The sequence below is a fragment of the Streptomyces roseirectus genome (assembly GCF_014489635.1).
Lineage (GTDB): Bacteria > Actinomycetota > Actinomycetes > Streptomycetales > Streptomycetaceae > Streptomyces > Streptomyces roseirectus.
Genome location: NZ_CP060828.1, coordinates 5,850,001 through 6,080,686 on the forward strand (window position 1 = coordinate 5,850,001; position 230,686 = coordinate 6,080,686).

Consider the following 230,686-nt stretch of genomic DNA (forward strand, 5'->3'; position numbering starts at 1 on the left):
CCCGGCAGGGGTTGCGTCGTGGGGGTTGTGGGATCTCTCTTTCACAGTCTGCCGGCTGTGAGACGAGTCAGAAACCGTTGATGTAGGCGAAGGACATGCGAAAGGTCCGGCGTAGAGGGTAAGACCCCCGTAGTCGAAACGTCAGCGGCTCGTTTGAGAGACACCCAAGTAGCACGGGGCCCGAGAAATCCCGTGTGAATCTGGCGGGACCACCCGCTAAGCCTAAATATTCCCTGGTGACCGATAGCGGATAGTACCGTGAGGGAATGGTGAAAAGTACCCCGGGAGGGGAGTGAAATAGTACCTGAAACCGTGTGCCTACAAGCCGTGGGAGCGTCGGACGAGGACTTGTCCTTGTCTCGTGACTGCGTGCCTTTTGAAGAATGAGCCTGCGAGTTTGCGGTGTGTTGCGAGGTTAACCCGGGTGGGGTAGCCGTAGCGAAAGCGAGTCCGAATAGGGCGTTTCTAGTAGCACGCTCAAGACCCGAAGCGGAGTGATCTAGCCATGGGCAGGTTGAAGCGGAGGTAAGACTTCGTGGAGGACCGAACCCACCAGGGTTGAAAACCTGGGGGATGACCTGTGGTTAGGGGTGAAAGGCCAATCAAACTCCGTGATAGCTGGTTCTCCCCGAAATGCATTTAGGTGCAGCGTCGTGTGTTTCTTGCCGGAGGTAGAGCACTGGATAGGCGATGGGCCCTACCGGGTTACTGACCTTAGCCAAACTCCGAATGCCGGTAAGTGAGAGCGCGGCAGTGAGACTGTGGGGGATAAGCTCCATGGTCGAGAGGGAAACAGCCCAGAGCATCGACTAAGGCCCCTAAGCGTACGCTAAGTGGGAAAGGATGTGGAGTCGCAGAGACAACCAGGAGGTTGGCTTAGAAGCAGCCACCCTTGAAAGAGTGCGTAATAGCTCACTGGTCTAGTGATTCCGCGCCGACAATGTAGCGGGGCTCAAGCGTACCGCCGAAGTCGTGTCATTGCAGCATGAGGGCCAACGCCTGCTGTGATGGGTAGGGGAGCGTCGTGTGCCGGGTGAAGCCGCGCCGGAAGGCAGTGGTGGACGGTTCACGAGTGAGAATGCAGGCATGAGTAGCGATACAAACGTGAGAAACGTTTGCGCCGATTGACTAAGGGTTCCTGGGTCAAGCTGATCTGCCCAGGGTAAGTCGGGACCTAAGGCGAGGCCGACAGGCGTAGTCGATGGATAACCGGTTGATATTCCGGTACCCGCTGTGAAGCGTCAAACATCGAACCAGGCGATGCTAAGTCCGTGAAGCCGCCCCGGAGCCTTCGGGCAAAGGGGAGTGGTGGAGCCGACGGACCAGACTTGCAGTAGGTGAGTGATGGGGTGACGCAGGAAGGTAGTCCAGCCCGGGCGGTGGTTGTCCCGGGGTAAGGGTGTAGGACGCAGGGTAGGCAAATCCGCCCTGCACGTAGTCTGAGACCTGATGCCGAGCCGATTGTGGTGAAGTGGATGATCCTATGCTGTCGAGAAAAGCCTCTAGCGAGTTTCATGGCGGCCCGTACCCTAAACCGACTCAGGTGGTCAGGTAGAGAATACCGAGGCGTTCGGGTGAACTATGGTTAAGGAACTCGGCAAAATGCCCCCGTAACTTCGGGAGAAGGGGGGCCATTCCTGGTGATCCGATTTACTCGGTGAGCTGGGGGTGGCCGCAGAGACCAGCGAGAAGCGACTGTTTACTAAAAACACAGGTCCGTGCGAAGCCGTAAGGCGATGTATACGGACTGACGCCTGCCCGGTGCTGGAACGTTAAGGGGACCGGTTAGTCAAGATTCGTCTTGGCGAAGCTGAGAACTTAAGCGCCAGTAAACGGCGGTGGTAACTATAACCATCCTAAGGTAGCGAAATTCCTTGTCGGGTAAGTTCCGACCTGCACGAATGGCGTAACGACTTCTCGACTGTCTCAACCATAGGCCCGGTGAAATTGCACTACGAGTAAAGATGCTCGTTTCGCGCAGCAGGACGGAAAGACCCCGGGACCTTTACTACAGTTTGATATTGGTGTTCGGTTCGGCTTGTGTAGGATAGCTGGGAGACTGTGAAGCAGGTACGCCAGTACTTGTGGAGTCGTCGTTGAAATACCAGTCTGGTCGTGCTGGATGTCTAACCTGGGTCCGTGATCCGGATCAGGGACAGTGTCTGATGGGTAGTTTAACTGGGGCGGTTGCCTCCTAAAGGGTAACGGAGGCGCCCAAAGGTTCCCTCAGCCTGGTTGGTAATCAGGTGTTGAGTGTAAGTGCACAAGGGAGCTTGACTGTGAGACCGACGGGTCGAGCAGGGACGAAAGTCGGGACTAGTGATCCGGCGGTGGCTTGTGGAAGCGCCGTCGCTCAACGGATAAAAGGTACCCCGGGGATAACAGGCTGATCTTCCCCAAGAGTCCATATCGACGGGATGGTTTGGCACCTCGATGTCGGCTCGTCGCATCCTGGGGCTGGAGTCGGTCCCAAGGGTTGGGCTGTTCGCCCATTAAAGCGGTACGCGAGCTGGGTTTAGAACGTCGTGAGACAGTTCGGTCCCTATCCGCTGTGCGCGTAGGAATATTGAGAAGGGCTGTCCCTAGTACGAGAGGACCGGGACGGACGAACCTCTGGTGTGCCAGTTGTTCTGCCAAGGGCATGGCTGGTTGGCTACGTTCGGGAGGGATAACCGCTGAAAGCATCTAAGCGGGAAGCCTGCTTCGAGATGAGTGTTCCCACCTCCTTGAGAGGGTAAGGCTCCCAGTAGACGACTGGGTTGATAGGCCAGATCTGGAAGCCCTGTAAGGGGTGGAGGTGACTGGTACTAATAGGCCGAGGGCTTGTCCTCAGTTGCTCGCGTCCACTGTGTTGGTTCTGAAACCACGAACAACCCCACGTTCCCACAGAGCGTGGTGCGGTTGATTGTTTCATAGTGTTTCGGTGGTTATAGCGTGAGGGAAACGCCCGGTTACATTCCGAACCCGGAAGCTAAGCCTCACAGCGCCGATGGTACTGCAGGGGGGACCCTGTGGGAGAGTAGGACGCCGCCGAACAATCTTTGTGGGGGACCCCCGCACCTTATGGTGCGGGGGTTTTCTGCGTTTACAGGCCAATTGAATTGGGCCCCTCTTCTCCAGAGAGGCCCAATTTTTATAGGCGTCCTGCGGATTTGAGGGCCAAGTATGCGTCCGCCAATGCCGGTGCCAGCTGGTCCGGTGTCGCGTCGACGACGGTGACCCCGTGACGGCGAAGCTGCTCGGCGGTGCGGTGGCGTTCTGCTTGAGCCTGGGCGGCTGCTGCGGCGTCGTAGACGGCGTCGACGGTCCCCCGGGAGGTGGACATGCGGGCGATGTGTGGGTCGGCGACGGAGGCGACCAGGACGGTGTGGCGCTGGGTGAGCTGTGGGAGGACGGGGAGGAGCCCTTCCTCCATGGGGGCCGCGTCGAGGGTCGTCAGGAGGACGAGGAGTGAGCGGCGAGGGGTTGTGCGGAGGATCGTGGAGGCCAGGCCGCGGGCGTCGGTCTCGACGAGTTCGGGGTCGAGCCCGGCCATCGCGTTGACCAGGGACGGCAGGACGTCGCGGGCGGAGCGGCCCTGGACGAGGGCGCGGGTGCGGCGGTCGTAGGCCAGGAGGTCGACGCGGTCGCCCGCGCGGGAGGCGAGGGCGGCGAGGAGGAGCGCGGCGTCCATGGCGGCGTCGAGGCGTGGGGCGTCGTCCACGCGGCCGGCGGAGGTGCGGCCGGTGTCGAGGACCAGGAGGATGTGGCGGTCGCGTTCGGGGCGCCAGGTGCGCAGGGCGACGCTGGTCTGGCGGGCGGTGGCGCGCCAGTCGATGGAGCGGGTGTCGTCGCCGGGGACGTACTCGCGGAGGCTGTCGAACTCGGTGCCCTCGCCGCGCGTGAGGACGCTCGTGCGGCCGTCGAGTTCGCGTAGGCGGGCCAGTTTGGCGGGGAGGTGTTTGCGGCTCGTGAACGGGGGAAACGCGCGGATTGTCCAGGGGACCTTGTGGGTGCCCTGGCGGGTGAAGAGGCGTAGGGGGCCGTACGAGCGGATGGTGACGCAGTCGGCCTGGTGGTCGCCGCGGCGGGTCGGGCGCAGGCGGGTCGTGACGCGGCGGCGTTCGCCCGGGGGCACCGTCAGGGGGTGCCGGTCGGTTTCCGGGGTCGTGCTGGGGGGCCAGGCGTCGCGGAGGTCGGCCTTGAGGGGGCGGTGGGACGGGTTGGTGACCGTCAAGGTGACGTCCGCCGATTCGCCCAGGCGGGCGGATGTTTCACCTGAACGGGTCAGGGTCAGGCGGCGTACCGGGGCCGCTAGGGCGGCGTCGCACGCGCACGCGAGGGCCAGTGGGGCGTTGACGGCCAGGATGCCGGTCCAACTGGGGTCCCAGAGGCCGACGGGGAGGGAGCCTAGGGCGGCGATGAGGGCGGCGCGGCCGGTGAGTGCCATCAGCGGGGGACGGGGACGTGGGCGAGGACGGAGGTGATGACCGAGTCGGCCGTCACGCCCTCCATCTCGGCCTCGGGGCGGAGCTGGACGCGGTGGCGGAGCGTGGGCAGGGCGAGCGCCTTCACGTCGTCCGGGATGACGTAGTCGCGGCCCGTGAGCCACGCCCACGCGCGCGAGGCGGCCAGTAGGGCGGTTGCACCGCGCGGGGAGACGCCGAGCGTGAGGGAGGGCGATTCGCGGGTGGCGCGGCAGATGTCGACGACGTACGCGGTGATCTCGGGGGAGACGGCGGTCTTCGCGACGGCCGCGCGGGCGGCTTCCAGGTCGGCGGCGGTCGCTACCGCGCGTACGCCTGCGGCCTTGAGGTCGCGGGGGTCGAAGCCCTCGGCGTGGCGGGTGAGGACGTCGATCTCGTCCTGGCGGGAAGGCAGGGGGATCGTCAGTTTGAGGAGGAAGCGGTCGAGCTGGGCCTCGGGGAGGGGATAGGTGCCCTCGTACTCGACGGGGTTCTGTGTCGCGGCGACCAGGAACGGGTCGGGGAGCGCGCGCGGAGTGCCGTCGACGGTGACCTGGCGCTCCTCCATGGCCTCCAGGAGGGACGACTGGGTCTTCGGCGGGGTGCGGTTGATCTCGTCGGCCAGGAGGAGGTTGGTGAAGACCGGGCCGGGCTGGAAGGAGAACTCGGCGGAGCGGGTGTCGTAGACGAGGGAGCCCGTCACGTCGCTCGGCATGAGGTCGGGGGTGAACTGGACGCGCTTGGTGTCGAGGTCGAGGGCGGCGGCGAGGGCGCGGACCAGGAGGGTCTTGGCGACGCCGGGGACGCCTTCGAGGAGGACGTGACCGCGGCACAGGAGGGCGACGACGACGCCGGTGACGGCGGGGTCCTGGCCGACCACGGCCTTGGCGATCTCGGCGCGCAGGGCCTCCAGGGAGGCGCGGGCGGCGCTCGGGTCCCCGGTGTTCCCGGCGTTGTCAGTGGTCGGGTCCATCATGGACGGCGTACCTCACTTTCGAGGGCGTCGAGTCGGTCGGCGAGGGCGGTCAGGGCCGCGTCGTCGCCTGGGGGCGGGCCGAAGAGGAGGGTGTGCAGGGTCTGTCCGTCGGTGTGGAGGCGGTCGGACAGGGCGGGGAGCAGGGCCTCGGGCGCGTGGGCGCGGGAGGCGGGGATGCCGAGGAGAGGGGCGAGGCGGATGCGGGTGGCGGAGCGCAGGGCGTCGGCCGCGCGGTCGCGGGCGTCGGCCTTGCGGTAGAGGCGGGCGCGGCCCTCGACGGTCTCGGAGGCGCGGATCGCGACCGGGAGGCGTTCGGGGACGAGCGGCCCGAACCGGCGGGCGCGCCACAGGGCGGCGAGCGCGGCGGCGACGAAGAGTTGCAGGGTGCCCCACAGCCAGCCGGAGGGGAGGAGGTCGAAGAGGCCCTTCTCCTCCTCGGGGCCGGCGGTGGAGTCGGAGAGCGAGGGGAGGTACCAGACCAGATGCGGGCGCGAGCCGAGGAGTTGGAGGGCGAGGGAGGCGTTGCCCTGCTCGCCGAGGCGGTTGTTGAGGAGGATGTCGGGCGCGCCGAGGACGACGGTGTCGCCGTCCCCTGTCTCGGCCGGCACGCGCAGGAGGGTGGGCAGGCGGCGGCTCGGGTAGCACTCGTCGATGCCCTGGCGGGTGACGGTGTAGCGGTGGCCGCCGGTGTCGGCGGCGCCCGCGCGGTGGGCCTCGGGGAGGACGCAGGCGGGCGCGAGGGTGGTGTCGCGGCTGGTGGCCGGGTCGGCGACGACGCCGGGGGCGAGGGTCTGGACGGACCAGTCGCCGGGGGCGACGAGGACGGTGCGGCCGTCGGAGTCGGCGGTCGTCGCGCGCAGGTCGCTCTGCTGGCGCTTGGTCAGCAGGTCGGGGACGGCGACCAGGAGGGTGTTGTCGGGGCCGGTCGCCGCGCGGGCCTCGTCGAGGGTGGTGACCACGCGCGTGGTGACGCCCCGGTCGGCGAGGAGTTCGGCTATCGCGCGGCTGCCGTAGGGGTCGGCGGAGCGCGGGTCGAGTTCGCCGTGGTGGGTGTCGGACTGGAGCGCGGCGACGGCGACGGCGGCGGCCAGGAGGACGGCGAGGGCGAGTACGACGCCCCGCGCGCGGGTCCACAGGTGGCGGGCGGTGGGCGAGGCCGAGGTGGTCATCCGGCGGCCCCCTGGTGGGCCGTCAGCCGGGGTTTCGCGCGGTCGAGGGTCTGGTCGAGGTCGGCGATGCGCCGGTACGTCTGCTCGCCCGCGCTGCGGCCGCCGTATGTGACGTCGTCGAAGTCGCGGGCGGCGGCGTGCAGGCCATCGGCGTGGTCGGGGAGGGTGCGGCCGGCTTCGGCGGCGGCCTCGTCGGCGGTGCGGCCGGGGCGGGTGTCGAGGAGGGCGCGTTCCTCCAAGGCGCGGACGATGGCGCGCATGCGTTCCTGGACGGCCTGGTTCCAGTGGCCCTGGGCGGCGTGTTCCTCGGCGGCCGCGCGGTGTTCGGCGGCGCTGCGGGCGCGGTCGCCGAAGAGGGCCGGGGCGGAGACGGGTGTACGGCGGGGGGTGCCCAGACGCCACCACAGGGCGGCGGCGACGGCGACGACGGCCAGGGCGATGACGACGAGGCCGAGCGTGCCGCCGGGGGTGGCGCCCGAGGCGGTGTCGAAGAGGTCGCCGAGCCACTTCCAGAAGGCGTCCAGCGCGCGCTGGAAGAGGTTCGGGTCGTTCTCGTGGTACATCCGCTTGGACAGCTCGCGGCGGGCCGCCTCCCGCGCGGGGTCGCGCGGTGTGGTCAGCGGCGGCGCGTCGTCCGCGCCGGCCGCCGCCAGCGCGGCCCTGAATGCTCCCCCCGTCGACAGCACGCCGTCAGCTCCCGGGGGTGGTGCCGGAGGTGCCGTAGTCCTGGAGACCTGCGGCGCGGGCGAGTTCGAGGTCGAGGGCTTCGCGCCGGATGCGCTGGTCGACGTAGAGGAGCACGGAGACGCCGGCGGTGATCGGGAACGTGATCATGTAGCCGATGACGGCGCCGACGCCGGTGATGATCAGGTACGTCCAGTCGTAGGCGACAGCGGGGTCCGTGAGGAAGCCGCTCATGCCGCCGTCCCCGACGGCCGCGCCGATGAGGGCGAACGGGACGACGACGATCATCGAGAGGATGCTGGAGATGATCATCCCGAGCAGCTGGATGCCGAAGACGCGCCACCAGGAGCCGCGCACCAGCTTCACGGAGCGGCCCATGGACTTCTTGATGCCCTGCTTCTCCAGCATCAGCGCGGGCGGCGCGAGGGAGAAGCGCACGGCCAGCCAGACGGCGACGACGCCCGCGCCGAGGAAGCCGAGGAGCGTGAGGCCCACGCCCGCCGCCGAACCGCCGCCCGAGGCGGCCACCGCGACGCCGGGCAGGACGCCGCCGACGACGATGCCGACCAGGATCAGCGTCAGCAGGAGGATCAGCCCGAACAGGCGCAGGAGCTGCGGGCGGGCGTCGCGCCATGCCTCGCCCGGGGTGACGGACGTGCCGAGGATCGCGCGGCTGGTGACGGTGGTGAGCAGGGCGGTCGCGATGACGGTGCCGAGCACGGAGATCGCGTAGACGGCCGCCGAGGCGGTCATCGAGTCGCCCAGGGCGCGGCTGACCTCGTCGAAGCTGGCGTTCGGGTCGCCGATGGCGTCGGTGCTCGCGTCGTTCAGGAGGAGGCCCTGGACGACGACGGTGATGATCTCCACGACGACGGCGACGGCCAGGGAGATGCCCAGCACCGTGCGCCAGTGCGTGCGCATGGTGGAGACGGCGCCGTCCAGGATCTCGCCCACGCCGAGGGGGCGCAGCGGGATGATGCCGGGCTTGGCGGCGGGCGGGGGGCCTCCCCAGCCGGTGCCCCAGCCGCCGGGGCCCGGGTAGCCGCCGGGGTGGGTCGTCGGGGCGTTCCAGCCGGTGGGGCCGGGTGCGCCGGGGCCCGGCGGGGGCGGTGGGGGCGTCTGGCCGGGGGACTGGCGCGTGGGCGCGGTCCACTGGCCGGCGGGCGGCTGATCCTTGGACCACTGGACGCCGGAGTCGGACGGCCGGCCGTCTCGCTGGTCCGAGGGCGGGGTGGACTCCTGTCCTTCGGGGCCCTCGGACGGGGCCGATCCGGGCGATGCCCAGCCCGGAGTGTCGTTCATCGTCGCTCCTTCACGGTGCCCGTCCGCGGTCGCGGCGGCAGGTTGGGTGCCATCGTGTCATGGGGCACCGACAAGGGGTCCGGGCGCGGTAGGGACCACGGACCTTCCATGGTCCGGCGGATCCTGGGCAGACTCACCGCATGGTTGATCCGAACACGCGATCCGGAGAAGACGACCGAGCCACCGGGACACCCGCGATCCGGTGGGAGGAGCCACCGGAGGGCCCCGTCGTGGTCCTCCTCGACCAGACACGGCTGCCCGCGGAGGAGGTCGAGCTGGTGTGCACGGACGCGTCCGTGCTGGTGGAGGCGATCAGATCGCTGGCCGTGCGCGGGGCGCCCCTGCTCGGCATTGCTGGCGCCTACGGGGTCGCGCTCGCCGCCGCGCGCGGGTTCGACGCCGAGGACGCCGCGACGGCCCTCGCGGGCGCGCGCCCGACCGCCGTGAACCTCTCCGTCGGTGTGACGCGGGCCCTGGAGGCGCACCGGGCCTCGCTCGGCCGGGACGGGGACACCCGGCGGGCCGCGCAGGCGGCGCTGGCGGCGGCGCGGCGGCTGCACCAGGAGGACGCCGAGGCGAGCGCCCGGATGGCCGGGCACGGGCTCGCGCTCCTGGACGAGCTGCTGCCGGGCGGCGGGCACCGGATCCTGACCCACTGCAACACCGGGTCGCTGGTGTCGGGCGGGGAGGGGACGGCGTTCGCGGTGGCGCTGGCCGCGCACCGCGCGGGGCGGCTGCGCAGGCTGTGGGTCGACGAGACGCGTCCGCTGCTGCAGGGGGCGCGGCTGACGGCGTACGAGGCGGCGCGCAGCGGGATGGCGTACACGCTGCTCACCGACAACGCGGCGGGGTCGCTGTTCGCGGCCGGGGAGGTGGATGCGGTGCTGATCGGGGCGGACCGGATCACGGCTGACGGGTCGGTCGCGAACAAGATCGGGAGCTATCCGCTGGCGGTCCTCGCGCGCTACCACCACGTGCCGTTCGTCGTGGTCGCGCCGGTGACGACGATCGACCTGGAGACGCCCGACGGGGCGTCGATCGAGGTCGAGCAGCGGCCCGGGTACGAGGTGACCGAGGCCGTCGCCCCGCAGGCGCCGGTGACCGGGGCGGGGGGCGGGATCCCCGTGGCGCCGCTCGGCACGCAGGCGTACAACCCCGCCTTCGACGTGACGCCGCCGGAACTGGTGACGGCCGTCGTCACCGAGGAGGGCGCCGTCTCGCCGGTGACCGCGGGGGCGCTCGCGGAGCTGTGCGCGAGGTCACGCCGGGTGACGATCTGACCCGGCGGCGGGTGCGCGTGCGTGGGTGCCGGGGGCCAGGGCAGACAGTGACCGCCTCGTGCGGCTATGGTCACGGGTCAGTGACCTGCCTCACCTGCGCTCCGGGCACCGTTATGAGAATGGGATGATGTCGTTTATGAAGGGACGAGTCCTTGTCGTCGACGACGACACCGCACTGGCCGAGATGCTCGGCATCGTGCTGCGTGGTGAGGGTTTTGAGCCGTCTTTCGTAGCCGACGGTGACAAGGCGCTGGCTGCTTTTCGGGAGGCCAAGCCGGATCTGGTGCTGCTGGATCTGATGCTGCCGGGCCGGGACGGCATCGAGGTGTGCCGGCTGATCCGGGCGGAGTCCGGGGTGCCGATCGTGATGCTCACGGCGAAGAGCGACACGGTGGACGTCGTGGTGGGCCTGGAGTCGGGCGCGGACGACTACATCGTCAAGCCGTTCAAGCCGAAGGAGCTGGTCGCGCGGATCCGCGCGCGCCTGCGGCGTTCGGAGGAGCCGGCGCCGGAGCAGCTGACCATAGGCGACCTGGTCATCGACGTGGCCGGGCACTCGGTGAAGCGCGACGGGCAGTCGATCGCGCTGACCCCGCTGGAGTTCGACCTGCTGGTGGCGCTCGCGCGCAAGCCGTGGCAGGTGTTCACCCGTGAGGTGCTGCTCGAACAGGTGTGGGGCTACCGGCACGCCGCCGACACTCGCCTGGTCAACGTGCACGTGCAGCGGCTGCGCTCCAAGGTCGAGAAGGACCCGGAGCGGCCGGAGATCGTCGTGACCGTCCGCGGTGTCGGTTACAAGGCCGGACCGAGCTGACATGTCCGGGGACAGCGCCGCACCGGCGCCCGGCCGGTCCGGGGCCCGGCCGGAGCGGCCTGTCGGCCCGGAGGCCCGGAAGACACAGGGGCCCCAGAAGGCCCTGAAGGGCCGCAGGACGCCCGGAAAACGCCTCGGGCGACTCCTGGAGGGCGGGCTGCTCCAGGGCGGCGTACAGGGCAGCCCAGTGCTTCGGCTGGTGCTGCGCTGGGTGCGCCGGCCCCTGCTGCCCGTCATACGGCTGTGGCGGCGCAACATCCAGCTCAAGGTCGTCGTCACCACCCTGCTCATGTCCCTGGGCGTCGTCCTGCTGCTCGGGTTCGTCGTCATCGGGCAGGTGCGCAACGGGCTCCTGGACGCCAAGGTGCGGGCCTCGCAGAGCCAGGCGACCGGCGGGTTCGCGGTCGCCAAGCAGCAGGCCGACGCGGAGGCCGCCGACAGCGACGTGCCGGCCGCCACGGACGACCGATCCCCGCAGAACGTCAGCCCCTGGCTCAGCGCCCTCGTGTCGTCGCTCTCCAGCGGCGGCCAGGGCGCCTTCGACGTCGTCACCCTGCCCACCGGCGGCAACGAGCGCGGGCCCGGGCCGCGCGCCTCCGGGGGAGTGAGCCCCACCGCGAGCGTGCCGGAAGCCCTGCGCACGCGTGTCGACAACAGCACCTCCGCCGCCCAGAGCTACACCCGGATCCGCTACGACAGCGGCAAGGAGTCGCAGCCCGCGCTGGTCATCGGCAAGCGCCTCAACGACCCCAACGGCGATGCCTACGAGCTGTACTACCTCTTCCCGCTCACCCAGGAGGAGAAGTCCCTCAGCCTCGTCAAGGGCACCCTGGCGACCGCCGGGCTCTTCGTCGTCGTCCTCCTCGGGGCGATCGCCTGGCTCGTCGTGCGGCAGGTCGTCACGCCCGTGCGTATGGCGGCCGGGATCGCCGAGCGGCTGTCGGCCGGGCGGCTGCAGGAGCGGATGAAGGTCACCGGTGAGGACGACATCGCGCGCCTGGGCGAGGCGTTCAACAAGATGGCGCAGAACCTCCAGCTGAAGATCCAGCAGCTGGAGGACCTGTCACGGATGCAGCGCCGGTTCGTGTCCGATGTGTCGCACGAGCTGCGGACGCCCCTGACGACCGTCCGGATGGCCGCCGACGTCATCCACGACGCGCGCGAGGACTTCGATCCGATGACCGCGCGGTCGGCCGAACTGCTCGCCGACCAGCTCGACCGGTTCGAGACGCTGCTCGCGGACCTGCTGGAGATCAGCCGGTTCGACGCGGGCGCGGCGGCCCTGGAGGCCGAGCCGATAGACCTCCGGGAGGTCGTGCGGCGGGTCGTCGGCGGGGCCGCGCCGCTCGCTGAGCGCAAGGGGACGACCGTGCGCGTCGTCGGCGACCAGCAGCCCGTCGTCGCCGAGGCGGACGCGCGGCGCGTGGAGCGGGTGCTGCGCAACCTCGTCGTCAACGCCGTGGAGCACGGCGAGGGCAAGGACGTCGTCGTCAGGCTGGCCGCCGCCGGGGGTGCCGTCGCCGTCGCCGTGCGCGACTACGGGGTCGGGCTGAAGCCGGGGGAGGCCACGCGGGTGTTCAGCCGGTTCTGGCGGGCCGATCCGGCGCGCGCGCGGACGACCGGCGGGACGGGGCTCGGGCTGTCGATCGCCCTGGAGGACGCGCGCCTGCACGGCGGCTGGCTCCAGGCGTGGGGCGAGCCCGGCGGTGGCTCGCAGTTCCGGCTGACGCTGCCCAGGACCGCCGACGAGCCGCTGCGGGGCTCGCCGATACCGCTGGAACCGAAGGACTCGCGCCGCAACCGCGGCCCGGACGGCGCCTCTCGCGCGCGCGAGAAGAGCGCCACCGTCCCCGCGCAGCAGACCGCCGACCCGCTCCCGCGCGTGGGCGCCGTCGCGGCCACGGCCGACCCGACGGCCCTGCCGGGCAGCGGAGCCCGGGTGGTGCCCCGCGCGGGCGCGCCGGTCGCGACGGACGTACGACGGGACGGCGCCGACGGCGTGCCCGACGAGGAAGGGGAGGCCGCTCGTGGGCGGTGAGGGGGGCGTCCGGCGCAGGCCGGCGCGCGCGGTGGCGTACGGGGTCTGCGGGGCCGTCCTGCTCGGCGGGTGCGCCTCGATGCCCGACCACGGGGACCTGCGCGGGGTGGAGTCCACGCCTCGGCAGGACACCCAGGTGCGGGTGTTCGCGATGCCGCCGCAGGAGGGGGCGCTGCCCATGGAGATCGTCCAGGGCTTCCTCGAAGCGCTGACCAGCGACGACCCGACCTTCTCGACGGCCCGCAAGTACCTCATCGGCAAGGCCGCGAAGACCTGGGACCCGGACAGCTCGACGACGGTCCTCGACGCGGGCCCCCAGCCGACGCAGGAGCGTCCCGGAGGGCGGGAGGGCGGCTCCGACGTGTCGTTCACCCTGGACGGCCGGAGCGTCGCCACCGTGGACGACCAGCAGTCGTACACGCCCGTGGTGGGCAAGTACCAGACGACCCTGCACCTCGTGCAGGACGACAAGGACCAGTGGCGGATCGACGAACTGCCCCAGGGCGTCGTCATGGGGCAGTCCGACTTCGCCCGCAACTACATGTCCGTCAACAAGTACTACTTCGCCTCCCACGCGCGCGTGGGGAGCACGCCCGCCGCCGTCGCGGACCCCGTGTACGTGCGCAAGCGCGTCGACCCGACGACCCAGATGGTCCGCTCCCTGCTCGCCGGGCCCACCAGCTGGCTGCGGCCCGTCGTCCGGTCGAGCTTTCCCACGGGCACGGCCCTGGAGGACGACGAGGGGCCGCTCACCCCGAACGACCAGAACAAGCTCACCGTGCCGCTGAACGGCAAGGCGGCGGGCGTCGGGCAGGACACGTGCGACGCGATGGCCGCGCAGTTGCTGTTCACCATGCAGAGCCTCACGCCGGGCGTCGACGAGGTCGAACTGCGGGCCGACGGGCGCCGGTTGTGCTCCCTGAGCGAGAGCCGCGCCGAGACGATCGCCGCGCGGGGCTCCGCCGAGCACCCCGCGCACCTGTACTTCATCGACGGCGAGCACCGTCTCCAGCGGATGGACGTCCGCGGCAACACCTCGCCCGAGTCGGCGCCCGGCGCCTTCGGGGACGGGGGCAAGGCGCTGCGGTCGGTCGGCGTCTCCCGGGACGAGCAGGAGGCCGCGGGGGTCACCCTCGACGGCAAGCAGCTGTACGTGACCTCGCTGCTGTCCGGTGGGCCGCTCGGCAACCCGCTGCTCACCAGCGCGGGCGCCACCGAGAAGGACCGGCTCACCACGCCCAGTTGGGACGCGCAGGGCGACCTCTGGGTGGCCGACCGCAACCCCCTCGCGCCCCGGCTCCACCTGATCGCCAAGGGCGACGACACGCCCGTCGTGGTCAGCACTCCCGGGCTGAGCGGGCGCATCAACACGGTGCGGGTGGCCGCCGACGGGGTGCGGATCGCGCTCGTCGTCGAGTCGGAGGGGCAGCAGTCGCTGTACGTCGGGCGGGTCGAGCGGGACCAGGGCGATGACGGGCGGCCGGTCGTGGCCGTTCAGGAACTGCGGTCCGCCACGCCCGAGTTGGAGCAGGTCACCGCCGTCTCCTGGGCCTCCGACAGTCGGCTCGTGGTCGTCGGCAAGGAGACGGGGGGCGTGGAGCAGGTGCAGTACGTGCAGTGTGACGGGTCGTTGCCCGAGACCAGTGCGCTGCCGGGGCTCACCGAGGTGCAGAGCATCGCCGCGTCGGAGGACAGCGAGGCGCCGCTGTTCGCCACGTCCAAGGACGGGTTGCTGTGGCTGCCCGGGGGGAGTGGGTGGCGGACGTTGAAGCCGACCGCTTCGGTGGCGTTCTACCCGGGGTGAACTGAGGGGGCCGCCGGGCTGATCGGGGCCGGCGGCCGGGGTGTGTTCGAGGGCTGGGTGGTGTGGGTGGTCGAGTGGTGGGTTTCGGCGGGTTTTCGCCTTGCTGTCGGGGACATGTCGGGAGTTTTCCACAGGGGTGGCGGTGGGGCGGCCGGCTGGGCACAGTGGAGTGTGTGAACGGTGTACGGCGGTGCTGGCGGGATCTCGGTGACCTGGTGTTGCCGGGGGAGTGCGCGGGGTGCGGGCGGGCTCGCACGGTGCTCTGCGCGGAGTGCAGGGAGGAGTTGAGCGGGAGGTCGGCCAGGTGGGTGCGGCCGGTGGCCGCGACGGCCGGGTTGCCGCCGGTGTGTGCGGCGGGGCCGTACGCGGGGGCGGTGCGGGAGGTGCTGCTGGCGCACAAGGAACGGGGGGCGTTGGGGTTGGTGGGGGCATTGGGAGCGGGGCTCGCTCAGGCGGTTCGGGTGGGGGTCGGTGGGGTGCTGGACGCGGAGGCGGAAGGGGATGCGGTGAGGGGAGCGCGCGGGGTGGGAGAGAGGCCGGCGCGGGCCGGTGGGGTGCGGGCGGAAGGGCCGGGGGTGTCGGCCGGGGGTGGTGGGGTGTGGGGAGAGGGGCTGGGGGTGCCGGGCGGGGCCTTGGGGAGAGAGCCGGCCGGGGGCGGTGGGGTGTTGATCGTGCCGGTGCCGTCTGCTCGGTGGGCTGTTCGGGCTCGGGGGCATGATCCGGTGCGGCGGGTGGCGTTGGTGGCCGCGGGGGTGCTCAGGCGGGGTGGGGTGGATGTGCGGGTCGCGGCGGTGCTGCGGCAGCGGGCGGGGGTGCGCGATCAGGCGGGGCTCGGGCCCCGGGAGCGGCGGGAGAACCTTGCCGGGGCGCTGCGGGTGGGCGGGGCGGGGGCGCGGGTGCTGCGCGGGCGGGCCGTCGTGCTCGTCGACGACGTCGTCACCACCGGGGCTTCGCTCGCGGAGGCGGCGCGGGTGGTTGGAGAGGCGTGTGAGGGGGGAGGTGAAGAAGTGTCCGGTGATATCGCCCAGGCAGGGCCGGACCGGGTGGAGAGGAGGCGGCGCGGGGTGCTGTGCGCGGCCGTGGTCGCGGGGTCACCGGATTCTTTTGAAATAAACCGGAACTGATCGAGAACGTGCTTCGTTGCAGCTGGTGAGAGGCGCAATTCACCTGAACGGAGGTACGCCGAGCGAGAGGGTGACGACATCCGTCCGGGCGAGATATGTTCGGTTCAGAGAGAAAGCCGCAGGCCACACCTCTCGAATCCGAATGCCGTGCTGCGGTTCGACGAAATCCCCCCACGGTATGCAGGATGTGGATCTCGCCTTTGGGGGAGGAGGTGGACGTCACCGAGTCAGAAGGTTCCGGGGCTCACCGGAATCTGGTGCGAAACGGAGAGGCTCCGCGACGGAGCGGAGCGATCCGGGAACGGAGTTCTGCGTGGACATCGTCGTCAAGGGCCGCAAGACCGAAGTGGCCGAGCGGTTCCGCAAGCACGTGGCCGAGAAGCTGAACCTGGAGAAGATCCAGAAGCTCGACGGCAAGGTGATCAGCCTGGACGTCGAGGTGTCCAAGGAGCCGAACCCCCGACAGGCCGACCGGTGCGACCGGGTGGAGATCACGCTGCGTTCCCGCGGCCCGGTGATCCGGGCGGAAGCGGCGGCCAGTGACCCGTACGCGGCACTCGACCTGGCGGCGGAGAAGCTCGACGCACAGCTGCGCAAGCAGCACGACAAGCGCTACACGCGGCGCGGCTCGCGCCGGCTGACGGCGGCCGAGGTCGCTGACCACGTCCCGGGCGTCGCGACCCTCAACGGCAGCGACGGCGAGCCGGTTCCCTCCGGCCGGGCCGACGGCGTGCCCACCAAGAAGATGGGCTCCCTCGAAGTGCAGGGCGACGGCCCCCTCGTCGTCAGGGAGAAGACCCACGTCGCGGCCCCGATGACCCTCGACCAGGCGCTCTACGAGATGGAACTGGTCGGACACGACTTCTACCTCTTCGTCGACTCCGAGACCAAGGAGCCCAGCGTCGTCTACCGGCGCCACGCCTACGACTACGGCGTGATCCACCTCCAGACCGACACGATGGTCGCCGCCCCGGCGCACGCCGCGGAGTCCGGCGGCACGCTCGGCGGCTGACCGCGCCGACGGCGACCCGGCGGGTGCCCCTGGAGCGCGTGTGCGCCCCCAGGGGCACCCGTGTGCGACCACTTCACGCCCTGCTCCGTCACCTCGTTGTCGCCAGGGCATGGAATCATGGCCAGGGCGGCTCAACAGGTGGGCCGTTGCCTCGGGTTGGCGATGGCACAGGACCAACGGCCCCAGCCTCAGGGGGAGGAACGATGGCGGACAGCTTCGGACCGATGCGGGACGAGGACGCGCGCGACGGCGTCGTCGGCATGGGCCCGGACGCGGGCACCTCGCGGGAGCCGATCAGGGTCCTCGTCGTGGACGATCACGCACTGTTCCGCCGCGGGCTGGAGATCGTGCTGGCGGCCGAGGAGGACATCCAGGTCGTCGGGGAGGCGGGGGACGGGGCCGAGGCCGTCGACAAGGCGGCCGATCTGCTGCCCGACATCGTGCTGATGGACGTCCGGATGCCGAAGCGGGGTGGCATCGAGGCGTGCACCTCCATCAAGGAGGTCGCGCCCAGCGCGAAGATCATCATGCTGACCATAAGCGACGAAGAGGCCGACCTCTACGACGCGATCAAGGCGGGGGCGACGGGATATCTCCTCAAGGAGATCTCGACGGACGAGGTGGCCACCGCGATTCGGGCGGTGGCCGACGGGCAGTCGCAGATCAGTCCGTCCATGGCGTCGAAACTGCTCACCGAGTTCAAATCGATGATCCAGCGGACGGATGAGCGGCGGCTCGTGCCGGCGCCGCGGCTCACCGACCGGGAACTCGAAGTGCTGAAACTCGTGGCGACCGGGATGAACAACCGGGACATCGCCAAGGAGCTGTTCATCTCCGAGAACACGGTGAAGAACCATGTCCGCAACATCCTGGAGAAGCTTCAGCTGCACTCCAGGATGGAGGCCGTGGTCTATGCGATGCGGGAGAAGATCCTTGAGATCCGGTGAGCCGTGTCCGGCTCCGCGCCCGGCTTCGCGCTCGGCTTCGGGGGCGGTCAGCGCAGGGCTGTGAACAGGGCTCGTCTCGTCTCGGTCGTCAGGGCCTCGTGGAGTTCCGGGGGGTCCACCCGTTCGATCCTGATGTCCCTGTAGCCGACCCAGCTCGCCGCTTCCACCAGGGCCTGGGCCACTGCCGGGACCGCCTTCGCGCCGTCCAGGGAGACCTGTTTCGCGACCAGGGTGCCGTTCTCGCGGGCCGGGTCCACTCTGCCGACCAGGCGGCCGCCCGACAGGACCGGCATCGCGAAGTAGCCGTGGACGCGTTTGGGCTTCGGGACGTATGCCTCCAGGCGGTGGGTGAAGCCGAAGATGCGTTCCGTCCGCGCGCGTTCCCAGATCAGGGAGTCGAAGGGGGACAGGAGCGTCGTGCGGTGTCTGCCCCTCGGGGGCGTCTCCAGGGCCTGTGGGTCCGCCCAGGCCGGTTTGCCCCAGCCCTCCACCGTCACCGGGACCAGGCCGGAGTCCTCGACGACGTCGTCGAACTGGTCGGCTCGGAGGCGGTGGTAGTCCGCGATGTCCGCGCGGGTGCCTACGCCCAGGGCCTTGCCGGCCAGGGCCACGAGTCTGCGGACGCACTCCCTGTCGTCCAGGTCGTCGTGCAGGAGGTGGGCGGGGATGGCTCGTTCCGCCAGGTCGTAGACGCGTTTCCAGCCTCTGCGTTCCACGCAGACGACCTCGCCGTACATCAGGGCCCGTTCCACCGCGACCTTGGTGCCGGACCAGTCCCACCATTCGCTGGTCTTCTTCGCGCCGCCCAGGTCGGTGGCGGTGAGGGGGCCTTCCGCGCGGAGTTGCTTCACGACCTGGTCGTACACGCCGTCCGGGAGGGGGTGGTTCCAGTGGGGGCGGTTGCGGTAGGCGCGGCGGCGGAAGGCGAAGTGGGGCCATTCCTCGATGGGGAGGACGCAGGCCGCGTGGGACCAGTACTCGAAGGCGTGGGGGCCGGTGGGGGAGTCGGGGGTCCAGTAGGCGGATTCCACCTCCTTGCGGGGGAGGGCGCCGAGGCGGGCGTACGGGATGAGTTCGTGGGAGCGGGCCAGGACGGAGATGGTGTCCAGTTGGATCGCGCCCAGGTGGCGGAGGGTGCCTCGGGGGCCCGCCTTGCGGTCCGGGGTGCCCAGGAGGCCCTGGGCTCGTAGGGCGATTCTGCGGGCTTCGTCCGCGGTGAGGGTGGTGGTGGGGGGCGGGAGGGGCGTCATGCCTTCGCACGATAGGGGGTGGGTCTGACAGTGGGGGTTGACCTGGGGTTTTCCTCGCCCCCGCCGCCCCTACCCGTCCCATCCTGAAGGGGCTTCGCCCCTTCAACCCCACCAGGGGCTCCGCCCCTGGACCCCGGGTGGGTGGGGTGAGGGGGAGTTCGGGGGTGGGCGGGGAGGCGTGGGCGAGTGGCTTGTGGGTGGGTGGGGAGGTGGGGTGAGTGGTCTGTGGGTGGGTGGGGCTGTGTGGGGTGGGGAGGAGGTGGGTTGGGGCGGGTTCGGGGATGGGGGAGGGAGCGAGCAGGGGTGGGTGGTCTGCGTGTGTGGGAGGCGTGGGCTGTGAGGCGGGCGGGAGTGGGGGTGGTTGTGGGTGGGGGTGACTCTGACGGGCCTTGTTCTCAGGTGGTGGATGGGCCGGCTGGGGTTGGGGTGAGGCGGGCGGTGCGGGTCGGGGTGGGGGTGGCCCTGACGGGCCTTGCCCTCAAGCGCCGGACGGGCTGGGAGGGGCTGAGGTCGGTGGGGGCAGTGGGGAAGGGGAGGGGCTGGCAGGTGGCGTGCGTGCCGTCCCGCTGTGCGTGCCGTCCCGTCGCACGTGTCGCCTCGGTGTATGCGTCGCCCCGTCGCCCCGTCGCCCCGTCGCCCCGTCGCCCCGTCGCCCCGTCGCCCCGTCGTGCGTGCTGCCCCGGCGTACGCCCCCGTCGCGTAGTCGTTCCGTGTGTGGTGTCGAAGCCGGGGGTGGGGTCACGATTCGTGCAATTTGGGGGGTGGGGGCGGCACTATCGGTGGGGCGTGGACGTTGTGCGGGGAGTAGGGAGTTGCGGTCCGGGGTACGGCGGGCCTCCCGGGGTGCCGGGGTCCTCGCATACGATGGCCGTTGCTCGACAAGTCAGAAGGAACCCGTCCCAGGCCCGACCGGCAAGGAGACCAACCCCCGTGTCCGTCCTCTCGAAGCTCATGCGTGCAGGCGAAGGCAAGATCCTGCGCAAGCTGCACCGCATCGCGGACCAGGTCAACTCCATCGAAGAGGACTTCGTCGACCTCTCCGACGCCGAGCTGCGCGCCCTCACCGAGGAGTACAAGCAGCGCTACGCCGACGGCGAGAGCCTGGACGACCTGCTGCCCGAGGCGTTCGCCACCGTCCGCGAGGCCGCCAAGCGCGTCCTCGGCCAGCGGCACTACGACGTGCAGATCATGGGCGGCGCCGCGCTGCACATGGGATACGTGGCCGAGATGAAGACCGGCGAGGGCAAGACCCTGGTCGGCACGCTGCCCGCGTACCTGAACGCGCTGTCCGGCAAGGGCGTCCACCTGATCACGGTGAACGACTACCTCGCCGAGCGCGACTCGGAGCTGATGGGCCGGGTGCACCGCTTCCTCGGCCTCGAGGTCGGCTGCATCCTGGCGAACATGACGCCGGCGCAGCGCCGCGAGCAGTACGCCTGCGACATCACGTACGGCACGAACAACGAGTTCGGCTTCGACTACCTGCGCGACAACATGGCGTGGTCCAAGGACGAGCTCGTCCAGCGCGGCCACAACTTCGCCATCGTCGACGAGGTCGACTCGATCCTGGTCGACGAGGCCCGTACCCCGCTGATCATCTCCGGCCCGGCCGACCAGGCGACGAAGTGGTACGGCGACTTCGCCAAGCTCGTCACCCGTCTGAAGCGGGGCGAGGCCGGCAACCCGCTCAAGGGCATCGAGGAGACCGGCGACTACGAGGTCGACGAGAAGAAGCGCACGGTCGCGATCCACGAGTCCGGGGTCTCCAAGGTCGAGGACTGGCTGGGCATCGACAACCTCTACGAGTCGGTGAACACCCCTCTGGTGGGCTACCTGAACAACGCCATCAAGGCGAAGGAGCTCTTCAAGAAGGACAAGGACTACGTCGTCATGGACGGCGAAGTCATGATCGTCGACGAGCACACCGGCCGTATCCTCGCCGGCCGCCGCTACAACGAGGGCATGCACCAGGCGATCGAGGCGAAGGAGGGGGTGGACATCAAGGACGAGAACCAGACGCTCGCCACGATCACCCTGCAGAACTTCTTCCGCCTCTACAAGCGCGCCGACCACGCGGGTAAGGAGGTCCCGGGCCTGTCCGGGATGACCGGTACGGCGATGACCGAGGCCGCCGAGTTCCACCAGATCTACAAGCTCGGCGTCGTCCCGATCCCCACGAACAAGCCGATGATCCGCAAGGACCAGTCGGACCTGATCTACCGCACCGAGGTCGCCAAGTTCGAGGCGGTCGTCGACGACATCGCGGAGAAGCACGAGAAGGGGCAGCCGATCCTCGTCGGCACCACCTCCGTCGAGAAGTCCGAGTACCTGTCGCAGCAGCTCTCCAAGCGCGGCATCCAGCACGAGGTGCTGAACGCGAAGCACCACGAGCGCGAGGCGTCGATCGTCGCCCAGGCGGGCCGCAAGGGCGCCGTCACGGTCGCGACGAACATGGCCGGCCGCGGTACCGACATCAAGCTCGGCGGCAACCCCGAGGACCTGGCCGAGGCGGAGCTGCGCCAGCGCGGCCTCGACCCCGAGGAGCACATCGAGGAGTGGGCGCAGGCGCTGCCCGCCGCCCTGGAGAAGGCCGAGCTGGCCGTCAAGGCGGAGAAGGAGGAGGTCGAGGCGAGCGGCGGACTGTACGTGCTGGGCACGGAACGGCACGAGTCGCGGCGTATCGACAACCAGCTCCGCGGTCGTTCCGGCCGTCAGGGCGACCCCGGCGAGTCGCGCTTCTACCTCTCCCTCGGCGACGACCTGATGCGGCTGTTCAAGGCCCAGATGGTCGAGCGCGTGATGTCCATGGCGAACGTGCCGGACGACGTGCCGATCGAGAACAAGATGGTCACCCGCGCGATCGCGTCCGCGCAGTCGCAGGTCGAGCAGCAGAACTTCGAGACGCGTAAGAACGTCCTCAAGTACGACGAGGTGCTCAACCGGCAGCGCGAGGTCATCTACGGCGAGCGGCGCCGGGTCCTGGAGGGCGAGGACCTTCAGGAGCAGATCATCCACTTCATGGACGACACCATCGACGCGTACGTCTCCGCCGAGACCGCCGAGGGGTTCGCCGAGGACTGGGACCTCGACCGGCTGTGGGGCGCGTTCAAGCAGCTCTACCCGGTGAAGATCACCGTGGAGGAGCTGGAGGACGCCGCCGGGGACCGGGCCGGGCTGACCGCCGAGTTCCTGGCCGAGTCCATCAAGGACGACATCCACGCGCAGTACGAGGAGCGGGAGACGCAGCTCGGCTCCGAGATCATGCGGGAGCTGGAGCGCCGGGTCGTCCTGTCGGTCCTCGACCGCAAGTGGCGTGAGCACCTGTACGAGATGGACTACCTCCAGGAGGGCATCGGGCTGCGCGCGATGGCCCAGAAGGACCCGCTGGTCGAGTACCAGCGCGAGGGCTTCGACATGTTCACGGCCATGATGGACGGCATCAAGGAGGAGTCCGTCGGCTACCTGTTCAACCTGGAGGTCCAGGTCGAGCAGCAGGTCGAGGAGGTGCCCGTCTCCGACGAGACGCCGAGCCTGGAGAAGCAGGACGCCGTTCCCGCGCAGGCCGGTTCGCGCCCCGAGATCCGGGCGAAGGGGCTCGACGCGCCCCAGCGCCGCGCGCTCCACTTCTCCGCGCCGACCGTCGACGGCGAGGGCGGCACGATCGAGGGCGAGTTCGACGCGGACGACGAGCCGGTGCGGTCGGAGGCCGACGGCCTCACGCGCGCGGAGCGCCGCAAGCAGGCGAAGGGGGCTCGCCGGCGCCGGAAGTGAGGCACGGGTGAGCTAGCGCTCCGCTGAGGCGGGGTCAGTGGTAGGGCCGGGCACTTGGTGTCCGGCCCTTCGCGTTGCGGAGGGCGCTCAGGGGGTCCTCGGGGGCCTGCCGGTCGGGCCGTCCAGTTCTACCGCTGTGCAGCGCCAGCGCCGGTCGGGGCTCAGTTCCAGGCGGAAGGCCATGGCGCGCAGGCGGGGGCCGGTGGTGAAGCGGGCGAAGACCTCCAGGGCGCCGGGGCGGGGGATCTCGTAGCCGATGTCCCTCAGGACGGGGGTGGTGCCCCGGACGGTGCTCAGGGGGCCGTGTTCGGCGAGCCGGGCGAGGTCGTCGTAGGCCCGGCCGACCGTGTGGCGCAGCATCGAGTGGACCGGGTGGCGGCCGCTCAGGACGGCGAGGAGGCGGTCCGCGAAGAGGTCGGCGGGGTGGGGCTGGGGCGGGGCGACGGGCCTGCGGGGGGTCTGGGCGGGGACGCGGGAGGCGGGGCGGTTGTCCGTGGGGCGGGTGCGGGAGGTGGGGCGGGCGGCCGGGGGACGGCCGCTGGGGGGTGCGGCGGTGAGGGTGCGGCCCGCTGTGCCGGGCGGGCGGCCTCCGGGGGTGCCCGGGGTGCCGGGGGCGGTGGTGCGGCGGTTCTGGGTCCTCGTCATGACCTTGTGCATGGCGGTGCTCCCCGTTCGATGTGGGCCCGGAGTCGTACCGGGCGGTAACTTTCTGTTGTGGATCTTGTACGGGGAGTGATGGACGGTTCGCAAGAGGGCCGGAATTCGGGGTGTGAGGGCGGGAAAGTCAACCGTTATGGGTGAGGCGGGAGGGGAACGTGCTGGTCAGGTGGGGGTGCGATGAGCTGGTTGTTTCGTGGGGTTGACGGGTTTTCGGAGGTGCGGGGGGACTCGAAAGGGGACCGCCGCACGTATCCTCGGGGTGGAGTCAAACGGAGTCATCGAGCAGGAAAGCGGCCGTCCATGCGTGTCTACGTTCCCCTGACCCTTCCCGGGCTCGCCGAGGCGTACAAGACGGGTGAGCTGGGAAGCGGCGGGGCGCTGGTCGCGTACGCCGTGACGCCCGCGCTGCGTGAGTGGTACCTGTCGGACGACATCGAGGAGCTGGAGTACGCGGCGCTGAGCCGTGCCGCGCTCGCGTCGCTGCGGCAGCTCGCCGCCGATCCGCAGGCACCCCGGCGCCGGGTGGTCGTCGCCCTCGACGTCCCCGACGGGCGTGCCGTCGCCGACCCCGATCGCGGGCTCGACCCCGCGGCCCTCGGCGAGGTGCGCGTCACCGGTGATGTCCGGCTGGGCAAGGCCGCCGCCGTCCACGTCGACGCGTCCGACGCGGATGCGGACGTCACCGCTGCGGCTGATGCCCTCGCGGCGGCGGATGCCGGGGACGACGACGCGCAGTTCGTGGTGGACGGGGCGGAGGATCACGAGTTGTTGTGGTTCGCGACGCAGGAGATTCCGGGGTTGGTGGGGCTGGGGGAGTAGGGGGGTAGGCCCCCTCTGACCTGCGTGGCAGTCCCTGTGGGACGTGGTTGTCAGTGGGGGCGGGTACGTTGGGGGGTATGGGGAAGCACGGCGGGGCGCACATCGTCTGGGACTGGAACGGAACCTTGTTCCACGACAACGAGGCGGTGATCGGGGCGACCAACGCGGCGTTCGCGGAGGTGGGGCTCGCGCCGATCACGATGGAGCGGTACCGGGAGCTCTACACGGTTCCGGTGCCGAAGTTCTACGAGCGGTTGATGGGGAGGCTGCCCACCGATGAGGAGTGGGAGGTCATGGACGTCCTCTTCCATCGGTACTACGCGCAGCACAGCGCGGCCTGTTCGCTCACCGAAGGGGTGGGGGAGCTGCTGGGGCGGTGGCGGTCGGCGGGGCACAGCCAGTCGATCCTGAGCCTGTACGAGCACGAGGAACTGGTCCCGCTCGTCCGGGGGTTCGGGATCGAGGCGCACTTCGTCCGGGTCGAGGGCCGGATCGGGCCCTCGGGCGGCAGCAAGGCCGAGCACATGGTCCGCCACCTCACCTCCCTCACCGGCGTCGACCCCCAGCGCACGGTCGTCATAGGCGACGCCTCGGACGACGCGCTCGCCGCCCGGCACGTGGGCGCCCGCGCGGTCCTCTACACCGGCGGCTCCCACAGCCGCACCAGCCTGGAGGCCGCCGGCGTCCCGGTGGTGGACTCCCTCGCGGAAGCGGTGCGGTTGGCGGAGGAACTGGCGGCGTAGGGCGACGCGGGGCCCTGCGTGGAGGGGTGCCGCAGGGTCTGTGCGGGGGTGTTGACGCGGGGCCTGGGGAGTTGGCGGTGGTGCTCCGCCGAGTGGTGCGGCAGCCCGGAGTCCGTGACTGGGCAGGTTCGGCCGGCTGGTGCGGTCGCGGCCATGAAGGGGGAGGCGCAGGGGCGGCGGTGCGTGTGGGACTGCTCGTCCAGTCGCGGCGTGTGTTGCGCGCGGCATCGGCGCCCCGCTGTCCCGCGTCCGGATTCCGCCTCCGAGCCCCGCCCTCCCCGTGCCTCACCCCGCACCGCCCCTCCTCCTCGTGCCGTCAGCGGTCCGCCCCCGAGGTGAGAGGTAGGTAGGAAACGCCCCCGGCGGTAAAGGGGTTGGGTGGCCCGGTGTGGTGGGCGCAAGGGGGCGGACAGGGGGAAGGTGGGGGGGTGTTTCGTGCGCGGGGTGTGCAGGGTGGCCAAGAGCGGTGCTCCGTTTTATACACATACGGCTCATGACGGGCCCCCGGTGCGGGGCGATAGCCTGGTCCCGTGATCAGCGCGATATCTCGCGGGGGTGCGTTTTCCCCTGCCCTGCGCCCGGTCGGCACGGAACAACTCCGGCACCGGGCGGCGGTCGCTGGTCTTCGCGGGCGAGGCGGGAAACCGGCGGCCGCAAGGACGCCGTACACACCTCGGACAGCGGCGCCGAGAGCGGCGTCACACCTTCGAGGGGCGTCGGGAACGGCCGATACGCCCTCGCTCATCTCCCCCCGCGGCATAGCGTCGAAGCAGACCGGACACCCCGCGTCGAGGCGTCCCGTGCCGGGGGAAGAGAACCGACTTCCTTCAACGTCACGCAACGGCGCGCGACAGGAGCCAGAGGACAATGCAGACCAAGCTGGACGAAGCCAAGGCCGAACTGCTCGAAAGGGCCGCCCGGGTCGCTGAGATCAGCCCGGCCGGGGGGCACCTACCGACCGGGACGACCGCGGAGGACACCGCAGGCGATCCAAGCACCCCCGGATCGGCCGTCGCGCCCCCGGACCACGACACCGTCCTCACCTTCCTGCAGCGGTACTACCTCCACACGGCCCCGGAGGACCTGGACGACCGCGACCCGGTCGACGTCTTCGGCGCCGCCCACTCCCACTACCGGCTGGCCGAGAACCGCCCCCAGGGCACGGCGAACGTCCGCGTGCACACCCCGACCGTCGAGGAGAACGGCTGGCAGTGCAGCCACTCGATCGTCGAGGTCGTCACGGACGACATGCCGTTCCTGGTGGACTCGGTCACCAACGAACTGTCCCGCCAGACCCGGGGCATCCACCTCGTCGTCCATCCCCAGTTCGTCGTACGCAGGGACGTCACCGGCAAGCTCATCGAGGTGCTGGGCGCGCCCGGCCCCGGGGAGCTGCCGCACGACGCGCACGTCGAGTCGTGGATCCACGTCGAGATCGACCGCGAGAGCGACCGCGCCGACCTCAAGCAGATCACCGCGGACCTGCTGCGCGTCCTGTCGGACGTCCGGGAGGCCGTCGAGGACTGGGAGAAGATGCGCGAGGCGGCCCTGAGGATCGCCGACGAGCTGCCCGCCGAGTCCGTCCCCGGCGACCTGCCCTCGCCGGAGGTCGTGGAGGCCCGTGAGCTGCTGCGCTGGCTGGCCGACGACCACTTCACGTTCCTCGGCTTCCGCGAGTACGAGCTGCGCGACGACGACTCGCTGGCCGCCGTCCCCGGCACCGGCCTCGGCATCCTGCGCTCCGACCCGCACCACGACACCGACGAGTCGCACCCCGTCAGCCCCTCCTTCGAACGGCTCCCGGCGGACGCCCGCGCCAAGGCCCGCGAGCACAAACTCCTCGTCCTGACCAAGGCGAACAGCCGCGCCACGGTCCACCGGCCCTCGTACCTGGACTACGTCGGCGTCAAGAAGTTCGACGGGGACGGCAACGTCGTCGGCGAGCGGCGTTTCCTCGGGCTGTTCTCCTCGGCCGCCTACACGGAGTCGGTGCTGCGGGTCCCCGTCATCCGCCGCAAGGTCGACGCGGTGCTGACCGGCGCCGGGTTCTCCCGCAACAGCCACGACGGGCGTGACCTCCTCCAGATCATGGAGACCTACCCGCGCGACGAGCTGTTCCAGATCCCGGTCGACGAGCTGCGCTCCATCGTCACCAGCGTGCTCTACCTGCAGGAGCGGCGGCGGCTGCGGCTGTACCTGCGCCAGGACGAGTACGGGCGCTACTACTCGGCGCTGGTCTACCTGCCCCGCGACCGGTACACAACGGGCGTACGGCTGCGGATCATCGACATCCTGCGCGAGGAACTGGGCGGCACCAACGTCGACTTCACCGCCTGGAACACCGAATCCATCCTGTCCCGGCTGCACTTCGTCGTCCGCGTCCCGCAGGGCACCGAACTCCCGCAGCTCTCCGACGCGGACCGGGACCGGATCGAGGCCCGGCTCGTCGAGGCCGCCCGGTCCTGGGCCGACGCGTTCGCGGAGGCGCTGAACGCCGAGTGCGGCGAGGAGCGCGCCGCCGAACTCGCGCGCCGCTACGGCACCGCGTTCCCCGAGGGCTACAAGGCCGACCACACCCCGCGCGCCGCCGTCGCCGACCTCGTCCACCTCGAACGGCTCGGTGAGCGCGAGGACTTCGCGCTCAGCCTGTACGAGCCGGTGGGCGCCGCGCCCGACGAACGCCGGTTCAAGATCTACCGCAAGGGCGAGTCGGTCTCCCTGTCGGCCGTCCTGCCGGTGCTCAGCCGGCTCGGCGTCGAGGTCGTCGACGAACGCCCCTACGAACTGCGCGCCGCGGACCGGGCGTCGTCCGCCTGGATCTACGACTTCGGCCTGCGCATCCCGCAACTCCTCGGCAGCGGCGACCAGTTGGGCGACGACGGGCGCGAGCGGTTCCAGGAGGCGTTCGCCGCGACCTGGACCGGTCGCGCCGAGAACGACGGCTTCAACGCGCTCGTGCTCGGCGCCGGGCTGACCTGGCGGCAGGCGATGGTGCTGCGCGCGTACGCCAAGTACCTGCGCCAGGCCGGGTCCACGTTCAGCCAGGACTACATGGAGGACACCCTCCGCACGAACGTCCACACCACCCGGCTCCTGGTCTCCCTCTTCGAGGCGCGCATGGCGCCCGAGCGGCAGAGCGCCGGACGCGAGATCGTCGACGCCCTCCTCGAAGAGCTGGACGCCGCGCTCGACCAGGTCGCCTCGCTCGACGAGGACCGCATCCTCCGGTCGTTCCTCACCGTCATCAAGGCGACCCTGCGCACCAACTTCTTCCAGAAGTCGGCCGACGGCGAGCCGCACGCGTACGTGTCGATGAAGTTCGACCCGCAGGCCATCCCCGACCTGCCCGCGCCGCGCCCGGCGTTCGAGATCTGGGTGTACTCGCCGCGCGTCGAGGGCGTCCACCTGCGGTTCGGCAAGGTCGCGCGCGGCGGGCTGCGCTGGTCCGACCGGCGCGAGGACTTCCGCACCGAGATCCTGGGCCTGGTCAAGGCGCAGATGGTCAAGAACACCGTGATCGTGCCGGTCGGCGCGAAGGGCGGGTTCGTCGCCAAGCAGCTCCCCGACCCGAACGTCGACCGGGACGCGTGGCTCGCGGAGGGCGTCGCCAGCTACCGGACGTTCATCTCGGCGCTCCTCGACATCACGGACAACCTGGCCGGCGGGGAGGTCGTGCCCCCGCGTGATGTGGTGCGCCACGACGAGGACGACACCTACCTCGTCGTCGCGGCCGACAAGGGCACCGCGACGTTCTCCGACATCGCCAACGCCGTCGCCGAGTCGTACGACTTCTGGCTCGGGGACGCGTTCGCGTCCGGCGGGTCGGCCGGGTACGACCACAAGGGCATGGGGATCACCGCGCGCGGTGCCTGGGAGTCGGTGAAACGGCACTTCAGGGAGCTGGGCGTCGACACGCAGACCGAGGACTTCACCGTCGTCGGCATCGGGGACATGTCCGGGGACGTGTTCGGCAACGGGATGCTGCTGTCCGAGCACATCCGGCTCGTCGCCGCCTTCGACCACCGGCACATCTTCATCGACCCGAACCCGGACGCGGCCGTCGGGTACGCCGAGCGGCGGCGGCTGTTCGAGCTGCCCCGCAGCTCCTGGGGCGACTACAACGTCGACCTGCTGTCGGCGGGCGGCGGGATCTTCCCGCGCAGCGCCAAGGCCATCCAGCTCAACGGGCACATCCGCGAGGCCCTGGGCATCGAGCCCGGCGTCGCCAAGGTCACCCCGGCCGACCTGATGAAGGCCATCCTCAAGGCGCCGGTCGACCTGCTGTGGAACGGCGGCATCGGCACGTACGTCAAGGCGTCCACCGAGACCCAGGCCGACGTCGGCGACAAGGGCAACGACGCCATCCGCGTCGACGGCGCCGACCTGCGCGTCAAGGTCGTCGGCGAGGGCGGCAACCTCGGGCTCACCCAGCTCGGGCGGATCGAGTTCGCGCTGGCCGGCGGGAAGATCAACACCGACGCCATCGACAACAGCGCCGGCGTCGACACCTCCGACCACGAGGTCAACATCAAGATCCTGCTCAACGGGCTCGTCACCGAGGGCGACATGACCGTCAAGCAGCGCAACAAGCTCCTCGCCGAGATGACCGACGAGGTCGGCCGGCTCGTCCTGCGCAACAACTACGCGCAGAACACCGCGCTGGCCAACGCCCTCACCCAGTCCGGCGACATGCTCCACGCGCAGCAGCGGTTCATGAAGCACCTCGTGCGCGAGGGGCACCTCGACCGGGCCCTCGAGTTCCTGCCGGCCGACCGGCAGATCCGCGAGCGGCTGGCGGCGGGACAGGGGCTCACCGGCCCCGAGACGGCCGTCCTCCTCGCCTACACGAAGATCACCGTCTCGGACGAGCTGCTGCACACCACGCTCCCCGACGACCCCTACCTCGCCGGACTGCTCCACGCCTACTTCCCGAGCGCCCTGCGCGAGCGGTTCGCCGAGCAGATCGACGCGCACCCGCTGCGCCGCGAGATCACCACGACCGTGCTGGTCAACGACACCGTCAACACCGGCGGGACGACCTACCTGCACCGGCTGCGCGAGGAGACCGGCGCCTCGCTGGAGGAGATCGTGCGCGCGCAGACCGCCGCGCGGGCCGTCTTCCGCTCCGCCGGGGTCTGGGACGCCGTCGAAGCGCTCGACAACCGGGTCAGGGCCGACGTCCTCACCCGGATCCGGCTGCACTCGCGGCGGCTCGTCGAGCGGGGGACGCGCTGGCTGCTCAACAACCGGCCGCAGCCGCTCCAGCTCGCCGAGACCGTGTCGTTCTTCGCCGAGCGGGTCGAGCTGGTGTGGTCGCAGCTGCCCAAGCTGCTGCGGGGGGCCGACCTGGAGTGGTACCAGCGGATCCACGACGAGCTGACCGGCGCGGGGGTGCCGGACGAGGTCGCCACGCGGGTCGCCGGGTTCTCCTCCGCCTTCCCGACGCTGGACATCGTGTCCGTGGCGGACCGGATGGGGAAGGACCCGCTGGACGTCGCCGACGTGTACTACGACCTCGCGGACCGGCTGCGGATCACGCAGCTCATGGACCGGATCATCGAGCTGCCGCGCGCGGACCGGTGGCAGTCCATGGCCCGCGCGTCGATCCGGGAGGACCTGTACGCGGCTCATGCGGCTCTGACGGCTGATGTGCTCGCCGTGGGCAACGGGACGTCCACGCCTGAGCAGCGGTTCAAGGTCTGGGAGTCGAAGAACGCGGCGATTCTCGGGCGGGCGCGGGTGACGCTGGAGGAGATCCAGGGGTCGGACTCGTTCGACCTGGCGAATCTGTCGGTGGCCATGCGGACGATGCGGACGATGCTGCGTACGCATTCGTAAGGGGTGACACGGCGATGGGGGCACCCTCGGGTGCCCCCATCGGCATGTGTTCGGCTTATGAGGAGAGGGCCGCTCAGGCCGCTTTCTTCTTGCCGCTCGTGAACTCCTCGTACTCCTTCATGACCTCCTCGGTGGGGCCGTCCATGCGGAGTTCGCCGCGCTCCAGCCACAGGACGCGCTCGCAGGTGTCCCGGATGGACTTGTTGTTGTGGCTGACGAGGAACACCGTGCCGGCGTGGCGGCGCATCTCGCGGATGCGTTCCTCGGAGCGGCGCTGGAACTTCGCGTCGCCGGTCGCCAGGGCCTCGTCGATCAGCAGGACGTCGTGGTCCTTGGCGGCGGCGATGGAGAAGCGCAGGCGGGAGCCCATGCCGGAGGAGTACGTGCGCATCGGGAGCGAGATGAAGTCGCCCTTCTCGTTGATGCCGGAGAAGTCGACGATGTCCTGGTAGCGGTCCTTGATCTGCTCGCGGGACATGCCCATCGCGAGGCCGCCGAGGTAGACGTTGCGCTCGCCGGTCAGGTCGCCCATGAGGGCCGCGTTGACGCCGAGGAGGGAGGGCTGGCCGTCGGTGTAGATCTTGCCGTTCTCCACGGGGAGGAGGCCGGCGACCGCCTTGAGCAGCGTCGACTTGCCCGAGCCGTTCGTGCCGATCAGGCCGATCGCCTCGCCCTTGTACGCGACGAACGAGACGTTCCTGACGGCGTGCACGAGGCGGGTGCCGGCCGCCTTCTCCGCGTTCTTGCGGCGCAGCATGCGGTTCAGGGCGGCGGTGGCGGAGCCTCGGCTGCCGGTGCCGTTGACGCGGTAGACGATGTCGACGCCGTCAGCCACGACGGTGGGGACGGGGTCATCCGTGTGGGTGATGGAGGTTTCAGCCACGGCCGTACGTCTCCTCAGCCTTCCAGAAGTAGATGAAGCCGCCGACGCCCGCGAGGAGCGCCCAGCCGATGGCCAGCGGCCAGACGTGCGGCGGGAGCTGGTGCGCGTGGAAGCTGTCGATCAGGGCGTAGCGCATCAGGTCGATGTAGACCGAGGCCGGGTTGGCCTGGAGCAGGTGGCCGACCCAGGAGGGCCAGTCGTGGTGCTTCCTGACCAGCTGGTCGATGCTCCACATCACCCCTGAGACGTACATCCACGTCCGCAGCACGAACGGCATGAGCTGCGCGATGTCCGGCGTCTTCGCGCCGAGCCTCGCCATGATCATCGAGACGCCCGCGTTGAACACGAACTGAAGGGTCAGCGCCGGGAGGACGAGTACCCACGACACCGCCGGCGGCACCCCCATCACCAGCAGGATCACCACCAGCGCCGCCATCGAGAACAGCAACTGCTGGAGCTGCTGGAGGCAGAACGAGATCGGCAGCGCCGCGCGCGGGAAGTGCAGCGCCCGCACCAGGCCGAGGTTGCCGGAGATCGCGCGGGTGCCCGCCAGGATCGAGCTCTGCGTGAACGTCCACACGAACACGCCCGTGACCAGGAACGGGACGTAGTCCGGGACGCCCTTCTTCGTGCCCAGCAGCACGCCGAAGATCAGGTAGTACACGGCCGCGTTCAGCAGCGGCGTCATGACCTGCCAGACCTGGCCCAGCTTGGCCTGGCTGTACTGCGCCGTCAGCTTCGCCGTGGCGAACGCGGTGATGAAGTGCCGGCGCGCCCACAGGTCACGGACGTACTGCGGCAGCGACGGGCGCGCCCCGCTCACCGAGAGGCCGTGGCGCTTGGCGAGCGCCGCGAGGTCCACGGGGGGTGTGGGGGTGGTTCGGGGCGGTGTGTCGAGTGCCTGGCTCACATCCGCTGCTTTCTTTCGGGGGTGGGGGTGCGCGGCCTTGTTCAGGGCGTCGGTTCGTTCACTGTCGCCGTCGCTGTTGGGGGAACCGCAGGGGGCCGGTGTTTTCTTACGGTTCTTTTGGAGTTCTCTTACGACGGGACGGCACCGTATCGTCGCAACGCGAGCGTAGGCCGAGGGGGCGTTGGAACGCAACCGTATCGTCGTGGCGTGGGGGTGGGTGGAGGGGGAGTGGGGGGCGTCGGGACGGGACGGTAGCGGCGCGGGGACGGGGCCGTTTCGTCGTGTCGTCCGGGGGGTGGCGGGACCGTATCGTCGTGACGGTCGTGGGGCGGCGGTCGCGGTGTGGTGGGTTGCGTGGCGGTTCGCGTGGCGATTTGCGTAAGGACGGGACCGTTTCGTCGCGACGTTCTATGCTGGGGCGCATGACGACGAACGCCGAGGGTGCCGGAGCGCGGACGCGCCGTAGGGCGCCGGCCGGGGCAGCGGTGCTCCGTGAGGATGTGACGGAGGCCATCAGGGCGGCCGTCTTCGAGGAGCTGGCGTCCGTCGGCTACGGCCGGATGTCGATCGAGGGCATCGCGCGCCGGGCCGGGGTCGGCAAGACGGCCGTGTACCGGCGCTGGAAGTCGAAGCTGCACCTGGTCCTGGAGATCGTCTCGGCCGTCGCGGTACAGGGCCTGCCCGTGCCGGACACGGGGAGCCTGGAGGGCGACCTCAGGCTGCTGTACGAGTTCATGTCGCGCGCGCTGCGCCACCCCGTGGCCTCGCAGATCATCCCCGACCTCCAGGCGGAGGCGGCCCGCAACGCGGAGATGGCCGAGGCCGTGCAGAAGGCGCTGCGGGACGGCCAGGAGGGCGTCGCGAACAAGATCCTGCTGGCGGCGATGCGGCGCGGCGAGATCGGCAAGGACTTCGACGACGAGCTGGCGCTCGACCTGGTCTCCGGGCCGACGTACTGGCGCGCGCTGGTGGTGCGCCAGGGCGTCGACAAGACCTATCCGGCGCGGCTCGCGCGGGCGACCGCCGCGGCGCTCAAGGCGTTGTGACGGCCGTGCGGGTCGTGATCGCGGAGGACAACGCCCTGCTGAGGAGGGCATGGTCCTGCTGCTGACGTCCGCGGGCCACGAGGTGGCGGCCGTCGCCGGGAGCGGCCCGGAGATCGTTCCGGCTCTCCTGGAGCACCGTCCCGACGTCGCCGTCCTGGACGTGCGGATGCCGCCGGACTTCCGTGACGAGGCCTGGTGGCCGCGCTGCGGGCGCGCGAGGAGATCCCCGGGCTGCCGGTCCTGGTGCTCTCGCAGTACGTCGAGGAGTCGTACGCCGCCGAGCTCCTGGGCGGCGGCGCGAGCGGCGTCGGCTACCTGCTGAAGGACCGGGTGGGCCGTGTCGACGAGTTCCTGGACGCCCTGGAGCGCGTCGCCGCCGGGGGCACCGCGCTCGACCCGGAGGTCGTCACCGAGCGGGCGGTCAGCAAGCACATCGGGAACGTGTTCCTGAAGCTGGGACTGCCGCCGAGCGACAGCGGGCACCGGAGGGTGCTCGCGGTGCTGGCGTATCTGAACAACGCGTGAGGGGCCGGCGGGGGCGCGCAGGCGCGATGAGCCTCTGCTCGCGCGCCCGCGCCCGCGTGCCTCCCCGCGTTCATCCCGGGTAGGGCGCCGCCGCCCGAGCCGTCCGCAGCGCCCGCGCCCACCACGCCAACTGGTCGAGCAGGACCTTCGCGTACCCGCCCGCCTGGGGGTCGGCGGGGCTGCCGTCCGCCCACGCGGTGAAGTAGTTCGGGAACGCCAGGCCGTCGCGAACGGTCACCGCGTGCAGCTCGGTCAGGACGTTCTCCAGGTGCAGCACGGCGTGCCGCCCGCCCGCCGCGCCGCCGTAGCTGACGAAGGCGACCGGCTTGGCCGCCCACTGCGTGAAGTGCCAGTCGATCGCGGCCTTCAGGGCGGCCGGGTAGCTGTGGTTGTACTCGGGGGTGACGACGGCGAACGCGTCCGCGCGGTCGAGCGCGGCGGTCAGTGCGGCCATCCCGGCGGGCCGGGGGTAGTCGTCCCCGGCGTGCTTCGGGGACGCGGCCGGCAGCTCCAGCGGGAGGTCCACGTCGGCGAGATCGACGACCTTGACGTCGAACCCGCCGTGCAGACGGGCCTGCCGCGCCGTCCAGGAGGCGACGACGGGACCGAACCGGCCCTCCCGGACGCTGCCGACGACGATGACGAGCCTGGGCTTGGTGTTGTCCATGCCGCCCACCCTCGGCGCGCGGGCGCCTGCCTGCCAGACCGGCTTGAGGCTGGCCCCCGCAGGGCCACGCTGAGGGCGCCGGGGCGGTCGTATCCTCGCGGCATGGGGACACCGCTGGGGGACTTCGTCAGGGCCAGGAGGGACGCCGTCCAGCCGGGCGAGCTGGGGCTGCCGGAGCGGGGCAGGCGCCGCTCGCCGGGGCTGCGCCGCTCGGACCTCGCCGCGCGGGCCGGCGTCAGCGTCGAGTACCTGACCCGCCTTGAGCAGGGCCGCGACCGCAACCCGTCGCCCGCCGTGGTGAACGCCCTCGCGGACGCCCTCCGCCTCGACCGCGCGGAACGCGCTCACCTGCGCTACCTGACGAAGATCACCGCCGGCACGTGCCCCTCGCACCCGCAGCCCGCCCCCGCGCCCCGCGAGGTCCGCCCGGCCGTCCTCGCGACCCTGCGCCTCCTGGAGCCCGGCGTCGCGATGGTCACCAACCGCCTGGGCGACGTCCTCGCGCACACGCCCGCCTTCGCCGCCCTGACCGCCGGAACCGGCCTCCTGGACGCCGACGCCCCCAACCTCACCCGCTACGTCTTCACCGACCCCCGCGCGCGTGCCCTCTTCCCCGACTGGGACGACGTCGCCGACGAGCAGGCGTTCGACCTCTGGCTCGGCCCCTCCGCCTCGGCCTTCGCCTGGTCCACCGAGACCCTCGTCCCCGACGCCGGCGAGGCCCTGGCCGGCCGCCTCGACCGCCACGTCGTCCCCCACCGAGGCCCCCTCCACCTCGCCCACCCCTCCGGCCCCACCCTCCGCCTCACCCGCCAGACCCTCGAACTCCCCGACGACGCCCAGCAACTGGTCGTCTTCCTCCCGGCGGACGAGCCGACGGAACGCGCCCTGGCGGATCTGCTCCACAAGGCCGGGCAGCAACCGGAGAGGCGCCTGCGCGCGATCTCGTAGGGCTCGGCGGGAACGCGGGCACGGAGCGGGACCGTCGGCGGGGCCACGCGCCAGGGCGACGGGCGGGCCCCCGGGACGGCGAGGAGACCCCCGACGACGCCGAGAAGGCCCACTCCGCAGGGAAGGCCACCCACGCCGCAGAGATGCCCTCTCACGACGGCACACGGGCCCTCCACCCCCGCACGAAGTTCCCGCACGCCCCTTCACACCGCCCCCTCCTGAAGCCCTCGCGCCGCCAACCGCCCCGCCAGCTCCACGAGTTCACCCGCCCTCAGCACCCGCCCCCCGAATCCCGGCAACGGCACGTGCAGCGCGCGCACCCACCGCTCCGGTATCCCCGCCACCCCGTACACGGCGCCCGCGAGCGCGCCGGTGACGGCCGCCACGGTGTCCGTGTCGCCGCCCAGGTCGATCGCGGCCCGCAGGGCGTCCTCGAACGAACCGGTGGTCCGCAGCGCCCACACGGCGGAGCCGAGGCAGGGCCAGACGGCGCCGTTGAACTCGGTCGCCAGGTCGGGGTGCCAGCCGGGGTCCAGGACGACGGCGTACCGCGCGCGGTGACCGGCGTCCAGGAGCGCGACGGTCTCCGGCACGGCGGCCAGGGGGTCGTGCCCGGTGAGGGCGACCCGGATCAGCTCGTGCAGGGCGGCGGTGCCCTCCTCGGCCGCGCGGTCCCCGTGAGTCAGCGCGGCGAGCCCGCGTCCGACGTCGAGGGTGGCCGCCCGGCCCCGGCCGGCGAAGTACACCGCCGAGGTCGCCGCCCGCATCAGCGCACCGTTCCCGGCGGCCCGCTGACTGACCTGGAAGTGCAGCGCGGCAGCGGTGTCCCACGGGTCCCCGCCGGTCAGGACCGCCTCCGTCTGGAGGCCGATGTCCTTGGGGTCGCCCGCCGCCCACCGCCGGAACCGCCGGAACACGTCCGCGGGGTCGAACCCGTCGCACTCCAGCAGCGACTCCCCGACAAGGACGGCCATCTGCGTGTCGTCGGTGGCCTCACCCGGGTCCCAGCCCCCGCCGCCGCACATCTCCACGGCCCGGACGCCCGGCGGGAAGCGCGCGGAGAAGGCTCCCTCCGGGCCGAACTCGAAGGGGGCGCCCAGGGCGTCGCCGACGGCCGAGCCGAGGACGGCGCCGGTGGCGCGGGAGAGGCGGTAGGGCGTGCTGGAGCCCGCCGTCGTGTCCGGTGCCGGCATCATGTCCCCCCGTTCTTCCCGCCGTTCTGTCCCCGCCCGGTCCGGCAGGGGGCTTACTGCCGTGCCGTCTCCGGGTGCAGGCGCACCCAGCCCTCCCAGGCGGACGTGATCATCTCCTGGACGTCGTGCTTGGCCTGCCAGCCCAGTTCGGCGCAGACGCGTTCGGCGGAGGCGACGACGCTCGGGGGGTCGCCGGCCCGGCGGGGGAGGACGGTGGGGGGCAGGTGGTGGCCGGTGACGGCGGAGATGCGGTCGATCATCTCGCGGACGGAGACGCCCTCGCCGCGGCCGATGTTGAGGGTCAGGGTGCGCCCGGGGGACGCCTGGAGGGCGCGGGCCGTCGCGACGTGGGCGTCCGCGAGGTCGACGACGTGGATGTAGTCGCGCACGCACGTGCCGTCCGGCGTGGGGTAGTCGGCGCCGAAGACGCGCGGGGGCTCACCGACGGTGAGGCGTTCGAAGACCATGGGCACCAGGTTGAACACGCCGGTGTCGGCGAGGGCGGGCTCGGCCGCGCCCGCGACGTTGAAGTAGCGCAGGCAGGCCGTCGACAGGCCCGTCGCCCGCGCGGTCGCGTTCACCAGCCACTCGCCCGCCAGCTTCGTCTCCCCGTAGGGCGACATCGGCAGGCAGGGCGTCTCCTCGGTGACCAGATCGACGTCGGGCATGCCGTAGACGGCCGCCGAGGAGGAGAAGACGAAGGACGCGACGCCCGCCTTCGTCACCTGCTCCAGCAGGACGCGCAGCCCCTCCACGTTCTCCCGGTAGTAGTGCAGCGGGCGCTCCACCGACTCGCCGACCTGCTTCTTCGCCGCCAGGTGCACCACGCCCGTCACACCGTGCCCCGCGAGCACGTCCGCCAGCCGCCCGGCGTCCAGCACCGACCCCTCCACCAGCGGGACGTCGGCCGGGAGCCGCCCGGCGATGCCCGACGACAGGTCGTCGTACACCACCGTCCGCTCGCCCGCCTCGGTCATCGCCCGGACGACGTGCGCCCCGATGTACCCGGCGCCCCCTGTGATCAGCCACGTCATGTACGGCCCTTCCCCTCCACGTACCGGCTTGCTCACCCCAGTCAAGCAGGCGCCGGCTCCCGGCGCCGAGCCTGTGGATAACTCTCCGTGCCGCTCTCGCCGCGGCCCGTGGTCGCGCGCCACAGGCGGACGAAGGACCACACCGCGGCCGACAGCAGCAGGCCGTTGCGCAGCAGCATCAGGAAGCAGCCGGTCCAGGAGCAGGAGACGAGCGTGGAGTACATCCCCGGGTACACGACCGCGCTGACCGCCGTCGCCGCCAGCACCAGCGCGGTGACGGGCCGCTGCACGGTGTGCCGCGAGGTCAGGCACACCGCCGAGAGCCCGACCAGCCAGATCATGTACTGCGGGCTGATGACCCTGCTGGTGACCGTGAACAGCAGGACGGCGCACAGGGCGGCGTCGAACGGCGTGGCCGACGTGAACCGGCGGGCGCGCAGACGCCACAGCAGGAGCAGACCGAAGGCGACGGCGGTCAGCGCCAGACAGGCGTCGGCGACCGCGCCGACGTGCGGGCCGACGAACTCTATGGCGCCGTACTGGTAGCGGACCACCCCCGGCCAGCCCGCGTGCGTGGCGAACAGCAGGACCGTGCCGCCCAGCGACTCGATCTGCACACCCCGGCCGCCCTGTTCCCGCAGGAACGAGAACGGGTGGTCGAAGGCGGCCGTCAGGAGCGCGAGAACGGTGACCGCCGTGACGGCCGCCCCCGCCCACGCCGCGCGCGTGGGACGCCCCTTCGGCGCCCCCAGGAGCAGCAGCGCCGGCCACACCTTCACCAGCGCCCCCAGCGCGGCGAAAACGCCCCCCACGCGCGGGCGGCGCGCCATGGCCACCAGGGAGACCACGGCCAGGGCGGTGACCTGCACGTCGTAGCGGGCCAGCGGGATGTGCAGCAGGAGCGGCAGACCGCACACCCACAGGGCGGCGCCCGCCAGCGAACGCCCTGGGGCGAGGCCCGCGCGCGCGAGGACGGCCGTCGTCACCGCGTCGGACAGGAGGGTGAGGACGACGAACGCCTGGAAGTACGTCAGGAACGGCAGCAGCGCGGGCGAGAGCATCACGGCTCCGGCGCCGGGCGGGTACTGCCACAGGGTGTCGTGGGTGGGGAACGTGCCGTGGACGAGGACGAGGTACCAGTCGTGGTAGAGCCGCCACACCTCACTGCCGACGCCGCTCCGGCCGAGCCAGGGGGAGCCGCTGTGGGTGAGCAGCCAGAGCATCGACGCGCGCGTGACGAGCCAGCCGGCGCCGAGAGCGAGCAGGCGGTGACGTTTCTTCACACCGCTCCGAAGGCGGGTGGAAGGGGTGGTCATTTGCCGGATCGTAAGCGGGACGTATCCGTTTGCTGCGCCAATGGACACCTAGAAGACAGTGAATCCCCGGTAAGACCCCTCCTATGGCCCAGATGCCGCAGAATCGCCCCGTGACGACCACTCGCCTCGCGCGCACACGTCTAACCGCCACCGCTGCCATAGCGGTCCCCGTCGCGGTCATGCTCGCCCTCGGAATGTGGCGGATCGACCGCGGCGGGATGTGGCGCGACGAGGCGGTGACCTACGAGGTCGGGCAGCGCTCGCTGCCCCAGATCTGGCACCTGCTGCACGAGGTCGACGCCGTCCACGGCCTGTACTACCTGCTCATGCACGGCGTGCTGACCGTCCACGCCAGCGAGGTCACCCTGCGGCTGCCCTCCGTCGTCGGCGCCGCCGTCGCCGCCGGACTGGTCGCCGCCATCGGCACCCGCCTCGCCCGCCCGCGCGTGGGCCTGTGGGCGGGCCTGCTGTTCGCGTGCACCCCGATGGTCTCCCACTACGCCCAGGAAGGCCGCTCGTACGCCCTCGTCGCGGCCGGCGCGATCGGCGCGACCTACCTGCTCCTGCGAGCCCTGGACGGCGGCCCCTGGTGGCCCTACGGCCTCACCCTCGCCGTCACCTGCCTGCTGCACGAGTTCGCCGTGCTGGTCCTGCTCGCCCACGGCGTCACCCTCGTGCTGTGCGGGGCGGCCCGGCGCGCGTGGACGCGCTGGCTGGCTTCCGCGGCGGCCGTCGTCCTGGTCCTCGCGCCCCTCGCGTACATCTCCAACGGGCAGTCCGCGCAGGTGTCCTGGCTGACCAGACCCGACATGGAGCGCGTCGAGCGGCTGGCGCACATGTTCATCGGCATGTACGGCGCCGTCTACTGGACCTGCCTGCTGCTCGCCGTCGTCGCCCTGCCGAGCCGGCGCCGCCTGTCCGTCGCGACGGTCGCGGCCCCCCTCCTGGTCGTCCCGCCCGCCGCGCTGCTCCTGGTCTCCCAGGAACGGCCCATGTACGACGACCGGTACGTGCTGTACGCGCTCGCGGGCGCGCCGCTGCTGGCCGCCGCCGGGGCCGACCGGGTGCTGCGGGGCCTGTCCCTCCTGGCCCGCAGGGTCGCCCCGCGCGCGGGAGACGCCGCCGAGGTCCCGCCCGCGCGCGTCGACGCCCCGACCCTGGCCCTGAGGCTCGACCCCGTTCCGGCGGGCGCGCCCGCGCGGGCCGACGATTCCGACGGGCGCGGCCTGGCCGTCGTCCCGCAGACGCGCCCGTCGGAGTCGTCGGCCGACGGGCCGTCCACCGGGAACCCGCCTGGGCGCCCGCGCGTCCGTATGGCGCTGCGGGGGGCTGTCGCCCTCGCGGGGGCCCTGGCGATCGCCGGGTCCTTCGCGTTCCAGCTCCCGGAGCAGCGGTTCGAGCGGACGACGGCCTCGCGCGGGGACGACCTCGCCGAGGTCGGCGCCGCCGCCGCGCGCCTGATGCGGCCCGGGGACGCCGTGCTGTACCTGCCGGCGATCTCGCGGCGGTCGGCGCTGGCCTACCCGGCGGACTTCCGGGGCACCCGCGACATGACGCTGGACGTCCCGGGCCCCGCCTCCGGGACGCTCTACGGGACGGAACTCTCCCCGGCCGAGGTGCGGGCGAAGCTCGCGGGCGTCGACCGGCTCTGGGTGGTCTCCCAGTCGCACGCCCTGTGGCGCGGCAGCCGGTGGGCGCCCGAGGAGCCCGTCGAGAAGACCAAGCTGGCCCTCGTCAAGGACGACTTCGTCGCGGCGGTGCCCCGCCAGGTCGCCGTCCTGCGCGGCACGGTGATCCGGCTGTACGTCCGCAAGGACCGGGGCGCGACGGGCGCCTAGGCGCGGCCTCGCTCCCCGGCGCGCGCCTCCGACAGCGCCGCCTCGTCCAGGGCCTCGGTCAGGGTGTCGAGCTGGCTCTTCAGGACGCGGATCTGCTCGTGGTCGAAGCTCGTCGCGGAGAGGATGCGGCGGGGCACCTGGAGCGCCTGCGCGCGCAGGGCGGTGCCCTCCTCGGTGAGCTGGACCTCGACGGAGCGCTCGTCGCGCGCGCTGCGTTCGCGGCGGACCAGGCCGGCCGTCTCCAGGCGCTTGAGGAGGGGCGAGAGGGTGCCGGAGTCGAGGCGCAGGTGCTCGCCGAGCTTCTTGACCGGCAGGGCGCCCTCCTCCCAGAGGACCAGCATCACGAGGTACTGGGGGTAGGTCAGGCCGAGGTCCTTGAGGATCACTCGGTAGACCCCGTTGAACGCGCGCGAGGCGGCGTGCAGCGAGAAGCAGATCTGGCGGTCCAGGTGCAGCCAGCTCTCTTCGGCTGCGGCGGGCGTCGGCGTCGTCGGGCTCATGCCACCAGGGTAGCGCTTGCGGGCCATTCAGTTGTGCACAACTTAATTGTGTGCTCTACTTATCTCCGTGAGGCGGTCCCGAAGCGGAGACGCGAAAGGGCCGGCCACCCCCGTCACGACTCTCCAAGAGGGATGGTTTCAACCATGGACGCGCTCTACACCGCCGTCGCCACCGCCACCCACGGGCGCGAGGGACGCGCCGTCTCCTCCGACGGCAAGATCGACCTCCCCCTCTCGATCCCCGTGGAGATGGGCGGCAACGGCCAGGGCACCAACCCGGAGCAGCTTTTCGCCGCCGGTTACGCCGCCTGTTTCGGCAGCGCGCTCGGCCTCGTCGGCCGCAACGCCAAGGTCGACGTCAGTGACGCCGCCGTGACCGCCGAGGTCGGCATCGGCAAGCAGGGCGAGGGCTTCGGCCTCAAGGTCACCCTCCGCGTCGAGCTTCCCGACACGGTCGACGAGGCCACCGGCCGCAAGCTCGTCGAGACCGCCCACCAGGTCTGCCCGTACTCCAACGCCACCCGCGGCAACGTCGAGGTCGACCTCGTCATCGAGTAATCGTTTCTCCCCCGGGGCGGGTCACCGAACCCGCCCCGGCGAGGGCCGCAACGCCCCCGAGAACGCCCCCAGCGGCCCCTCAGACCGCCCGGTGGGCCGTTCCGTCCACTATCCCCCGGCTGGACGGAACGGCCTTCCAGGCAGCCGGAGGGGCCTTCGGCGTGTCGCGTCACCCCGCCAGCAACCGAACCCGCGCGGCCCCACCCGCTCAGTACCGAACCCGCGCCAGCACTTCCCCCGTCCGCCTGCTCCACGCCACCACCACCGCCTCCTCCGGCACCGGATGCCACCGCGTCAGCAGCAGCCACCGCACGCGGTACCGCCGCCCCAGCGCGGCCCGCTCGGCGAGGCCGGACGAGGGCGCGAGGTACGCGCGGACGTCCGCGAGGCGCGCCTCACGCGCACGCGCATCCAGCGCCGCGTCCGGCCAGGCCGGCGCCGCCAGGTTCGCCCCGTACCCGGCGATGGCGTGCACGGCGTGGTAGCCGTCGGTGATGACGACCTCGCCGGGACGGATGTGCCGGGCGGCCCAGTCGTAGGAGGGCCAGTCGGGCGGCTGGGCGAAACCGACGGGGTCCAGCGCGCGCGGGACGACCGCACCTGCCTGGACGGTCCACAGGCCCAGGCAGGCCGCGACGGCGGCGCACCCCGCGAGCACCCGGCGTCCGGCTCCCCACGGCCGGGGCGCCGCCAGCGCGACCGCGAGCGCGAACTGGAGCGGGACCAGCGTGAGCCCGAGCACGCGCCCGTACGTGTAGTGCCCGCTGACCCACCCGTACGCCACCACCGCGCACTCCAGGACGAACAGCAGCACCAGCGGATCCCGGGCGGAGCGCCGCGCCCGCGCCCACAGCGCCGGAAGCCCGAGCAGCGCGAGCCAGAAGTGGCCCCACAGATCGCGGTACAGCCGCTTGTGCATGCCGTCGACGCCGGTGTCCCCGGCCAGCGCGAACACGTCGAAGTAGGGCCAGACGGCCGCGACGGCGACCGCCGCGCAAAGAGCCGTCGCCCAGCGCGCGAGCGCCCCCGCCAGCGGGCCCCGCTCCCACCCGAGGACGAACGCCGCGCCCCCGAGGAACGCGGCCACGGCCGTGATCGGGTGCACCAGGAGGATCACCCCGTACAGCGCCCCCAGGACGGCGTACCCGGTGAACCCGCGCGTCCCGCGCGGCCCGACGAACCGCACCCGGCGCACGTCACGCGCGCGTGCCCCGGTCAGCGCCCACGCCCAGAAGGTGAGGCCGGCGGCGAACGCGGACGGGTAGGGCAGCGTCCCGGTCATCGACATCAGGCCCAGGTAGCCGCTCCACCAGGCGCGCTCGGTGCCCCACAGGAGCGTCAGCGCGGCCAGCGCGAGAACCGGCGCCCACGGGCGCGCCGTCAGCACCCGCACGAGGCGGCCGATCCCGGTGAGCAGCACCAGCAGGTTCACCGGCGCGGCGAGCCGCAGCACCTCCCAGCCCGTCAGCCCGGTCAGCCGCGCGAACACCGCCTGCGTGAGCGCGTACGGCGAGTAGTAGGGGCTGCCCGCGCCCGGCAGGTCGGCCGTCGGGTGACGCGGCTCCAGGAGGTTCGCCCTGAGCCGTTCGATCACCGCCGCGTGCTGCCCGGCGTCGCAGCACGGCGGCACCCGCCAGCACGCCAGCGTCATCACCAGGAAGAACACGAACCCGGCCACCTGGTAGGGGGTCGGCCGCCACACCCGGCCGCCGCGCAACGCCGTCGCCCCGCGCGTGGGACGACGGGTCAGGGCACCGGCGCTCACCGGGCGGACGGAAACGGGGAGGAAAGCAGCATTCCGCTTACTTTCCCGGCGGGGCGAGCGGCTTTAGCCGCCGGTCACCCTGTCGGGCGATCACACGAACACCGTCCGCTTCCCCGGCACCCCGAACATCACACCTCTCCAGCAGCAGCGGCACCCCCACCACCGGCACCACCCACACCAGCACGATCAACCGCCCGCCCCAGATGCCGATGTCCGGATGCCCCGCCTGCGTCAGCACCCCCGTGCACCCGGTCGCGACCGCGCACACCCCGAACGCCCGCCGCCGCAGTACCCCCACCACCCCGGCCACGACGGAGACCAGCAGCAGCGGCTCCCACAGCTGCCGCCGCCCCCACTCCACCCAGAACCGCGCCTCGAGCCGCACCAGCTCGCTCCACGGCCGCTCCCGGTCGGGCTGGGCGAAATGCCCCGTCAGCAGGTCCTGCACGCTCTCCGAGGCCGACGGGAAGCGCAGCAGCCGGGCCAGCAGCAGCGTCCCCACGACCCCGCACAGCCCCACGGCCGCGATCGCGGCGAGCCCGCGCCCGCGCCGCAGGCACCAGGAGACGGCCGCCGCGCCGCCCAGGCACAGCCCGAGGAACAGCGCCTGGGAGTGCTTGACGGTGAACAGCGCGGCCAGCGCGGCGGCGATCAGGCACGCGCCCGCGCGGACCCGGCCGTCCAGGGCGAGCGCGCACCCCCACAGGGCCGTCAGGGTGAGCGCCAGCATCAGGCCCTCGGTCATCGGGCGCATCGCGGTCGTGCCGACCGGCAGGAGGTAGTACAGGGCCTGGCCGGTCAGGCAGGCGTACGGCGGGGCGCGCAGCGTCCGCAGGACCAGGAAGACCAGCAGCCCGCCGAGCACGGCGACGGTCACGCTCGCCGCCCACACGCCCCACCTCACCCCCAACAGCCCGGTGAACGGCACGAGATACGCCGGATACCCAGGCCGCGCCTCGAAGATCCGCATGAACCGCTCGGACGCGAACGGCACGGTGTGGCCGCCGACTTGACCGGCCCGCAGCCGCGCCTCGACCGCCCGCCACTCCTTCGCCCGGCACGCGGCGGCGACCCGCGCCCCCGGCGAGGGCTCCCGGAACCGCGTGACGTCGACGCCCTGCCGCCGCGCGGCCGTCGCACCCCGGCCCGCGCACACGTAGCCGATCGTGGCCGCCGCTGCCTCCCGCTTCCCGTAGCCGCTCAACGACAGCGCGTACGACAGGTAGTTCTTCGAGTCGGGCGTGTCCCGCCCGTCCACATGGGCGAGTTGGCACACGGCGAACAGCGCCGCCAGCACCAGCACCCACGCACGCGTCGTCACCCCGGCTCGCCCTGCAACAGGGTCCGGACGACGCGCTCGGCGGCGTGACCGTCGTCGAACGCGCAGAACCGCGCGCGGAACTCCTTGCGCGCCAGGGCCGATTCCTCGTCCCGCCAGCGGCCGGACGCGAACAGCTCCGCCAACTCCCCGTAATCACGCGTGACATGACCGGGCGGCTCGGCGGTGACGTCGAAGTACAGGCCCCGCGCGGCGGTGTACGTGGCGAGGTCGTCGGCGTGGACCACGATCGGGCGGTCCAGGTTGGCGTAGTCGAACATCAGGGCCGAGTAGTCGGTGACGAGGACGTCCGACGCCAACATGACCTCCTCCACGTGGAGTTCGTCCGTCGCGTCGACCAGCACCCCGCGCCGGTGCAGCTCCGCGAGTCCCAACCCCCGTACCGGGCCCGCCGCGAGCGAGGGATGCAGCCGGACGACGAGGGTGTGGCCCTCGCCCAGGTCGGCGGCGAACCGGGCGAGGTCGACGCGCTCGGCGTACCCGCCCCGGACGTGGTCGCGGCGGGTCGGGGCGTACAGGACGACGGTGTTACCGGCCGGGATGCCGAGCCGGTCCCGGACGGCAACTCCCCGGTCCGGCGAGGCCGTTACGAGGACGTCGTTGCGCGGGCTGCCGGTGCGGGCCGACGCGAAGTGGCACGGGTACGCCCGCTCCCACACCAGCTCCGAGTGCAGGTTGGCGACCAGGCTGTGGTCCCACCGGTCGGCCTGGCGCAGCATGCGCGGCACGTCGAGGCCGTAGCGGGCGCCGGGCTTGGCGAGGAGGTCGGCGGCCATGTACTTGAGCGGGGTGCCCAGATGGGTGTGGATGTGGACGCTGCCGGGCCGCTTCACGAGCGCGCCGGGCCAGGGGACGTTGTTGACGAAGTACGCGGCTCTGGCAGCCAGTTGGCGGTACGCGCGGGAGTCCGGCGCGACGCGCTCCACCCCGTCGGGCACCCCGGCCGCGTCGTCCCGGACGACCCACACGCCGCGCAGATGCGGAGCGATCTCGCGGGCCTTGTGGTAGATCGCGGCGGGGTCGCCGAGGACACCCCGGTGTGAAAACGCCGAGTACAGCACGAGGTTGGGATCGAGGCGCCGGTTCAGCCGGGCCCTGGCGACCGTGCGGCGGGCGCGCTTCTCGGCCGCCGCACGCAGCCGCCGGCGCAGGGCCGCCGCGCGCTGCCGGGCCAGGTAGGCGGCCCAACTCCCGTACAGCACCCGCAGTTCCGGCGGAATCGATTCCTCGTCCGGCCGGTGCGCGCGGAACAGCTCCGCCGAACGGCGGAAGAACTCAGGCTTGTCGGCGGGCGGCAGCCGGTTCGGCTTGCCCAGGATGTCGAGGCAGTGCTCGCCCATCTTGCGGTGCAGGAACGGACGCCAACTCGCAAGCTCCGGGCGGGAGTCGAGGAACGCGAAGACGCGGCCGTACTGCTCATGGACGTCGAAGTGCTTGGCGGAGGTCGTGGAGAGGATGCTGCCCTGGCGGCGCTGGCGGTACAGGACGCAGATCCGGTCGAGCAGCGCGATCCGCTCGGCGCTGAACATCACCGGGAAGGTCCAGGGCGTGTCCTCGTAGTAGCCCGGCGGGAACGCGAAGCCGTGCCGCTCGACGAAGTCACGGCGCTGCACCTTGTTCCACGCGACCATCATCAGGTCGAGCACCTGCGGGAGTCGAGCCGCCGTGAACACCCCGTCGGTCGCCCTCAGGAGGTGCGCGAGGACGTTCCTGCGGACACCGCCCCACCAGTAGGCGCGCGCGTAGTCGAAGACCAGGACGTCCGGATCGCCGCACTCCGCCAGCCGGTCGGCGATCGCGGCGAGGGCGCCGGGGGTGAGGGTGTCGTCGCTGTCGAGGAAGAACAGGTAGTCCCCGACGGCGAGTTGGGCCCCCGCGTTGCGGGCGCGGCCCAGGCCCACGTTCTGCGCCAGGTGCAGCACCCGCACCCGCTCGTCGCGCGCCGCGTACGCGTCGAGGATCGCGCCGCTGCCGTCCGGCGAGCAGTCGTCGACGGCGATCACCTCGAAGTCCCCGAACGACTGGGCCAGCAGCGAGTCCAGGCACTCGCGCAGGAAGCTCTGGACGTTGAAACAGGGCACGATGACGCTGAACCGGGGCATGCTGTCAGCTCCTGACCGACGGGGCGGGGGTCCGCTCGGCGAGCGGGATCACGGGCGGCAGCGCCTCCGGGGGCTCACCGAGCAACACCCGCCGCACGACCCGCTCGGCGGCGCGTCCGTCGTCGAACTCGCAGAACCTGGCCCGGAATTCGGCCCGCAGCGCCGCCGACTCCCCGGACGCGTACGCCTTCTCGGCGAACACCCGCGCCAGTTCCTCCGGCGTCCGCGCCACCGGGCCCGGTGGCTGCGCCGGCAGGTCCAGGTACACGCCCCGCGTCTCGGCGTACACCTCCCAGTCGGGCGCGTACACCACGATCGGCCGGTCCAGGTTGGCGTAGTCGAACATGATCGAGGAGTAGTCCGTCACCAACACGTCGGCGGCCAGGCAGACTTCCTCCGCCGACGGATGCCCGGTGACGTCGACGACCCGCCCGGCACCGAGCCGCACGCCCCGGTCGTAGTAGTAGTGCGCCCGCAGCAGGACGACGACGTCCTCGCCGGCCGCCTCGCAGAACTCCCCGAGATCCAGGCCGGGTTCGAAACCGGCGTGGTAGTCGCGGTGCGTCGGGGCGTACAGGACGGCCGTCTTGCCGTCCGGGACGCCCAACGCCCGCCGGAGCGCGGCGACTTGGTCAGCGGTCGCGGTGTAGAAGACGTCGTTGCGCGGATAGCCGTACTCCAGGTGCTCGTACGAGCCGGGGAAGGCGCGCTCCCAGACCTGGGTGGAGTGGGAGTTGGCCGACAGGTTGAAGTCCCAGCGGTCCACCTTGCGCATCAGGTGGGTGTAGCTGCCGGTGACCGAGGCGACCACCGGGTACGTCGCCTGGTCGACGCCCATCGTCTTCAGGGGCGTGCCGTGCTGCGTCTGGAGGTGGACCGCGCCCTCGCGTTTCACCACGCTCGCCGCGAAGTTGGCGTTGTTCACCAGGTACGTCGCGCGGGCCAGCAGCTCCCCGGCGCGGCGGCTGCCGAGTGTCGCGTGCTCGACGCCCTCGGGGACGGCGCTCTCGCGGCCCGGCTCGACCAGGAACACCGACCTGATGTGCGGGGCGAGTTGGACGGCCTTGGCGTGGATCGCGGCCGGGTTGCAGGCGTAGCCCCGGCCCCAGTAGGCGCAGTACACCGCCAAGTGGGGGTCCAGCGGAGGCGGTTGGGGTGTGCGCTTCGGGAGCGGGAGGCGGGGCGGCTTGATCGCCGACACCTTGTGGTGCGTTCGCCGCATCGCCCGGAACAGGGCGAACGCGCCGAACCGCAGCAGCACGTGCTGCACCCCGAGGCTCCCGCCCGGCCTGCGGAAACCGGCGGGCAGGTAGCGCCGGTACATCCGTCCCGCCCGCCGGAAGAACGCCCGGCGCCGCCACCCCGTCAACCGGTCCGGATGCGCGGCCGTCTTGAGGACGGTGGCGAAGAGCTGCCCGAACAGCGGCCTCAACCGCTCGGCGGGCAGCCGGAGTTCGACCGCCCGCCACAGCACCAGCTCGGCCTGGTCCAGGAGCTGGAGGTGGTGCTCGCCCGGCAGGTTCAGCCGCCCGCCCTGCCGGCGCAGCAGATGCCGTACGACCACCTCGCGCAGCAACGCGACCCGCTCGGCGTGCAGAGCGGCCAGCCCCCCGAAACCGATGTCGGTGAAGTGACCGTCGGGGAACGTGATCTGATGCGCGATCAGAAACTCCCGCCGGTATACCGCGCTCCACGCCGGCTGCTCCACCCCGGTGAGATGCGGGGCCTGCGCCGGGGCGAACACCCCCTTCGGCGCCCGGAGTTTGGCCGTCGGGTTGGACGGCTCGCCCTCCCACCAGGGCAGGCGCTCGTGCTCGGCGTGCAGGACGTCCACCTCGCCGGTCTCCGCCAGCCGCGCGGCCACGGCGGCGAGGGCGTCCGGCGCCAGACGGTCGTCCCCGTCGAGGAACAGCACATACGCCCCGCGCGCCGTGCGGAGACCGGTGTTGCGGGCCCCGGACAGCCCGGCGGACGGCGGGGAGTGGACCAGGCAGAGCCGGGCGTCCCGCTCGGCGTACCCGGCCACCACGGTCGCGGCCGGGCAGCCGGGGCCGTCGCACACCACGACCACCTCGACGTCCCGGAAACGCTGGGCGAGGACGGAGTCCAGCGCGAGGGAGAGCCGGCCCGCGACACCGTGGGACGGGACGACGACGCTGAACCGGGGCGGGCACGCGTCCGCCACCTCAACGCCCCCGCACCGGCACCGAGTTGCCCTCCACCGGCCGGGGGATCCCCGCCCGCGCCGGCGCCGCGGCACTGCGCCCGGTCAGCGGCACGACCGGCGGCAGCGTCGCCGGGTCCTCGCCCAACACCACGCGCCGCACGACGCGTTCGGCGGCGCGGCCGTCGTCGTAGGGGCAGAAGCGGTCGCGGAACGCGGCGCGCAGCTCGGCGGAGCGGGAGCCGCGCCAGTGGCCGGTGGCGAAGATGTCGATCAGCTCGTCCTCGCTGCGCGCGACCGCGCCGGGCGGGAAGGCACGCAGGTCGAAGTAGGTTCCCCGGGCCGCCTCGTACGCCTCCCAGTCGTCCGCGTGGACGACGATCGGCCGGTCCAGGACCGCGTAGTCGAACATGATCGACGAGTAGTCGGTGACGAGCGCGTCCGCCGCGAGGCACAAAGACTCGACGCTCGGATGGTCCGTGACGTCGATGACCCGGCCGCCGCGCGGCAGGACGTCCGGCTGCCAGTAGTGCGCGCGGGCCAGGATCGTGAACCCGTCGCCGAGCCGGGCGAGGACCCGCTCCAGGTCGAGGGAGACGCGCTGAGAGCGCCGGTAGTCGCGGTGGGTGGGGGCATACAGGAGGGCGACCGTGTCGTGCGGGATGCCCAGGGAGGCACGGATGCGCGCGACGTCGTCCGAAGTCGCCTGCAACAGAAGGTCGTTGCGGGGGTAGCCGGTCTCCAGGGTCTCGTAGCCGCCGGGGTAGACCCGCTGCCAGGTGAGGGTGGTGTGCCGGTTCGCGGAGACGACGTAGTCCCACTTGTCGACGCCCCGCAGCAGCTCCGCGAAGTCGATGTCACGGCCGGCCGCCGGGTGGTCCTGGAGGTCGAGGCCCATGTGCTTGAGCGGGGTGCCGTGCTGGGTCTGCACGAAGACCTGGCCGGGCCGCTTCACCAGCCTGCGGTCGAAGTTGACGTTGTTCACCAGGTACTTGGAGCGGGCCAGCGCCGTCCAGTACGCGGCCGTGCCGGGCGCGATGCGGCGCGGGCCCGGCGGAATCGTGTGCTGGTAACGGGAGTTGGCGATCCACGCCGTGCGCACGTGCGGCGCGAACACCCGGAACGCCGACTCCAACGCGCCCGGGTTGCAGCCGTACCCGCGCCCCCAATACGCCGAGAAAACCGCCGAGTCGGTGCGCAGGGGGAGCTTCAGCTGGACGCGGTAGTGGAGTTGGAGGAGCGCGGCCCGCAGCGCGCGCAGGGCCTTCGCGCACAGCCGTCCGGTCCGCTCGCGCAGCGCCATCGCCGCCTGCACTACCCGGTAGGTGCGGTGCATGCCGAAGTGGACGAGGGAGTGGCGCAGCCGGGAGCGCAGCGGGACCCTGGCGCCGGGGACCCGGTAACGGCGGTAGTGGGCGCGGGCGTTGCGCAGGAACTCGGCGCGGTCCTCCCGGGGCAGGCGGCCCGGCCGGGTGAACACCGTCGAGAGGTGGTCGACCATGCGGCGGAACAACACCGGCTTCCAGCGGGCGAGTTCGGGACGCTGCTCGACGTACGCGAAGACGCGGTCGTACTGGTCGAAGACGTCGAAGTGCTTGCGGCTCGTGGTGGAGAGGATGTTGCCCTGGCGGCGCTGACGGTAGTGGACGCACGCGCGGTCCAGCGTCGCGATCGACTCGGCGGCCATCAGCGCGGGGTAACTCCAGGGAGTGTCCTCGTAGTACCCCGGAGGGAAGACGAGGCCCGCGCGGGCGGCGAAGTCACGGCGGACGGCCTTGTTCCAGGCGACCATCAAAACCCGCAGCAGCCCCGGCCGGTCCTCCAGCCGGAACGGGGCCGGACCCTGCTCGGTGAGCTGCCCCGCGAACGCGGCACGGGTGCGCTCGCCGCTCCAGTGGACGTTCGCGTGGTCGTAGACCAGGACCTCCGGCTCGCCCGTCTCCTTCAGCCGGTCGGCGATCGCCCGCAGCGCGTCCGGGACGAGGGTGTCGTCGCCGTCGAGAAAGACCAGGTAGTCGCCGCGGGCCCGCGCGATCCCGGCGTTGCGGGCCGCGCCCAGACCGGCGTTCTGCGGCAGGCGCAGGGCGACCACGCGGGCGTCGCGGGCCGCGTACTCGTCGATGATCTCGCCGCAGGCGTCCGGCGATCCGTCGTCCACGGCGATGAGTTCGAAGTCGCCGTACGACTGCGACAGCACGGAATCGAGGCATTCGTGCAGATACGCCTGGACCTGGTACGCGGGGACGATGACACTGAACCTGGGCAAGGGGGACATCCATGGGTCGGCGCGGGCGTTCTGCCCGGCAACGCGCTCCCACGTGCGTTGGTTACGCAGGGTTACGGCATCCGGGGGACGCGCACGCCACCCGGATGCCGTACAGCCGTCTACTTCACGGCTCCCGCCATCACCCCCGACACGAACTGCCGCTGGAACGCGAAGAACACGGCCAGCGGGATGACCATCGAGATGAACGCGCCCGGCGCCAGGATGTCGATGTTGTTGCCGAACTGCCTGACCTGCGTCTGGAGCGCGACCGTGATCGGCTGGCTGTCGGCGTCCGTGAACACCAGCGCGATCAGCATGTCGTTCCACACCCACAGGAACTGGAAGATGCCCAGGCTCGCGATCGCCGGACCGCCCAGCGGCAGCACCACCCGTGCGAACAGCCGGAGTTCACCCGCCCCGTCGAGCCGCGCGGCCTCCAGGAGTTCACGCGGGATCTCCGCGAAGAAGTTGCGCAGCAGGAACACCGCGAACGGCAGCCCGAACCCCGTGTGGAACAGGATCACCCCGAACACCGAGCCGAACAGCCCCAGTTTCCCGAAGAGTTCGGCGATCGGGATCAGCGCCACCTGCACCGGCACCACCAACAGGCCCACCACGCCCAGGAACCACCAGTCCCGCCCCGGGAACTCCATCCACGCGAACGCGTATCCGGCGAGCGCCCCGATGACGACGACCAGCACCGTCGCCGGCACCGTGATCAGCACCGTGTTGAGGATCGAGTCCGTGATGTCGCTGTTCTCCAGCAGCTTCTCGTAGGCCCCGAAGGTGAGTTGGGACGGCTCGGCGAACACCTTCCACCAGCCGCTCGCGTTCATCTCCTCCGGCGTCCGCAGCGACGACAGCAGCAGCCCGATCGTCGGCACCAGCCAGAACACCCCGACGACGACCAGGACGACGCGGACGGCGCCGCTGTTGACCTTCTCGACCAGTTTCGCGATCACCGCCGCACCTCCCGCCGCAGCCGCCGGACGTTGAACCACATCACCGGGATGACGAGCAGCAGCAGGAACACCGCGATGGCGCTCGCGACCCCGGGCTGGTCCTCCGAGAAACCCTTGCGGTACAGCTCGAGGGCGAGGACGTTCGCGTCGTCCTGCGAGGAACCCGGCGCGATGATGAACACCAGGTCGAACACCTTGAGCACGTTGATCATCAGCGTGACGGTGACGACGGCGAGGACCGGCGCGAGCATCGGGACGGTGACGCGCCGGAACACCTGCCACTCGTTCGCCCCGTCCACCCGCGCGGCCTCCATCAACTCCCGTGGCACGCTGGCCAGTCCGGCCGCGATGAGCACCATCGCGAACCCGGCCCACATCCAGACGTACGAGCCGATGATCGCCGGTGTCACCAACGACGGGCCCAGCCAGTCGAGTCCGTTGTACGGCTCGCTGAAGTTGCTCGCGGGCAACCGCAGTTGAGCACCGTCCGCGGAGTCGGGCAGCGTGAACGAGCCGTCGCCGCGCGCCGTCGTGGACGCGACGACCTTGCCGTCCTTCACCGCCTCGACGCGCATCCCGGCGTACCCCAACTCCTCGGCGTCCGGCTGCCCGAGGCGTCCGACGCCCTTGCCGCGCGTGAAGTCCTGCCAGGCGACGCCGGTGACCTTGCCCGGCTCCGGCGCCCTGAGCGCGGCGCGCTTCGCGTCGTCCGGCATCTGGTCGGGGGCGACGCCGACCAGCGGCAGGGTGACCGGATCGCCCACGCTCACCGGCGACTTGGTGATGAAACCGCCCCCGTCCGCGACCAGCGGCGACTGGCGTCCCGGGTGCGCCTTCGGGAACGCCGAGGACTGGGCGAACGTGTCGTGCACGCCCACCCAGACCGCGTTCGCGACCCCCTTGTCCGGGTCCTGGTCGTACACCAGCCGGAAGATGATCCCGGCCGCGAGCATCGAGATGGCCATCGGCATGAAGACGACCAGCTTGAACGCCGTTCCCCAGCGCACCCGTTCGGTCAGCACCGCGAAGATCAGACCGAGCGCGGTGGTCAGGGCCGGCGCGAACACCACCCAGATGACGTTGTTCTTCAGGGCCGTTCGGATGCCGTCGTCCGTGAAGAGCGACTGGTAGTTGTCGAATCCGGCGAAGGTGTCGCCCGACTGGTCGTAGAGACTCCTGACGACCGAGTACCCGATCGGGTACACCACGAGCGCGCCGAGCAGCACCAGGGCGGGCAGCAGGAACAGTGCCGCGACCGTCCGCCTGGTGCCGGTCACGCTCCTCCTCGACGTGGCCGAATGAGCTGACATCGAATCAGTTCCCGTACGCGGCGGCGGCGTTGGCTTCCAGCTTCGCCTGCGCGCCGGCGACGTCGGACGGGTTCTTCAGGAAGTCCTGGAGGTCCTTCCACTCACCCTTGCCCGGTGTCCCGCCGAACGCCTGCGGCGCCTGGTCCGACATGTCGAAGCGGAAGTCGTCGCCCGCCTTGATCAACGCCTCGGCGATGGTGCGCTGCACGTCGTTCGGGTACGCCGAGAAGTCGACGTTCTTGTTCGGCGAGAGGTAACCGCCCAGCCCCGCATGGACGGTTGCCGCGTCAGGCGAGGCCAGGAACGCCGCCAGCGCCTGCGCGCCCGGCGAGTCCTTGAAGAGCACCGCCGCGTCACCGCCCGAGACGACCGGCACCGTGTCGCCGACCTTCGGGAACGGGAACACCTTCGCGTCGGTGCCGATCTCCGACTTCGTCTGCCCGATGTTGACCTGCGCGAAGTCGCCCTCGTAGACCATCGCCGACTTCGGCTGGTCGCCGCCGGTGAACGTCTGCGTCACCGCGTTGGGGAACTGGAGTTGCAGCGAACCGTTCGCGCCGCCCGCCAAGTAGTCCTGTTTCCCCCAGACTTGGGCGAGCGTCTTCAGCGCCGTGGCGACCGACGGGTCCGTCCACTTGATCTCGTGCCTGGTCAACTGGTCGTACTTCTCGGGGCCCGCCTGCGAGAGGTACACGTTCTCGAACCAGTCGGTGAGCGGCCAGCCGTCCGCGCCCGGTACGGAGAACGGCGTCACTCCGGAGTCGTAGACCGTCTGCGCGGTGGCGAGGAGTTCGCTCCACGTCTTCGGCTCGGTCGCGCCCGCGTTCTCGAAGACCTTCGCGTTGTACCAGACCAGCGACTTGTTGGCGGCCTTGTAGTAGACGCCGTACTGCTTGCCGCCCACCTTGCCGATGTCCTGCCAGCCCTGCGAGTAGTTCTTCTGGACCTCCTTCAACGCGTCGCCCGTCACGGGCTTGGCCCAGCCCCGGTCGACCGCCTGCTTGATCGCGCCGGGCTGCGGCAGCAGCGCGATGTCCGGCGGTTTGCCGCCCGCGATCTTCGATCCCAGGAAGTTGATGATCGGGTCCTGCGCCGGGACGAACGTCACCTTCGCCCCGGTCCGCTTCTCGAACTCCGCCAGCACCTTCTTGAAGTTCGCCTGCTCGCCGCCCGACCAGACGGCGGCGACCTCCAGCGTGGTGCCGTTCAGCTTGGGAAGCGTGAGCCCGCTCCCCGTCGTCGTCTCCGTTCCCTTGCTGCTGCTCTCGCCGCCGCTCGGGCTGTCGTCGTCGCTGCCGCACGAGGTGAGCGAGAGCGTCAGGGCTCCCGCGAGAAAGGTCGCCGCGGCTGTCTTCACGGTTCTGCTGGTGCTGCTGCGCATCACTGCCCCGTTCTTCGTTCGTCGTCGAACGTCGAGCGTTGTCCCGTGGGTTCACTGGCTGATGGACTTCGGTTGTACGGGTCTACGACTTCGGTCCTACGGGTCTACGCCGGGCGGGTGGGGTCGGCAAGAGCGCATACGGTGTCAAGCGGGTGATTGTGACGGCGTCGTGATGACGGAGGGTGCCCGCCCGGACGTCCCTGAGGCCCCCTCAGGTCGCCAGCAGCGAGGGCACCTCCGCCGCCGAGACCTCCCTGGCCGCCCGCTCCAGCGCGCTGGCCAGGAGCGCGAGGTCGGTGGGGCCGTTGCCCAGCTCGCGCACCGTGCGCCGGGCCGGCGGATCGCCCATCCGGTGCCACTCCAGGGGCGTGACGGTCGGCCGCAGCGTCGCCGTACGGGGGATGCGCCCGGTGACCCGGCCGCCCTGGAACAGCGCCGTACGGCCGTCCGGCGTGGCCAGGCGGCCCCGGCCCGCCGCGGGCTCGTCCGGGGCCGTCCCGGGCGCCTCCAGGGCGATCCTCAGCGTCGCCCGGCGCGCGGGCTCCGACTCGGCCGTCCGCCCGCCCGGCCCGGTCGCGGCCACCAGGTGCACGCCGAGCCGCGCGCCCTCGCGCGCGACGGCCTCCAACGCGCGCGTGACCGACCCCGCCGACGGGCGCCCGGGGGAGCCGAGCGCCGGGGAGACCAGCGCGTCCAGGTCGTCGACGACGACGATCAGGCGGGGGAGCGGCGGCGCGACGTCCGCGTCCCGGCGGGACTTCGCGGCGCCGGGGCGCAGGCGCAGGGTGGTGCTCGGCGGGGCCTCCAGATCGGTCGCGCCCTGGGGCGCGCCCTGGGCGGGGACGGCGTGGCCGGGGGCGCCCTGCGCCGTGGCGGGCTGCGGCTGGCGCGCGGAGGCGCCTTGCGCGGAGGTGGCCTGCGACTGGCGCGCGGAGGCGCCCTGGAGCGTCGTCGTGCGCTGGTTCACGAGACGGCCCGACAGGGAGCGGTGGGTGTGCCAGTCCGTGAAGTCGGTGCGGCCGACGAGTTCGGCGCGGCGCTTCAGCTCGGACGTCAGCGACTGCGCGAACTCCCGCATGACGACCGGGTCGTTGGCGGTCAGGTGCGTCGTGACGTGCGGCAGGTCCGTGCACACGCGCAGACCCTCGCCCGAGCGGCCGATGCTGTCGCGGCCGTCCATCAGGACGACGCTCAGCCGGTCCGGACGCTCGGCCGCCGCCAGCGACGCGACGACCGCCCGCAGCAGCTCGGTGCGCCCGCTGCCGGCCGGCCCCTCGATCAGCAGGTGCGGGCCGTCGGCGACGAGATCGGCGGCGACCGGCCCGCGCGCGCCCGCGCCGAGGACGGCCAGCGCACGCCCGCCGACCGCGTCCGCGTCGTCGGCCGCGTCCGCCCAGCGGGCCATCAGCGACGCCGGAGTGGCCCGCGCCAGCCCTAGCTCGTCCAGCAGACGGGCCGACTGCGGCAACGGGACCGCCACGCGCGCGTGCCGGTCGCCCGCCGTCGCGTCCGGCCGCAGCGGGGCCAGCGCACGCGCGAACCGCTCGGCCCACGCGGCGGACACCGCGTCCACCGCGCCCGCGGTCCCCTCACCCACCGGACCGCCGCCCGGCGCGACGCGCGCGAGCCGCAGCACCGTCGCCACGTCCCCGCCGAGCAGCCCGACGGCCCCGCACTCCCGGAACAGCGGCACGACCGCGCAGGCCGCCTCGTACGCGCCCGCCACGGGCAGCGCCAGCGACCCCGGGTCCGTCTCCGACAGCACCAGCACATGGATCCCGGCCTCGGGGCCCCGCCGGACCAGCCGGACCAGCGCCTCGCGCAGCGCGGGCGTGCCGGGATCGCCGTCGACGACCACGACCGTGTACGGGCCCGGGAACACCGGCGCGCTCCCGGGCTTCGCCCAGGAAGGACGGCGGGCGGGCTCCTCGGCGCCGTAGGGGTGGCCGGTGCCCTCGGGGGCGTCCGTGGGGGCGTGGCGGTGGGGTTCGTCGGGGTGCGGGCGGCGGGACTGGGCCGGGAGGGGGACGCCGGCCGCGTGGGCGTCGGACGTCGCGGAGGCGGCGTGCGCCGGGGCGCTCGCGCGGGGCCGATCGCCGGGCGTCGCCGGGTGCTCGGTGGCGCCTCCCGCGCGCGGGGCCTCCCGGCCGTCCAGCCTGTGCAGCAGCTCCGCCACGCGGGCCGTCGCCTGGTCGTGGTCGTGGGCCAGGAGGAGACGGCACTCCTGGGAGTGCGCGGGGCGGACGTGCGGGAGCCAGCCGAGCCAGGACCACTCGGCGGTGCGCTCGGCCGGCGGGCGGGCGCGGTCGGTCGTGAGGAGGACGATCTCCAGGGTGTCCGGCGAGTGCAGCGCCGCGAACTGCGCGAGGACCGCGCGGGCCAGCCCCGACAGCCGGGGACGCGGACCGGCCAGGCCCAGCGCACCCGCCTCGCGCAGCGCCGCCGTGACCGGGACGACGGGCAGGACGGCGCCGTCGGCCGTCGGGCGGTCGGCCGTGGCGAGCCGGACCGTCAGGAACTCCGGGTGCCCGGGGGCCCGCTCCCACAGGCGCGGGCCCGGACCCAGCGCGGTCAGCAGCAGCGCGGCCGGGTCGGGCCAGATCTCCGGACCGGGCGAGGCGACGACCGGCGGCGCCCCGGCGGACACGCGCTCCCCGGCGTCGTACCCTTGCGGCCCGCTCGCCTCCTGCGCGTTCCGGTTCCCGGTCAGCCGCCGCGCCCACGCGGACAGGCCCCCACGCTTACGGCCGCCCTGCGGCACATCCCCGTGCACACCGTCCCCGGCGCGCATACGCGAGGCGTTCTGTGCGGGGCGGTCGACGCCGTCGGCCGGGGCCGTCACGGGGGAGCCGATGCCGGAGCGGCCACCGTGGGTGTCGCCGGAGGAGTTGGGGGAGCTGGGGGAGGCCACGGCGGAACCGCCGCTGGGGGCACCGGCACCGGCAGGGGAACCGGGGCCGAAGGAGGAACCGGCGCCGGCGGCAGGGCCGGCACCGGAGGGTGAGCCGGGGCCAGAGAGCGAGCCGGCACCGGAGAGACGCCCGCCGAGGGGACGGGCGCCCCTGGGCAGCGTGCCGTCGAACCGGGCGCGGCCGTCACCCGAGGCGCGCCCGTCGGCCCCGGCGCGGCTGTCAGCCTCGGCCCGGTCGTCGCCCCCGGCATGTCCTTGAGCCCCGGCGTACCCCTGGTGCCCGGAGCCCTGGGTCCCGGCGTACCCCTGGGCCCCGGAGGGCCCGGCATAGCCGTCGAGGCCCGCGCGGTTCGCCGCCCCGCCCTGAGGGGCCGTCGGTGAGCCCTGAGCCCCGGACTCCGCGTGGCGCCCCGACCAGCCGGGACCCGCGCCCCCGGCGCGACGTTCCGCCCCGGTCCGCGTCTCAGAAGCCGCGTGACCGTCCGCCTCCGCGTGCCTGGTCCCGCTGCGGCCGTCCGCCCCCGCCGGGTCTTCGGCGCCCGCGTGGCTCTCCGCCCCCGCGCGCGCCTCACCTCCCGCACGGTTCTCGATGCGCGGCGCACCCCCCTGCCCCGGCACCGACAGCCCCCCGCCGGCACGGGAACCCCGCGCCCCGGCGTCAGAGCCGTCGCCCGCCTCCGCAGATCTGCCGCCCGCGTGCGAGCCCCAAGCCCCGGCACCAGAGCCATCGCCCGAGCCCGCAGGTCTGCCGTCGGTGCGGGAGCCCCGCGCCCCGGCACCAGAGCCGTCGCCGGAGCCCGTCGGCCGGCCGTCGCCAGTGCCCGTCTGCCAGCCTTCGCCGGAGCCCGTCGGCCCGCCCGCGCGTGACCCCCACTCCGGGGCCAGCGTGCCGTGGGCGTGTCCGGTCGCACCGTTCTCGCCCCCCACGCGCACGGGCGCGACGCGTACGTGTCCCTCGCCGTCCGGGGTCGTCGTCACGCGGGCCGTGGCGTCCCCGGTGGGCGCGAGGCGCAGGGCGGACTCGCCGAGGCGCAGGAGCGCGCCCGGCGGGAAGAGGGCCGGGCGGTCGGTGACGCGGACGCCGTCGAGGGTGGTGCCGTTGGTGGAGCCGAGGTCGGTGACGGTGACGCGCCCGTCGGGAGCGAGGGTGACCGCGCAGTGGACGCGGGAGACGTCCGGATCGTCCAGGGGCACGTCCGCGTCGGTGGAGCGGCCGACGCGGATCTGGCCGCCGTGCAGCAGGTGCACCCCGCCCGCGTCGGGGCCCGCGACGACGTGCAGGCGGGCCGGGGCGTCGTCGATCTCGGGGTGGGCCTCGGGGGCGGCGGGGACGCCGAGGGAGAGGACCGCGCCGTCGATCAGGGGCGGCTCGCCGAGCGTCGTGCGCGTCGTGTCCAGCCGCTGCTCGCCCGCGTACAGGACGACCGCCCCGCTTCCGGGAGCCTCGCCCGTCACGGCGGACGACAGCGCGGCGGCGACCGCCGAGAGCGCCGTCCCCGCGGGTGCCGTCACCAGCACGTCGCAGCTCGCTGCCTGACCCCGGGTCTCGGAGGCCGGGGCCTGCGGGTCTACGACGGTCAGCCGGATCTGCATCGCCGTCAGCGGTCCCTTCTGCCCCGGGCGGTCTTCCCCCCACCCCACACGAGCACGTCGGCCAGTACTGGGGGCATCCTCGCACCTGTCACCGACAACGCGGACGCCACCGGCGGCCGAGTGATCTTGATTGGTCGGCTCTGCCCGCAAAAGTGCCGGACGGACGGTCCGCCGCTGATCACTTGAGATCCGTCACGTTTCGGGCCTGGCAACCAACGGACCGGAGAACGCGTCTTCCCGGTGAAACCGGAGGACTTCCCGGTCCCACCCGGTCATTCACTGTCAGGGCGTTGACAGGCCCCTCCGAACGCGCGCGGGAGGACGCTCGTACCCATAGCCGGAGGACAGTCCCCTCCCGGGGCCACAGCACTACAGTGGGTCGGAACACAAGCAGGCATATCGGCAATCACCAGGGAGCGCGTGACGTGCGGCCAGTCGGCAGCAAGTACTTGCTTGAGGAGCCGCTAGGACGCGGCGCCACGGGCACCGTCTGGCGTGCCCGCCAGCGGGAGGCCGCCGGCGCCGAGGCCGCCGTGCCCGGACAGCCCGGTGAGACCGTCGCCATCAAGGTCCTCAAGGAGGAGCTGGCGAGCGACCCGGACGTCGTGATGCGGTTCCTGCGCGAGCGCTCGGTCCTGCTGCGCCTGACGCACCCGAACATCGTCCGGGTCCGCGACCTGGTCGTCGAGGGCGACCTGCTGGCCCTGGTCATGGACCTCGTCGAGGGCCCCGACCTGCACCGCTACCTGCGCGAGAACGGCCCCTTCAGCCCGGTCGCGGCGGCCCTGCTGACCGCCCAGGTCGCCGACGCGCTCGCGGCGAGCCACGCGGACGGGGTGGTCCACCGCGACCTGAAGCCCGCCAACGTCCTGCTGCGCCAGCACGGCGGCCAGATGCACCCCCTGCTGACCGACTTCGGCATCGCCCGCCTCGCCGACTCCCCGGGCCTGACCCGCACCAGCGAGTTCGTCGGCACGCCCGCGTACGTGGCGCCCGAGTCCGCCGAGGGCCGCCCGCAGACGTCCGCCGTGGACGTCTACGGCGCGGGCATCCTGCTGTACGAGCTGGTCACCGGACGCCCGCCGTTCTCCGGGGGCTCCGCCCTCGAAGTCCTCCACCAGCATCTGAGCGCCGAACCGCGCCGCCCCTCCACCGTCCCGGAGCCCCTGTGGACGGTCATCGAGCGCTGCCTGCGCAAGAACCCCGCCGAGCGCCCCGGCGCGCAGAGCCTCGCCCGCGCGCTGCGGATCGTCGCCGAGGGCATCGGCGTGCACGCGAACTCGACGCAGATCGCCGCCGCCGAGGGCGTGGGCCACGTCCTCACACCCGACCCGGCCCCCGCGGCCGTCCCGGGCGCCGACGGCTCCGCCGACCCGACCCAGGTGCTGCCGCACAGCGCGCCCGGGGGCGCGTACGACCCGAACGCCGCCACCAGCGTGCTCCCGCACACCGGCGCGCCCCAGCCCGCGGGCGCCGCCGACCCCACCGCCGTGCTCCCCCAGACCGGAGCCGCGGACCCCACGGCGGTCCTTCCGCCGGTCCCGCCGGGCCAGCAGCAGGGACCCGGCCCGCAGGAGCCGCACCCCTGGCAGAGCCAGCTGCGCGCCGCCCGCGACCGCAACGAGCAGACGCAGGTCCAGTACCTCGACCCCGGCGAGGACCCGCTGCGCCGCCGCCCCCAGCGGCAGGTCGCGCGCCCCCACCAGCAGCCTCAGCAACACCCCCAGCAGCCTCCGCAGGGCCCGCCGCAGGGCCAGGGACGCCCGCCCCAGGGCGGCCGGCAGGGCGGCCCCTCCGTTCAGGCGTACGGCTACCAGCAGCAACAGCAGTACGCGCCCCCGCAGCAGCAGTACGCCCCGCAGCAGCCCCCGCCCCAGCAGCAGCGGTACGCACCCGCGCCCGCGCCGGAGCGCCGTCCCCAGCAGCGGCCCGCCCCGGAGCCGCGCGAGCGCGAACCCCGTGAGTCGCGCCGCCGCAGCGCCAACCCGATGCGCATCCCCGGGCTCGGCTGCCTCAAGGGGTGCCTGTTCACGATCCTCATCCTGTTCGTCGCGAGCTGGCTGATCTGGGAGTTCTCGCCCCTCCAGGACTGGATCGGCAGCGGCAAGGGCTACTGGGACCAGCTCACCGACTGGTTCAGCTCGGTCACCGGATGGTTCGACTCCGTGGCGGGCAACTGATCGCCGAGTTTGGGGATTTGTCGACATCCGACGGGTGATTTCCGTCTCCGCTGCGAAGGTTGGCTCTCCGGACGCGTACGTTTGACCGCAACACGCGTCGGTAGGAGCAGTCTTGGCACGGAAGATCGGCAGCCGGTACACCGCCCACCAGATCCTGGGGCGGGGCAGCGCCGGCACGGTGTGGCTCGGCGAGGGCCCCGAGGGGCCCGTCGCGATCAAGCTGCTGCGCGAGGACCTGTCGTCGGACGAGGAGCTGGTCGGCAGGTTCGTGCAGGAGCGCACGGCGCTGCTCGGGCTCTCCCACCCGAACGTCGTCTCCGTACGGGACCTGGTCGTCGACGGCAACGACCTCGCGCTGGTCATGGACCTGGTCCGGGGCACGGACGTCCGCACGCGCCTGGACCGCGACCGGCGGCTCGCGCCCGAGGCGGCCGTCGCGATCGTCGCGGACGTCGCCGAAGGGCTCGCCGCCGCGCACGCGGCAGGGGTCGTGCACCGCGACGTGAAGCCCGAGAACGTCCTCCTGGACATGCAGGGCCCCCTCGGGCCCGGCGGGTCCCACCGGGCGCTCCTGACGGACTTCGGCGTCGCCAAGCTGATCGACACCCCGAAGCGGACCAAGGCCACCAAGATCATCGGCACGCCGGACTACCTGGCCCCCGAGATCGTCGAAGGGCTGCCCCCGCGCGCGTCCGTCGACATCTACGCCCTCGCGACCGTCCTGTACGAACTCCTCGCGGGCTTCACCCCGTTCGGCGGCGGCCACCCCGGGGCCGTCCTGCGCCGGCACGTCACCGAGTCCGTCGCGCCCCTGCCGGGCATCCCCGACGAGCTGTGGCAGCTCCTCGTCCAGTGCCTCGCCAAGGCGCCCGCCTCGCGCCTGCGCGCCTCCGAGCTGGCCGCGCGCCTGCGCGAGCTGCTGCCGTCCCTGGCCGGGATGCCGCCCCTGGACGTCGACGAGCCCGAGACGGAGCCCGCCGAGGCCGTGCCGGACGACCAGGAGGCCGACGCCGCCCCCAAGGGCGCCGTCCGCAGGGGCGCGGTGCCGCTCGTGCCGGGCGCCAAACCGGACTCCAACCGGGACACCCACACGTCCATGCGCGTGCCCGCGGCGGACGAGCTGGCGGGCGGCGCGCACGGCACCGCGCGCGTGCCCCGCACCGCCGGGGCGCCCCGGCCGGGGTCCGCGCGCAACCGGCCCTCCGCCCGGCGCCGCCGGGTCGTCATCAGCGTGGCCGGGGCCGCCGTCGCCGCCGCCGTCGGAGTGGGCGCCTGGTTCGTGACGTCGGACGGCGGATCCCCCGCGCAGGAGACCGGGAACTCGTCGCCCGCGTCGCCCTGAGGCCCTTCGTCCGGCGGCAGCGGCACCGCTGTCAGTGGTTGCCGTTAGGCTGGGGGTGTGGCAGTCGTCGATGTATCCGAAGAGCTGAAGTCCCTCTCCTCGACCATGGAGTCGATCGAGGCCGTCCTGGACCTCGACAGGATGAGGGCAGACATCGCCGTGCTCGAGGAGCAGGCGGCGGCACCGTCCCTGTGGGACAACCCGGACGAGGCGCAGAAGATCACCAGCAAGCTGTCCCACCTCCAGGCCGAGGTCAGGAAGGCGGACACCCTGCGCGGTCGGATCGACGACCTCGCCGTCCTCTTCGAGATGGCCGAGGAGGAGGACGACCCGGACACGCGCGCGGAGGCCGAGTCCGAGCTGGCGTCCGTGCGCAAGGCGCTGGACGAGATGGAGGTCCGTACGCTCCTCAGCGGCGAGTACGACTCCCGTGAGGCGCTGGTCAACATCCGCGCGGAGGCCGGTGGCGTGGACGCCGCCGACTTCGCGGAGAAGCTCCAGCGGATGTACCTGCGGTGGGCGGAGCAGAAGGGCTACAAGACCGAGCTGATCGAGACGTCGTACGCCGAAGAGGCCGGCATCAAGTCGACGACGTTCGCGGTGCACGTCCCGTACGCGTACGGCCAGCTCTCCGTCGAGCAGGGCACGCACCGGCTCGTGCGGATCTCGCCCTTCGACAACCAGGGGCGCCGTCAGACGTCGTTCGCGGGCGTCGAGGTGCTGCCGGTCGTCGAGCAGACGGACCACGTCGAGATCGACGAGTCCGAGCTGCGGGTCGACGTCTACCGGTCCTCCGGGCCCGGCGGGCAGGGCGTCAACACCACGGACTCCGCGGTGCGCCTCACCCACCTGCCCACCGGCATCGTCGTCTCCTGCCAGAACGAGCGCTCGCAGATCCAGAACAAGGCGACCGCGATGAACGTCCTCCAGGCGAAGCTCCTCGAGCGCCGCCGCCAGGAGGAGCAGGCCAAGATGGACGCGCTCAAGGGCGACGGCGGCAACTCCTGGGGCAACCAGATGCGTTCGTACGTCCTGCACCCGTACCAGATGGTCAAGGACCTGCGGACCGAGTTCGAGGTCGGCAACCCGGAGGCCGTCTTCAACGGCGAGATCGACGGGTTCCTGGAGGCCGGGATTCGCTGGCGCAAGCAGCAGGAGAAGTAGGTTCGTAGTTTTGTCGACAAGGCAATCGCCCCTGAATCAGGGGCGATTGCCTTTTGTCTGCCCTGGTGTCTGGGTTTTACGTCACACTCACAGATTCCGACACCCGGCATAGCGCGCGCACCTGGACATTGCGTACGCAACGGCCTTGACGGTGCTGTGAAAAATCGGGAGGGTGCAATCTGGCACGCGTTGTACGCGAGGCGTATGTGAACCGGGGGGCGTGGCTCGACTCAGCCGTCCCCCGTCGATCACCGCCACGACGACGCTGTCCCTCCTCGACGAACAGCTACTGGGGGTAGCAGCCATATGACCAAGAAGACGCGCGTCCGTATCGCGCGTATAGCCGCCGGCTCCGTCATCGCGGCCGGCGCGTCCCTGACGGTGGCCGGCATCGCCTCCGCCGACCCGGGCGACCCGCCGCCGCCGGGCGACGACTGCACGATCGTCATCTGCACGGACCCGCCGACCACCGGCGGTACGACCGGCGGTGGCTCGACCTCGGGCGACCCTTCCACGAGCGGTTCCACCTCGGGTGACCCGGCGACGACCGGTTCCACCTCCGGCGACCCGTCGACGACCGGCGGCTCGACCTCGGGCGACCCCTCCACCAGCGGTTCCACCTCGGGTGACCCGGCGACGACCGGTGGCTCGTCCTCCACGGGCGGCTCCACCACGACGACCGGTGGTTCCACCACGACGATCGGTGGCTCGTCCTCCATCGGCGGTTCGTCGTCGACCGGTGGCTCCACCACCACGACCGGCGGTTCCACCACCACGGGCGGTTCGTCGTCCACCGGTGGCTCCACCACGTCCGGCGGCTCCTCCAGCACGGGCGGCTCGTCCACCACCGGTGGTTCGACCACGTCCGGCGGCTCGGGCAACAACGGCGGTTCCGGCAACAACGGCGGCGGTTCCGGCAACGGCGGCAGCGCCTCCGTCGGCGCCACCACGGGCGGCTCCACCGACGGCGGCTCCAGCCTCGGCACCGAGTCCACCGGCGGCTCCTCCAGCGGTTCCACCACCGGCCCCTCCACCCAGGAAGAGGGCAGCTCCGCGCTGACCGACACCTCCTCGACCGCGGGCTCCGGCTCCAGCGGGTCGTCCTCCTCCGAGGCCACCGCGCAGGGCGGCAACGAGGAGCTGGCCGAGACCGGTGCCGGGCAGACGATGTTCCTGGTGATCGGCGCGGCGACGATGATCGCCGGCGGCATCGGCTTCCGGGTGCTCCCGCGCCTCGTCGAGGGCCGGGGCGGCGCGGCGGCCTGACCCCGCGCGGACGGCCGTCCCCGCACGGGCGGCGGCCGTCACCCCACGTAGCAGTGAACGAGGCCCGGAGCCACAGCTCCGGGCCTCTTCGCTTCGGCTCGCGCCCGCTCTCCGGCCCGCCCGCTACGCGGTCTGGTGGGCCAGCAGGGCCACCGCCGCGATGAGGACGACGAGTGCGGCGACCAGCGCTGCGGGGCTCAGCCCGCCCAGCCAGTTCTCCTGCTGCAGCCGTTCGCGGTTCGCCCGGCACACCGGGCACCGGCCCTCGCTCACGGGCGCCGCGCAGTTAGCGCACACCAGCCGGTCGTACGTCATGCGCTCGCCCTCCTTCGCACCGGTTCTGCTCCCTACAACGCCCGGCGAATCGGATCCGTTCCCCGCCCTCCCGCCGCGCCCTTCCCTCCTACTGTGCCAGGTTCCGCCAGGACCCGCGCCGGATCGCCCCGTACGAGGGCACGCACCCCTTCACCGCCCGCGCGCAAATACCCACAAGCCACACCCAACAGTGACGGGCGCCTGCGCTCCCTTACCCGGTTCGCGTATGGTCACGCTCATCTACCCCCGGCGACCCGTGGTGCACCCGTGATCCGATTCGACAACGTCTCCAAGGTCTACCCCAAGCAGACCCACCCCGCGCTCAGGGACGTGTCCCTGGAGGTGGAGAAGGGCGAGTTCGTCTTCCTCGTCGGCTCCTCCGGCTCCGGGAAGTCCACCTTCCTGCGGCTCATCCTCCGCGAGGAGCGGTGCAGCCACGGCCAGGTGCACGTCCTCGGCAAAGACCTCGCGCGGCTGTCCAACTGGAAGGTGCCGCAGATGCGCCGCCAGCTCGGGACGGTCTTCCAGGACTTCCGCCTGCTGCCCAACAAGACGGTCGCGGAGAACGTCGCCTTCGCCCAGGAGGTCATCGGCAAGTCGAAGGGCGAGATCCGCAAGTCGGTGCCCCAGGTGCTCGACCTGGTCGGCCTCGGCGGCAAGGAGGACCGCCGCCCCGGCGAGCTGTCCGGCGGTGAGCAGCAGCGCGTCGCCATCGCGCGCGCGTTCGTCAACCGTCCCAAACTGCTGATCGCGGACGAGCCGACCGGCAACCTCGACCCGCAGACCTCCGTCGGCATCATGAAACTCCTGGACCGCATCAACCGGACCGGTACGACGGTCATCATGGCGACGCACGACCAGAACATCGTCGACCAGATGCGCAAGCGCGTCATCGAGCTGGAGAAGGGCCGCCTCGTCCGCGACCAGGCCCGCGGCGTCTACGGCTACCAGCACTGACCGCCCCCAGGTCCCACGGAAAGGCTTGAAGCAGACGCCATGCGCGCCCAGTTCGTCCTCTCGGAGATCGGTGTCGGTCTCCGCCGCAATCTGACGATGACCTTCGCGGTCATCGTCTCCGTGGCCCTCTCGCTGGGTCTCTTCGGCGGTTCGCTGCTGATGAGCGACCAGGTCAGCACCATGAAGGGCTACTGGTACGACAAGGTCAACGTCTCGATCTTCCTCTGCAACAAGAGCGACGCCGAGTCGGACCCCAACTGCGCCAAGGGCGCGATCACCGAGGACCAGAAGAAGCAGATCAAGACCGACCTGGAGAAGATGTCGGTCGTCCAGACAGTGACGTACGAATCGCAGGACGAGGCGTACAAGCACTACAAGGAGCAGTTCGGCGACTCGCCGCTGGCCGCCTCCCTCACGCCCGACCAGATGCAGGAGTCGTACCGGATCAAGCTGAAGGACCCGGAGAAGTACCAGGTCATCGCGACCGCGTTCAACGGGCGCGACGGCGTGCAGTCCGTGCAGGACCAGAAGGGCATCCTGGACAACCTCTTCGAGCTGCTGAACCTGCTGAACCGGGCGGCGCTCGGCGTGATGGCGCTGATGCTGGTCGTCGCGCTGATGCTGATCGTCAACACGGTGCGCGTCTCGGCCTTCAGCCGTCGGCGTGAGACGGGGATCATGCGGCTGGTCGGCGCCTCCGGGTTCTACATCCAGGCGCCGTTCATCGCGGAGGCGGCCGTCGCCGGGTTCATCGGCGGGGTGCTCGCCTGCGTCGGCCTCACCCTCGGCCGGTACTTCACGATCGACCACGGCATGGCCCTGTCGCAGAAGCTGAGCCTCATCAACTTCATCGGCTGGGACGCCCTGCTGACCAAGCTCCCGCTGATCCTCGCGGCGAGCCTGCTGATGCCCGCCCTTGCCGCGTTCTTCGCGTTGCGCAAGTACCTGAAGGTGTGACACATGCCAAGAGGGCCGTACGGACAACTGCCCGTACGGCCCTTTCGCTTCCCCTAGACTCGCGGCCATGTCAGGTCCCGACCTGTTTTCCCAGCCCCGCCGCCTCGGCCGCGGGGCCGCCCTGACCTTGGTGTTCGCGAGCGTGCTGGTGGCCGGGGCGGCGACGGGATCGCTGCCCCAGGGGGACGAGGGGACGGGGGCCGCGCGGTCCGTCGTCCCCGACGGGCGACGGCAGGTGGCGCAGGCCGCGGCCGAGGCGATGGCCCAGGGCACCTCGCCCCTGGAGGCCGCCGAGCGCGCCGTGAGTCGCAGCGGGGACCGCTGGGCGGCCGTCTACTCCGAGGGCGAGTACGAGGAGTTCGCACAGGCGCTCGACGGCGAGTACACCGGCGTCGGCCTGTGGGCGCGGCGCGAGTCGGACGGCCGGATCGCCGTCAGCAAGGTCCGCGGCGACTCGCCCGCCGCCGCGGCCGGCATCCGCGCGGGGGACAGGCTGCGCAGCGTCGACGGGCGCGCGGTGGACGGCCTTCCCGTCACCGACGTCCTCTCCTTACTCCGCGGCGACGCGACCGACGCGCGCGCGGGGACGGCCGTCCGGGTCGGCCTCGAACGCGGTACGCGCGCGTGGGCCGAGACCCTGCGGCGCGCCACGCTGTCCACGCAGCCGGTGACCGCCGAGAAGATCCGGGGCGGGGGAACTCTTGTTCGAGTCGCCGCGTTCACCAAGGGAGTGGGCGAGGCGGTGCGGGCCGCCGCGCGAGAGGCGTCGGGAGGTGTCGTGCTGGACCTGCGGGGGAACTCCGGCGGCCTGGTCACCGAGGCGGTCGCCGTCGCTTCGGTCTTCCTGGACGGCGGCCTGGTCGCCACGTACGACATGGACGGCGCACAGCGCGCCCTGCACGCGGACGCGGGCGGCGACACCACCCGCCCCCTCGTCGTCCTCGTCGACGGCGGCACCATGAGCGCCGCCGAGCTGCTGACCGGGGCCCTCCAGGACCGGGGCCGCGCGGTCGTCGTCGGCACCCGCACCTTCGGCAAGGGCTCCGTCCAGATGCCGACGCGCCTGCCGGACGGCTCGGTCGCCGAGCTGACCGTGGGGCACTACCGCACGCCGTCCGGGCACGCGGTCGACGGGGTGGGGATCGTGCCGGATCTTGAGGTGGCGGACGGGGTGCTGGGGCGGGCGGAGCGGGTGCTGAGCGGGTTGGGGCGGATGCCGTAGGGACGTGGGCTCGTCGTCGCCGTCGGCTTCCCCGGCGCAGGGCTCGGGAAACGGCTTTCCCTCGACGGCCTCGCTGGTGCGAAAATGGCGGGACTATGAGCAAGGGAATGTACGTACCGAAGGAGTCCCAGCCCAAGCAGGGCGGCGGGGGCGGTAAGGCGCGGGACGGGGAGAAGGGGGGCAAGAAGAAGATCGTCGCCCAGAACAAGAAGGCGCGGCACGACTACGCGATCATCGACACGTACGAGGCGGGCCTCGTGCTGACCGGCACCGAGGTCAAGTCGCTGCGCGAGGGGCGGACGTCGCTGACGGACGGGTTCGTCCAGATCGACCGCGGCGAGGCGTGGCTGCACAACGCCCACATCCCGGAGTACCACCAGGGCAGTTGGACCAACCACTCCGCGCGCCGCAAGCGCAAGCTGCTGCTGCACCGCGAGGAGATCGACAAGCTCGCGGTCAAGGCGGAGGAGACCGGCCACACGATCGTGCCGCTCGCCCTGTACTTCAAGGACGGCCGCGCGAAGGCCGAGATCGCCCTCGCGCGCGGCAAGAAGGAGTACGACAAGCGGCAGACCCTGCGCGAGCAGCAGGACCGGCGCGAGACGGACCGGGCGATCGCGGCGGCGAAGCGGCGGCAGCGGGGCTGAGGCGCCGCTGGGGCACCGCCGGGGAATACGGTGGCATGCGTGCGCGTTGGTCACGTACGATGGCATCAGCACCGGCCGAGTCCGGTGGCACATTGAAAAATCAACATGGGGATGATCGGTTTCGACAGCGGATGTCGAAGCAGGGGAAGCGTGTCGAGGAAGCGGCCATGATCTCGTAAACCACAGGCCGAAAAAAATAATCGCCACTGTTAAGAGCGATTCTCCCAAGGCGACGCAGTTCGCCCTCGCTGCCTGATCAGGTAGCTAGGCAACTGCCCCTTACTTAAGGGAGTGTCAGCCCGGGGCTGTTCCCGACCCGGATCCTGGCATCAGCTAGGGGACTAAACCTTGATCCCGGTCACGGGGTGAAGAGGGAAATCAAACAGTGACTGGGCCCGTCGGCGACTTGTTCGCGTGATCGCCGGGGCCGAGAAAATCACAGCGAACTGCACACGGAGAAGCCCTGGTTCCGCACCGTTGGACGCGGGTTCGATTCCCGCCATCTCCACTCATCCCATGTGGGCAGAGGCCCCGTTGCTTTCGAGCAGCGGGGCCTCTGGCTTTTCCGCCTCCGGCTTCTCCCGGCACGCCGCCGGCGCTCACGCGTCGCGCAGCGCCGTGCTCGCCCGTCTCGTCAGCGTCGGCCGCAGCAGCGTCGCCTCCGGCACCGGCTCCCCGGCGAGCTTGTCCATCAGCAACTCCACGGCCTGGGCGCCGACTTCACCGGACGGCAGGGCGACGGCACTGACCCCCAGGTGCGCCGCGAGATCGTCGGGACAGATCGCCGTGACCGACAGATCCCCGGGCACACTCAGCCCGAGCCGGCGGAACGCGTCGATCAACGGTTCCAGCACCGCCTCGTTGTGGACGACGACCCCGGTCAACGCCGGTTGCTCACGCAGCAGTTGCTCGGCGACCCGGCGCGCACCGAGCGGCGTCGCCTCGCAGGGGTGGACGGCGGACTGCAGCCCGGCGCGGTCGGCGGCGCCGGTGAACCCCTGGACGACGCGCTGCGCGAAGGCCGTCTGACGGACGTACACCTCGGGCGGCGACCCCACCAGCGCGACCGCCCGGTGCCCCAGCCCGGCGAGATGGTCCACGCACACCTCGCCCGCCGCGCGGAAGTCGAGGTCGATACAGGTGAGCCCCTGCGGACTGCTCGGGAAGCCGATCACCACCGTCGGCCGCTCCAGATTGCGCAGCAACGGCAGCCGGGGGTCGTGGAGTTGGACGTCCATGACGACCTGCCCGTCCACCAGCGCCGTGTCCGCGACCCGGCGCAGCCCGTCGTCGCCCTCCTCCTGCGTCAGCAGCAGCACGTCGTGGTCGTAGCGCCGCGCGGCCGTCACCACCGACACCACGAACTGCATGACGACCGGCACGTGCATGCCGGCGCGTAAGGGGACGACGAGGGCGAGGACGTTGGAGCGGCTGGTGGCCAGCGCGCGGGCCCCGGCGTGCGGCCGGTAGCCGAGGTCGCGGATGGCGTCCTGCACCCGGCGCCGGGTCTGCTCCGAGATCGGCCGCTTGCCGCTCAGCGCGTAGGACACCGTGCTCGGGGAGACACCCGCCAGCCGCGCCACATCGGTGATCTTGACCATCAGCCCAACTCCACCGTGAGGAACCCGCATCCGGCCTCCGCCCGCGCCACCCGGTCCCCGGCGGCCAGCCCCCAGGGCAACGACGGATCGCTCGCGGACGCGCGCAGCGTGTGCCCCTCGCGGACGACGGTGTAACTCACCTCCCCGACGCGCACGGTGACTTGGGCGCCCCGCTCAAGTCCGTACGCGCGCAGCGTGACCCCGTCGGCGTGCCGGTAGTCGGGCCGGTCGGCGTGCGCGCCCACCGGGATCACCGCGCCGGGCCGCACCAGCAGGGGGATGCTGGAGAACCCGTGCGTCTCGCTCACCCAGCGCGGCCCGGTGACCGTGCGCCCGGTCACGAAGTGCGTCCACTCGCCCTCGGGGACGTAATACCGCACGTCTCCCTCGTCGTTGAAGACCGGCGCGACCAACAGGTCGGGGCCCAGCATGTACTGGCGCTCCAGATGCGCGCAGCCGGGGTCGTCCGGGAACTCCAGGGCCATCGCGCGCATCACCGGCAGCCCCTCCTCGTGCGCGACGCGCGCCGTCTCGTACAGGTAGGGCATGAGGCGCAGCTTGAGACGGGTGAACAGCCGCAGTACGTCCACGGCTTCGTCGTCGAAGAGCCACGGCACGCGGTACGAGGAGCTGCCGTGCAGCCGGCTGTGCGAGGACAACAGGCCGAAGGCGAGCCAGCGTTTGAACAGGGCCGGGGACGGGGTGCCCTCGAAGCCGCCGATGTCGTGGCTCCAGAAACCGAACCCGGACAGGCCGAGCGACAGGCCGCCGCGCAGGGACTCCGCCATCGCCTCGTACGTCGACTCGCAGTCGCCGCCCCAGTGAACGGGGTACTTCTGGCTGCCCGTTGTGGCCGAGCGGGCGAAGACGACCGCCTCGCCCTCGCCGCGGTGCTTGCGCAGGACGTCGAAGACCGTCTGGTTGTAGAGGTAGGCGTAGTAGTTGTGCATGCGCTCCGGGTCGGAGCCGTCCGACCAGGCGACGTCCGTCGGGACGCGCTCGCCGAAGTCGGTCTTGAAGCAGTCGACGCCCTGGGCGAGCAGCGCCTCCAGCTTCGCCGCGTACCAGTCGCGGGCGGCGGGGCTGGTGAAGTCGACCAGGGCCATGCCGGGTTGCCACAGGTCCCACTGCCAGACGCTGCCGTCCGGCCGCTTCAGGAGGTGGCCCAGCTCCTTGCCCTCCGCGAACAGCGGGGAGCGCTGCGCGATGTAGGGGTTGATCCACACGCAGATGTGCAGCCCCTTCGCCTTCAGCCGGGCCAGCATGCCCTCCGGGTCGGGGAAGACACGCGGGTCCCACTCGAAGTCGCACCAGTTCAGCTCACGCATCCAGAAGCAGTCGAAGTGGAAGACGGACAGCGGGAGTTGACGCTCACGCATGCCCTCGATGAACGAGGTGACGGTCTCCTCGTCGTACGCGGTGGTGAACGACGTCGACAGCCACAGCCCGAACGACCAGGCGGGCGGGAGCGCGGGGCGGCCGGTGAGCGCCGTGTACTTGCGCAGGATCTCCTTCGGGGTCGGGCCGTAGATGACGTAGTACGTCAACTCCTGTGCCTCGACGCTGAACTGGACCCGCGAGACCGCTTCGGAGCCGACCTCGAAGGACACCTTGCCCGGGTGGTCGACGAAGACGCCGTACCCGGCGTCGGTCAGGTAGAACGGCGCGTTCTTGTACGCCTGTTCGGTGGCGGTACCGCCGTCGGCGTTCCAGATGTCCACCGCCTGCCCGTTCTTGACGAGGGGTCCGAAACGCTCGCCGAGTCCGTACACCGATGTGCCGACCTTCAGGCCGAGTTGTTCGCGCAGGTAGTGGGCGCCGGTGCGGGCGTCGCTCATGATGCCCATGCCCTTGGGGCCACTGGAGGTCAGTGAGCGGCCGTGGGCGCGGAAGTCGAGGTGCCAGGGGCCGGTGCGGGTGACCCGCAGGGACAGCTCGCCGGAGGTCAGGGTCGCGTGGCTCTCGTCGTGGGTGAGCTTCGGGGTGAACTCCGAGGCTGCCAGGTCGAATTGCGGGCTGTGCGGGGGGTCGCCCCGGAAGTGGGCGAAGGTGACGCCGATGACGTCGGGCATGGGGGTGTGCGCGCTGATCGTCACGACCGGTCCCTTCAGCAGGTCGCCGCGGTGGCGGATGGGCTGCGTCGGCGCGTGGATCTCCAGGGCGCCGGCCGCGGCGGTGACGTCCAGGACTTCGGCCGGGTGGGCCGCGGTGATGCCGTCGCGCAGCAGCCAGTAACCATCGGTGAACTTCACGTGGAGGGTCCTTACTTGACGGGATGGTCCTTACTTGACGGCACCCACGGCGATCCCGCGGGTGAGCGTGCGCTGGAAGACGAGGAAGAACACCAGGGCGGGCAACACCCCGAGCAGAGCGGCCGCGTTGGTCATCGTGGCGTCCATCAGCCGCTGGCCCTGGAGGACACCGAGCGCGACGGACACCGTCTGGTTGTCGTTGGAGATCAGCATCACCAGCGGCAGCAGGAACTCGTTCCACGTCCAGACGAAGAAGAAGACGAGCAGGACACCGAGGGTCGGGCGGCTCATCGGGACGACGATCCGCCACAGCACCTGCCACTTGTTCGCGCCGTCGACGTGGGCCGCCTCGATCACCTCGCGCGGGAACCTGCCGAGGACGGCCGACAGGAGGTACGTGCCGAACGCCGCCTGGATCACCGTGAACACGATGATCACGCTCAACCTCGTGTCGTACAGGCCGAGTTGCTTGCTCAGGTAGTAGACGGGGTAGACCAGCGCCTCCTGCGGGACCACGTTGGCGAGGACGAAGAAGGCGAGGATCCAGGGGCGGCCCTTCACCCGGCCGACGCCGATCGCGTAGGCGTTCAGGAGGGAGAGGACGACGGCCAGGATCGCCACCGAGCCGCTGATCAGGGTGGAGTTGACGAGTTTCTGGGTGTAGTCGACGCGGGTCCAGAAGTCCTTCAGGCCGTCGAAGTACAGGCCGTCCGGGAGACTCAGAGGGCCGCTCTGGGCGTACTCCGCGGGGGACTTGAGGGCGTTGAGGGTGACGATGAGGAACGGGGTGACCATGAAGAGGGCGGCCAGACAGAGGGCGACCAGCACCGGGTAACGGCTAAGTTTCCTCAACTCGGCTTCTCCTCCTGCCTGTTCTGGAGCCGCAGCGCGATCAGGGAGAGCGCCAGGATCAGCACCGTCAGCACCGTCGAGATCGCCGACCCGTACCCGACCTGCGTCTTCTCGAAGAACGTGGTGAACGAGAAGTACGACGGCACGTCCGTCGCCCCGCCCGGACCGCCCTTCGTCAGGACGTACACCGCGCCGAACACCTTCAGCGCGGCGATCGTGCACCAGGTCAGCACCACGGAGATCTCGGGGCGGATCTGCGGCAGCGTGATGTGCCAGAACCGGCGCCACCAGCCGGCGCCGTCCAGCTCGGCCGCCTCGTACAGCTGCGGGTCGACGCGTTCCAGGCCGGCCATGAACACCACGAGCGGGAAGCCGAGTTGGACCCACACCATGACGCCCATGACGCTGTAGAGCGCGAAGTCCGGGTCACCCAGCCAGTCCTGCTGCCAGCCCGACAGGCCGACGGCTTTGAGGAGTTCGTTGAGCGAGCCGTTCTCCGGGGCGAGGATCCAGCTCCACACGATGCCGGCGACCGCGATCGGCAGCACCTGCGGGAGATAGAAGCAGGCCCGGAGGACCGTGGTGACCCTGCTGCCGAAGTGCTTGCCGACGTAGTCGAACAGGGCGGCGGCCAGCACGAGTCCGACGGCCGTGGGCAGCGCCGCCATCGCCACGACCATGAACAGGCTGTGCCGGAACGACGCCCAGAACGCCGAATCGTCCATCAGCTCGCGGTAGTTGGCGAGCCCCGCCCACTCCGGGGTGCCGACGCCCTGCCAACGGGTGAAGCTCAGACCGGTGTTCATCAGGAACGGGACGATGACGACCGCGAGGAAGGCGAGGACGCCGGGCAGGAGGAAGGGGGCGTAGGAGGAGGCGACGGCGCGGCGGCGGGGGGCCGTCATGAGGCGGGGACGCCCTTGTCGTACGCCTTCTCCACCGCGTCGAGGTAGGCGTCCGGCTTCTCGCTGCCGGTGATGAGCTTCTGCGTCTCGGAGACCAGGACGTCGTAGAAGCCGGGGACGGGCCAGTCCGGGTAGAAGGCGAGGCCGTCACGGCTGCTCAACGTGTTGAAATCCGTGATGAGTTGCTTCGACTTCGGGTCGGTGATCGCGTTCGTGTCCGCCGCGACCGGGACGCCGCCCTTGTTGCCGAGCAGGTTCTGGATCTTCTTCGACATGGTGATGTCGATGAAGTCGTAGGCGAGTTGCTTGTTCTTCGAACTCTTCGGCACCACCCAGAGGTTGCCGCCCGAGCCGAGCGTGAGCTTCGACTCCGGCCACAGGGTGGTGCCCCAGTCGAACCGCGCCTCCGACTGGAAACGGCCGTACCACCAGCTGCCCGAGAACAGGATCGGCGCCTTGCCCTGGAGGAAGGAGACGCCCGCCTGCTCGGCCGTCGCCCCGCTCGAACTCTTCGCCAGGTAGCCCTTCTCCACCCAGTCCGCGAACGTCTCGGCGCCGTATTTCCACGCCGCGTCGTGGAAGTCCGTCTTGCCCTTGAAGAGCTCGTAGGAGTCGACCCAGGAGCGGTCGGCCCTGGAGAGGGCGAGCTGGTAGAGGTACTGGTGGGCCATGTACTCCGCACCCGCGTTGGCCAGCGGCGTCACGCCCTGGTCCGTGAACTTCTGGAGCGCCGCTGTGAGTTGGGAGAACGTTGTCGGGATCTGCACGCCGTGTTCGCGGAACAGGTCCTTGTTCAGGTAGAGCGTCGTGTACTCGGCGTAGTTCGGGACGCCGTACCAACTGCCCGATCCCATCACGCCGTTGGTGCCGTACCGGCTCGTGGTGCTGACGCCGGGGCTCAGGAGCTTGTCCCAGCCGCGCTTGGTCACCTCGGGCGTGAGGTCGGTCAGCAGGCCCTGCTTCGAGAGGAGGCCCGTCGTCGCGTTGCCCTTGTTGTACTCCATCAGGTCGGGCGCGTCCGAGGAGTTGAGGACCATCGGGGCCGTCTTCTGGATCTGCTCGAAGCTCTTCTCCTCGAACTTGACCTTCACACCCGGGTGTTGTGCCTCGAACTCCTTGATCGCCTCCGTCCAGGCCACGCCCATCGCGCTGTTGGGGGCCTCGTAGTGCCACAGGCGCAGGGTGGATCCGTCGTCGGATCCTCCGTCGCCGCTGCCCCCGCAGGACGCGAGGAGAAGTGCCGTGCTCAGTGCCGCCGCTGTCGTCAGGGTCCGCCGTTTTGCCGTCAACATCCTTGCTCTCCAAGGGAGTCGGATGGGTGTCCGGGCTGGGTCGGCGCCACGCGGTGTCCGTCGAATCGATTCGATGCGTGACGTCGAAGCGCTTCGACGGAGGAAGTTATTGGGTGGCTGGAGGCGCGTCAATGGGGTGGCTGGGAATGGCGGAAGCGATTCGACAGAGAGCCGCAGATCAGGGGTGTCGTGTGTGGCGCAGGAGTGAAACGAGGAGTGCCGTGCCGGCGGCCGTGACCGGGATGACGTAGCCCGCCGTGGGGGAGACGTGTTCCGCCGTCCATCCTCCGCTCGCGCTGCCGGCGGCTATGCCGGCCAGGAGGGCGGTCACCGCTAGGGTCATGCCCTCGTTGAGGCGGCCCTCGGGGGTGTGCTGCTGGATCAGGGTCATGCCGGTGATCATCGTGGGGGCGGTGGCGGCGCCGGCGAGGAGGAGGGAGAGGGCGAGGAGGGGGAGGGAGTTGGTGAGGGTGGTGGTGAGGAGGGGGAGGGTGAGGAGGGTGGTCATCGCGGCTATGCACAGGGGGTAACGGCGGGGGTGGGGGGTGGAGTTGGCGGGGTCTTTTGCGGGGGTGGTGGCGGGAGCGGCGGGAGTGGTGGCGTTTCGGGGGGTGTTCTTTGCTCCGAACACCAGCCCCGCCACGGCTGATCCGGCCGCCTGGAGGCCCAACACCAGCCCTGCGAGGGCCTTGTGGCCCGCCTCGTCCGCGAAGGCGACCGTCGTCACCTCCGTCGCTCCGAACACCGCGCCCAGGCACAGGCACACGGCGAGGAGCGGCGGCATGCCGGGGGCTGTGAGCGGGGAGGTGGCGGACGGGCGGCGGTGCGGGGGCGGCTCGGTCGCGCGCTGGGCGGCGAAGAGGAGGATGCCGGTGACCAGGAGGGCCGCCGCGACGAGGGTGCCGGCCTCGGGGAAGGCGTTCGCGCACAGCAGTGCGGCTAGCAACGGGCCCAGCAGGAAGCAGAGTTCGTCCGCCGCCTGCTCGAAGGAGTTCGCGGTGTGCAGGGCTTTCTCGTCGCCGGCCAGGAGGTGGGCCCAGCGGGCGCGGGACATGCCGCCGGTGTTGGGGGCGGTCGCCGTGGCGGCGTACGCGGCGAACAGCGTCCACGTCGGGGCGTCGTGACGGACGCACAGGACCAGGGTGATGGCGCCGAGTGCCGCGAACAGGGCTGCGGGGACGGCCACTTGAACCTGGCCGCGGCGGTCGACGAGGCGGGCGATGTGCGGCGCGACAACCGCCGTTGCCGCGAGGCCCGTTGCGGTGACGGCGCCGGCCAGCGCGTATGAGCCCCGCTGTCCGGCGATCATCATCACCGCGCTGACGCCGAACATGCCTGAGGGAAGGCGGGCGACGAGGTTCCCGGCGGTGAAGGCGCGGGCGCCGGGGAGGGCTAGGAGGTGGCGGTAGGGGTTGGGGTTCGGGGAGGTGCGGGGGCTGAGGTCGACGGCGATCAGGGAGTCGCCGGTCGTCGTGTAGAGGGTTTCGGGTGGGGTTCCGTGGTGGGCGTGGGGCATGCCGCAACGGTCGTACGGCGATGATCGTCCGGTCCAACACCCGCTGCGTGCTTATTCACGCGCCTGTGTTGTGAATCCTTGTTAGCTTCGCCGGATGCATCGAGATCTTGATCCCCGGTTGCTCCGGGTCTTCCTCGCCGTCGCCGAGGAACTGCACTTCACGCGGGCCGCCGCGCGGCTGTTCGTCGCGCAGCAGGCGTTGAGCCGTGATGTGCGGCGGCTGGAGCGGGAGTTGGGGGTCGAGCTGTTCGTCCGGACGACGCGGCAGGTGGCTCTTACGTCGGACGGTGAACGTCTTCTGCCGTACGCCCGGCGGGTGTTGGACGCGCAGGAGGAGCTGCGTGCCGCCTTCGGGCAGGCCCGTCCGTTGCTCGTCGACCTCAACTCGCCGGGTCTCGGCACCGGTTCACTCGTGCTGGAACGGGCGCGGCGGCTCGCGCCGGAGCACGAGCTGATGGCCCGTTTCGAGAGCGGGCTGACCTGGGCCGCCGCCGAGATGATCGCGGGGCGGCTGGACGCGTCGTTCGGGCGGTACGCGGGACTCGACCCCTCGCTGCGCGCGCGGCTCGATCATCAACTCGTCCGGTACGAGCCCATGTCCGTCGTCCTCCCCTCGGATCACCGGCTCGCCTCGTGGGACGCGGTGCCGGTGGGTGAACTCGCGGGGGAGGAGGTCTACGCGGGGGCCGGGAATCCGCGCACCCCCGAATGGACCGATCTGGCGCGGCTGTTGTTCGAGGGGCGGGGGATACGGGTCGCGCCGCCGGTGCCGATGGCCGTGGGGGAGGCGGAGTTCGGGCGTGTCATGGCCCGGTCCAGGTGGCCGGTGCTCACCGTAGTGGGGTTTCCGGCCATGCCTGGGACGGTCCAGCGGCCGCTCGTCGAGCCCGTCCCTCTGTCCCCGGTGTCACTCGTGTGGCGAAAGGGGCTGTTCCATCCGATCTTGGCTGTACTGCGACAATCTGCGCTCGAACTCGCGGTCGAGGAATCGTGGCTGGAGTCGCCCGCCGATGGATGGATTCCAGCCATCGACATGGGCATGGCATCCGCACACAAATGACACATCGCACACGCGGCGCACATCCGCTGCGCTAGATTCGGCGCCCCGAGCACGGAGAGACATCGGGGGCGCGTGAACCGGGTGGGGGCCTGGTTGTGCGACATGTGCTCGGCGTTCGAACACGCGCCCAGAACTGTTCCCGGGACGGACCCGGGGTGATCCCGGAGTGCTCCCGTGGGGGGAAGTGCGCACGTGAAGAAATGGCCAGAAGACACCCAACCCGAGTGGCCCGAGCCGGCGTCGCCGACCCAAGGGGTCGCGGCGATCGGTGGGACCCAGGAGTTTCCCGAGACGGGCGCGTCGTCCGCCGGGGAGCGGCGGGAGATATCCGGGGGGTTGGCTGAAGAGAGTCGGTCCGGCGGGGGCGCGTCGGTGTCCGGTGGGAGCGGGAGGGAGCCGGGTGCGGCCGGGTGGGAGTCCGGTGCGGCCGGATGGGAGGGGTTCCCGGACGATGCCGTCGCGAGTGCGCGGCGGGCGCCGGATCCCTCGACGCGGGTGCCGGATTCGGTGGGGCTGGTGGATGAGGTGCGGGGGGTTGTGCCGGTGGGGCGGGATCCCTGGGGGGAGGGGACTGAGGGGGTGTCGGGGTCGTACGGGGCCGGGGGAGTCGGTGGCGGGCGTGCGGCGGACGGGGCTCACGGGTCGTACGGGTCTTACGGGGTGGATGGGTCGTCCGAGGTGTCGGCCGGAAGTCGTAGGGGGTCGGCGTCGGGTGGTGGCGAGGGCAGGGGGAGTGGGGGTGGCTGGCCTGCGGTTCCTCGGGGTCGGCGGGCCGGTGCGGAGGGGGCGGCTGCTCTGGGGGGTGGCTCTTCAGGGGTACGGGACGGAGCGGGACGCGATGCGGTGGGAGCGGACGCCGAGGGCGGACCGGGTGGCCGGAGCGGAGCGGGTGGGCTCGGCGGACCCGGCGGGTTCGATGGGCTTGGCGGACCTGGTGGAGCCGGCGGACTTGGCGAGGCGGGCGGGAAGTCGCCGGCCGGGGCGCCGGGTTCCGGGGCGGGCGACGAGGAGCACGACCCCGCCGAGGTGACCGTCCAACTCGATCCGCTGCACGGCGGGGGGCAGGCCGAGGGCGAGGCGTCCGAACGGCCCGTGTTCGTCGACGAGTCGGGTCGTCGCAGCCGTACCTTCCGGCGCCTCGGACTCGCGGTCGGAGTGGCGTGCGGCGCCTACGCGGCCGTCATCGTCGGCACCCTCCTCTCCGGCAACGCGGGTGCCCCCTGGCTCCCGCTGCCCGGCCCCGGCGACGAGGGCAAGCCCGCGAGCCAGGTCGAGGCGACCCGTACCCCTAGTACTTCGGAGCCATCGGCGCCGTACGACGTCGGCGTGCCCGGCGGCACCGCGTCGGCCACCGCCTCCGGCACGACGACCAGGGCCCCCGGCGCGACCCCGGGGCCCTCCGCCTCGGGCACCGCAGCGGCCTCGCCCCGGCCGTCCGCCTCGTCCGCGCCCTCGCCGAGCGCCGACGCGACCGGGCCGGGGACGGGACCCGGGCCCGGGAGTGGCAGCGGCAGTCCCTCGCCGGCGGGCAGCAGCCCGGCGGTGTCGTCGCCGTCGCCCTCCTCGCCCGCGCCCTCACCGGATCCCTCGCCGGACGCGTCGGCCTCGCAGGGGGTGACGGAGAAGCGGCAGGCGTCGGGGCCGGGGGCCTCGGGAGGCGGTGACACGGACGCGGGGAGTCCGTCGCCGCCGACTTCGGCAGGCGCGGTCGTGCCGGTGTCGGCGCCCGCCTCCGGGGGGACCTCCGGTGGCACGTCCCCCGGAGGTACTACGGGTCCGGCGTCCGGTGCCGGGGAACCCGGGGCCGGGGTGCTGGTGGCGCGCAAGGCGCTCGCCGCCATCGCGCCGCTCACCTCCGCGGAGGGCGACTCCTGATGGCATCACGCGCAAACCGGCGATCCGCACAGGGGTCGGCCGGTTCCTCAGCCCTACCCTCGCACCGGTCTCAGGGGTCGTCCTCAGGGCGTAGGGGTATCACGCGCCGGAGGCGGGGGGACTTGGGAGCTACGGGTACTACGGGAAGCTCGGGTACTACGGGTGGCCGGGGTACTAGGGGTACTACGGGTGAGCCGACCGCCCCGCCCTCCGCCGACGGACTACCGCCAACGGCGTCACCCCCGTCAACTCCGTCACCCCCGCCCCCCGCCCCGCCCTCGGCCGGTCCCCGTCGCCGCTTCCTCCCCATGCGGCACCTGCTCCCGCTCCTCCTGCTCTGCGCGGTGATGGCGATGCTGATGCTGCGGGGCTACGTGCACAGCGAGATCCTCGCGGACTACCGCGTGCGGCCGGAGGCGTCGGCGGACAAGGTGCCGGAGGAGATCCTGAACGGCGGTCCGGTCGTCGACACCCGGGGCGGCCAGGTGGCCAGCATGAACATCCCCGACCGCAGGATCGTCCTCACCTTCGACGACGGCCCCGACCCGCGCTGGACCCCAAAGGTCCTGGACGTCCTGGAGAAGCACCGCGCGCACGCGGTCTTCTTCATCACCGGCACCATGGCGTCCCGCCACCCCGACCTGGTCCGCAGGATGGCCGACGAGGGCCACGAGATCGGCCTGCACACCTTCAACCACCCCGACCTCTCCTACCAGTCGACGTCCCGCGTCGACTGGGAACTCACCCAGAACCAGCTGGCGTTGGCGGGCGCGGCCGGGATCCGCACCTCGCTGTTCAGGCCGCCGTACTCGTCGACGGCACAGGCGCTGGACGACAACTCGTGGCCGGTCGTGCGGTACGTGGGGAGCCGGGGTTACCTCACGGTCCTCACGAGCGTCGACAGCGAGGACTGGCAGAGGCCCGGGGTGGCCCGGATCATCGCCAACTCCACGCCCCCCAAGGGGAAGGGCGGCATTGTCCTGATGCACGACTCGGGCGGCGACCGCCACGAGACGGTCCAGGCACTCGACCGCTACCTTCCCCAACTCCAGCGCCAGGGCTACGAGTTCCAGAACCTCACCGAGGCGCTGAACGCCCCGAGCGCCCATATCCCGGTCACCGGCGCCGAGTTGTGGAAGGGCAAGGCGTGGACGGCACTCGTCACGGCGTCCGACAAACTCACCGGCGTCCTCGTGGTCGGCCTCGCGGTCGTCGGGTTCCTGGTCTTCGCGCGGTTCGGCCTGATGCTGCTGCTCTCCGCCGCGCACACCCGCCGCACCCGGCGCCGGGGCTTCAGATGGGGTCCGGACGCGCCGGTCACCGAACCCGTGACGGTGCTCGTTCCGGCGTACAACGAGGCCAAGTGCATCGAGAACACGGTGCGTTCACTCGTCCGGAGCGAACACCCCATAGAAATCCTGGTCATCGACGACGGCTCCAGCGACGGCACCGCCCGCATCGTCGAAGAACTCGCCCTGCCCGGCGTACGCGTGATCCGTCAGCTCAACGCGGGCAAACCGGCCGCGCTCAACCGGGGACTCGCCAACGCGGCGCACGACATCATCGTCATGATGGACGGCGACACGGTCTTCGAGCCGTCCACGGTAAGGGAGTTGGTGCAGCCCTTCGCCGATCCGCGCGTCGGGGCCGTCGCCGGGAACGCCAAGGTCGGCAACAAGGACACCCTCATCGGGGCCTGGCAGCACATCGAGTACGTCATGGGGTTCAACCTGGACCGCCGGATGTACGACGTGCTGCGCTGCATGCCCACAATTCCCGGTGCCGTAGGGGCGTTTCGGCGCAGCGCGCTGGAGCGGGTCGGCGGGATGAGCGACGACACGCTCGCCGAGGACACCGACATCACGATGGCGATGCACCGCGACGGATGGCGTGTCGTCTACGCGGAGAACGCGCGTGCCTGGACCGAGGCGCCGGAGTCGGTGCAGCAACTCTGGTCGCAGCGCTACCGCTGGTGCTACGGCACGATGCAGGCGATCTGGAAGCACCGCCGCGCGGTCATCGAGCGGGGCGCGTCGGGCCGCTTCGGGCGGGTCGGGCTGCCGCTCGTGTCGCTCTTCATGGTCGTCGCGCCGCTGCTGGCCCCGCTGATCGACCTGTTCCTCGTCTACGGGCTGATCTTCGGCCCGACGGGCAAGACCATCGCGGCCTGGTTCGGTGTCCTCGCGATCCAAGGGGCCTGCGCCGCCTACGCGTTCGCCCTCGACCGCGAGCGTCTGACCCCGCTGATCTCCCTGCCGCTCCAGCAGATCCTCTACCGCCAGTTGATGTATATCGTCCTGCTCCAGTCCTGGATCACGGCGCTCACGGGCGGCCGGCTGCGCTGGCAGAAGCTCCGGCGCAAAGGCCAAGTCGCGGCGCCTCCGGGCCAGTTGGCGTCGGAGAGCGGGGGACGGGGATGACGAGCACCGCCGGGATACCGGAGCCGGCGTCGTACGCGGCGAAGCCACCGGACGCCGTCGAGGCGGCCTCGCCCCCTCAAACGGGCGGCCGGGACCGGTACTTCGACCTGCTGCGGGCGGTCGCCCTCTTCCGGGTCGTCCTCTACCACCTCATGGGCTGGGCCTGGCTCCCGATCGTCTTCCCCTCGATGGGTGTGATGTTCGCCCTCGCGGGCAACCTGATGTCCCGCTCCCTCGCCAGGCGCCCGGCGCCGGAGGTGATCCGGGGCCGGCTGCGGCGCCTGCTCCCGCCCCTGTGGCTCCTGGGAGTGATCGGGGTGACCGGTATGCTCGTCGCCGGCTGGCGCCCCGACGAGGAGGGGCACCCGGCCTGGTGGTGGCTCCACCTCGGGTACTGGATCCTCCCGCTCAGCGACCCCCCGTACGCCGACGTCTCGCACGGTGTCGCGGGTCTGCTCGCGGACGACTGGCCCACCGCCCTCGGCGTACCTCTCTGGTATCTCAGGGCCTACCTCTGGTTCGTCCTCCTCTCCCCGCTCCTGCGCCGGGCCCTGCGCTCGGCTCCCTGGCCGACGATCCTGGCCCCCCTAGTACTTTCGGGGGCCCTGGAGTTCACCTCGGCCACCACCGCGAGCTGGCGCCTCGACGCCACGCTCACCGACTTCGCGACCTTCGGCTCCTGCTGGCTCCTGGGTATGGCCCACCAGCAGGGCACCCTGAGCAGGCTCCCCCGCTACGCCATCCCCTCCCTGGCCCCGGCCGTCGGCGCCGTAGCTCTCTGGTACGCCCTCACGCACGACCTCCACCAGAACCACGACCTCGACGACATGCCCTTCGCCCAGTCCCTCTGGTCCTTCGCGGCGGTTCTGCTCCTGCTCCACCTCAGCCCGCGTTGGCCCACCTGGCCGCCGGTCCTGCGCCGCTGGGACGGCCTCATCACCCTCCTCAACTCCCGCGCCGTCACGATCTACCTCTGGCACAACCTCTGCATCGCCGTCGCCGAACCCCTCTGGGACCACGCCTGGAGCATCCACGCCCTCGAACTCCACGCCCCCGGCCTCCTCACCTCCCCCTGGCCCGCCCTCCCCCTGACCTGGCTCCTCACCGCACTGTGCGTCCTCTGCTTCGGCTGGGCGGAGGACCTGGCAGCGGGCCGACACCCAACCCTGTGGCCGAACGGCCGAACGAAGGGTGCCCGGAAACGGGGCGGGACGAGGAGGGGCGAGGCGGGGCAGCCCGTAGTACGTGAGGGGTAGGGGGGTTTCCCTGAGCCCGGCGGGCCCGCCTGCACCGTCCGGCGGGCCACTCTCGGGGCCCCACGGGCGCCCGCCGGAAACCCGCGTTGCGGTTCGCGATACGCGGGTGTGATGATCCCGGGCATGGTGGGAAACGGGGGCGAGGAGACGGCGGGGCAGCCGCGTCCGTCACGGCTGCGCGACTACCTGGACCCGCCGCCCGCCGTACCGGCCCCGTCGTCCGCAGCCCAGGAACCGCCGTCGGCCGAGGCGTTGCCGACTGCACCGGACTCGCCGCTCGCCACACCTGAACCACCACTGCCCGCACCGGAGTTCGGTACAGCGCCCGCACCGGCCCCCGCAGAGACGGCCGAACTCCCGCCCTGGCAACCGGACAATGCGTCCGAGCCCGTCGAGATCGCCCGTCGCCGAAGCGAACTCGCCGCTCTGCTCGGCGAGTTCCGTCGCACGCCCGTCCTCCTCCCCCTCGTCGAGGACGACGCCCCGCTGGTCGCCGACCTCGGCGGGATCCGCTGGATCTACGCCTTCTCGAACGAGGAAGCGCTCGCCAGGTTCGCGGTCGCAAGGGGCGAGGCGCGGCGCGAGTGGCCGTACCGGAAGGTGTTCGGGGCGAGGCTGCTGGACGTCGGAACGGTGGTCGCTGGCGTGCCGTGCGGTGTCGCGCTGGACGTTGGCAGCGAGGGCGAAGGGGTGCTGTTCCCGCCGGTCGCGGGGATCGTGCCGGACGAGGCGGCCGTGGACACGGAGATGGACGGGGAGGAGCGACGGTGAGCGCCGACGCGGTGGAGAACAAGCCGGCGGTGGCCGCGGGCAAGGACCTGGAGACCGCCGGTATGGCGCAGGTCGCCCAGGGCATCACGCAGACCCTGGACGAACTCCGGGAGATCGGCGTCGACAGCCTCGCGGGCGCGGGCCGAGGCTTTTCCGAACTTGCCCTGACCGGACTTGAGTTGGGCCACGACGAACTCCGCTCGGAGTTCTCCTCGTTCTGCGAGCGCTGGGACTGGGGCGTGCGCTCCCTGGTGTTCCAGGCGAACGCGTTCGCCCAATCCGTGGGCCTGGCCGCGGGGTTGCTGCACGAGACGGACCAATACGTCAGCGGCTCGGTGAAGGTGCTCGCCAACTCCGTTGTGGGAGGCAGCCCTTACGCCACCGAGGAGGAGGTGCAGGGCAAGAGCTGGCGCGACATCGCGTTCAGCCAGTACGACGCCCTCAGCAACCCCGACTACAGCAAAGAGTCCCTGGACAAGGCGGTGGAGGCCGCGAAGCAGGGCTGGAAGGACGCGGGCCGGGACGTCATGACGTCCGAGACGATGGGCCCGCTCGGGCCGCTCGGCCCGACCCCGGAGGGCTTGCGCCGCGCGGCCGGGATCGGTGAGGGCGACTACGAGCAGATGCTGGACCACACTTTCGGCCCCTCACCCGAGGAACGGGCCCGGCAGCAGGAAGGGCAGACGGGCTGATGGGGCTCGACGACCTGGTCAACTCCGGTCTGGGCAAGCTGGAGGACGGCTGGAACGCGGGCAAGAAGCTGCTCGGCGAGGGCATCGACAAGGGCAGCGAACTCGTCGGTGACGGCCTGGAGAAGATCGGCGCGGACGGCCTCGCCGACAAGGTCGAGGACCTGGGCGACAGCATCGCCTCCGACCTGGGAGCTACGCCGGGCGAGCAGAATCTCGGCGAGACCGACCAGGCGAACGAGCTGGTCCACGGCAACCCGAAGGCGATCACCGCCTCGGCGAAGCACCTACGGGACTTCCACAAGGCGTTCGACACGGTCGCCTCGGGTCTGAAGAAGGTGGACTCCTCCACCTGGACGGACGAGGCCGCCGACACCTTCCGCGAGAAGTTCGTACGTCACCCCGAGAACTGGCTGAATGCGGCTGCCGCCTGTGAACAGGCCGCCGTGGCTCTGGAGAGTTACGCCGCGACGGTGACCTGGGCGCAGGGCCAGGCGCAGGAGGCCATCGACCTCTACGCGCAGGGCAGGAAGGCGTCCGAGCAGGCCAGGGACGCGTACAACAAGAAGGCCGACGCGTACAACGCGAAGATCGCCGCCGACCAGGGCCCCGGGCCGCGCCCGGCACATCTCTGATCACCCGCGCCCGGGAGGTCCTCGCCGAGGCCCGCCGCCAGCGCAACACCGCGGGCGCGACGGCCGCCGGCAGCGTACGCGGGGCCCTCGCCCACGCCCCCCAGGAGCCCCCGCCCCTGGACCGCCTCAAGGCCGACGTCTCCGACGGCATGCTCGCCGCCAACACCGAACTCCTGCACGTGGCAGGCGGGTTGCTCAAAGGCACCGGCGGGCTCGTCAACTTCGCCCGCAGCCTCAACCCCACGGACCCCTACAACCTCACCCACCCGGCCGAATACCTCCAGAACGCCAGCCTCACCCTCTCCGGCCTCGTCTCCGCGAGCGCCCATCCCGGCCGCACCCTCAACGCCATGTGGGACGGCTTCAAGAAGGACCCCTCCGAGGGCATCGGCCGTCTCCTCCCCGACGCCTTCGGCTCCAAGGGGCTGGGAGAGCTGAAGGGGGTACTACGGGTAGCGCGGGAGGGGGCGGAAGGAGCCGCTGAACGGGCGGCGGTACGCAGCGGGGCGAAGGACGCGGGCGAGGCTTCCGCACGGGAAACCGTCTCGGACGGCCCCCACAAGACGTCACGCGAGCAGAACAGCGTCGAGAGCAAGGGCTCGGACCCCATCGACTTCGCCAGCGGAAAGATGTACCTGCCGCAGACGGACGTCACCCTCCCCGGCCCCCTACCCGTAGTACTCAAGAGGCGCGTGGAGTCCGGCTACCACCTCGGCCGCTGGTTCGGGCCCTCCTGGTCCTCGACCTTCGACCAGCGCCTGGAGGTCGACGCCGAGGGCGTCGTCTTCGTCACCGAGGACGGCCTGCTCCTCTCCTACCCCCACCCCGCACCCGGCGTTCCCACCCTCCCCAGCCACGGCCCTCGCTGGCTGCTGGACCGCGAGGACGGCGGCTACACCGTCACCGACCCGCGGACCGGCCGCGTCCGGCACTTCGGCGACCGGGGAGCCGACCTGGCGGTCCTGGAACAGATCGACGACCGCAACGGCAACTGGGTCACCCTTGCGTACGACGCCGAGGGCACCCCCCTGGGCGTCGTCTCCAGCTCCGGCCACGACGTCCGCGTCACCACCGCCGAAGGCCGTATCACGGCCCTCCACCTGGCTACCACGGGTGAGGTACTCAAGAACTACGGCTATACGGACGGCAACCTCACCGAGGTCGTCAACTCCTCAGGGCTACCCCTACGCTTCACGTACGACGAGACGGGCCGCGTCACCTCCTGGACCGATACCAACGGCCGTGGCTACGCCTACGAGTACGACGACCAGGACCGCTGTGTCGCAGAGACCGGCGAGGCGGGGCACATGGCCCTGCGCGTCACGTACGACGACATCGACCCCGAGACCGGCCTCAGGGTCACCACCACGACGACCGGCGAGGGCCACACCCGCCGCTTCCTGGTCAACGAGGATCTCCAAGTCGTGGCGGAGACCGACCCGTTGGGCGCGGTCACCCGCTACCGGCGTGACCGCTACAACCGCCTGCTCTCCCACACGGACCCCCTGGGGAACACCACGTCGTTCACCTACGACGAGCAGGGCAACCTCACCTCGGTCGTCCGTCCCGACGGCCGCGAGACGAGAGCCGAGTACGACGTCCTCGGCCTCCCGGTGAAGGCGGTGAGTCCGGACGGCACGATCGTCCGCCAGACGTACGACCTGAGAGGTAACCGCACCTCGGTCACACCCCCTACGGGCCGCACCACCCACTTCGCCTACGACGACGCAGGCCACCTCACCACCGTCACCGACCCCGAGGGCCACACGACGACGATCTTCCCCGACCGCACGGGTCTCCCCCTCCGCATCACCGACCCCCTAGGGTCAACCACCCACTACACCCGCGATGCCCACGGCCGCCCGGTCGCGATCGCCGACCCCACCGGTGCGACGACCCGCCTGGAGTGGACGACCGAGGGCTACCTCACCCGGCGCACGGCGGCGGATGGCACGGCGGAGTCGTGGACGTACGACGGTGAGGGCAACTGCACCAGCCAGACGGACCAGTTGGGTGGCGTCACCCGCTTCGAGCACACCCACTTCGACCTCCTCGCCGCCCGCACCGGCCCCGACGGCGTCCGCTACGAGTTCGACCACGACACCGAACTCCGCCTCACGAAGGTCACCAACCCCCAGGGCCTGACCTGGAGTTACGCATACGACGCGGCAGGCAACCTCGCCACGGAGACGGACTTCGACGACCGCGTCCTCACCTACGCCTACGATCCCGCCGGCCGCCTCCGGTCCCGCACGAACGCCCTCGGCGAGACCACGACCTTCGAGCGCGACGAGATGGGCCGGCTGACCAGCAAGGACGCCGCAGGCCAAGTCACCACATACGCCTACGACTTGACCGACAACCTCGCCCTCGCGGCCGGCCCCGACGGCACCACTCTCTCGATCCTCCGCGACCGCTTCGGCCGAGTCCGCTCGGAGACCGTCGACGGCCGCACGGTCACCTACACCCACGACGACCTCGGCCGCCGCACCGGCCGCACCACTCCCACCGGCGCCACCACCACCTGGTCCTACGACGCCGTAGGCCGCCGCACCCACATGCTCGCCTCCGGCCGCTCTATCGACTTCACCTACGACGAAGCCGGCCGTGAACTCGCCCGCCATATCGGCGAGTCGGTCACCCTCTCCCACACCTTCGACCAACTGGGCCGCCTGACAACCCAGTCGGTGACAGGCCCGGCGTCCCGCTCGATCCAACACCGCACCTACACCTACCGCGCCGACGGCAACCTCACCGCCATCGACGACCAGTTGACGGGCCCCCGCCGCTTCGACCTCGACGCGACGGGCCGCGTGACAGCCGTCCACGCCGCCAACTGGACGGAGACGTACGCCTACGACGCGGCGGGCAACCAGACCCACGCGGACTGGCCCGCGACCCACCCCGGCCACGAGTCGACCGGCCCCCGCACCTACACCGGCACCCGCATCACTCGCGCCGGCCAAGTCCGCTACGAACACGACGCCCTCGGCCGTGTCACTCTCCGCCAAGAAGGCCCGCCTCTCGCGGAAGCCGGAGACCTGGCGCTACACATGGGACCCAGAAGACCGCCTGACCTCGGTCGTCACCCCGGACGGCACACTCTGGCGCTACACGTACGACCCTCTGGGCCGCCGTACAGCGAAACTCCGACTGGCCGGGGACGGCGAGACGGTCGTGGAACGCGTCGACTTTACGTGGGACGGCTCCACACTCTGCGAACAGACCACCGTGTCCCCAGAGATTACGAATCCGGTGACTGTCACCTGGGACCATCGGGGATTTTATCCGGTTTCCCAAACGGAACGAATCACTGATGCAGAGGCTTCGCAGAACGAGATCGACTCCCGTTTCTTCGCGATTGTCACCGATCTCGTCGGTGCACCGACCGAGCTCGTGGATGAAGATGGCGGGGTTGCTTGGCGTACTCGTTCGACCCTCTGGGGTACTACGGCATGGGGGAGTAGCAGTACGGCTTACACGCCGCTACGTTTTCCCGGGCAGTACTGCGACTCCGAGACCGGCCTTCACTACAATTATTTTCGGCAATATGACCCTGAGGCCGGCCGGTATCTCACCGCTGATCCACTCGGGCTGGCTCCCGAATACCCTTCAAAGGCCGGGAGGGGCCTTGCGGAGGCGAAGGCGGTTGCATTGCGGGACGCCGGAATTCCGGAGGGGGCTGAGCCGCTGGAGGTTGATAACTATGTCAGAGCTACGACTCCTGAATGGCAGGGGAGTAAGCAGCTCCTGGACGAGAATCATCAACCCATTTACTACACTGAAGAAGTTTACGCACACCCAAACGGGCGGGACCTGATCGTCTTTCAGGACCATCATTTTGGTCACCAGAAGCCTGGTGAACCTGGGTATCAGCCGGCGCATGTTCATGTGCGCCCTTTCGATGACACGCGTAATGGACAAGTTCCCGGGGCTGAGGAGCATTACTACTATGACCGTTGACGAGTTCATCGTGAATTCGCAAGTACTGAGCTCTGCGTATGGGTATGTTCCTCAACTCGGTGGAAACCTCAGGTTGCGTTCCGTCAATATCAGCTGGAGCGGCCCCACGGTGACACTTAGAGTGGACCTCCCCCACTTCCCCGATCAGGTTCCGCAGGAGTGGGAAGACGCTGGAGTGGATACGGCCCAGTGTCAGCTGCAATTTTTGGACGTCAGTGATTTGCGCATGGCTGGCTGGAATCCTCCGATTTTCGCTCTGGTGAAAATCGTTTCCTGTCTCGAACGTAGGCGTATCCAAGTCGTAGTTGATGCCGTAAATCAAGAATCATTCCTCTCCTTCGACTGCTCCGACTCTGTTGTCATCGGCCATTTCAGTGCCTTCAGGATGCAGGATGACGGGATGGATGGCGGGCCGCGAATCCATGTGAAGAGACTGGATTCGCATCTCTATGATTCGCTCCCTGCTACCTGTGAGAAGGTCTATTATGAGCGCATCTGAATGGCCGGAAGCCATTGGTTCGCCCGATGTTCTCGGACGGTTGTACGAAGGCTCTGTGCCAACTCCCGAGGAGTGCTCTCTCTATTACGTCCATGTTGACGAGAGAGGGAGGTCGGTAACTGTCGGATTCGAAACCAAGAATTTGCCGTCCCGGCCTCTCGGTAGCTGGAATGGCGAGGTTTACAACACACTTGAGTTCTTCCTCCTCTTCCTGGAGGTGGAGGATTTTTCAGTCAACCGCTGGGGGGCCGAGGAAGCTGCTGAATTCAGTGTCTCGACCCGATCCCGGGGAGGTTTCTCTGTATTTTTGGGGAATGGTGATTCTGGTATCAAGTTTCAGGCCGGTTCGGTGACTCTGCAGAAATCCAGGGTCTATCTTGCGGTCGTGAGGGAGGAGGGGTGATCTGGGGTTTCTGGTGGTGATTCGGCTGAGTGGGGGTATGTGCGTGCCCCTTGACGGTGAACCGGCGTGACCCCTGGTGATCGGAATCTTTCTGTTTGGTGAGCGTTCACTGATCAATAGTGATCGTTATGTTTCGGTTCATCGGACAGGAGAGATTCGTGATCAAGAAGGTTCTGGCTGGGGCGGCGCTCGCGTCGGCCGCGACGGTGGCTGCTACCGGGGTTGCGTCGGCGACGACGTCCGCCGGTGTCGGTGCGGAGAACATGACCGCGACCAACGCGGGGGAGATGAACCACGCGGCGCGGGTCGCCTATGGGGACACGGCGAGCGGGAGCGGGACGGCGTCGGACTTCGCGACGCGGAACGGGGACACGGCGATCGGTGGGGACGCGAGCGGCATCCTCAACACGTACGGGGCGCCGCTGGTCAACGTCGACCTGCGGTGCGCGGTCCCGAACGCGGAGGGTGTGGGCGGGAACGTCCTCGGCGGCCCGTCGGCGGCGTGCCCCGTGGCGCCGGTGGACCAGTTCGACGCGCCGAGGCGCATCGTCTGATCCGCACTCGCGAGGTCACATGGAAAGGGGCGGCTCCCGCAACTCCAGGCTCGGGGCCGCCCCTCCCCGCGACACGGACCAGTCGCAGCAGACGGTCGACCGTCTCTTCGCTCGCCACCCCACTCGACACTCAACTCCACGACGGGGACAGGCCACCGGGGAGGCCATAGGGGACAGGGACGCCCGTGGCGGCATCCAGGAGCGCGCGGGTCCCCAAGGGAGACGTGAGGCGCACCGTCACCGGCTCCATCGCCAAGTCCGCCGTGCACGGCCCCGGTTGAGGGTTCACGACGCGGGTCGTCAGCACCACGCTCCCCGGCGTCTCCCAGATGTCCACCGCGACCCCGTCGTCGCACGAACCGTGGGGCACGACGACCGTCACCGTGGAACCCTGGCTCCCCTGGAAGCGGACCGGCGTCGGTGAGGCGCGAAGGCTGCCGGGGAACTTCGAGGGGACGGCTGCCGCGCGGCTGATCGGGGTGGCGTAGCCGTCCACGGTGAACAGCCATGCCGGGACGGTCGCAGGACCCCGGCTGGTCGGGAGGGTCATCGTCCCCAACTTCATGGACGTCACCGCCAGTTGAGGGCCCACGCCTCCCACACTGGACAGGGCCTCGTACGCCGTGGACGCCGGCAGGAGCGGGCGGGTGAGGGAGCGGCCGTCGGACCACGTGACCCGGCCGGAGGCGGGAGCCGCCCCGGGCAGCGCCGTGCGGAGGGCGAACGTCGCTGTCTCGACAGGGAGTTGGGACCACTCGCCCATCGGGTGGTACCCCGAACCCCAACTCGCCGCCGCCCGCGACCCGTTCCAGGCGTCAGCCACCTGCCGGGCGCGTTCGGCCCGCGCCCGTGGGTCGTCCTCGGGCCGCTCCCGCAGCGTCTGCGCGGGCTTCCCCGCGCAGACGACGGCCGTCAGGGCGACAAGCGTGAACACGAACGAACGGCGCAGCACAGGCCCTCCAGCGGCTCAGCCTCACGGCACTGAGACGCCGGAGACCCCCCGGACGTTCGCAACGCCCCCAAGCGACTCCGCTGGACAACTCCGCCAGGCGCTCGCCCCCTTCAGACGCCCGCGCAACTCCCTCAGACGCCCGCATAAATCCCTCAGGCGTCCACGCACCCCCTTCAGGCGTCCGCGCAACTCCCCTACACGTCCGAGTACTTCGCATCCGCCGCCGGATCCAACGCGAGCCGATACCCCCGCTTCACCACCGTCTGGATCAACTTCGGTGCCCCAAGTGCCGTCCGCAGCCTGGCCATAGCCGTCTCGACGGCGTGCTCGTCCCGCCCCGCCCCCGGCAACGCGCGCAGCAGCTCCGACCGCGCCACCACCCACCCCGGACGCCGGGACAGGGCCCGCAGCAGTGACATCCCGGCCGGCGGGACGGGCTTCAACTCGCCGTCGACCAGGACCGCGTGGCCCCGGATCTCGACGCGGTGCCCGGCGATGGGCAAGGCCCGTGCGCGAGAGGGGAGTTCCTGGCAGAGCAGCTGAACCAGCGGGCCCAGACGGAAGCGTTCGGGCTGGACGGTGTCAACTCCCCTCGCCTGCAAGGGAAGCGCGGTCACCGGACCGACGCAGGCGGGGAGGACGTCGTGATGGAAGGCCGTCAACAGGTCGGTGAGCAGCCCGCGTTCCTCCGCGCGGGACAGCAGCGAGGCCGCCGCGGGGGCGCTGGTGAACGTCACCGCGTCCAGACCGCGCGAGACCGTGGCGTCCAGGAGGCGGTCCAGCGGGGCCGTGTCCTCCGGGGGCATCCAGCGGTAGACCGGGACGCCCACCACCTCCGCGCCCGCCTCCCGCAGCGCCTCCACGAAGCCGGGCAGCGGTTCGCCGTGCAGCTGGACCGCGATGCGGCGGCCGTCCACGCCCTGCTCCAGGAGCCGGTCCAGGACCTCCGCCATCGACTCGCTCGACGGCGACCACTCCTCCGTCAGGCCCGCCGCGCGGATCGCGCCCTTCACCTTCGGGCCGCGCGCCAGCACCTCCACCGAGGCGAGCCTGGCCAGCAGCGGCTCGCCCAGGCCCCAGCCGTCCGCAGCCTCGACCCAGCCGCGGAAACCGATCGCCGTCGTCGCCACCACGATGTCCGGCGCCTGGTCGAGGAGGTCCTTCGTCGCGGCCAGCAGGTCGCTGTCGTCGGCCAGCGGCACGATCCGCAGCGCGGGGGCGTGGACGACCGACGCGCCCCGGCGCTGGAGCAGGGCGCCCAGCTCGTCGGCGCGGCGGGCGGCGGTCACGCCGACGGTGAAACCGGCGAGGGGGCCGTGCTCCGGCCGCTGCTGTTCGTCGTACATAGTCACTCTCGTCCCGGTCAAAGAGGCCGCATGACCGACGAGCCTGTCAACGGCGCGTGACAGGCTCGGTTCGGCTCGGTGTCGGCAGTGTTACGTCACACCTTCGCGTAGCTGAGCTGCGGCTTCGCCTCCGACGCCGCCCCGGAGGCGGTGATCCGGCCCGTCGTGCGGCGAAGGTATACGGCCCACGTCACCACGAAGCAGACGGCGTAGAAGGCGAGGAACGCGACGAACGCGCCGGTGCCGGAGCCGTACGACAGGAACGACTGGCGGAACGCCATGTTGATACCGACGCCGCCCAGCGCGCCGACCGCCCCGATGAGCCCCATCGACGCGCCCGACAGCCGCCGCCCGTACGCCGCGGCCTCCTCGCCCTCCAACCCCCTGGCCAGCGCCTTCGCCTGGAAGATGCCCGGGATCATCTTGTACGTCGAACCGTTGCCGAGGCCCGTCAGGACGAACAGGACGACGAAGACGGCGACGAAGAACGGCAGCGACTTCTGGACGCTCGCCACGATCAGCGCGGCCGTCGCCGCGGCCATGCCGACGTAGTTGTAGAGGGTGATGCGCGCGCCGCCGTAGCGGTCCGCCAGCCAGCCGCCGACCGGGCGGATCAGCGAGCCCAGCAGGGGGCCGATGAACGTCAGGTACGCCGCCTGGAGCGGGGTGCGGCCGAACTGGTTCGTCAGGACCTGGCCGAACGCGAACGAGTAGCCGATGAACGAGCCGAACGTGCCGATGTAGAGGAACGACATGATCCAGGTGTGGCCGTCCTTCGCCGCGTCGACCGCCGCGCCGGTGTCGTTCTTCACGGACGTCAGGTTGTCCATGAACAGCGCGGCGAGGACGGCGGCGACGACGATCAGCGGGATGTAGATGCCCAGCAGCACCCTCGGGCCGCCGCTCGCGCCGATCACCGCGAGGGCGATCAGCTGGATGACGGGGACGCCGATGTTGCCGCCGCCGGCGTTCAGGCCGAGCGCCCAGCCCTTCTTGCGGAGCGGGAAGAACGCGTTGATGTTCGTCATCGACGAGGCGAAGTTGCCGCCGCCGATGCCCGCGAGGAGGCCCACCAGGAGGAACGTCCCGAACGACGTGCCGGGCTCCATCACCGTGAACGCGGCGATCGTCGGCAGGAGCAGGAGGGCGGCCGAGACGATCGTCCAGTTGCGGCCGCCGAAGACCGCCACGGCGAAGGTGTAGGGGACACGGACGACGGCGCCGACCAGGGTCACCATCGACGTCAGCAGGAACTTGTCCGCCGGGGTCAGGCCGTACTCCGGGCCCATGAACAGGACCAGGACCGACCACATGGTCCAGACCGAGAAGCCGATGTGCTCCGACAGGACGGAGAACAGCAGGTTGCGGCGGGCGATCCGTTCACCGCCCGCGTTCCAGAACGCCTCGTCCTCCGGATCCCAGTTCTCGATCCAGCGGCCCTTTTTGGGCGCTGCGGGAAGTGTGCCGGGGGATGTCATGACGCCTCCACGGTGGTCCTGGGCACGGCTGCTGTCCCCGAAGGTAGGGATCACGCGTTTCCAGGCTGTGCCAGGCGGTGACCGGAAGGGAACGTTGGTCTCACCGCGTGGGGGGATGGTTTGAGAGGTTCGGTTCGGGAGGGTTGGAGGGTTTGGGCGGCTCGGGGGAGCGGGGGAGTGCGTGGCTCCCGCGGCTCAAACGGGGTGGGAGGGGTTTTCGGTGGGGGTGCGGGCAGGCACTGTGGGAGGGGGACCGGGCCCGGTGGCCCGGACCCCGGTCGTTCTCTGTCCTTCGCTAGGCGGTGACAGCTCCATGGCGCTGCGTGTGGCAATGGTTCCGGGTCCGTACGAGTTGCGGTTCGACGCCGGGCGGTTGTGCCTCGATCTCCTCGCGACCAGTCGTCCGCATGAACGCCTCGACGACGCCGGGTCGTTGGCCGCCTGGATCGGGGCGTCCGGGGTGGTTCCCGTCGGCGCGCTGCCGGTTCGGGTCGACGCGGGGTGGCTGGTGGGGTTCCGTGAACTGCGGGGCGCTGTCGGGAGGTTGGTGCAGGGGTGTCTGCACGCCGAGGGATTCTCCTGCGAACGTCCGCTCGCGCAGCTCAACGAGGCCGCGCTGCCGGCGCCGCCGGCTCCCCGGGCCGTCCTCTCCCAAGAGGGCCTGCTCACCGCCGAGTTGGCCACACCGGCGACCTGTTCCGCCCTCCTCTCCACCATCGCCCGCGACGCCCTCGACCTCCTCACCGACCCCTCCTCCCGCGCCGCCCTGCGCGAGTGCGAGGGGGACAACTGCGGCATCGTCTACCTCGACACCTCCCGTGGACGCCGGCGCCGCTGGTGCTCCAGCGAGGTCTGCGGAAACCGGGAGCGGGTCGCCCGACACCGGAGGCGAGCGGCGTTGGCGCGGGCGTGAGGGGGTGCGGAGGGCCGGGAGTTGGGGGTGCGGGTTCGGCGCGGTACGGGTGGGGTGGTGACGTGCGTCGGCGGGTGCGGGTGCGTCGTGGTTGTTCGCGCCCCGCGGCGGAGCCGCAGATCGATACAGCCCCGCGCCCCTGGGGTGGGTGGGGGTGAGTGTGGGTGGCCAACTGCCCGTAGGGGGCGGGTGGTGGACCGGCCGCCAGCGGGCTCGCCCCCGCCGCAGGCCCACCACCACGGCCTGCGCGGCCACGACCGCCGACCGGCCGCACACACCCGGCACAGCGACCGGACGAGGCTCCGCCCGACGAGGCACCTGCCGGACGCGAACACCCCCCGGCCCCCCAGCCCGCACCCACCACACCCATATCCCGCCACCCCGACCCATCCACCCTCCCCACCCAGGCCGGCGAACAACGCCCTCGACCCGCCGCCCCCAGCCAAAGGTGCTTGCAAAGTCCGTCAGTTGGCATACCCGCGAGGCAACTGCCCTCGCCGAGGAGTCCGCGCGCGTAGAGCCATGGCGTATCTCGGACCGGATGTGGAAGTCAGGTCGGAGAGGGGAGCGGAAGCGGCGCGTGAAGGGGTGTCAACTCGCCTTGGCGTCGCCCCACATGACCCATTCGCCGCGAAACTCCGCATCGCGTCCCGCCTCTTGTTGAAGTGATTTCGACAACACTCCGTTTCACTTGCGCGTCACCCGGGCACGTGGCGCGATCTTGTCGATGTGGCGGAAATGTAAAGATCTTTGGGCGGGGATGTGCGGCCATGTCCACCTCGTCACGGCGTCGGAAACGAATTTGTCGAGCCCCTTTGAACACTCCCGCACCCCCGCCCGTACTCGTGGCGGAGCGACCGACTGGGGGAACCCCCGGACATCGGAGGTGGGCGTGCGCAAGGATTCCGTCGTGGCCAATGAACGTGGATCGAGGGCCCGACATCGCATGTCCCAGCCCTCGGAGCCTGATGAGGAGCTGATGCGTGCCCTGTACCGGGAGCACGCCGGACCTCTCCTCGCATATGTCCTGCGCCTGGTCGCCGGAGACCGCCAACGCGCCGAGGACGTCGTACAAGAGACTCTTATCCGTGCCTGGAAGAACGCCGGACAGCTCAATCGAGCCACCGGATCGGTACGCCCCTGGCTGGTGACGGTCGCCCGGCGCATCGTCATCGACGGACACCGCAGCCGGCAGGCCCGGCCGCAGGAGGTCGACCCGTCACCGCTGGAGGTCATCCCCGCGGAGGACGAGATCGACAAGGCGCTGTGGCTGATGACCCTGTCGGACGCGCTCGACGACCTGACCCCGGCCCACCGGGAGGTGCTCGTCGAGACGTACTTCAAGGGGCGTACCGTCAATGAGGCGGCGGAGACCTTGGGCATCCCCAGCGGCACCGTCCGCTCCAGGGTGTTCTACGCCCTGCGGTCGATGAAGCTGGCTCTGGAGGAGCGGGGGGTGACGGCGTGATGAGTGTGTACGGGGGACAAGGCGGCGGATTCGGCATGGGTGGTCCGGGTATGTCTGGACCCATGAGCCCCAGGCAGGGAACCCCCGCTCCCAACGAGCACGAGACCGTCGGCGCCTACGCGCTGGGCATCCTGGACGACGCCGAGGCGACCGCCTTCGAGGCCCACCTCGCCGGCTGCGAATGGTGCGCCCAGCAGCTCGACGAGCTGGCCGGCATGGAACCGATGCTCGCCGCCCTCGCGGACCTGCCGGGCACCGGCACCCCCGCGATCGGCGAGTCCCTGTCCGCCAAGCCCAGCCCGCGCCTCGTCGAGAAGCTGGTCGACGAGGTCGCCGACCGCCGCGCGGCCAAGCGCCGCCGCTCGTTCTTCCTGGTCGCGGCCGCCGCCGCGCTCATCATCGGCGGCCCGCTCGGCGTGATGGCGGCGACGGGAGGGGACGACGGCGGCGCCAAGACCGGCGTCGTGGCCTCCGCGAACCCCGCGAAGGACGTCTTCGGCACGCTCTCCGACAAGAGGACCGCGACCGACGCGGGCACCAAGGTCACCGGCACCGTCGCCTACGCCAAGAAGGCGTGGGGCACCGAGGCCGTGATCGAGCTCAAGAACGTCACCGGCCCGGAGAAGTGCGTCCTGATCGCCGTCGGCAAGAACGGCGAACGCGAGACCGTCTCCACCTGGGCTGTCCCGAACTGGGGCTACGGCATCCCGGACGCCCAGACCGAGCAGGCCCGCAACCCGCTGTACGTCATGGGCGGCACGTCCATGACGCCCGACCAGATCGACCACTACGAGGTCGTCACCCTGGGCGGGAAGAAGCTGGTCCAGATCGACGCCTGAGCGCGCGTGACTTCCACGCACCGGCCCCCTTCGCGTACGGTTGACGGCTGCCCAGCACGTCAGAAGGGGGCCCGGTGGCCGCTCAGGCTCAACAGGAGACCGCGCTCAGATCAGCGTCCGCGACGGCCCTGGACTCGGTCCAGGACTCCGTACGCGACCGCGAGATCAGCGTCGAACAGGAACACCTCGACCGGGTCTACCGGCGTCTCGAGGAGAAGATCCACGAGGCCGAGTTCCTGCTCCACGACGCGTCCCAGCGCGGTCAGGTCGGCACGCCGGGCGCACTCGCCGAGCGTGACGCCCAGGTCTTCCGGGCCGGGATCCACCTCAACCGGCTCAACAACGAGTTCGAGGACTTCCTCTTCGGCCGGATCGACCTGCTCCTCGGCAAGGACGGCAAGAAGGGCCCCGACGGCGCCTACACGGCCGTCGAACCCGCCGAGGGCGTGATCCGGGACGACAACACCGCCGACATCGCCGAGACGCTGCACATCGGCCGCATCGGCGTCCTCGACGAGGAGTACGCGCCCCTCGTCATCGACTGGCGCGCGCCCGCCGCCGCGCCGTTCTACCGCTCCACCCCGGTCGACCCCGGCCGCGTCGTCCGCCGCCGCGTCATCCGCTCCAAGGGCCGCCGCGTCCTCGGCGTCGAGGACGACCTGATGCGCCCCGAGCTGACGGCGTTCCTGGACGGCGCCAAGCTGCCCGCGATCGGCGACGGCGCCCTCATGGCCGCCCTCGGCCAGGCCCGCACCCACACGATGCGCGACATCGTCTCCTCCATCCAGGCCGAACAGGACCTGGTGATCCGCGCGCCCGCCGCGTCCGTGGCGTACGTGGAGGGCGGCCCCGGTACCGGCAAGACGGCCGTGGCCCTGCACCGCGCGGCCTACCTCCTCTACCAGGACAGACGCAGATACGCGGGCGGCATCCTCATCGTCTCCCCGACCCCCCTCCTGGTCGCCTACACCGAGGGCGTCCTGCCCTCCCTGGGCGAGGAGGGCCAGGTCGCGATCCGCGCGATCGGCTCCCTCGTGGACGGCGCGGAGGCCACCCTCCACGACTCCCCGGCCGTCGCCCGCGCCAAGGGCTCGTACCGCATGCTGAAGGTCCTGCGGAAGGCGGCGCGGGGGGCGCTGGAGGTGACCCCCGGGGGTACTACGGGTACTACGGGTACTACGGGTACTACGGAGTCCTCAGGTACCCCCACCCGCCTGCGCGTCGTCGCCTTCAACCGCCGCCTGGAGCTGGAGGCCGACACCCTGGACCACGTGCGCCGCACGGCGCTCAGCGGCACAGCCCCGGTGAACCTCCTGCGCCCGCGCGCGCGAAAGCTGCTCCTTGACGCCCTCTGGGAGCGCTCGGGAGCCGCGTCCCGGCACACCGACCCCGAACTCGCCGCCGAGCTGCGCCTCTCCTTCGACGAGGACGTCTCGACGGAGGACTCGTTCATCGAGTTCCTGGACGCCTGGTGGCCCGAGCTGACCCCCAAGGGTGTCCTCGCGGCGATGGCGGACGAGCGCCGGCTCGGCCGCTGGGCGCGCCGGATCCTGAACCCGGGCGAGGTCCGCAGGGTCGCGCGCTCGCTGAAGCGCGACGGCTACTCGGTGCACGACATCGCGATGCTGGACGAGCTCCAGGCGATCCTCGGCACCCCGGCCCGCCCGAAGAAGAAGCGCGAACTCGACCCCCTGGACCAGCTCACCGGCCTCGACGAGCTGATGCCCGTGCGCGAGGAGACGCAGCGGGAGCGCGCCGAGCGGCTGGCGCAGGAGCGCGTGGAGTACGCGCACGTCATCGTGGACGAGGCGCAGGACCTCACGCCGATGCAGTGGCGGATGGTCGGCCGGCGCGGCAGGCACGCCACGTGGACGGTCGTCGGGGACCCGGCGCAGTCGTCCTGGTCCGACCCGGACGAGGCCGCCGAGGCCCGCGACGAGGCGCTGGGCAGCCGTCCGCGCCGTCGCTTCTCCCTCACGGTCAACTACCGCAACCCCGCCGAGATCGCCGAGCTGGCGGCGAAGGTGCTGGCCCTGGCGATGCCCGGCGCCGAGTCCCCGAGGGCGGTGCGCTCGACCGGGATCGTCCCGCGCTTCACGGCCGTCCGGCAGAGCCTCGCCGAGACCGTCCGCGCGGAGACCGCCCGGCTCCTCGGCCAGGTGGACGGCACCGTCGGCGTCGTCGTCGCCATGAACCGCCGCGAGGAGGCCCGCCGCTGGCTGGACGGCCTCGGCGACCGTGCGGTGGCCCTGGGCAGCCTGGAGGCGAAGGGCCTGGAGTACGACGCGACGGTCGTCGTCTCCCCGGCGGAGATCGCGGACGAGTCCCCGGCGGGCCTGCGTGTCCTGTACGTGGCCCTGACCCGGGCGACGCAGCAGCTCACGGTGGTCTCCGGAGAGCGCGACGAACCGGACGAGGCGGGGGTACCGGACCTGCTGCGGGAGTAGTTTTCCGGTGAACTCCCGGGACGGGAATGGTTCGCGGGCGTCGGTTTGTTAGCCTTGCTGTGACACCGGCTCGATCCAAGCCCCCGGGCCCAACCTTAGTCGCTTCGAGCGACCACTTGCCGCGAGGCGAGCATGGCGGGCCGGTGTCACAGGCTTGACGAAGAGGCCCACGTCCGATGTGACGTGGGCCTCTTTCCGTCGTGAACACAAGGACCGCAATCCAGGCCCGGCTAACGCCTACCCGACGGTAGGTGCGACGATCGGACAGCAAGATTCAGCCTCACGGCGAAGCCTTACGGTGAAAGAGGAAGTCGGCCATGGCAACGGCGCCCAGCGTCTCCTACTCGATGACGATCCGGCTGGAGGTGCCCGCCAGCGGAACCGCGGTCTCGGCCCTCACCACCGCCGTGGAGTCCTCCGGAGGCTCGGTGACCGGCCTCGACGTGACCGCGTCGGGCCACGAGAAGCTGCGCATCGACGTCACCATCGCGGCCACCTCGACGTCCCACGCGGACGAGATCGTCGAGAAGCTGCGCGGCATCGAGGGCGTCACGCTCGGCAAGGTCTCCGACCGTACGTTCCTGATGCACCTCGGCGGCAAGATCGAGATGGCGTCCAAGCACCCCATCCGCAACCGTGACGACCTCTCCATGATCTACACGCCGGGCGTCGCCCGCGTCTGCATGGCGATCGCCGAGAACCCCGAGGACGCCCGCCGCCTCACCATCAAGCGCAACTCCGTCGCGGTCGTCACGGACGGCTCCGCGGTCCTCGGCCTCGGCAACATCGGCCCCAAGGCCGCGCTGCCGGTCATGGAGGGCAAGGCGGCCCTCTTCAAGCGGTTCGCCGGCATCGACGCCTGGCCGCTGTGCCTCGACACCCAGGACACCGACGCGATCGTCGAGATCGTCAAGGCCATCGCCCCGGGCTTCGCCGGCATCAACCTGGAGGACATCTCCGCGCCGCGCTGCTTCGAGATCGAGGCCCGCCTGCGCGAGGCCCTGGACATCCCCGTCTTCCACGACGACCAGCACGGCACCGCCATCGTCGTCCTCGCCGCGCTCACCAACGCGCTGCGGGTCGTCGGCAAGGACGTCTCCGATGTGAGGGTCGTCATGTCCGGCGCGGGCGCGGCCGGTACCGCGATCCTCAAGCTGCTCCTCGCGGCGGGCGTCAAGCACGCCGTCGTCGCCGACATCCACGGCGTCGTCCACGCGGCCCGCGCCGACCTCGTCGACGCGCCCGCGGACTCGCCGCTGCGCTGGATCGCCGACAACACCAACCACGAGGGCCTGACCGGCACCCTCAAGGAGGCCGTGCGCGGCGCGGACGTGTTCATCGGCGTCTCCGCCCCGAACGTCCTCGACGGGGACGACGTCGCCGCCATGGCCGAGGGCGCGATCGTCTTCGCGCTCGCGAACCCCGACCCCGAGGTCGACCCGGGCGTGGCCCGGCAGACCGCCGCCGTCGTCGCCACCGGGCGCTCCGACTTCCCCAACCAGATCAACAACGTGCTGGTCTTCCCGGGTGTCTTCCGCGGTCTCCTCGACGCGCAGTCCCGGACGGTCAACACCGAGATGATGCTTGCGGCCGCGAAGGCGCTGGCGGACGTGGTGACCGAGGGCGAGCTGAACCCGAACTACATCATCCCCAGCGTCTTCAACGACAAGGTCGCCGGCGCGGTGGCCGGGGCGGTGCGGGAGGCGGCGAAGGCGGCCGGCGCGTCGGCGTCGTAACCTTATCGATGCCCCAAAGCGGTCGCCTTCGTGACCGCCTTGGGGTCGCGTCTGTGAGACTTCCCACGCTTGGTGACCGGCGCGTCGCGGAACCGGGCTGGTCGGCGGTGACTCTAGGGTTGCGGCCGAACAGGCGCCTTTCGTGTGCCTCCCCCGGGGGTTCTCACGACCCCTACGGGTGCCGGATTGGCTTTCGCGCCGCAGGTAGGGGCAGGATGCGACCCTGGGCGCGAGCGTATCGGCTTCGCTGTGCCCGAGGCTTTGCCGCAGGGCACGCCCCAACAGCAAGAAGAACACGGGAGTAACAACATGAACCGCAGTGAGCTGGTGGCCGCGCTGGCCGACCGCGCCGAGGTGACCCGCAAGGACGCCGACGCCGTGCTGGCCGCGTTCGCCGAGGTCGTCGGCGACATCGTCGCCAAGGGCGACGAGAAGGTCACCATCCCCGGCTTCCTGACCTTCGAGCGCACCCACCGTGCCGCTCGCACCGCGCGCAACCCGCAGACCGGCGACCCCATCCAGATCCCGGCGGGCTACTCCGTCAAGGTCTCCGCGGGCAGCAAGCTGAAGGAAGCCGCGAAGGGCAAGTAAGGCTCAGCGGCTTCGCCTCGCTGAAACAAACGATGGGCGGCCCTCCTGAAAAGGAGGGCCGCCCATCGTCGTATCTGTGTCAGAAAGCCTTTCAGCCGAGCGTCTTGCCCGGGAGTTCGACCTTCGCGCCGAGTTCCACCAGCTTCTCCATGAAGTTCTCGTAGCCCCGGTTGATCAGGTCGATGCCGTGGACCCGGGACGTGCCCTCCGCGGCCAGTGCCGCGATCAGGTACGAGAAGCCGCCCCGGAGGTCCGGGATGACCAGGTCGGCGCCCTGGAGCTTCGTCGGGCCCGAGACGACCGCCGAGTGCAGGAAGTTGCGCTGGCCGAAGCGGCAGTCGGAGCCGCCGAGGCATTCGCGGTAGAGCTGGATGTGGGCGCCCATCTGGTTCAGGGCGGAGGTGAAGCCGAGCCGGGACTCGTAGACCGTCTCGTGGATGATCGAGAGGCCGGTGGCCTGCGTGAGGGCGACGACCAGGGGCTGCTGCCAGTCGGTCTGGAAACCGGGGTGGACGTCCGTCTCCAGGGCGATCGACTTGAGCTGGCCGCCGGGGTGCCAGAAGCGGATGCCCTCGTCGTCGATCTGGAAGGCCCCGCCGACCTTCCGGTAGGTGTTCAGGAACGTCATCATCGAGCGCTGCTGGGCGCCGCGGACGTAGATGTTCCCGTTGGTCGCGAGCGCCGCGGAAGCCCAGGAGGCGGCCTCCAGACGGTCCGCGAGGGCCGCGTGGGTGTAGCCGCCGAGCTTGTCGACACCGGTGATGCGGATCGTGCGGTCGGTGTCCATGGCGATGATCGCGCCCATCTTCTGCAGGACGCAGATGAGGTCTTCGATCTCCGGCTCGACCGCCGCGTTGGACAGCTCGGTGACGCCCTCGGCGAGCACCGCCGTCAGCAGCACCTGCTCGGTCGCGCCGACCGACGGGTACGGCAGCCGGATCTTCGTGCCGCGCAGCCGCTGCGGCGCCTCCAGGTACTGGCCGTCCGCCCGCTTCTCGATCGTCGCGCCGAACTGGCGCAGCACGTCGAAGTGGAAGTCGATCGGCCGACCGCCGATGTCGCAGCCGCCGAGCCCGGGTATGAAGGCGTGCCCGAGCCGGTGCAGCAGCGGGCCGCAGAACAGGATCGGGATGCGGCTGGAGCCCGCGTGCGCGTCGATGTCGGCGACGTTCGCGCTCTCCACGTACGTCGGGTCCATCACCAGCTCGCCCGGCTCCTCTCCCGGACGGACCGTCACCCCGTGCAGTTGCAGCAGTCCGCGTACGACGCGCACGTCACGGATGTCCGGAACGTTGCGCAGCCGACTCGGCTCGCTGCCCAGCAGGGCGGCCACCATGGCCTTCGGCACGAGGTTCTTCGCGCCGCGGACCCGGATCTCGCCCTCCAGCGGGGTTCCGCCGTGGACAACCAGTACGTCGTCAGAGCCGTTGACGGTCATGAATCTCGCGTTCCGTGGGGTGGGGCAGGGCCAGAAGGGACAGGGTAATCGCCGTTCACCCCCCGCCCGTAAGCCCAGGACGTCCACAGGACCGTCATGGCTGTGTCACAACACGATCGGTGTGGTGCCGGGTACGTGCGGTCACTGACGCTCCACGCGCGCGTAGAGGGTCGTCACCTGCCCGGAGCTGCCCGAACTTCTCTGCGCGCATTGCCTCCCCACACGTGGGGAAGATGCGGGATCATGTCTGGCATGACCGAGGTGTCCTCGCTCACAGGGCGGCTGCTCGTGGCAACGCCCGCCCTGGCGGACCCGAACTTCGACCGCGCGGTGGTGCTCCTTCTCGACCACGACGAGGAGGGCTCGCTCGGTGTCGTCCTCAACCGCCCGACGCCCGTGGGGGTGGGCGACATCCTGGAGGGCTGGGCCGACCTCGCCGGGGAGCCCGGTGTCGTCTTCCAGGGCGGCCCCGTCTCCCTCGACTCCGCGCTCGGCGTCGCGGTGATCCCCGGCGGCGGCTCGGCGGAACGCGCGCCGCTCGGCTGGCGGCGCGTGCACGGCGCGATCGGCCTCGTCGACCTGGAGGCCCCGCCCGAACTCCTCGCCCAGGCGCTGGGCTCCCTGCGCATCTTCGCCGGGTACTCCGGCTGGGGCCCGGGACAGCTGGAGGACGAGCTGGGGGACGGCGCCTGGTACGTCGTCGAGTCGGAGCCCGGCGACGTCTCCTCGCCGGCGCCCGAAAGACTCTGGCGCGAGGTGCTGCGGCGCCAGCGCAGCCAGCTCGCGATGGTGGCCACGTACCCGGACGACCCTTCGCTCAACTGAGGGGTGTGAGCTTCAGTACCCTGGGCGCATGAGCACTCTTCCCGAGCCCGAGCGCGGAACAGGTACGGGAACCCTCGTCGAGCCGACGCCGCAGGTGTCGCACGGCGACGGTGACCACGAGCGGTTCGCGCACTACGTCCAGAAGGACAAGATCATGGCGAGCGCCCTCGACGGGACCCCCGTCGTCGCGCTCTGCGGCAAGGTGTGGGTGCCCGGCCGCGACCCCAAGAAGTACCCGGTCTGTCCCATGTGCAAGGAGATCTACGAGTCCATGGGCTCCGGGGACGACAAGGACGGGGACGGCGGCAAGTAACGCTTCTTCGTGGACGCCTCCGGCACGCGCGCGGGTGCGTGCCGGAGGCTTTCGTGCGCTCGGGCGGCCGGCGGTACGCACCTTGTCGGCATGGTCGATACGCACCTTGTAGGCAAGTAGGGAAAAACCCCTCAGGGTCACCGAAGAGGGGCAATTCGCGCAGAGTGCGGACGGGCGGGGAAAACGGGTCTGAGGTGGGCGAACAGTCCCAAGTGGACCCCTGTCCTCGGGCGTTGCGAACATGTGCCAGAGTTGCCACGTCCGCCCTGTCAGCACGTACCGTACGGCGCAACAGGTGGGACCAGGTGGGGCAGCGGGAAGGGGCAGCCGGTTTTGACCACGCACGCACCGCAGGCGGCGCAGTCCGTGACGCTGCCCACGACCCTGGACGAGGCCGTCGCGGCCCTCGCGGCGATGCCCACGGCCGTCCCCGTCGCGGGCGGCACCGACCTCATGGCCGCCGTCAACTCCGGCCAGCTCAGGCCCGCCGCGCTGGTCGGCCTCGGCCGCATCAGCGAGATCCGCGGCTGGCAGTACCAGGACGGCCACGCCCTCCTCGGCGCGGGCCTCACGCACGCGCGCATGGGACGCCCCGACTTCGCCGCCCTCATCCCCGCCCTCGCCGCCTCCGCGCGCGCGGCGGGTCCCCCGCAGATCCGCAACGCGGGCACCCTCGGCGGCAACATCGCCACCGCCGCGCCCACCGGCGACGCGCTGCCCGTGCTCGCCGCCCTGGAGGCCACCCTCGTCATCGCGGGCCCCGGCGGCGCCCGCCGCGAGATCCCCGTCTCCCACCTGCTGGCCGGCATGGAGATGCTGCGCGGCGGCGAACTCATCGGCTACGTGCGCGTGCCCCTGCTGCACGCCCCCCAGGTCTTCCTCAAGGCGACCGGCCGCACCGGACCCGGCCGCGCCGTCGCCTCCGTCGCCCTCGTCCTCGACCCCGCCCGGCGCGGGGTGCGCTGCGCGGTCGGCGCCATCGCCCCGATGCCGCTGCGCCCGCTGGACGCCGAGGCGTGGGTCGCCCGCCTCATCGACTGGGACAACAACCGGCGGCTCGTGCCCGAGGCGCTGACCGCGTTCGGCGAGTACGTCGCCGCCGCCTGCATCCCCGACCCGGTCCCGGAGGTCGACGGCAGCGTCGTCCCGCTGCCGCCCGCCGTACTGCACCTGCGGCGCACCGTCGCCGCGCTGGCCCGACGAGCACTGGGGAGGGCGCTGTCGTGACCGACGAGCAGCACAGTCAGGAACACGGCACGCCACAGGGCGTCAGCCGCTGGGATCCGCTGCCGCAGGGCGACTACGACGACGGCGCGACCGCCTTCGTCAAGCTGCCCGAAGGGGGCGTCGACGCGCTCCTCGCGCGCGACAGTCCCCTCGCGGCCCCGGGCCACGGCTACGTGCCGCCGCCGATAGCGCCCACGCCGGGCGCCGAGAACTGGGGCGCGCCCGCGGACGGCGCCGAGTGGCCCGCGCCCACCGTCTCCGGTTCCGGCGACGACCGCTTCACCTACCCCGGTCAGCAGACCGGGCAGTGGACCTACGAGGAGCCGCCGCCGGCCGCGCCCGCGCACGACGTGACCGGGCAGTGGTCCATCCCCGTCGCCGGGGGCGATCTCCCGGACGAGTCGGGGGAGTTCACCGCGTCGGCGCTGGTCGAACAGCAGTGGGGCGGCGATCCCTCGTCCACGCTGCCCGGCGGGGCCGCCGCGCCCTGGGCCGAGGCCGGCTGGGACCAGCAGGGACACGCCGGGCACTCCGACGGACGCGGGGTCGAACTGCCGGGCCTCTCCGGGTACTCGGACGGGCGCGGGACCGAATTCGGCGCGGCCGTCGGGCAGTCGGACGTCGGGCAGTCGGACGGGCACGGGGTCGGGTACCCCGAGGTGCACGCGGACGGAGCGCCCACGGGGCACGCCGAAGGGACCGGCGCCGGGCTGGAGTTCGGGCACTCCGACGGACGGGGCCTCGATCTGACCGGCAGCGACGGGCGGGGGCTCGATCTCGCCGGTGGCGTGGAGTACGGGCGCGAGGAGTACAGGGGCGAGGCGGGGGCGCACGAGGGGGCGGCCGGTGCGGTCGCCGGTCTCGGCGAGGTTGCCGCTCCCGGTGAGGCCGTCGGCCCCGGTGAGGTCGTTGGTCATGCCCCTGCCGACTCCGAGGCCGGTGCCGGGGCGCCCGCTCTCGTCGAGCCCGACGCCGCCTCCGCCGTCATCAGCCGGCTGACCTCCGGGGCGGGGCAGCGGCTCGCGCCGGAACCCGAGCCGGAGCCCGAGGCGGTGGCGGACACGGCGTCGGACGCCGGTCCGGACGGCCATGGGGTCCCGGCCGCCGAGGACGCTCCGGGCGCGGCTTCCGCCGAGGCGGCCGTCGAGCCGGCCGTCGAACCGGCGTACGAGGCCCCGCAGGAGCCCGTGGAGGCCGCTGAGAGCGCCTTCGGGGCCGAAAGTGACCCCGAGGTCGCCCAGGGTGCTCCCGAGGGCCTGGAAGAGGCTCAGGAGGACGCGGGGGCGGACGAGGCCGAGGAGGCCGTGCCGCCGCCCGGCGAGGAACATCCGCTCGCCTCGTACACGCTGTCCGTCAACGGCGCCGACCGGCCCGTGACCGACGCCTGGATCGGCGAGTCGCTGCTGTACGTCCTGCGCGAACGCCTCGGCCTCGCGGGCGCCAAGGACGGCTGCTCGCAGGGCGAGTGCGGCGCGTGCAACGTCCAGGTGGACGGGCGGCTCGTCGCCTCCTGCCTGGTGCCCGCCGTGACGACCGCGGGCAGCGAGGTCCGCACGGTCGAGGGCCTTGCCGAGGACGGGCAGCCGTCCGACGTCCAGCGCGCGCTCGCGCGGTGCGGCGCCGTCCAGTGCGGCTTCTGCGTCCCCGGCATGGCGATGACCGTGCACGACCTGCTGGAGGGCAACCCGGCGCCGACCGAGCTGGAGGCGCGCCAGGCGCTGTGCGGCAACCTGTGCCGCTGCTCCGGCTACCGGGGCGTCCTGGACGCCGTCCAGGAGGTCGTCCAGGAGCGCGAGGCCCTTGCCGCCGCCGAGGCTGAGACGGACGGCGACGGGGCACGTATTCCGCATCAGGCGGGCCCGGGGGCCGGCGGGGCGAGCCCGTCGGTCTTCGACACGGGGACCTTGGGAGGACAGGGCCAGGTGTTCGGCCAGGACGGAGGCCAGGCGTGAGCGAGCCGGTTCCGTACGGCGCGGCGGCCGTACGCGGGGCGTCGAGCCCGTACGGCGCGTCGTACGCGCGTAGAACGTCGCACGACGGAGGTGGCCGGCCCCGCGTCTCGCGGGCGCGGGCGTACGCGTGCGGCCCGGACGGAGGTGCGGTGTGAGCCAGGACGCCGTCGCCGCGCCCGTCGCCCCGGAAGCCGTCGCCGTGCCCGAGGCGATCCCGCACGGGCTGGGGTCCTCGCTGCACCCGGCGGACTCCCGCGCGAAGACCGAGGGCACCTTCCCGTACGCCGCCGACCTGTGGGCGGAGGGGCTGCTGTGGGCGGCCGTCCTGCGCTCCCCGCACCCCCGCGCGCGCGTGGTGTCCATCGACACCTCCCACGCGCGCGAGATGCCCGGCGTCCGCGCCGTCATCACCCACGAGGACGTCCCCGGCACCCCCCGGCACGGCCGGGGCGTCGTCGACCGTCCCGTCTTCGCCTCCGAGTACGTGCGCCACCACGGCGAGCCCCTGGCGGCCGTCGCCGCCGACCACCCGGACACCGCGCGCATGGCCGCCGCCGCCGTCATCGTCGAGTACGAGGTCCTGGACCCGGTCACCGACCCGGAGCTGGCGTTCGAGGCCGAACCGCTGCACCCCGACGGCAACCTGATCCGGCACATCCCGCTGCGCCACGGCGACGCGGAGGCCGTCGGCGAGGTCGTCGTCGAGGGCCAGTACCGCATCGGCCGCGCCGACCCCGCCCCGATCGGCGCCGAGGCCGGACTCGCCGTCCCGCGCCCGGACGGCGGCGTCGAGCTGTACCTCGCCTCCACCGACCCGCACACCGACCGCGACACCGCCGCCGCCGTCTACGGACTGCCGCCCGAGCGCGTGAAGATCGTCGTCACCGGCGTCCCCGGGGCCACCGCCGACCGCGAGGACCAGGGCTTCCAACTGCCGCTCGGCCTGCTCGCGCTGAAGACCGGCTGCCCGGTCAAACTCACCGCCACGCGCGAGGAGTCGTTCCTCGGGCACGCCCACCGCCACCCGACGCTCCTGCGCTACCGCCACCACGCCGACGCCGAGGGCAAGCTCGTCAAGGTCGAGGCGCAGATCCTGCTCGACGCGGGCGCGTACGCGGACACGTCGTCCGAAGCGCTCGCGGCGGCCGTGTCGTTCGCCTGCGGCCCCTACGTCGTCCCGAACGCGTTCATCGAGGGCTGGGCCGTCCGCACGAACAACCCGCCCTCCGGGCACGTGCGCGGAGAGGGCGCGATGCAGGTCTGCGCGGCCTACGAGGCGCAGATGGACAAGCTCGCCAAGAAGCTCGGCCTCGACCCCGCCGAGCTGCGCCTGCGCAACGTCATGGCGACCGGCGACGTCCTGCCGACCGGCCAGACCGTCACCTGTCCCGCACCCGTCGCGGAACTCCTCCAGGCCGTCCAGGAACACCCCCTCCCGGCGCTCCCCAAGGACACCCCGGAGGACGAGTGGCTGCTGCCCGGCGGGCCCGAGGGCGCGGGCGAGCCGGGCGCCGTCCGCCGGGGCGTCGGCTACGGCCTCGGCATGGTCCACATGCTCGGCGCGGAGGGCGCCGACGAGGTCTCCACGGCCACCGTGAAGGTCCAGGGCGGCGTCGCGACCGTCCTGTGCGCGGCCGTCGAGTACGGCCAGGGCTTCACCACGCTCGCGCGCCAGATCGTCCAGGAGACCCTGGGCATCGACGAGGTCCACGTCGCCCCCGTCGACACCGACCAGCCGCCCGCGGGCCCCGGCTGCCGGGGGCGCCACACCTGGGTCTCCGGGGGCGCCGTCGAGCGGGCCGCCAAGATGGTCCGCACGCAGCTCCTGCAGCCGCTGGCGCACAAGTTCGGCATGTCCCACGAACTGCTCCAGATCACCGACGGCAAGATCACCTCGTACGACGGCGTGCTGTCCACCACCGTCGCCGAGGAGCTGCACGGCAAGGAGCTGTGGGCGACCGCGCAGTGCCGCCCGCACCCCACCGAACCGCTCGACGGCGCGGGCCAGGGCGACGCCTTCGTGGGGCTCGCGTTCTGCGCCGTGCGCGCGGTGGTCGACGTCGACATCGAGCTGGGGTCCGTGCGGGTCGTCGAACTCGCCGTCGCCCAGGACGTCGGGCGGGTGCTGAACCCGGCCCAGCTGGCGGCCCGGATCGAGGCCGGCGTCACCCAGGGCGTCGGGATCGCCCTCACCGAGAACCTGCGCACCCCGCGCGGGCTGATCCGCCACCCCGACCTCACCGGGTACGCGCTGCCGACGTCCCTGGACGTGCCGGACATCCGGATCGTCAAGCTCGTCGAGGAGCGGGACGTCGTCGCGCCGTTCGGGGCGAAGGCGGCCAGCGCGGTGCCCGTGGTGACGTCGCCGGCGGCGGTGGCGTCCGCCGTGCGGGCGGCTACGGGGCGGCCGGTGAACCGGCTGCCGATCCGGCCGCAGGCGGCTGTGGTGACGCAGTAGTTGGCGGTTTCGGGGGTCTTCGTGATCACCGGCGTGATGGCGTCGGGGAAGTCGACCGTCGCGCAGGCGTTGGCGGAGCGGTTGCCGCGTGCGGCGCACGTGCGCGGGGATGTGTTCCGGCGGATGGTCGTCTCCGGGCGGGTTGAGTACGGGCCCGGGGCCTTGGGGGCGGCGCGGGAGCAACTGCTGTTGCGGTACCGGCTGTCCGCCGCGACCGCCGACGCGTACGCGGACGCCGGGTTCGCCGCCGTCGTCCAGGACGTGATCCTCGGGGACGACCTCGCCGTGTACGCCGGGCTGGTGCGGGCGCGCCCGCTGTACGTGGTGGTGCTCGCGCCGGACGCCTCGGCCGTGGCCGCGAGGGAGGCGGGGCGGGGCAAGACGGGGTACGGGGACTGGTCCGTGGGGGAGCTGGACGCGTGGCTGCGGGAGCGGACGCCGCGGATCGGGCTGTGGCTGGACACGTCCGCGATGACGCCGGACGAGACGGTCGAGAAAATCCTCGCCGAGAGGCAACGTGCGAGGGTCCGGTGACGTCTTGGCCGGTGGAGGGGCGTTGTCAGTGGGGCGGCGTAGTGTTCTGAGCAGTGGGGTGCTCAGGGCGTGAGCCGGGGCGTCCTGCCTGGTGAACGACCATGTTCAGGCACGGGGGAGCAATGAACGGCACGGCAGCGGCGACGACGATCACCTTCACCGAGGACGCGCTCGACCCGTACGTGACGCACGCGCCGACCCGGCGCTGGCTCACCGGCCCCGGCCTGCCCGGCGTGGGCGGACTGGTCACGTTCGAGGCGCTGCGGCGCGACGGACTGCGGACGGTGGCGGACTCGACGGGGGACACCGCGGGGGCGCTCGCGGCGGACGTCCGCGACCAGCTCGTCATCGGCGGGCTGCTCGGCGCGCGGGGGCAGGAGACCGAGTCGGTCGTCCTCGACGGCGTCACGGGCGCGGTCTCCACGACGTACTTCTTCCACGACCGCCCCGACCTCATGGACCTGCGGCCCCTCGCCCCGTCCCTGGAGAAGCTGATCCGCTTCGCCACGGCCGCAGACGAACTCGCGGCGCTGCGCGGGCAGTTCGCGTCCTACGCGGGCCGCTTCGGCGCGCAGGCGGTCGCCGAGGCGACGAAGCATCTGCTCGCGCTGTACGAGGGCGAGTCCGACGGGGAGGTCGCGCCGTACTGGAAGACGATCGCCGTCATCCGCCCGCTCTCCCTGATGGCCGGGCCCGGCACGACCTCGGGCCTCGCGCTCGACCTCCCGCCGCGCCTCCTCGACGACGAGTACGGGCAGGGGGAGATCGTCCGCTTCGAGGAGATGGACTTCCCGCCGGCCCTCACGCACGCCCCCACCCGCCACTTCCTCGCTGCCGTCGGCCTCCCCGAGGAATCCGTCTGGTTCACCCTCGACACGGACGCGCCCCTGCGCACGCTCCCCGACTACTGCGCCGACGAATCCACCCCCCACGACCTCCCGCCCCGCGCCGCCCACCTGATCCGCCTCGGCTCCCTCCTGGAGGACACGAGCCTCGTGGTGGACGGCACCACCGGCGCCGTCTTCTCCTACACCTTCCCCGACCAGACCCTCCGCCCCCTCAACGCCGACATCTCCACCCTCGCCTTCACCCTCTGGCTCATCCACCGCGAACGCACCCTCGACGCCCTCCACGACCTCACCGCCACCTACGACCACCTCACCGAGGCCATGAACCACACCCTCGCCGCCGTCGACCCCACAGCAGTCCTGCTCGGCGAGAACGACGACTGGCACTACTGGCCCGAGGTCTTCGGCGACGAGGCCGGGGGAGGGCTGTACGCGTAACCCTTCAGAGGCCGTGGCGGGAATCGAACCCGCGTAACTCCCCGCGAGCGGAGCTCGCTATTGGATGCGGTGCAGGCGAGCCCCTGAACCACTCGGGCACGCCGTTCAGCGTTGGTGAGAGGCCGTGGCGGGAATCGAACCCACGTAACTCGCTTTGCAGGCGAGCCCCTGAACCACTCGGGCACACGGCCAAGTTGCCGGGGTTTCTCCCGGACTTGGTGAGGTGACCGTATGGCGGCAGGGGAGCGGGGTTCAAGGTTCCTGGTGGGGCTGCAATGGGACTGCCACACGGCGTTCATGAAAGGGGTTGTTAGCCTCGGGCGGCATGAACGATCTCGGTTTGTCCGCTGAGCTGCGTGCGGCTCTGGAAGACCTCGCCGATGCCACCGGCCGGAGTGCGGAGGAGGTCGCCGCGGAGGCCGTTCGGCGGTATGTGGCGGGGGAGCGGGGGAGGGTGCTCGGGGTTGCGGAGCGGTTGGGGGGCGCGCATGCGGGGCTGTTGAAGAGGTTGGGGGAGTAGAGGTGGCCAGGTTTCTCACCGTCGCCGAGGTCGAGGAGATCGCGCGTGTCGCGTTCGGCGGGCGGGCGCCCGAGGCCAGGGACGCCGGGTTGCTCGCGTCCGCCGTTCAGCGGCCCCGTGCGCGGGTGTTCGGGACCGCCGCGTACGAGGACGTGTACGAGCAGGCCGCGGCGCTGCTGCATGCGCTCGCCGTCAATCACCCCCTTGTCGACGGGAACAAGCGCACGGCGTGGCTCGCTGCGGCGACGTTCCTCGGGGTGAACGGGGTCGATCTCGCGGAGTGTGCCCAGGACGCGGCGTATGCGCTGGTCGTGGACGTGGCGGCGGGGCAGGAGAGCGACGTCGGGGTGATCGCGGGACGCCTGAGGGCGTTGTGACGTGGGTCCCAACCGGGGGTGGCGCGGCCTCGTCCGGGCCGTCTCCGCGAGCCCCCGCCGGTAGGGTGGCCCGGTTGTCATACGTAGCCGAGACCCACCCGGAGCCGAGACCCCGAGCCCTGAGATCCACCCGGAATCCGGGACCCCGAGCCCCGAGATCCCCTCGGAGACCGGACCCCGGAACGAGGCCCCGAACCCCGAGACCGCCTAGGAACCGAGCCCACCCCGGACCCTGAGACCACCCGGAGACCGGACCCCGGAACCGGGCCCTGAGCCCGCGACCGGGACACCGGGACGGAGCCCGGAGACCGGACCTGGATCTGGCCCCCGGCCCCGGAGGCCGGACCCGGATCTGGACCCCGGACCCGAACCACCGACCCGGACCCGGAGGCCGGGCCCGGACCCCGGTAGACCGGAGCCGGACCCCGGAAACCCGGAGCCGGACCCCGGTAGACCGGAGCCCGACCCCGGACCCCCGGACGCCCCGTCCCAGTACCGCAAACCCGGACCCCGAGACCCACCCCCGAACCGGAGACCGTGACTACCACCGCCGCCTCGACGTCCTCGCACCACCTCTCCCCCGCCTTCCCGGGCCGCGCCCCCTGGGGCACCGCCAGCAAGCTGCGGGCCTGGCAGCAGGGTGCGATGGAGAAGTACATCCAGGAACAGCCCAGAGACTTCCTCGCCGTCGCCACCCCCGGCGCCGGAAAGACGACGTTCGCGCTGACGCTGGCGTCATGGCTGCTGCACCACCACGTCGTCCAGCAGGTCACCGTCGTCGCCCCGACGGAGCACCTGAAGAAGCAGTGGGCGGAGGCCGCCGCCCGCGTCGGCATCAAGCTGGACCCCGAGTACAGCGCGGGCCCGCTGAACAAGGAGTACGACGGCGTCGCCGTCACGTACGCGGGCGTCGGCGTCCGCCCCATGCTGCACCGCAACCGCAGCGAGCAGCGCAAGACGCTGGTGATCCTGGACGAGATCCACCACGCCGGCGACTCGAAGTCGTGGGGCGAGGCGTGCCTGGAGGCGTTCGAACCGGCGACCAGACGCCTCGCGCTCACCGGTACGCCGTTCCGGTCCGACACGAACCCGATCCCGTTCGTGACCTACGAGGAGGGCGCCGACGGGATCCGGAGGTCGTCCGCCGACTACACCTACGGCTACGGCTCCGCGCTCGCCGACCACGTCGTCCGCCCGGTGATCTTCCTGTCGTACAGCGGCAACATGCGCTGGCGCACGAAGGCCGGCGACGAGATCGCCGCGCGCCTGGGCGAACCGATGACGAAGGACGCCGTCAGCCAGGCGTGGCGCACGGCGCTGGATCCGCGCGGCGAGTGGATGCCGAGCGTGCTGCGCGCCGCCGACCAGCGGCTGACGGAGGTCAGGAAGGCCATCCCGGACGCCGGCGCCCTGGTCATCGCCTCCGACCAGGACTCCGCGCGCGCGTACGCGAAGCTGATCCGCGAGCTGACGGGGACGAAGGCGACGGTCGTCCTCTCCGACGACACCGGCGCCTCCAAACGCATCGACGACTTCGCCGCGAGCACCGACCGCTGGATGGTCGCCGTCCGCATGGTGTCCGAGGGCGTCGACGTCCCCCGCCTCGCGGTCGGCGTGTACGCGACGACGATCTCGACGCCGCTGTTCTTCGCGCAGGCCGTCGGACGTTTCGTGCGCTCCCGCAGGCGCGGCGAGACCGCGTCCGTGTTCCTGCCGACCGTCCCTGACCTGCTGAGCTTCGCCAACGAGATGGAGGTCGAGCGCGACCACGCCCTCGACAAGCCCAAGAAGGGTGGCGAGGAGGACCCGTACGCCGAGGAGGACAAGCTCCTCGCCGAGGCGGAGAAGCAGCAGGACGAGGACACCGGCGAGCAGGAGGAGTTCAAGTTCGAGGCGCTGGAGTCCGAGGCCGTCTTCGACCGCGTCATGTACAACGGCGCCGAGTTCGGCATGCAGGCCCACCCCGGGAGTGAGGAGGAGCAGGACTACCTGGGTATTCCGGGTCTCCTCGAACCCGACCAGGTGCAACTGCTGCTCCAGAAGCGCCAGGCCAAGCAGATCGCCCACAGCAAGAAGCGCCCCGACTCCGAGGCCGACCTGCTGGAACTGCCGGCCGAGCGGCGTCCCGTCGTCTCCCACAAGGAGCTGATGGAGCTGCGTAAACAGCTCAACACGATGGTCAGCGCGTACGTCCATCAGAGCGGCAAACCGCACGGCGTGATCCACACGGAGCTGCGCCGGGTGTGCGGCGGGCCGCCCAGCGCCGAGGCGACCCCGGGGCAGTTGCGGCAGCGGATCGCGAAGGTGCAGGAGTGGGCCACGCGGATGCGGTGACGCGGGGGCGTACGTATCGGGACAATTGTCGGTAGTCCATACCGGCCATTGACCGGATTCTGGACGGAGTCTTCCGCTCAGCGAACTCTCCCCGTTACTGTCCCGCTACGCACACGCCCTGTGGCAGTGTCGCCGCAGAGCGCAGCCGTGTAGCGACCGGGCCCGGACACCGCCGGGCCCTTCTGCCGAGCGCGGCCTCTGAAGCGCGTCGACGACGGGACATCGGAGACGCACAAGCCGCGAGGGGGCCGTGCCTCACCACCGTAAGGAGTGGGCGTCGTGACCGCGGAGACCTCCCAGACGCTCGATCGGGGACTCAGGGTTCTCAAGCTGCTGGCCGACACGGATCACGGGCTCACCGTGACCGAGTTGTCCACGAAACTCGGTGTCAACCGGACCGTCGTGTACCGGCTGCTCGCCACGCTGGAGCAGCACGCGCTGGTCCGGCGTGACCTCGGCGGGCGGGCCCGGGTGGGGCTCGGGGTGCTGCGGCTGGGGCGTCAGGTGCATCCGCTGGTCCGGGAGGCCGCGCTGCCCGCGCTGCGCGCGCTCGCCGAGGACATCGGGGCCACGGCCCATCTGACGCTGGTGGATGGCACCGAGGCGCTGGCCGTCGCCGTCGTGGAGCCCACGTGGACCGATTATCACGTCGCTTACCGGGCCGGGTTCCGGCATCCGCTGGAGCGGGGGGCCGCCGGGCTCGCGATACTCGCCGGGCGGCGCAAGGCCGTCGGCGATCCGGGGTTCTGCCTCATGCAGGGAGAGCTTGAGGCGGGCGCGAGCGGGGCCGCGGCGCCGCTGCTCGGGGTCACCGGGGTGGAGGGCAGCGTCGGGGTGGTGATGCTGGCGGACGCGGTGCCGGAACGGGTGGGACCCCGGGTGGTGGACGCGGCACGGGAGGTGGCGGAGGCGCTTCGGTAGTGCCGGGTCCCTTAGGGGGCGGGATCAGGAGGCCGGTCGGTAGTAGTCCCGTGCGCCTCAGGAGGCCGGATCGCGGATGCTGGGGCCGGATCGCGGATACCCGGGCCGGACTGCGGACGCCATGGGCCGGGCCATGGATCGGACGCCGGGGGCCGGGCCATGGATTGGATGCCGGGGGCCGGACCACATGCCCTTCTGCTCAAGCGTCACGTTAGATTTGCTCCGTGCTCTCTCGCCTCTCCCGTGTCCAGGCCGTCGCCGTCTGCGCCGTGCCCCTCGTCGCGCTGCTCGGGGTGGCCGCCTTCGTGCCGCTGCCGTTCGCCATCGCCCAGCCGGGGATGACCGCCGACGTGCTCGGGGAGAACAAGGGGACGCCGGTGATCACGGTGTCCGGTGCGCCGGTGCGCAAGACGTCCGGACAACTGCGGATGACGACGATCGTGGCGACCGGGCCCGACGCCGAGGTGTCGCTGGGCGATGTGCTCGACGGCTGGTTCCGGACGGACTCCGCCGTGATGCCCCGCGACTCCGTCTACCCGAGCGGGAACTCCGTCAAGGAGATCGAGCGGCACAACACCGAGCAGATGACCCAGTCGCAGGACGCCGCGACCGAGGCCGCGCTCGCCTATCTCGGGCGGTCTTCCAAGGACGTCAAGGTCGACCTGACGCTCGCCGACGTCGGCGGCCCCAGCGCCGGGCTGCTCTTCACCCTGGGCATCATCGACAAGCTCGCCGGCGACGGGGACGGCGGTGACCTCACCGGCGGTCGCGTCATCGCCGGGACCGGGACGATCGACGCGGACGGGGCCGTCGGCGCCGTCGGCGGGGTCGCGCTCAAGACGCAGGCGGCGCGCAGGGACGGGGCGACGGTGTTCCTCGTCCCCAAGGACGAGTGTGCCGACGCGCAGGCCGAACTCCCCTCCGGCCTGCGGCTGATTCCGGTCACGGACCTGAAGAGCACGGTCGCCTCCCTCAAGGCCCTGGACAGCGGCAAGGGGAACGTGCCTAGCTGCTGATCGCCGGCCGCCGCGGGGTGGCCAGCCGGAGGCCGAGCTCCACGAGCGTCCATCCGGCGCGGACCCTTAAGGGTGCGGTGGGGGTGCGGGCGAGGCGGTGGGTGGCGGCCTGGGCCTGGAGTTCGGCGGCGCGGTGGTGGTGGAGGGGGAGGTGGAGGTCGGGGTGGTACATGGGGGTCCCTTCAGGTGGTGGTGATGGGGAAGACGTGGCTGTGGGCGCGGATCCGCTGGGTTCCGGGGGCGTCCTCGGCGGCGGCGCGGCTTCGGTAGTCCTCGTAGACGCGGTGGATGTCCTCGATGAACGCGAGCGCCTGTTCGGGGGTGAGCCGCAGTGTCGTGCTGCTCATGTCCCAGGTGCGGCTCCATTCCTCGGGCCATGAGGCGCGGTTGCCCAGCCAGGTCGACAGCTCCCTGGTGTGGTTGGTCGCGATCTCGTGCATGTAGAGGTCGGCGGCGCCGCGCACGGCCGGGTCGGCGTCGGTGAGCAGTTCGTCGTCGAACTCCAGGCCGGTGTGGGTCGCCTTCCACCAGCGTTCGCGGCCCTTGCCCTGCTCGGGGTCGTCCTCGATGAAGCCGTACTCGGCGAGCTGCCGCAGGTGGTAGCTCGTGGCGCCGCTGGACTCGCCCAGTTTCGCGGCGAGTTGGGAGGCCGTCGCTGGTCCGCCGAAGCGGAGGGCGTCCAGCAGCTGGATCCGTAGGGGGTGTGCCAGTCCGCGCAGGGAGCGGGCGTCGATCTTGCGCACCTCGGGGTGCTGAGGCTCGGTCACGCGTACAAAGATAGCCTTGCAAAGGAAGCTATGCAACGGAATCTTTGCAACCCGCTCCAGCTCTGCCGATGCCCTGACTCACCTCGCCTCACCTCACTTCACCAACCCCTGCGCCTTCATCCAGTCCAGTGCCACCTGGTGCGGATCCTCCCCGTCGACATCCACCTTCGCGTTCAGCTCCTGCGCCACCGCGTTGTTGAGCCGAGCGGAGATCGGGTTCAACACCCCGGCGATCGCGGGCCACTTCTTCATCGCCTTGGAGTTGATCTCGGGCGCCGCGTTGTAGTTGGGGAAGAAGTGCCGGTCGTCCTCCATCACGACGAGGTCCATCGCCTTGATCCGCCCGTCGGTCGTGTAGACCTCGCCGTACGTGCAGTGCCCCTTCTGCGTCTGGGTGTAGATGATCCCCGAGTCCATCTGGGTGATCCGGGACGACGGCACACTCATCCCGTACGCCTTCTGCATCCCCGGCAACCCGTCCGCCCGGTTCGCGAACTCGCTCTCCACGCACAGGGACACGGCCCTGGGGTCGGACTTGGCGAGCGCGGCGACCTGGGACAGCGTCCGCGTCCCGTACTTCTCGTAGGCCGCGCGGTTCATCGCGAGCGCGTACGTGTTGTTGACCTGGGACTGCGGCAGCCAGGTCAGCCCGTTGCGGACGTCGGCCCCGCGGACGGCCTCCCACTGGGCCAGCGGATCGGTGACCGGCCGGCTGTTGCCGAGGTAGGTGATCCAGGCGGTCCCGGTGTACTCGTACATCCCGTCCGCGTCGCCCTTCTTGACCGCTTCGCGCGCCCCGATGGACCCCTGGATGCCGGTCCGGTCGAGGACGTCCGCGCCGGCCGCCTCGAAGGCGATGCCCATCATGGCGCCGAGGATGAGGTTCTCGGTGAACGACTTGGAGGTGACCGTCAGTTCGGCCCCCTCGAGCGGCTTGCCCTGCCCGATCGTGCCGGGCTCGACGTCGTCGACCATGGGCGAGCCGGACGTCAGACCGCACGCGGACAGCAGGGACGCGGCGACGAGCAGGGTGATCCAGCGTCTCATCGGCCGGTCTCCAATCCCCTTGGCCGCAACAGGAGTTCGGCGATCGACGCCAGCCAGTCCACGAGCAGCGCGAGCGCCACCGTGAGGATCGAGCCCAACACCAGTACGGGCATGCGCTGGTTGGTGATCCCGGTCGTGATCAGCACCCCGAGCCCACCGCCCCCGCCGAACGTCGCCAGCGTCGCCGTCCCCACGTTGAGGACGAGCGCCGTGCGGACGCCCGCGAGGATCAGCGGTACGGCCAGGGGGAGTTCGACGCGCGACAGGACGCCGACGGGGGACATGCCGATGCCCCGCGCCGCCTCCAGGAGCGTCGGGTCGTTCGCGCGCAGCCCCGCGATCGTGTTGGACAGCACCGGCAGGACGGCGTAGGCGATGATCCCGATCAGCGCGGCCTTCTCCCCGATGCCGAGCCAGATCACGAGCAGCGCCAACAGGCCGATGGCCGGGGTGGCTTGGCCGATGTTGGCGATCGCCATGACGACCGGCGTGGCCCTGCGGACGGCACCCCGGGTGAGCAGCACACCGAGCGGGATCGCGATGATCAGCACGAAGAACGTGGAGATCGCGGTGAGTTCGACGTGCTGCCACAGCGCCTTGGAGACCTGCCCGCCGGAGAGCGCGTTCTCGGAGATCGAGTCCAGATCGGCCTGCTGGAACCAGATCCAGGTGCCGAGGAGGAGGACGACGAGGAAGGCGGGCAGGACCGTCAACTTCCGCCAACTGAGCAGAGGTTGGGCCTTGGCAGCGGGCCGCGGCGTCGGCTCGTCCGGCGCGTCGGCGTCCAAGTCGGCGTCCGTGCCTGGGGAGTTCACCTCGGGGGAGTGCGTCTCGCGCGTGCTCACGCCTTCTCCTCCCCGCCGTCGCCCTCCTGCTCGGCGTGCGTCTGCGCCGCCCGCGCCTCCTCCAACTCGTGCTGGTGCTCCATCGCTTCGAGCCGGTCGGCCTCCAGCAGCTCGTGCACGGAGTTCATCAGCGTCTCCATGTCGACGACGCCCGTGTACTCCCCGCGCCGCCCGGTCACCGCCGTGCGCCCCGAACTGTCGGTGAGGACGGCCTCCAGCGCGTCCCGCAGCGTCGCGTCCCGGGTCACCGTGTCGTTGACCAGCGTCCCGGCGCGCGCCAGCGAACCCTTCGCACGCATCAAGTCCCCGCGCCGCAGCCACTTGTAGGGCCGGCCGCGCTTGTCGAGGAGCAGGATCTCGTTGGTCCCGCTCTCGCGCAGCTTGTTGAAGATGACCTGGAGCGGATCGTCGACGGTCACCGTCGGATAGTCGGTGATCGGCACGTCCCGCACCCGCGTGAGGTTCAGCCGCTTCAACGCCGCACCCGCGCCGACGAACCCGGACACGAAGTCGTCGGCGGGGTTGGTGAGGATCGCCTCCGGGGTGTCGAACTGCGCGATGTGGGACCGCTCGCGCAGCACCGCGATCCGGTCGCCCAGCTTGATCGCCTCGTCGAAGTCGTGCGTGACGAACACGATCGTCTTGTGCAACTCGTGCTGGAGCCTGATGAGTTCGTCCTGAAGGTGGTCGCGCGTGATCGGATCGACGGCGCCGAACGGCTCGTCCATCAGCAGGACCGGCGGATCCGCCGCCAACGCCCGTGCCACGCCCACGCGTTGCTGCTGGCCGCCGGACAACTGCCGTGGATAGCGCCCGTGGAACTCGCCCGGGTCGAGCCCGACGAGGTCCAGCATCTCCTCGACCCGCTCCTTGATCCGGCCCTTGGACCAGCCCACCATCTTCGGTACCAGCGCGATGTTCTGAGCGACCGTCATGTGCGGGAAGAGGCCGGACGACTGGATCGCGTACCCGACCTTGCGGCGCAGCTTCACCGGGTCGATGTCGGTGACGTCCTCGCCGCCGATCCGGATCCGGCCGCCGGACGGCTCGATCAGCCGGTTGATCATCTTCAGCGTCGTCGACTTCCCGCAGCCGGAGGGGCCGACGAAGATGACCGTCTCGCCTGCCTTGATCTCCATGTTCACGTTGTCGACGGACGGGTTGGGGTTGCCCGGGTAGCGCTTGCTCAGGTTCTCCAACTCGATGGAGGCGCCCAGGGATTCGGTGGGCCGGGTGGGCTCTGGCGTCTCAGACACGGATCCCCCTAGGAATCGTCAGCCGCCCGATCAGGACGTACACGGCGTCGAACAGCAGCGCCAGGACGACGATCCCGAGCGTCCCGGCGAGCACTTGGTTGAGCGCGTTCTTGCTGCCCAGGGACGCGACCCCGCGGAAGATCTCGTTCCCGAGGCCCGGCCCCGAGGCGTACGCGGCGATCGCGGCGATGCCCATCAGCATCTGCGTCGCGACCCGGATCCCGGTCAGGATCGGCGGCCACGCGAGCGGCAGTTCGACCTTGACCAGCCGGGCCGGACGGGACATCCCGATGCCCTTCGCGGCGTCCACCAGCGAGGGGTCGACCCCGCGCAGCCCGACGATCGCGTTCCGCACGATCGGCAGCAACCCGTACAACGTGAGAGCGATGACCGTAGGGGGAACCCCGAGACCGACTACGGGTACGAGCAGGCCGATCATGGCCAGCGACGGGATCGTCAGGATCGTCGAGGTCGCGGTCGTCGCGAGGTTGCCCGCCCACTCACTGCGGTAGGTGAGCACCCCGATCAGCACCCCGATAGCGGTCGCCAGCAGCATGCACTGCAGGACGGCGCTCGCGTGCTGCAACGCGTCGGTCAGGAGTTGCTGATGCCGGTTGCCCAGGTACTCCCAGAAACTCACTCACCTTCACCTCAGCTCACTCGCGCGACGCCTCCTCCACCAGCGGGATGATCCGCAGCGGCACCGGGTTCTCCATCACGATCGCGGTGGAGGCCCGGACGATCCCATCAAAACCGACAACCAGGTCGATCACCCGCTGGAGATCCGCGTTCGACCGCGCCACCAGCCGGCACAGCATGTCCCCGCTGCCGGTCGTGGTGTGCAGTTCCAGCACCTCGGGGACCTCGCTCAAGTGCGCCCGGATCGCGGGCCCTTGGCCCTGCCGGATCTGGAGCGTCGCGAACGCCGTCACCGGGTAGCCGAGGGCCGCCGGATCGACCTCGGGACCGAATCCGCGGATGACTCCATTCGACGTAAGCCGGTCGAGGCGGGCCTGCACCGTGCCCCGCGCCACGCCGAGCCGCCGGGACATCTCCAGGACCCCGATCCGGGGCTCCCGCGCCAGCAGCACGATGATCCGCCCGTCCAGCTGATCGATCCCCATGAACCGGCCTCCTCGGTGGTCGCCCTGTGCGGAAGGGGTGGCCTGGTGGCTCTCCCCTGTGCATATTGCCTGCGGGCGGGGTGATCTGCTGCGCACTTTGCGAACCCGGGGTGACCGGCACATCTGCGGCGCCGACGACGAGAGCAGGCCGGGCGAGGGGACCCCCTCCTATCCCCTACGGGGCTTACTGGTCTTACGGGACTTGGGCGCGGGCACGTTCGGCGGTTCGCCCACCGCCGCCAGCTCCGCCCGCGCCCGTGGAGCCCACAGCGGCGAGAAGGCCGGGTTGATCCGCAGCGCGTCCGCCAGATGCCGGCGAGCGGGCCCGTGCTTCCCCAACTCCCGCTCGATCACGCCCCGGTGGAACACGTACGGCGCGCTGCGCACCCCGCCGCCCTTCGTGCCGTCCGTCGCGATCGACGCGTACCAGAGGGCCTTCTTCGGCTGCCCCGCCCGGTACAGCGCCCAGCCCAGCGCGTCCGCGACCGCGATCCCCGGCTGCCGGCGCCACTCGGCGCGCAGCACCCGCACGGCGGCCTCCGGGTCCCCGTGGTCGGCCTCCAGCCGGCCCAGCACCAGCGCGTGGTCGACGCCGGCCGCGCCGTCCTGGCGGACCCGGGCTCGCACCCTCTCGTACTCGGCGCGGGCGAGTTCCGCGAGGCCCATCGCCTCGTACAACTCACCGAGTTCCAGGGCGTATTCGGGCAGCGGCTGGCCCGCGAGGGCGGACTTGTACGCGGCCGGCGCCTCCGTGGCGCGGCCCAGCGCGGCGAGCGTCCTGCCCTGCCCGGCGTGTGCCGCCCGCTGGTCGGGGTCGAGGCGTACGGCCTCCTGGAAGTGGCGCAGGGCGTCCGGCAAGTCGCCGCGTTCCCAGGAGAGTTGCCCGGCCTGGGTCAGCAACGCGGCCTGTTCGGCGGGGGACTTGGCCCTGGCGCTCGCGTCGTACAGCACGGCCGCCGCGTCCTCGCGCCAGCCCCGGTCCCGGTACACCGCCGACGCCTTCGCCTGCACGGCCGGACCCGAGTGCAGCTCCATGAGCTTCTCCAGGGTGGCGCGGGCCTTCTTGTAGTCGCCGAGCCCGGTGTACGCGTCGATCAGCGGGCCGTACGCCGGCCAGCTCTTCGGCGCCGCCTTCACCGCGGCCTCGCCCCACTCCTTCGCGCCCCGGAAGTCCCGGCGGGCGGTCGCGAGGGCGGCGAGGCCGGTGAGGGCGTCGGCGGTGCGGGCCGCGCGCAGCGAGGTGCGCAGGGCGTGTTCGGCCTTCGGGTAGAAGACGGCCGCGTCGCCCGTCCGCCGCCCGCGCTCGACGTACGCCGCGCCGAGCACCGCCCACGCGGGGGCGTCGCCGGGGTGCCCGCGCACGAACGCCTCCCGCTCGCCGATCAGCGCCGCGAGGTCCGGAAGGGCGGCGGCCGTGCCGGTGGTGACGGCCGCGTGCGCCTGGGCGCCGGGGGCGGGGGCCGGGGTGGTGCGGGCGGTGTCCGGGGACTCGCCGGGGAGGAAGAGGAGGGCTCCGCCGGTGAGGGCGAGGCAGGCGGCGAGGGCTGTGAGGAGGCGGGGGTTCAGGCGGCGGGGGCGGCGGAGGTTCAGGTGGCGGGGGTGGGGGTGCCCGGAGGTGGCTCCGGGGTAGGGGGTGTGGGCGTCCTGCTCAGGTCGTACGGGGTGCAGGGGCTGCGCCGGGCGCTCGGTCGGGTCCGGGCCGGGCGGCGTCGAGGCGCGTGGGCTGTGCATGGGCTCACTGTGCGTCCATACGACGAACACATCACGTCACCCGATGGCTCGTGCGGCGGGGTTCACACCGATGGCCCCGGGTGCGACGCTGTGATCATGAGCCGTTCCGAAGGTCTTCTCGCCCGACTCCGCGACGGCCTCCCGGCCGAAGCGCTCCTCACCGACCCCGATGTCACCGCCTCCTACGCCAACGACATGGCGAGCTTCTGCCCGGCGGGCACGCCGGCCGTCGTCGTCCTGCCCCGGAGCGTCGAGCAGGTCCAGCACGTCATGCGGGTCGCGACCGAGCTGGGGGTACCCGTAGTACCCCAGGGGGCCAGAACCGGGCTCTCCGGCGGGGCCAACGCGTCCGAGGGATGCGTGGTGCTCTCCCTCGTCAAGATGGACCGGATCCTGGAGATCAACCCCGTCGACCGGATCGCCGTGGTCGAACCCGGCGTCATCAACGCGACGCTCTCCCGCGCCGTGAACGAGCACGGCCTCCACTACCCGCCGGACCCCTCCAGCTGGGAGATGTGCACGATCGGCGGCAACATCGGCACGGCCTCCGGCGGGCTGTGCTGCGTCAAGTACGGGGTCACCGCCGAGTACGTCCTCGGCCTCGACGTCGTCCTCGCCGACGGCCGTCTGATGTCCACCGGACGGCGTACCGCCAAGGGGGTAGCGGGGTACGACCTGACGCGGCTGTTCGTCGGCTCGGAGGGGTCGCTCGGGATCGTCGTGGGAGCCACCCTCGCGCTGAAGCCCCAGCCTCCTCAACAGCTCGTCCTCGCCGCCGAGTTCGCCTCCGCGCGGGCCGCCTGCGACGCCATCTGCGCGATCATGGAAGCCGGGCACCTGCCCTCCCTCCTCGAACTGATGGACCGCACGACCGTCAAGGCCGTCAACGACCTCGCGAACATGGGGCTGCCGGAGACGACGGAGGCCCTGCTGATGTGCGCCTTCGACACCGCCGACCCCGCCGCCGACCTCGCCGCGGTCGGCGCGCTGTGCGAGGCCGCCGGGGCGACGCAGGTCGTCCCCGCCGACGACGCCGCCGAGTCCGAACTCCTCCTCCAGGCACGCCGACTGGCCCTCAACGCGCTGGAGGCGGTCAAGGGCACCACGATGATCGACGACGTCTGCGTCCCCCGCTCCCGCCTCGGCGACCTCCTCGAAGGCATCGAGCGCATCGCCGAGGAGCACAAGCTGACCATCGGCGTCTGTGCCCACGCCGGGGACGGCAACACCCACCCGACCGTCTGCTTCGACGCCGGCGACCCCGACGAGTCCCGCCGGGCCCGCGAGTCCTTCGACGCGATCATGGGCCTCGGCCTCGAACTCGGCGGCACCATCACCGGCGAGCACGGCGTGGGCGTCCTCAAGAAGGAGTGGCTGGCCCGGGAACTGGGACCCGTAGGACTTGAGATGCAGCGCCGGATCAAGGAGGTCTTCGACCCGCTGGGCATCCTCAACCCGGGGAAGCTGTTCTGAGGGTGCGGGGGAGCAGGGGTCGCCGGGTGGGCGCTGCTGCCGGGCCCTGACACCCGGCAGCCCGGCACCCGGACAGTCCGGAACCCGGCAGCCCGGCGCGTGGCCCGTGCCGGAGCGGCCGGGCGTACCCCTGTGAGACCCGTACACCCTGTGAGACCCGTACGCCTCGTGAGACCCGTACGCCCCGAGAGGTACGCCGAGCCGGGGGCAGGCCGGCGTACCTCCTGAGAGCTACCCCAGCCGCCGGGGGCGGGGCGCCGTACGGGTCCGGTGTCGTCGTACCTCCGGGTGACCGCGCTCCTCACTCGCCGTCCTTCGACTCGTCCGAGGGCCACGGGTCGCGCAGCCACAGGTCGTCGGCCGGGGTGACCGCGAGCAGCTCGGCGAGGCCGTCGTCGAGGCCGAGCCGCTCGCCCTCAGAGCCCGGGGGGACCGCCCTCAGGGTGCGCTCCAGCCAGGCGGAGACCTGGGCGGCGGGGGCTTCGAGCAGGGCGTCGCCGTCGGGCGAGCTGAGGGCCATCAGGACGACGCTGCGGCCGTCCACCTTCGTCGGCCAGACCCGGACGTCGCCGTGGCCGCACGGCCGGAAGACCCCCTCGACGAGGAGTTCGCGGGCGAACGTCCAGTTGACCGGCTGGCTGGAGTTGATGTGGAAGGTGACGTGGATCGCGAAGGGGTCGTCCGAGCGGTAGCTCAGCCGCGCCGGCACCGGGATGCTGCGCTCCGGCGACAGGATCAGCTTGAGTTCCAGCTCCCGCTCGACCACGGTGGGGTGCATGTCCGTACTCCTCTCTGAGCGGCCCCGGAGTGGGCCCGCGCGAGGAGAGAGCGGCTTTCCGGCGGAGCATTACGCGGGTTCGGAGAAGTTTTTTCCGAACGGGTGACGGCGCTGTGCGAGCCCGCCCGTAATGGGACCGGTACGGGCGGACTGGCGCTGCCGCGCGCGCCGGTCTGATAGATGTGGACACCCCCAGCCCACCACCGAGCAGATAGCGGGACGACGGACATGAGCGCCCCCACCCCGGCCCCCGGCGACGACAGGCCCCGCGAGGGCTACTACCCGGACCCGTCCATCCCCGGATACGTCCGGTACTGGAACGGTGCCGCCTGGGTACCCGGCACCAGCCGCCCGGCCCCGTCCGACGGCCGCCCGCTCACGCCCCCCGCAGGTCCTACGGGGTCTACGGGTACTACGGGTCCGGCCGCCGTCGAGGAGACCGGCCCGCACTTCTTCGACGAGGACCCCGAGCCCGCCTCCGCGTGGGCCGCCGACGCCGCCCGCCAGTCCGGCTTCGGCGGCGACCAGGACCGCCGCGTCTCCTGGGGCTCCCCGCAGTCCCCCGACCCCCGCGCGCCCATGGACCCCCGGGTGCCCGCGCAGCCCGCCGGTACCACCGGCGCCGCCTCGCCACCCGCCGATCGTGAGTCCGGTTCCGACGGCGACCACGGCACGGTCACCTTCCGCGCGCCGGTCCCGCGTACGGGGGAGCAGCGGGGGGCGGGCGCGGCGCAGGCCGGGGGCACGGCGTCCCCGGCGAAGCCCGGCTTCGGCGCGGGGAAGGCGGCCGCGGCACGGGCGGCGGCTCAGCAGGCGGGGGCCGGTGCGGGGGGCGTAGGCGCCGGGGGCGTCGGTTCCGGCGGTGCCGGTGGCGCGTCCGGGGCGGCCGGTTCGGGTGGCGTGGGCAGCGCAGGTGGTGTGGCCGGCGCGGGTACTACGGGTAGTACGGGTGCGGCGGCGACGTCCCGTCCCGGCGGCGTGGCCGAGGGCGCGCCCAGTACCCGTAATACCCCTGGCACCCCCGGCGCCAGGCCAGCCGCCCCCGCGTTCCCCGGCGCCCCCACGGCTCCGGGCACTCCTGGTACCCCTAGTACCTCCGCCCCCTTCGCCTCCGGCCCCGCTGCCTCCGCTACCCCCGCCGCGCCCGCCCCCACCCCCGCCTTCCCCCAGCAGCCCGGCGCCCCCCTGGCCCCCGGCCCCGGCGGCGGCCAGCACTCCTGGGCCCAGCAGGTCCACCAGCTCGCCGCCGACGAGCAGCAGCAGCCGGTGACCCCCTGGCGCCCCCCGGTGGAGGACGTCTTCCAGGCCGCCGCCCGGCGTCAGGCGTCCGCCCGCCCCGCCGGCCTCGGCAAGCGCTTCGCCGCCCGCCTGGTCGACACCCTCCTCCTCGCCGCCGTCACCGGCGTCGCGGCCGTCCCGCTCGGCGTCAAGGCGGTCGACCACGTCGACGCGAAGATCGACGAGGCGAAGCTCTCCGGCCGGACGGTCACCGTCTGGCTGCTGGACGGTACGACCTCCGTCTACCTGGGCATCGTCCTCGCCGTGCTCCTCGTCTTCGGCGTCCTGTACGAGGCGCTGCCCACCGCCAAGTGGGGCCGCACGCTCGGCAAGAAGCTGTTCGGCCTGGAGGTGCGGGACATCGAGGGCGGTGAGCCGCCGTCCTTCGGGGCCGCGCTGCGCCGCTGGCTGGTCTACAGCCTGCCGGGGCTGCTGGTCGTAGGGGTCGTAGGGGTCGTCTGGGGGCTGTTCGACAAGCCCTGGCGCCAGTGCTGGCACGACAAGGCCGCGCATACGTTCGTCGCGGGATGACCCCGTACCGCACTCGGCGCATCTGACTCGGTCCCTCGTCCGGCCTTCCGCCGGATGCGGATCCGCGTACTTCGCGGTGCACTCGGGCCATGACCTCCGAACCGCCCCCCGGCTCCGGCGGACAGCCACCGGAAGACGACCCGTTCAGGAAGCAGCAACCGCCCTCGCAGAACCCCTCAGGGGACTCCTACGGGACTCAGCCCCCGGCAGGCGGCGACCCTTACGGGAGCCCGTACGGGAACCAGCAGCCCCCTTCCGGGGCCCCGTACGGCTCCCCCTACGGGAACCAGCCCCCGTCCTACGGGCAGCCCGCCTACCCGGGCGGCCCCTACGGGAACGACCCCTACGGCGGCGCCCCCCAGGGCAACGACCCCCTCGCCGGCATGCCCCCGCTCGCCCCCAGCGGCAAACGCACCCTCGCGCGGATCATCGACATGATCCTGGTCGGCGTGGTGGTCGGGCTGCTCACCTGGGCGTTCCGGGTCAACGAGTACGACATGAGCGGCGACGACGTCGACTACGGCAAGTCGTTCTGGCAGTCACTGGTCGCGGCGGTGCTCTACATCGCGTACGACACGGTCCTGACCGCCCGCACGGGACAGACCCTGGGCAAGAGGTGGCTCGGGATGCGGGTGGCGAACCTGGAGAACGGCTCGAACCCGTCGACCCAGACGGCGCTCGCGCGGGCGGCGGTCCTGTGGGTCCCGTTCGCGTTCTGCTGCGCCTGCCTGTGGACCGCGATCTCCGGCGGCTGGAGCTTCTTCGACCGCCCCTACAAGCAGGGCCTGCACGACAAGGCCGCGAAGACGGTCGTGGTGAGCGTCTGACGCCAACTGCGCCGACGCACAAAAGAATTGGCCAACAGGCCGCGTGCACAGCACAGTAGAGGGCCCGGGTGTCTCAACCCGGGCCCTCTGCCGTGCAGTACAAGGAGTTCTAGGGCGCCACCGGCTCCTTCGCCGGGTGGTCGGCCGTCGAGCGGGCCACCACGGGGGAGGCCGAGCGCGCCGCGCGCGACGCCCTGGCCGGAACCGTCATGGCGACGAGCAGACCGAGGGCGAGGGCCGCGACGGCGATCACCGCGACACCTGGACCCGAACTGGTCTCTGACAGCAGCAGCATGGCCAGCGTCGAAAGGATGACGGTGCAAGTACCGTACGTGAGCTGTGCGACAGTCGGACGAGGCATGGCAATCGTGTCCTCGGATGCGGGGGAGATCTCGACTCTAATCGCGTGCATGCCCGAGTGGAACGAACGGTAAGCGTGACCTGACGCACGGGCCCGGAGCACAGGGGGCGCACGGAGTCATGGGGGCCGGTCGGCAGGCCGGGGCGCGCGCCCGCGACGTGAACGCCGTGTGTCCGCAATGCGAACGCCGTCTTCTAATAGTGCACGTTTCATGGTCGAGTCAAGGTCTGTCTTTTCTTCTCATGCGGTAGTCAAATGACGGCACTTGGCTATACACGCGTATCCCCCGTGCGCAGATCCGGCATGTCCTATGTCATGCCCATGTCACCATTTGCGCGGGCCGGTACGTGCAGGGGAGGACATCAAGTGACCAGCAGATCCTGGACGTTCAGAACGTCGGCCATCGCCGTCGCCCTCGCGGCGGCCTCGGCCACGCTCTCGACGTACGCCGTGGCTCAGGCTGCCGAACACGGCAGCGCGGGGGCCCCGGCGGTGGACCGGCACGACCCGCAGCCGGTCGCGGCCCACGAACACGACTTCGACGGCCCGCTGAGCAAGACGGTGGAGGCGCAGCGCGAAGAGGCCCTGAAGCAGGTCATATCCGGCGAGGCGGCGGTCAGGAACCGCGACGGCTCGAAGGTCGTGCAGCTGAAGAGCAGGAAGGGCGAGGGCAAGTACGTCGAACTGGGCCGCGAGAAGACCGACAAGATCTTCACGATCCTCGTCGAGTTCGGCGACCAGGTCGACCCGCGCTACGGCGGCACGCCCGGCCCGCTGCACAACCGGATAGCGAAGCCGGACCCCGCGGTCGACAACTCGACGGCCTGGAAGGCCGATTACAACCGCGAGCACTTCCAGGACCTGTACTTCGGCGCCGGTGAGGCGTCGGTCAAGACCTACTACGAGAAGCAGTCCTCGGGCCGCTACTCGGTCGACGGCGTCGTCCAGGACTGGGTCAAGGTCCCCTACAACGAGGCCCGTTACGGCTCCAACGACGCCCCGCAGGGCGCCTGGTACGCGGTGCAGGACGGAGTCAACGCCTGGACCGCCGACCAGAAGGCGGCCGGGAAGACCGACGCGGAGATCAAGGCGACCCTGGCCGAGTACGACCAGTGGGACCGCTACGACTTCGACGGCGACGGCGACTTCAACGAACCCGACGGCTACATCGACCACTTCCAGATCGTGCACGCCGGCGAGGACGAGTCCGCGGGCGGCGGCGCGCAGGGCACCGACGCGATCTGGGCGCACCGCTGGTACGCCTTCTCCAGCGACTCGGGCGTCACCGGCCCCGCGAACAACAAGCTCGGCGGCACCCAGATCGGCGACACCGGTGTCTGGGTCGGCGACTACACCATCCAGCCCGAGAACGGCGGACTCGGCGTCTACGCCCACGAGTACGGCCACGACCTCGGCCTGCCCGACCACTACGACACCGACGGCGGCGAGAACTCCACCGGCTTCTGGACGTTGATGTCGTCCGGCTCCTGGCTCGGCACCGGCAAGAACGAGATCGGTGACCTGCCCGGCGACATGACCGCCTGGGACAAGCTCCAACTGGGCTGGCTGGACTACGAAGTCGCCAAGGCGGGCGTCAAGTCGACGCACAAGCTGGGCGTCGCCGAGTACAACACGAAGAACCCGCAGGCCCTCGTCGTCCAGCTCCCGGAGAAGGAGGTCACGACCGAGATCGTGCCCCCGGCCCAGGGCTCGACGCAGTGGTGGAGCGGCAGCGGCAACGACCTGCGCAACACGCTGACCCGCGCGGTCGACCTGACCGGCAAGACCTCGGCCGCGCTGTCCCTCGACGGCTGGTGGGACATCGAGAAGGACTTCGACTACCTGTACGCCGAGGTCTCCACGGACGGCGGCGCGACGTACACGCCGCTCGACGGCACCCTCGCCGACGGCACCGCGATCACGCGCGACGGCAGCGGCCGTCCGGCCCTCACGGGTTCGGTCGACGCCTTCCAGAAGCTGACGTACCCGCTCGACGCGTACGCCGGCAAGCAGGTCTCGCTGCGCTTCCGCTACCAGACGGACGGCGGCGTCGCGCTCAAGGGCTTCGCCGCGGACCGGATCACGGTCACCGCGGACGGCGCGACGGTCTTCTCGGACGACGCGGAGAGCGCGGACGCCGCGTGGACCGCGAACGGCTTCTCGCGGATCGGCGCGGCCATCAAGGACAGCTACGCCCAGTACTACCTCGCCGAGAACCGCCAGTACGTGTCGTACGACAAGACCCTCAGGGTCGGCCCGTACAACTTCGGTTTCACCGACCCCAAGGCCAAGTGGGTCGAGCACTACCCGTACCAGAACGGTCTGCTCATCTGGAAGTGGGACACCTCGCAGAAGGACAACAACACCAGCGCCCACCCGGGCACCGGTCTGGTCCTTCCGGTGGACTCCCACCCCACCCCGCTGAAGTGGTCCGACGGGACCCTGATGCGCAACCGCATCCAGTCCTTCGACTCCACCTTCAGCTGGTACCCGACGGACCGGATCACCCTCCACAAGGCGGGCGTCCCGACGACGATCAAGGCCCGTCCCGGGGTCCCGGTCTTCGACGACGGCAAGTCGAGCTACTACGACGAGTCGAGCCCCTACGCGGGCGTCAAGATCACTGACACCAACACCTCGATCAAGATCGTCAACGAGCCGCTGAGCGGCCGGACGGTCACGGTGAAGGTCGGCCCCTCGGCGAAGTAGTCGGCATCTTCGCAGGTCAGAAGCGTATCGGCGGCAACCCCCTGGCGGGTTGCCGCCGATCGTGTTTAGGTGCCTCCTGTGTACTCCTTATTGACACCGACCGGCACGGGGGTATGACCGCATGGCCACAGGAGGCTTCTCGAAGCTGCCCGGCGGGACCGTCGTGGTGGCCCTGAACCTGCCCAGCCCGGCCACCGCCGACGCGGTCGTCCGCATCCTCGTCCACGCCACGAACCGGGCTCGCGCCCTCACCCGCCTACGCAATCTGGGTCTGCGCGCGGTGTACCTGAGAGGTAACGCCGCCCCGCCCACCCCCGACGAGATCACCGCCGTCCTCCACCATCCCGACGGGCTCATATGGCGCACCGACGGCTCCATGGAACTCTGGCACCCGATCCGGGCCCTGATGCGGGGCGGGGTGGTGAGCCGGTAGGTCACCCTCAGGTAGCCCGTACTCAGGCGTGAGGGGCGCTGTGCGGAGACGGCGGCCCCCAGGGGCTCTGTGGCCTCACCCCTCCGGGAAAGCCCGTACGGCATCCGTCGCCGCCCGGTACTCCTCCCTCAGCCGCCGGGCCTCCTCGCAGTCCACACCCTGCAGTCGGCACGTCCCCCTGCAGGAGGCCGCGTGGGTGAGCCAGGTGCGGTAGAGGGCCGCCGCGCGGGTGTGCGGCGGGTCCTCGGGAGCTTCGGGGGGTGTCATCACCGTGGGGTCCCCTGTCGTTCCGGGGCGCTTCGCCTGGGGTGGGGCGGGGCGCCGGGGTTGTGCGGTTGTCCTGTATCACGGACGTTGGGGTGATTGCGTTCAAATGGGCGGGGTTGTGGGCCGGAACAGCCCGCCCCGGTCGAGGGCGGGCTCAAGTTCGTGGCCGCTCGGGTCACTTCCGCCAGAAGAGGTGGTGGGTGACTCCGCTGGGGCTAGGTACGACGTCCAGGTGGAAGCGGTCGAGGAGGTCGTCCGGGGTGTCCCAGAGGCGCAGGCCCGTGCCCAGCTTGATGGGGGAGACGGCGATGTGGAGCGTGTCGACGAGGTCGGCGTCGAGGAACTGGCGGACCGTGGAGACGCCGCCGCCGAGGCGGACGTCCTTGCCCTGGGCGGCTTCCTTCGCCTGCGCGAGGACGGCGGCCGGGTCGCCGTCGACGAAGTGGAAGGTCGTGTCGGAGAGGGTGATCGAGGGGCGGTGGTGGTGGGTCATGACGAACACCGGTGTGTGGAAGGGGGGTTCGTCGCCCCACCAGCCCTGCCACTCGTGATCGGCCCAAGGCCCGCGCTGGGGGCCGAACTTGTTGCGGCCCATGATCTCGGCGCCGATGTTGTGCGAGAAGTCCCGGGTCAGGTAGTCGTCCAGCCCCCGGGTCCCGCCGGGCTCCGTACGGTTGGGCCAACTCGCCGTCGCCCCGGCCCACTTGAAAAGCCGCTCCGGCTCCACACCGTCCCCGAACGGACGTTCGAGCGACTGGTTCTCGCCCGCACCGACCCCGTCGCTGGAGACGTTGAAGTTCTGGACCTTGAGTAGCTGGGGCATGGGTTCCTCCTGTGCCGACGACAACACGGAATGAGACTCGCCGGACGGCGAAAAGTCATCGGCACAGGACGGAGAAGTTCTAGACCCCGCGGACGTCCGATGCCTGCGGGCCCCGCTGGCCCTGCGTCGTCTCGAACTCGACGCGCTGGTTCTCCTCCAGGTTCCGGAAGCCCGTCCCCACGATCGCGGAGTAGTGCACGAAGACGTCCGCGCCACCGCCGTCCGGAGAGATGAACCCGAACCCCTTCTCCCCGTTGAACCACTTGACGGTCCCCTGCTGCGGCATCGACTGCCCCTTCCTGATCACGCGGATGAAGTGCGAGCCGATCCTGCCCCACCGCACACCACAGGAAACCGAACGAACCGAGGTGACCGAACTGCCCCACGAGACCCGTGAGTTCACCGAGGGAACGGCGGAACTGCCAGACAGCGCAACGGAATCACCCGCCGACGGCACGCCGAACTCGCCCGCGACGACGCTCCCGGCCCCGCCCGCCGGCAGCGCACGCGGCCTCCCCGCGACACACCGCCCCGCCCGGAAAGCCGCCCCTCACACCACCGGCTTCCCCGCCAACTCCACCCCCGCGCCCCGCAGTTCCTCCACCGCCCGCTCGGTCGTCTCCTTCGCGACCCCGGCGGTGAGATCCAGCAGCACCTGCGTCCGGAACCCCTCCCGCGCGGAGTCGAGCGCGGTCGCCCGCACGCAGTGGTCCGTGGCGATCCCGACGACGTCGACCTCGTCGATCTCCCGCTCCCGCAGCCAGTCCGCCAGCGACACCCCGTTCTCGTCGACCCCCTCGAACCCGCTGTAGGCGGCCGAGTAGGTCCCCTTGTCGAAGACGGCGTCGACCGCGCCGGAGGCGACGGCGGGGGCGAAGTTGGGGTGGAATCCGACGCCTTCCGTGCCCGCGACGCAGTGCGCGGGCCAGGAGTCGACGAAGTCGGGCTCGTCGGCGAAGTGCCCGCCGGGCGCGATGTGGTGGTCGCGGGTGGCGACGACGTGGCGGTACCCGGTGCCGGCGGCCTGGCCGATCAGCTCGGTGATGGCGGCGGCGACGTCGGCACCACCGGATACCGCGAGGCTGCCCCCCTCGCAGAAGTCGTTCTGCACGTCTACGACGATCAGTGCGCGGCGCATGGTCGGTGTCCTTCGGCTAGTGGGGGGCGGGGGGAGGAGGCGCCTATGGGGGTACCTCGGTACTGCACGGGGGGTACCTCAGTACTACGGGGAGTACATCGGTGTGCGGGGGCGGCACACCGGCCTAACTACCCGACCTCCCCACCAGGTACTCCGTCGGAAGAACCGGTTCCCCTCGGGAGAGCTGCGTCGCCGACAGGGGCAGCCCGGCGCGCGCGGCGATGTGCCGGTCGCGGACCACGTCGAGCGGTTCGCGGGCGACGACCTCGCCGCCCTTCACGAGCTGGACGAGGAGCTGGTGGTCGGCGAGCTCGGCGGGGACCGGCCCGGTCCCGACGACCTCGGCCTCGGCGACCCCGTAGGGGTCGGGCCTGCGGGCCGCCCACTTGCGCCCACCCAGCGAGGTCTTCCCCCCGGAGGACTTCTTGGCCACGGGTACCAGGGGCGCCTTCGGGTCGGCGGACTCCGCCCGCGCGACCAGCTTGTAGACCATCGAGCACGTCGGGTGCCCCGACCCGGTGACGAGCTGCGTACCGACCCCGTACGCGTCCACCGGAGCCGCCGCGAGCGACGCGATGGCGTACTCGTCGAGGTCGGAGGTGACGATGATCCGCGTATCCTTCGCGCCCAGCGCGTCCAGTTGCTGTCGTACGCGATGGGCCACGAGGAGCAGGTCGCCCGAGTCGATACGGACGGCGCCGAGTTCCGCCCCGGCTACCTCCACGGCGGTACGGACGGCCTCGGCGACGTCGTACGTGTCGACCAGGAGGGTCGTACCCCTGCCGAGGGAGTCGACCTGGGCGCGGAAGGCGTCGCGCTCGGTGTCGTGCAGCAGGGTGAAGGCGTGGGCGCTGGTGCCGACGGTCGGGATGCCGTAGCGGAAACCGGCGGCGAGGTCGGAGGTGGTGGTGAAGCCGCCGACGTACGCGGCGCGGGCGGCGGCGACGGCGGCCAGCTCGTGGGTGCGGCGGGCACCCATCTCGATCAGGGGGCGGTCCCCGGCCGCCGAGGACATGCGGGACGCGGCGGCGGCGATCGCGGAGTCGTGGTTGAGGATGGAGAGGATCACGGTCTCCAGCAGCACGCACTCCGCGAACGACCCCTCCACCCGTAGTACCGGAGAGCCAGGGAAGTACACCTGACCCTCGGGGTAACCCCAGATGTCCCCGGAGAAGCGGTACGCCGCCAGCCAGTCCAGCGTCTCGTCGTCGACGATGCCCCGCTCGCGCAGGAAGCCGATGACGCCGGAGTCGAAGCGGAAGTTCTCGACGGCGTCCAGGACCCGGCCGGTGCCCGCGACGACGCCGTAGCGGCGCCCCTCGGGCAGGCGCCGGGTGAAGACCTCGAACACGCTGCGCCGCTCGGCGGTGCCCGCGCGCAGGGCGGCCCTCAGCATCGTCAGCTCGTACTGGTCGGTGAAGAGCGCCGTGGACGGGACGTCGACCGGCAGCCCAAGGTCCGCAGGGTTCATGCAGCGGATCGTACTCCCATTTCGTCAGTGTGACGATTTCTGGGTCGCGTGGCAGCATGGGGCGTGTGACGTCACCCGCTCCCGCAGAGATCGAACGCACCGAGACGGTGGAGGAGGTCTTCGCCGTGGCGGAGCCCGACGTCCCCTGGGTCACGATCGTGCACAACGACCCCGTCAACCTCATGAGCTACGTCTCGTACGTCTTCCAGACGTACTTCGGCTACAGCAAGGACAAGGCCACCAAGCTCATGCTCGACGTCCACCACAAGGGCCGGGCGGTCGTCTCCAACGGGACCCGCGAGGAGATGGAACGCGACGTGCAGGCGATGCACGGGTACGGGCTGTGGGCGACGCTCCAGCAGGACCGCAAATAGTCCAGGACCGCACATGGTCCCCGTAGTCCCCCCTCCCGCGCCCCCTACACCGAAAGTGCTACGACCGGTTTCATGCCAGGCATCTTCGAACCGCTCCCCGGCGGCGGCGCGGCCGTCGCGCTCGACGACGTCGAGATCTCGATCATCCGCTCGCTGGCCGTCCAGCTCCTGGAGCTGATCGGCCCCGGCCCGGCCGAGGACGCCTCCGGCGACCCGCTCGCCGAACTCTTCGCCGAGGGCCCGAGCGAGCCGCCGTCCGACCCGGTGCTGCTGCGGCTCTTCCCGGACGCCTACACCGACCCCGAGGCGACCCCGAAGCAGCGCGACGAACAGCGGGCGCACTCCGCCGAGTTCCGCCGTTTCACCGAGAACGACCTGCGCGCCGGCAAGCGCGAGAACGCCCTCGCCGTCGTCCGCTCCCTCGACGAGCTGGACTCGGACGGCGTCGGCGGCGCCGTCCTCAAGCTGTCGCCCGACGAGTCCCGCCGGTGGCTCGGCGCCCTCAACGACCTGCGCCTCGCGATCGGCTCCCGCCTCGACATCACCGCCGAGGACGACACCGACCTCCTCTACCACCTCCCGGACGACGACCCCCGTAAGCCCATGGTCATGGCATACCTGTGGCTCGGAGGTCTCCAGGAGACCCTGGTGGGCACCCTGATGCTGTGAGATGCCCATGTCTGACCAGTCGACGGCAACCATGGCCACCGGCTGTCGTCGTATACTCGAGAAATTTTTTCTGCAAAGCTCAGCGGAGCCTCAAATCCGGATAACGAACCGGAATCGAGATGTCCAATTTGTGAACGAATCGAGACTTGATCCTCTTTTTCGAGTGATCTTCTTCACTCGCAGCCGACGCCTTGCATGATAAAATTTTCCTACGCTGGCGATCTTCAACGGCTGTAAACGTTGTGAATCGCGAGGTGTAATTCGTTCGCTGACCAACCATGGGGGCTTCATGTCTAAGAAAATGCTTGCAAAGTTGGCGACACTGTCGGCGGTTCCCGTAATTGTGGTGGGTGTCGGAACCCCTGCCTCGGCCGCCAATCAGAATGTCAATCTGACCGTCAATTCCGTCCTTCGTGGCAGCCTGTACTTCTACGAAGACGGAGACAGGTTTGGGCTCTGGGATGACAGTGCGGACGGCTATGGCACGCGGGCGTACGTAGAGTACTGGCGGAATCCCGCTGTTACTTACTACCCTCTCACCTCCTGGTCCAACGGGACGGGGGCGCGCAGTGTGGTTTACAAGACCGTGGATCTCAACACCTCGGACACCTACAGGATGAAGGTGTGCACGACAGGCGATGCGGGGGCTACGATCAAGTGCTCGTCCTGGAAGTACTTCCAGGCTTCTTCGTGATCGCGTCAATCGGATGAGCATACGGGGCATCGCACCATGAAGTGGGCGGAACCGCTCCAGAGGCGGTCTCCATCCTTCTTTGGTGAAACTTATTCTATAGGTTGTGGATTTTTTATGTTCACATCGGCGGATGCTCAGATCTGAATGGCGATTCGATCACCGCACTGGCATCTTGTGTCCAGTGCGGTGATCGTTTATCTGATTTTCCTGCGGCGTGCATCACGTTGCGCTCGCGTGATTAATCTTGCGGACGTGATAAATCTGCATGATCGCCCGACAGGCACTACTTGTATGTTCGGTCGGGTGCGTCACCGAGCCGGTCATCGCCGGCCAGGCATATTGCTCCATTCAGTCCGGGGGGATCGAGATCCGGTCCGAGGCCGACGAGAGGCCCGGTTCGGTATGGAGAAAGGCGCATCACGGATATGACCTCCGCTCAGGTCGAAGAAGGTTCGGGGACTGCCCCGAACCAGTCGGAAGAGGGATACGAGCGCGGGCTCGGCAGCCGCCAGGTCCAGATGATCGCGATCGGCGGCGCCATTGGCGTCGGCCTCTTCCTGGGAGCTGGGGCGAACATTGCCAAGGCTGGCCCCAGCCTCATCTTCATGTACGCCCTTGCGGGCGTGATCATCTTCTTCATCATGCGGGCGCTCGGCGAGCTCCTACTCTACCGCCCGGTCTCGGGATCCTTCGCCGAGTACTCGCGCGAGTTCCTCGGCCCGTTCTTCGGCTACTTCACTGGCTGGACGTACTGGCTGATGTGGGTCGTCACCGGCATGGCCGAACTCACGGCTGCCGCGATCTACGTCGACTACTGGTTCCCGGCTGTCCCGCGGTGGGTCACCGCCCTGGTCTTCCTGGTGATCCTTTTCGGGGTCAACCTGATCTCGGTGAAGGTCTTCGGCGAGCTGGAGTTCTGGTTCTCGATGGTCAAGGTCACCGCCCTGATCGGCATGATCGTGATCGGCCTCGGCGTGCTCACCTTCGGTTTCAGTGCCGCCGGTGACACTGCCGCCGTCTCCAACCTCTGGGCCTTCGACGGCTTCTTCCCCAACGGCGTCGGCTCGTCCTTGATGACCCTCCAGGGCGTCATGTTTGCCTACCTCGCGGTCGAACTCGTCGGTGTCACGGCAGGTGAGTCGGAGAACCCGGAGAAGACGCTCCCCAAGGCGATCAACAGCCTGCCGTGGCGTATCGCGCTTTTCTACGTCGGTGCCCTCACCGTCATCCTGTGCGTGGTGAAGTGGACCGAGTTCGCGGAGGGCGTCAGCCCCTTCGTGAAGGCCTTCGCGGTGATCGGCATCCCGACCGCCGCTGGCATCGTCAACTTCGTCGTGCTGACTGCGGCCCTCTCCTCCTGCAACTCCGGCATGTACTCCACCGGCCGCATGCTGCGGAACCTGGCAGAGAGCGGCGAGGCGCCGACAGCCTTCAAGAAGCTGTCCGCCACGAAGACGCCAGCCCTCGGCATCCTGGTCTCGGTTGTTTTCATGGGTATTGGCGTGATCCTGAACTACGTCGTCCCCGAGAAGGCCTTCGGATACGTCACTTCGGTCGCCACCGCGGCGGGTATCTGGACCTGGCTGATGATCCTGATCAGCCACGTCCTCTACCGCCGCGCGGTGGTCGCGGGCCGTCTGCCCGCCTCTTCCTTCCCGGCGCCGGGCGGCTCGGTGTGCTCGTACATTGCGATCGTCTTCCTGCTCTTCGTGACGGGCCTGATCGCGTACGACGCCGACTCCCGCATCTGTCTGTACGTGATGGCGGGCTGGGCGACGGCGCTCGGCGTGGGTTGGGCCGTGCTGAAGTCTCGTAACCCGGGGATCGCGGGTCGGCCGGAGCCGGAGTTCGACAAGGTCGGCTAGTACCCGTAGTACCCGTAGGGGGGCGGCGCGGTCCGACCGGGCACGGCTCGTGGTACCCGTAGTACCCGCACCCGCCCCCTCCGGCACACCCCGGCAGGCCCCTTGTCCGGCATATGGGCCCCGTAGTACCAACCCTCGGTACTACGGGGCCCTCTGCTTATCCTGGCGACCATGCTGACCATCACCCAGGCCCTCCACGACCAGATCGTCGCCCACGCCCGCAAGGACCACCCCGACGAGGCGTGCGGAGTCGTCGCGGGCCCGGCGGGCTCGGACCGCCCCGAGCGGTTCATCCCGATGCTGAACGCCGCCATGTCGCCTACGTTCTACGAGTTCGACTCCGGCGACCTGCTGAAGCTCTACCGCGAGATGGACGACCGCGACGAGGAACCCGTCGTCATCTACCACTCCCACACCGCGACCGAGGCGTACCCCTCCCGCACCGACATCAGCTACGCCAACGAACCCGGCGCCCACTACGTCCTCGTCTCCACCGCCGACACCGACGGCAACGGGCCCTTCCAGTTCCGCTCGTTCCGCATCGTGGACGGCGAGGTCACCGAGGAGGAGGTCGAGGTCGTCACGGCGTACTGACCGGGAGCCCCGTACCCCGCGGGTATGCCGGGGGACCCCGTACATCTCAGGTACTGGTCGTCATACGTCCGGCATGTGGAAACGCCTTCCGGAAGGCGGGACGGGAATCGATACGATGAGCCCATGGTTGTGAACGACGTGAGCATGAGGGCGCCGGGCGAACTGCTCGTGGCGCGGCTGCACGTCGACCTGTGCAGGTGCGCCGCCGCCATCTGTTGACGCCGGCCCTGCCCGCGCCGTACGCCCCGTAAGGCCCCGGCGCTCACACGCACGTCCCCGCGCCGCCCACCTTCCGACAGGAGCCCTGAGCCATGGCCATCGAGGTCCGCATCCCCACCATCCTCCGCCAGTACACCGACGGCGCGAAGGCCGTCGAGGGCGCCGGGGAGACCCTCGCCGACCTGTTCTCCGACCTGGAGACACGGCACACGGGCATCCAGGCCCGCATCGTGGACGACGGCAAGCTGCGCCGCTTCGTCAACGTCTACCTCAACGACGAGGACGTCCGCTTCGTGGACGGCATCAACACCAAGCTCACCGACGGCGACACGGTGACGATCCTGCCGGCCGTCGCCGGCGGCATGGCCTGATACCGGCATGCGCTACGACTCTCCGCTGGCCGCGGTGGGCAACACCCCCCTGGTGCGCCTGCCGCGGCTGTCGCCGTCCCCCGAGGTCTCGATCTGGGCCAAGCTGGAGGACCGCAACCCCACCGGCTCCGTCAAGGACCGCCCCGCCCTGCACATGATCGAGCAGGCGGAGCAGGACGGCCGGCTCACCCCGGGCTGCACGATCCTGGAGCCCACCAGCGGCAACACCGGCATCTCGCTCGCCATGGCGGCCCGGCTCAAGGGCTACCGCATGGTCTGCGTGATGCCCGAGAACACCTCGCAGGAACGCCGCGACCTGCTCGCCATGTGGGGCGCCGAGATCATCCCGTCCCCGGCGGCGGGCGGCTCCAACACCGCCGTCCGCGTCGCGAAGGAACTCGCCGCCGAGCACCCCGACTGGGTGATGCTCTACCAGTACGGGAACCCCGGCAACGCGGGCGCCCACTACGCCACCACCGGCCCCGAGATCCTGGCGGACCTCCCGACGGTCACCCACTTCGTCGCCGGCCTGGGTACTACGGGAACCCTGATGGGGGTCGGCCGCTACCTGCGCGAGCACAAGCCGGACGTCAAGATCGTCGCCGCCGAGCCGCGCTACGACGACCTCGTGTACGGGCTGCGCAACCTCGACGAGGGCTTCGTCCCCGAGCTGTACGACGCCTCCGTCCTCACCACCCGCTTCTCCGTCGGCTCCGCCGACGCCGTCACCCGCACCCGTGAACTCCTCCAGCAGGAGGGCATCTTCGCGGGCGTCTCCACCGGCGCCGCCCTGCACGCGGCGATCGGCGTCGGCCGCAAGGCCCTCGCGGCGGGGGAGAGCGCCGACATCGTCTTCGTCGTCGCGGACGGCGGCTGGAAGTACCTCTCGACGGGGGTCTACACCGCGGCGACGACCGAGGAAGCGATCAAGACGCTACAGGGCCAACTCTGGGCGTAGTACGGGAGTACGAGCCGTACCCGTAGTACCTCAGGTCAGGTGACGGACCTGGTCCCACAGAGCCGGGTCCACCACCCCGACCCTCCGGCGCAGGTCCCCCACCGGGATCCGCCGCAGCTCGTCCGTCTCCAGGAAGCTCGCCCGCCCCTGCGCGTCCCCCACGGCCCCCGGCGGCAGCGGGATCACCCCGGACCGCTCGTCGCGGAACCGGCCGCTGATGTTCACGACGGTCACGTACCCCCGGCGCACGGCCAGCACCAGGCACGGATGCTCGTCGCCGGCCCACCAGATCTCCGACGGCCGGGGATCGACGTCCGCACGGCCCGCGCGACGGCCGTCCCGCCGGGGCCGCACCCGCCCCCAGCCGTCCACGAGCGTGGCGACCAGCGCGAGCAGCACCACCGCCACGAGCGCCAGCCACCAGGACGTGTCCATGAGGACGACGTTACCGGCGCGCGCCGCGCCCCGCGCGCCCTCCCGCGACCCCCACACGCCCCACTTCCAGCCGAACCGGTGACACCGCAGGTGAGTTCGCCCACAACGGCCCCTGGCAACGGCGCGAAGGGGGGTTTTGCGCCTTACGCTCTACGGACCGCACGACCCCCGACGCCCGTTCCCACGCACTCTTCGGGCCCGGTCCACCCGGCACCGACGGCCTTCCGGATCCTTCGCGAGGCCCGGCCGCGCCGGCAATACCCGGCACCGTCCGGTGGCGCCCGGTCCCCCCTGGCGCCGTCGGCGACCGCCGGTGTCCCCCTCGGTTCCCGCCAGCGGAGGTTTCTGCATCATGAAGCTCACCGTCGTCGGCTGCTCGGGGTCGTTCCCGTCCGCGGATTCGGCCTGTTCGAGCTACCTCGTCGAGGCCGACGGCTTCCGGCTGCTACTCGACATGGGCAACGGCGCCCTGGGCGAGTTGCAGCGCCACTGCGGTCTCTACGACCTCGACGCGATCTTCCTGACCCATCTGCACACCGATCACTGCATCGACATGTGCGCCTACTTCGTGGCCCGCTACTACCGCCACGACGGCGGCCGGTGCGACCCCATCCCGGTCTACGGCCCCGAAGGCACCGAACACCGGCTGACCACGGCGTACGCCGACACCCCGTCGGCCTCGTCGATGAGCGAGGTCTTCGACTTCCACACGGTCAAGCCGTCCACCTTCGACATCGGCCCCTTCACCGTCCACACCGAACGCGTCGCCCACCCGGTCGAGGCGTACGGCATCCGGGTGGAGCACGGGGGCAGGTCCCTCGCCTACTCCGGGGACACCGGTGTCACCCCCGTGCTCGACGAACTCGCCAGGGACGCCGACCTGTTCCTGTGCGAGGCCGCCTTCACGCACGGCAAGGAGAACATCCCCGACCTGCACCTCAACGGCCGGGAGGCGGGTGAGACGGCCACCAGGGCGGGCGTCCGCCGCCTCGTCCTCACCCACATCCCCCCGTGGACCGACCCCCAGGTCAACCTGGCCGACGCCCGCGCGGCGTACGACGGCCCGGTGGAACTGGCGGCGCCCAGGACGACGTACGAGATCTGAGAGGTACGGGTACTACGGGTACTACGGGTACGACGACGAAGGCGCCGGAGGCAGTTCAGGGCTCCCGGCGCCTTCGTCGTCGTCACTCGTCATAGCTCCCGAGTACTACGGGACTACCCCTTCGTCAGGTCGACGTCCTCCGGCTCGCGCCCCGGCGTCGGCAGGTTCCACTTCGTGATCGCGAAGCGGAAGACGACGTAGTAGACGGCGCCGAAGCACAGGCCCACCAGCATCAGCCCCCACGGGTTGGTGGCGATCCCCAGGTTGAGGCCGAAGTCGATCACACCCGCCGAGAAGCCGAACCCGTCCTTCATGCCGAGCGCCCAGGTCAGCGCCATGGAGACGCCGGTCAGCACCGCGTGGATCGCGAACAGCGCCGGCGCGATGAACACGAACGTGAACTCGATCGGCTCGGTGACACCCGTGACGAACGAGGTCAGCGCCAGCGAGAACATCATGCCGCCGACGGCCTTGCGCCGCTCCGGCCGGGCACAGTGCACGATCGCCAGACACGCGGCCGGCAGCGCGAACATCATGATCGGGAAGAAGCCGGTCATGAACTGCCCGGCGCTCGGGTCCCCGGCGAGGAACCGCGCGATGTCACCGCTCTTGCCGTGGTACTCGCCCGCCTGGAACCACGGGAACGAGTTGAGCAGGTGGTGCATGCCGATCGGGATCAGCGCCCGGTTCAGCACACCGAAGATCCCGGCCCCGACGGCACCCGAACCCACCAGCCACTCACCGAAGTTGTGCAGCCCCGTCCCCAACACCGGCCAGATGTAACCGAAGACGATGCCTATCAGCAGCCCGGCGAACGCGGAGAGGATCGGCACCAGCCGCCGCCCGCCGAAGAAGCCCGCCCAGTCCGGGAGTTTGGTGCGGTAGAAGCGCTGGTAGAGCAGCGCCACGACGAGCCCCATCACGACACCGCCGAGCACACCCGCGTTCACGGGCGCGTCGACCATGACGACCTTGCCGTCGACGGCCGTCGCGACCTTCGGCAGGTTCTTGTCGGTGAACGTGCCCAGGACGTTCTTGAAGACCAGGTACCCGGTCACCGCCGCCAGCGCCGTCGAGCCGTCCGACTTCTTCGCGAACCCGATCGCGACGCCGACCGCGAACAGCAGCGCCATGTTGTCGAGGATCGCCCCGCCGCCGGCCGCCATGAACGAGGCGATCTTCGTCAGGAAGCCGGGGAAGTCCGGGCGGCCGAGCATGTCGGGGTTGCCGAGCCGCACCAGCAGCGCGGCGGCGGGCAGCACCGCCACCGGCAGCATCAGACTGCGGCCGATGCGCTGCAGGACGGGCATCACGGCCGTCCTCTTACGGGCTTGTTTGTCGGCTGCGGGAGCGGCGCCGGCCGTGCTCATAGAGGGGTTCCTTCAGGGGTGCGGAGGACGGCAAAAAGGTCTACACCACTGAGTGGTGCAGACCTTTTCTAGCACGGGCGGGAGACCCCGTTGTAAAGCCCCCGTCAAGACGCCCCCGTCACGCCTTCGTGACGTCCTCCCGCTCCTCCTCCGGCTCCCGCCCCGGCGTCTTCAGATCGAACCGGACGATCGCGAACCGGAACACCACGTAGTAGACGACGGCGAAACACAGCCCGATCGGGATGATCGCCCACGGCCTCGTCGCCAGGTTCCAGTTGATCGCGTAGTCGATGAGCCCCGCCGAGAAACTGAACCCGTCATGCACCCCCAGACCCCACGTCACCGCCATCGACACACCCGTCAACACCGCGTGCACCGCGTACAGAACGGGCGCCACGAACAGGAACGAGTACTCGATCGGCTCCGTGATGCCCGTGATGAACGACGTCAGCGCCACCGACAGCATCAGACCGCCGACTTCCTTGCGGCGCCCCGGCCTTGCCGTGTGCGCGATCGCAAGTGCCGCCGCCGGCAAGGCGAACATCATGATCGGGAAGAACCCGGACGTGAACAGCCCCGCGTTCGGGTCGCCTTGGAGGAACATGGTGATGTCACCGTGCACGACCGTCCCGTCCGGCTTCGTGTACGACCCGAACTGGAACCAGATCGGCACGTTCAGGAACTGGTGCAACCCCACCACCAGCAAAGCCCTGTTGGCGATCCCGAACACCCCCGCGCCCCACGCGCCGAGGCCGTTGAGCCAGTCGCTGAAGTCCTCCAGACCGTCACCGACCGGCGGCCACACCCACAGACACAGCGCCGCCACCGCGATCGCCACGAACGCCATGATGATCGGCACCAGCCGCCGCCCGTTGAAGAACCCCAGCCAGTCCACCAGCTTCGTCCGGTGGTACCGCTGCCAGAAGAACGCCGTCAGCAGCCCCATCACGATCCCGCCGAACACCCCCGGATTCTGGAACGTGAACGCGCTCACGCCGCCGTCCGCCGCCTGGCAGCCGATGTCCGCGATCGCCTTCGCCCCCGCCGCGCAGTCCTTCGGGAACTTGTGCAGCACGTTGTGGTAGACGAGGAACCCGACGACCGCCGCCAGCGCCGTCGACCCGTCCGCCTTCTTCGCCATGCCGATCGCGACGCCCACGCAGAACAGCAGCGGCAGCCCCAGATCCGCGTTGAGCAGCGCGCCGCCCGCGCTGTCCATCACCTTCGAGACGTTCGTCCAGCCCAGACCGTCGGCCCCGAACACGTCCGGCTGGCCCAGCCGGTTGAGGATCCCGGCCGCCGGCAGCACGGCGATCGGCAACTGGAGGCTGCGGCCCATCTTCTGCAGGCCCTGGAACAACGCGCCCCAGCGGGCGCTCGCGGAGCTCACTGCACTGTCGGCACTCATGGATTGGCGACCGCCCGTCAGGTGGTGTAGACCAGTTCTCGACGATTGGGATGCTGTGACGCCATCTTTCGGTACCCACGGCACAATCGCTCGCGAAGTTGGGCCAACTGTGCGTGAGGAGACCGACATGGCCACCAAGGCAGAGAAGATCGTCGCCGGGCTCGGGGGCATCGACAACATCGAAGAGGTCGAGGGCTGCATCACCCGCCTGCGCACCGAGGTCAACGACCCCGACCTCGTCGACGAGGCCGCCCTCAAGGCCGCCGGCGCGCACGGCGTCGTCAAGATGGGGACCGCCGTCCAGGTCGTCATCGGCACGGACGCGGACCCGATCGCGAGCGAGATCGAGGACATGATGTGAGCCGGGGGTATTAGGGGGCTTCCCGTAAGGGCCCTCTCCGAGGCGCGTCCCCTGAGGGGCATCCCTCGGGGGCCTCTCAAGGGGTAACTCTCAAGGGGCTTCTCCCACGGCGGGCGAAGCCCCTCACCTCCGTACGGATAGGCTCGTCGCCATGTCTCGAATCGACGGCCGCACCCCCGAACAGCTCCGCCCGGTCACCCTGGAACGCGGCTGGAGCAAGCACGCCGAAGGCTCCGTCCTCGTCTCCTTCGGCGACACCAAGGTCTTCTGCACCGCCTCCGTCACCGAAGGCGTCCCCCGCTGGCGCAAGGGCAGCGGCGAAGGCTGGGTCACCGCCGAGTACTCCATGCTCCCGCGCGCCACCAACACCCGCGGCGACCGCGAGTCCGTCCGCGGCAAGATCGGCGGCCGCACCCACGAGATCAGCCGCCTCATCGGCCGCTCCCTGCGCGCCGTCATCGACTTCAAGGCCCTCGGCGAGAACACGATCGTCCTCGACTGCGACGTCCTCCAGGCCGACGGCGGCACCCGCACCGCCGCCATCACCGGCGCGTACGTCGCCCTCGCCGACGCCGTCACCTGGGCGCAGGGCAAGAAGCTGATCAAGGCCGGCCGCAAGCCCGTCATCGGCACCGTCTCCGCCGTCTCCGTCGGCATCGTCGGCGGCGTGCCCCTCCTCGACCTCTGCTACGAGGAGGACGTCCGCGCCGACACCGACATGAACGTCGTCTGCACCGGCGACGGCCGCTTCGTCGAGGTCCAAGGCACCGCCGAGGCCGAGCCATTCGCGCGTGACGAGCTCAACTCGCTGCTGGATCTCGCCGTTTCCGGCTGCGCGGACCTCGCGGCGCTGCAGCGGGCCGCGCTGGAGCGGATGCTGGAAAGGTAAAGAAAAAACCAAGGAAGGCGGTACGGTGGAGCAACTGTGCCGCTTTTCCTCGCGTCTTGGGCAGTAGAGAGTCTTGGGCGGTGCACAGGGCTTTGGGAGTGCACGCAGTCCTGGGCAGTGCAGAAAGGGCTTCTTGTCCGGAGCCCGCAGGAAACGGGGGCCGTACGGCGCGAGCCGGGGCCTGACGAACGGGAGGAACCACCACCATGGCCGCGCTCCGACGACGCCGAGGTCGCCGTACCGCCATCGCCGCAGCCACCGCCGCGGTCGCCCTCACAGTGGGGTTCACCGTCACCGGGTGCGACGCCGTCAACAAGGCGCTCGACTGCGTCCAGACCGCCGAGACCGTCGCCGACAGCGTCACCGACCTCCAGCAGGCCGTCGAGAACGCCGCGACCGACCCCACCCAGGTCGACGAATCCCTCGCCAGCATCGACAAGAACCTCGACACCCTCGGCGACAAGACGTCCGACACCGACGTCAACAAGGCCGTCGACAGCCTCCGCGAGGCCGTCACCAACGTCCGCCAGGCCGTCGACAGCGGTGACAAGACGCCGGACCTGAGTCCGCTGACGGACGCGGCGGGGGAACTGACGAAGGTGTGCACGCCGTAGGGGGACGGGGGAGGGCGGCGTGGGGTGTGGGTTCCGCGGCGCGTGAGTTTGCGGGGCGGGGCTCGCGGCGCGTGCGTTCGGGAGGCGTGATTTCGCGGGGCGCGAGTTTGCGGGGCGGGAGTTCGTGAGGTGCGCGTTCGTGAGGTGTGGCTTCGCGGGGCGTGCGTTCTGTGGCTTCGCGAGGTGTGACTTCGCGGCGTCCGGCCCCGTACGACCTGAGTCGTGACCCCCGTAATACTGGGGGCCATGACCCGCCTCATCCTCGCCACCCGCAACACCGGCAAGATCACCGAACTCCGCGCGATCCTCGCCGAGGCCGGCCTGCCCCATGAACTGGTCGGCGCCGACGCCTACCCCGACGTCCCCGACGTCAAGGAAACAGGCGTCACCTTCGCCGAGAACGCGCTCCTCAAGGCTCACGCCCTCGCCCAGGCCACCGGCCTCCCCGCCGTCGCCGACGACTCCGGCCTCTGCGTCGACGTCCTGAACGGCGCGCCCGGCATCTTCTCCGCCCGCTGGGCCGGACGGCACGGCGACGACCGCGCCAACCTGGAGCTGCTGCTCGCCCAGCTCGCCGACATCGCCGACGAACACCGCGGCGCCCACTTCGCCTGCGCCGCCGCCCTCGCCCTGCCCGACGGCACGGAACGCGTCGTCGAAGGCCGCCTCCGAGGGGTCCTCCGCCACGCCCCCAGCGGCAACGGCGGGTTCGGCTACGACCCCATCCTCCAGCCGGACGGCGAGACCCGGACCTGCGCGGAGCTGACGGCGGCGGAGAAGAACGCGATCAGCCATCGGGGGGAGGCGTTTCGGGGGTTGGTGCCGGTGGTGCGGGAGTTGCTTGGGTAGCACGGAAACGGCCTGCGAATCATTCCGTCGATTCGCAGGCCGTTGGTGTGCGGCGGAAGGGATTCGAACCCTCAAGCCCGATCAAGGGCCACAGATCCTAAGTCTGCTGTGTCGCCATTGCACCACCGCCGCTAGCTCGTTGTCATCGTACCGGCAGATGCCCGTCGGCTTCTGCCGCCCCTGCACCACGTACTCGTTATCGCATGACAGTTGGGGCACAACAACCGCAGGTTCTCCCGCCGGTCGTCGCTCCAGTCCCCGTTGACGTGATCGACCTCCAGGGTCATGGGCCTGCCCAGCCACTCGGGGCCGACCCCGCACCTGTCGCACACCTCGGGCACGCCCACCTCGCGGAGCGCGCGGCGCAGCAAGGAGGTCTTCGTCCGGCGCTTCCCGGCGTGCTGGACCAGGATCTCCTCGGCACGCTTGGCCGCCGGATTCGGACGTCCCCTCTGGTGGGCCTGCCCCAGGAAGTGCGCGGTGGACAGCCCCTCCTCGGCGATCCACTGACGCAGCAGCGCACGCTGGCGCCCGCCGTCCGGGCACCCCAGTCCGCGCAGTACCGCCGCGACGGAGACCGACTCGGCGACCGCGCTGCGCAACTCCTCGGACGTGGGGCGAGAGCGTCCGCGCGCGCTGCGGAAGTGCGAGATGTCGATTCCGAGGCGGGCGAAGCGCTTCGTGAGGTACCGGTCCAGCTTGTCGTAGGGCCGGACGCCGAAGAAGGCGATGACCTCGTCGATGTCGGAGCAGCGGGCCGCCGCTTCGAGGAGCCGTTCCCGGGTGTACCGGCCGCCGCTCACGAGGCCCGCCCCTTGCCCCGCCCCCGGTAACTGTCCGTCGTCGAGTGGCAGTTGGGGCACAACAGCCGCAGATTCCCGACGCGGTTGTTCCGCCAGTCGCCGTCGACGTGATCGACCTCCAGCGGCAGCGGCTCACCCAGCCAGACGGCTTCGATGCCGCAGAGGGCGCACTGCTCCGGCACGCCCGACGCGGCCAGCGCCCGCCGGAGTCGGTCGCTGTGGACACGCCGCCCGCCCGGCGGCTGCTCGACGAGCAGGCTCTCGGGATCCCGCGACCGCCGACGCTCACCGCGCCGCGCCGGTGTCCGGAAGTGCGAGGTGTCGATGCCGTACGCCTTGATCCTGCGGCTGATGTGCGTGTGATGCCCGCCGACTGCTTCCAGCCCGAGCCGCCGCAGCACCTCGTACATGTTCGTCGACGCTGCCACCGCCGGTTCCAGGACCTCCCTCGTCCACTTGGTCCCCGCCCGCTCGAAGTGGGAGACGTCGACCCCGAGTTTCTTCATCCGCTCCCGTATGTACCGCCGTGAAGAACCCCCCACCCCCAACCTCTCGTAAACCTCCCCCAACGTCCGAGCCCCCCGCGCGGCCTCCTCCAACCGCTCCTTGCTGTACGCGCTGCGCCCCACAGGCACCCCCGTCGAAGATCGAATGTTCGCTGCTCGAACAGATCAACGAGCGTTCGCCCCGGTGGTCACGCCCGGAACGTGGACCGGCCCGCGCCGGGTAACTCCCGGGGCGGGCCGATCGGTTGGTGGGGGAGGAGTCTCAGATGCCGAGGTCCTTGATGATTTTTGCGACGTGGCCGGTGGCCTTGACGTTGTAGAGGGCGCGTTCGACGTTGCCGGACTCGTCGACGATCACGGTGGAGCGGATGACGCCGACGACGGTCTTGCCGTACAGCTTCTTCTCCCCGTACGCCCCGTACGCCTCGAGTACGGCCTTGTCGGGGTCGGCGAGCAGGGTCACGCCAAGGGACTCCTGCGCACGGAACTTGGCCAGCTTCTCGGGCTTGTCGGGGGAGATGCCGATGACGTCGTAACCGGCGTCGGCCAGCAGCGAGAGGTTGTCGGTGAAGTCGCACGCCTGCTTGGTGCAGCCGGGCGTCAGCGCCGCCGGGTAGAAGTAGACGATGACCTTGCGGCCCTTGTGGTCCGCAAGGGACACCTCGTTGCCGTCGGCGTCGGGAAGGGTGAACGCGGGGGCCGGTGCGCCGGGCTGGAGTCGCTCGCTCATTCGGCCAGCGTATCCGGCGGCGCCACAAGGGCGGCCCCTGCCCGTGCGCCGCCCCGAGAAGCTGACAGACTGTGCGGAACAACGCATCAGCTGACTTCGGAGGCCGTACGGTGGCGGACACTGCGGACACTGCGGACACGCCGGACACGAGAACGCCGGCGCAGATCGAGGCGGACATCAAGCGCCGCCGCGAGACGCTGGCCGAGACACTCGACGAGATCGGGGTACGGGTCCACCCCAAGACGATCGTCGGCGACGCGAAGGCCAAGGTCGTCGCCAACGTCGACCACACGCTCGGACGCGCCTACGTCCAGGTCAACCGGGTCGTCAGCGACGTCACGGCGAAGTTCACGGACGACGACGGCGCCCCCCGCGTCGAGCGCATCGTCCCCGTGGCCCTGCTGGCCGTCGGTGTCGTGGGCCTGCTGGTTCTGGGTACCCGGCGGCGTAGGGACTAGGGGTCTACCCCCGCAGGCGTACGGGTTCCCCCGAGGCAGGTAGGTTCGAGGTGTGAGCGGCAACAGTAACGAGCACGGCACCCAGCACGACAAGCTTCCGATCCGGATGCTGCACGACCGGGTGCTGGTACGGCAGGACAGCAGTGAGGGCGAGCGGCGTTCGGGCGGCGGGATCCTGATCCCGGCGACGGCGGCGGTGGGCCGTCGGCTGGCCTGGGCGGAGGTCGTGGCGGTCGGGCAGAACGTCCGGACGGTGGAGCCGGGTGACCGGGTCCTGTACGACCCGGAGGACCGTGCCGAGGTCGAGGTGCGGGGCGTGGCGTACGTGCTGATGCGCGAGCGCGATCTGCACGCGGTCGCCGCCGACCGCTTCGAGGGGTCGGAGGACTCCACGGGGCTGTACCTGTAGTACCTGAGACCTGTAGTACCTGAGCGGTACGGGGCCGGTGACGATCGTCACCGGCCCCTCGTGCCTGCCCTTTGCTAGCCTCGGTGGGCACAGGCCCTGGCGGCCTGGTACCGGATCTCCGCCCGACGAGACGCGCCGTACCGGGCGATCCGATCAGCACGGCCGTAAAGACGACGCACCCCCGTTCCGAGTTCAACCTCCGGAGGTGCCGTCATGGCCTGGCTCCTGCTCGTCCTCGCCGGTCTGCTCGAAGTCGCCTGGGCGATCGGTATGAAGTACACCGAGGGTTTCACCCGTCTCGTCCCGAGCCTGTTCACCGGCGCCGGGATCGTCGCCAGCATGCTGCTGCTGTCGTACGCGGCGCGTTCGCTGCCGATCGGTACGGCGTACGGGGTGTGGGTGGGGATCGGTGCGGCGGGCGCGGCGGTCGTCGGGATGACGGCGCTGGGCGAGCCGGTCACCGGGGCCCGCGTCTTCTTCGTCGTCCTGCTGCTGACAGCGGTGGTGGGGCTCAAAGCGACCTCCGGTCACTGAGCCCCACCCGTAGTACCCCTACGGCCCGCGGTCCGGGCCCGTGGTACCGCTATGTCCCTGGTGTTCCTCCGTTGGCTCCGCCGGACGCCGGTCCTGTCGAGGTTCCGGTGCCGGCGGAGGTGTCACCCCCGGTGGCCCCGGTGGACGTGTCGCCTCCCGTGGTACCCGTAGTACCCCCGCCGGAGGCGTCACCTCCGGTGGCTCCCGTGGAGGTGTCGCCGCCCGTGGTACCCGTAGTACCTCCGGCGGAGGTGTCCCCGCCCGTGGTGCCCGGCGTCCCCCCGGTGGCCCCGCCCTGGGCGGCCCCGCCCTGCGTGGCGCCCTGGTTCTGTCCCTGGGTGTTGCCGCCGTCGGTCGCCCCGGCGCTGGGCTCGCCCCCGTTGTCGGGGCCGGTGGGGTCGGTGTCGGAGGGCGTGGACGGCGGGTTCTGGACGACGTCGGCGCCGTCCTGGAGGCGGAGGTCGAAGTCGGAGGCGGGGGTGCCCTTGAGGGCGTCCTTCATGAACTGCGCCCAGATCTCGGTCGGCGCCCCACCGCCGTTGACGCGCGGGAGGCCCATGGCGCCGTACAGCGACTTGTGCGCGGCGGTCTGCGGGTCCTGGCCCATGACGGAGACGACGGTGGCGAGATCGGGGGTGTAGCCGGCGAACCAGGCGGCCTGGTCCTCCTCGGCGGTGCCGGTCTTGCCCGCGGCGGGGCGGCCGACGGCCTGGGCGGCGGTGGCGGTGCCGTTCTCGACGACGCTCTGGAGGATCGCGGTGGTGGTGTCGGCGGCCTCGCGGCTGACGGCCTGGCTGGTCTTCTGGGCGGGCAGCTCGATGGTGGTCCTGCCGTCCTTGGTGATCTTGTCGATCAGGGTGTACGTGCCGTGCTTGCCGTGGTTGGCGAGGGTGGCGTACGCCTCGGCCATGTCGAGGACGCTGGCGGTGGCGACGCCGAGGGCGACCGAGGGGTAGGGGTTGAGCTCCGGAGTACTACGGGGCAGCCCGAGCGCGATCGCGGTGTCCTTGACCTTGGCGGGGCCGACGTCGACGGCCATCTGGGCGTACACGGAGTTCACGGACTTGTCCGTCGCGGTGCGCACGGTGATGTCGCCGTAGTTGACGTCGTCCTCGTTGGCGGGGTTGTAGCCGCCGCCGGACCAGCCCTGGACGGGGCGCTTGTTGGTGCCGTCGTACACCGTGTTCGGCGTGATGGTGCGGCCGTCCTGGGTGGTGGAGCCGTTGTCGACGGCGGAGGTGAAGACGAACGGCTTGAAGGTGGAGCCGACCTGGAAGTCCTGGCGGGTCGCGTTGTTCGTGTACTGCTTGACGTAGTCGATGCCGCCGTACATGGCGAGGACCTTGCCGGTCTTGGGGTCGACGGCGGCGCCGCCCGCGCGCACGTAGGTGTCGACCTTGCGGTTCTTCTTGTCGAGCTTGGCCATCAGGTTGTCGTCGACGGCCTTGACGAAGGCGTCCTGCTTGGTCTTCTCCAGGGTGGTGGTGATGCGGTAGCCGCCGGCGTCGAGCTCTTCCTCGGTGAGGACGTTGTTGTCCTTGAGGTAGTCCTTGATGGCGGTGACGATGTAGCCGCGCTGCCCGGACATGCCGGTGGCGGCGCCGCTGGACTCCAGGGGCGTCGGGAACTTCATGCCCGTCCGCTTGGACTGCTCCAGCCAGCCCTTCTTGACCATGCCGTCGAGGACGTAGTTCCAGCGGGCCTCGGCCGCGCCCTTGTTCTCGGGGTGGGCGATGACGTCGTACTCGCTGGGGGCGTTGAGCAGGGCGGCGAGGTAGGCGCCCTGGCCGGGGGTGAGGGCGGTGGCGTCGACCCCGTAGTACGCCTGGGCGGCGGCCTGGATGCCGTACGCGTTACGTCCGAAGTACGACGTGTTCAGGTAGCCCTCGAGGATCTTGTCCTTGCTCTGTTCCTGGTCCAGCTTGATGGAGATGAAGAACTCCTTGACCTTGCGGGAGACGGTCTGCTCCTGCGCGAGGTAGTAGTTCTTCACGTACTGCTGGGTGATGGTGGAGCCGGACTGCTTGCCCTTGCCCATCGCGGTGTTGAGGCCGGCGCGGAGCATCGCCTTGGGGTCGATGGCGGACTCGCTGTAGAAGTCGCGGTCCTCGGCGGCGAGCACGGCGTGCTGGGCGTCCTTGGAGATCTGCGCGAGGGTGACGTTCTCGCGGTTGACCTCGCCGTCGCGGGCGATCTCGGTGCCGTCCGCGTAGAGGTAGAGGTTGGACTGCTTGGTGGCGAGCGCGTTGGCCGGGGGGATCTTGACCATCGAGTAGCCGAGGTAGAACAGGCCGACGACGGCGAGGACGCCGACGATGAAGGTGCCGAGCACTATGCGCCAGGTGGGGATCAGCCGCCGCCACCCGGTCCGCTTCGGCCGCTTGGCCTTCTTGCCGCCCTCAGGGGCGTCCGGGGCGTCCGGGACGCCCGTGGCGTCGCCCAGGGGCTCTCTCGGCGCCCACCCCTGGGTCGGTCGCTGCGGCTGCGGCTCGTCGCTCATGTGTTGCTCGGACTCCTGTGCGTACCTGGTGCTCTGGCGGGTCTGTCGTTTCTCGCGCGGCGTGCTTCGCTTCGTGGTGCTCGTCGTCGCTCGGTCGTGCTCGTCGTGCTCGATTTTCGCGCGCCCCTGGTTTGAAGACTCTCGCACCATGCGAACCGTTCCCGGCAATCGGCACGCGTTGGCCGGGAAAACGCGTGGCACGTCACCGTTCCTGCGCACTAGGCTCCTGCGCTTCGGTGCCGTGCGAGGAACGTCACAGGGAGAGGGGTGCTTGCCGTGGGTCCGGCGCGGTTGTACGTGGCCGTCGCGGTGGGGGGTTTCCGACGGTACGCGACGTACCGGGTCGCGACTGCCGCCGGGGTGTTCACGAACACGGTCTTCGGCCTGATCCTGGTCTATACCTATCTCGCGCTGTGGGACGAGCGCCCGCATCTCGGAGGATACGACCAGTCGGAGGCCGTGACGTACGTCTGGCTGGGCCAGGCCCTCTTCGCGACGCTCGCGCTGCAGAGCGGCGGCATGGAGACCGACCTGATGGAGCGGATCCGCACGGGCGACGTCGCCGTCGACCTGTACCGCCCGGTCGACCTCCAGCTGTGGTGGCTCGCGGCGGACCTGGGGCGCGCGGCGTTCCAGCTGGTCGGCCGGGGTGTGATCCCGTTCGTGGTGGGCGCCCTGCTCTTCCCGACGGCCCTGCCGCACGACCCGGTGCGCTGGCTGTGGTTCCTGTGCGCGCTGGTCCTGGCGGCGCTGGTGAGCTTCGGCATCCGCTTCCTGGTCGCGCTGTCCGCGTTCTGGCTCATGGACGGCACGGGCGCCCTCCAGGTGATGATGATCACCGGCCTGTTCTGCTCGGGCATGACGCTGCCGCTGAACGCCTTCCCGGGCGCCCTCGGGGACGTCGTCCAGGCCCTCCCGTGGGCCGCCCAGCTCCAGATGCCCGCCGACCTCCTGATGGGCAAGACGGGCGCCCTGCACGTCTTCGCCTTCCAGGCGGCCTGGGCGCTGGTCCTGCTGGCCGCCGGTCGCCTCCTGGTGACGGTCGCCACGCGAAGGGTGGTGGTCCAGGGTGGCTGACCTGCTTCCGGACAGCGTGGGCAACCGGTTCACGGAGGGCGTGCGCGCGTACCGGCTGATCGCCGGCATGTGGATCCGCTCCACCCTCACCTACCGGGCGTCGTTCGCGATGACCCTGGTCAGCGGCCTGCTGCTGACCGGCCTCGACTTCGTCGGGATCCTGCTGATGTTCTCGCAGGTCGACAGCCTCGGCGGCTACACGCTGCCCGAGGTGGCCTTCCTGTACGGCCTGGCGGGCATGTCGTTCGGGATCGCGGACCTCGCGATCGGCTCGGTGGCCCGCCTCGGCACGCGCGTGCGCGACGGTTCCCTCGACACCCTCCTCGTGCGCCCCGCGCCCGTGCTCGCGCAGGTCGCGGCGGACCGCTTCGCGCTGCGCCGGCTCAGCCGCATCACCCAGGGCGCCCTGATCTTCGGGTACGCGCTCACCGCGCTCGACGTCCACTGGACGCCGGAGAAGGTGCTCCTCGTGCCGGTGACCGTGCTGTCCGGCGGGGCGATCTTCTCGGCGGTGTTCGTCGCGGGCGGCGCGTTCCAGTTCATCGCCCAGGACGCGGCGGAGGTGCAGGCGGCGTTCACCTACGGCGGGGGGACGATGCTCCAGTACCCGCCGACCGTGTTCGCCAAGGAGGTGCTGCGCGGCGTGACGTTCGTCTTCCCGCTGGCGTTCGTCAACTGGGTCCCCGCGTCATATGTGTTGGGCCGCCCCTACCCGCTCGGACTGCCCGAAGGGGCCGCGTGGGCACCGCCGTTGGTGGCGGCGCTGTGCTGCGCGCTCACCGGGCTGGTGTGGCGGGCGGGCGTCAGGTCGTACCGGAGCACAGGGAGCTGAACCGTGACCGATTTCATCGAGGTCGACGGCGTGGAGAAGGTGTTCGACGTCCGCAGGAAGACCGGCTTCCTGCGGCGTGAACGCACGCAGGTGCGCGCGGTGGACTCGCTGTCGTTCACCGTCGGACGCGGTGAGATGGTCGGCTACATCGGCCCGAACGGCGCCGGCAAGTCGACGACCATCAAGATGCTGACCGGCATCCTCACTCCGAGCGGGGGCCGGCTGCGCGTCGCCGGCATCGACCCCGCGCGCGAGCGCACGCGCCTGGCCCACCGCATCGGCGTGGTCTTCGGCCAGCGCACGACCCTGTGGTGGGACCTCCCGCTCATCGACTCGTACCGCCTGATGCACCGCATGTACCGCATCCCGGACGCCCGTTACGCCGCCAACCTGGACCGTCTCGTCGAACTCCTCGGCCTCGCCGACCTGCTGGACCGCCCGGTGCGCCAGCTGTCCCTCGGGCAGCGGATGCGCGGCGACATCGCGGCGGCCCTCCTGCACGACCCCGACGTCCTCTACCTCGACGAGCCGACGATCGGGCTCGACGTCGTCTCCAAGGCCAAGGTCCGCGACTTCCTGCGGGAGCTGAACGCCGAACGCGGCACGACCGTCCTGCTCACCACCCACGACCTCCAGGACATCGAACAGCTCTGCAAGCGCGTGATGGTCATCGACCACGGCCGCATGATGTACGACGGTCCGCTCGCCGGGCTCCATGAGGCGGGCGAGAGCGAGCGCGTCCTCGTCGTCGACCTGGAGCGTGAACTCCCGCCCATCGACGCGGGCGCGCCCGCGCGTGTGGTGCGCGTCGAGGGGCCACGCCAGTGGCTCGCGTTCCCGGCGTCCGCGTCGGCGGCTCCGCTGGTCGCGCGGATCGCGGCGGAGTATCCGCTGGTGGACCTGTCGGTGCGGGAGCCGGACATCGAGACGGTGATCGCCGAGATGCTGCGCTCGCTGGGGGACGGCCGGGGCGCCGGGAACACCGGGGGCACCCCCAAACCCCCGCCGGACCGGGCAACGGCGTAGTGCCGTACGCCAGTTGCTCGTAGGCTGGCCGTATGACGGAGCACTCCCCGGAACTGCGCGCATCCGACGCCGACCGCGAACGGGTCGCGGAGATCCTGCGGGACGCCCTCGCCGAGGGGCGCCTCGACATGGAGGAGTTCGAGGAACGCCTGGAGGCGACCTACAAGGCGCGCACGTACGGCGAGCTGACGCCGATCACCCGTGACCTGCCCGCGCCGGGCGGTGGCCCGCAGGCGCCGGTGAGCCTCGTCAAGGAGCCGCCGGCGAACGGGGACTGGACCGGCCGGGTGGTCGGCGGCGGGGAGGAGTCGCCGAGCTGGGCCGTGGCGGTGATGGGCGGCTTCCAGCGCAAGGGGCGGTGGACGGTGCCCCGGCGGATGAACTGCGTCGTCTTCTGGGGCGGCGGCGAACTCGACCTGCGCGAGGCGGACTTCTCCGCCGGCGAGGTCCAGATCAACTGCGTGGCGATCATGGGCGGTATCGACGTCGTCGTCCCGCCCGGCGTCGAGGTCGTGTCCAAGGGCGTCGGGATCATGGGCGACTTCAGCCACCGGGAGAGCGGGGTGCCCGCCGGGCCGGGGGCGCCGCGTGTGGTGATCACCGGGGTCGCGTTCTGGGGCGCGGTGGGCATCGAGCGGAAGCGGACGAAGGCGGCGCTGCGGCAGGAGAAGCTGGAGCGGCGGGAGGCGCGGAGGCAGTTGCGGGAAGAACGGCGGGAGGAACGCCGGGGGGATCATCGGCGGATGCTGGAGGGGCATCACGACGTGGTGCGGGATCTGCTGGGGGAGCACCGGGAGCGGCGTGAGCAGCGTGAACGACGGGAGGGTCACCCGCGCGAGTGACAGGCGGGGCGGCGGGAACCGACGGGACTCCTCTCCCGTTCCAGGAGCAAGAAGGACAATGGGGAGGAGATCGCCGAGCGGGTGGAGCCTATGGAGCGCAGTGGAGTGGATGTGGAGGGGGCCGGGGGCGTGCGGGGTGCGGGTGACGCCGGGGGCGTGTCGAGTGCCCGGGGTGTCGGGGACGCGCCGGGTGCCGGGGGCGTCGGGAGTGCGTCGGGCGTCGGGAGGCCGTCGGGTGCCGGGGGCGCTGCCCCCTCGTACCGGACGATGACCGCCTTCACGGAGGCCGACGAGGAGCGGCGGCGCGGGGTGCGCCGGATGAAGCTCACCGCGACGGGCCTGCTGCTCTTCGTGGCCGTGGTGTACGTGCTGGCGAAGTGGGCCGACCACCAGGGCGCGGACGCCTGGGCGGGGTACGTGGCCGCCGCCGCCGAGGCCGGCATGGTCGGCGCGCTCGCCGACTGGTTCGCCGTGACCGCCCTCTTCCGCCACCCCATGGGCCTGCCCATCCCGCACACGGCGATCATCCCCACCAAGAAGGACGCCTTGGGGGTGTCCCTGGGCGAGTTCGTCGGCGAGAACTTCCTCTCCGAGGACGTCGTACGCCAGCGCCTGCGCTCCGTCGGCATCGGCAGCAGGCTCGGCGCCTGGCTCGCCGAGCCGCAGAACACCGACCGCGTCACCGCCGAGCTGGCGACCGCCCTGCGCGGGGCGCTCGCGGTACTGCGCGACTCCGACGTCCAGGCGGTCGTCGGCGAGGCGATCACCCGGCGCGCGGACGCACAGGAGATCGCGCCCGGCATCGGCAAGATGCTGGAGAAGGTCGTCGCCGACGGCGGCCACCGGCGGGCCGTCGACCTGGTGGTCACGCGGGCGCACGACTGGCTGATCGCGCACAGCGACTCCGTGATGGACGCCGTCGAGGGCGGGGCGCCCGGCTGGACGCCCCGGTTCGTCGACAAGCGGATCGGCGAGCGCGTCTACAAGGAGCTGCTGCGCTTCGTCACCGAGATGCGCGACATGCCCTCGCACCCCGCGCGCGGTGCCCTCGACCGGTTCCTCACCGACTTCGCCGCCGACCTCCAGTCCGACACGGACACCCGCGCGCGGGTCGAACGCCTCAAGACCGAGGTGCTGGGCCGGGGCGAGGTCCAGGACCTCATCGCGTCCGCCTGGACCGCCGTCCGCTCCATGATCGTCGCCGCCGCCGAGGACGAGCGCAGCGAGCTGCGGCTGCGCGTGCGGGCCGCGCTGCTGTCGCTCGGCGCGCGGATGGCCGCCGAGCCCTCCGTCCAGGGGAAGGTGGACGGGTGGGTCGAGGGGGCCGCCGTCCACGTCGTGACGACGTACCGCAAGGAGATCACGTCGCTGATCACGGACACCGTCGCCGGGTGGGACGCGGAGCACACGACGCGGAAGATCGAGGCGCACATCGGGCGGGATCTGCAGTTCATCCGGATCAACGGGACGGTGGTGGGGGCGCTCGCGGGGGTGCTGATCTATACGGTGTCGCGGGCTGTGGGGGGTTGAGGGGTGGTGGATCGGGAGGCGGTGCCGGTGCCGCCGGTGCCTGTGCCGGTGGGCTGGGGGCCGGTGGCGGGCTGAGGGGTGCGGTTCCTGTTGCGGCGGCGCAGGAGGAGGAAGCCGGCGGCGAGGGTGGTGATGCCGGTGGCGGTGGCCCAGGGGGTGAGGTCGGCGGGGGTGCCGGTGGCGGCGAGGTCGGTGGGGGTGGGGGTGAGGGAGGGTGAGGAGGTGCCGGTGGACTGGCCGGTGCCGGTGCCGGTGCCGGTGCCGGTGCCCGTGCCGGTGCGGGGGTCGGTCGGGGCGGGAGTGGGGGCAGGGCCGGCGGCGGCGTCGGTCTGCGGCTGCCGGCCGCTCTGTCGGCTCGTGGACTTGTCGCGGGTGAACGCGAGGGTGCCGAAGCCGAGTTGGTCGTAGCCGCCGCTGTTGGGGCCGTAGTCGCCGCCGCCTCCCTCGGGGGCGGACCTCGCGGCGACGCGGGTGACGTACGAGGCGTCGAGGCCGCGGCGCTTCGTGTAGTGATTGGCGATCATCGCCCAGACCGGGCGGGTCGCGTTAGGGTCGACGCCGGCCGCCGCGGACGCCGTCTCGCTGCCGGACCAGCCGCCGATCGCGCCCTTGCGGCGGGTGTTGGGGGTGTACGGGACGGACTCGCCGAGGCACCACTTCGCGACGTACTGGGCGCCCTTCAGGAACCGGCTGTCGTCGTACCCGTACAGGTCGACGCCCTGGTTCCAGGCCATCTCGCAGACGGTGCCCATGAGGCCGACGCCCAGCAGGGTGTGGCCCTGGTCGCGGCCGGCCTCCAGCCACTCGGCGAGGCCGTCGTCGTGCACGACGGGGATCGCGTTCCTGACCGCGCCCAGGCCCTCGCCGTTCTTGAAGTAGTCGACGGCGCGGGCGACTTGGGCTCTGTCGTCGCAGAAGACGCCGGTGGCCAGGACGCAGGCGAGGGCGGTGAGGTCCCAGTTCGGCCAGTAGTTGGTGAGGACCGCGTTGTTGTGGTGCAGCAGGAAGCTGTCGCTGAGCGGGGCGAAGACCTCGGTGAGCATCGTGCGGAAGCGGTCGAGGTCGAAGTCCGGGTGGTCGCGGACGAGTTCGGCGGCGTTCGCGGCCTGGTAGCCGTAGAGGCCCGCCGCGAGGAAGCGGTCCGCCGAGCCCTCGATCGACGTCAGCGTGGCCGACCAGGCGTTCAGGATCCGCACGGCGGTGTCGGCGTGGGCCTCCTCGCCGCCGACGTGGTACCGCAGGCCGTTCTGGTAGGCGGCGTGCAGGTCGTTGTAGAGGACCGCGTAGTTCTGCGGGCTGCCCGCGCCCCGGTACACCGTCTTCTGCGGGTTGGGGTTCCAGCCGGACTGGGAGTGCCGGTTGGCGGTGAGCTTCGCGTAACCGGCGGTGTAGGGGGTCGCGCCGGCCTTGACCTTGGTGGCCATGCGGGTCAGGTCGGCGGTGGTGTGGAGCAGGCCGGGGTGGGCGTAGGCGGCGGGGGCCGCCGTCGCGGGTGCGGCCGTCGGGAGGGTGAGGGTGGCGGCGGCTCCGGTGAGGGCGGTGGTCTTGAGGAGGGTGCGTCGGGTGAGGTGCATGTGGGGGGAGACGGGGTGGGGGCTGGGGCGATAACGAAAAGTGGGGGGAGGGGGTGGGTATTACGGGTACGGGGTGTCGGGCGTCGGCTGCCGTGCTTGTCGGGCCGTACCCGTAATACCCGTACACCTTTTGAGCCGCCTGGCATCGGACCCCTGGTACCCGTACACCTTCCGGGTCACCTGGCACCGGACCCGTGTCCCCGTAACCCCCGTAGCCTCCGTAGTACCCGTACGTCCCCCGGCCCGCCTGCCCTCTGGCGAGAACCCGTTGCCCCCTGTCAATCCCGCCACTTCTCCAAGATCCTTGCCCCTCATACCGTCGCCGTATGACCAAGCTCCTCCTCGCCCTGCACGTTCTCGCCGCGATCATCGCCGTCGGTCCGGTCACGGTCGCCGCCAGTATGTTCCCGCCCGCCGCGCGCAGGATGCTGGCCGAGCCGGAGGACGAGCGGGCGGGGGCCTCCGTGCGGCTGCTGCACCGGATCTGCCGGGCGTACGCCGCGGTCGGCATCGCGGTACCGGTGCTGGGGTTCGCCACGGCGGGCGCGATGGGGGTGATGGGGGACGCGTGGCTGATCGCGTCGACGGTGCTGACGGTCGCCGCCGCGCTCGTCCTGGTCGTCCTCGTGCTGCCCCGGCAGGAAGTCCTGGTCGAGGGCGGGGGAAGCCCGCGGATGACCGTCCGACTCGCCATGTTCACCGGCGTGTTCAACCTGCTGTGGGCGACGGTGACGGTCCTGATGATCGTGCGGCCGGGCTCGACGACGGGCGCGTGAAGTGATGGGGACGGGGCGGCGCCGGGGCGGCGCCGGGGCGGCGCCGGGTGGCACCGGGGTGGCGGAAAGCCGGTGCCTGCCTAGGATCTCGTCATGCATACCGTGGCCGTGCTCGCGCTGGACGGAGTCATCCCCTTCGACCTCTCCCTGCCGATCGACACCTTCGGCTGGGCGCGGCTGCCGGACGGGCGTCGGCCGTACGACGTGAAGGTGTGCGGCCTGCGGGCGGGGGCGGACGTACAAGTCGGCATGGGGGCGGGGCCGTTCACGATGCGCCCGCCGCACGGTCTCGAACTGCTCGCCGAGGCCGACACGATCGTCCTGCCCGGCGTGGAGGACCCGCCGGCCGTACTGCCGGCGGGAGTCGGCGAGGCGCTGCGCGAGGCGGCGGCGAACGGGACGAGGATCGCGTCCGTCTGCGTGGGCGCGTTCCTCTTCGCGGCGACGGGCCTGCTGGACGGCCTGCGGGCCACGACCCACTGGTTCGCGGCCGCGGACCTGGCCGCACGTTTCCCCCAAGTCGACGTGGATCCCGACGTGTTGTACGTCGACAACGGGCAGTTCCTGACGTCGGCGGGGGCCGCGGCTGCGATGGACATGTGCCTGCACATGGTGCGTAGGGACCACGGCTCGGCAGTCGCCGCGCACACCGCCCGCATGTGTGTCATGCCGCTCGAACGCGAGGGTGGGCAGGCGCAGTTCATCGTCCACGACCTGCCCCCGGCGCCGTCCGGGGCGACTCTGGAACCCCTGCTGGAGTGGCTGGAGGCCGAGTGCGCACGGGAGTTGACGCTGGATCAGATCGCCGCGCGGGCCGGCACGAGCGCGCGGACACTGAACCGGAGGTTCCGGGAGCAGACCGGGACGACGCCGCTCAGGTGGCTGCATCGGGCGAGGGTGCGGCGGGCCCAGTATCTGCTGGAGACGACGTCGTATCCGGTCGAGCGGATCGCGGCGCAGGTGGGGTTCGGGTCGCCGACGGCATTCCGGGAACGGTTCCGGAGAGTGGTGGGGACGAGTCCGCAGGGGTACCGGCGGGCGTTCCGGGGCGAGGAGGGCTGAGGGTCGTACGGGTACGACCCCTAACTCTGCCGGGGTAGCTCTGGAGAGTGAGACGCCGTCGGCGCCGCGTCAGTAGGAGCCCTGGAGGTTCAGCACCCCTGGGGGGATGAGCCACCCTGCCCCTGGGGGGATGAGCTGCCCTGCCTGCTCAGCGACCCTGCCTGCTCAGCCAGCCTGCCGACTCAGTCACCCTTGCGGTCCGCGACCGCCCACGACGCGAGCGCGACGGCCCCGGCGACCCCGAACACGGACGGCCAGGCCCCGACCTTCTTGGCCAGCGGGTGGGACCCGGCGAACGCGGCGAGGTACGCGGCACCGAGCGCCCCCGCGGCCTTCCCGCCGGCCCGCTCCTTCCACTGCCAGGCGGCAGCGGCCCCCGCGCCGGCGAGCACGACCCCGCCGAGCTGCCGCTTCTTGGTCCAGCGGGCGACACCGTACCCGCCGACGAGCCCACCGGCGGCGACGAGAGAGCTGGGAACCTTGGCCACGGGATACCTCCTAGGGATTTCCCCCGAGGCTAACCCCGACAAGACGGCCCTCCTCGAACCTGAGCCCGTCACTGTCAACTTCTACGGCGGTGTCGATTCGGCGAAACCGGGCAGGAGCGCTGGGGGAAGCACAGGGAAACCCGAGCGGAAAAGAGAAGAATGACCACGCCGAAGCCTCACGCGACCACCCCGAAGCCGACCGTGAGTACCCCGAGTACTACGGGGACGAAGATCCCGGCCCCCAGGCACTCGCTGGTCCGCACGCCCGAGAGCTGGCCCCGCTTCATCGCGAGGGTGAGAAGCACGGGCCAGTACCCCACCGAGGCGGAGGCGGAGCGAGTCACCCGCACCACACTCAAGACCCTCTCCCCCCACCTCCCCGCTCCTGACCGGACGTCCCTGACCCGAACCCTCCCCCCAGAGGCGGCGCACCTCCTCACCGCCCACCCGTACGACCCGAACTCCCCCGTCCGGGCGACGGAGTTCGTGGACAAGGTGGCCGCCCGCCTGAACAACACCCCGCCGGACAAGGCACGTTGGCACGTCACCTCGGTACTGACCGTCCTGTCCCACTTCGCGGGCCCCACCACGACCAACCACCTGATCGCCCAACTCCCCCAGGGCTACGCACTGTTGTTCGGCAAGGCGGAACTGACGAGAAACGGCTGAGGCGAGGGGGTGGGAGGGACGGAGAACCGCAGGCCGCAGCCGACGCACCCCGGAAGAATCCCACACCATGACGGCCCCCGAACCTGCCCCCGCCCCCCTCCGCACCCTGACCACCTCCACCGGCACCCGCATCGCCTACAAGGACGAACACCCACCACACCCCGACCCCCTCCTCCCCCCGTTCCTCCTCCTGCACGGCCTGGCAGGCCACTTGGGCGAATGGAACGACCTCACCACCCGCCTCCTGGCCGACGGCCACCGAGTGATCCGCTACGACGCCGCAGGCCACGGCGCCAGCACCCGCACCCCACCGGACATGTCGAGAAAAGCGGCGGCGGCCGACGCGCACACGGTTCTGACGACCCTGAAAGCACGCCCCGCGATCCTGGTGGGCCAGTCCCTGGGCGGCCTCACCGCCCTCCTGACGGCAGCGACCCACCCCTCCGCGGTCAAGGCCCTGATCCTCATAGAAGCGACCCCCGCCGCAGCCGCCCCCGACCTCCCCACCCAGATCGCGACCTGGCTGGACACCTGGCCCACCCCCTTCCCCTCCTACCGATCCGCCGTCACCTTCTTCGGCCACCCCTCCTGGGCCGACGGCCTGGACTGGCACACGGACGGCACCGGCCATCCCCGCATCACCCCCGAGAAGATGATCGAAGCAGCCCACGACCCCGCCACCCGCTCCTACTGGGACTCCTGGACGACCCTCCGCTGTCCCACCCTGGTAGTACGGGGCGCACAGGGTTCCACCCCCGCATCACAACTCACCGCGATGCACACCCACCGCCCCACCGAAACCCACCTCACCACCATCCCGAACGCCGGCCACGACGTCCACCTGGACCGGCCGGAGGAACTGCACGAGGCGATCTCAACGTTCCTCGACCACCTCTGAGAAGAACCCCAGGCCCGGATCCTCCGGCGTCCCGACGAGCAACGCGCGGTCGAGGAGGACGTTGTTGTGCTCACAACTCGTCTCCGGGAGCATCACGCAGGCGTGACAGGCGGCGAGGTTGGTGCCGCCGGTGCCGGACGCCTCGGACTCGACGCAGAGGGGGTCGGACGAGCACCACTCGGCGCGCCGGACGGCCGAGCGGATCGTCCGGGCCAGGCGCTCGGGTTCGCCCTGGGCGACGAGCCCGCCGAGGCTGCCCGCGGAGTCGCTGGTCGCGGTGTGGACGAGGACCCCCGCCATGTCGTCGGCGGCGTACAGGCGCTCGCGCAGTGCGGCGGCCGGGTAACCCGCCTCCAGACTCCACTCGTCGACGAGGACATGGGCCAGGGTGTGCAGCAGGACCATGCGGGGGGTGGCGGGGGAGAGGGGGATCGGAGCCGTGTCCCCCGCGCGCTGCTCCAGCAGTTTCTGGTGGGCGGCGCGCATCCTCTCGACCCGGTGCGTCACCGCGTCCGTCTTCTCCCAGGCGCCGAGTCGTTCCTCGTCCAGGCGGAGGAAGACCCCTTCGCCGTGGACCTGCATGGCGGGGAGCCACGGCAGCGTGGTGTCGGAGAGCGGGACCTCGTTCGATCCGGTCGTCGTGTCGGGCTCGGCGAGGCGGGTGAACGCCGCCAGAGCCCGTACCTCGCGAAGCTTCTTGACCAGCATCGGGCCCGTCACGCCGAGGGGACGGAGCACGGTCGGGTCACCGATCGGCGTCTCGCAGACGAACTGCTCCTCGTGGGAACGCTCGCGCTCGTCGTTCCCCGCGCGCAGTCGCTCGTACTCCTTCTCGCGCAGGGCCCGGTAGCGGTGGTCGAAGGTGACCTCGGCCTCCCCCTGGGCGTCCTCCTCGCGCTCCGCGGCGAGGAGCGTCATCACCTCTTCGGCCGAGAGCGGGCTCGCGCCCTTGAAGACGACCTTGAGGGCGGCCTCCACCTCGACACGGCTCTCCAGACTCCGAAGCACGTCCCAGTGCTCCGCGAGCGGATCCGCCCGCCCGTCGCTCCACGGCGGGATGGAGAGCGCGGACTTCAGCACGGGCTGCCACACGGCCGAGGAGCCACGCTGAAGGGTGCGCGGGGTCAGGGGGCAGGGCTTGAGGTCGGAGAAGGACGTACCGAGCCAGGGGCGGGCGCCGAGACAGCGAAGTCCCAGATCCTTGAGGGCGTTTCTGCGGAACGACCCCTCCATCGACACCTCCGGCACCCCACAGGTGCACGAGACGAGGATCGACCGGAGCGACGAACTACGGCCGGACGTACGCAGTTTGAGGATCCCGCCGCACTGCCCGGCGATCGTGGCGCCCCGCTCGGTGCTGCGGTGCACCCACTGCCGGTACGGGAACTCGTCCAAGTGCCCCCCCTCGCAGGCGATCACGAAACGGGACGGGACGAGGTCGACCTCGCACGTGCCGCAGACGCTCCTGCCGGGCGGCGGGTTGAAGTCGCGGTGCCGGCGCAGGTCGCCGCACTCGGGGCAGGAGTGCATCAGGGGGAACCGGCGGACTCGGACGCCGTCCCTGCTGGTGTCGTCGGACGCGGGCGGCAGCCGGAAGTACCGGACGCCCAGGAGCCGGGCGAGACGCCGTTCGTGGATCACCGGGGCCTCGTCCGCGCTCCACTGTTCGTCGGCCCGGTCGAGACCGGAGACGATGAAGGACTCCTGGTCGACGGCCACGAGCGAGCCCACGCCGTACGTGGTGATCGCCTGCGCGCGCCGGACCGTGCCCCGGCGGGGCAGGTTGCGGGCGGGCGCGGCGTCGCTCGCGCCGGCCCGGCGGCGGCGTGCGGGGGGCGGGGTCATCGGGATGCCTCCATGAACAGGGCGGACTCGGCGTCGACGTCGCGCAGGCTCCACAGCGTGGGCCATGCCTCGGCGTCCGCGGACTCGTCGTCGTACGACTTCAGGAGCGAGGGGACACGACTGCCCCGCCGGGGTTCGAAGAGCAGGCTGCCGTGGGTGTCGGCCTCGGCGCACCACCACTCGACGAACTCGTCGAAGGCGCGGGCCACCGCGCCGGCCTCCTCCTGCGTCACCGCGCGGACACGCTCCAGCAGCACCGGCTTGATCTCCTCGTACAGCAGGTGCTCGTAGGACTCGACCCGCCCCGCCGCCTCGTTCTCCCGCGCGGCCGGGACGAGGATCCGGGCCAGGGCGACGATCACCGCGTGCAGTCCCCGCTCACGGGCGCGGGCCGAGAAGGGGGTCACCGAGGTGGACTCGACCTCGCGGTACAGCGCCGAGTGGAAGTGCGCGAAGTTCTCGTAGTGGGAGCGGTCGCGGGAACGGGTCGCGTTGAGCATGACGGCGACGAGTCCGGGATGGGCGCGGCCGACGCGGCTGGTGGCCTGGATGTACTCGGCGGTGGTCTGCGGCTGGCCCATGACGGCCATCAGACCGAGCCGGTCCACGTCGACGCCCACGGCGATCATGTTGGTGGCGAGGAGGACGTCCACCGTGTCCTCGTCGGGGAGCCGCCTCTCGATGCCCTTGAGCCGGGAGGGGATCTCGCTGGCGTCGACCCGACTCGTCAGCTCCGAGTAGTTGGCCACGGTACGGACGGGCACCCCCTCGCGCTCGGCGAGCAGTTCCAGGTAGGCCACCACGTCGTCGTGGACCTGGAGTTCGGCGGCGGACAGCAGCCGGAGGCTGTTGAAGTAGCCGACGAGGCTCCAGTACGCGTCACGCGTCGCGTCGTCCGTGTCGGCGTTCCGGGCCCGGTGCAGGAGGGTCGCGTACGTCCGGATCAGCAGGGTCGACTGACTCGTGCCCGGGGCCAGGAGACCGACGTAGCGGCGGCTCGACTTCTCCTCGCGCGGGGTCTCCACGGCGAACCAGGAGTCGCGGGAGTCCAGACCGGCGGGCGGGAACTGCCGCACCTCACGCGCGAACAGGTGCCGGCCCTGGTCGGCGGCGCGGCGGATGGTCGCCGTGGAGGCGATCACCTTGGGACGGTTCGCGAGCGCGTCCACGGCGGTCTCGTACAGGCCGGTGAGTGTCCCCAACGGGCCCGAGATCAGGTGGAGTTCGTCCTGGACGATCAACTCGGGCGGCGGAGTGGGGTCGTTCGGGTCGTCACGGTTGAACAGGGCGGCGGTGTCCGGGCGCCACGGCATCGAGGCGAACTTGTCGACGGTGGCGATCACGAGGGTGGGACGGGCGTCGTACACCGCCTCGTCGATCAGGTGGACCGGCAGGCCGTCGGCGAAGTCGCAGCCGGCGCCGGGGCAGCGGACGCGCATCCGCCGAGCCTCCTCGTCGACCTCGTACGCGCGGGCGTCGAAGCGGGTGCCGCACCAGGGGCAGGCGTGCAACTGGACGGGGTTCTCGGTGGTGAGCCGCTTGCCGGGGTCCCCGTGCAGCTCGGCGAGCTTCCGCGCGGCCTCGGCCAGCTTGTTGGGGGTCGCCGAACGCCCCACCCACATGCCGACGGAGAACTCCTCGCCGCCCAGCTCGGGCAGGTCGCGACGCATGCGCTCCATGGCGCACAGCAGGATCGCGGCACGCTCGAACTGTTGGAGCGTGAGCAGCCGCAGGGTGTAGCGCATGAGGACGGTGACGCCGCCGCCGGCCGTGCCCCGGCGGATCCGGCGCAGGAACGAGGTGAGCGCGATCAGCCCCAGGTACGCCTCCGTCTTGCCACCGCCGGTGGGGAACCACAACAGGTCGGAGACCCCGCGGTCGCGGTGCTCGGGGTCGTCGATGCCCGCCAGACAGAGCAGCAGGAACGCGATCTGGAAGGGGCGCCAGCGGCCCGCGGCCGGGTCGGGGGAGCCGGCGCGGCCGTTCTTCACCCACACGCTGCGGGCCCGCTGATCGGCCATCACCCGGTTCGCCAGGCGGAACGCCCGCATCAGGTCGGGCTCGGACTCCAGCAGGTCGACGCCCTCCCGGATCCGGCCGAGCGCTTCACGGCACGCCGCCACCTGCGCCAGGGCGGGCTCACCGTGCGGGGTGTCGGCCAGGGCGTCCGCCTCGGTCGCCTTGCGGTCGATCCACCTCTCGTAGCCCGTGGCGAGCCCCCGCAGCGCGTCCAGGATCTCGGCGTCCTCGCCCTCCGCCAGGCCGAGCATGGACAGGGCCGAGCTGTCGATCTCCGGGTTGGAGTCGGTGAGCAGCACCTCCACGGAGGGCACGAACGCGCTGCGCACCTCGGCGACGGCGGCCAGGACGGTGTCGGTCACACCGATCGGCGGCGGCGTCCAGTCCCACTCGGCGGCGCAGCCGTGACCGACCGCGAAGGTCGGGGCGTGCCGGTGCAGCAACCGGCTGGTGGTGACGTCGTCGTCGGAGGACCCCGCCGGGGCGGGGCGTTCGACGAAGACGGAGGCACCGTTCGCCGCGCGGACCGTGAGCCCGCACTGGAACAGGGAGAACGCGTCCTGGAGCTCGCGCTCGCCGACCCGGTGGGTGTTGACCAGGGTGACGGTGATCGTGACCGTGCCGGTGACCGGGTCGGGTCGGCGGACGTTGGCGCTCAGCGCGACCCCGTCGGCGAGTTCCCTCTCCCACCTGGGATCGGGCGCGGACACGTCGATCTCCTGCTCGGGCAGGACGAGTTCCCGGCGCCGCCACTGCTCCCGCTGGTCGGAGGTGGTGCGGGCCTCGGCGCGCCGGGCCGGCACCGGCCTGCCCTCCGCGTCGGTGGGCACGTAGACGGCGGCGCGCGCCGCGACCACGATCGCCCGCGTGCCCCGGGCCACCGCGAACGTGAGCCCCATGGACGAGGGACGCCGTGCCCGCGCCGCGCCGACCTCCCGCGCGGTGCCGGACTCCTCGACATCGTCCTTCGCGCGCTGAGGTTCGTCGTCCAGGCCGTCGTGCTCGGCCTCGTCCTCCGCCAACCGTCGCGCCGCCGCCGCGTCCGCCGCGCGGGGATACAGCACGCCGGTCGGGTAACGGTCGATCGGCGCGTCCTGGGTCAGGACCTCGTCCCGGTCGTCCGGCCCGGCGTCCGGGGCCGGGCCGAGGAGTTCGCGACGGAGCCCCACCAGCAGTTCCTCGTCCCGGACCCGATAGTGCTCGGCGTGCCGGCCCGTGACCCGCGTCATGCGTCCCGCTCCTCGTCGTCCGTCCGTCGAAATCTTCCGATCCCGGTGAGCCGGGGGACGATCCACACGCCCCGCTCGCCGAGCCCCGCGTTGGCACCGGCGGCGACACCGCCCGACACGGTCTCCAGGGTGTCGACCCGCAGCCCGTGGATCTCGTCGGGCCACCACGGGTCCCACGCCCGGTTCACCTTCTGCACCTGGAACAACTCCTCGCGGAACCGCTCCGACATCTCGCCGATCTCCCGTCCCTCGTGCGTCAACGCGTACGGCGGACTCTGGAACTCACCCATCGGCATGTCGTGCCGCTTGCGCAGCACCACCTCCGACCCGGGGCCCACCCGTTCGAGGAGGTATGCCTGGGTCGCCGGCGCGTCGGTCGCGGAACCGGGCGGAGTGTCCCGGCAGACGTCACCCGCCTCGGCGACGACGCCGAACCGGTCGTACGACCGCCACCCCCCCACGTACCGGCGGCCGTTCTTCCGGCCCCCCGCCCTCTTGAGGATCGGCGGCTCCGGCGGCGCCGCGTGATAGAGGTCCTGGCGGGCGCGCGTCATCGCCACGTACAGGGCCCGCGCCTCGGCCGGCAGGTCCAACTCCTCCTTGTGCAGCTTGCGCAGCTCGGCGACGGACGGCGGGGTCAGGACGATCACCCGGTCGAACTCCAGGCCCTTGGCCCGGTGCACGGTGGAGACGACGATCCGCGCCGCCTCCGGGTCGGCCGCCTCGTCCGGGAATCTGCCGTCGACGACCGTCCCGCGCAACCGCTCCAGGTCGAGGAACCCGCGCCCGGCCGACCGCGTGGCCCGCCGCAGCACCGTCCACAGGGCGTCCGCGTTCGGCTCGTACGGCAGCGGGATCCCCGCCAGCAGGGCGCGGAACCGGTCCTCGGTGAGACCGGTCGCCCCGGTACGGCGCAACAGCTCCGCCACCCAGTACGGCACCGGCCGCTCCTCCAGGGGACGCCGCAGCCGGTGCTCGACGCCGTGCTCGTACAACAGACCGGAGACCACCAGGGCCTGGCGGTTGTCGCGGGTGAGGATCGCGCAGGTGTCGGTGAGGTCGCGCAGCCCGTCCAGCACGAAGCCGTCGGTGAGGTCGCCCATGCCGTTCGCCGGTTCCAGGAGCAGATCGCGCAACTCCTCGTAGAGTTCCGCCGCCTCGTCCGCGTCGGTGACCTCCTGGAGGCGGGGGCCGTACGGCAACGCGATCCGGGCCTCGGGCGTGATCGCCCGGAAGTTCCGGGTGAGACGCAGCTCCACCAGGTCGTCGGGGTACGAGCACCGCAGCCACTCGAAGAACCGGCCGGTCTCGTCGGCGCGTTCGACCGGGTCCTCGATCTGGAAGCCGTAGACCGACTGGGCGGCGTCGCCGACCACGGTGAAGCCGCACGTCTCCTGGTAGCGGTCGAGCAGCGTCTCCACCAGCTCCCGGCGCACCCCCAACAGGTCCTGCACCTCGTCGATCACCACATGGGCGGGCGGCGTCGCGTCACCGGCCTCCAGCGCGCCCTTCCCGACCGCCTCGGCTGCCGCCCCGATCCGCTCGTCGAAGGACGCCGCGCCCCACTCCCGGTCCGGGTACGCCTGGACGAGCACCCCGTACGCCCACGCGTCGAAGGTCTGCGCCCGCACCCGCCGGGCACGCTCCCCGTGCCGGGCGATCCGCTCCCGCAACTCACGGGCGGCGGCCCGGGAGAAGGTCAGCACCAGGATCTCGGCGGCCTCCAGAGCCTCCTCGGGATCCTCGTGCCCGCACAGCGCGTCCAGCCGACGCACCAGCGTGTGCGTCTTCCCCGCCCCGGCCCCGGCCGTGACCAGCACCCGCGCGTCCCAGGGCTGCTCGACCACGGCCCGCTGCTCGTCGGTGAGCGGTGGGCTGTCGAGATAGGCGTCGGTCACGTGCGGCTCCACAGGTGCTCGAACTGGGTGAAGGCGAGCTGGGTGTCGAAGTTGGCGATGTTGTCGCTGACGTTGAGGATCAGGCAGCTCTCCTTGCCGCCGTTCTTGGGCCCGCGCAGGCCGCGGCCGATCATCTGCTGGTACACGTTGGTGCTGTAGACCGGGCGGGCCACGACCACCGCGCGGGTCGCCGGAGCGTCGAAACCCTGGGTGAGGACACCGTAGTTGGTGAGCACCCGGGTGCGGCCGCTGCGGAAGTTCTCGATACGGGTACGGCGGTCCTGCGCGCTGGTCGTCGAGTCCACGGCGGCGGACGGCACACCCCGGTCGTTGAGCATGGCCGCCAGGTACTTGGCGTTGTCGACGGACGTGGCGAAGAGCAAAGTCGGCCAGTCGTCCGGCAGTTCGGCCACCGAGTCGACGATCCGTCGGCTGCGCTCGTGGTCGTCGGCGAGTCGTTGCTCGGCGGCTCGGGAGAGCATCGCCATGCGGTCGGCGTAGGTCTTCTCGTCCTGGGTCAGTTCGATCCGACCGCCTTCCAGGGTGCGGTGCTCGACCTGGGCGAGCATGCCCCACTCCTGGAGGTCGCGGTACGGGTCGCCCGAGGGGAAGACACCCTCGTCGAGACGCCTGTCGCCGAAGCGGGTGACCAGACGGCGGGTCTCGTCCTCGTTCCTGTTGCGGAACGGGGTCGCGGTCAGGCCCAGCAGATGCCGACCGGTCTCGTACTGGGTCAGGCCCAACTCCCCCAGGATCTGGGTGTATCGCTTGGAGATGGCGAAGTGCGCCTCGTCCACGATCACCAGCGCGGCCTGCCGCAGCCACGCGTACTGGTCGGTGCCAAGACAGCGTTCCAGCTTCGCGTCGGTGGCGACCACGAGATGGGGGTGATCGACGACGTTCCCGACCTCGTTGCCGCTCCAGAGCCGGCTGATGGTGAGCGGGCGTTCCGCTCCGACCTTGCTCCAGACGAACTTCCAGCTCTGCACGGCCTGTTCGCACAGCTCCTCGGTCTGGGCGATCCACAGCAGGGGGCCCTTGAGGTCGCCGACGCGCTTGACCCAGCGGATCACGGCCTCGGCGGTGACCCGGGTCTTGCCGGCGCCGGTGGGCAGCGAGAGCATGCCGCGCTGCGGCGCCAACCGGTCGAGCATCGTGGAGATGTTGCGGACCAGATCCTCCTGGTAGGTGTGGAGGCTCGGGAAGTCCCGGGGGCCCGCGACGGTCTCGGACGAGGGCGGAGCCGGAGTCCGCGATCCGGCGAACGCGGCCGGCAGCCTCAGATCAGAGACGAACGCGACGGCCGCCGCCGAACCCGTGTAACCGACCGGCGCGTCGGGGAACCGGGCCTGGATGTCCCGGGCGTGCTGCTGGAGCACGCCGTCGCCGTGCGCGTTGAACGCCATCTGCGCGATCCGGCGCCCCGTCGGCTCCGTGCCGTCGGTCGCCCGCAGCTCGGCCTCCATCAGCCCCTCGGGGAGCCCGGAGCGGAGCGCGTCCGCACCGATCAGGAGCTCGATCTTGTCGACCACGTCCTCGGTGTCGCGCACGGCCTTCCGCGCGGCCCGCATCGAGCTGTCCCGCTCCATGCGCTCCTGCTGCTCCAGTACGGCCTTGCAGCCCGCCGCCCCGAGCCCCAGCCCCAGCTCGGCGTCGATCAGCCGCAGCATCGGCTCGGGTGCCAGCGGCACGCGGACCTTCACCGTGTTGTCCTGCCGGACGGACTTCAACGGAGAGGCGTGCGTGCCGTTCGGGGTCCGGGTGACCTCCTCCAGCTCGCCGCACCGCTGTACCAGACTGTTGCGGTTGGCGCCGTTCAACCGCTGCCGCAGGGCCGGGTACAACTCGACCAGCGGAACGGGCTCGCCCTCCGGGACCTCGCGGGTCTCCTTGCTGATCACGTCGGAGTAGCGGAGCATGCCCCACTTCTCGACCATCAGCTCGGCGTCGTCGGTCGTCGGCACGAGCAGCGCGGGCAACTGCTCGGCACGCAGCGCCCGGTACTCGGCGGTGCCGACGGCGACGGTGATCTCGCCGTCGGGGCGGGTGCCCCAGGCGTCCCCGATCCGGCACCGGGTCAGGGAGTCCTCGGGGAAGTCCGCGCCGAACCGGGTCAGCATCACGTAGGTGGCGCCCACGAAGGTGTCGTCCTCGCTGCGGGACACCTCGTCGAGGAGCGTGACCCAGCGGTCGGCCGGGACCTCGTCGACGGTGGTCGGCAGGCGCAGCTTGCGGGCCTTCTCGGGGGAGAGGTCGGCGACCGGCAGCACGTCGCGGTAGCCGGCGAGCTGAGGCCCGACGGCCTCCGTGAGCGGCTTGATCCCCTGGGAGGTGGAGACGGTGCCGTACTGCTTGAGCAGCCAGCGGATGGGTGAGATCACCGCCTTGCGGGTGCCGGCCTGCGCGCCCACCTGGAGCGTCCAGTTGTCCACCACGGCGTCGTCGGGCAGCGCCTTCAGGAAGGCGGCGCGGGACTCCTCGGAGAGCGCGCGGAAGAGGTGGAGCGGGCCGCCGATCGCGGCGCCCTCGAACTTCGTCCGGCTCAGCGAGGGGCGCGGCGCGCTGGGGGCCAGGTTGCGCAGGTAGGCGGCGTGGACGGCCTCCCGGTACTCCTCGAACCACTGCTCGCCCACCTCGGGGCGCACCCCACCGACCGGCCGTTCCCGCAGGCCGACCTGGGCGAAGAAGGGCGCGTCGTCGGAGTGGAACCCCATGTCGACGGCGACGCTCGGGTCGCGTTCCGCGGTCACCACGGTGCCCGGCAGCATGCAGTCCTCGATCGGCCGGAACTGCCCGGCGGCGGTGCGGACGCGGAGCGTCGAGCGCGGGTCGGGGACCCGCTCCAGGACCTTGTGCGCCAGGTGACGGACACCGGCCTGGCGGAACAGCTCCCAGAACCGTTCCCAGTCCGACCCGGCGTAGTGCTCGAAGCCCTGGTCGAGCACGCTGACGAACCGCCCCTCGGCGTCGGCCTCCCGGATGCCGAGGACGTTGAGCGCGTGGGCCAGCGACGGGTCCTGGGCGAGTTCGTCGACGACGTACACCGTGGACTCGCGCAGACCGCCCTGGTCGGCGCGGCGGAACACCTTGCCGGGCACGGGGGGGACCAGGCCGTGCTCCTCGGTGAGGACGATGTGGGCCCTGCGGGCCTCCTCGGCGAGCGAGGGACGGACCTCGATCATGTCCGCGAGGATGCGGACGGCGGCCTTCGACGCCTCGACGCTGCCGCTCTCGACCAGGGCCTCCAGCCACTCGCGGACGCCGGCCCGCTCGTGCCCGGCCGCGTTGAGGATGTGTTCGACCTTTCCGGAGCGCAGGGTGTCCACCTCGACGCTCGGGTGCAGCCAGTTCGAGGGGCGCCCGGGGCACTCGTGCCACATCCGCAGCCAACGGGACAGGCTCTTGAGGTCCTTCTCGGGGCGCGGGTGGACCTTCAGCTCGGCGGGGACGCGCAGGACGCCGTCCTGGTCGGGCAGCGACGGACGGTTGGCGGCGCGGGCCCAGATCTCGCGGGTCAGGAACTCGTCGGCCCAGCTGATCGACTCCTTCACACGGCCGGGCAGCAGCGGGAGGTAGGCACCCGGGTCCTCGGCGGGAGCCAGCGCGGGGAGCGAGTCGACGACCAACTCCGCCGCCACCCGGATCATCTCCTGGTTGAACGGGGAGGAGTCCAAAAGGTTCTGTCGATCCTCATTTGTCTTCCAGGCGCCGTTGAGGATGCCGCTCAGCGACATCTCGTACTTGGTGGGGAAGAAGGACCAGAACTTGCCGCGACCCCGTGCCCGCGAGCTGACGTACAGGCCGCTCTCCGGGTCCTTCTCCAGGGCGGGGACGGCCCAGGAGAGGTCCAGCGAGACTCGATCGTGCAACTCACCGGCGTCCGCGCGGGCCACCGGACCGGGTTCGTGGGGGGTGGTGAACACCCGCCACCGGTCGGTGGAGGCGGCCTTGCCGGTCCGCTCCTCGACCACGGTGTGCAGGTCGCCGGCCTGCCGGGCGGTGAGCACCCGACGCGCCAGGGGCCGGGGCCGGCGATCCTCCAGCACCACCTTCGCGACGTGCGGCGAGAAGAGCTGGAAGCCGACCGGGAACTCCTCACGCGGCTCGCCGTGGTCCTTGGCCCGACCGCCGTGCATGTCCTTGCCCAGCCGGTCGTCGGCCTTCGGGAGCAGGGGGAGGCGGACGACGGTCGTCGCCCAGGTCAGCAGCTCGTTCAGGACCGGGTCGGTGGCGCGCTCCGCCTGCGCGTCGAGGGGCCGGGCCATCCGCAGGACGGGAGCGTCGAAGCGCTCGCCGTACCGTTCCATGACGCCCGGCACGGCCCTGATCTGCTCGTACGACCAGGCGCGGTCGAATCCGAAATTCCCGGAGCGGCTGAAGAACTGCGGAGTGTCGGTCACCACGAGAACGGATTTCACCCCGACCCCGAAACGCCCGATCTGGCCACCGCGCTTTTTCGACATGCTCATCCGGAGGATGGTCTCCGCGCCTTCCGGAGTCACCTCGGTTCCCTCGTTCGCGCAGTACAGATGGTTTTCCGTGAGGACGACCTGAACTCGCCCCCCGGGCTCGCCGGCGATTTCGTCGGCCGCGTTCTGCACCAATTCGAAAAGCTGACGGTCGCCGTATCCACCCTGTGTGATACGGCGTTCCCCGTTCGCGTGCTCGGCCACGAGACCGGGGTCCACGGCATAGGTCGCGAGAACGCGGGACGATTGTTCGAGAACTGTCTGGATTACCGGTGAGGAGGACACTGCTTCCGCACTCCCGTGAGTGTCGAGGTCCGAGCGAAGGGTCGGGCAACGGGCCGGCCGCCGACTTTTTCGTGCATTCTGCAGCAGTCGGCCCGTGCTCGTTCGCTTTATGAGGTTTTGTACGTGCGTGCCGGTGGGCGTGTGGTAGTGTGCCGCTGACCTGCGAGGATGTCAGGGCGAGGGCGGCTCCTCGTCCGGCAGGTCGAGGTCCGGCTTCTCGACCACCTCGGGGAAGCGCTCGAGGATGTCGAACAATTCGGCCTTCGTCTTCGCCGTCTGGACACTGAGCATGAAGGCGCTCTTGTCCCGGCCCGAGAGTTCGATGAATCCGGAGAGGTTCTCGAAGTCGTTCTCATCCATGGAAGTAACCCGCCCCTGTCATGTCGACGTAGTGATACAGGGGTGCACCGGGCGCACGCCCCCAACATGGATAGCTGTTCTCGGAACCGAGATCTTCTACCCCTGAAAAACCGTAGCGGGTCTCGGACCCGTGTCGCCAGTCCCTTTGGGAAACGTGGCGCCGTAAAGCGCTGATGTCGGATGTCGTGTGGACGGCCTGCCTCCCCGTGGATGATTTTGGACGCACTTCTCCCAAGGCCGCCCGTTTTCCTCGATTTCGAGTTCCACGAGCGGGGCAGAAGTCCCGCCACGCTGAATTGAACGGCAACCGGCCGCAGGCGTCAACCTGAACTGCTGTTCGTGTTTACGAGTTCGCCGAACAAGATGGACTTACGGGTGTGAAATGTAGATATTCGGACAAGTTGGGTACCCGACTGAAGCGGCTCGACCGGTCGGCTCGATCAACTGTTGGTTGACGTGATCTCTCGTGTCAAATTAAGCTCGTGGTCTTGACAGCACACGGCCCGCACGGGAGCCGGAGGGGAGAGCAGGTGGCGCGTGGAGACAGGTGAGGAGTTCGGACCGTGGCTGGCCCGTCAGCTCAAGCTCACGGGGAAGACCCAGGCCGAACTGGCCGATGAACTCGAACTGACCCGGGCCGCCGTCTCCGCGTGGATCACCGGGAGGTCGACCCCCCGCCCGGCCGTGATGGAGAAGATCGCCAGGGCGCTCAACACGGACGTCGGCACGGTGCACACCCGCACCACCGACACCCAGGCCGGCCTCCCGATCACCTGGTACCACCGTCCCGGATACGACGACGGCGGCCGGGACCTCGGCAACGCCGCGGCCTTCGCCTTCGACGCCGACGTACAGGTCCTCGCCCGCGAGACCTGCCAGAACAGCCTCGACGAGCGCCGCAAGGAGACCGGCCGTCCCGTCAGGGTCCGCTACACCCTGCACGAGCTGACGGGGAAGTTCCTCGACGACTTCCGCGACGCGATCCTCTGGAACGACCTCTTCCCGCACTACGCCGCCGTCTCGGAGACCGCCGCGCACCAGAAGGTCGGCCGGGTCGTCGACGCCGGGGTGCGCGACATGTACGAGAAGGGTCGACTGATCCTGCTGCGTGTCGACGACTACAACGCGTCCGGACTCACCGGCGACGACTACGCGGACGGCAAGTTCGCCGCCGTCGTCAGGCGCCAGCTGGAGAGCCTGAAGTCCGGTCCCGGCGCGGGGGGTTCGTACGGCCTCGGCAAGGCGACCCTGTGGGCCACCAGCGCGCTCGGTCTCGTCCTCATCAACTCCACCCTCTCCGAGCCGCACGAGGGACGTACCGAGCGGCGGGTCATCGGCCGACTCGAACTGCCCTGGCGGGAGGTCGACGGCAGGACGTACGCGGGCCCCGCCTGGTTCGGGCGCCCCGACCCCGACACCCGCAACGCCGAGGTCGCCCGTTCCTGGTGGGCGGACGAGAAGACCGTGGAGCGTCTGCACCTCACCAGGGAGAGCGACGAACCGGGCACCTCGTTCCTCGTCGTCGGCGCGCAGGACATGGCCGGACTCCATGAGGACGACGAGAAGGACGCGGACGCCGGGGACGAGGACACCCGCGACATCGGCAGGATGCACCGCCGGCTGGTCGAGGCGTTGGGACGCGACTTCTGGGCCGCGATGACCGGCGGGGGCGGCAGACTCCCCCTCCTGGAGGTCTTCGTCCGCGCGATGCGCAACGGCGAGGTCGTCGAGGAGGAGCGGCAGATCGATCCGTCCGTCGAACAACCCTCCCGGACCCGTGCCCTGCGCGCCTACTACGAGGGAACCACCGTGGACCGGTTCACCGAGGCCGGTCAGGTGGTGGCCCGGAGAGTACCCCTCAGTCTCCCGCTGTCCGGGGGTGGCAGGGGAAGCCACGGGACGCACCAGGCGGTTCTGCTGGTCACCGACTCCGCCACCGACGCCGAGCAGAAGAAGAACGGGCGGCCGAACCAGGTGCACTCGCTCCGAGGCAACCGTATGACCGTCAAGAGGGCGACGGTCCCGAACCTTCCGCTCGGGACCAACCCCTTCCAGGCCGTTGTCCTCGTGGGCGAGGCCGTCGAGGAGTCGACCCCCTTCGCCCGGGACGCCGAGGACTTCCTGCGCGCGGCCGAACCCCCCGAGCACGACAACTGGAAGCAGACGGAGGAGCTGACCCTGCGCTGGTCGCCCTCCGCGTACCGACGGATCAACGCGCTGACCACCGAGGTCAACAACGCGGTCAGGGAACTGGTCGCACGACCGAGGCGCGGCGCCACCGAGGGCGGCGAAGCCCTCCGCAGCGCGTTGACCGTGAAGAAGAAGCCGAAGGCCAAGGTCCCGACCGGTCCGGTGGTGCCGGAGCTGGACGGTCTCGAAGCGTCGATCGGCGACGCGGGGGAGTGGCGGATCACCGCGGAGGTGAAGATCCCGCGCGGCGACGAGATCGTCCCGATGGTGCCGGTCGCCCAACTCGACGTGCGCTCCGGCGGCCGTCCCAGGCTGGACTGGGCCGAGCTCGTGGCGGTCGAGGGCTGCGAGGTGGAGAACGGGACCCTGCGGTTCCCGCCCGGCACACGGCGCGCCAGGTTCCAGGGCTCCACCGACGTCACCAGCCACCCGGTCAAGGCCACGTACTCCCGCCTCGTCGTCGAACTGCGCACCGGAAAGGGGGAGTGACGGGTGAAGATCTATCCGTACAAGCGGCTCAACCGGCCGGTCGCGCTCAGGGTGACCTCGGTCTCCCTCAAGCTCCCCGACGGCTCCTGGGACAAGCTGGAGACCACCGCCTACTCGACCCAGCAGCAGACCGTCGCGCTCGGCGTCGCGGGCCACTCCGACTGGGTGAGCGCCCGGATCGGCCTCTCCGTGACACTGCCGCCCGGGGCGAACGCGCCGGACGCGGCCTGGTCCGACCTGCGGGTCCTCGCCGTGCTGACCGACGGCGAGACCAACCTCCGTACGTCTTCGGACCTCACGCGTGACACGGACGACGGCCACGACTGGTCGGGTTCCGTCGACGTGCACAGGGACGACCACCTGGGAAGGGTCTCCCTCGCCGCGTACGCCGTGGGGACGGTGGACGAGGTGCCGGGGAGATCGGTCGCCGAGACCGACCGGAGCTGGATCGTGGACACGGTGTCCGACGATCCGGTCCAGGAACTCCGACTGGAGGTCCGCCGGGCGTCGTTCAGGAACAGCGCGCGGGAATGGCTGCGGTCGTACGCCGACGCGCCCTGGATCGTCGACGTCTCCGCCAGGGTTCCCACGGTGTTCGTGAACACTGACGTGGAGGGGATCGCGGGGTTGTTGGACTGCGAGGGCTCGGGTGTCGACAGCAAGGTGCGCGACCTTCTGGTCGCACAGATGTCCACGGACGCCTGGACGGCGGTGTTCCAGGGCGCCATCGGGGACCTGGAGGTGGAACCCGGTACAGGCCCGGTCTTCCCGACCGACTGGCGGGGCGAGGTGCTGAGGGAGATGCTTCCGGACATCGTCCCCGGTGTGCATGTCGAGGAGGCGCTGCGCCAGGTGCACCGCCGTCGTACGGGTGACTCGGGCTGGGTGGAGCTCCAGACGCGTGTCCACTACGCGGCGGTCCGCCGCGCCGACGCCACCAAGGCGCTCGTCCATGTGGTTCGTGGGCTGGAGCAGATGAACCGGGAGAGCGAGACGTGATCGACAAACCGAGCCATGTTCCTGAGTACTTGGCGCTGCTCGCCGCCTCGGACGCCGATCAGTTCCTCACCGAGGGCCTGCTCAAGGGTGAGGAGGTGCACGCCGGCATCGATCTGGCCAAGGTCGTCGAGTCGTTTCCGACACGTGAGGCCAGGCGATCGGCCGAGCCGATCCGGAGCCTGGTCGAGGACGCCATGTACGCGTTCGCGGAGGACCGCCCCAAGGCCGACGCGTGGCTCGCGCCACGGCTCCACGCGACCCTGCGTCTGACGCGGAGGGAGGCGGCGGAGAAGCGTCTGTGGAACCACCTGGCTCTGGCCGTGGCTCCCGACTACGTCGTCTGGAGGCATCTGGGGAAGGAGCGCGTCAGCGCGGAGCGCTTCCGAGGAGCCGCGGACCGTCAGTGCTTCTCCCGTCTGTGGTGGGCGGCCGAGCTGTTCCGGAACGGGTCGGACTACGAACCGGTCGAGGCGGCCTGCGGCAGCCAGGACCTCATCCACAACACTCTCCGGCTGGATCTGATCGACCACCGTCCCACGGCCCAGGCTCTGGTCCGACTTCTGAGGAGCGGGCTGGGCGGGCGAGAGGTCAACGCCCTCTGGACCGCGATCAACACGGCCGGAGCCACCCTGATCCACGACGCCCTCGCACCGGACGAACCCCGAGACCCCACCCCCCTGCGGAACTGGATCGCGGCGGCCGAATCGGCACCACCGGTCGACCGGTACAACCTCCCCGAAGGACCCGACGAGGAACCGGTCCCGGAGGACTCGGTGGAAGCGCTCGTCAAGCACTTCACCGAGCTGTTCGAGACCGCGCCGGTCAGAGGGAGGAAGACCGAGGAGTGACCCGGGGGCCCCGGGTCACTCCTCCCCGTCCGCCTTCTTCGCGCGCTTCGGTGCCTGGTCGTCGGACTTCGGGCACCTGGCCGTGCAGGCGTCACCGGCGCCGCAGCCCTCTTCACGCAGCTTGGTCCGCTGGTCGTCCGTGGCCCGGGGCCACGGCTTCCGCAACTCCTCCGGGTCCGGCCGGGGCAGCCCGAGCGCCGCGCTCAGCAGGTGCGCCCCGAACAGCGGCGGTACCGCGTTGCCCACCTGCTGGGCCTGCGCCGTACCGGTCCACGGGTAGTCCGGCGGGAAGCTCTGGAGCATCCCCGCCTCGTTCATGCTGAACCGGGAACCCTCGTGGACGACGTTCTCGTCCAGGTGCTCGAAGACCACGAAGCGAGAGATGCGTCCGGTGACGGTGGCCGCGGGTTGCCGGTCGGTGCGGACCCCGCGCCGGCCCGGGTTCCCCGAGCTGCCGTAGTTCGAGCGGACCAGGAAGCGCCTCTCCCGACCCGGATGCGAACCCACCGGTTCCCCGACGGCGTCCCACATCGACCTCCACTGCGGCAGCGACCGGTCGTCCTCCTCCTGGGGCCGCTCGTCGAGGGTCGGCTGATGGCCCTCCCCGGCGCTCCGGGCGTTCGCCCGGTTCCATTCCTTCGCCTCGTAGGGGCGATGGGTCGGCGCGGGGAGCGCGGGGCGACCGAGTCCCTTGCGCCGGGCGATCAGCACCGCGCGCGACCGGGTCTGCGGCACCCCGTAGGTCTCGGTGTCGAGGACGTCGACGACGGCCTCGTACCGGGTGCCGTCGGGAAGGCCGATCTCCTCCAGCACCTTGGCGTAGTGGAGCCACAGCGCCTCGACCTCGCGGACCTGCTCCAGCACGATGACGTCGTAGGGGCGGTTCTCCCGGCTCGTGCTCCTGGTCGCACGGATCGCGTATCGGAGGGGTTCGAGCACCATCCCGGTGCGCGGATCGGTGAGGGACTTCAGGTCCTCGTCGATCTTCTCGTCAGGGTCGCCCGCCATCAGGCGTTCGATGTACTCCTTGACCTCGTCGAGCGCCTTGCGACCGGCGCCCTTTCCCGCCACCGAGTACGTCTGGCACGGTGGGCCGCCGGCGAGCACGTTGATCTCCGGCGGCAACGCCTCGAAGCGGTCCCTGCGTACCGCGCTGACATCGGCGTGCCAGGTGTCCAACCCGGCCGCGTACCGCGTCAGACACGTGCTCCGGTCCCACTCGATGCCGAGACTCGGGATCTGGAGCGCGTGTCCGCCGACGTCCAGTCCTCCGGGACCCGCGAAGAGGTCCAGGACAAAGGGTTTGTCGAGGATGGACTGGTGGGGCGCCGTGCTGGTCATGTGGCGGAAGTCTAGCCGGCCGCGGACGTCGCCGAGTCCGCCTCGAGAGCTTCGGCGACCGCCCGACCCAACGCCTCCCCGACCGGAGGCGGCGTCGCGTGCCCCACCTGCCGGTACCGCGAGGTCTTGCGGCCGGAGATCTCCCACGAAGGGGGGAAGCTCTGCAACAGGGCCGCCTGTTCGACCGTGATCCTCACCATGCCGTCCCTGCCGAGAGCGGGGTCCCAGACGAAGTCCGATCCGGGGATCTCGTCACCCAGGCTGCCGGCGTTGACGCCCATGGTCGCCCACGTGTTCTTGGCGCCGGTCGGACCCAGGTCGGCGCCGCCACGGTTCTTCGAGCCGCCGACCAGCGTCGGAGCCGGTCTGCTCGCCTGCGCGGCCCAGCGGACGGCGTCCGACCAACCGCGCGAGGCCATGGACGGCCCCAGAGCGGCACCGACGGTCACCGGTTCCCGCACGGTGGGCATCGGCTCGTGGAACGCGCCGGTCCGGTCGACCTTGAGGGCCATCAGGATGCCCTGCTTACGGTTCTGGGGCACTCCGAAGTCGACGGCGTTCAGGACGAACCAGCTGAACCGGTATCCCAGATGGGCCAGTTCGTCCCGAGCGAAGTCATGGAACTCCTGATGGTCGTCGGAGTCGGCGAGCCCGGGGACGTTCTCGATGAGCAGCACCCGGGGCTTGATCGCGTGGACGAGGTAGACGGTGGCCTTCAGCAGCCGCTCCTCCACCCGCGAGTCCGACCGCGCGACGGTCGCGCTCGACCGCACCCTCGGCAGCCCCGCCGAGAGGAGGTCCACGTCATAGCTCTCGGGGTGGTCCTGCGGGTCGAACTCCAGCAGGTCGGTGTGGAGCACGTTCCAGTGCGGTCGGTTCGTCCGCAGGGTGGTGACGGCGTCCTCGTCGTCGTCCAGCAGCAGCCGGGGTTCGAACCCCGCCCGCTCCAGTCCGAGCGCGAGTCCGCCCGCCCCCGAGCACACGTCCACGAAAGTCAGGCCGCTCATGTCTTCCTCCCCTTGATCAGTTCCGCGCGGCGTCGCTCCACCGCCGCCCCCACCCGCACGGCCACCTGCTCGGGAGCCTCGTGCTCCCAGAACCGCAGCACCATCCAGCCCAGCGAGACCAGGTTCTCCGTCGTCTCCCGGTCGCGGGCCATGTTCCGGTCCAGCTTTTCACGCCACCACTGGGCGTTGGCCTTCGGCCGCGTCGCGTGCTGCGGGCACCCGTGCCAGAAACAGCCGTCGATCAGGACGGCCACCTTCGCCCCGGTGAACGCCACGTCGATCCGGCGCCGCGCCATGCCCGGCACCGGGTACTCCACCCGGTAGCGCAGACCCGCGGCGTGGAGCAGGCGCCGTACGGCCAGCTCGGCCGCCGTGTCCTTGCTGGCCTGCCGGGACATGCGCGCGGAGACGCCGGGGGAGGAAGGCTTCACATCGCTCAATGTTGTCGCGCCTCAGGAACGTACGTCGTCACGGTCGATGATCACCGCATCCTGCCGGCCGTCGCCGATCGCCGGATCGGCACCCGCGATCCGCGGCGTGGCCGGAAGCGGACCGGTGTCACGATCTTCACTCCGCCCCGTGACACTCCCCATAAGCGACCCCCGACCCGCACCAGCACTCCGCCCCCCGCTGCGGCGGCCACGCCACCGCGCGCCCGCGTGCCGCCAGTGTCGTCGCGTACTGGGGCAGGAGAGTCGGATCGGACGGGGACGCGCCCTCGGACGCGGCGAACGCCTCGTAGGAGGGGACCGTGCCGGTGACGATGCCGAGGTTGGGGGTGCCGGAGGCGGAGAGCTCGCGCAGGGAGGACTCTATGGTCGACAAGTGGGCGGCGTGGGACGGGTATTCGGCGGCGAGCGCGGGGTACGCCGCGAGGAGTTCGGCGAGTTCGGCGGCGGGCCAGTGGAGGACGGCGACCGGGAACGGACGCGACAACGCCTCGCGGTAGGCGCCGAGTTCGGCGCGCAGACGGGAGATCTCGGCCTCCAGCTCCGCCGGGTTCTCGGAGCCCAACGACCAGACGCGTTTGGGGTCGTGGAGTTCGTCGAGGGAGACGGGGGAGGCGTGGAGGGTGTCGGCGAGGCGGTCCCAGTCGTCGTGGGCCGCGCCCAGCATCCGGCGTACGCGGTGCCGCCCGAAGAGCAACGGGTGTGTGGAGTACGGGGGTTCGGCGACGTCCGTCAGGAGGAGACGGGCGCCGTCGGTGAACGTCGCCTCCGCCTGCTCCAGTTCGTCGTGGGCCTCCAGCGCCTCCGCGACGATCACCCAGGGCGCCGGGTCGCGCGGCGCGGTCACGCGGATGCCGTCGATGATCGCGCGGGCCTCGGCCTCGTGGCCGTACTCCCAGAGGTTGGCCGCTTTCAGGGCGCGGACGAGGTGCGGGGCGTCCAGGGTGTCCGGGGCCGCCAGCAGACGGTCGTACAGAGCGGTTGCTGCCGGGCGGTCGCCGCCCAGTTCCAGGTGGGCCGCCGCCCGCAGCAGGAGCGGTTCCGCGTCCTCGGGGTGGAGGCCGGCGGTGCGTTCCAGGCGGGCGGCTTCGGCGGAGTGGTCGACGTTCTCGGCGGGCGTGTCGGGGCGCATGGACGACACGGTACTGCCCGGCGGGGACGAAGGTGAGGTATCCGCAGGCCGGGGGTGGTCCCACCGGGGCCGGCCCTCGCCGACCCTTAGGGGATCACCGGTCTTCCGGGAGATCCCCTACCTCTCAGGTACCCCCCGGTTACCTCTCAGGTACCCCCGGCTCTCGGCGATCCCGGTCCCCGGCGATCCCGGTCCCCGGGGAGCTCCGGCCCCTGTAGGGCTCCGGCCCTTGAGACCGCCGGCCCGCCCCACCCCGCAAGCCCCTACGCCCCGTAATACCCCCTACACCACCACCCCGTCGATCTGCAGCGTCTGCACCGACTTCGCCGCGAACGGCACCGCGACCGTCTTGCCGGACACCCTGATGTCCGAACGGGCCGTGTAGAGGTCGCCGCCACCGGTCGTGACCGTGTTCCAGCGCGGGACGAGACCCCCCGAGCCACCGGAGACGGTGGTGAAGCGGGACAGGTCGAACGTCAGCGTCTGCGCCGACGTCGCCGTGTTCGCCGCGACGATCACGAGCCGGTTCGCCGACCGGTCGAGCGCCGCGACCGCGTAGCTCACGCCCGTGTCGAGGATCGTCATCCCGGGCCGGATGTGCCGGCTGAACTGGGCCATCACGTAGTACTTCGTCTGTACGGCACCGGGGGTCAGCGTCGCCGCGTCGTACGCGATCATCGCCCAGTTCGACGACGGGTCCATGACCTGCCAGTAGACCCACGCCGTCGGGTGCAGCCAGCGGAAGTCGGAGAGCAGGTTGCTCGCCATGGACATACCGGTGCCGTCGTTGTCCCCGGTCTCGGAGTTCCACAGCTTCTTGCCGGACGTCGTCACAACGTCCGTGTAGAGCAGGTCCCTTCGGCCGCCCGAACCCTGATAGCCGTGCACGTTGACCTGGCTGACGTACCCCTTGGTCGTCGACGAGAACGCGTTCCACGTGCTGCGCGCCGTGTCGTAGTTGGTCTCGTCGCTCGCCGCGATCCGTACGCCGCTCAGGCCCCGCTTGTCCAACTCGCTGCGCATGTACGGGAGTACGGCCGCCTGGACGGCCGCGTCCATGTGGCAGCCCTCCTGCGTGCCGGTCGCCTTCCACCAGTCCGACGCGGGCTCGTTGAAGGGGTCGACCGTCGCGAAGTTCACGCCCCAGTTGTTCTTCGCGTAGAGGGCGACCGCCGCGAGGTGCGAGGCGTGCTGGCGGTAGTTCCAGGTCTGGAGGTTGTTGCCGCCGTCGGCCGCGCCGGACGGGTTGTGGTTCGAACACATCCACCACATGGGGGAGTTGGCGAACAGCTCGGTCGTCGCGCCGCGCGCGACCGCCTTCTGCAGCATCGCCCGCTGCTTGGCGTCCGCCGTCCACTTCCACGCCGACGAGGCGGGGTCCTCGTTGTTCCAGTCCTGCCAGTAGCCCTCGATCTGCTTGAACGCGGGGATGTTGGGCGAGACCACCATCGACTCGCCGTTCACCGAGTTCGAACTGCACGCGCCCAGGTTGTAGCGGGCGATGTTCAGGCCCAGACCGGGCAGCGAAGTGCCGTTGTACGTCGTCGACTTGGTGGTGAAGAAGATGTCGGCGAAGTCGTCCCGGGCGCCGAAGACGTTCGCCCACCAGGCCAGGGACGTGCCCCAGCCCTCCCAAGTGCCGTACGAGGTGGAGGGGTTGACGGAAATCGTCGCATCGGCGTGGGCCGTTCCGGTGGCCAGCGCGGTGCCGAGGAAGGCGCCGCCGCCCGCCGCCAGCAGTGTCCTGCGTCGGATCATGGCTACTCCGCTTCGATCGTCGTCGATCGACGGTTGTGGGGAGGACCGGTCGTTTCGACCGGCCGTGTGGGGGTGCGACAGGAAGCATCAGGTGTGCCGTGCCGAGTTGTCGAGACATCTGACAGCCCTTTCGCAAACCGATGGAAGAAGGGTTCGACGGGACGAACACGACGCCGTGAATTGTGCGGGTCTGGCGAGTTTGGTCCGCATCCCTTATCGTCCCCGCACCCCCGCGACGGGCCTCCCGGACGGGGGACCCGACGTGGCGGAGGTGGTCCCGCGTGCCGAATCCCGTCGTCCGGCACGGAGCCCGGCGCCGAGCCTGGAACCGGGCCTGGAACCGAGACCGGCACCGAGCCCGGCGGCCTGCCCTGGGCCGGCGCTTCCTGTGGACCGGCGCCGAACTCCTGGTCACCGCCGGCGTGTTGGGGCTGCTGCTCGTCGTCCACCAGCTGTGGTGGACCAACCAGGAGGCCAGAGCCGGCGCCGAACGCGAAGTGCGGGCGCTGGAGAGGCAGTGGGGGAGCGGCGGCGCGGACGAGTCGCCCGGGGCGGGGAGACCGGAACCGGAGCGTGGGCCCGCCGCCAACTCCCCTTCCGACGGCGGCTTTTCGCCGGGTACGGAGCCGGCGCCCCGCCGCTCCCAGACGTACGCCGTCCTCGTCCTGCCCCGCATCGGCGTGCGCGTCCCGATCGCCGAGGGCATCGACAAGCGGGACGTCCTCGACAAGGGGTACGCCGGTCACTACCCCGGCACCCAGCAGCCCGGCCGGCCCGGCAACTTCGCCCTCGCCGCCCACCGCAACACCCACGGCGAGCCCTTCCGTCACCTGGACAGGCTCCGGCGCGGGGACACCGTCCGGGTGGAGACGGCGTCCACCCGCCACACGTACGCCGTCGACCGGATCCTGTCGCAGACCTCGGCCCGTGACTCCGGAGTACTACGGGTCCTACCCCGCTCGACCGTCCACCCCGGGTACGGGTACGACATACCCGCGGCGTACATCACCCTGACTACCTGCACGCCGGAGTACACCTCCCGGTACCGGCTGGTGGTGTGGGGGAAGCTGGTGTCCAGCGAAGCGCGGGGTTGACGGCCGGAGCTGGGAGGTGACGGCCAGAGCCCGGAACTGAAGGCCGGGGCTCGGGGGCGACGGCCGAGGGTCGGGACTGAGGGCCGAGGCCCAGGGCTGACGGCCAGGCCCGGCGCTGACGGCGTGACGGCGGCGCCGGAAAAACTCCCCGGCGCGGGAACCACCCGTCGGCCCCGTTCGTCTTCAGGGCACAGGCGGTGATCAATCCGACCGACGGAGAGAGGGGGAGCGCACCATGGAGCGTCTGCTGAGCCGGTCCCCGGCACGCGCGTTCGGCGCGCTGTTCGCCCTCTTCGCCGGCACCCTCCTCCTCGACACCGGCACCCTCTTCACCGCCCTCGCCGTGGCCGCCGCGATCGGCTCGGCGTTCGCCGTCTGCTGCCTCGTCGCCGCGCGCAGCGCCCCGCCCGTCCCGGGCACGCGCATCCGCACGGCGATACGGGACCGGGCCAGACGCACGGCCTTCCTGCCCCAGCGCGACCCCGACGCCTCGGGCCGCTCCCGCCCCCGAGCCCCCGGCCACGCCCTCCGGACGACAACCGCGTAGGGCACACCGGGCAGGACACGCCGGACAGCGCACCTCCGGGCCGCCGAACGCGCCGGGCCGCGAAACAGCCCGGCCGGCGAACCAGGGCTGATCGGCAATCCAGGGCCGGCCCGCGAACAGGGCTGGGCCAGGAAACAACCCCGGCCGCGCACCAGGCCGACCCACCGACCAGCGCCCGCCCGCCCCCGCCCGCCCCGCGCGGAGTCGTCATGCCGCCGCACCACCTCACCCCGGCACGACGAGACCCCCGGAGGGCTCCCCTTGTCCGTCTTCGCGTCCCTGGTAGAGCGGTTCGCCGCCCTGCTCGAACCCCTCTTCCACACCTCCGCGGCCGCCGCCGCGATCATCCTGCTGACCGCGCTCGTACGCCTCCTCGTCCACCCCCTCTCCCGCGCGGCGGCACGCGGCCAGAAAGCGCAGCGGGCGTTGCAGCCGAAGATCGCCGAACTGCGCAAGAAGCACGGGAAGAACCCGGAACGACTCCAGCGCGCGATGCTGGAGCTGCACGCGGCGGAGAAGGTGTCCCCGCTCGCCGGATGCCTGCCGCAGCTGCTCCAACTCCCCGTGTTCTTCGTCCTGTTCTACCTCTTCTCCCGCCCGACGATCGGCGGCGAGACCAACGCCCTGCTCGAACACGACCTGCTGTCCGCGCCGTTGGGCAAGCGGTGGACCGACGCGCTGGGCGACGGCGGGCTGTTCGGGACGGCGGGCCTCGTCTACCTGGCCCTGTTCGCGCTCGTCGCGGTGGTCGCGTGGTTCGGGTACCGGCAGAGCAGGCGCACGATGAGCACGAGCGCGCCGGTGGACCCGGACGGCGCGGTGCCGGGGCTCGGTGCGGTCACCCGGGTGATGCCGTTCATGTCGTTCTTCATGCTGGTCAGTGTCGCCGTCATGCCGCTCGCCGCCGCGCTCTACCTCGTGACCAGCACGGCGTGGGGGACGGCGGAACGGGCGCTGCTCCACAGATGAGCCGAGCGGGCGCGGCGCCCCGCCGACAAACCCGGTCCAGTTCGTGAACCGGGTATTGCGCACGGAACGGCGAGACCGGAGGATCGAGCAGACATCGGATGACTGGGGTCGCCGGGTACGCGTACCGCCAGCGAGGGAGAGGCACGGCCATGAAGCTGCTGCGAGTGGGTACGGCGGGAGCGGAGCGCCCCGCGGCGCTGGATACCGCTGGAGTACTACGGGATCTCTCGGGGATCGTGGACGACGTCGACGGCGCCCTCCTCGCGGACGCGGCGGCCCTGGCACGGGTGAGGGACGCCGTGGCCGGCGGGGAGCTGCCGGTGATCGACGCCGGCGCCGTACGGGTCGGCCCGCCGGTCGGGCGGATCGGGAAGATCGTCTGCATCGGGCTCAACTACCACGACCACGCCCGCGAGACCGGGGCCGAGCCGCCCGCCGAGCCGGTCGTCTTCTTCAAGGCCGCCGACACCGTCGTCGGCCCTTATGACACCGTGCTCGTGCCGCGCAATTCCGTGAAGACCGACTGGGAAGTCGAATTGGCGGTCGTCATCGGCCGTACCGCTCGTTATCTGGAATCCGCCGAGGACGGGCTCGCGCATGTCGGCGGATACGCGGTGGCACACGACGTGTCGGAGCGCGAATTCCAGATCGAGCGCGGCGGGACCTGGGACAAGGGGAAGAACTGCGAGACGTTCAACCCGCTCGGCCCGTGGCTCGTGACCGCCGACGAGGTCCCTGACCCACAGGCCCTCGACCTGCGCCTATGGGTCAACGGCGAGCTGAAGCAGAACGGGACCACGGCCGAGCAGATCTTCCCGGTGGGCGAGGTCGTGCGGTATGTCAGCCACTTCATGACGCTGTATCCCGGGGACGTCATCAATACCGGGACGCCCGCCGGGGTGGCTCTCGGGGAGCCCGAGCCCAAGCCCTATCTCCGTTCCGGCGACGTCGTGGAACTGGAGATCGAAGGGCTCGGGCGACAGCGTCAGGAATTCAAGGACGCCTGAGGGGAGCGAGAATTCGGGGACGCTTGAGAGGAGCGGGAATTCGGAAGGTGCACGGGGAATTCAGCCCTTGCTCAGGAACTCCTCCAGCGCCTCCACCACGAGCTTGTGGTCCTCCAGCTGAGGCAGCCCCGACACCGTCACGGCCCCGACCACCCCCACGCCCTCCACGGTGACCGGGAACGACCCCCCGTGCGCCGCGTACGTGTCCGGATCCAGCCGCGAGGACTCCTCGAAGCTCGTCCCCTTCGCCCTGAACCGCATACCCACCAGGTATGACGCGGACCCGTACCGCTCCACGACCCGGCGCTTGCGGGCGATCCACGCGTCGTTGTCGGGGGACGAGCCGGGCAGGGCGGCATGGAAGAGCTGCTGCCCTGAGCGGTGGATGTCGATCGCCACCGGCGCCTGGCGCTCCCGGGCCAGCTCCACCAGGAGCGAGCCCAGCGCCCAGGCGTCCTCGTGGGTGAACTGCCGGAAGACCAGGCGGCGTTCCTGCGCCTCCAGCTCCGCCAGACTCGGGGTGATCTCGGGGGTGCTCGCCATCACAGGTTCACCGTCGATCCGTCTCGTGCCGAACGGCGGGCCGCCTCCAGGACGTCGAGGGCGGCGGCCGCCTCGACGGCGGAGACCGGGTTCGGCCCGCCGTCGGTCAGTGCCTCGCTGATCGCAGCGTAATAGGCGGGGTAGTCCCCAGGTAGGGTCGGGAAAGCCGTGCCGCCGCCGGTCGCCGGGGACTCCCCGGCGCCGATCCGGCCCCACAGCTCCTCCGGCTCCTCACCCCAGCCGGCCCCCGGCCGCGCGCCCTCGCGCAGCGCCGCCTCCTGCGGGTCGAGCCCGTACTTCACATAGCCCGCCTTCGACCCCAACACCCGGAATCTCGGCCCGAGTTGGGCGGTCGTTGCGGACACGTACAGATGGCTGCGGACGCCGCTCGTGTGCGTCAGCGCGATGAACGTGTCGTCGTCCGTCTCGGCGCCCGGCCGGCGGATGTCCGTCTCGGCGTACACCGACGCGACCGGGCCGAAGAGGACCAGCGCCTGGTCGACGACGTGACTGCCGAGGTCGTACAGCAGACCTCCGATCTCTGTCGGGTCGCCGGACTCGCGCCAGCCGCCCTTCGGCAGCGGACGCCAGCGCTCGAACCGGGACTCGAACCGCCACACGTCTCCGAGTTCACCGTCGGCCAGGAGCTTCTGGAGTGTGCGGAAGTCGTTGTCCCAGCGCCGGTTCTGGAACACGGAGAGCAGCAGGCCGCGCTCCTCGGCGAGGACGGCCAGGGCGCGGGCCTCCTCCGCCGTGCCCGCGATGGGCTTGTCGACGACGACCGGGAGCCCGGCGTCGAGCGCGGCGGTCGCCAGCGGGACGTGCGTCTTGTTCGGGGAGGCGATGACCACCAGGTCCAACTCGCCCGCCCGCACGAGCAGTTCGTCCGGCGTCGCCGCGATCCGGACGTCCGGGTGCGCGGCGCTCGCCTGCGCCTGGCGTTCCGGGTTCGAGGTGACGACCGTGTCGAGGGTCAGGCCCTTCGTCGCGGCGATCAGCGGGGCGTGGAAGACGGAACCCGCGAGGCCGTAGCCGACCAGGCCCACGCGGAGGGGGTTCGCAGCAGCGCCAGTACTCATGGCGTCCACTTTCGCAACGCTGTTGCCAAAGTGCAAGTGCAGGCGAGAATGGGGGCGTGAACAGGACGAACGACCCGGCGCGCACCACCGGCACCAACCTCCTCGCCGTGCGCGGGCACAACACCGCGCTCGTGCTCGACCTGCTGCGCACCGCCGGCGCCGACGGGATCAGCCGGCTCGAACTCGCCGAGCGGACCGGGCTCACCCCGCAGGCCGTCAGCAAGATCACCGCGCGGCTCCGCGAGGACGGGCTCGCGACGGAGGCCGGGTACCGCGCGTCGACCGGGGGCAAGCCGCGCACCGTCCTGCGCCTCGTCCCCGGGGCCGGGCACGCGGTGGGGGTCCACCTCGACCGCGACGAACTACGCGTGGTGCTGGTCCGACTGGACGGGCGGGTGGTCGCCGAACGGCGTACCCCGCTGGACCTCGGGGCGGGTACCTCCGAGGTCGTAGGGGTCGTAGTACGTGAGGTACAGGGGGCGCTCGCGGACGGGGTCGTAGGACTTCTGGGGGTGGGGATCGCCCTTCCGGGTCCGCTGGACCACACGCGCGGGGTGCTCGGCCGGGTCACCGGGTTCCCCGACTGGGACGGCTTTCCCCTACGGGACGTCCTCGCCCGCGCGCTGGACGTCCCGGTCGTCGTCGACAAGGACACCAACGCCGCCGCACTCGGTCTCGCCGTCGCGGGGGAGGGGGACTCGGCGGCCGGTGACGGCGACTCCTTCGCCTACCTCCACCTCGGCACCGGGCTCGGCGCCGGCCTCGTCATCCACGGCACCGTCCACCGGGGCGCGCGCACCGGCGCCGGGGAGTTCGGCCACCAGGTCGTCCTCCTCGACGGCCCCGCCTGCCCCTGCGGCAGGTCCGGCTGCATCGAAGTCCTCTGCCTCACCGCCCTCGCACGGGGCGACCTCGCGGAAGCGGCCCGCGTACTGGGCGTCGGCGCCGCGAACCTCGTCGGCCTGCTCGACATCGACCAGGTCCTCCTGGGCGGGCGCCGGGTGACCCAGACACCGCAGGTGTTCGTGGACGGGGTCTCGGCCGTGGTGGGGGAGGTACCGGTGCGGGTGGCTGACAGCGGGGTGTGGGGGGTCGCGGCAGGGGCGGCCCAGTTGCTGCTGGGGGCTGTGTTCGGGAGGGGGTAGGGGATGTGGCTCGGGTGAGGTACGGGGCTGACGGGGGCGGGGGGCGTGGCTCTGGAGGTGCACGGGGCTGACGGGACGGGGAGGGCCGTAGCTCTGGAGATGTACGGGGCTGACGGGGGTGGTGAGGGCCGTAGCTCGCAAGGTGTACGGGGTTGAGGGGGAGTAGGAGCGCGTAGCTCCGGAGATGTACGGGGCCCGCCAAGCCGCCGCGCCTCGCGGGCGCACGCGCATCATGTGTACGTCGTATGAGCTGAACGAGCGGACTCGCGACCGGCCCCGGAGCGGCGGACCGGCGAACCGCTCCCCCTGCGGCAGGCTCACGTGACCATGCGACCCTGCCCGTCCCTCGCCCGCCGACTAGCCGGGTCCGTCCTCGGCCCCGCCCTCCTCTGCGCCCCCACCTTCCTCGCCACCCCCGCCGCAGCCCTCGCCCTGGACCCTGGAGCCCTGCCCGCGCGGCCGGCGGAGGTGCCCGCCTGCGCGACCCCCGGCACCCGGGACTTCCCGCTCACCGCCCGACTACGAGGTGGACCTGAGAGCTACGAGGCCGGCGGCGGACACGGGGTCTGGTACCTGGACCTCGTGAACACCACCGGCCGGGACTGCACGGGCGTTCACCCCGTGGTCGTACTGGTCGACAGCCAGCGGGAGCTGAGGGCGGACCAGGTCCGGCTGGACTTCTACGAGGGCCGACACCTCCACGCGGTCCACTTCGAGGAGACCGACGCGGACGAACTGGTCGGCCCGTTCGGCGAGGACGCGGGGAGCGCCGAGGACGCCGGAGGCACCGGCCACGCCGATCACACAGAAGGCACCGGCACCGCCGAGCCCCCACAACCCCCCGGCACCCCCGCGGACGGCACAGCCGGCACCCCCGCCGCCAACCCCCCGTTCACCGGCTTCTCCGTCCCCGCCCACCGCACCCTCACCGTGAAACTCCGCCTCGCCCTCACCACCTCCGCCGCCGCGAACGACGTCACCGCTCACGCGGCCGTCGTCCAGCGGCAGGGGGACGACGGCGAATGGGTCGGCCAGTCCAACCCCTACCGGTTCACCGTCGAGGCGGCGGCCGACTCCGACACCGCGCAGGAGACGGGCCCCTCCACCGAGGGGGCCCACGAACTCGCCAGTACGGGTCTCGGACCGGCCGTGGCAAGCGCGGCGGTCATCGCGGGCGGCCTCCTGGTGGCGGGCGCGGGCCTGGTGGCCGCGAGCAGACGGCGCTGACGAGAAGACCGTCCACCGCGATCCCCTACCTCCCCGGAGGTACGCCCACCCGTACCGCGCCCCGGAGGTACGCGTACCCGTACCTCTCCGGTACCCACGCCCGTACCTCCCCGGCACTACGGGCCCGCCCCTACCCCCGAAGTACCCCCCACCCGACCCACCCCGCAGCCCCCAGGAAATCCACCCATTCCCTCAAGATCCGACCTGTGCTTAGTCTGGGCCCCACGACGCGCTCACAGCGCGTTCGCGTACGGCACGGCAGGAGACCCCGCACATGGCAGACCGCAAGCCCATCGAGTCGTGGCTCACCGACATGGACGGTGTGCTGATTCACGAGGGCGTCCCGATCCCGGGGGCCGACGCGTTCCTGAAGAAGCTCCGCGATTCGGGCAAGCCGTTCCTGGTGCTGACGAACAACTCGATCTACACCCCTCGTGACCTGCACGCCAGGCTCCAGCGCATGGGCCTGGACGTCCCGGTGGACAACATCTGGACGTCGGCGCTGGCGACCGCGAAGTTCCTGGACGACCAGCGTCCGAACGGCACGGCGTACGTGATCGGCGAGGCCGGGCTGACGACCGCGCTGCACGACATCGGGTACGTCCTGACCGACCACGAGCCGGACTACGTCGTCCTCGGCGAGACCCGGACGTATTCCTTCGAGGCGATGACGAAGGCGGTCCGCCTGATCAACGACGGCGCCCGTTTCATCTGCACCAACCCGGATGAGACCGGTCCCTCCACAGAGGGACCCCTGCCCGCGACCGGCGCCGTGGCCGCGCTGATCACGAAGGCGACCGGCAAGCAGCCCTACTTCGCGGGCAAGCCGAACCCCCTGATGATGCGGACCGGGCTCAACGCGATCGGCGCGCACTCCGAGAGCAGCGCGATGATCGGCGACCGGATGGACACGGACGTCCTCGCCGGCATCGAGGCGGGCATGCAGACGTACCTGGTGCTGACCGGCCTGACCCGGCCCGAGCAGGTGGAGAACTTCCCGTACCGCCCGTCGAAGGTCGTCGACTCGATCGCCGACCTCGTCGAGCGGATCTGAGGCGGCCCGCGCACCCGCCCCAGCCCGCGCACCCGCCCCGGCCCACCCCGCGAACCCCCACCCGTACGGAGTAGCCCACCCCTACTGAGGGTGCACGAGCCGGACCCGTGGGGGAGCCTCCAGATACCTGGAGGTTTCACGATGGGTTCACCCCGCTTCACACTCCGCACCGGAGTCCTGGCCGCCACCTTCCTGCTCGCCCCGGCGACGCACATGGCGCACCCGGCGTACGCGGCGCACCCGCCGTACGCGGCCCCCGCGGCGGACGGCGGCCGGGGCGTCTCGGTGATCCCGTCGACACCGACGGCCGGCGGCGAGATCGCGCTCAAGGTCAGCGGCTGCACCGGAAAGACGGCGAAAGCGGTCTCCGCCGCCTTCGTCGCGGACGCCCGCCTGATCGGCACGGACGGCACCCTCGCCGGCGAGACGAAGATCCGCACGACGGCCGAGCCGGGCGCCTACGACGTGACGATCACCTGCGCGGACGTCGAGGTCAGAGGCAAGGTCACGGTCGCGGGCCGGGGCGCGACCCCGCACGCCACCCCGGTCGCCCCGGTCCAGGCGGGCGGCGGCGGGGCGGCGGACCGACTCGCGGCCCGGACGGAGCAGCGGGTGGACGACGAGGCGCGGGCCCACCCTCTGACCCAGGGTCACCCCCTACCTCAGGGGGGCTACTCCCCGGCTCAGGGCCACCCCCTGGCCCAACCCCGAGCCACACCCCCTAGTACCTCCCACGCAGTCACCGGCCTCACCCTCGCGGGCCTCGCCGCCCTCGCGGTCCTCGCCCTGCGCGGAGTCCTCCGCAGACGCGGCACCAGAACCCCCGGCCCCGCCCTCGGCCCGGCCCCAGGCCCCGGCACCACCCCCGGCCCCGGAACGGACTGACCCGTGTCCGACCACACCCCCTCCCACGGCCGCCTCCTCACCGGCGTCACCTGGGCGGTCCTGCTCCTCGGCCTCTGGCTGTGGGGCCGCGAAGTCACCGAGGTCCGCCACGGCATATCCACGCCGACGACCGGAGACGTGGCCGCCGTCGGCCGCCCCGAGGACAGTCAACTCCCGCCCGCCGCAACCCCGTTGGGGGCAGCACCCCCGCAGCGCATCGACATCCCCGAACTCGGCGTCCAGGCCCCCGTCGTCGCCCGCGGCCTCGACGCGCGCGGCGCGATCGACCCCCCGCCCTACGACCAGGCGGGCGTCGTCGGCTGGTACGCGGCCGGCGCCACCCCGGGCGCGCGCGGCACCGCGCTGCTCGTCGGCCACGTGGACACGGAGACCCGCCCCGCCGTCTTCTACAAGCTCAGCACGGTGAGGGCGGGCGAGACGGTACGGGTGATGCGCGGCGACGGAAAGGTCGCCGAGTTCACGGTGGACGACGTCCAGGTCGTCCGGCGCGACCGCTTCGACGCCCGACAGGCGTACGGGCCGAGGGAACCGGGCCGGGCCGAGCTGCGGCTGATCACGTGCGGCGGCACCTTCGACCGGGCCAGCCGCAGCTACACGGCGAACGTGATCGTCTCGGCGTACCTCACGGGCACGGGCCCCTGAACGGCGTACCTCGCCGGAGCCACACCCTCGCCGGCCGTCCCTCTCAGGTAGGGGCGGATCCCCACACGGGCCTACCTCGCAGGTACAGGCGGCCCCCTCTACGCGTCCCTACGGCCTACCCCGCCAGTACAGGCGGACCCCCATCCGGCGTACCCCCCAGGTGCAACCCCCGCTCCGCGACCCGCGCGGACGCACCTGCCCCGGTCGGCGGCCCGCTCCCCCGAAACCGCCGACCGGGCAGGTCCTCGACCGCGCGCGCACGGGCTGCGGGAGAAACCCGGCGACCGGCGCGGGAGGCGTGGGAAACCTCGGTGGGTGATGACCGGCCGGGGGCTGGGGCCGTTCGAGCAGACTAACTGAGCCGGGGCGCGGTGTTGTAGAGCCCGGGAGCCCGCGGTTCCGAGAAGACTGTAGAACGGGTCGGACCCCTTGGCCTAGGCCCATTTGGCGCCAAGTCCCCGCCTCGTGACTATCCGTCATCCCCGCAGGTGTCACGCCAGGTGTGCGGCGGTCCGAGCGGCGGACGGGTCTCGGGGTGGATGCCCAACTCCGCGTCGTCCAGGGTCTGTTCGACGACGGAGCGGGCCACCGCGTCCAGCGGCAGCCGGTTGCGCCGGGCGTAGGTGCGCAGAATCTCGAAGGCTTCGTCGATGTCGAGGGACTGCCTTTCGGCCAGGATCCCCTTCGCCTGCTCGATCCGCACCCGACTGGTCAGCGCGTGCTGCAACTGCTCGGAGCGGGTGCGGAACCCGTCGTGGGCGCGGTGGTTGTCTAGGCCGAGCGCGGCGGCGTCGGCGAGTGACTGCGCCGTCGCGACCGGGCCCGAACTGCCCTCGCCCGGTGGCTGGTTCGGGTAGAGGGCGGTGAGGGCGCCGAGGGGTTCGCCGTGCCGTCGTAAGGGCACGGCGAACGCCGCGGTGATGCCGTGTCGCAGCGCGCAGGCCGTGAACTGCGGCCAGCGGGCGGCCACTTCGGGATCGCGCAGGAACCGGGGCGGCACCGGGCGGCCGGTGCGGTGGCTGTCCGGGCAGGGTCCGCCGGTGCGCTGGGACTCCAGCAGCGCGGGCGCGAGCCGGCCGCTCCCGGCGAGCGTGACGGTCCTGCCGTCGTCGTCGATCAGCATGATGCCGACGGCCCTGGCGGCTAGCAGTTCCGCGCCCCGGTCGCAGACCCGCCGCAGATGCGCGGCGGTGTCGAAGCCGTCCGTCAGGGTGTCGGCGGCCTCCAGCAGCGCCGCCGCCAACCGGCTTTCCCGGGTGGTGTGTTGCATGCCCGCGCTCCCTCTTCCGCCCCCCTATGGCGCGGCACCTACCCCGGTGGGAGAGGGCGTAACAGCAATCCCTCGACGAACAAGGAGAAGCCCCCCGATCACTCGGAGGGCTTCTCTCGTCTGTGCGCCGCCAGGGACTCGAACCCCGGACCCGCTGATTAAGAGTCAGCTGCTCTAACCAACTGAGCTAGCGGCGCCTGCTGACGTCGTAACTCTACAGGATGACCAGGGGTGGTTCCGACCAGCCGAACGGCCGTCCGAACGGCGCGGGGGGTACCCGTACGTCTCGGGTACATCATTCGGACCGTCAACATGCGCGTCCGGGCGACAGTTGAGAAAGTGGCATATGTGTATAGCAGTGGATATTCCCGGCGGAGTGTGAGGGGCGTCTCATGGAGACTCCGGTATTCGAGGAGATCGATCCCGCGAGCGACTGCGACTGCGCCGGGTGCGTACGACGGCGGCTGAGCGGACACGGGTCCGGATCCGGGGGCGGCGGCCGCCCGGCGCTCGCCGTCACCCCCCGCGCGGTGATCGTCGTGGCCACCGCGTCGGCCGCCACCGCGGCCCTCGGCGCCGCCCACGCGGCCCCCGCCCTCCCCGCGCCCCACAGCACCGGCCGTGCCGTTCCCGCAGGTGACGATCCCGAGACCCCCCAGGGCGGCGCGGCCCCGCTGCACGGACCGCCCGGCCGCCCGGCCACCCCGGTCAAGACGCCGGCCACCACCCGCGCCGACATCATCAAGCGGGCGAAGACGTGGGTCACCGCGAAAGTGCCGTACAGCATGACCGCGTACTGGACGGACGGCTACCGGCAGGACTGCTCCGGGTTCGTCTCCATGGCCTGGAACCTCCCCGGCAACGAGTGGACGGGCACCCTCGGCCGCTACGGCACCAAGATCGCCAAGGATGACCTCCAGCCCGGCGACATCCTCCTGTTCCACAACCCGGTCGACCCCCAGAAGGGGTCCCACGTGGTGATCTTCGGCGGCTGGACGGACTACACCCACAGCTACTACATCGCCTACGAACAGACCCGCCCCGGCACCCGCCGCCAGGCCACCCCCTACGCCTACTGGACCCACTCCGACCGGTACGTCGCCTACCGCTACACCGGAGTGGCTACGGGTACTACGGGTGTCCCGGGTGCCCAGCCCGACGAGACGACGCCCTTCCCCGGCCGCGCCTACTTCGGCCCCGGCGCGAACAACGCCCACGTCACCCTGCTCGGCAAGATGCTCGTCGAGCGCGGGGCGAAACGTTTCTATGCGACGGGACCCGGACCCCGCTGGTCCGACGCCGACCGGCGCGCCACCCAGGCGTTCCAGCGCGCCCAGGGCTGGAAGGGCACCGACGCGGACGGTATCCCCGGCCCCGACACCTGGACGCTCCTGGTCACCGGCAAGGGCCGCGACATCGTCACCGGCACCCCGGGCCCGCCCGCCCCCGCGCCCGCCGCCCCCGCCTTCCCCGGCCGCGCCCACTTCCGGCCTGGCGCCGAGAACCCGTACGTCACCCGGCTGGGCGAACAGCTCGTACGCAAGGGGTACGGGAGGTACTACGGGACCGGCCCCACCCCCCGCTGGAGCGACGCCGACCGGCGTGCCGTCGAGGCGTTCCAGCGTGCCCAGGGCTGGCGGGGCGCCGCCGCCGACGGCTACCCGGGGCCCGAGACCTGGAGGCGCCTCTTCTCCTGACCTTGTCGTGGCGCAACTCAGTGAAACGTGACGCATCTGGCGCGGAGGCTGGAGGCAGGCATGAGCAGTACGACCCCACCACAGACGACAGGCTCCGGGGGCCCGGCACAGGAACGCCCGGAGGGGACGCCCGAGACGGCACCCCGCCCCACGCGCCTCATCCAGAACGAGGCCACCACCGAGATCCCCGTACACCTCCTCTTCCGGGACGACCCCGAACCGGGCTCCCCGGTACCCGTGGACCCGGCGACGGCGGCCCGTACCCACGCCGGTGTCCTCGGCCGGCCCCTGAGCGGTGCTCCCCGTAGTACTCACGGGGGAGAACCGGGCCTCCCCCCGCACACCCCCAATCACCCCCGTAGTACCCAAGGACCACACCAACCGCAGACCCCCCGCCTCAGACGCCCCGGCCAGGGCACCCCCCGCCCCGCCGCCCAGGTCGACCCCGCCCTGGTGGAGCGCCCCGCGCGGGTCCTCCCCGGCGCCGCCGGTGTCCTCGCCGGGACCTGCGGCGCCGCCGGCTGCGTCGCCACCTCCTGGTGGGCCGGCGTCCTCCCGGCCCTCGCGGCCGACGCGCTGCACCTCCCCGCCCACGCCGGTGCCGGCCTCGGCCCCGTGCAGTGGGCCGCGTACGCCGGGGCCGGGGCGCTCGGGCTGTTCGGGTTCGGCGGGCTGGCCCGGGGGCGGACCGGGCGGGCCTGGGTGCTGGGGCTGTTCGGCCGCTACCGGGGCACGGTCCGGCGCACCGGCCTCCTGTGGGTCAACCCCCTGCTGCTGCGCCGCCGCGTCGACGTCCGGCTGCGGCACTGGCGCAGCGAGCCGATGCCGGCCGCCGACGGCAGCGGGGTCGCGCTGCGGGCCGTCGTCCTCGTCGTGTGGCGGGTGCGCGACACCGCGCGGGCCACGCTCGGTGTCGAGGACCACGAGACCTACCTGCGCGAATGCGTCGAGGCGGCGCTCGCGCGCGTGCCGGTGGAGATGCCGGGGGCGGGGCGCGGCCCGGTCGAGACGGCCGGGGACGCGCTGACGCGGCTGGTCGCGTCGGACGCGGGTGCCATCGGACTTGAGGTGTACTCCGTCCAGCCGGTCCGCGTCGAGTACGCCCCCGAGGTCGCCGCCGCGATGCACCGCCGCCGGATCGCCGCGCTCGACGCCCAGCACCGCGCCTCCGTCCTCACCTCGGTCGTCGACTCGGTGGAGGACACCGTCACCCGGCTCACCATGCGGGGACTGGTCGAACTCGACGACTACGAGCGCAAGGCGCTGGTGAAGGACCTCACCGTCGCGTTCTGCGCGGGGCGGGGCGAGAGCGGGGGCTGAAACTCTGAGCTTCCCCTGAGACAACCCGTAGTACCGCAGGGGTACGTTCCCGGCACGGCACACGCGCACCGACCGGCGCACCAGTGCCCTGACCGGGACACCGGGGGAACCGCCATGGACGTCCTCTTCTACCTCGCTCCGTCCGCCATCCTCGCCGGCGTCGTGGGCATGGCCGTCGTCGTGATCCGCCGCTCCCGGCGGATCGCCGGCGCCTGGAACAGCGGTCTCACCGCCGAGGCCCGCTGTCTGCGCACGTACACGACGACCGGCGGCATGGCCGGCGAGCACCATCACACCCGTACGACCCTGCACCACGTCTACGAGTTCACGACCCGCGACGGCCGCCCCGTCCGCTTCGAGGAGGCGAACGGCCCGGGGACGGTGATCGAGGGCGACTTCGTCACCGTCCACTACCCCCCGGAGCACCCCGAGCGGGCGACCGCGCTGCCGCCCATGCGGGGGCGCCTCCTGGCGGAGTCCGGCTTCCTGCTCGTCTTCCTCGGGGTCGTCGCCGCGTTCTGCGTCGTCTTCATGATTGGTGTGCACTCCTTCTTCGACCTGACGGACGGCGTCTTCGGCGGCGGCACGGGCGACGTCCCCGCAGACGTCCCCGCCGACCTGCCCGACGGCTTCCCGGCCGACTTCCCCACGCCCTGACCATCCTCATCTGACGGTTCGTCAACTACCGTGCGCTGCCATGGAGTACACGACCGTCGCCGAACTCGTCGCCCAGGGCCGGGACGACCACCGCCCGGCCCTGTGGTGGCGGGACACCGTCCTCACCCACCACCAGCTCGCGCGCGAAGCCGCCACCAGGGCCGCCCTGTTGACCGCGCTCCTCCCGTCGGACGTGCCACCCCACCTGGGCGTACTCCTCGACAACACACCGGAGTTCGTCCACTGGCTCTCGGCCGCCGCCCTCGCGCGCGCCGCCGTCGCCGGCATCAACCCGACCCATCGGGGCCCCGACCTCGCCCGCGACATCCTCCACACCGACTGCGCGATCCTGGTCACCGAACCGGCCCAACTCCCGCTCCTGCGCGGCCTGGACCTCCCCGGTGTCCGCCTCCTGGTCACCGGCACACCCGAATACGACGAACTCCTCGCCCGATTTCCGGCGCAGGAACCCGAGTTGAGCGCCGTCACCCCCGCCGACCGCCTCCTCCTCTACTTCACCTCCGGTTCGACCGGAGCCCCCAAGGCCGCGATCTGCACACAGGGGCGCCTCGCGGCGGCCGGGCACCGGCTGGCCGAGCAGTTCGCGGTTCGGCGCGACGACGTCCACTACCTGTGCATGCCGATGTTCCACGGCAACGCCGTCTTGGCCGGCTGGGCCCCCGCCCTCGTCGCCCGCGCCGGCGTCGCCCTGCGCTCCCGCTTCTCCGCCTCCGGCTTCCTGGACGACGTGCGCCGCTACGGAGCCACGTACTTCACGTACGTCGGAAGAGCCATCCAGTACGTCCTGGCCACACCGCCCCGCCCCGGTGAGGACCGCGACCACCGCCTCAGGCTCGGGTTCGGCACCGAGGCGGGCGCGGTGGACGCGACGGCGTTCGAGCGGCGGTTCGGGACGCGGCTGGTGGAGGGGTACGGCTCCAGCGAGGGCGGCGCGGCGATCCAGTGGGCGCCCGGCACCCCCGCCGGGGCGGTCGGGCCGGCGGTGCCCGGACTGGTCGTCCGGGATCAGCGGACGTCGGCCGAGTGCCCTGCGGCGCGCTTCGGGCCGTCCGGGGAACTCCTCAACGGCGCCGAGGCGATAGGGGAGTTGGTCAACCACGGCGCCAGCCCCTTCGAGGGGTACTGGCGCAACCCCGCCGCCGAGGCCGAGCGCCGGCACGACGGGGCGTACTGGACGGGCGACCTCTTCTACCGCGACGCGGACGGCTACCTGTACTTCGCCGGACGCGGGGACGACCGGATCCGGGTGGACGGGGAGAACCTGGCGGCGGCGCTGATCGAGAACATCCTCGCGCGCTACCCGGGCGCCGAGGCCGTCGCCGTGTACGCGGTGCCGGACCCGGTGACCGGGGACCAGGTCATGGCGGCGATCGCCGGGACCTTCGAGCCGGCGGGGTTCGCCGCGTTCCTGCGCGCGCAGCCCGACCTCGGGACCAAGATGGCGCCCCGGTTCGTCCGCGTCCTGGAGCGGATGCCGGTCACCGCGACGAACAAGATCCAGCGGGCCCGGCTGCGGAAGGAGGGGGTGGAGTGCGGGGACCCGGTGTGGTGGCGGCCGGGGACGGAGCTGTCGTACCGGCGTCTTACGGGTATGACAGGGGAGCCCCGTCATACCGAAGGGCCCCTCACCGAAGTGAAGGGCCCTTCCGATGTGCGCCGCCAGGGACTCGAACCCCGGACCCGCTGATTAAGAGTCAGCTGCTCTAACCAACTGAGCTAGCGGCGCTTGACTCTCGCCGGGTTTGTGCTGCTTTCTCCCGGCGACAGAGAAAATACTACCTGGTCCGAAGGGGTGCTCCTGACCACGGCCGGACGGCCCTCGCGCCGCCCCTCAGATCGCCATCGACAACAGCACCGGCGCCGCATGCCGGTGCAACCGGTCCGCCGCCTGCCGCAGCCGGTGCGCGTGCTCGACCGGCAGCGACAGCGCGAGGCACCCCACGGACGACCCGTCGTTGATCGGCACGGCCGCGCAGACCGTACCCACGGCGTACTCCTGGAGGTCGAGTACCGGAGTACTAGGGGGCTGCGCCTCCAGCCGGGACAGGAGCAGCTTGTCGCTGGTGATCGTGCGCGACGTGAGGCGGGCCAGCTTGTGCCGGGAGAGATGGTCCCGGCGCCCGTCGCGGTCGAGCTGCCCCAGCAGGCTCTTGCCGATCGCCGTCGCGTGCGCGGAGTGACGGAAGTCCACCCACTCGTGCACCACGGGAGTGGTAGGCCCGTCGGCGTACTGGTCGACCCTGATCTCGCCGTCGACGTACCGGCTGATGTAGACCGCCGCGCCGACCGAGTCCCGCAGCCGGTCGAGGGTGTGCTGGAGTTTTTCGCGCAGGGCGCCCTCGCGGTCGTGCGCGGAACCGAGGCGGGTGAACGTCGCGCCGGTGACGTACGCCCCGTCGGCCGTCCGCTCGACGTAGCCCTCGCTGCGCAGCATCCGCAGCAGCGGGACCAGCCGGCGGTCGCCGAGGCCGGTGCGGCGGGCGAGCGCGGTGTCCGTGACGCCGTCGGAGTGCCCGGCGATGGTCTCCAGGACGCGCAACGCCTCCCGCGCGGAGTGGTACGGCGTGGTCGGCTCGTGCTTCAGCGCCACGGTTTTCCCCCTGCGGTCGCTTTCAGGCCGTGATCCGGGTGGCGGATCTCCTCCACGATAACCGCCAACCACCGGATACGGAGGGGGTGTTGACGAGATCGTGGGGCGACCGTAGGGCCTCCCACGTGCGGCAATGAGCGGATGGCATATGCCCGCGACATGATCCGGAGCCCGGACCTGCGGGGTTGGCGTGCACACGCCTGGCAACCGGGCGCCCACACCGCGTCCACCGAGCGGAAATATCTACGGCACGGGCGGCGGGTGTCAGTAGCCGGGGACGTACCCGCGGGCCTTGTCCACCACGTTCACCAGGCGTCTTCCGGCCTCCCACCGCTCCCACAGCTCCACGAACTGCGCGGCCAGCCGGTCGTGCCGCCCCACGAACGCGCCGCTCGCGCGCGGCGTCACGAGCAGGTCCGGCACGTCCCACAGCGGGCTGCCCGGCGCGAGCGGCTGCCGCGCGGTGACGTCGAGCGCCGCCCCCGCGATCCACCGCCGGCGCAGCGCCCCGGCCAGGGCCTCCTCGTCGACCAGCTCGCCCCGGGCCACGTTCACGAACCGCGCGGACGGCAGCATCACCCCGAACCGGCGCGCGTCGAACATGCCGCGCGTGGCCTCGGTGAGCGGCGCCGCCGCGACGACCCACTCGGCGCGCGCGAGCAGCCGGTCCAGGTCCCCGGGGCCGTGGACACCGGTCCGCGCCACCCGCCCCACCAGCGCCACCCCCACCCCGACCGCCTTCAGCGCCCGCGCGACGGTACGCCCCACCGGCCCCGTCCCGACCACCACGGCCCGGGTGCCCCCTACCCGTAGTACTTCCCGGTGACGCCACTCCCGCGCCCGCTGCGCCTCCCACGCCGCCGGCAGCCCCTTCGCCATCGCCAGGACCAGCGCGACGACGTACTCCGCCACCGCCTCCTCGAAGACCCCGCGCGCGTTCGTCACGACCGCGTCGGACGCGGCGAGGCCCAGCCCCAGCACCCGGTCCACGGGGACGCCCGCCACGTGCACCCACGCCGGCCGCGCCCCCGCCCCGGCCCACCGCTCCCGTACGACGTCGGCGGCGGTGTCCCACACCAGCAGCACGTCGGCCTCCGGCAGGCGCGCGGGGAGGCCGGCCGCGTCGGTGTGCACGATGCGGGCGCGGCCGGTCAGACGGCCCAGACGGGGGAGGGGGTCGGCGTCGAGGACCAGGAGGGTGGGGGCGGGCATAGCACCTCGTGACCTGGCTCGTGCCGGTGGGTGGGAACACGCTGGCACCACCGCCGGATGGCGTCAACAGGGCCGTACGGATGGCTGCGGGAGAAGAGGGGCGGGGGTGGGCGCGGTACGGGGTACCCGGCGGAGAAAGACATCCCGGACGGGACGGCCGACCCCTACGGGTCGTACGGGGCCGACGCGCCGCACGCGAAGCCGTCGCGCACGGACGTCACCCGACGCACGCCGTACCTCTCAGGTCGTACAAGGAAGGGTCACCCCACCATGACCGCACTCGGACTGCTCGTCCCCGGTGAATCCGCCGAGGACGACTACCCCTGCGTCGAACAGCTCCTCGGCAGCGACATCAGGATCGACCTGATCCGCGCCGACCCGGCCGCCGACTCACCCGAGCGGCTGTCCGCGCGCACGGAGGAACTGCGGCTCGCCGGCGCCGAGTCCGTCGTGTGGGCGAGCGTCACCGCCTCCGTCACCGCCGGCTGGCAGGGGGCGAACGGGCAGGTCAGGGTGTTGGCGCGGACGGCGGGACTGCCGGCGTCGTCCACCGCGTTCGGGTTCGTCAACGCGGCCCGCGAACTCGGGGTGACCCGCGTCGCCGTGGTGAGCGCGCACGTGGACGCCGGACTCGCGGGCTTCCTCCGGGACGGCGGGGTCGGCGTCGTCAGCACGGCCCCCCTCGGCGACGACCTGCTCGCCTCCGCCCACCCCGCCGCGCAACCGGACGCGCAGGCACTGCTGCTCCCGGACACCTCCCTGCGCACGATCGCCGAGATCCCCGCGCTCGAACGCCACCTCGGCAAACCCGTCCTCACCGCCCACCAGGTCACCGTCTGGGAGGCCCTGCGTCTGACCGAACGACGCGTCAACGCACCGAGGTTGGGCACCCTCTTCACACGGGAACCGATCGTGCAGGCGTGAACGGGGGGCCGGGTGCGGGCGGAAACAGTCACAGCCGTCGCGGCGACGGCCATCGCACTCGGCTCCCTGTGGATCAGCCGCGACCAGGCCCGCGCGTCCCGCGAACACAACCGCCGCTCACTCCGCCCCATCCTGCGGATCCGCCGCGTCCGCGACCGCGACACGGGCCGCACCGGCTACTACCTGACCAACGCCGGCCTCGGCCCCGCGGTCGTCACCCGCACGGTGGTCCACTGGGACGGCCGCCCCGTCGGCGAGTGGAAGCGCCCGGCGTGGGACCTGATGTTCGCCGACGACGAGCGGGTGCAGAAGTTCGCGTTCCGGCGCGGGGACGTCCTGGTGGCGGGTGAGACGGTCTTTCTGGTGCTGTACGAGACCGACGACGTCGAACAGCTCGTCCGCTTCCACGACCGCATCAAGGCCCGGCTGGTGATCGACGTCCACTACGAGTCGGTCTACGGGGGTGAGGGGTTCGTCGCGTCCTCAGGGGGACGCGACTGAAGTATCAGTAGGGGCCGACCCTTGAGTACTACGGGTCGCACCCAAGCCCCTCCGGAGTACTACGGGTACCCCTCCGGAAATAAGCGGAGCGGGAATAAACGGAGACTGCCTCCCGTTGTTTCGCGATGGTCAGTCGACGACGCGACGCAGGAGGCAATCGGTGGACGAGATCCGCGGCACGGTTCAGGGCGAGGCGCCCGTACCCCTCTCCGTACTGGACCTGGTGACCGTCGGCAGCGGACGCACCGCGAGTGACGCCCTGCGGACGAGTGTGGAGCTGGCCAGGTACACCGAACGGCGCGGGTTCCACCGGTACTGGGTCGCCGAGCACCACTCGATGCCGGGCGTCGCCTCCTCTTCGCCCGCCGTGATCCTGGCCCACCTCGCCGCCCACACCGACCGCATCCGGCTCGGTTCCGGCGGCGTCATGCTCCCCAACCACGCGCCCCTCGTCATCGCCGAACAGTTCGGCACCCTGGAAGCGCTCGCCCCGAACCGCGTCGACCTCGGCCTCGGCCGCGCGCCGGGCACGGACGGGGCGACCGCGGCGGCCCTGCGCCGCACCGACCGTCTGCACGAGGGGGCGGACGACTTCCCCGAGCAACTGTCCGAGCTGACCCGTTTCCTCGACGACGACTTCCCCGACGGCCACCCGTACTCCCGTATCCACGCCATCCCCGGCCCCGTCCAGGGCACCGCGCCCGGCGGCGTCCAGTCCGCCCACCGCCCGCCGATCTGGCTCCTCGGCTCCTCCGGCTTCAGCGCCCGCCTCGCCGGTGTCCTCGGACTCCCCTTCGCCTTCGCGCACCACTTCTCGGCGCAGAACACGGTCCCCGCGCTCGACCTCTACCGCGAGTCCTTCAAGCCCTCCGCCGTCCTGGACGCCCCCTACGCCCTCATCGGCGTCTCCGTCCTCGCCACCGACGACCCCGCCGAGGCCCGCCGCCAACTCCTCGCCACCGGCCTCAACATGGTCCGCCTCCGCACCGGCCGCCCCGGCCTCTTCCCCTCCCCCGAGGAGGCCGAGGCCCACCAACTCACCGACATGGAGCGCGACTTCATCAACTCCTGGAACGCCAACATCATTCACGGCCAGGCCGACGAGGTCCGCGCGGGCCTCGACGACCTCCACAAGCGCACCGGCGCCGACGAGATGATGCTGACGAGCCACGCGCACCGGGGCGAACTGCGCGTGCGCTCGTACGAGTTGATCGCGGACGCGTACGGACTGCCGACGGCGTGAGACGGCCGGGGCCGGCGCCGGGGAAGAGCCGCCACACGGCGTGACACATGACCCCGGCAACGGCCCCCCGCCCGGTCGCGGAGTGTGACCCCCCGCCCACTCCCCAACCACCGCCTGCGCTCCGTGGGTTGTGAGATGCGCACGGCGTGATCCGGCACGTACAGGGACAGTTGGCCGAATCCCGCCCACCGGCCCCACCTCCCCACGCCCCGCCCGCCCCCGGCAACCGCCCCAGCCACCCCGACCACCACCCGAACCCCGCCGACATCCCGCCCTGCCCCTGAAACCCCCGCCCCCGCGCCCCCAACTCCCGCCGCCGCCCCGCGACATGACCCGGCGGATCGAGTCGCCGGATCGAGTCGGCGCCGATGCCGACGACCGAGGCCGCCGGTCGTGCCGTCAACGACCTCGCGCGCCTCCTCGCCGAACTGCCTGAGACCACCTGGCTCCCACCCCTGCCCACGGCCCAATGCGCCCACGGCCAAGCCACTTTCCCCGGCCGGAACCCCCTGCCGACGCCCCGGAACACCCCACCCCGCGGCCCGAACCACCCACGCCCGGACCCGAGTCGGCCCCACCACGCCGGCCCCGAACCGCACCCCCAACCCTCGGCCCGAACCGCACCCCCAACCCTCGGCCCGAGCCGGCCACACCGCCCCAGCTCGAACCACCCCCACCCCGGCCCGAGTTGACCCCGTCACCTCAGCCCGAACCGCCACCCCCCCACCCCGCTCCACCCCCTAAGGCCGCCCCACAGCCCGCCCCCGAACCTCCCCGTTCCCCCCGTGCCCCTCCGCCCCGCCCACATGCAACTCCGCGATCCGCTCGGCGGACACGGGCCGCGAGTACAGCCACCCCTGCCCCGTGTCGCACCCGATCCGCCGCAACCGGGCCGCCTGCGACGCGGTCTCGACGCACTCCGCGGTGACGGTCAGCCCCAGCCGGTGGGCGAGGTCGATCATGGCCTCGACGACGACCTCGTCGGCGGGATTGGGCGGCGCGCCGGACCCGTCGTACTGGAAGCCGCGCACGAAGGACCCGTCCAGCTTCAGCACCGACACCGGCAGCCGGCTGAGGTAGGCGAGGTTGGAGTACCCGGTGCCGAAGTCGTCGATGGCGATGCGCACGCCCATGTCGCTGAGCGCCTGGAGCGCCTGGAGCGGACGCCCGGCGGACCCCATGACCGCGGACTCGGTCAGCTCCAACTGCAGCAGCCCCGGCGCCAGTTCGGTCTCCGCCAGGATCTCCGCGACGTCCGCGACGAGGTCGGAGTCCCACACCTGCCGGACGGCGACGTTGACGCTGACGAACAGCGGCGTCTCGTCGGGATGGTCCAACTGCCAGCGGCGCGCCTGCCGGCAGGCCGTCGCGAGGACCCAGCGGCCGAGCGGCACGATGGAGCCGTCCTCCTCGGCGAGACCGACGAACCGATTCGGCGGCAGGAGGCCGAAACGCGGATGGTCCCAGCGCACCAACGCCTCGACGCCGCGCAGCCGTCCGTCGGACATGCCGACCAACGGCTGGTACTCCAGCACGAATTCACCCCGCTCGATGGCGGGACGCAGGGTGGACGCGAGAGCTTGACGGGTCATCAGGTGCGCGTTGCGCTCGGGGTCGAACAGCGTCCACCGGGACTTCCCGTCGACCTTGGCCCAGTACAGCGTCGTGTCCGCCGCCTGGACGAGCCCCGTCGCCGTCGTCCCCGCCGCGTGCCGTTCGACGACGCCGATGGACGCGGTGACGTTCAGCCGCTGGCCGTCCAGATCGAACGGCGCCTGAAGGGACTTGAGCACCGCCTCGGCCAGCTCGGCGAGTTGGTCCGTGCCCGTGGAGTCCGCGACGAGCAGCGCGAACTCGTCGCCGCCGAGCCGCGCGACGAGCGGAGCCGCCGCTCTGGCCCGACCCGCTTCCTCCGCACAGGAGTTGAGGCGGTCGGCGACGGCGGCGAGCAGCCGGTCGCCCACCCGGTGGCCGAGCGTGTCGTTGACGGCCTTGAAGCCGTCGAGGTCGAGATAGCACAGCCCGATGCGCCCGGTCCCGCCCCGCTCGTACGCCTCGGGCTCCAGCGCGGCCGACAACCGCTCGAAGAACAGGGCCCTGTTGGGCAGCCGCGTCACCGGATCGTGCATCTGGAGATGGCGCAGCCGCGCCTGGAGTTCGCGCCGCGCGCTGATGTCGGCGACCGAGAGCAGCACCCCGGGCGTGTCGCCGCCCAGGGGCGACACGGTCACCCGCGCCCAGACGGCCCGCCCGACGGGCTGCTTGATCCGCCGCGCGCACCGCAGCCTGGTCTGCCGGCCGTGCAGCACCTCGCGGTAGGAGTGCCAGGTGCGCGCGTCGGACGCGAGGTCGAGGAGATCGGCGGCGACCCGCCCGACCAGCAGCCCGGGGTCGGCCCCCAGGATCTCCCCGAAGGCCGCGTTGACGGCGGTGATCAGCCCGTCCCGGCTCACGACGGCCATGGCCAGCGGGGACGTGGCGAAGGCCGCCTGGTAGGGGGACGGGCCGAGGGCGCCGTTCAGCCCTCGGGCACCATCCGATGCCAAAGTGTCACTCTCTGTAACGGCGGACCGGTCGAGGTCTGCCGCGGGCGTCGGCCCTTCGGACGTTCCGCTCACCGCTCGCTCCCGCAGTGCACTCGATCTCTGTCCGCGCAGGAAAGTGTCAGGAAAGTGTGCCGATCATAGAGGCTGGGCCCGGACCACCGCAGCCACTGCCAAGTGTCCATGACCTACCCACTCTTCTGACAGATCGTTTCTGCCCGCAGCCGGACCGGTTCTGCGGACCTAGGACCACATGTGACGTTCCGTGAGCGATCCGGGGTGTCGAGGGTCGCCCCGTTCGTCGTACCACTCACTCGTCCGGGGCAGACAAACAAGACGTGGTATGACAAACACGTACAGGGTGGGTGGAGGTGTCCCTAGAACCCCCCCCCGCCCCCGGAGGTCATCGTGCCGCGTCCGCTCCCGCGCCCCCGACTGCGCACAACGGCGGCCATCGGCACCACGCTCTGCGCGCTCGCCGCGACCTCCCTCGCGGGCGTCCCCTCGGTGGCCGAACCTTTCTCCACCGCGCCCTGCGCCCTCACCCGCACCACCGCGCACCACTCCGAGGGCCTGGACACCTGGAACGCCGCCTACCCGCGCCCGGCGCGCGCCCTCGACGCGGTGATGGTCTTCCTCTCCTTCCCCGACAGCCGCCCCCGCACCACCCCCGCCGAACTCGCCGCCGACCACTTCCCGGCCACCTCCGACTTCTTCCGCCGCGCCTCCTACGGCCGCTTCACCCTGCGCGCCCACCCCCTCAAGCGCTGGCTGCGCATGCCGAAACCTTCCACCTCGTACGCCATGCGGCGCGACTGGAACGCCGAGCACCGCGCCGCCTACCTGCGCGACGCGCTCGCGGCCGCCGACCCGCGCGTCGACTTCGCGCGCTACGACGTCGTCTACTTCGTCGCCGACCCGGACGCGCCCGGCGTCGACTCCGACGCCACCAAGGTCGTCAACCTGGACGTGCCGCTGCGCGCGGACGGCGCCGCGATCCGGCGTGTCGTCACCGTCTTCGAGCAGCACCCGCCCGACCGGCTGGTCCTCGCCCACGAGACCGGCCACGTCTTCGACCTCCCCGACCTCTACCACCGGCCCGCCGACGGCAAGGGTGACTGGGACACGTACGTCGGCGACTGGGACCTGATGGGGAGTCAATTCGGCCTCGCGCCGGACCTGTTCGGCTGGCACAAGTGGAAACTCGGGTGGCTCGAACCCCGCCAGGTGGTCTGCGTACGGGACTCCGGGACGACCCGCCTCACCCTGGAACCGCTGGGCGCGGGCCCCGGTGTCCCTGTCACCCGCGCCTCCGGCTCGCCGGCGTTCGGCCTCGGCAACGGCACGAAACTCGCCGTCGTCCGCACCGGCACGGGCAGCGCGCTCGCCTTCGAGGCGCGCGGGCCCGTCGGCGACGACACGGCCGCCTGCCGGGCCGGGGTCCTCGTCTACCGGGTGCGCAGCACGGCCGACTCCGGGCACGGCCCCGTCGAGGTGGTCGACGCGCACCCGCACAGCGAGGCGTGCTGGGAGCGCTCCGTCTACCCGCCGCTCGCGGACGCGCCCGTGGGGGCGGGGGAGAGCTTCACCGTGCCGGCCGTGCAGGGGGAGCGGGCGGTACGGGTGGAGGCGGAGGGGCGGACGGCTTCGGGGGCGTGGACGGTGAAGATCACGCCCCGGTGATACCCGTAGTACTTGCGGCTCCCTCAGGGGCGACCCGTAGTACTTGAGGCCCCTCAAAAAGGGGACATGCGAAAGGCCCCCCGCTTCCGCGAGGGGCCTTTACGTCAAGTGCGCCGCCAGGGACTCGAACCCCGGACCCGCTGATTAAGAGTCAGCTGCTCTAACCAACTGAGCTAGCGGCGCCTGCTGACGTCCTAGACCTTAGCACCCTGATCGGGGACCGGCGAAATCGATAACCGCACGGTCGCGCGCGCCGCCCGTACGGCCGCCCACAGCAGCACCTCCGGCCCCGGCAACCAGGGATGACGCGTGTCCGGAGCGACCAGCCAGCGGGCGCCCGGCGGGGTCTCGCCGCTCACCGGAGGGACGGTGACGGCGTCGCCGGGGCCGTGGCACAGCAGCGGCGGCAGACACGCCGTCCGGCTCCCGTCGCTGCCCCACTCCTCCCAGGACAGCAGCGACGGCAGCCGCTGAGCCGTCCCAGGAGCCGCGAACAGCAGCATCCGGTCCCGGAACACCGCCACCGGCCCCGTGCCCTCCCCCTCGCCCCACAGGCGGTCCAGCATCCGCCGCCCGAACACCACCGCCGTGCTCACGACGTCGAACACCGCGCCGCACGACAGCACGACCGGCGCGTCCGGCCGTTCCTCCCAGAAGGCCAGCAGGCTGCGCGGATGCGCCCCCGCGGAGGCCAGCCACGCCGCGCCGTCGGCGGTGACCCCGCCGATCTCCCCGCATTCGTCCCAAGAACCGCTCATGGGACAAAGATCTACCGGGGGTGAGCGAAAGATCCCGGAGAGTTGCGGGAAACCGGGACGGACGGGTGGTGAGGGAGGTATCTTGCCCGCCTGGCATATGCCGGGGGGCGCATGCGGGGCGCGCGGTGGGGGCGTGGGGAGGTGACGCGCGATGGTGGCGCGGGGCGGCTCAGATGGGCTCGACCCGGCTGTGGCTCTCCCCGGCGTTCTCGCCGCGCAGCAGATCCCGCCCGAACTCCACCATCTTCTTCGCGTAGTCCTCGGTCCACTGCGCCCGCGCGGCGATGTCCGCCGGCGTCAGCCGGTCGAACCGGCGCGGGTCGGCGAGCTGGGCGGCGGCCATCGCCTGGAACTCCATCGCCCGGTCCGCGGCGGCCCGGAACGCCTGCGTGAGCTCGCTCGCGCGCGACAGCAGCGCCGAAGGGTCCTCGATCGACTCCAGGTCGAAGAAGTGCTCCGCGTCGCCCGCGGCCTCGGCGGGCTCGAAGAGCAGGGGCGCGGGGCGTAGCCGCCGTTCGTTGCGACGCGGCGTGGGCTCCGCCATGTCTTCTCCTCCTCGTACGGTGCGCTCTGGGACCACCTTTCATTGTCCCCCGCCTGCGCAAGGGGCACTCGGACGTGATCCCGAGAGGCAACGCGCGGGACGCGCGCGGTGTTCCCACGCGTCAGGGAGCCCAGGTCACCCGGTGTTCCGCGAGATGCCCGAGCACCGCGTGATTGGCCTCCCACCCGTCCGGGAACTTCATCACGACCCCCAACTGCACGGGCTCGGTGGACGGATAGTCGTCCAGGAGCTCGCTCACCCCCGCCCGGCACACCACCACGCACGCGTGCCGGTGGCGCGACGTCAGCACGCACAGGCGCCCGGTCTCCAGGTGGAAGGCCGTCGCGTCGGGGCGCCCGGAGAGCGGGTGCAGGATGACCGTGACGTCGAACTCCATGCCCTGGAGGCGGTTCGCCGTGTCGACCGTGACCCCCGACACGCCCAGCTCGGCCAAGGCCGCGCGCACGGCCGCCGCCTGGTCGCGGTGCGCGGTGCCGACGGCGATCCGCGCGGCCGTGACCGGCGCCGGGTCCGGCGAACGCTCGGACATCGCCGCGCCCCCGCGGTCCAGCACGCGCCGCACCACCGTGGCGACCGCGCGGACGGCCTCCGGGTCGGTGCGCGGGGTGTGGCGCGCGGGCAGCTCCAGCAGGCCCCAGCCGGACTCCGCGGCCTCGTCGATGACCCGGTCGGGCCCCGAGCCGTCCGAGGGGACCGCGAAGGCGAGGCGCCGGTCCGCGTGCGTGGTGCCGCTGCGGAACGGCGTGTACGGGTAGAACGCGTCCGACACCAGCGGCGCGGCGGACGCCGGCAGCCGCCAGGACACCGGCAAACGGTGCTGCGGCAGCCCGGGGTTGTGCGCCAGCAGCGTCGTCACGGCCGACGCGGACGGGTCGTACGACAGCCCCGCCCACTGCTCGCTGCCGACGATCGCGAACGGGTCCAACTGGCCCGGGTCGCCCACGAACAGCGCCCGCTCGAACAGGCCCGCGACGGCCAGCAGACCGTCCGAGCGCATCTGGTACGCCTCGTCCACGATCGCGTGCGGCCACGGCTCGTCGGTTTTCACGTGGGCCCACTTCGCCGCCGTCGAGATCACCACCGGCAACCCCGCGAGGTCCGCCGCCTTCGCCGACTTCCTGACGTGCTCCAGCCCGTCCAGCGCCTTGTCGTACGCGTCCGTGTCACTGCTGTGCAGCCGCCCCACCGGCAGCTCCGGCGCCTTCTCCGCGAGCCGCAGGACGAGGTCGTCGACCTGCGCGTTGGTCTGCGCCACGACCATCAAGGGGCGCCCGGCCTCCGCGAGTTCGAGTGCCGCGCGCACGACGAGCGTCGACTTCCCGGCGCCGGGCGGGGAGTCCACGACGACCCCGCGCGCGGTGCCGTGCAGGGTGTCCCGCAGGATCGCCTCGGTGGCCTGGGCTGCGGCGGTGCCGGGGTCGAGGAGAGTGGTCACGGGGCGTCCTGCGAGGTGGGGAGGGCGGGGGATGTCGTGCCGGGACGGGGCGCGACGGGGGCGGGCGCGTGGGTGTCCGTCGAGCGCCGGTACGGCGGACGCGGGGCTGCGGGCGCGGGCGGGCGCGCGGGGGCTTTCCGCCGGGCTGCCGGGTTCCGGTGGCTGCCGCTCGGAGAGCCGTTCGTCGCGCGCCGGGCCGCTTTCCGGGGGTGCCGGGGCGGCGGGGCGGTTCCTGTGGGCCGGTACGGCGGAGGCGGGGCTGCGGGCGCGGGCGGGCGCGCGGGGGCCTCCCGCCGAGCGGCCTGGTTCCGGTGGCCGGCGCCCGGTGAGCCGTTCGCCGGGTGCTCTGCCGGGCGGCGCTCCCCGGGCGCCTCCGCGCCCAGGCCCGGACGACGCCGTTCGAGGCCGGACCGCCCGCGCGCCTGTCCCGTGTCCGTGTCCCCGGCTCGCCCGCGCATGTGGCCCGCGTTCACAGGACGTCCTCCTCGGTCACCGGGTCGGCCGCTTCGAGGACCGGCTCACCGGGCGGGCCGCCGTGCGTCCAGGGGGTGTCCTCGGGGTCGGGGAGTTTGGCGCCGCCGCGCTGTTCGTGCTCGAAGAGGGTCCAGCAGATCCGGTCGCCCTTCTCGGGCACGGACCCCTGGTCGGGCTCCTTGCCGCGGCCCATCTTGTCGAGGAGGCGCAGCACCAGCACGCCGTCCGCCTCGGCGGCGACGAACTCGGCGGACTGCGGCTTGCCGGCGAGCGAGCGGTAGACCTTCGCGCGCTCGCCGAGGTGCGGACGGTCATCGGTGCGGACGGTGACCAGCGGGCGCGGACGCGGGGAACGGCCCTCGCTGTAGGCCATCTCGACGCCGACGACCTCCCCGGCGAACGCTTCCCCGGTGAGCCGCAGGCCGGCCATCACCAGCGGGTCGTCCAGGGCCTCCTGGGCGTCCAGGCGGGCCTGCTCGCGCTCGCGCGTGGCCAGCTTGTTCGCGGCCGTCACGGCGTCGTCCCGGCGCGGCTGCGGGGGCTCACCCGCGCGGACGCGGTCACGGTGACTGGTGAAGGACCAGCGGTCGCGCGTCCACCGCTCCTCGACGTGGGCCCCGGGCGGCAGCTCCCGCAGCAGGTCCAGGCCCCGCCACACGCGCTCCCAGGTCGGCAGGGTGCGGCTGAGCACCAGCTCCCGGACCCGCTCCTCGGCGACGGCCAGGTCACCGAGCCGGTCGTCGGCCTCCAGGCCGTCCTCGGCGAGGGCGAACGCCGTCCGCGCGCGGTCGTAGCGCTCGATCGCCGGGGCGAGCAGCTTGTTGTCGAACGCCGGGTCGGTCGCGGGCCCCGCCGGAGGGTGCGCCAACTGGCCGTCGCCGTCGCGCGCCAGCTCCACCCGCAGCGCCTCCTCGGCGCCGGAGGTGCCCTCGGGCGGGTCGATCCACGCCAGCAGCGACCCCAGGTGCTGGTCCTCCAGGCTGGACTGCCCCGTCGCCCAGTGCAGCGCCAGCACGTCCGTCAGCGCCAGCAGCAGCGACGACCCCGGCACCCGCGCGCGCTCCGCGTAGTGCGTCAGCCAGCGTCCCAGCAACGGCACGCGCGGGGGCGCCGGATAGGGCGCCTCCGGGTCCTGCTCGGCCGTGCGCCGGAAACGCATCGAGCGCCCCAGCAGGCGCAGCAGGTCGACGCCGCCCCGGCTCGGCACGATCAGCTGCGGCGCGTCCGCGCACAGCTCGACCTCGACCTTGACGCGCTTGCCGGTCTCCGGATCGGTCTCACTGCGCTCGGCGGCCTCCACGAGGTCGCCGTACGCGTCGATGTACGGCAGGACGGCGTCGGCGAGCCGGGACAGGAACGCGAACCGCAGCTCCGGGTTGCGCGGCTGCGGCACCACGAGCAGGCGCGGCTCGTCGCGGTCCGTCCCCACGAGCGCGCCGAGCGGGGCCCCCGCCTCGCCGCCCGTGATCAACGGGACCAGCACCATGGGCCGTTCGGACAGGTGCCGGCGCCGCACGGTCGCGATCGGCTGCGCGCGGCCCGTGGCATCGGCCTCCAGGCGCGCGAGGGTGGAGATCAGCGACATGGGGCCACCTCGCCCGTGCTCGTGCGGACACCCGCCCCCGCCAGCGCCTCCGCGCGCAGCCGCGCCGCTCTGCGCAGCGCCGCCACCGCCGGGTCCTCGGGATCGCCCTCCTGGCCGCGCGCGGCCGCCAGAACGCCCTCCACGGTGCTCAGACCGCCCAGTTCGGCGCGGGTCGAGCGGCCCAGGGTCGTGACGCTGCCCGCCGCGCGGGAGCGGGCACGGCAGTGGAAGGCCAGTTCGCAGGTGGCCAGGCATTCGGGCGTGTAGGTCGCGGGGACGGCCTCCACGGCCGCCGTCAGCTGCTCGGCCGGCAGACCGGGTGCGAAGCAGACGCCCTCCGGCAGGGCGTCCGCGATCTCCTCGATGCGGGTGAGGCGGGCCAGCTGGCGGGCCGTCACCGCGCGCTGCTTGCGGACGTCGACCGCCGACGCCGTCGGCAGGTTCGAGAAGTCGCGCGGGCACACCAGCAGGACGCGGTGGCGCACGCGCGGGGGCACCGGCAGCCGCGCGGCGACCTGTTCGAGCGCCAGGACGTACACGGCCGCCTGCCGGGCCGCCGCGCCGACCTTCGCCGGATCCGCCGACCCGTCCAGCATCGGGAACGACTTGATCTCGACGACCGTCCAGGCGCCGTCCGGATGGACGACGACCGCGTCGGGCTCCAGGAAGGCGGGGGACCCGGCGACGTCCAGCGCGAGCATCGGGTGGTCCAGCAGCGTCCACAGCCCCGGCGCGGACGCCGCCTCGCGCAGCGCCAGCGCCGTACGCGCGGTGCGCCCCTCAGGACCGGAGGCGGTCAGGTCGGGCACGGACGCCGACGCGGGCGGCTCGGCGGCCGGATCCAGCGTCGCGTGCGCCAGGCGCAGCAGCTCCGCGCCGCCGTCGGCCTTGACCTTCGCCTCGAACGCGTTGCCGCGCGTGAGCGCGAACTGCGACTGGCCGAAGACCGCGGGCGAGCCCAGCGCGCTCGCCAGCACCGTCTTGTCCACCCCCGCGCCGTCGAGCAGCGCGCGCCGCCCGCACCCGGGGTTCGCCGCGAGCGCCGCGAGGGCGCGGGCGTCCAGCGCCTTGGCCGGGACGTCGGGACCGCGCAGCTCAGCGAGCCGGTGCCGGAGCGCCGTCCCCCGCGTCCGAGGGGGCGGCACTGGGCTCGGCTCGGGACTCGGGGTGCCGGGAGAAGTGCTCACCCGTGGAAGTCTGGCATCCGCCACTGACAATCGAGGTCTGTGCGGCTTCCGAGCCGGGTGGGACAGGCGTCCGAACCGCCTTGAAACGGGCCGTGAGAGCCCTCAGGCCGCGTGTCACGTACGGCGTCAGCAGCAGCCCGACGCCCATCACGAACGCACCCGCGACCGCGTCGAGGAAGTAGTGGTTCGCCGTGCCCATGACCACGATCGTGGTGATCAGCGGGTAGGCGACACCCGCCGCCTTCGTCAGGCGCGTCCCGCCGAACCGCCACAGCATCACGCCGCACCACAGCGCCCAGCCCACGTGCAGGCTCGGCATCGCGGCGTACTGGTTCGTCATGCCGCCGAGCCCGCGCGGGGCACTCGCCTCGCCGCCCCACCACCCGTACGAGCTGTACTGGGCCATCGTGTCCACGAAGCCGTGCCCCGCGTCGAGGAGGCGGGGCGGGCACGTCGGCAGCAGCGTGAAGCCGATCAGGCCGATGAACGTGGACGTCATCAGCCAGGTGCGGGCCGCCCGGTAGCGCACCGCGCGCGAGCGGAACAGCCAGACCAGGATCACCGGTGTGACCACGTAGTGCAGCGACGCGTACCAGAAGTCCGCCGGGACGCCGATCCACGCCTCGCGCGTGAACAGCCGGTTCAGCGGGTGCTCCGCGTTGATCCGCAGCGCCTTCTCGACCTTGAGGATCGCCAAGCCGTGGTCCACGGCCGTCGAGACGTCGCCCCGCGCGAGGAGTCGGCCCGCCGAGTAGCACACGTACACCAGCACGATCAGCGGCAGCTCCGTCCACCAGCGCAGCCGCCCCGGAGGAGCCTCCTGGGTGCCCGGTGTCTCGGTCTTCGGCATCCGATCGCCTCCCCTTCCGATTCGTGGTGGCCAATCCGCGCGGACGTGTCACTTTACGGCGTATGCGCGCGCCGGTCCTGGGCGCCCTCGGCCTGTGAAGACGTCGGGATCGCCCGCCGGGTTGCCCTGATCCACGGTGCGGGATGATGGAGAAGTTCCGCCTCTGTTTTTCTCCCGGAAAGGTTCCTCATGGCACCGCGCATCCTGCTGGCCCGGCACGGACAGACGGCCTGGTCGCTGTCCGGCAAGCACACCGGCAGGACCGACGTCCCCCTCCTGGAGGAGGGCCGCCGCGGTGCCAAACTGCTCGGCGAGCGGCTGCACAGGACGCCCTATGACGGTCTCGCCGGGGTCGAGGTCCGCACGAGCCCGCTGGCCCGCGCGCGCGAGACGTGCGAGATCGCCGGGTTCGGGGAGCGCGCGACGCCCTGGGACACGCTCATGGAGTGGCACTACGGCGCCTACGAGGGCCTGACCCCCGCCGAGATCCAGGACGTCCGCCCCGGCTGGCTCATCTGGCGCGACGGCGTGCCCGACGGGGAGACCGTCGCCGAGGTGACCTCCCGCGCGGACGACGTCGTCGCCTGGGCGCGCGAGGCCGACCGGGACGTCCTGGTCTTCGCCCATGGGCACATCCTTCGCTCCATAGGGGCTCGCTGGCTCGGACTGCCGCTCGACTTCGCGGCCCGGATCCGGCTGAACCCGACGTCCCTGTCGGTCCTGGGCTGGGCCTACGGGGAGCCGGCGATCGAGAGCTGGAACGACCTGGGGCACCTCTCGTAGCTACCCAGGGCAGGCCCGTTCACCCACGCGCGGGCGCGCACTCCGCCTCGCGCGGGCGCGCGCCCCTCACCGTCGTCCCGGACCGGCCTCACAGCCGTCTCGGGCGCGCCGTGCGCCGCTCCAGGAACTCCGACACGTCGGGCGTCCTGCGGTGCGGGAGCAGCACGCGCGCGGTGTCGCCGAGCATGCCCCGGATCCTGGACGACTGGACGTGCCCCAGCAGCTCCAGGACGCGCAGGCCCGCGCGGGCGGCCTCGTCGGGACGGCCGTCGCGCGCGAGGTCGTCGGCCAGCTCGGCCGTGTAGAGGGCGATGTTGCGGCTGAAGTGGGCGTCCTGGAGGTCGGCGGCGTCGCGGGCCCGGCGCGCGGCGCGGGACCAGTCGCCGAGGGCGGACCAGCACTGCGCCTCCAGGCTCGCCAGCTCGGCGGCCCCGTAGAAACTCATCCACTCGGGGTCGGCGTCCGAGGGGCCTCGCTCGTACAGGGCGTGCGCGCGCGTGAGCGCCTGGGTGCAGCCGGTGGGGTCCCCGAGCCCGGCCCAGCCGCCGGCCTCCCTGAGGGCCAGCAGGGACATCAGCCGGTCCGAGCCCAGCGGGCGCGCGACGCGCTGGGCGGCCTGCGCCGCCCGCACCGCCTCGCGCGGGCGCCCGGCGTCCCGGGAGAGGAACGCCGTGTTGCAGAAGGCGTGCGCCTCCAGCGCGCGGTCGCCGGTCATCCGGGCGGTCGCCAGCGCCTCCGCGTAGTGCGAGCGGGCCTCCTCGAACCGCCCGGAGTCGTGGGCCAGCCAGCCCACCGAGATCGCCAGTTCCCCGGCGCCCGAGTACAGCCGGTCGGCGGTCGACTGGCGGGTCGTCCCGGCGTCCAGCAGCGCGTACGCGCGGCGCAACGGCTCCGCCGCGCGCTGGTACAGGCTGTCGCCGCCGTGCCGGTCGTCCAGCAGGCGGATTCTTCGGACCGCTTCCTCCAGGGCGCTCGCGTCGCTCGCCCCGGCGCGGCGCGGGGGCCGTCCGGAGGCGTACGCGTCGGTGGCGAGGCCCAGGGAGCCCAGCGAGACGGCCGCCACGGTGGCGCCCCCGCCGGTCATGAATGCGCGACGCAGCACGTCGCTCTCCTCGTGGTCGTGGTGCGTGTCGTACGGGTCCTGCGTGTCATACGGGTGACCCCCCGCGCGCGGTTCACCCGTCTCCCGCACGGACACGGTGGTGCGCGCGGGGCTCGGGATGTGCGCGCGGGGCGCGTTCTCGGGGGCGCGCGCCCCGCGCCCGCGTACGGACGCGCGGGGCGCGAAGCCCAGGTCGGTGAGCGTGCGGCCGGGGAACATGTGCAGGAACACCCGCTCGTACGCGTAGTTGGGGCAGCGGATCTCGCCCGCCTCGACCCGCCCGATGTAGCGCGCGTCGCAGCTGACCCGTTCCCCGATCTCCCGCGCGGCACGCCGCACCAGGGCGGCGAACTCGGCGGGCGAACGCTGTCCGCGCAGGCGCCGGAAAGCGTGGTTGGGGCGTGCGGGCCGGTCGGGACGGGGTGGGGTCACCGTTGACGACGCCATGGCCGGGTCCTCTCGTGCGAACCGTCGAACCATGCCGGATTCAAGGGTGTTTGGCAGGATGAAGCCGCTTATCGGGCCGTATCCGGTGTATCCAACTGTTTCCGGCGGGCAAGAACGTACCTGCTGTTCCGGGGTCGGCACGCGGGATTTGGCTACAAACCGGATATCTCATGCGCGATCTGCCATGAAGTGCCATCCTTTGCGGCTGACTTCCGCCGTAGCCGTTGACGAACTGGCGCGTTGAACGCTGTGGACTGCAATCGGGCTGCGCGGTGGAGGCCGTCATGGAGACCAGCCAGAGCAACGACCCCTGTACGACGCCGGCGACGGCTGCGTGCGATCTCGTGACGGTGCCGACGCGGCAGGGCCTGGAGGCGGTCGACATCCTCCGCCGCGGGGCCTGCGACGCGGTCGGCCCCGTCCTGCACGACGACGACGGCCGCACCCTCGGCTTCCTCGTCCCGCCCGGCACGGCCGCCGCCTGGGACGTCCCGGGCAGCACCTGCACGGAGACCGACGGCCGCGGCCTGCGCCTCGCCCCCGACCCCCCTGTCGCCGGCTCCGACTGGCTCCTCCCCCCGGACGCCGGCAACCTCCCCACCGACCCCACGGTCCTCCGCCAGGCCCTGGGCGAGGCCGCCCGCCTGATCGAGGCGGCGGACAGCTGCCGCTGACCACACCGGGGGAGCGGAAACGGTCCTCCTGAGGGCCGGGGAGACGGCGGTGCGGGGCGTTCCGGGTGGTGCCGGGGCCTGAGGGCGATGCACGCGGACCCACCGGACGCGGGCAGGGGACACCGCGCACCAGCGCCGAGGCTCTTCGCGCGTGCGCCAGACACAGCCGGAACGATTCGCCGAGACGCCGTCCGCTGAGCGGCGCCGCGCGCGTACGCGGGGCGACAGCCGGACCGCCGTGAGATCGCCGAGGTCGGCGTCGGTCAACTCCTCGTGCCGCGCGCGTGCGAGGCGACAGCGGGACGGCGCAGATGGTGGTCCACGCGCGCGTGTGCGCGACCGAACTGGTCCCTGGTCTGGATCGCGAGCACCACGTGTGTCCCTGCGCGCGTGCTCGCGACCGCACAACGAGGCCGCCATCGCATGGGCCCGCGAGGCCACCCGCGCGTGCGCGCGGCGACCGCCCGTTGTCGAGGGTGAGTTCGACGTCGGCCCGGCCCACCCGCGCGTGTGCGTGGCGATCGCCCCGTGTCGCCCCCCGCCTCTCCGCCGGGCGCTGGACGCCGAGCGCTGGCGGTGCCCTCGCGCGCGTGCGCGACGACGGGGGGCTCGCCAAGGGCATCGGGGACGCCGGGGTCGGTGCCCCCACGCGCGTGCGACGAAGAGCCTCGGCTGTCTCACGGGCACGGGCCCGGCGATGTGGGCCGAGTGCGGCGTAACCCCGCAGACCCACGCGCGCGACAGGGCCTCATCGCGACGAAGGCCGGCAGCGTGCCCGACCCACAGACCCACGTGCGTGACAGGGCCCCCGGCCGCCTCGGTGCCCCGTCCCTTTCGGCTGCAGCCCCACGCGTGCGTTGACGGGGACGACTGCACTCGCCCCGCACCCCTCCGGTCCGGCGGACGCAGTCCCGCGTGCACGACCGCTGTCCCTCGGACGGCCGCCCGGGATGCCGCGAGGTCCGGTGCCTTACCGCCCGCGCGGGGCCGGTCCCTCCTCGGCCCCGACGGCGCCGTCAACACTGTCCTTGCCGCCTGCGCGTGGGCCGGTCCGGCATGGACGTCGGAGTGCGCCGAGGCCCGTCCGCCGGCCTGGGCGGGAGGCGCCGGTGGCCTCCCCCAGAGGCCCGTGGCGGGGCGAGGGCGTCGGCAGTGCCTCAGCGCCGGCCCGTCGGCCCGTGGGCGCGAGCCCTTCTCGCCGGTGCGCAGACCTCGGCAGGTCGGGCGTTGTCGGTGGGGCCTGCGAGGATGGGGGCATGGCGAAGGAGCGGAGCGGCAGGCGGGGGGACGGCGAGGGGGTCGCCGAGGAGGTCGACGGCGGGACGGCGCGGCTCGTGCCCGACCGGGACCGGACGCGGGCGTGGACGCTGCTGGTCGACGGGGCGCCGCAGTCGCACGTGGACCTCGACGACCCGGGGTTCCTGTCGTTCGAGTACCAGCGCAGGCTCGGTCATGTGATCGACCTCGTCGCGCCGAAGGGGAAGCCGATCCACGCTGTGCACCTGGGCGGCGGCGGGTTCACGCTCGCGCGGTACGTCGCCGCGACCCGGCCCCGCTCCACCCAGCAGGTCGTCGAGCGGGACGCGCGCCTCGTCCAGTTCGTGCGCAGGGAACTGCCCCTGGACCCGGCCGCACGGATCCGCGTCCGGTCCACCGACGCGCGCGAGGGCCTGGCGAAGGTCCCCGACGGATGGGCGGACCTGGTGATCGCCGACGTCTTCAGCGGCGCGCGCACCCCGGCGCACCTGACGTCGACGGAGTTCCTGGACGACGTCCGCCGCACGCTGGCACCGAACGCCGTCTACGCCGCGAACCTCGCCGACGGCCCGCCGCTCACGTACCTGCGCGCCCAGATCGCCACCGCCGCCGCCCGCTTCCCCCACCTCGCGCTCCTCGCCGACCCCACGGTCCTGCGAGGCCGCCGCTTCGGCAACGCCGTCCTGGTCGCCTCCGACGCGCCCCTGCCGGTCCCCGAACTGACCCGCCGAGCCGCCTCCGACCCCCACCCCGTCCGCATCGAACACGGCCGCGCCCTCACGGACTTCACCGGCGGCGCGACCCCGGTCACAGACGCCTCGGCAACCCCGTCCCCGGCCCCACCGGCATCGGTCTTCCACTAGCCCACACCCCACACGAGCCCGCCACCGCCACCGACCGAGGGACTCCGCGAGCACGCCCCGCACAACACCGGCCCCGCACCAGACCGCCCCGCACGAGCCCGCCCCCGCCGGACCGACCCGGACGAGGTGCGGCACGCCCCCTCCACGTGCCGCACCCCGAGTACCCGTAGTACTTCCGCCCCACCCCCGGGCCCGGCCCGAGCGAGCGCCCCCCACCGCCCGAACCCCGCCCGAGCCCCACCCGGTGAGTTCCCCGGCCGACCCCAGCCGACCAGCCCCCGTCGAGCGAGCCCCGCTCGTCCAGACCTCGCCAGGCGAGCCCTGTCGGGCAAGGCCCGCCGGGCAAGCCCTCCGCCAGGAGAGCCCCGCCCCAGCCACAGCCGAACCCAGCTCGCCCTCGGCAGACCCCGGCCGAGCGAGCCACAGGCCGATCCTCACCGGACGAGCCCCAGCCGCCCCGCCAGGCGCCGCCCCGCCCGAGCGAAGCCCCGGCGACGGCGTGAGCGACTTCGCCCCCACCCCCGCAGAGCCCCCACCCGAGCGGAACCCCCGAGCCTCGCCCCCCACAGCGCCCCCGCCCGAGCGGAACCTCCAACCCCCGCCCGAGCGACCCCCGGCACCCATACCCCGAGGCCCCCTACTTCCCGGAGCCCCGAGGTCCCCTACCTCCAGGCCCCTTAGACCCCCTACCTCCCGAGGCCCCAGCCCCCCTTACAACCCCCGCTCCCCCTCCACCCCCGGCAGAACCCCCGTCCGAGCCACCTGCCCGTACCACCGCGCGCTCGACTTCAGCGTCCGAGCCAGCGTCCCGTAGTCCACGTACACCGCCCCGAACCGCTTCCCGTACCCGTACGACCACTCGAAGTTGTCCAGGAGCGACCACAGGAAGTACCCGCGGACATCGGCCCCGTCGGCGAGGGCGTGGCGGATCGCGGCGAGGTGGGCGTGGAGGTAGGAGATCCGCTCGGGGTCGTGGACGCGCCCGTCGGGATCGGGCTTGTCGTCGTAGGCGGCGCCGTTCTCGGTGATGTAGAGGGGGAGACCCGGCGCCTCACGGGTGTAGCGCATGATCAGCTCGTGCAGCCCGCTCGCGTCGATCGTCCAGCCCATCTCCGTCCGCTCGCCCGGAGTCTGGTGGAAGGCGACGTCGTCGGCGCCCGGCCAGGGCGAGTGCGTGCTGGCCCCGTGCCCGTCGGCGCCCTGCCCCTTGGCTCCCGCCCCGCCCGCCGAAACCAGCGTCGGCGCGTAGTAGTTGAGCCCGAGCGCGTCCAACGGCTGGTTCGCGGTGCGCAGATCACCGTCCTGCACGAACGACCAGTCCGTGAGGGACGACGTCGACGCCAGCAGCGTCTCCGGGTACGCCCCGTGCAGGATCGGCCCGTGGAAGGACCCGTTGGCGAGGTCGTCGATCTTGCGGACGGCCTCGAGGTCGGCCGGGTCCTGGGAAAGGGCCCGCAGGACATGGGAGTTGAGGCTGATGGCCACCGAGTTGCGGGCCGGCATCACCGACCGCAGCGCCGAAGTGGCCAGCCCGTGGCCCAGGTTGAGATGGTGGGCCGCCTTCAGCGAGGCCACCGCGTCGGTCCGCCCCGGCGCGTGGACCCCGGAGCCGTAGCCGAGGAAGGCGCTGCACCAGGGCTCGTTGAGGGTGATCCAGTGCTCCACCCGGTCGCCCAGCGCCTCGCCGACGATCTGGGCGTACTCCGCGAACCGCAGCGCCGTGTCCCGCGCCGGCCAGCCGCCCGCGTCCTCCAGCTCCTGCGGCAGGTCCCAGTGGTAGAGCGTGAGCGCCGGCTTGATCCCGGCCGCGAGCAGCTCGTCCACGAGCCGCCGGTAGAAGTCCAGGCCGACCTGGACGGCGGGCCCGCGCCCGGTCGGCTGCACCCGTGACCAGGAGACCGAGAACCGGTACGCGTTCAGCCCCATGTCCGCCATCAGTGCCACGTCGTCGCGGTAGCGGTGGTAGTGGTCGACAGCGATGTCACCGGTCTCGCCGGCGGCGGTCTTCCCCGGCGTGTGGCTGAAGGTGTCCCAGATCGAGGGGGTTCGGCCGCCTTCCCGCACCGCCCCCTCGATCTGGTACGCGGAGGTCGCGGCGCCCCAGAGGAAGGTGGAGGGGAAGGTGACAGGTGTAATGGGCTCAGACATGGAAGCGCTCCCATAGGTGGTCGTCGAGACCGACGGAGAGTGGAGGGGGGATGGGGTGAGGGTGAGCCTGCGAAGGTGTGAAGTGGGGGACGAGGCGCGGGAGTCGTACGGATCGGGGTCGATGGGACATGGGAGACAAGGGGAGTTGACCGCACGGCACTCAACACACCGTGAGGGCGGCGGAGTCGAGCTGACCGGCGTCAACCCCCGGCTTCAGCAGGGGAATTGATCCGACCGGCGTCAATCCCGCCGCACATGCGAGGGAGTTGAACCGATGGGCACCAACACCCCACGCCCGCTGCGGAGTCGGGCCGGGCGCGGAGCCGGGGCGACGATGACCCGGCTCCCGGTGGCGTCGTCCGGACGTCCGCCCGGTCGCGCACCCGCCCTGTGCGGCGGTCCTCCCCCTGTCCTGCCCGGCGGGAGGCGGCCGTACCCGAACTCCGGGCGGAAACTCAGCCCTTGACCGCCCCCTGCATGATCCCGCCCACGATCTGCTTGCCGAACAGGGCGAAGACGATGAGGAGGGGAACGGTGCCGAGGAAGGCGCCGGCCATGATGAGG

The 230,686-nt window shown here is 71.4% G+C and carries 186 protein-coding genes, 6 tRNA genes, 2 rRNA genes, 1 other RNA gene and 4 pseudogenes (2 of these 199 running past the window's edge); 110 read left to right on the forward strand and 89 right to left on the reverse strand.

Going from position 1 to position 230,686, the window contains the following annotated elements; genetic code table 11:
- Positions 1 to 2,831, forward strand: a 23S ribosomal RNA gene (locus IAG44_RS24970) (it extends 291 nt beyond the left edge of the window).
- 88 nt (positions 2,832 to 2,919) lie between these two features.
- Positions 2,920 to 3,036, forward strand: a 5S ribosomal RNA gene (gene rrf / locus IAG44_RS24975).
- Between the two features lie 97 nt (positions 3,037 to 3,133).
- On the opposite strand, the gene IAG44_RS24980 is transcribed toward rrf, so the two are convergent.
- The 5 genes from IAG44_RS24980 to IAG44_RS25000 are packed head-to-tail and all read right to left on the reverse strand — an operon-like array spanning position 3,134 to position 8,576.
- Positions 3,134 to 4,429: a DUF58 domain-containing protein gene (locus IAG44_RS24980; protein ID WP_187749307.1), complete on the reverse strand. Its 1,296-nt coding sequence runs from the start codon at positions 4,427 to 4,429 to the stop codon at positions 3,134 to 3,136.
- The gene (locus IAG44_RS24985) at positions 4,429 to 5,418 is read right to left on the reverse strand and encodes an AAA family ATPase (RefSeq protein WP_187749308.1); all 990 of its coding nucleotides are present in this window, start codon (positions 5,416 to 5,418) and stop codon (positions 4,429 to 4,431) included. Before IAG44_RS24985 ends, IAG44_RS24980 begins: the two co-directional genes overlap by 1 nt.
- The gene (locus IAG44_RS24990; protein ID WP_187749309.1) at positions 5,418 to 6,590 is read right to left on the reverse strand and encodes a DUF4350 domain-containing protein; all 1,173 of its coding nucleotides are present in this window, start codon (positions 6,588 to 6,590) and stop codon (positions 5,418 to 5,420) included. Before IAG44_RS24990 ends, IAG44_RS24985 begins: the two co-directional genes overlap by 1 nt.
- Positions 6,587 to 7,276: a DUF4129 domain-containing protein gene (locus IAG44_RS24995; RefSeq protein WP_187749310.1), complete on the reverse strand. Its 690-nt coding sequence runs from the start codon at positions 7,274 to 7,276 to the stop codon at positions 6,587 to 6,589. Before IAG44_RS24995 ends, IAG44_RS24990 begins: the two co-directional genes overlap by 4 nt.
- Positions 7,277 to 7,280: 4 nt before the next feature.
- A complete protein-coding gene (locus tag IAG44_RS25000) occupies positions 7,281 to 8,576 on the reverse strand; it encodes a DUF7847 domain-containing protein (protein WP_187749311.1) in 1,296 nt (431 codons plus the stop codon).
- A 140-nt stretch (positions 8,577 to 8,716) separates the two neighbouring features.
- Between IAG44_RS25000 and mtnA the strand changes: the two genes are divergently transcribed.
- The 7 genes from mtnA to IAG44_RS25035 all read left to right on the forward strand — a co-directional run bounded on the left by mtnA (position 8,717) and on the right by IAG44_RS25035 (position 17,595).
- A complete protein-coding gene (mtnA, locus tag IAG44_RS25005; protein WP_187749312.1) occupies positions 8,717 to 9,856 on the forward strand; it encodes an S-methyl-5-thioribose-1-phosphate isomerase in 1,140 nt (379 codons plus the stop codon).
- Positions 9,857 to 9,980: 124 nt separating this feature from the next.
- Positions 9,981 to 10,670, forward strand: a complete 690-nt coding sequence (gene mtrA / locus IAG44_RS25010; RefSeq protein WP_005316841.1) for a two-component system response regulator MtrA — start codon at positions 9,981 to 9,983, stop codon at positions 10,668 to 10,670.
- A 1-nt stretch (position 10,671) separates the two neighbouring features.
- On the forward strand, positions 10,672 to 12,708 hold the full coding sequence (gene mtrB / locus IAG44_RS25015) for an MtrAB system histidine kinase MtrB (protein WP_187749313.1): 2,037 nt from the start codon (positions 10,672 to 10,674) through the stop codon (positions 12,706 to 12,708).
- Positions 12,698 to 14,512 (forward strand): LpqB family beta-propeller domain-containing protein, encoded by a 1,815-nt coding sequence (locus IAG44_RS25020; RefSeq protein ID WP_187749314.1) that lies wholly within the window; start codon positions 12,698 to 12,700, stop codon positions 14,510 to 14,512. Before mtrB ends, IAG44_RS25020 begins: the two co-directional genes overlap by 11 nt.
- A 173-nt stretch (positions 14,513 to 14,685) precedes the next feature.
- Entirely contained in the window at positions 14,686 to 15,636 is a 951-nt protein-coding gene (locus IAG44_RS25025) for a ComF family protein (protein WP_246562049.1), read from the forward strand.
- A 313-nt stretch (positions 15,637 to 15,949) separates the two neighbouring features.
- Positions 15,950 to 16,648 (forward strand): ribosome hibernation-promoting factor, HPF/YfiA family, encoded by a 699-nt coding sequence (gene hpf / locus IAG44_RS25030; RefSeq protein ID WP_187749315.1) that lies wholly within the window; start codon positions 15,950 to 15,952, stop codon positions 16,646 to 16,648.
- Between the two features lie 203 nt (positions 16,649 to 16,851).
- Positions 16,852 to 17,595 carry a response regulator gene (locus IAG44_RS25035; protein ID WP_187749316.1) on the forward strand — a complete coding sequence of 248 codons (744 nt, stop codon included), beginning with the start codon at positions 16,852 to 16,854 and terminating at the stop codon, positions 17,593 to 17,595.
- 47 nt (positions 17,596 to 17,642) lie between these two features.
- Here IAG44_RS25035 and IAG44_RS25040 read toward each other — a convergent pair whose 3' ends face one another.
- The gene (locus IAG44_RS25040; protein ID WP_187749317.1) at positions 17,643 to 18,845 is read right to left on the reverse strand and encodes a winged helix-turn-helix domain-containing protein; all 1,203 of its coding nucleotides are present in this window, start codon (positions 18,843 to 18,845) and stop codon (positions 17,643 to 17,645) included.
- Between the two features lie 930 nt (positions 18,846 to 19,775).
- Here IAG44_RS25040 and secA point away from each other — a divergent pair.
- Positions 19,776 to 22,616: a preprotein translocase subunit SecA gene (gene secA, locus IAG44_RS25045; protein WP_187749318.1), complete on the forward strand. Its 2,841-nt coding sequence runs from the start codon at positions 19,776 to 19,778 to the stop codon at positions 22,614 to 22,616.
- A gap of 87 nt (positions 22,617 to 22,703) precedes the next feature.
- Here secA and IAG44_RS25050 read toward each other — a convergent pair whose 3' ends face one another.
- Positions 22,704 to 23,273 (reverse strand): Rv3235 family protein, encoded by a 570-nt coding sequence (locus IAG44_RS25050; protein WP_187749319.1) that lies wholly within the window; start codon positions 23,271 to 23,273, stop codon positions 22,704 to 22,706.
- A 303-nt stretch (positions 23,274 to 23,576) separates the two neighbouring features.
- Between IAG44_RS25050 and IAG44_RS25055 the strand changes: the two genes are divergently transcribed.
- The 3 genes from IAG44_RS25055 to IAG44_RS25065 all read left to right on the forward strand — a co-directional run bounded on the left by IAG44_RS25055 (position 23,577) and on the right by IAG44_RS25065 (position 30,676).
- Positions 23,577 to 24,095 carry a DUF6912 family protein gene (locus IAG44_RS25055; RefSeq protein WP_187749320.1) on the forward strand — a complete coding sequence of 173 codons (519 nt, stop codon included), beginning with the start codon at positions 23,577 to 23,579 and terminating at the stop codon, positions 24,093 to 24,095.
- A gap of 77 nt (positions 24,096 to 24,172) precedes the next feature.
- Positions 24,173 to 24,838, forward strand: a complete 666-nt coding sequence (locus tag IAG44_RS25060; protein WP_187749321.1) for an HAD family hydrolase — start codon at positions 24,173 to 24,175, stop codon at positions 24,836 to 24,838.
- Between the two features lie 867 nt (positions 24,839 to 25,705).
- Entirely contained in the window at positions 25,706 to 30,676 is a 4,971-nt protein-coding gene (locus tag IAG44_RS25065) for an NAD-glutamate dehydrogenase (protein ID WP_187749322.1), read from the forward strand.
- A gap of 73 nt (positions 30,677 to 30,749) precedes the next feature.
- Here IAG44_RS25065 and IAG44_RS25070 read toward each other — a convergent pair whose 3' ends face one another.
- Positions 30,750 to 31,559, reverse strand: coding sequence for an ABC transporter ATP-binding protein (locus IAG44_RS25070; RefSeq protein WP_187749323.1), 810 nt, complete (start codon positions 31,557 to 31,559; stop codon positions 30,750 to 30,752).
- Entirely contained in the window at positions 31,552 to 32,469 is a 918-nt protein-coding gene (locus tag IAG44_RS25075; protein ID WP_187749324.1) for an ABC transporter permease, read from the reverse strand. The genes IAG44_RS25070 and IAG44_RS25075 overlap by 8 nt, the downstream gene beginning before the upstream one ends.
- Before the next feature lie 410 nt (positions 32,470 to 32,879).
- On the opposite strand from IAG44_RS25075, the gene IAG44_RS25080 reads away from it, so the two are divergent.
- Together IAG44_RS25080 and IAG44_RS25085 are read left to right on the forward strand one after the other, a co-directional pair.
- On the forward strand, positions 32,880 to 33,515 hold the full coding sequence (locus IAG44_RS25080) for a TetR/AcrR family transcriptional regulator (protein ID WP_187749325.1): 636 nt from the start codon (positions 32,880 to 32,882) through the stop codon (positions 33,513 to 33,515).
- Positions 33,516 to 33,520: 5 nt separating this feature from the next.
- Positions 33,521 to 34,040 (forward strand): annotated as a pseudogene (locus IAG44_RS25085) (response regulator).
- 70 nt (positions 34,041 to 34,110) lie between these two features.
- Here the strand turns inward: IAG44_RS25085 and IAG44_RS25090 are convergent.
- A complete protein-coding gene (locus IAG44_RS25090; RefSeq protein ID WP_187749326.1) occupies positions 34,111 to 34,707 on the reverse strand; it encodes an NADPH-dependent FMN reductase in 597 nt (198 codons plus the stop codon).
- A 102-nt stretch (positions 34,708 to 34,809) separates the two neighbouring features.
- Here IAG44_RS25090 and IAG44_RS25095 point away from each other — a divergent pair, with 102 nt between their 5' ends.
- Entirely contained in the window at positions 34,810 to 35,658 is an 849-nt protein-coding gene (locus IAG44_RS25095) for a helix-turn-helix transcriptional regulator (RefSeq protein WP_187749327.1), read from the forward strand.
- 203 nt (positions 35,659 to 35,861) lie between these two features.
- Here the strand turns inward: IAG44_RS25095 and IAG44_RS25100 are convergent, their stop codons facing one another.
- The 3 genes from IAG44_RS25100 to IAG44_RS25110 are packed head-to-tail and all read right to left on the reverse strand — an operon-like array spanning position 35,862 to position 39,201.
- A complete protein-coding gene (locus IAG44_RS25100) occupies positions 35,862 to 36,854 on the reverse strand; it encodes an ADP-ribosylglycohydrolase family protein (RefSeq protein ID WP_425508467.1) in 993 nt (330 codons plus the stop codon).
- 50 nt (positions 36,855 to 36,904) lie between these two features.
- Positions 36,905 to 37,885: a UDP-glucose 4-epimerase GalE gene (gene galE, locus IAG44_RS25105; protein ID WP_187749328.1), complete on the reverse strand. Its 981-nt coding sequence runs from the start codon at positions 37,883 to 37,885 to the stop codon at positions 36,905 to 36,907.
- A gap of 41 nt (positions 37,886 to 37,926) precedes the next feature.
- Positions 37,927 to 39,201: a glycosyltransferase family 87 protein gene (locus IAG44_RS25110; protein WP_187749329.1), complete on the reverse strand. Its 1,275-nt coding sequence runs from the start codon at positions 39,199 to 39,201 to the stop codon at positions 37,927 to 37,929.
- Between the two features lie 179 nt (positions 39,202 to 39,380).
- Here IAG44_RS25110 and IAG44_RS25115 point away from each other — a divergent pair, with 179 nt between their 5' ends.
- Positions 39,381 to 41,039 carry a glycosyltransferase family 39 protein gene (locus IAG44_RS25115; protein ID WP_246562056.1) on the forward strand — a complete coding sequence of 553 codons (1,659 nt, stop codon included), beginning with the start codon at positions 39,381 to 39,383 and terminating at the stop codon, positions 41,037 to 41,039.
- Here the strand turns inward: IAG44_RS25115 and IAG44_RS25120 are convergent.
- Positions 41,036 to 41,539, reverse strand: a complete 504-nt coding sequence (locus tag IAG44_RS25120) for a MarR family winged helix-turn-helix transcriptional regulator (RefSeq protein ID WP_246562060.1) — start codon at positions 41,537 to 41,539, stop codon at positions 41,036 to 41,038. The two genes, IAG44_RS25115 and IAG44_RS25120, sit on opposite strands and share 4 nt — an antisense overlap.
- Before the next feature lie 144 nt (positions 41,540 to 41,683).
- Between IAG44_RS25120 and IAG44_RS25125 the strand changes: the two genes are divergently transcribed.
- The gene (locus IAG44_RS25125; protein WP_187749332.1) at positions 41,684 to 42,097 is read left to right on the forward strand and encodes an organic hydroperoxide resistance protein; all 414 of its coding nucleotides are present in this window, start codon (positions 41,684 to 41,686) and stop codon (positions 42,095 to 42,097) included.
- 208 nt (positions 42,098 to 42,305) lie between these two features.
- Here the strand turns inward: IAG44_RS25125 and IAG44_RS25130 are convergent, their stop codons facing one another.
- From IAG44_RS25130 to IAG44_RS25170, 9 genes are all read right to left on the reverse strand, one after another.
- Positions 42,306 to 43,862, reverse strand: coding sequence for a hypothetical protein (locus IAG44_RS25130; RefSeq protein WP_187749333.1), 1,557 nt, complete (start codon positions 43,860 to 43,862; stop codon positions 42,306 to 42,308).
- Positions 43,863 to 43,899: 37 nt separating this feature from the next.
- On the reverse strand, positions 43,900 to 45,183 hold the full coding sequence (locus tag IAG44_RS25135; protein WP_187749334.1) for a hypothetical protein: 1,284 nt from the start codon (positions 45,181 to 45,183) through the stop codon (positions 43,900 to 43,902).
- Positions 45,180 to 47,303: a bifunctional glycosyltransferase/CDP-glycerol:glycerophosphate glycerophosphotransferase gene (locus tag IAG44_RS25140; protein ID WP_187749335.1), complete on the reverse strand. Its 2,124-nt coding sequence runs from the start codon at positions 47,301 to 47,303 to the stop codon at positions 45,180 to 45,182. Before IAG44_RS25140 ends, IAG44_RS25135 begins: the two co-directional genes overlap by 4 nt.
- Before the next feature lie 4 nt (positions 47,304 to 47,307).
- A complete protein-coding gene (locus tag IAG44_RS25145) occupies positions 47,308 to 49,488 on the reverse strand; it encodes a bifunctional glycosyltransferase/CDP-glycerol:glycerophosphate glycerophosphotransferase (protein WP_187749336.1) in 2,181 nt (726 codons plus the stop codon).
- A 1-nt stretch (position 49,489) separates the two neighbouring features.
- Complete coding sequence (locus tag IAG44_RS25150; protein ID WP_187749337.1) at positions 49,490 to 51,733, reverse strand: bifunctional glycosyltransferase/CDP-glycerol:glycerophosphate glycerophosphotransferase; 2,244 nt, start codon at positions 51,731 to 51,733, stop codon at positions 49,490 to 49,492.
- Positions 51,734 to 51,852: 119 nt separating this feature from the next.
- On the reverse strand, positions 51,853 to 52,695 hold the full coding sequence (locus tag IAG44_RS25155) for a carbohydrate ABC transporter permease (RefSeq protein ID WP_246562063.1): 843 nt from the start codon (positions 52,693 to 52,695) through the stop codon (positions 51,853 to 51,855).
- Entirely contained in the window at positions 52,692 to 53,972 is a 1,281-nt protein-coding gene (locus tag IAG44_RS25160; RefSeq protein ID WP_343075749.1) for a carbohydrate ABC transporter permease, read from the reverse strand. Before IAG44_RS25160 ends, IAG44_RS25155 begins: the two co-directional genes overlap by 4 nt.
- A 37-nt stretch (positions 53,973 to 54,009) precedes the next feature.
- Positions 54,010 to 55,386 carry an ABC transporter substrate-binding protein gene (locus IAG44_RS25165; protein WP_187749340.1) on the reverse strand — a complete coding sequence of 459 codons (1,377 nt, stop codon included), beginning with the start codon at positions 55,384 to 55,386 and terminating at the stop codon, positions 54,010 to 54,012.
- A 211-nt stretch (positions 55,387 to 55,597) separates the two neighbouring features.
- Positions 55,598 to 59,890 (reverse strand): FHA domain-containing protein, encoded by a 4,293-nt coding sequence (locus tag IAG44_RS25170; RefSeq protein WP_187749341.1) that lies wholly within the window; start codon positions 59,888 to 59,890, stop codon positions 55,598 to 55,600.
- Between the two features lie 425 nt (positions 59,891 to 60,315).
- Between IAG44_RS25170 and IAG44_RS25175 the strand changes: the two genes are divergently transcribed.
- The 4 genes from IAG44_RS25175 to IAG44_RS25190 all read left to right on the forward strand — a co-directional run bounded on the left by IAG44_RS25175 (position 60,316) and on the right by IAG44_RS25190 (position 65,842).
- A complete protein-coding gene (locus IAG44_RS25175; RefSeq protein ID WP_187749342.1) occupies positions 60,316 to 62,070 on the forward strand; it encodes a serine/threonine-protein kinase in 1,755 nt (584 codons plus the stop codon).
- Between the two features lie 112 nt (positions 62,071 to 62,182).
- A complete protein-coding gene (locus IAG44_RS25180) occupies positions 62,183 to 63,412 on the forward strand; it encodes a serine/threonine-protein kinase (RefSeq protein WP_187749343.1) in 1,230 nt (409 codons plus the stop codon).
- A 57-nt stretch (positions 63,413 to 63,469) separates the two neighbouring features.
- Positions 63,470 to 64,576 (forward strand): peptide chain release factor 2, encoded by a 1,107-nt coding sequence (prfB, locus tag IAG44_RS25185; RefSeq protein ID WP_187749344.1) that lies wholly within the window; start codon positions 63,470 to 63,472, stop codon positions 64,574 to 64,576.
- A gap of 306 nt (positions 64,577 to 64,882) precedes the next feature.
- Positions 64,883 to 65,842, forward strand: a complete 960-nt coding sequence (locus tag IAG44_RS25190; RefSeq protein ID WP_187749345.1) for a hypothetical protein — start codon at positions 64,883 to 64,885, stop codon at positions 65,840 to 65,842.
- A 123-nt stretch (positions 65,843 to 65,965) separates the two neighbouring features.
- On the opposite strand, the gene IAG44_RS25195 is transcribed toward IAG44_RS25190, so the two are convergent.
- Positions 65,966 to 66,157, reverse strand: a complete 192-nt coding sequence (locus IAG44_RS25195) for a hypothetical protein (RefSeq protein ID WP_187749346.1) — start codon at positions 66,155 to 66,157, stop codon at positions 65,966 to 65,968.
- Between the two features lie 267 nt (positions 66,158 to 66,424).
- Between IAG44_RS25195 and ftsE the strand changes: the two genes are divergently transcribed.
- From ftsE to ssrA, 5 genes are all read left to right on the forward strand, one after another.
- Entirely contained in the window at positions 66,425 to 67,114 is a 690-nt protein-coding gene (ftsE, locus tag IAG44_RS25200) for a cell division ATP-binding protein FtsE (protein ID WP_187749347.1), read from the forward strand.
- Positions 67,115 to 67,153: 39 nt separating this feature from the next.
- The gene (ftsX, locus tag IAG44_RS25205) at positions 67,154 to 68,071 is read left to right on the forward strand and encodes a permease-like cell division protein FtsX (RefSeq protein ID WP_187749348.1); all 918 of its coding nucleotides are present in this window, start codon (positions 67,154 to 67,156) and stop codon (positions 68,069 to 68,071) included.
- Positions 68,072 to 68,138: 67 nt separating this feature from the next.
- The gene (locus IAG44_RS25210) at positions 68,139 to 69,293 is read left to right on the forward strand and encodes a S41 family peptidase (RefSeq protein ID WP_187749349.1); all 1,155 of its coding nucleotides are present in this window, start codon (positions 68,139 to 68,141) and stop codon (positions 69,291 to 69,293) included.
- A gap of 107 nt (positions 69,294 to 69,400) precedes the next feature.
- Complete coding sequence (smpB, locus tag IAG44_RS25215; protein WP_246564402.1) at positions 69,401 to 69,940, forward strand: SsrA-binding protein SmpB; 540 nt, start codon at positions 69,401 to 69,403, stop codon at positions 69,938 to 69,940.
- A 107-nt stretch (positions 69,941 to 70,047) separates the two neighbouring features.
- Positions 70,048 to 70,451, forward strand: a transfer-messenger RNA (tmRNA) gene (gene ssrA, locus IAG44_RS25220).
- A gap of 88 nt (positions 70,452 to 70,539) precedes the next feature.
- Here the strand turns inward: ssrA and IAG44_RS25225 are convergent.
- From IAG44_RS25225 to IAG44_RS25250, 6 genes are all read right to left on the reverse strand, one after another.
- Positions 70,540 to 71,541, reverse strand: coding sequence for a LacI family DNA-binding transcriptional regulator (locus IAG44_RS25225; protein ID WP_187749350.1), 1,002 nt, complete (start codon positions 71,539 to 71,541; stop codon positions 70,540 to 70,542).
- A complete protein-coding gene (gene yicI, locus IAG44_RS25230; protein WP_187749351.1) occupies positions 71,541 to 73,793 on the reverse strand; it encodes an alpha-xylosidase in 2,253 nt (750 codons plus the stop codon). The genes IAG44_RS25225 and yicI overlap by 1 nt, the downstream gene beginning before the upstream one ends.
- Before the next feature lie 30 nt (positions 73,794 to 73,823).
- Positions 73,824 to 74,588: a carbohydrate ABC transporter permease gene (locus tag IAG44_RS25235; protein WP_187752856.1), complete on the reverse strand. Its 765-nt coding sequence runs from the start codon at positions 74,586 to 74,588 to the stop codon at positions 73,824 to 73,826.
- Positions 74,589 to 74,641: 53 nt separating this feature from the next.
- The gene (locus IAG44_RS25240; RefSeq protein ID WP_187749352.1) at positions 74,642 to 75,550 is read right to left on the reverse strand and encodes a carbohydrate ABC transporter permease; all 909 of its coding nucleotides are present in this window, start codon (positions 75,548 to 75,550) and stop codon (positions 74,642 to 74,644) included.
- A complete protein-coding gene (locus IAG44_RS25245; protein ID WP_187749353.1) occupies positions 75,547 to 76,842 on the reverse strand; it encodes an ABC transporter substrate-binding protein in 1,296 nt (431 codons plus the stop codon). Before IAG44_RS25245 ends, IAG44_RS25240 begins: the two co-directional genes overlap by 4 nt.
- A gap of 178 nt (positions 76,843 to 77,020) precedes the next feature.
- Positions 77,021 to 78,358 (reverse strand): MFS transporter, encoded by a 1,338-nt coding sequence (locus tag IAG44_RS25250; protein ID WP_187749354.1) that lies wholly within the window; start codon positions 78,356 to 78,358, stop codon positions 77,021 to 77,023.
- Positions 78,359 to 78,452: 94 nt separating this feature from the next.
- On the opposite strand from IAG44_RS25250, the gene IAG44_RS25255 reads away from it, so the two are divergent.
- Positions 78,453 to 79,418, forward strand: a complete 966-nt coding sequence (locus IAG44_RS25255) for a LysR family transcriptional regulator (RefSeq protein ID WP_187749355.1) — start codon at positions 78,453 to 78,455, stop codon at positions 79,416 to 79,418.
- Positions 79,419 to 80,228: 810 nt separating this feature from the next.
- Here the strand turns inward: IAG44_RS25255 and IAG44_RS25260 are convergent.
- Positions 80,229 to 80,456 carry a hypothetical protein gene (locus IAG44_RS25260; protein WP_187749356.1) on the reverse strand — a complete coding sequence of 76 codons (228 nt, stop codon included), beginning with the start codon at positions 80,454 to 80,456 and terminating at the stop codon, positions 80,229 to 80,231.
- Between IAG44_RS25260 and IAG44_RS25265 the strand changes: the two genes are divergently transcribed.
- The 11 genes and pseudogenes from IAG44_RS25265 to IAG44_RS25305 all read left to right on the forward strand — a co-directional run bounded on the left by IAG44_RS25265 (position 80,445) and on the right by IAG44_RS25305 (position 92,483).
- Entirely contained in the window at positions 80,445 to 81,293 is an 849-nt protein-coding gene (locus tag IAG44_RS25265) for a hypothetical protein (RefSeq protein ID WP_187749357.1), read from the forward strand. The two genes, IAG44_RS25260 and IAG44_RS25265, sit on opposite strands and share 12 nt — an antisense overlap.
- Before the next feature lie 308 nt (positions 81,294 to 81,601).
- The gene (locus tag IAG44_RS25270) at positions 81,602 to 83,713 is read left to right on the forward strand and encodes a bifunctional polysaccharide deacetylase/glycosyltransferase family 2 protein (protein ID WP_187749358.1); all 2,112 of its coding nucleotides are present in this window, start codon (positions 81,602 to 81,604) and stop codon (positions 83,711 to 83,713) included.
- The gene (locus IAG44_RS25275; RefSeq protein ID WP_187749359.1) at positions 83,710 to 84,969 is read left to right on the forward strand and encodes an acyltransferase family protein; all 1,260 of its coding nucleotides are present in this window, start codon (positions 83,710 to 83,712) and stop codon (positions 84,967 to 84,969) included. The genes IAG44_RS25270 and IAG44_RS25275 overlap by 4 nt, the downstream gene beginning before the upstream one ends.
- 123 nt (positions 84,970 to 85,092) lie before the next feature.
- Entirely contained in the window at positions 85,093 to 85,740 is a 648-nt protein-coding gene (locus tag IAG44_RS25280) for a hypothetical protein (protein WP_425508468.1), read from the forward strand.
- Positions 85,737 to 86,432, forward strand: coding sequence for a hypothetical protein (locus IAG44_RS25285; RefSeq protein ID WP_187749360.1), 696 nt, complete (start codon positions 85,737 to 85,739; stop codon positions 86,430 to 86,432). The genes IAG44_RS25280 and IAG44_RS25285 overlap by 4 nt, the downstream gene beginning before the upstream one ends.
- Positions 86,432 to 87,114 (forward strand): annotated as a pseudogene (locus IAG44_RS44795) (putative T7SS-secreted protein); the annotation flags it as partial. The gene IAG44_RS25285 and the pseudogene IAG44_RS44795, both read left to right, overlap by 1 nt.
- A gap of 594 nt (positions 87,115 to 87,708) precedes the next feature.
- Positions 87,709 to 90,667: pseudogene (locus IAG44_RS44800) on the forward strand (DUF6531 domain-containing protein); the annotation flags it as partial.
- A 204-nt stretch (positions 90,668 to 90,871) separates the two neighbouring features.
- Positions 90,872 to 91,027, forward strand: a pseudogene (locus tag IAG44_RS44805) (HNH/endonuclease VII fold putative polymorphic toxin); the annotation flags it as partial.
- A complete protein-coding gene (locus tag IAG44_RS25295; protein WP_187749361.1) occupies positions 91,017 to 91,526 on the forward strand; it encodes an Imm50 family immunity protein in 510 nt (169 codons plus the stop codon). The pseudogene IAG44_RS44805 and the gene IAG44_RS25295, both read left to right, overlap by 11 nt.
- Complete coding sequence (locus tag IAG44_RS25300) at positions 91,513 to 91,929, forward strand: Imm50 family immunity protein (RefSeq protein ID WP_187749362.1); 417 nt, start codon at positions 91,513 to 91,515, stop codon at positions 91,927 to 91,929. Before IAG44_RS25295 ends, IAG44_RS25300 begins: the two co-directional genes overlap by 14 nt.
- 158 nt (positions 91,930 to 92,087) lie before the next feature.
- The gene (locus IAG44_RS25305; protein ID WP_187749363.1) at positions 92,088 to 92,483 is read left to right on the forward strand and encodes a hypothetical protein; all 396 of its coding nucleotides are present in this window, start codon (positions 92,088 to 92,090) and stop codon (positions 92,481 to 92,483) included.
- Between the two features lie 130 nt (positions 92,484 to 92,613).
- Here IAG44_RS25305 and IAG44_RS25310 read toward each other — a convergent pair whose 3' ends face one another.
- The 3 genes from IAG44_RS25310 to IAG44_RS25320 form a co-directional block, all read right to left on the reverse strand.
- A complete protein-coding gene (locus IAG44_RS25310; protein WP_187749364.1) occupies positions 92,614 to 93,435 on the reverse strand; it encodes a hypothetical protein in 822 nt (273 codons plus the stop codon).
- 194 nt (positions 93,436 to 93,629) lie between these two features.
- On the reverse strand, positions 93,630 to 94,781 hold the full coding sequence (locus tag IAG44_RS25315) for a uroporphyrinogen-III synthase (protein WP_187749365.1): 1,152 nt from the start codon (positions 94,779 to 94,781) through the stop codon (positions 93,630 to 93,632).
- Positions 94,782 to 94,876: 95 nt separating this feature from the next.
- Positions 94,877 to 96,259 (reverse strand): nitrate/nitrite transporter, encoded by a 1,383-nt coding sequence (locus IAG44_RS25320; protein WP_187749366.1) that lies wholly within the window; start codon positions 96,257 to 96,259, stop codon positions 94,877 to 94,879.
- Positions 96,260 to 96,572: 313 nt separating this feature from the next.
- Between IAG44_RS25320 and IAG44_RS25325 the strand changes: the two genes are divergently transcribed.
- The 6 genes from IAG44_RS25325 to IAG44_RS25350 all read left to right on the forward strand — a co-directional run bounded on the left by IAG44_RS25325 (position 96,573) and on the right by IAG44_RS25350 (position 104,253).
- Positions 96,573 to 97,172, forward strand: a complete 600-nt coding sequence (locus tag IAG44_RS25325; protein ID WP_187749367.1) for a CGNR zinc finger domain-containing protein — start codon at positions 96,573 to 96,575, stop codon at positions 97,170 to 97,172.
- Between the two features lie 946 nt (positions 97,173 to 98,118).
- Positions 98,119 to 98,640 carry a sigma-70 family RNA polymerase sigma factor gene (locus IAG44_RS25330; RefSeq protein ID WP_010039908.1) on the forward strand — a complete coding sequence of 174 codons (522 nt, stop codon included), beginning with the start codon at positions 98,119 to 98,121 and terminating at the stop codon, positions 98,638 to 98,640.
- A 62-nt stretch (positions 98,641 to 98,702) separates the two neighbouring features.
- The gene (locus IAG44_RS25335; protein WP_246562070.1) at positions 98,703 to 99,479 is read left to right on the forward strand and encodes an anti-sigma factor family protein; all 777 of its coding nucleotides are present in this window, start codon (positions 98,703 to 98,705) and stop codon (positions 99,477 to 99,479) included.
- Between the two features lie 74 nt (positions 99,480 to 99,553).
- Positions 99,554 to 101,926, forward strand: a complete 2,373-nt coding sequence (locus IAG44_RS25340; RefSeq protein WP_187749369.1) for a HelD family protein — start codon at positions 99,554 to 99,556, stop codon at positions 101,924 to 101,926.
- 317 nt (positions 101,927 to 102,243) lie between these two features.
- Positions 102,244 to 103,662, forward strand: a complete 1,419-nt coding sequence (locus IAG44_RS25345) for an NAD-dependent malic enzyme (protein ID WP_187749370.1) — start codon at positions 102,244 to 102,246, stop codon at positions 103,660 to 103,662.
- Between the two features lie 309 nt (positions 103,663 to 103,971).
- Positions 103,972 to 104,253 carry an HU family DNA-binding protein gene (locus tag IAG44_RS25350; protein WP_005486790.1) on the forward strand — a complete coding sequence of 94 codons (282 nt, stop codon included), beginning with the start codon at positions 103,972 to 103,974 and terminating at the stop codon, positions 104,251 to 104,253.
- A 91-nt stretch (positions 104,254 to 104,344) separates the two neighbouring features.
- Here the strand turns inward: IAG44_RS25350 and murA are convergent, their stop codons facing one another.
- On the reverse strand, positions 104,345 to 105,691 hold the full coding sequence (murA, locus tag IAG44_RS25355) for a UDP-N-acetylglucosamine 1-carboxyvinyltransferase (RefSeq protein WP_187749371.1): 1,347 nt from the start codon (positions 105,689 to 105,691) through the stop codon (positions 104,345 to 104,347).
- A gap of 252 nt (positions 105,692 to 105,943) precedes the next feature.
- On the opposite strand from murA, the gene IAG44_RS25360 reads away from it, so the two are divergent.
- The 7 genes from IAG44_RS25360 (at position 105,944) to IAG44_RS25390 (ending at position 114,286) form a co-directional block, all read left to right on the forward strand.
- Positions 105,944 to 106,516: a YqgE/AlgH family protein gene (locus tag IAG44_RS25360; RefSeq protein ID WP_187749372.1), complete on the forward strand. Its 573-nt coding sequence runs from the start codon at positions 105,944 to 105,946 to the stop codon at positions 106,514 to 106,516.
- Positions 106,517 to 106,544: 28 nt separating this feature from the next.
- On the forward strand, positions 106,545 to 106,829 hold the full coding sequence (locus tag IAG44_RS25365; protein WP_187749373.1) for a DUF3039 domain-containing protein: 285 nt from the start codon (positions 106,545 to 106,547) through the stop codon (positions 106,827 to 106,829).
- 333 nt (positions 106,830 to 107,162) lie between these two features.
- Positions 107,163 to 108,056: an FAD binding domain-containing protein gene (locus tag IAG44_RS25370; protein WP_187749374.1), complete on the forward strand. Its 894-nt coding sequence runs from the start codon at positions 107,163 to 107,165 to the stop codon at positions 108,054 to 108,056.
- A complete protein-coding gene (locus IAG44_RS25375) occupies positions 108,053 to 110,008 on the forward strand; it encodes a (2Fe-2S)-binding protein (RefSeq protein ID WP_187749375.1) in 1,956 nt (651 codons plus the stop codon). The genes IAG44_RS25370 and IAG44_RS25375 overlap by 4 nt, the downstream gene beginning before the upstream one ends.
- A gap of 151 nt (positions 110,009 to 110,159) precedes the next feature.
- Positions 110,160 to 112,466, forward strand: a complete 2,307-nt coding sequence (locus IAG44_RS25380) for a xanthine dehydrogenase family protein molybdopterin-binding subunit (protein ID WP_187749376.1) — start codon at positions 110,160 to 110,162, stop codon at positions 112,464 to 112,466.
- Positions 112,467 to 112,502: 36 nt separating this feature from the next.
- Positions 112,503 to 113,000 carry an AAA family ATPase gene (locus IAG44_RS25385; protein ID WP_187752858.1) on the forward strand — a complete coding sequence of 166 codons (498 nt, stop codon included), beginning with the start codon at positions 112,503 to 112,505 and terminating at the stop codon, positions 112,998 to 113,000.
- Between the two features lie 122 nt (positions 113,001 to 113,122).
- Positions 113,123 to 114,286 carry an SUKH-4 family immunity protein gene (locus IAG44_RS25390; protein ID WP_187749377.1) on the forward strand — a complete coding sequence of 388 codons (1,164 nt, stop codon included), beginning with the start codon at positions 113,123 to 113,125 and terminating at the stop codon, positions 114,284 to 114,286.
- Positions 114,287 to 114,294: 8 nt separating this feature from the next.
- On the opposite strand, the gene IAG44_RS25395 is transcribed toward IAG44_RS25390, so the two are convergent.
- Positions 114,295 to 114,389, reverse strand: a tRNA-OTHER gene (locus IAG44_RS25395).
- 16 nt (positions 114,390 to 114,405) lie between these two features.
- Positions 114,406 to 114,477: transfer RNA gene (locus tag IAG44_RS25400), tRNA-Cys, on the reverse strand.
- 134 nt (positions 114,478 to 114,611) lie between these two features.
- Here IAG44_RS25400 and IAG44_RS25405 point away from each other — a divergent pair.
- From IAG44_RS25405 to IAG44_RS25425, 5 genes are all read left to right on the forward strand, one after another.
- The gene (locus IAG44_RS25405; protein ID WP_187749378.1) at positions 114,612 to 114,806 is read left to right on the forward strand and encodes a ribbon-helix-helix domain-containing protein; all 195 of its coding nucleotides are present in this window, start codon (positions 114,612 to 114,614) and stop codon (positions 114,804 to 114,806) included.
- A 2-nt stretch (positions 114,807 to 114,808) separates the two neighbouring features.
- Positions 114,809 to 115,183 (forward strand): type II toxin-antitoxin system death-on-curing family toxin, encoded by a 375-nt coding sequence (locus tag IAG44_RS25410; protein ID WP_187749379.1) that lies wholly within the window; start codon positions 114,809 to 114,811, stop codon positions 115,181 to 115,183.
- A gap of 537 nt (positions 115,184 to 115,720) precedes the next feature.
- Positions 115,721 to 117,517 carry a DEAD/DEAH box helicase gene (locus IAG44_RS25415; RefSeq protein ID WP_187749380.1) on the forward strand — a complete coding sequence of 599 codons (1,797 nt, stop codon included), beginning with the start codon at positions 115,721 to 115,723 and terminating at the stop codon, positions 117,515 to 117,517.
- Between the two features lie 279 nt (positions 117,518 to 117,796).
- Positions 117,797 to 118,438 (forward strand): IclR family transcriptional regulator, encoded by a 642-nt coding sequence (locus IAG44_RS25420; RefSeq protein WP_187749381.1) that lies wholly within the window; start codon positions 117,797 to 117,799, stop codon positions 118,436 to 118,438.
- 224 nt (positions 118,439 to 118,662) lie between these two features.
- Positions 118,663 to 119,454, forward strand: coding sequence for a S16 family serine protease (locus IAG44_RS25425; RefSeq protein WP_187749382.1), 792 nt, complete (start codon positions 118,663 to 118,665; stop codon positions 119,452 to 119,454).
- A 182-nt stretch (positions 119,455 to 119,636) separates the two neighbouring features.
- Here IAG44_RS25425 and IAG44_RS25430 read toward each other — a convergent pair whose 3' ends face one another.
- The 7 genes from IAG44_RS25430 to IAG44_RS25460 all read right to left on the reverse strand — a co-directional run bounded on the left by IAG44_RS25430 (position 119,637) and on the right by IAG44_RS25460 (position 126,224).
- Positions 119,637 to 120,221, reverse strand: coding sequence for an ArsR/SmtB family transcription factor (locus IAG44_RS25430; RefSeq protein WP_187749383.1), 585 nt, complete (start codon positions 120,219 to 120,221; stop codon positions 119,637 to 119,639).
- A 93-nt stretch (positions 120,222 to 120,314) separates the two neighbouring features.
- Positions 120,315 to 121,268, reverse strand: a complete 954-nt coding sequence (locus tag IAG44_RS25435) for a glycine betaine ABC transporter substrate-binding protein (protein WP_187749384.1) — start codon at positions 121,266 to 121,268, stop codon at positions 120,315 to 120,317.
- Positions 121,265 to 122,056, reverse strand: a complete 792-nt coding sequence (locus IAG44_RS25440; protein ID WP_246564416.1) for an ABC transporter permease — start codon at positions 122,054 to 122,056, stop codon at positions 121,265 to 121,267. Before IAG44_RS25440 ends, IAG44_RS25435 begins: the two co-directional genes overlap by 4 nt.
- 53 nt (positions 122,057 to 122,109) lie before the next feature.
- Positions 122,110 to 123,369, reverse strand: a complete 1,260-nt coding sequence (locus IAG44_RS25445; protein ID WP_246562077.1) for a betaine/proline/choline family ABC transporter ATP-binding protein — start codon at positions 123,367 to 123,369, stop codon at positions 122,110 to 122,112.
- Positions 123,362 to 124,009 carry an ABC transporter permease gene (locus IAG44_RS25450; RefSeq protein WP_187749386.1) on the reverse strand — a complete coding sequence of 216 codons (648 nt, stop codon included), beginning with the start codon at positions 124,007 to 124,009 and terminating at the stop codon, positions 123,362 to 123,364. Before IAG44_RS25450 ends, IAG44_RS25445 begins: the two co-directional genes overlap by 8 nt.
- A gap of 16 nt (positions 124,010 to 124,025) precedes the next feature.
- Positions 124,026 to 124,493, reverse strand: coding sequence for an Lrp/AsnC family transcriptional regulator (locus IAG44_RS25455; RefSeq protein WP_187749387.1), 468 nt, complete (start codon positions 124,491 to 124,493; stop codon positions 124,026 to 124,028).
- 168 nt (positions 124,494 to 124,661) lie between these two features.
- Entirely contained in the window at positions 124,662 to 126,224 is a 1,563-nt protein-coding gene (locus tag IAG44_RS25460; RefSeq protein ID WP_187749388.1) for a tetratricopeptide repeat protein, read from the reverse strand.
- 96 nt (positions 126,225 to 126,320) lie between these two features.
- Here IAG44_RS25460 and IAG44_RS25465 point away from each other — a divergent pair, with 96 nt between their 5' ends.
- A complete protein-coding gene (locus tag IAG44_RS25465) occupies positions 126,321 to 127,697 on the forward strand; it encodes an FAD-binding oxidoreductase (RefSeq protein WP_187749389.1) in 1,377 nt (458 codons plus the stop codon).
- 301 nt (positions 127,698 to 127,998) lie between these two features.
- Here the strand turns inward: IAG44_RS25465 and IAG44_RS25470 are convergent, their stop codons facing one another.
- Complete coding sequence (locus IAG44_RS25470) at positions 127,999 to 128,475, reverse strand: SsgA family sporulation/cell division regulator (protein WP_187749390.1); 477 nt, start codon at positions 128,473 to 128,475, stop codon at positions 127,999 to 128,001.
- 228 nt (positions 128,476 to 128,703) lie between these two features.
- On the opposite strand from IAG44_RS25470, the gene IAG44_RS25475 reads away from it, so the two are divergent.
- Positions 128,704 to 130,284 carry an RDD family protein gene (locus IAG44_RS25475; protein ID WP_187749391.1) on the forward strand — a complete coding sequence of 527 codons (1,581 nt, stop codon included), beginning with the start codon at positions 128,704 to 128,706 and terminating at the stop codon, positions 130,282 to 130,284.
- Between the two features lie 89 nt (positions 130,285 to 130,373).
- Entirely contained in the window at positions 130,374 to 131,111 is a 738-nt protein-coding gene (locus tag IAG44_RS25480) for an RDD family protein (protein ID WP_187749392.1), read from the forward strand.
- Between the two features lie 109 nt (positions 131,112 to 131,220).
- Here IAG44_RS25480 and IAG44_RS25485 read toward each other — a convergent pair whose 3' ends face one another.
- On the reverse strand, positions 131,221 to 131,472 hold the full coding sequence (locus tag IAG44_RS25485; protein ID WP_187749393.1) for a hypothetical protein: 252 nt from the start codon (positions 131,470 to 131,472) through the stop codon (positions 131,221 to 131,223).
- A gap of 366 nt (positions 131,473 to 131,838) precedes the next feature.
- Between IAG44_RS25485 and IAG44_RS25490 the strand changes: the two genes are divergently transcribed.
- Both IAG44_RS25490 and IAG44_RS25495 read left to right on the forward strand, forming a co-directional pair.
- The gene (locus IAG44_RS25490) at positions 131,839 to 134,181 is read left to right on the forward strand and encodes an immune inhibitor A domain-containing protein (protein ID WP_187749394.1); all 2,343 of its coding nucleotides are present in this window, start codon (positions 131,839 to 131,841) and stop codon (positions 134,179 to 134,181) included.
- A gap of 121 nt (positions 134,182 to 134,302) precedes the next feature.
- Positions 134,303 to 134,614, forward strand: coding sequence for a hypothetical protein (locus tag IAG44_RS25495; RefSeq protein ID WP_187749395.1), 312 nt, complete (start codon positions 134,303 to 134,305; stop codon positions 134,612 to 134,614).
- Positions 134,615 to 134,689: 75 nt separating this feature from the next.
- On the opposite strand, the gene IAG44_RS25500 is transcribed toward IAG44_RS25495, so the two are convergent.
- The 5 genes from IAG44_RS25500 to IAG44_RS25520 form a co-directional block, all read right to left on the reverse strand.
- Positions 134,690 to 134,881, reverse strand: a complete 192-nt coding sequence (locus IAG44_RS25500) for a hypothetical protein (protein WP_187749396.1) — start codon at positions 134,879 to 134,881, stop codon at positions 134,690 to 134,692.
- 175 nt (positions 134,882 to 135,056) lie between these two features.
- Positions 135,057 to 135,704, reverse strand: coding sequence for a dihydrofolate reductase family protein (locus IAG44_RS25505; RefSeq protein ID WP_187749397.1), 648 nt, complete (start codon positions 135,702 to 135,704; stop codon positions 135,057 to 135,059).
- 79 nt (positions 135,705 to 135,783) lie between these two features.
- Positions 135,784 to 135,990, reverse strand: a complete 207-nt coding sequence (locus IAG44_RS25510; protein ID WP_187749398.1) for a cold-shock protein — start codon at positions 135,988 to 135,990, stop codon at positions 135,784 to 135,786.
- A gap of 264 nt (positions 135,991 to 136,254) precedes the next feature.
- Positions 136,255 to 136,842, reverse strand: coding sequence for a nicotinamidase (locus IAG44_RS25515; protein ID WP_187749399.1), 588 nt, complete (start codon positions 136,840 to 136,842; stop codon positions 136,255 to 136,257).
- Between the two features lie 124 nt (positions 136,843 to 136,966).
- The gene (locus tag IAG44_RS25520; RefSeq protein ID WP_187749400.1) at positions 136,967 to 138,313 is read right to left on the reverse strand and encodes a nicotinate phosphoribosyltransferase; all 1,347 of its coding nucleotides are present in this window, start codon (positions 138,311 to 138,313) and stop codon (positions 136,967 to 136,969) included.
- Positions 138,314 to 138,369: 56 nt separating this feature from the next.
- Between IAG44_RS25520 and clpS the strand changes: the two genes are divergently transcribed.
- The 8 genes from clpS to IAG44_RS25555 all read left to right on the forward strand — a co-directional run bounded on the left by clpS (position 138,370) and on the right by IAG44_RS25555 (position 144,057).
- Complete coding sequence (clpS, locus tag IAG44_RS25525; RefSeq protein ID WP_187749401.1) at positions 138,370 to 138,687, forward strand: ATP-dependent Clp protease adapter ClpS; 318 nt, start codon at positions 138,370 to 138,372, stop codon at positions 138,685 to 138,687.
- 72 nt (positions 138,688 to 138,759) lie between these two features.
- The gene (locus tag IAG44_RS25530; RefSeq protein ID WP_187749402.1) at positions 138,760 to 139,356 is read left to right on the forward strand and encodes a DUF2017 domain-containing protein; all 597 of its coding nucleotides are present in this window, start codon (positions 138,760 to 138,762) and stop codon (positions 139,354 to 139,356) included.
- Between the two features lie 289 nt (positions 139,357 to 139,645).
- On the forward strand, positions 139,646 to 140,050 hold the full coding sequence (locus tag IAG44_RS25535; RefSeq protein ID WP_187749403.1) for a hypothetical protein: 405 nt from the start codon (positions 139,646 to 139,648) through the stop codon (positions 140,048 to 140,050).
- Between the two features lie 425 nt (positions 140,051 to 140,475).
- Positions 140,476 to 141,915, forward strand: coding sequence for an amino acid permease (locus IAG44_RS25540; RefSeq protein ID WP_187749404.1), 1,440 nt, complete (start codon positions 140,476 to 140,478; stop codon positions 141,913 to 141,915).
- Between the two features lie 171 nt (positions 141,916 to 142,086).
- Entirely contained in the window at positions 142,087 to 142,509 is a 423-nt protein-coding gene (locus tag IAG44_RS25545; protein ID WP_187749405.1) for a M67 family metallopeptidase, read from the forward strand.
- 123 nt (positions 142,510 to 142,632) lie between these two features.
- Positions 142,633 to 142,728 carry a putative leader peptide gene (locus tag IAG44_RS44570; RefSeq protein ID WP_343075750.1) on the forward strand — a complete coding sequence of 32 codons (96 nt, stop codon included), beginning with the start codon at positions 142,633 to 142,635 and terminating at the stop codon, positions 142,726 to 142,728.
- Between the two features lie 92 nt (positions 142,729 to 142,820).
- The gene (locus tag IAG44_RS25550; protein ID WP_187749406.1) at positions 142,821 to 143,099 is read left to right on the forward strand and encodes a MoaD/ThiS family protein; all 279 of its coding nucleotides are present in this window, start codon (positions 142,821 to 142,823) and stop codon (positions 143,097 to 143,099) included.
- Positions 143,100 to 143,106: 7 nt separating this feature from the next.
- Positions 143,107 to 144,057, forward strand: coding sequence for a PLP-dependent cysteine synthase family protein (locus tag IAG44_RS25555; RefSeq protein ID WP_187749407.1), 951 nt, complete (start codon positions 143,107 to 143,109; stop codon positions 144,055 to 144,057).
- 30 nt (positions 144,058 to 144,087) lie between these two features.
- Here the strand turns inward: IAG44_RS25555 and IAG44_RS25560 are convergent, their stop codons facing one another.
- A complete protein-coding gene (locus tag IAG44_RS25560; RefSeq protein ID WP_187749408.1) occupies positions 144,088 to 144,492 on the reverse strand; it encodes a type II toxin-antitoxin system PemK/MazF family toxin in 405 nt (134 codons plus the stop codon).
- Positions 144,493 to 144,844: 352 nt separating this feature from the next.
- On the opposite strand from IAG44_RS25560, the gene IAG44_RS25565 reads away from it, so the two are divergent.
- Positions 144,845 to 145,597 (forward strand): MBL fold metallo-hydrolase, encoded by a 753-nt coding sequence (locus tag IAG44_RS25565; protein ID WP_187749409.1) that lies wholly within the window; start codon positions 144,845 to 144,847, stop codon positions 145,595 to 145,597.
- A 113-nt stretch (positions 145,598 to 145,710) separates the two neighbouring features.
- On the opposite strand, the gene IAG44_RS25570 is transcribed toward IAG44_RS25565, so the two are convergent.
- Both IAG44_RS25570 and IAG44_RS25575 read right to left on the reverse strand, forming a co-directional pair.
- On the reverse strand, positions 145,711 to 146,967 hold the full coding sequence (locus IAG44_RS25570) for a PTS transporter subunit EIIC (protein WP_187749410.1): 1,257 nt from the start codon (positions 146,965 to 146,967) through the stop codon (positions 145,711 to 145,713).
- Positions 146,968 to 147,085: 118 nt separating this feature from the next.
- Complete coding sequence (locus tag IAG44_RS25575; protein ID WP_187749411.1) at positions 147,086 to 148,375, reverse strand: PTS transporter subunit EIIC; 1,290 nt, start codon at positions 148,373 to 148,375, stop codon at positions 147,086 to 147,088.
- 127 nt (positions 148,376 to 148,502) lie between these two features.
- Between IAG44_RS25575 and IAG44_RS25580 the strand changes: the two genes are divergently transcribed.
- From IAG44_RS25580 to rdgB, 4 genes are all read left to right on the forward strand, one after another.
- Complete coding sequence (locus tag IAG44_RS25580; protein WP_187749412.1) at positions 148,503 to 148,736, forward strand: PTS sugar transporter subunit IIB; 234 nt, start codon at positions 148,503 to 148,505, stop codon at positions 148,734 to 148,736.
- Positions 148,737 to 148,887: 151 nt separating this feature from the next.
- Entirely contained in the window at positions 148,888 to 149,625 is a 738-nt protein-coding gene (gene rph, locus IAG44_RS25585; protein WP_187749413.1) for a ribonuclease PH, read from the forward strand.
- Between the two features lie 206 nt (positions 149,626 to 149,831).
- The gene (locus IAG44_RS25590; protein ID WP_187749414.1) at positions 149,832 to 150,239 is read left to right on the forward strand and encodes a hypothetical protein; all 408 of its coding nucleotides are present in this window, start codon (positions 149,832 to 149,834) and stop codon (positions 150,237 to 150,239) included.
- Between the two features lie 246 nt (positions 150,240 to 150,485).
- Entirely contained in the window at positions 150,486 to 151,088 is a 603-nt protein-coding gene (rdgB, locus tag IAG44_RS25595) for an RdgB/HAM1 family non-canonical purine NTP pyrophosphatase (RefSeq protein ID WP_187749415.1), read from the forward strand.
- Positions 151,089 to 151,136: 48 nt separating this feature from the next.
- On the opposite strand, the gene IAG44_RS25600 is transcribed toward rdgB, so the two are convergent.
- The 4 genes from IAG44_RS25600 to bcp all read right to left on the reverse strand — a co-directional run bounded on the left by IAG44_RS25600 (position 151,137) and on the right by bcp (position 153,127).
- Positions 151,137 to 151,220: transfer RNA gene (locus IAG44_RS25600), tRNA-Leu, on the reverse strand.
- Positions 151,220 to 151,891: an HNH endonuclease signature motif containing protein gene (locus IAG44_RS25605; protein ID WP_187749416.1), complete on the reverse strand. Its 672-nt coding sequence runs from the start codon at positions 151,889 to 151,891 to the stop codon at positions 151,220 to 151,222. Before IAG44_RS25605 ends, IAG44_RS25600 begins: the two co-directional genes overlap by 1 nt.
- On the reverse strand, positions 151,888 to 152,520 hold the full coding sequence (locus IAG44_RS25610) for an HNH endonuclease signature motif containing protein (RefSeq protein WP_187749417.1): 633 nt from the start codon (positions 152,518 to 152,520) through the stop codon (positions 151,888 to 151,890). The genes IAG44_RS25605 and IAG44_RS25610 overlap by 4 nt, the downstream gene beginning before the upstream one ends.
- 139 nt (positions 152,521 to 152,659) lie before the next feature.
- Positions 152,660 to 153,127, reverse strand: coding sequence for a thioredoxin-dependent thiol peroxidase (bcp, locus tag IAG44_RS25615; protein WP_187749418.1), 468 nt, complete (start codon positions 153,125 to 153,127; stop codon positions 152,660 to 152,662).
- Positions 153,128 to 153,237: 110 nt separating this feature from the next.
- Here bcp and IAG44_RS25620 point away from each other — a divergent pair, with 110 nt between their 5' ends.
- From IAG44_RS25620 to IAG44_RS25630, 3 genes are all read left to right on the forward strand, one after another.
- Complete coding sequence (locus tag IAG44_RS25620) at positions 153,238 to 153,585, forward strand: DUF3618 domain-containing protein (protein ID WP_187749419.1); 348 nt, start codon at positions 153,238 to 153,240, stop codon at positions 153,583 to 153,585.
- 52 nt (positions 153,586 to 153,637) lie between these two features.
- Positions 153,638 to 153,994 carry a GroES family chaperonin gene (locus IAG44_RS25625; RefSeq protein ID WP_187749420.1) on the forward strand — a complete coding sequence of 119 codons (357 nt, stop codon included), beginning with the start codon at positions 153,638 to 153,640 and terminating at the stop codon, positions 153,992 to 153,994.
- Positions 153,995 to 154,207: 213 nt separating this feature from the next.
- The gene (locus IAG44_RS25630; protein WP_187749421.1) at positions 154,208 to 154,528 is read left to right on the forward strand and encodes a DMT family transporter; all 321 of its coding nucleotides are present in this window, start codon (positions 154,208 to 154,210) and stop codon (positions 154,526 to 154,528) included.
- A 49-nt stretch (positions 154,529 to 154,577) separates the two neighbouring features.
- On the opposite strand, the gene IAG44_RS25635 is transcribed toward IAG44_RS25630, so the two are convergent.
- Positions 154,578 to 157,028 (reverse strand): transglycosylase domain-containing protein, encoded by a 2,451-nt coding sequence (locus IAG44_RS25635; protein WP_187749422.1) that lies wholly within the window; start codon positions 157,026 to 157,028, stop codon positions 154,578 to 154,580.
- Between the two features lie 276 nt (positions 157,029 to 157,304).
- Here IAG44_RS25635 and IAG44_RS25640 point away from each other — a divergent pair, with 276 nt between their 5' ends.
- From IAG44_RS25640 to IAG44_RS25660, 5 genes are all read left to right on the forward strand, one after another.
- Complete coding sequence (locus IAG44_RS25640) at positions 157,305 to 158,105, forward strand: ABC transporter permease (RefSeq protein WP_187752860.1); 801 nt, start codon at positions 157,305 to 157,307, stop codon at positions 158,103 to 158,105.
- Between the two features lie 67 nt (positions 158,106 to 158,172).
- On the forward strand, positions 158,173 to 158,937 hold the full coding sequence (locus IAG44_RS25645; RefSeq protein WP_187752861.1) for an ABC transporter permease: 765 nt from the start codon (positions 158,173 to 158,175) through the stop codon (positions 158,935 to 158,937).
- Positions 158,938 to 158,940: 3 nt separating this feature from the next.
- Positions 158,941 to 159,963 carry an ABC transporter ATP-binding protein gene (locus IAG44_RS25650; protein ID WP_187749423.1) on the forward strand — a complete coding sequence of 341 codons (1,023 nt, stop codon included), beginning with the start codon at positions 158,941 to 158,943 and terminating at the stop codon, positions 159,961 to 159,963.
- A gap of 32 nt (positions 159,964 to 159,995) precedes the next feature.
- Positions 159,996 to 160,805 (forward strand): DUF1707 SHOCT-like domain-containing protein, encoded by an 810-nt coding sequence (locus tag IAG44_RS25655; protein ID WP_187749424.1) that lies wholly within the window; start codon positions 159,996 to 159,998, stop codon positions 160,803 to 160,805.
- Positions 160,806 to 160,895: 90 nt separating this feature from the next.
- Complete coding sequence (locus tag IAG44_RS25660; RefSeq protein WP_187749425.1) at positions 160,896 to 162,335, forward strand: DUF445 domain-containing protein; 1,440 nt, start codon at positions 160,896 to 160,898, stop codon at positions 162,333 to 162,335.
- Here IAG44_RS25660 and IAG44_RS25665 read toward each other — a convergent pair.
- Complete coding sequence (locus IAG44_RS25665; RefSeq protein WP_187749426.1) at positions 162,305 to 163,909, reverse strand: alginate lyase family protein; 1,605 nt, start codon at positions 163,907 to 163,909, stop codon at positions 162,305 to 162,307. The genes IAG44_RS25660 and IAG44_RS25665 overlap by 31 nt on opposite strands.
- Positions 163,910 to 164,235: 326 nt before the next feature.
- On the opposite strand from IAG44_RS25665, the gene IAG44_RS25670 reads away from it, so the two are divergent.
- Both IAG44_RS25670 and IAG44_RS25675 read left to right on the forward strand, forming a co-directional pair.
- A complete protein-coding gene (locus IAG44_RS25670; RefSeq protein WP_187749427.1) occupies positions 164,236 to 164,685 on the forward strand; it encodes a hypothetical protein in 450 nt (149 codons plus the stop codon).
- 93 nt (positions 164,686 to 164,778) lie between these two features.
- Positions 164,779 to 165,747 (forward strand): GlxA family transcriptional regulator, encoded by a 969-nt coding sequence (locus tag IAG44_RS25675; RefSeq protein ID WP_187749428.1) that lies wholly within the window; start codon positions 164,779 to 164,781, stop codon positions 165,745 to 165,747.
- A 182-nt stretch (positions 165,748 to 165,929) separates the two neighbouring features.
- On the opposite strand, the gene IAG44_RS25680 is transcribed toward IAG44_RS25675, so the two are convergent.
- Positions 165,930 to 166,235: a hypothetical protein gene (locus IAG44_RS25680; RefSeq protein ID WP_187749429.1), complete on the reverse strand. Its 306-nt coding sequence runs from the start codon at positions 166,233 to 166,235 to the stop codon at positions 165,930 to 165,932.
- Between the two features lie 159 nt (positions 166,236 to 166,394).
- On the opposite strand from IAG44_RS25680, the gene IAG44_RS25685 reads away from it, so the two are divergent.
- A complete protein-coding gene (locus IAG44_RS25685; RefSeq protein ID WP_187749430.1) occupies positions 166,395 to 166,904 on the forward strand; it encodes a DUF2267 domain-containing protein in 510 nt (169 codons plus the stop codon).
- Positions 166,905 to 166,971: 67 nt separating this feature from the next.
- Positions 166,972 to 167,802: an alpha/beta hydrolase gene (locus IAG44_RS25690; RefSeq protein WP_187749431.1), complete on the forward strand. Its 831-nt coding sequence runs from the start codon at positions 166,972 to 166,974 to the stop codon at positions 167,800 to 167,802.
- Here IAG44_RS25690 and drmB read toward each other — a convergent pair.
- The 5 genes from drmB to IAG44_RS25715 all read right to left on the reverse strand — a co-directional run bounded on the left by drmB (position 167,779) and on the right by IAG44_RS25715 (position 179,907).
- Positions 167,779 to 169,647, reverse strand: a complete 1,869-nt coding sequence (drmB, locus tag IAG44_RS25695; protein ID WP_187749432.1) for a DUF1998 domain-containing protein — start codon at positions 169,645 to 169,647, stop codon at positions 167,779 to 167,781. The genes IAG44_RS25690 and drmB overlap by 24 nt on opposite strands.
- A complete protein-coding gene (locus IAG44_RS25700) occupies positions 169,644 to 172,895 on the reverse strand; it encodes a helicase-related protein (RefSeq protein ID WP_187749433.1) in 3,252 nt (1,083 codons plus the stop codon). The genes drmB and IAG44_RS25700 overlap by 4 nt, the downstream gene beginning before the upstream one ends.
- Complete coding sequence (locus tag IAG44_RS25705) at positions 172,892 to 174,793, reverse strand: UvrD-helicase domain-containing protein (RefSeq protein ID WP_187749434.1); 1,902 nt, start codon at positions 174,791 to 174,793, stop codon at positions 172,892 to 172,894. Before IAG44_RS25705 ends, IAG44_RS25700 begins: the two co-directional genes overlap by 4 nt.
- Positions 174,790 to 179,547, reverse strand: coding sequence for a DEAD/DEAH box helicase (locus tag IAG44_RS25710; RefSeq protein WP_187749435.1), 4,758 nt, complete (start codon positions 179,545 to 179,547; stop codon positions 174,790 to 174,792). The genes IAG44_RS25705 and IAG44_RS25710 overlap by 4 nt, the downstream gene beginning before the upstream one ends.
- 171 nt (positions 179,548 to 179,718) lie before the next feature.
- On the reverse strand, positions 179,719 to 179,907 hold the full coding sequence (locus tag IAG44_RS25715) for a hypothetical protein (RefSeq protein ID WP_187749436.1): 189 nt from the start codon (positions 179,905 to 179,907) through the stop codon (positions 179,719 to 179,721).
- Between the two features lie 537 nt (positions 179,908 to 180,444).
- On the opposite strand from IAG44_RS25715, the gene IAG44_RS25720 reads away from it, so the two are divergent.
- The 3 genes from IAG44_RS25720 to IAG44_RS25730 are packed head-to-tail and all read left to right on the forward strand — an operon-like array spanning position 180,445 to position 184,433.
- The gene (locus IAG44_RS25720; protein ID WP_187749437.1) at positions 180,445 to 182,586 is read left to right on the forward strand and encodes a helix-turn-helix domain-containing protein; all 2,142 of its coding nucleotides are present in this window, start codon (positions 180,445 to 180,447) and stop codon (positions 182,584 to 182,586) included.
- A gap of 3 nt (positions 182,587 to 182,589) precedes the next feature.
- Positions 182,590 to 183,585 carry a hypothetical protein gene (locus tag IAG44_RS25725; protein WP_187749438.1) on the forward strand — a complete coding sequence of 332 codons (996 nt, stop codon included), beginning with the start codon at positions 182,590 to 182,592 and terminating at the stop codon, positions 183,583 to 183,585.
- A complete protein-coding gene (locus IAG44_RS25730) occupies positions 183,582 to 184,433 on the forward strand; it encodes a DUF6339 family protein (protein WP_187749439.1) in 852 nt (283 codons plus the stop codon). Before IAG44_RS25725 ends, IAG44_RS25730 begins: the two co-directional genes overlap by 4 nt.
- A 15-nt stretch (positions 184,434 to 184,448) precedes the next feature.
- Here IAG44_RS25730 and IAG44_RS25735 read toward each other — a convergent pair whose 3' ends face one another.
- The 5 genes from IAG44_RS25735 to IAG44_RS25755 all read right to left on the reverse strand — a co-directional run bounded on the left by IAG44_RS25735 (position 184,449) and on the right by IAG44_RS25755 (position 190,120).
- Positions 184,449 to 185,774 (reverse strand): DNA cytosine methyltransferase, encoded by a 1,326-nt coding sequence (locus IAG44_RS25735; protein ID WP_187749440.1) that lies wholly within the window; start codon positions 185,772 to 185,774, stop codon positions 184,449 to 184,451.
- An 11-nt stretch (positions 185,775 to 185,785) separates the two neighbouring features.
- A complete protein-coding gene (locus IAG44_RS25740) occupies positions 185,786 to 186,781 on the reverse strand; it encodes a DNA cytosine methyltransferase (protein ID WP_187749441.1) in 996 nt (331 codons plus the stop codon).
- On the reverse strand, positions 186,778 to 187,179 hold the full coding sequence (locus tag IAG44_RS25745) for a very short patch repair endonuclease (RefSeq protein WP_187752862.1): 402 nt from the start codon (positions 187,177 to 187,179) through the stop codon (positions 186,778 to 186,780). The genes IAG44_RS25740 and IAG44_RS25745 overlap by 4 nt, the downstream gene beginning before the upstream one ends.
- A 169-nt stretch (positions 187,180 to 187,348) precedes the next feature.
- Positions 187,349 to 188,362, reverse strand: coding sequence for an SEC-C domain-containing protein (locus IAG44_RS25750; protein ID WP_187749442.1), 1,014 nt, complete (start codon positions 188,360 to 188,362; stop codon positions 187,349 to 187,351).
- A 282-nt stretch (positions 188,363 to 188,644) separates the two neighbouring features.
- Entirely contained in the window at positions 188,645 to 190,120 is a 1,476-nt protein-coding gene (locus tag IAG44_RS25755; protein ID WP_187749443.1) for a glycoside hydrolase, read from the reverse strand.
- Between the two features lie 281 nt (positions 190,121 to 190,401).
- On the opposite strand from IAG44_RS25755, the gene IAG44_RS25760 reads away from it, so the two are divergent.
- The 4 genes from IAG44_RS25760 to IAG44_RS25775 all read left to right on the forward strand — a co-directional run bounded on the left by IAG44_RS25760 (position 190,402) and on the right by IAG44_RS25775 (position 193,737).
- Positions 190,402 to 191,214: a class E sortase gene (locus IAG44_RS25760; RefSeq protein ID WP_187749444.1), complete on the forward strand. Its 813-nt coding sequence runs from the start codon at positions 190,402 to 190,404 to the stop codon at positions 191,212 to 191,214.
- Positions 191,215 to 191,449: 235 nt separating this feature from the next.
- Positions 191,450 to 191,761, forward strand: coding sequence for a DUF6412 domain-containing protein (locus tag IAG44_RS25765; RefSeq protein WP_187749445.1), 312 nt, complete (start codon positions 191,450 to 191,452; stop codon positions 191,759 to 191,761).
- A 261-nt stretch (positions 191,762 to 192,022) separates the two neighbouring features.
- The gene (locus IAG44_RS25770) at positions 192,023 to 192,730 is read left to right on the forward strand and encodes a YidC/Oxa1 family membrane protein insertase (RefSeq protein WP_187749446.1); all 708 of its coding nucleotides are present in this window, start codon (positions 192,023 to 192,025) and stop codon (positions 192,728 to 192,730) included.
- Between the two features lie 149 nt (positions 192,731 to 192,879).
- A complete protein-coding gene (locus tag IAG44_RS25775) occupies positions 192,880 to 193,737 on the forward strand; it encodes a fumarylacetoacetate hydrolase family protein (protein WP_187749447.1) in 858 nt (285 codons plus the stop codon).
- A 60-nt stretch (positions 193,738 to 193,797) separates the two neighbouring features.
- On the opposite strand, the gene IAG44_RS25780 is transcribed toward IAG44_RS25775, so the two are convergent.
- Together IAG44_RS25780 and IAG44_RS25785 are read right to left on the reverse strand one after the other, a co-directional pair.
- Positions 193,798 to 194,280 carry a heme-degrading domain-containing protein gene (locus IAG44_RS25780; protein WP_187749448.1) on the reverse strand — a complete coding sequence of 161 codons (483 nt, stop codon included), beginning with the start codon at positions 194,278 to 194,280 and terminating at the stop codon, positions 193,798 to 193,800.
- Positions 194,280 to 195,359, reverse strand: a complete 1,080-nt coding sequence (locus IAG44_RS25785) for a Gfo/Idh/MocA family protein (RefSeq protein ID WP_187749449.1) — start codon at positions 195,357 to 195,359, stop codon at positions 194,280 to 194,282. The genes IAG44_RS25780 and IAG44_RS25785 overlap by 1 nt, the downstream gene beginning before the upstream one ends.
- 56 nt (positions 195,360 to 195,415) lie before the next feature.
- On the opposite strand from IAG44_RS25785, the gene IAG44_RS25790 reads away from it, so the two are divergent.
- From IAG44_RS25790 to IAG44_RS25810, 5 genes are all read left to right on the forward strand, one after another.
- Positions 195,416 to 196,504, forward strand: coding sequence for an ROK family transcriptional regulator (locus IAG44_RS25790; protein WP_187749450.1), 1,089 nt, complete (start codon positions 195,416 to 195,418; stop codon positions 196,502 to 196,504).
- Positions 196,505 to 196,831: 327 nt separating this feature from the next.
- A complete protein-coding gene (locus IAG44_RS25795) occupies positions 196,832 to 197,731 on the forward strand; it encodes a hypothetical protein (protein ID WP_187749451.1) in 900 nt (299 codons plus the stop codon).
- A 274-nt stretch (positions 197,732 to 198,005) separates the two neighbouring features.
- On the forward strand, positions 198,006 to 198,785 hold the full coding sequence (locus IAG44_RS25800; RefSeq protein ID WP_187749452.1) for an HAD-IIA family hydrolase: 780 nt from the start codon (positions 198,006 to 198,008) through the stop codon (positions 198,783 to 198,785).
- 141 nt (positions 198,786 to 198,926) lie between these two features.
- Positions 198,927 to 199,670 (forward strand): hypothetical protein, encoded by a 744-nt coding sequence (locus tag IAG44_RS25805; protein ID WP_187749453.1) that lies wholly within the window; start codon positions 198,927 to 198,929, stop codon positions 199,668 to 199,670.
- A 3-nt stretch (positions 199,671 to 199,673) separates the two neighbouring features.
- Positions 199,674 to 200,333 carry a class F sortase gene (locus IAG44_RS25810; protein WP_187749454.1) on the forward strand — a complete coding sequence of 220 codons (660 nt, stop codon included), beginning with the start codon at positions 199,674 to 199,676 and terminating at the stop codon, positions 200,331 to 200,333.
- Positions 200,334 to 200,802: 469 nt separating this feature from the next.
- On the opposite strand, the gene IAG44_RS25815 is transcribed toward IAG44_RS25810, so the two are convergent.
- Together IAG44_RS25815 and IAG44_RS25820 are read right to left on the reverse strand one after the other, a co-directional pair.
- The gene (locus tag IAG44_RS25815) at positions 200,803 to 201,603 is read right to left on the reverse strand and encodes a GAF and ANTAR domain-containing protein (protein ID WP_187749455.1); all 801 of its coding nucleotides are present in this window, start codon (positions 201,601 to 201,603) and stop codon (positions 200,803 to 200,805) included.
- Positions 201,604 to 201,726: 123 nt separating this feature from the next.
- Positions 201,727 to 201,800: transfer RNA gene (locus IAG44_RS25820), tRNA-Lys, on the reverse strand.
- 195 nt (positions 201,801 to 201,995) lie between these two features.
- Here IAG44_RS25820 and IAG44_RS25825 point away from each other — a divergent pair.
- The 4 genes from IAG44_RS25825 to IAG44_RS25840 all read left to right on the forward strand — a co-directional run bounded on the left by IAG44_RS25825 (position 201,996) and on the right by IAG44_RS25840 (position 206,985).
- Positions 201,996 to 203,300 (forward strand): peptidoglycan-binding protein, encoded by a 1,305-nt coding sequence (locus IAG44_RS25825; RefSeq protein ID WP_187749456.1) that lies wholly within the window; start codon positions 201,996 to 201,998, stop codon positions 203,298 to 203,300.
- Between the two features lie 60 nt (positions 203,301 to 203,360).
- A complete protein-coding gene (locus IAG44_RS25830) occupies positions 203,361 to 204,620 on the forward strand; it encodes an SPFH domain-containing protein (protein WP_187749457.1) in 1,260 nt (419 codons plus the stop codon).
- A gap of 114 nt (positions 204,621 to 204,734) precedes the next feature.
- Positions 204,735 to 205,277, forward strand: coding sequence for a DUF3592 domain-containing protein (locus tag IAG44_RS25835; protein ID WP_187749458.1), 543 nt, complete (start codon positions 204,735 to 204,737; stop codon positions 205,275 to 205,277).
- A 40-nt stretch (positions 205,278 to 205,317) separates the two neighbouring features.
- Positions 205,318 to 206,985, forward strand: coding sequence for an AMP-binding protein (locus IAG44_RS25840; protein WP_187749459.1), 1,668 nt, complete (start codon positions 205,318 to 205,320; stop codon positions 206,983 to 206,985).
- Here IAG44_RS25840 and IAG44_RS25845 read toward each other — a convergent pair.
- From IAG44_RS25845 to IAG44_RS25855, 3 genes are all read right to left on the reverse strand, one after another.
- Positions 206,951 to 207,024, reverse strand: a tRNA-Lys gene (locus tag IAG44_RS25845). The two genes, IAG44_RS25840 and IAG44_RS25845, sit on opposite strands and share 35 nt — an antisense overlap.
- Positions 207,025 to 207,129: 105 nt before the next feature.
- On the reverse strand, positions 207,130 to 207,888 hold the full coding sequence (locus IAG44_RS25850; protein WP_187749460.1) for an IclR family transcriptional regulator: 759 nt from the start codon (positions 207,886 to 207,888) through the stop codon (positions 207,130 to 207,132).
- 264 nt (positions 207,889 to 208,152) lie between these two features.
- Complete coding sequence (locus IAG44_RS25855; protein ID WP_187749461.1) at positions 208,153 to 209,100, reverse strand: D-2-hydroxyacid dehydrogenase; 948 nt, start codon at positions 209,098 to 209,100, stop codon at positions 208,153 to 208,155.
- Positions 209,101 to 209,370: 270 nt separating this feature from the next.
- Here IAG44_RS25855 and IAG44_RS25860 point away from each other — a divergent pair, with 270 nt between their 5' ends.
- The 3 genes from IAG44_RS25860 to IAG44_RS25870 all read left to right on the forward strand — a co-directional run bounded on the left by IAG44_RS25860 (position 209,371) and on the right by IAG44_RS25870 (position 211,768).
- Entirely contained in the window at positions 209,371 to 210,024 is a 654-nt protein-coding gene (locus tag IAG44_RS25860) for an aspartate racemase/maleate isomerase family protein (protein ID WP_187749462.1), read from the forward strand.
- A 12-nt stretch (positions 210,025 to 210,036) separates the two neighbouring features.
- Complete coding sequence (locus tag IAG44_RS25865; protein WP_187749463.1) at positions 210,037 to 210,525, forward strand: hypothetical protein; 489 nt, start codon at positions 210,037 to 210,039, stop codon at positions 210,523 to 210,525.
- A gap of 160 nt (positions 210,526 to 210,685) precedes the next feature.
- Positions 210,686 to 211,768, forward strand: coding sequence for an LLM class flavin-dependent oxidoreductase (locus IAG44_RS25870; RefSeq protein ID WP_187749464.1), 1,083 nt, complete (start codon positions 210,686 to 210,688; stop codon positions 211,766 to 211,768).
- 740 nt (positions 211,769 to 212,508) lie between these two features.
- Here IAG44_RS25870 and IAG44_RS25875 read toward each other — a convergent pair.
- Entirely contained in the window at positions 212,509 to 214,386 is a 1,878-nt protein-coding gene (locus IAG44_RS25875; protein ID WP_246562090.1) for a putative bifunctional diguanylate cyclase/phosphodiesterase, read from the reverse strand.
- A 333-nt stretch (positions 214,387 to 214,719) separates the two neighbouring features.
- Between IAG44_RS25875 and IAG44_RS25880 the strand changes: the two genes are divergently transcribed.
- Complete coding sequence (locus tag IAG44_RS25880; RefSeq protein WP_187749466.1) at positions 214,720 to 215,994, forward strand: M6 family metalloprotease domain-containing protein; 1,275 nt, start codon at positions 214,720 to 214,722, stop codon at positions 215,992 to 215,994.
- Positions 215,995 to 216,103: 109 nt separating this feature from the next.
- On the opposite strand, the gene IAG44_RS25885 is transcribed toward IAG44_RS25880, so the two are convergent.
- From IAG44_RS25885 to IAG44_RS25915, 7 genes are all read right to left on the reverse strand, one after another.
- Positions 216,104 to 216,177 (reverse strand) — tRNA-Lys (locus tag IAG44_RS25885).
- 11 nt (positions 216,178 to 216,188) lie between these two features.
- On the reverse strand, positions 216,189 to 216,752 hold the full coding sequence (locus IAG44_RS25890) for a bifunctional DNA primase/polymerase (RefSeq protein WP_187749467.1): 564 nt from the start codon (positions 216,750 to 216,752) through the stop codon (positions 216,189 to 216,191).
- A gap of 169 nt (positions 216,753 to 216,921) precedes the next feature.
- Complete coding sequence (locus IAG44_RS25895) at positions 216,922 to 217,296, reverse strand: hypothetical protein (protein ID WP_187749468.1); 375 nt, start codon at positions 217,294 to 217,296, stop codon at positions 216,922 to 216,924.
- 121 nt (positions 217,297 to 217,417) lie between these two features.
- Positions 217,418 to 218,752 carry an AAA domain-containing protein gene (locus IAG44_RS25900; RefSeq protein ID WP_187749469.1) on the reverse strand — a complete coding sequence of 445 codons (1,335 nt, stop codon included), beginning with the start codon at positions 218,750 to 218,752 and terminating at the stop codon, positions 217,418 to 217,420.
- Positions 218,753 to 219,221: 469 nt separating this feature from the next.
- Entirely contained in the window at positions 219,222 to 220,811 is a 1,590-nt protein-coding gene (locus IAG44_RS25905; RefSeq protein WP_187749470.1) for a hypothetical protein, read from the reverse strand.
- Entirely contained in the window at positions 220,802 to 221,956 is a 1,155-nt protein-coding gene (locus tag IAG44_RS25910) for a hypothetical protein (protein WP_187752863.1), read from the reverse strand. Before IAG44_RS25910 ends, IAG44_RS25905 begins: the two co-directional genes overlap by 10 nt.
- Positions 221,907 to 222,848: a phosphatase PAP2 family protein gene (locus tag IAG44_RS25915; protein ID WP_187749471.1), complete on the reverse strand. Its 942-nt coding sequence runs from the start codon at positions 222,846 to 222,848 to the stop codon at positions 221,907 to 221,909. Before IAG44_RS25915 ends, IAG44_RS25910 begins: the two co-directional genes overlap by 50 nt.
- Positions 222,849 to 223,037: 189 nt before the next feature.
- Between IAG44_RS25915 and IAG44_RS25920 the strand changes: the two genes are divergently transcribed.
- Complete coding sequence (locus IAG44_RS25920) at positions 223,038 to 223,631, forward strand: histidine phosphatase family protein (protein ID WP_187749472.1); 594 nt, start codon at positions 223,038 to 223,040, stop codon at positions 223,629 to 223,631.
- Positions 223,632 to 223,719: 88 nt separating this feature from the next.
- Here IAG44_RS25920 and IAG44_RS25925 read toward each other — a convergent pair whose 3' ends face one another.
- Positions 223,720 to 225,180: an NsdA family TPR-like regulatory protein gene (locus tag IAG44_RS25925; protein ID WP_187749473.1), complete on the reverse strand. Its 1,461-nt coding sequence runs from the start codon at positions 225,178 to 225,180 to the stop codon at positions 223,720 to 223,722.
- Positions 225,181 to 225,464: 284 nt separating this feature from the next.
- Between IAG44_RS25925 and IAG44_RS25930 the strand changes: the two genes are divergently transcribed.
- Both IAG44_RS25930 and IAG44_RS25935 read left to right on the forward strand, forming a co-directional pair.
- Positions 225,465 to 225,854 carry a hypothetical protein gene (locus IAG44_RS25930; protein ID WP_187749474.1) on the forward strand — a complete coding sequence of 130 codons (390 nt, stop codon included), beginning with the start codon at positions 225,465 to 225,467 and terminating at the stop codon, positions 225,852 to 225,854.
- Between the two features lie 1,256 nt (positions 225,855 to 227,110).
- The gene (locus tag IAG44_RS25935; RefSeq protein WP_187749475.1) at positions 227,111 to 227,974 is read left to right on the forward strand and encodes a spermidine synthase; all 864 of its coding nucleotides are present in this window, start codon (positions 227,111 to 227,113) and stop codon (positions 227,972 to 227,974) included.
- 711 nt (positions 227,975 to 228,685) lie between these two features.
- On the opposite strand, the gene IAG44_RS25940 is transcribed toward IAG44_RS25935, so the two are convergent.
- Together IAG44_RS25940 and IAG44_RS25945 are read right to left on the reverse strand one after the other, a co-directional pair.
- Positions 228,686 to 230,122 (reverse strand): GH1 family beta-glucosidase, encoded by a 1,437-nt coding sequence (locus IAG44_RS25940; protein WP_187749476.1) that lies wholly within the window; start codon positions 230,120 to 230,122, stop codon positions 228,686 to 228,688.
- Positions 230,123 to 230,577: 455 nt separating this feature from the next.
- A protein-coding gene (locus IAG44_RS25945; RefSeq protein ID WP_187749477.1) for a carbohydrate ABC transporter permease crosses the window boundary here: on the reverse strand, positions 230,578 to 230,686 show its final stretch. The gene runs 800 nt beyond the window's last position; only the last 109 of its 909 coding nucleotides appear in the window; its start codon lies off the right edge, out of view; it ends in the stop codon at positions 230,578 to 230,580.

Coding starts and splice junctions, on each gene's coding strand:
- IAG44_RS24980 (WP_187749307.1), bottom strand. CDS start 4,429: ATGGCACTCACCGGCCGCGCCGCCCTCATCGCCGCCCTAGGCTCCCTC.
- IAG44_RS24985 (WP_187749308.1), bottom strand. CDS start 5,418: ATGGACCCGACCACTGACAACGCCGGGAACACCGGGGACCCGAGCGCC.
- IAG44_RS24990 (WP_187749309.1), bottom strand. CDS start 6,590: ATGACCACCTCGGCCTCGCCCACCGCCCGCCACCTGTGGACCCGCGCG.
- IAG44_RS25000 (WP_187749311.1), bottom strand. CDS start 8,576: ATGAACGACACTCCGGGCTGGGCATCGCCCGGATCGGCCCCGTCCGAG.
- mtnA (WP_187749312.1), top strand. CDS start 8,717: ATGGTTGATCCGAACACGCGATCCGGAGAAGACGACCGAGCCACCGGG.
- mtrA (WP_005316841.1), top strand. CDS start 9,981: ATGATGTCGTTTATGAAGGGACGAGTCCTTGTCGTCGACGACGACACC.
- mtrB (WP_187749313.1), top strand. CDS start 10,672: ATGTCCGGGGACAGCGCCGCACCGGCGCCCGGCCGGTCCGGGGCCCGG.
- IAG44_RS25035 (WP_187749316.1), top strand. CDS start 16,852: ATGGCGGACAGCTTCGGACCGATGCGGGACGAGGACGCGCGCGACGGC.
- IAG44_RS25040 (WP_187749317.1), bottom strand. CDS start 18,845: ATGACGCCCCTCCCGCCCCCCACCACCACCCTCACCGCGGACGAAGCC.
- IAG44_RS25050 (WP_187749319.1), bottom strand. CDS start 23,273: ATGCACAAGGTCATGACGAGGACCCAGAACCGCCGCACCACCGCCCCC.
- IAG44_RS25055 (WP_187749320.1), top strand. CDS start 23,577: ATGCGTGTCTACGTTCCCCTGACCCTTCCCGGGCTCGCCGAGGCGTAC.
- IAG44_RS25060 (WP_187749321.1), top strand. CDS start 24,173: ATGGGGAAGCACGGCGGGGCGCACATCGTCTGGGACTGGAACGGAACC.
- IAG44_RS25065 (WP_187749322.1), top strand. CDS start 25,706: ATGCAGACCAAGCTGGACGAAGCCAAGGCCGAACTGCTCGAAAGGGCC.
- IAG44_RS25080 (WP_187749325.1), top strand. CDS start 32,880: ATGCTGGGGCGCATGACGACGAACGCCGAGGGTGCCGGAGCGCGGACG.
- IAG44_RS25090 (WP_187749326.1), bottom strand. CDS start 34,707: ATGGACAACACCAAGCCCAGGCTCGTCATCGTCGTCGGCAGCGTCCGG.
- IAG44_RS25095 (WP_187749327.1), top strand. CDS start 34,810: ATGGGGACACCGCTGGGGGACTTCGTCAGGGCCAGGAGGGACGCCGTC.
- IAG44_RS25100 (WP_425508467.1), bottom strand. CDS start 36,854: ATGATGCCGGCACCGGACACGACGGCGGGCTCCAGCACGCCCTACCGC.
- galE (WP_187749328.1), bottom strand. CDS start 37,885: ATGACGTGGCTGATCACAGGGGGCGCCGGGTACATCGGGGCGCACGTC.
- IAG44_RS25110 (WP_187749329.1), bottom strand. CDS start 39,201: ATGACCACCCCTTCCACCCGCCTTCGGAGCGGTGTGAAGAAACGTCAC.
- IAG44_RS25115 (WP_246562056.1), top strand. CDS start 39,381: ATGCTCGCCCTCGGAATGTGGCGGATCGACCGCGGCGGGATGTGGCGC.
- IAG44_RS25120 (WP_246562060.1), bottom strand. CDS start 41,539: ATGAGCCCGACGACGCCGACGCCCGCCGCAGCCGAAGAGAGCTGGCTG.
- IAG44_RS25125 (WP_187749332.1), top strand. CDS start 41,684: ATGGACGCGCTCTACACCGCCGTCGCCACCGCCACCCACGGGCGCGAG.
- IAG44_RS25140 (WP_187749335.1), bottom strand. CDS start 47,303: ATGCCCCGGTTCAGCGTCATCGTGCCCTGTTTCAACGTCCAGAGCTTC.
- IAG44_RS25165 (WP_187749340.1), bottom strand. CDS start 55,386: ATGCGCAGCAGCACCAGCAGAACCGTGAAGACAGCCGCGGCGACCTTT.
- IAG44_RS25170 (WP_187749341.1), bottom strand. CDS start 59,890: ATGCAGATCCGGCTGACCGTCGTAGACCCGCAGGCCCCGGCCTCCGAG.
- IAG44_RS25190 (WP_187749345.1), top strand. CDS start 64,883: ATGACCAAGAAGACGCGCGTCCGTATCGCGCGTATAGCCGCCGGCTCC.
- IAG44_RS25195 (WP_187749346.1), bottom strand. CDS start 66,157: ATGACGTACGACCGGCTGGTGTGCGCTAACTGCGCGGCGCCCGTGAGC.
- ftsX (WP_187749348.1), top strand. CDS start 67,154: ATGCGCGCCCAGTTCGTCCTCTCGGAGATCGGTGTCGGTCTCCGCCGC.
- IAG44_RS25210 (WP_187749349.1), top strand. CDS start 68,139: ATGTCAGGTCCCGACCTGTTTTCCCAGCCCCGCCGCCTCGGCCGCGGG.
- smpB (WP_246564402.1), top strand. CDS start 69,401: ATGTACGTACCGAAGGAGTCCCAGCCCAAGCAGGGCGGCGGGGGCGGT.
- IAG44_RS25225 (WP_187749350.1), bottom strand. CDS start 71,541: ATGGTCAAGATCACCGATGTGGCGCGGCTGGCGGGTGTCTCCCCGAGC.
- IAG44_RS25235 (WP_187752856.1), bottom strand. CDS start 74,588: ATGGTCACCCCGTTCCTCATCGTCACCCTCAACGCCCTCAAGTCCCCC.
- IAG44_RS25240 (WP_187749352.1), bottom strand. CDS start 75,550: ATGACGGCCCCCCGCCGCCGCGCCGTCGCCTCCTCCTACGCCCCCTTC.
- IAG44_RS25245 (WP_187749353.1), bottom strand. CDS start 76,842: ATGTTGACGGCAAAACGGCGGACCCTGACGACAGCGGCGGCACTGAGC.
- IAG44_RS25250 (WP_187749354.1), bottom strand. CDS start 78,358: ATGCCCCACGCCCACCACGGAACCCCACCCGAAACCCTCTACACGACG.
- IAG44_RS25255 (WP_187749355.1), top strand. CDS start 78,453: ATGCATCGAGATCTTGATCCCCGGTTGCTCCGGGTCTTCCTCGCCGTC.
- IAG44_RS25270 (WP_187749358.1), top strand. CDS start 81,602: ATGCGGCACCTGCTCCCGCTCCTCCTGCTCTGCGCGGTGATGGCGATG.
- IAG44_RS25275 (WP_187749359.1), top strand. CDS start 83,710: ATGACGAGCACCGCCGGGATACCGGAGCCGGCGTCGTACGCGGCGAAG.
- IAG44_RS25280 (WP_425508468.1), top strand. CDS start 85,093: ATGGTGGGAAACGGGGGCGAGGAGACGGCGGGGCAGCCGCGTCCGTCA.
- IAG44_RS25295 (WP_187749361.1), top strand. CDS start 91,017: ATGACCGTTGACGAGTTCATCGTGAATTCGCAAGTACTGAGCTCTGCG.
- IAG44_RS25300 (WP_187749362.1), top strand. CDS start 91,513: ATGAGCGCATCTGAATGGCCGGAAGCCATTGGTTCGCCCGATGTTCTC.
- IAG44_RS25315 (WP_187749365.1), bottom strand. CDS start 94,781: ATGTACGACGAACAGCAGCGGCCGGAGCACGGCCCCCTCGCCGGTTTC.
- IAG44_RS25320 (WP_187749366.1), bottom strand. CDS start 96,259: ATGACATCCCCCGGCACACTTCCCGCAGCGCCCAAAAAGGGCCGCTGG.
- IAG44_RS25325 (WP_187749367.1), top strand. CDS start 96,573: ATGGCGCTGCGTGTGGCAATGGTTCCGGGTCCGTACGAGTTGCGGTTC.
- IAG44_RS25330 (WP_010039908.1), top strand. CDS start 98,119: ATGTCCCAGCCCTCGGAGCCTGATGAGGAGCTGATGCGTGCCCTGTAC.
- IAG44_RS25335 (WP_246562070.1), top strand. CDS start 98,703: ATGAGCCCCAGGCAGGGAACCCCCGCTCCCAACGAGCACGAGACCGTC.
- IAG44_RS25345 (WP_187749370.1), top strand. CDS start 102,244: ATGGCAACGGCGCCCAGCGTCTCCTACTCGATGACGATCCGGCTGGAG.
- IAG44_RS25350 (WP_005486790.1), top strand. CDS start 103,972: ATGAACCGCAGTGAGCTGGTGGCCGCGCTGGCCGACCGCGCCGAGGTG.
- murA (WP_187749371.1), bottom strand. CDS start 105,691: ATGACCGTCAACGGCTCTGACGACGTACTGGTTGTCCACGGCGGAACC.
- IAG44_RS25360 (WP_187749372.1), top strand. CDS start 105,944: ATGACCGAGGTGTCCTCGCTCACAGGGCGGCTGCTCGTGGCAACGCCC.
- IAG44_RS25365 (WP_187749373.1), top strand. CDS start 106,545: ATGAGCACTCTTCCCGAGCCCGAGCGCGGAACAGGTACGGGAACCCTC.
- IAG44_RS25385 (WP_187752858.1), top strand. CDS start 112,503: ATGGCGTCGGGGAAGTCGACCGTCGCGCAGGCGTTGGCGGAGCGGTTG.
- IAG44_RS25390 (WP_187749377.1), top strand. CDS start 113,123: ATGAACGGCACGGCAGCGGCGACGACGATCACCTTCACCGAGGACGCG.
- IAG44_RS25405 (WP_187749378.1), top strand. CDS start 114,612: ATGAACGATCTCGGTTTGTCCGCTGAGCTGCGTGCGGCTCTGGAAGAC.
- IAG44_RS25435 (WP_187749384.1), bottom strand. CDS start 121,268: ATGAGACGCTGGATCACCCTGCTCGTCGCCGCGTCCCTGCTGTCCGCG.
- IAG44_RS25455 (WP_187749387.1), bottom strand. CDS start 124,493: ATGGGGATCGATCAGCTGGACGGGCGGATCATCGTGCTGCTGGCGCGG.
- IAG44_RS25460 (WP_187749388.1), bottom strand. CDS start 126,224: ATGCACAGCCCACGCGCCTCGACGCCGCCCGGCCCGGACCCGACCGAG.
- IAG44_RS25465 (WP_187749389.1), top strand. CDS start 126,321: ATGAGCCGTTCCGAAGGTCTTCTCGCCCGACTCCGCGACGGCCTCCCG.
- IAG44_RS25470 (WP_187749390.1), bottom strand. CDS start 128,475: ATGCACCCCACCGTGGTCGAGCGGGAGCTGGAACTCAAGCTGATCCTG.
- IAG44_RS25475 (WP_187749391.1), top strand. CDS start 128,704: ATGAGCGCCCCCACCCCGGCCCCCGGCGACGACAGGCCCCGCGAGGGC.
- IAG44_RS25480 (WP_187749392.1), top strand. CDS start 130,374: ATGACCTCCGAACCGCCCCCCGGCTCCGGCGGACAGCCACCGGAAGAC.
- IAG44_RS25485 (WP_187749393.1), bottom strand. CDS start 131,472: ATGCCTCGTCCGACTGTCGCACAGCTCACGTACGGTACTTGCACCGTC.
- IAG44_RS25495 (WP_187749395.1), top strand. CDS start 134,303: ATGGCCACAGGAGGCTTCTCGAAGCTGCCCGGCGGGACCGTCGTGGTG.
- IAG44_RS25500 (WP_187749396.1), bottom strand. CDS start 134,881: ATGACACCCCCCGAAGCTCCCGAGGACCCGCCGCACACCCGCGCGGCG.
- IAG44_RS25505 (WP_187749397.1), bottom strand. CDS start 135,704: ATGCCCCAGCTACTCAAGGTCCAGAACTTCAACGTCTCCAGCGACGGG.
- IAG44_RS25510 (WP_187749398.1), bottom strand. CDS start 135,990: ATGCCGCAGCAGGGGACCGTCAAGTGGTTCAACGGGGAGAAGGGGTTC.
- IAG44_RS25515 (WP_187749399.1), bottom strand. CDS start 136,842: ATGCGCCGCGCACTGATCGTCGTAGACGTGCAGAACGACTTCTGCGAG.
- IAG44_RS25520 (WP_187749400.1), bottom strand. CDS start 138,313: ATGAACCCTGCGGACCTTGGGCTGCCGGTCGACGTCCCGTCCACGGCG.
- clpS (WP_187749401.1), top strand. CDS start 138,370: ATGGGGCGTGTGACGTCACCCGCTCCCGCAGAGATCGAACGCACCGAG.
- IAG44_RS25530 (WP_187749402.1), top strand. CDS start 138,760: ATGCCAGGCATCTTCGAACCGCTCCCCGGCGGCGGCGCGGCCGTCGCG.
- IAG44_RS25535 (WP_187749403.1), top strand. CDS start 139,646: ATGTCTAAGAAAATGCTTGCAAAGTTGGCGACACTGTCGGCGGTTCCC.
- IAG44_RS25540 (WP_187749404.1), top strand. CDS start 140,476: ATGACCTCCGCTCAGGTCGAAGAAGGTTCGGGGACTGCCCCGAACCAG.
- IAG44_RS25545 (WP_187749405.1), top strand. CDS start 142,087: ATGCTGACCATCACCCAGGCCCTCCACGACCAGATCGTCGCCCACGCC.
- IAG44_RS44570 (WP_343075750.1), top strand. CDS start 142,633: ATGGTTGTGAACGACGTGAGCATGAGGGCGCCGGGCGAACTGCTCGTG.
- IAG44_RS25550 (WP_187749406.1), top strand. CDS start 142,821: ATGGCCATCGAGGTCCGCATCCCCACCATCCTCCGCCAGTACACCGAC.
- IAG44_RS25555 (WP_187749407.1), top strand. CDS start 143,107: ATGCGCTACGACTCTCCGCTGGCCGCGGTGGGCAACACCCCCCTGGTG.
- IAG44_RS25560 (WP_187749408.1), bottom strand. CDS start 144,492: ATGGACACGTCCTGGTGGCTGGCGCTCGTGGCGGTGGTGCTGCTCGCG.
- IAG44_RS25565 (WP_187749409.1), top strand. CDS start 144,845: ATGAAGCTCACCGTCGTCGGCTGCTCGGGGTCGTTCCCGTCCGCGGAT.
- IAG44_RS25570 (WP_187749410.1), bottom strand. CDS start 146,967: ATGAGCACGGCCGGCGCCGCTCCCGCAGCCGACAAACAAGCCCGTAAG.
- IAG44_RS25575 (WP_187749411.1), bottom strand. CDS start 148,375: ATGAGTGCCGACAGTGCAGTGAGCTCCGCGAGCGCCCGCTGGGGCGCG.
- IAG44_RS25580 (WP_187749412.1), top strand. CDS start 148,503: ATGGCCACCAAGGCAGAGAAGATCGTCGCCGGGCTCGGGGGCATCGAC.
- rph (WP_187749413.1), top strand. CDS start 148,888: ATGTCTCGAATCGACGGCCGCACCCCCGAACAGCTCCGCCCGGTCACC.
- IAG44_RS25590 (WP_187749414.1), top strand. CDS start 149,832: ATGGCCGCGCTCCGACGACGCCGAGGTCGCCGTACCGCCATCGCCGCA.
- rdgB (WP_187749415.1), top strand. CDS start 150,486: ATGACCCGCCTCATCCTCGCCACCCGCAACACCGGCAAGATCACCGAA.
- bcp (WP_187749418.1), bottom strand. CDS start 153,127: ATGAGCGAGCGACTCCAGCCCGGCGCACCGGCCCCCGCGTTCACCCTT.
- IAG44_RS25630 (WP_187749421.1), top strand. CDS start 154,208: ATGGCCTGGCTCCTGCTCGTCCTCGCCGGTCTGCTCGAAGTCGCCTGG.
- IAG44_RS25635 (WP_187749422.1), bottom strand. CDS start 157,028: ATGAGCGACGAGCCGCAGCCGCAGCGACCGACCCAGGGGTGGGCGCCG.
- IAG44_RS25645 (WP_187752861.1), top strand. CDS start 158,173: ATGTGGATCCGCTCCACCCTCACCTACCGGGCGTCGTTCGCGATGACC.
- IAG44_RS25655 (WP_187749424.1), top strand. CDS start 159,996: ATGACGGAGCACTCCCCGGAACTGCGCGCATCCGACGCCGACCGCGAA.
- IAG44_RS25660 (WP_187749425.1), top strand. CDS start 160,896: ATGGAGCGCAGTGGAGTGGATGTGGAGGGGGCCGGGGGCGTGCGGGGT.
- IAG44_RS25665 (WP_187749426.1), bottom strand. CDS start 163,909: ATGCACCTCACCCGACGCACCCTCCTCAAGACCACCGCCCTCACCGGA.
- IAG44_RS25670 (WP_187749427.1), top strand. CDS start 164,236: ATGACCAAGCTCCTCCTCGCCCTGCACGTTCTCGCCGCGATCATCGCC.
- IAG44_RS25675 (WP_187749428.1), top strand. CDS start 164,779: ATGCATACCGTGGCCGTGCTCGCGCTGGACGGAGTCATCCCCTTCGAC.
- IAG44_RS25685 (WP_187749430.1), top strand. CDS start 166,395: ATGACCACGCCGAAGCCTCACGCGACCACCCCGAAGCCGACCGTGAGT.
- IAG44_RS25690 (WP_187749431.1), top strand. CDS start 166,972: ATGACGGCCCCCGAACCTGCCCCCGCCCCCCTCCGCACCCTGACCACC.
- drmB (WP_187749432.1), bottom strand. CDS start 169,647: ATGACCCCGCCCCCCGCACGCCGCCGCCGGGCCGGCGCGAGCGACGCC.
- IAG44_RS25700 (WP_187749433.1), bottom strand. CDS start 172,895: ATGACGCGGGTCACGGGCCGGCACGCCGAGCACTATCGGGTCCGGGAC.
- IAG44_RS25715 (WP_187749436.1), bottom strand. CDS start 179,907: ATGGATGAGAACGACTTCGAGAACCTCTCCGGATTCATCGAACTCTCG.
- IAG44_RS25735 (WP_187749440.1), bottom strand. CDS start 185,774: ATGACCAGCACGGCGCCCCACCAGTCCATCCTCGACAAACCCTTTGTC.
- IAG44_RS25740 (WP_187749441.1), bottom strand. CDS start 186,781: ATGAGCGGCCTGACTTTCGTGGACGTGTGCTCGGGGGCGGGCGGACTC.
- IAG44_RS25745 (WP_187752862.1), bottom strand. CDS start 187,179: ATGTCCCGGCAGGCCAGCAAGGACACGGCGGCCGAGCTGGCCGTACGG.
- IAG44_RS25750 (WP_187749442.1), bottom strand. CDS start 188,362: ATGCGCCCCGACACGCCCGCCGAGAACGTCGACCACTCCGCCGAAGCC.
- IAG44_RS25755 (WP_187749443.1), bottom strand. CDS start 190,120: ATGATCCGACGCAGGACACTGCTGGCGGCGGGCGGCGGCGCCTTCCTC.
- IAG44_RS25765 (WP_187749445.1), top strand. CDS start 191,450: ATGGAGCGTCTGCTGAGCCGGTCCCCGGCACGCGCGTTCGGCGCGCTG.
- IAG44_RS25775 (WP_187749447.1), top strand. CDS start 192,880: ATGAAGCTGCTGCGAGTGGGTACGGCGGGAGCGGAGCGCCCCGCGGCG.
- IAG44_RS25780 (WP_187749448.1), bottom strand. CDS start 194,280: ATGGCGAGCACCCCCGAGATCACCCCGAGTCTGGCGGAGCTGGAGGCG.
- IAG44_RS25785 (WP_187749449.1), bottom strand. CDS start 195,359: ATGAGTACTGGCGCTGCTGCGAACCCCCTCCGCGTGGGCCTGGTCGGC.
- IAG44_RS25795 (WP_187749451.1), top strand. CDS start 196,832: ATGCGACCCTGCCCGTCCCTCGCCCGCCGACTAGCCGGGTCCGTCCTC.
- IAG44_RS25800 (WP_187749452.1), top strand. CDS start 198,006: ATGGCAGACCGCAAGCCCATCGAGTCGTGGCTCACCGACATGGACGGT.
- IAG44_RS25805 (WP_187749453.1), top strand. CDS start 198,927: ATGGGTTCACCCCGCTTCACACTCCGCACCGGAGTCCTGGCCGCCACC.
- IAG44_RS25815 (WP_187749455.1), bottom strand. CDS start 201,603: ATGCAACACACCACCCGGGAAAGCCGGTTGGCGGCGGCGCTGCTGGAG.
- IAG44_RS25825 (WP_187749456.1), top strand. CDS start 201,996: ATGGAGACTCCGGTATTCGAGGAGATCGATCCCGCGAGCGACTGCGAC.
- IAG44_RS25830 (WP_187749457.1), top strand. CDS start 203,361: ATGAGCAGTACGACCCCACCACAGACGACAGGCTCCGGGGGCCCGGCA.
- IAG44_RS25835 (WP_187749458.1), top strand. CDS start 204,735: ATGGACGTCCTCTTCTACCTCGCTCCGTCCGCCATCCTCGCCGGCGTC.
- IAG44_RS25840 (WP_187749459.1), top strand. CDS start 205,318: ATGGAGTACACGACCGTCGCCGAACTCGTCGCCCAGGGCCGGGACGAC.
- IAG44_RS25855 (WP_187749461.1), bottom strand. CDS start 209,100: ATGCCCGCCCCCACCCTCCTGGTCCTCGACGCCGACCCCCTCCCCCGT.
- IAG44_RS25860 (WP_187749462.1), top strand. CDS start 209,371: ATGACCGCACTCGGACTGCTCGTCCCCGGTGAATCCGCCGAGGACGAC.
- IAG44_RS25890 (WP_187749467.1), bottom strand. CDS start 216,752: ATGAGCGGTTCTTGGGACGAATGCGGGGAGATCGGCGGGGTCACCGCC.
- IAG44_RS25895 (WP_187749468.1), bottom strand. CDS start 217,296: ATGGCGGAGCCCACGCCGCGTCGCAACGAACGGCGGCTACGCCCCGCG.
- IAG44_RS25905 (WP_187749470.1), bottom strand. CDS start 220,811: ATGTCGCTGATCTCCACCCTCGCGCGCCTGGAGGCCGATGCCACGGGC.
- IAG44_RS25915 (WP_187749471.1), bottom strand. CDS start 222,848: ATGCCGAAGACCGAGACACCGGGCACCCAGGAGGCTCCTCCGGGGCGG.
- IAG44_RS25920 (WP_187749472.1), top strand. CDS start 223,038: ATGGCACCGCGCATCCTGCTGGCCCGGCACGGACAGACGGCCTGGTCG.
- IAG44_RS25925 (WP_187749473.1), bottom strand. CDS start 225,180: ATGGCGTCGTCAACGGTGACCCCACCCCGTCCCGACCGGCCCGCACGC.
- IAG44_RS25930 (WP_187749474.1), top strand. CDS start 225,465: ATGGAGACCAGCCAGAGCAACGACCCCTGTACGACGCCGGCGACGGCT.
- IAG44_RS25935 (WP_187749475.1), top strand. CDS start 227,111: ATGGCGAAGGAGCGGAGCGGCAGGCGGGGGGACGGCGAGGGGGTCGCC.
- IAG44_RS25940 (WP_187749476.1), bottom strand. CDS start 230,122: ATGTCTGAGCCCATTACACCTGTCACCTTCCCCTCCACCTTCCTCTGG.